General features: G+C 67.5%; 216 protein-coding genes, 3 pseudogenes and 1 riboswitch (2 of these 220 cut by a window edge). Of the genes and pseudogenes, 93 read left to right on the forward strand and 126 right to left on the reverse strand.

What is annotated here, in order from left to right; all coding sequences use genetic code 11:
• The 3 genes in view from cofD to K3G64_RS02545 are tightly spaced (each overlapping or abutting the next) and all read left to right on the forward strand, a layout consistent with a single transcriptional unit that may run on beyond the window.
• Window positions 1-668, forward strand: the 3' portion of a protein-coding gene (gene cofD, locus K3G64_RS02535; protein WP_238950360.1) for a 2-phospho-L-lactate transferase. Its footprint begins 277 nt before the window's first position; 668 of the gene's 945 nt are visible here — the last part of the coding sequence; its start codon lies off the left edge, out of view; the stop codon is at window positions 666-668.
• Window positions 665-2056 (forward strand): coenzyme F420-0:L-glutamate ligase, encoded by a 1392-nt coding sequence (locus K3G64_RS02540; RefSeq protein ID WP_238888766.1) that lies wholly within the window; start codon window positions 665-667, stop codon window positions 2054-2056. Before cofD ends, K3G64_RS02540 begins: the two co-directional genes overlap by 4 nt.
• The gene (locus K3G64_RS02545; RefSeq protein ID WP_238888768.1) at window positions 2053-2595 is read left to right on the forward strand and encodes an NUDIX hydrolase; all 543 of its coding nucleotides are present in this window, start codon (window positions 2053-2055) and stop codon (window positions 2593-2595) included. The genes K3G64_RS02540 and K3G64_RS02545 overlap by 4 nt, the downstream gene beginning before the upstream one ends.
• Window positions 2596-2655: 60 nt before the next feature.
• On the opposite strand, the gene K3G64_RS02550 is transcribed toward K3G64_RS02545, so the two are convergent.
• From K3G64_RS02550 to rfbD, 3 genes are read right to left on the reverse strand one after another with little or no spacing between them, the layout of a single operon-like run.
• Window positions 2656-3738 (reverse strand): sugar phosphate nucleotidyltransferase, encoded by a 1083-nt coding sequence (locus K3G64_RS02550; protein ID WP_370647068.1) that lies wholly within the window; start codon window positions 3736-3738, stop codon window positions 2656-2658.
• Window positions 3729-4637 (reverse strand): glycosyltransferase family 2 protein, encoded by a 909-nt coding sequence (locus tag K3G64_RS02555; protein WP_238888771.1) that lies wholly within the window; start codon window positions 4635-4637, stop codon window positions 3729-3731. Before K3G64_RS02555 ends, K3G64_RS02550 begins: the two co-directional genes overlap by 10 nt.
• 49 nt (window positions 4638-4686) lie before the next feature.
• Window positions 4687-5577, reverse strand: a complete 891-nt coding sequence (gene rfbD / locus K3G64_RS02560) for a dTDP-4-dehydrorhamnose reductase (protein WP_238888773.1) — start codon at window positions 5575-5577, stop codon at window positions 4687-4689.
• A 67-nt stretch (window positions 5578-5644) separates the two neighbouring features.
• On the opposite strand from rfbD, the gene K3G64_RS02565 reads away from it, so the two are divergent.
• Both K3G64_RS02565 and K3G64_RS02570 read left to right on the forward strand, forming a co-directional pair.
• Window positions 5645-7114 (forward strand): LCP family protein, encoded by a 1470-nt coding sequence (locus tag K3G64_RS02565; protein WP_305071271.1) that lies wholly within the window; start codon window positions 5645-5647, stop codon window positions 7112-7114.
• 2 nt (window positions 7115-7116) lie between these two features.
• Entirely contained in the window at window positions 7117-7836 is a 720-nt protein-coding gene (locus tag K3G64_RS02570; RefSeq protein WP_238888775.1) for a TIGR03089 family protein, read from the forward strand.
• A 17-nt stretch (window positions 7837-7853) separates the two neighbouring features.
• On the opposite strand, the gene K3G64_RS02575 is transcribed toward K3G64_RS02570, so the two are convergent.
• From K3G64_RS02575 to K3G64_RS02590, 4 genes are all read right to left on the reverse strand, one after another.
• Window positions 7854-8468, reverse strand: coding sequence for a hypothetical protein (locus K3G64_RS02575; protein WP_238888777.1), 615 nt, complete (start codon window positions 8466-8468; stop codon window positions 7854-7856).
• Window positions 8469-8669: 201 nt separating this feature from the next.
• Window positions 8670-9836 carry an acyl-CoA dehydrogenase gene (locus K3G64_RS02580; RefSeq protein ID WP_238888778.1) on the reverse strand — a complete coding sequence of 389 codons (1167 nt, stop codon included), beginning with the start codon at window positions 9834-9836 and terminating at the stop codon, window positions 8670-8672.
• 50 nt (window positions 9837-9886) lie between these two features.
• Window positions 9887-10408 (reverse strand): 5-(carboxyamino)imidazole ribonucleotide mutase, encoded by a 522-nt coding sequence (purE, locus tag K3G64_RS02585; RefSeq protein WP_238888779.1) that lies wholly within the window; start codon window positions 10406-10408, stop codon window positions 9887-9889.
• Window positions 10395-11558, reverse strand: coding sequence for a 5-(carboxyamino)imidazole ribonucleotide synthase (locus K3G64_RS02590; protein ID WP_238950365.1), 1164 nt, complete (start codon window positions 11556-11558; stop codon window positions 10395-10397). The genes purE and K3G64_RS02590 overlap by 14 nt, the downstream gene beginning before the upstream one ends.
• A 128-nt stretch (window positions 11559-11686) precedes the next feature.
• On the opposite strand from K3G64_RS02590, the gene K3G64_RS02595 reads away from it, so the two are divergent.
• Complete coding sequence (locus K3G64_RS02595) at window positions 11687-12355, forward strand: GtrA family protein (protein ID WP_238888780.1); 669 nt, start codon at window positions 11687-11689, stop codon at window positions 12353-12355.
• Here K3G64_RS02595 and K3G64_RS02600 read toward each other — a convergent pair.
• Genes K3G64_RS02600 through K3G64_RS02610 form a run of 3 tightly spaced genes read right to left on the reverse strand, consistent with a single transcriptional unit; the run spans window position 12310 to window position 14981 of the window.
• The gene (locus K3G64_RS02600; RefSeq protein ID WP_238888781.1) at window positions 12310-12828 is read right to left on the reverse strand and encodes a PH domain-containing protein; all 519 of its coding nucleotides are present in this window, start codon (window positions 12826-12828) and stop codon (window positions 12310-12312) included. The genes K3G64_RS02595 and K3G64_RS02600 overlap by 46 nt on opposite strands.
• A 24-nt stretch (window positions 12829-12852) precedes the next feature.
• Window positions 12853-13740 carry a class I SAM-dependent methyltransferase gene (locus K3G64_RS02605; RefSeq protein WP_238888782.1) on the reverse strand — a complete coding sequence of 296 codons (888 nt, stop codon included), beginning with the start codon at window positions 13738-13740 and terminating at the stop codon, window positions 12853-12855.
• Window positions 13656-14981: a cytochrome P450 gene (locus K3G64_RS02610; protein ID WP_238888783.1), complete on the reverse strand. Its 1326-nt coding sequence runs from the start codon at window positions 14979-14981 to the stop codon at window positions 13656-13658. The genes K3G64_RS02605 and K3G64_RS02610 overlap by 85 nt, the downstream gene beginning before the upstream one ends.
• Before the next feature lie 179 nt (window positions 14982-15160).
• Here K3G64_RS02610 and K3G64_RS02615 point away from each other — a divergent pair, with 179 nt between their 5' ends.
• Window positions 15161-16129, forward strand: a complete 969-nt coding sequence (locus K3G64_RS02615; protein WP_238888784.1) for a class I SAM-dependent methyltransferase — start codon at window positions 15161-15163, stop codon at window positions 16127-16129.
• Window positions 16130-16146: 17 nt separating this feature from the next.
• On the opposite strand, the gene K3G64_RS02620 is transcribed toward K3G64_RS02615, so the two are convergent.
• Window positions 16147-16896 (reverse strand): class I SAM-dependent methyltransferase, encoded by a 750-nt coding sequence (locus tag K3G64_RS02620; protein ID WP_238888785.1) that lies wholly within the window; start codon window positions 16894-16896, stop codon window positions 16147-16149.
• A 685-nt stretch (window positions 16897-17581) separates the two neighbouring features.
• Between K3G64_RS02620 and K3G64_RS02625 the strand changes: the two genes are divergently transcribed.
• Window positions 17582-17743, forward strand: a complete 162-nt coding sequence (locus tag K3G64_RS02625; protein ID WP_238888786.1) for a hypothetical protein — start codon at window positions 17582-17584, stop codon at window positions 17741-17743.
• 58 nt (window positions 17744-17801) lie between these two features.
• Here the strand turns inward: K3G64_RS02625 and K3G64_RS02630 are convergent, their stop codons facing one another.
• The 3 genes from K3G64_RS02630 to K3G64_RS02640 form a co-directional block, all read right to left on the reverse strand.
• On the reverse strand, window positions 17802-17942 hold the full coding sequence (locus K3G64_RS02630) for a hypothetical protein (protein WP_238888787.1): 141 nt from the start codon (window positions 17940-17942) through the stop codon (window positions 17802-17804).
• A 4-nt stretch (window positions 17943-17946) separates the two neighbouring features.
• A complete protein-coding gene (locus K3G64_RS02635; protein WP_238888788.1) occupies window positions 17947-18600 on the reverse strand; it encodes a hypothetical protein in 654 nt (217 codons plus the stop codon).
• Between the two features lie 135 nt (window positions 18601-18735).
• Window positions 18736-19983 (reverse strand): lipase family protein, encoded by a 1248-nt coding sequence (locus K3G64_RS02640; protein WP_238888790.1) that lies wholly within the window; start codon window positions 19981-19983, stop codon window positions 18736-18738.
• A gap of 195 nt (window positions 19984-20178) precedes the next feature.
• On the opposite strand from K3G64_RS02640, the gene K3G64_RS02645 reads away from it, so the two are divergent.
• Entirely contained in the window at window positions 20179-21000 is an 822-nt protein-coding gene (locus K3G64_RS02645; RefSeq protein WP_238888792.1) for a class I SAM-dependent methyltransferase, read from the forward strand.
• 7 nt (window positions 21001-21007) lie between these two features.
• Here the strand turns inward: K3G64_RS02645 and K3G64_RS02650 are convergent, their stop codons facing one another.
• Complete coding sequence (locus tag K3G64_RS02650) at window positions 21008-21796, reverse strand: biotin--[acetyl-CoA-carboxylase] ligase (RefSeq protein ID WP_238888794.1); 789 nt, start codon at window positions 21794-21796, stop codon at window positions 21008-21010.
• Window positions 21797-21874: 78 nt separating this feature from the next.
• On the opposite strand from K3G64_RS02650, the gene K3G64_RS02655 reads away from it, so the two are divergent.
• Complete coding sequence (locus K3G64_RS02655; RefSeq protein WP_238888796.1) at window positions 21875-22303, forward strand: hypothetical protein; 429 nt, start codon at window positions 21875-21877, stop codon at window positions 22301-22303.
• Window positions 22304-22311: 8 nt separating this feature from the next.
• Complete coding sequence (locus K3G64_RS02660; protein WP_238888798.1) at window positions 22312-22689, forward strand: hypothetical protein; 378 nt, start codon at window positions 22312-22314, stop codon at window positions 22687-22689.
• A 156-nt stretch (window positions 22690-22845) separates the two neighbouring features.
• On the opposite strand, the gene K3G64_RS02665 is transcribed toward K3G64_RS02660, so the two are convergent.
• From K3G64_RS02665 to K3G64_RS02720, 12 genes are all read right to left on the reverse strand, one after another.
• Window positions 22846-23403, reverse strand: coding sequence for a YdcF family protein (locus tag K3G64_RS02665; protein ID WP_238888800.1), 558 nt, complete (start codon window positions 23401-23403; stop codon window positions 22846-22848).
• 2 nt (window positions 23404-23405) lie between these two features.
• Window positions 23406-24611, reverse strand: a complete 1206-nt coding sequence (locus K3G64_RS02670; protein ID WP_238888801.1) for a hypothetical protein — start codon at window positions 24609-24611, stop codon at window positions 23406-23408.
• Window positions 24612-24685: 74 nt separating this feature from the next.
• Window positions 24686-25906, reverse strand: a complete 1221-nt coding sequence (locus tag K3G64_RS02675; protein WP_238888803.1) for a lipase family protein — start codon at window positions 25904-25906, stop codon at window positions 24686-24688.
• 74 nt (window positions 25907-25980) lie between these two features.
• Entirely contained in the window at window positions 25981-27351 is a 1371-nt protein-coding gene (locus K3G64_RS02680; RefSeq protein ID WP_238888805.1) for a hypothetical protein, read from the reverse strand.
• Window positions 27341-28480, reverse strand: coding sequence for a hypothetical protein (locus tag K3G64_RS02685; protein ID WP_238888806.1), 1140 nt, complete (start codon window positions 28478-28480; stop codon window positions 27341-27343). The genes K3G64_RS02680 and K3G64_RS02685 overlap by 11 nt, the downstream gene beginning before the upstream one ends.
• A 32-nt stretch (window positions 28481-28512) precedes the next feature.
• Window positions 28513-29262 (reverse strand): SGNH/GDSL hydrolase family protein, encoded by a 750-nt coding sequence (locus K3G64_RS02690; protein WP_238888808.1) that lies wholly within the window; start codon window positions 29260-29262, stop codon window positions 28513-28515.
• Window positions 29259-30338 carry a hypothetical protein gene (locus tag K3G64_RS02695; RefSeq protein WP_238888810.1) on the reverse strand — a complete coding sequence of 360 codons (1080 nt, stop codon included), beginning with the start codon at window positions 30336-30338 and terminating at the stop codon, window positions 29259-29261. The genes K3G64_RS02690 and K3G64_RS02695 overlap by 4 nt, the downstream gene beginning before the upstream one ends.
• 319 nt (window positions 30339-30657) lie before the next feature.
• Complete coding sequence (locus K3G64_RS02700; RefSeq protein WP_370647070.1) at window positions 30658-32157, reverse strand: sugar transferase; 1500 nt, start codon at window positions 32155-32157, stop codon at window positions 30658-30660.
• Between the two features lie 278 nt (window positions 32158-32435).
• On the reverse strand, window positions 32436-33449 hold the full coding sequence (locus K3G64_RS02705) for a glycosyltransferase family 4 protein (protein ID WP_238888811.1): 1014 nt from the start codon (window positions 33447-33449) through the stop codon (window positions 32436-32438).
• An 11-nt stretch (window positions 33450-33460) separates the two neighbouring features.
• A complete protein-coding gene (locus K3G64_RS02710; RefSeq protein WP_238888813.1) occupies window positions 33461-34231 on the reverse strand; it encodes an FkbM family methyltransferase in 771 nt (256 codons plus the stop codon).
• Between the two features lie 9 nt (window positions 34232-34240).
• Window positions 34241-35548: a Wzz/FepE/Etk N-terminal domain-containing protein gene (locus K3G64_RS02715; protein ID WP_238888815.1), complete on the reverse strand. Its 1308-nt coding sequence runs from the start codon at window positions 35546-35548 to the stop codon at window positions 34241-34243.
• Between the two features lie 179 nt (window positions 35549-35727).
• Entirely contained in the window at window positions 35728-36645 is a 918-nt protein-coding gene (locus K3G64_RS02720) for a right-handed parallel beta-helix repeat-containing protein (RefSeq protein WP_370647071.1), read from the reverse strand.
• A gap of 82 nt (window positions 36646-36727) precedes the next feature.
• Here K3G64_RS02720 and K3G64_RS02725 point away from each other — a divergent pair, with 82 nt between their 5' ends.
• The 6 genes from K3G64_RS02725 (at window position 36728) to K3G64_RS02750 (ending at window position 40985) form a co-directional block, all read left to right on the forward strand.
• Window positions 36728-36865, forward strand: a complete 138-nt coding sequence (locus K3G64_RS02725) for a hypothetical protein (protein WP_238951051.1) — start codon at window positions 36728-36730, stop codon at window positions 36863-36865.
• A gap of 99 nt (window positions 36866-36964) precedes the next feature.
• Window positions 36965-37621, forward strand: coding sequence for a cutinase family protein (locus K3G64_RS02730; RefSeq protein WP_370647072.1), 657 nt, complete (start codon window positions 36965-36967; stop codon window positions 37619-37621).
• A gap of 18 nt (window positions 37622-37639) precedes the next feature.
• The gene (locus K3G64_RS02735; RefSeq protein ID WP_238888817.1) at window positions 37640-38359 is read left to right on the forward strand and encodes a hypothetical protein; all 720 of its coding nucleotides are present in this window, start codon (window positions 37640-37642) and stop codon (window positions 38357-38359) included.
• Between the two features lie 60 nt (window positions 38360-38419).
• Window positions 38420-40060 carry an acyl-CoA carboxylase subunit beta gene (locus tag K3G64_RS02740; RefSeq protein ID WP_238888819.1) on the forward strand — a complete coding sequence of 547 codons (1641 nt, stop codon included), beginning with the start codon at window positions 38420-38422 and terminating at the stop codon, window positions 40058-40060.
• The gene (locus K3G64_RS02745) at window positions 40057-40344 is read left to right on the forward strand and encodes an acyl-CoA carboxylase epsilon subunit (protein WP_370647073.1); all 288 of its coding nucleotides are present in this window, start codon (window positions 40057-40059) and stop codon (window positions 40342-40344) included. Before K3G64_RS02740 ends, K3G64_RS02745 begins: the two co-directional genes overlap by 4 nt.
• Window positions 40341-40985 (forward strand): Maf family protein, encoded by a 645-nt coding sequence (locus tag K3G64_RS02750; protein WP_238888820.1) that lies wholly within the window; start codon window positions 40341-40343, stop codon window positions 40983-40985. The genes K3G64_RS02745 and K3G64_RS02750 overlap by 4 nt, the downstream gene beginning before the upstream one ends.
• A gap of 45 nt (window positions 40986-41030) precedes the next feature.
• Here K3G64_RS02750 and K3G64_RS02755 read toward each other — a convergent pair whose 3' ends face one another.
• The 5 genes from K3G64_RS02755 to K3G64_RS02775 are packed head-to-tail and all read right to left on the reverse strand — an operon-like array spanning window position 41031 to window position 44952.
• Window positions 41031-41774: an SDR family NAD(P)-dependent oxidoreductase gene (locus K3G64_RS02755; protein WP_238888822.1), complete on the reverse strand. Its 744-nt coding sequence runs from the start codon at window positions 41772-41774 to the stop codon at window positions 41031-41033.
• Window positions 41771-43132, reverse strand: coding sequence for a class I adenylate-forming enzyme family protein (locus K3G64_RS02760; protein ID WP_238888824.1), 1362 nt, complete (start codon window positions 43130-43132; stop codon window positions 41771-41773). Before K3G64_RS02760 ends, K3G64_RS02755 begins: the two co-directional genes overlap by 4 nt.
• Entirely contained in the window at window positions 43129-43368 is a 240-nt protein-coding gene (locus tag K3G64_RS02765; protein ID WP_238888826.1) for a phosphopantetheine-binding protein, read from the reverse strand. The genes K3G64_RS02760 and K3G64_RS02765 overlap by 4 nt, the downstream gene beginning before the upstream one ends.
• A 43-nt stretch (window positions 43369-43411) precedes the next feature.
• Window positions 43412-44275: an SAM-dependent methyltransferase gene (locus tag K3G64_RS02770; protein WP_238888828.1), complete on the reverse strand. Its 864-nt coding sequence runs from the start codon at window positions 44273-44275 to the stop codon at window positions 43412-43414.
• Between the two features lie 17 nt (window positions 44276-44292).
• Window positions 44293-44952, reverse strand: a complete 660-nt coding sequence (locus tag K3G64_RS02775; protein WP_238888829.1) for an acyltransferase — start codon at window positions 44950-44952, stop codon at window positions 44293-44295.
• 475 nt (window positions 44953-45427) lie between these two features.
• Between K3G64_RS02775 and K3G64_RS02780 the strand changes: the two genes are divergently transcribed.
• The 4 genes from K3G64_RS02780 (at window position 45428) to K3G64_RS02795 (ending at window position 48994) form a co-directional block, all read left to right on the forward strand.
• Window positions 45428-46315 (forward strand): sulfurtransferase, encoded by an 888-nt coding sequence (locus K3G64_RS02780; protein WP_238888831.1) that lies wholly within the window; start codon window positions 45428-45430, stop codon window positions 46313-46315.
• Complete coding sequence (locus K3G64_RS02785) at window positions 46255-46719, forward strand: SufE family protein (protein WP_238888834.1); 465 nt, start codon at window positions 46255-46257, stop codon at window positions 46717-46719. The genes K3G64_RS02780 and K3G64_RS02785 overlap by 61 nt, the downstream gene beginning before the upstream one ends.
• 124 nt (window positions 46720-46843) lie before the next feature.
• Complete coding sequence (locus K3G64_RS02790; protein WP_238888836.1) at window positions 46844-48649, forward strand: acetyl-CoA carboxylase biotin carboxylase subunit; 1806 nt, start codon at window positions 46844-46846, stop codon at window positions 48647-48649.
• Between the two features lie 27 nt (window positions 48650-48676).
• A complete protein-coding gene (locus tag K3G64_RS02795) occupies window positions 48677-48994 on the forward strand; it encodes a hypothetical protein (RefSeq protein WP_238888838.1) in 318 nt (105 codons plus the stop codon).
• Here the strand turns inward: K3G64_RS02795 and K3G64_RS02800 are convergent.
• Window positions 48987-49523, reverse strand: coding sequence for a nucleotidyltransferase family protein (locus tag K3G64_RS02800; protein WP_238888839.1), 537 nt, complete (start codon window positions 49521-49523; stop codon window positions 48987-48989). The genes K3G64_RS02795 and K3G64_RS02800 overlap by 8 nt on opposite strands.
• 307 nt (window positions 49524-49830) lie before the next feature.
• Between K3G64_RS02800 and K3G64_RS02805 the strand changes: the two genes are divergently transcribed.
• The gene (locus K3G64_RS02805; protein WP_238888840.1) at window positions 49831-50274 is read left to right on the forward strand and encodes an STAS domain-containing protein; all 444 of its coding nucleotides are present in this window, start codon (window positions 49831-49833) and stop codon (window positions 50272-50274) included.
• Here K3G64_RS02805 and K3G64_RS02810 read toward each other — a convergent pair.
• Window positions 50245-51033, reverse strand: a complete 789-nt coding sequence (locus tag K3G64_RS02810) for an RNA polymerase sigma factor SigF (protein WP_238888841.1) — start codon at window positions 51031-51033, stop codon at window positions 50245-50247. The genes K3G64_RS02805 and K3G64_RS02810 overlap by 30 nt on opposite strands.
• Window positions 51030-51464, reverse strand: coding sequence for an ATP-binding protein (locus K3G64_RS02815; RefSeq protein ID WP_238888842.1), 435 nt, complete (start codon window positions 51462-51464; stop codon window positions 51030-51032). Before K3G64_RS02815 ends, K3G64_RS02810 begins: the two co-directional genes overlap by 4 nt.
• A 253-nt stretch (window positions 51465-51717) precedes the next feature.
• On the opposite strand from K3G64_RS02815, the gene K3G64_RS02820 reads away from it, so the two are divergent.
• On the forward strand, window positions 51718-52737 hold the full coding sequence (locus K3G64_RS02820; RefSeq protein WP_238888843.1) for a DNA topoisomerase IB: 1020 nt from the start codon (window positions 51718-51720) through the stop codon (window positions 52735-52737).
• Here K3G64_RS02820 and K3G64_RS02825 read toward each other — a convergent pair.
• From K3G64_RS02825 to K3G64_RS02840, 4 genes and pseudogenes are all read right to left on the reverse strand, one after another.
• Entirely contained in the window at window positions 52731-54029 is a 1299-nt protein-coding gene (locus tag K3G64_RS02825) for a UDP-glucose dehydrogenase family protein (RefSeq protein ID WP_238888844.1), read from the reverse strand. The two genes, K3G64_RS02820 and K3G64_RS02825, sit on opposite strands and share 7 nt — an antisense overlap.
• Window positions 54026-54973, reverse strand: a complete 948-nt coding sequence (locus K3G64_RS02830; RefSeq protein WP_238888845.1) for a glycosyltransferase family 9 protein — start codon at window positions 54971-54973, stop codon at window positions 54026-54028. Before K3G64_RS02830 ends, K3G64_RS02825 begins: the two co-directional genes overlap by 4 nt.
• Window positions 54964-55650 carry an SDR family oxidoreductase gene (locus K3G64_RS02835; protein ID WP_238888846.1) on the reverse strand — a complete coding sequence of 229 codons (687 nt, stop codon included), beginning with the start codon at window positions 55648-55650 and terminating at the stop codon, window positions 54964-54966. Before K3G64_RS02835 ends, K3G64_RS02830 begins: the two co-directional genes overlap by 10 nt.
• 53 nt (window positions 55651-55703) lie before the next feature.
• Window positions 55704-56380: pseudogene (locus tag K3G64_RS02840) on the reverse strand (glycosyltransferase family 1 protein); the annotation flags it as partial.
• Window positions 56381-56462: 82 nt separating this feature from the next.
• Here K3G64_RS02840 and K3G64_RS02845 point away from each other — a divergent pair.
• Together K3G64_RS02845 and mbp1 are read left to right on the forward strand one after the other, a co-directional pair.
• A complete protein-coding gene (locus K3G64_RS02845) occupies window positions 56463-56726 on the forward strand; it encodes a hypothetical protein (protein WP_370647074.1) in 264 nt (87 codons plus the stop codon).
• Between the two features lie 186 nt (window positions 56727-56912).
• Window positions 56913-57149, forward strand: a complete 237-nt coding sequence (gene mbp1, locus K3G64_RS02850) for a microaggregate-binding protein 1 (protein ID WP_238888848.1) — start codon at window positions 56913-56915, stop codon at window positions 57147-57149.
• Between the two features lie 88 nt (window positions 57150-57237).
• On the opposite strand, the gene usfY is transcribed toward mbp1, so the two are convergent.
• The 4 genes from usfY to K3G64_RS02870 all read right to left on the reverse strand — a co-directional run bounded on the left by usfY (window position 57238) and on the right by K3G64_RS02870 (window position 59420).
• Entirely contained in the window at window positions 57238-57546 is a 309-nt protein-coding gene (gene usfY / locus K3G64_RS02855; RefSeq protein ID WP_238888850.1) for a protein UsfY, read from the reverse strand.
• 110 nt (window positions 57547-57656) lie between these two features.
• The gene (locus K3G64_RS02860) at window positions 57657-58289 is read right to left on the reverse strand and encodes a flavodoxin family protein (RefSeq protein ID WP_238888852.1); all 633 of its coding nucleotides are present in this window, start codon (window positions 58287-58289) and stop codon (window positions 57657-57659) included.
• Window positions 58286-58657 (reverse strand): hypothetical protein, encoded by a 372-nt coding sequence (locus K3G64_RS02865; protein ID WP_238888854.1) that lies wholly within the window; start codon window positions 58655-58657, stop codon window positions 58286-58288. The genes K3G64_RS02860 and K3G64_RS02865 overlap by 4 nt, the downstream gene beginning before the upstream one ends.
• An 82-nt stretch (window positions 58658-58739) precedes the next feature.
• Window positions 58740-59420 carry a PAS and ANTAR domain-containing protein gene (locus K3G64_RS02870; RefSeq protein ID WP_238888855.1) on the reverse strand — a complete coding sequence of 227 codons (681 nt, stop codon included), beginning with the start codon at window positions 59418-59420 and terminating at the stop codon, window positions 58740-58742.
• Window positions 59421-59482: 62 nt separating this feature from the next.
• On the opposite strand from K3G64_RS02870, the gene K3G64_RS02875 reads away from it, so the two are divergent.
• A complete protein-coding gene (locus K3G64_RS02875) occupies window positions 59483-60040 on the forward strand; it encodes a restriction endonuclease (protein ID WP_238888857.1) in 558 nt (185 codons plus the stop codon).
• Here K3G64_RS02875 and lat read toward each other — a convergent pair.
• Together lat and K3G64_RS02885 are read right to left on the reverse strand one after the other, a co-directional pair.
• Window positions 60033-61370: an L-lysine 6-transaminase gene (gene lat / locus K3G64_RS02880; RefSeq protein WP_238888859.1), complete on the reverse strand. Its 1338-nt coding sequence runs from the start codon at window positions 61368-61370 to the stop codon at window positions 60033-60035. The genes K3G64_RS02875 and lat overlap by 8 nt on opposite strands.
• A 49-nt stretch (window positions 61371-61419) precedes the next feature.
• Window positions 61420-61899, reverse strand: coding sequence for an Lrp/AsnC family transcriptional regulator (locus K3G64_RS02885; protein WP_238888860.1), 480 nt, complete (start codon window positions 61897-61899; stop codon window positions 61420-61422).
• Between the two features lie 31 nt (window positions 61900-61930).
• On the opposite strand from K3G64_RS02885, the gene hglS reads away from it, so the two are divergent.
• Both hglS and amaB read left to right on the forward strand, forming a co-directional pair.
• Window positions 61931-63169, forward strand: a complete 1239-nt coding sequence (hglS, locus tag K3G64_RS02890) for a 2-oxoadipate dioxygenase/decarboxylase (RefSeq protein ID WP_238888862.1) — start codon at window positions 61931-61933, stop codon at window positions 63167-63169.
• Entirely contained in the window at window positions 63166-64719 is a 1554-nt protein-coding gene (gene amaB / locus K3G64_RS02895) for an L-piperidine-6-carboxylate dehydrogenase (RefSeq protein ID WP_238888864.1), read from the forward strand. The genes hglS and amaB overlap by 4 nt, the downstream gene beginning before the upstream one ends.
• Before the next feature lie 9 nt (window positions 64720-64728).
• On the opposite strand, the gene K3G64_RS02900 is transcribed toward amaB, so the two are convergent.
• A complete protein-coding gene (locus K3G64_RS02900; RefSeq protein WP_238888866.1) occupies window positions 64729-65568 on the reverse strand; it encodes a glucose 1-dehydrogenase in 840 nt (279 codons plus the stop codon).
• A gap of 119 nt (window positions 65569-65687) precedes the next feature.
• Here K3G64_RS02900 and K3G64_RS02905 point away from each other — a divergent pair, with 119 nt between their 5' ends.
• From K3G64_RS02905 to nei2, 3 genes are all read left to right on the forward strand, one after another.
• A complete protein-coding gene (locus K3G64_RS02905) occupies window positions 65688-66338 on the forward strand; it encodes a TetR/AcrR family transcriptional regulator (RefSeq protein WP_238888868.1) in 651 nt (216 codons plus the stop codon).
• A 63-nt stretch (window positions 66339-66401) separates the two neighbouring features.
• On the forward strand, window positions 66402-70970 hold the full coding sequence (locus tag K3G64_RS02910; protein WP_238888870.1) for an ATP-dependent helicase: 4569 nt from the start codon (window positions 66402-66404) through the stop codon (window positions 70968-70970).
• Between the two features lie 21 nt (window positions 70971-70991).
• Window positions 70992-71762 carry an endonuclease VIII Nei2 gene (nei2, locus tag K3G64_RS02915; protein WP_238888871.1) on the forward strand — a complete coding sequence of 257 codons (771 nt, stop codon included), beginning with the start codon at window positions 70992-70994 and terminating at the stop codon, window positions 71760-71762.
• A gap of 4 nt (window positions 71763-71766) precedes the next feature.
• Here nei2 and K3G64_RS02920 read toward each other — a convergent pair whose 3' ends face one another.
• Window positions 71767-72927, reverse strand: a complete 1161-nt coding sequence (locus K3G64_RS02920; protein ID WP_370647076.1) for a fatty acid desaturase family protein — start codon at window positions 72925-72927, stop codon at window positions 71767-71769.
• Between the two features lie 18 nt (window positions 72928-72945).
• Window positions 72946-74001, reverse strand: a complete 1056-nt coding sequence (locus K3G64_RS02925) for a ferredoxin reductase (protein ID WP_238888872.1) — start codon at window positions 73999-74001, stop codon at window positions 72946-72948.
• A 261-nt stretch (window positions 74002-74262) separates the two neighbouring features.
• Here K3G64_RS02925 and K3G64_RS02930 point away from each other — a divergent pair, with 261 nt between their 5' ends.
• The gene (locus tag K3G64_RS02930; RefSeq protein ID WP_238888873.1) at window positions 74263-74952 is read left to right on the forward strand and encodes a TetR family transcriptional regulator; all 690 of its coding nucleotides are present in this window, start codon (window positions 74263-74265) and stop codon (window positions 74950-74952) included.
• 26 nt (window positions 74953-74978) lie between these two features.
• Window positions 74979-75764: an enoyl-CoA hydratase/isomerase family protein gene (locus tag K3G64_RS02935; RefSeq protein ID WP_238888874.1), complete on the forward strand. Its 786-nt coding sequence runs from the start codon at window positions 74979-74981 to the stop codon at window positions 75762-75764.
• On the opposite strand, the gene K3G64_RS02940 is transcribed toward K3G64_RS02935, so the two are convergent.
• From K3G64_RS02940 to K3G64_RS02950, 3 genes are all read right to left on the reverse strand, one after another.
• On the reverse strand, window positions 75733-76503 hold the full coding sequence (locus tag K3G64_RS02940; RefSeq protein WP_238888875.1) for an SDR family NAD(P)-dependent oxidoreductase: 771 nt from the start codon (window positions 76501-76503) through the stop codon (window positions 75733-75735). The two genes, K3G64_RS02935 and K3G64_RS02940, sit on opposite strands and share 32 nt — an antisense overlap.
• A 112-nt stretch (window positions 76504-76615) precedes the next feature.
• Window positions 76616-77005, reverse strand: coding sequence for a DUF1330 domain-containing protein (locus K3G64_RS02945; protein ID WP_238888876.1), 390 nt, complete (start codon window positions 77003-77005; stop codon window positions 76616-76618).
• Entirely contained in the window at window positions 76996-77331 is a 336-nt protein-coding gene (locus K3G64_RS02950; RefSeq protein WP_238888877.1) for an RNA-binding protein, read from the reverse strand. Before K3G64_RS02950 ends, K3G64_RS02945 begins: the two co-directional genes overlap by 10 nt.
• A gap of 644 nt (window positions 77332-77975) precedes the next feature.
• Here K3G64_RS02950 and K3G64_RS02955 point away from each other — a divergent pair.
• The gene (locus K3G64_RS02955; RefSeq protein WP_238950372.1) at window positions 77976-79850 is read left to right on the forward strand and encodes a glycoside hydrolase family 2 protein; all 1875 of its coding nucleotides are present in this window, start codon (window positions 77976-77978) and stop codon (window positions 79848-79850) included.
• Between the two features lie 767 nt (window positions 79851-80617).
• Window positions 80618-87361 (forward strand): Ig-like domain-containing protein, encoded by a 6744-nt coding sequence (locus tag K3G64_RS02960; RefSeq protein WP_238888878.1) that lies wholly within the window; start codon window positions 80618-80620, stop codon window positions 87359-87361.
• Between the two features lie 26 nt (window positions 87362-87387).
• Here K3G64_RS02960 and K3G64_RS02965 read toward each other — a convergent pair whose 3' ends face one another.
• The 3 genes from K3G64_RS02965 to K3G64_RS02975 all read right to left on the reverse strand — a co-directional run bounded on the left by K3G64_RS02965 (window position 87388) and on the right by K3G64_RS02975 (window position 91505).
• Window positions 87388-88251, reverse strand: coding sequence for a pseudouridine synthase (locus K3G64_RS02965; RefSeq protein ID WP_238888880.1), 864 nt, complete (start codon window positions 88249-88251; stop codon window positions 87388-87390).
• The gene (locus tag K3G64_RS02970; protein ID WP_238888881.1) at window positions 88248-89999 is read right to left on the reverse strand and encodes a glycerol-3-phosphate dehydrogenase/oxidase; all 1752 of its coding nucleotides are present in this window, start codon (window positions 89997-89999) and stop codon (window positions 88248-88250) included. The genes K3G64_RS02965 and K3G64_RS02970 overlap by 4 nt, the downstream gene beginning before the upstream one ends.
• 72 nt (window positions 90000-90071) lie before the next feature.
• Window positions 90072-91505 (reverse strand): NAD(P)H-quinone dehydrogenase, encoded by a 1434-nt coding sequence (locus K3G64_RS02975; RefSeq protein WP_238950373.1) that lies wholly within the window; start codon window positions 91503-91505, stop codon window positions 90072-90074.
• A gap of 71 nt (window positions 91506-91576) precedes the next feature.
• On the opposite strand from K3G64_RS02975, the gene K3G64_RS02980 reads away from it, so the two are divergent.
• The 3 genes from K3G64_RS02980 to K3G64_RS02990 all read left to right on the forward strand — a co-directional run bounded on the left by K3G64_RS02980 (window position 91577) and on the right by K3G64_RS02990 (window position 94435).
• Window positions 91577-92056 (forward strand): gamma-glutamylcyclotransferase, encoded by a 480-nt coding sequence (locus tag K3G64_RS02980; protein WP_238888882.1) that lies wholly within the window; start codon window positions 91577-91579, stop codon window positions 92054-92056.
• 144 nt (window positions 92057-92200) lie between these two features.
• The gene (locus tag K3G64_RS02985) at window positions 92201-93370 is read left to right on the forward strand and encodes a glycosyltransferase family 4 protein (protein ID WP_238950374.1); all 1170 of its coding nucleotides are present in this window, start codon (window positions 92201-92203) and stop codon (window positions 93368-93370) included.
• Between the two features lie 66 nt (window positions 93371-93436).
• Window positions 93437-94435 carry an NAD-dependent epimerase/dehydratase family protein gene (locus K3G64_RS02990; RefSeq protein WP_238888883.1) on the forward strand — a complete coding sequence of 333 codons (999 nt, stop codon included), beginning with the start codon at window positions 93437-93439 and terminating at the stop codon, window positions 94433-94435.
• Between the two features lie 25 nt (window positions 94436-94460).
• On the opposite strand, the gene K3G64_RS02995 is transcribed toward K3G64_RS02990, so the two are convergent.
• Entirely contained in the window at window positions 94461-95630 is a 1170-nt protein-coding gene (locus tag K3G64_RS02995) for an amidohydrolase (RefSeq protein ID WP_238888884.1), read from the reverse strand.
• Complete coding sequence (locus K3G64_RS03000) at window positions 95627-96808, reverse strand: M20 family metallopeptidase (protein ID WP_238888885.1); 1182 nt, start codon at window positions 96806-96808, stop codon at window positions 95627-95629. The genes K3G64_RS02995 and K3G64_RS03000 overlap by 4 nt, the downstream gene beginning before the upstream one ends.
• Window positions 96809-96864: 56 nt before the next feature.
• On the opposite strand from K3G64_RS03000, the gene K3G64_RS03005 reads away from it, so the two are divergent.
• A complete protein-coding gene (locus K3G64_RS03005) occupies window positions 96865-97653 on the forward strand; it encodes a purine-nucleoside phosphorylase (protein ID WP_238888886.1) in 789 nt (262 codons plus the stop codon).
• On the opposite strand, the pseudogene K3G64_RS03010 reads toward K3G64_RS03005, so the two are convergent.
• A pseudogene (locus tag K3G64_RS03010) lies at window positions 97599-98524 on the reverse strand (AbrB family transcriptional regulator). The gene K3G64_RS03005 and the pseudogene K3G64_RS03010 sit on opposite strands and share 55 nt — an antisense overlap.
• Window positions 98525-98611: 87 nt before the next feature.
• Between K3G64_RS03010 and K3G64_RS03015 the strand changes: the two are divergent.
• The gene (locus K3G64_RS03015) at window positions 98612-100240 is read left to right on the forward strand and encodes a phospho-sugar mutase (RefSeq protein WP_238888887.1); all 1629 of its coding nucleotides are present in this window, start codon (window positions 98612-98614) and stop codon (window positions 100238-100240) included.
• Between the two features lie 42 nt (window positions 100241-100282).
• On the opposite strand, the gene upp is transcribed toward K3G64_RS03015, so the two are convergent.
• Window positions 100283-100906 (reverse strand): uracil phosphoribosyltransferase, encoded by a 624-nt coding sequence (upp, locus tag K3G64_RS03020; RefSeq protein WP_238888889.1) that lies wholly within the window; start codon window positions 100904-100906, stop codon window positions 100283-100285.
• A 23-nt stretch (window positions 100907-100929) separates the two neighbouring features.
• Between upp and K3G64_RS03025 the strand changes: the two genes are divergently transcribed.
• From K3G64_RS03025 to satS, 5 genes are all read left to right on the forward strand, one after another.
• Window positions 100930-101253 (forward strand): type VII secretion target, encoded by a 324-nt coding sequence (locus tag K3G64_RS03025; RefSeq protein ID WP_238888891.1) that lies wholly within the window; start codon window positions 100930-100932, stop codon window positions 101251-101253.
• 2 nt (window positions 101254-101255) lie between these two features.
• Window positions 101256-102359 carry a C40 family peptidase gene (locus tag K3G64_RS03030; RefSeq protein ID WP_238888893.1) on the forward strand — a complete coding sequence of 368 codons (1104 nt, stop codon included), beginning with the start codon at window positions 101256-101258 and terminating at the stop codon, window positions 102357-102359.
• 33 nt (window positions 102360-102392) lie between these two features.
• Window positions 102393-102626 carry a hypothetical protein gene (locus K3G64_RS03035; RefSeq protein WP_238888895.1) on the forward strand — a complete coding sequence of 78 codons (234 nt, stop codon included), beginning with the start codon at window positions 102393-102395 and terminating at the stop codon, window positions 102624-102626.
• A 145-nt stretch (window positions 102627-102771) separates the two neighbouring features.
• Complete coding sequence (locus K3G64_RS03040) at window positions 102772-103419, forward strand: GAP family protein (RefSeq protein WP_238888897.1); 648 nt, start codon at window positions 102772-102774, stop codon at window positions 103417-103419.
• Window positions 103420-103536: 117 nt separating this feature from the next.
• Window positions 103537-104811, forward strand: coding sequence for a protein export chaperone SatS (gene satS, locus K3G64_RS03045; protein WP_238888899.1), 1275 nt, complete (start codon window positions 103537-103539; stop codon window positions 104809-104811).
• Between the two features lie 324 nt (window positions 104812-105135).
• On the opposite strand, the gene K3G64_RS03050 is transcribed toward satS, so the two are convergent.
• Genes K3G64_RS03050 through K3G64_RS03060 form a run of 3 tightly spaced genes read right to left on the reverse strand, consistent with a single transcriptional unit; the run spans window position 105136 to window position 107944 of the window.
• The gene (locus tag K3G64_RS03050; RefSeq protein ID WP_238888901.1) at window positions 105136-106224 is read right to left on the reverse strand and encodes an adenosine deaminase; all 1089 of its coding nucleotides are present in this window, start codon (window positions 106222-106224) and stop codon (window positions 105136-105138) included.
• The gene (locus K3G64_RS03055) at window positions 106221-107531 is read right to left on the reverse strand and encodes a thymidine phosphorylase (protein ID WP_238888903.1); all 1311 of its coding nucleotides are present in this window, start codon (window positions 107529-107531) and stop codon (window positions 106221-106223) included. Before K3G64_RS03055 ends, K3G64_RS03050 begins: the two co-directional genes overlap by 4 nt.
• Window positions 107528-107944, reverse strand: a complete 417-nt coding sequence (locus tag K3G64_RS03060) for a cytidine deaminase (protein WP_238888905.1) — start codon at window positions 107942-107944, stop codon at window positions 107528-107530. Before K3G64_RS03060 ends, K3G64_RS03055 begins: the two co-directional genes overlap by 4 nt.
• 244 nt (window positions 107945-108188) lie before the next feature.
• On the opposite strand from K3G64_RS03060, the gene sdhC reads away from it, so the two are divergent.
• The 5 genes from sdhC (at window position 108189) to K3G64_RS03085 (ending at window position 112413) form a co-directional block, all read left to right on the forward strand.
• A complete protein-coding gene (gene sdhC, locus K3G64_RS03065) occupies window positions 108189-108629 on the forward strand; it encodes a succinate dehydrogenase, cytochrome b556 subunit (RefSeq protein WP_238888907.1) in 441 nt (146 codons plus the stop codon).
• Between the two features lie 56 nt (window positions 108630-108685).
• Entirely contained in the window at window positions 108686-109105 is a 420-nt protein-coding gene (locus K3G64_RS03070; RefSeq protein ID WP_238950376.1) for a succinate dehydrogenase hydrophobic membrane anchor subunit, read from the forward strand.
• A gap of 14 nt (window positions 109106-109119) precedes the next feature.
• Window positions 109120-110913 carry a succinate dehydrogenase flavoprotein subunit gene (sdhA, locus tag K3G64_RS03075; RefSeq protein WP_238888909.1) on the forward strand — a complete coding sequence of 598 codons (1794 nt, stop codon included), beginning with the start codon at window positions 109120-109122 and terminating at the stop codon, window positions 110911-110913.
• A 66-nt stretch (window positions 110914-110979) separates the two neighbouring features.
• On the forward strand, window positions 110980-111771 hold the full coding sequence (locus K3G64_RS03080; RefSeq protein ID WP_238888911.1) for a succinate dehydrogenase iron-sulfur subunit: 792 nt from the start codon (window positions 110980-110982) through the stop codon (window positions 111769-111771).
• A gap of 39 nt (window positions 111772-111810) precedes the next feature.
• Entirely contained in the window at window positions 111811-112413 is a 603-nt protein-coding gene (locus K3G64_RS03085) for a carboxymuconolactone decarboxylase family protein (RefSeq protein ID WP_238888913.1), read from the forward strand.
• Here the strand turns inward: K3G64_RS03085 and K3G64_RS03090 are convergent.
• Complete coding sequence (locus K3G64_RS03090; RefSeq protein WP_238888915.1) at window positions 112349-113290, reverse strand: sigma-70 family RNA polymerase sigma factor; 942 nt, start codon at window positions 113288-113290, stop codon at window positions 112349-112351. The genes K3G64_RS03085 and K3G64_RS03090 overlap by 65 nt on opposite strands.
• Before the next feature lie 187 nt (window positions 113291-113477).
• Between K3G64_RS03090 and K3G64_RS03095 the strand changes: the two genes are divergently transcribed.
• Genes K3G64_RS03095 through K3G64_RS03110 form a run of 4 tightly spaced genes read left to right on the forward strand, consistent with a single transcriptional unit; the run spans window position 113478 to window position 117919 of the window.
• Window positions 113478-114119 carry a TetR/AcrR family transcriptional regulator gene (locus K3G64_RS03095; RefSeq protein ID WP_238888916.1) on the forward strand — a complete coding sequence of 214 codons (642 nt, stop codon included), beginning with the start codon at window positions 113478-113480 and terminating at the stop codon, window positions 114117-114119.
• Window positions 114120-114177: 58 nt separating this feature from the next.
• A complete protein-coding gene (locus K3G64_RS03100; protein ID WP_238888917.1) occupies window positions 114178-114651 on the forward strand; it encodes a hypothetical protein in 474 nt (157 codons plus the stop codon).
• The gene (locus K3G64_RS03105; protein WP_238888918.1) at window positions 114648-116450 is read left to right on the forward strand and encodes a flavin-containing monooxygenase; all 1803 of its coding nucleotides are present in this window, start codon (window positions 114648-114650) and stop codon (window positions 116448-116450) included. The genes K3G64_RS03100 and K3G64_RS03105 overlap by 4 nt, the downstream gene beginning before the upstream one ends.
• 17 nt (window positions 116451-116467) lie before the next feature.
• Window positions 116468-117919: an aldehyde dehydrogenase gene (locus K3G64_RS03110; RefSeq protein ID WP_238950378.1), complete on the forward strand. Its 1452-nt coding sequence runs from the start codon at window positions 116468-116470 to the stop codon at window positions 117917-117919.
• Window positions 117920-117949: 30 nt separating this feature from the next.
• On the opposite strand, the gene K3G64_RS03115 is transcribed toward K3G64_RS03110, so the two are convergent.
• The 4 genes from K3G64_RS03115 to K3G64_RS03130 form a co-directional block, all read right to left on the reverse strand.
• Window positions 117950-119572: an AMP-binding protein gene (locus tag K3G64_RS03115; RefSeq protein ID WP_238888919.1), complete on the reverse strand. Its 1623-nt coding sequence runs from the start codon at window positions 119570-119572 to the stop codon at window positions 117950-117952.
• A gap of 24 nt (window positions 119573-119596) precedes the next feature.
• Window positions 119597-120856 carry a cytochrome P450 gene (locus K3G64_RS03120; RefSeq protein ID WP_238888920.1) on the reverse strand — a complete coding sequence of 420 codons (1260 nt, stop codon included), beginning with the start codon at window positions 120854-120856 and terminating at the stop codon, window positions 119597-119599.
• Window positions 120857-120904: 48 nt separating this feature from the next.
• Window positions 120905-121573: a TetR/AcrR family transcriptional regulator gene (locus tag K3G64_RS03125; protein WP_238888921.1), complete on the reverse strand. Its 669-nt coding sequence runs from the start codon at window positions 121571-121573 to the stop codon at window positions 120905-120907.
• Between the two features lie 138 nt (window positions 121574-121711).
• Entirely contained in the window at window positions 121712-123202 is a 1491-nt protein-coding gene (locus K3G64_RS03130; protein ID WP_238888922.1) for a gamma-aminobutyraldehyde dehydrogenase, read from the reverse strand.
• Between the two features lie 123 nt (window positions 123203-123325).
• On the opposite strand from K3G64_RS03130, the gene K3G64_RS03135 reads away from it, so the two are divergent.
• From K3G64_RS03135 to K3G64_RS03150, 4 genes are all read left to right on the forward strand, one after another.
• On the forward strand, window positions 123326-123847 hold the full coding sequence (locus K3G64_RS03135; protein ID WP_238888924.1) for an Lrp/AsnC family transcriptional regulator: 522 nt from the start codon (window positions 123326-123328) through the stop codon (window positions 123845-123847).
• A complete protein-coding gene (locus K3G64_RS03140; protein ID WP_238888926.1) occupies window positions 123844-125229 on the forward strand; it encodes an aspartate aminotransferase family protein in 1386 nt (461 codons plus the stop codon). Before K3G64_RS03135 ends, K3G64_RS03140 begins: the two co-directional genes overlap by 4 nt.
• 58 nt (window positions 125230-125287) lie before the next feature.
• Entirely contained in the window at window positions 125288-126280 is a 993-nt protein-coding gene (locus tag K3G64_RS03145) for an SMP-30/gluconolactonase/LRE family protein (RefSeq protein ID WP_238888927.1), read from the forward strand.
• An 85-nt stretch (window positions 126281-126365) separates the two neighbouring features.
• Window positions 126366-127586, forward strand: a complete 1221-nt coding sequence (locus tag K3G64_RS03150) for a D-alanyl-D-alanine carboxypeptidase family protein (RefSeq protein WP_238888929.1) — start codon at window positions 126366-126368, stop codon at window positions 127584-127586.
• A gap of 25 nt (window positions 127587-127611) precedes the next feature.
• Here the strand turns inward: K3G64_RS03150 and K3G64_RS03155 are convergent, their stop codons facing one another.
• Window positions 127612-128505, reverse strand: coding sequence for an IclR family transcriptional regulator (locus K3G64_RS03155; protein WP_238888931.1), 894 nt, complete (start codon window positions 128503-128505; stop codon window positions 127612-127614).
• A gap of 71 nt (window positions 128506-128576) precedes the next feature.
• Between K3G64_RS03155 and K3G64_RS03160 the strand changes: the two genes are divergently transcribed.
• The gene (locus K3G64_RS03160; protein ID WP_238888933.1) at window positions 128577-129860 is read left to right on the forward strand and encodes a cytochrome P450; all 1284 of its coding nucleotides are present in this window, start codon (window positions 128577-128579) and stop codon (window positions 129858-129860) included.
• A 45-nt stretch (window positions 129861-129905) separates the two neighbouring features.
• Here the strand turns inward: K3G64_RS03160 and yhjD are convergent, their stop codons facing one another.
• Both yhjD and trpS read right to left on the reverse strand, forming a co-directional pair.
• Window positions 129906-130946: an inner membrane protein YhjD gene (yhjD, locus tag K3G64_RS03165; RefSeq protein WP_238888935.1), complete on the reverse strand. Its 1041-nt coding sequence runs from the start codon at window positions 130944-130946 to the stop codon at window positions 129906-129908.
• Between the two features lie 41 nt (window positions 130947-130987).
• Entirely contained in the window at window positions 130988-132004 is a 1017-nt protein-coding gene (gene trpS / locus K3G64_RS03170) for a tryptophan--tRNA ligase (protein WP_238888936.1), read from the reverse strand.
• 48 nt (window positions 132005-132052) lie between these two features.
• Here trpS and K3G64_RS03175 point away from each other — a divergent pair, with 48 nt between their 5' ends.
• Both K3G64_RS03175 and K3G64_RS03180 read left to right on the forward strand, forming a co-directional pair.
• On the forward strand, window positions 132053-133102 hold the full coding sequence (locus K3G64_RS03175; RefSeq protein WP_370647080.1) for an alpha/beta hydrolase: 1050 nt from the start codon (window positions 132053-132055) through the stop codon (window positions 133100-133102).
• A 56-nt stretch (window positions 133103-133158) separates the two neighbouring features.
• Complete coding sequence (locus tag K3G64_RS03180) at window positions 133159-133995, forward strand: alpha/beta fold hydrolase (protein ID WP_238888938.1); 837 nt, start codon at window positions 133159-133161, stop codon at window positions 133993-133995.
• Here the strand turns inward: K3G64_RS03180 and K3G64_RS03185 are convergent.
• Window positions 133992-136247: an NADP-dependent isocitrate dehydrogenase gene (locus K3G64_RS03185; protein WP_238888940.1), complete on the reverse strand. Its 2256-nt coding sequence runs from the start codon at window positions 136245-136247 to the stop codon at window positions 133992-133994. The genes K3G64_RS03180 and K3G64_RS03185 overlap by 4 nt on opposite strands.
• Window positions 136248-136439: 192 nt before the next feature.
• Window positions 136440-136562: riboswitch (SAM riboswitch) on the forward strand.
• 42 nt (window positions 136563-136604) lie between these two features.
• On the opposite strand from K3G64_RS03185, the gene K3G64_RS03190 reads away from it, so the two are divergent.
• From K3G64_RS03190 to K3G64_RS03200, 3 genes are read left to right on the forward strand one after another with little or no spacing between them, the layout of a single operon-like run.
• Window positions 136605-137951, forward strand: a complete 1347-nt coding sequence (locus K3G64_RS03190) for a bifunctional o-acetylhomoserine/o-acetylserine sulfhydrylase (protein ID WP_238888942.1) — start codon at window positions 136605-136607, stop codon at window positions 137949-137951.
• On the forward strand, window positions 137951-139087 hold the full coding sequence (metX, locus tag K3G64_RS03195) for a homoserine O-acetyltransferase MetX (RefSeq protein WP_238888944.1): 1137 nt from the start codon (window positions 137951-137953) through the stop codon (window positions 139085-139087). The genes K3G64_RS03190 and metX overlap by 1 nt, the downstream gene beginning before the upstream one ends.
• Window positions 139084-139809, forward strand: coding sequence for a class I SAM-dependent methyltransferase (locus K3G64_RS03200; RefSeq protein WP_238888945.1), 726 nt, complete (start codon window positions 139084-139086; stop codon window positions 139807-139809). The genes metX and K3G64_RS03200 overlap by 4 nt, the downstream gene beginning before the upstream one ends.
• 40 nt (window positions 139810-139849) lie before the next feature.
• On the opposite strand, the gene K3G64_RS03205 is transcribed toward K3G64_RS03200, so the two are convergent.
• From K3G64_RS03205 to K3G64_RS03230, 6 genes are all read right to left on the reverse strand, one after another.
• On the reverse strand, window positions 139850-141583 hold the full coding sequence (locus K3G64_RS03205) for a hypothetical protein (protein WP_238888946.1): 1734 nt from the start codon (window positions 141581-141583) through the stop codon (window positions 139850-139852).
• Window positions 141584-141593: 10 nt separating this feature from the next.
• Window positions 141594-143507 (reverse strand): hypothetical protein, encoded by a 1914-nt coding sequence (locus tag K3G64_RS03210; protein WP_370647157.1) that lies wholly within the window; start codon window positions 143505-143507, stop codon window positions 141594-141596.
• Window positions 143508-143529: 22 nt separating this feature from the next.
• On the reverse strand, window positions 143530-144915 hold the full coding sequence (locus tag K3G64_RS03215; protein WP_370647158.1) for a glycosyltransferase: 1386 nt from the start codon (window positions 144913-144915) through the stop codon (window positions 143530-143532).
• A gap of 34 nt (window positions 144916-144949) precedes the next feature.
• Entirely contained in the window at window positions 144950-146308 is a 1359-nt protein-coding gene (locus tag K3G64_RS03220; protein WP_238888948.1) for a hypothetical protein, read from the reverse strand.
• A 405-nt stretch (window positions 146309-146713) separates the two neighbouring features.
• Window positions 146714-146944 (reverse strand): DUF3017 domain-containing protein, encoded by a 231-nt coding sequence (locus tag K3G64_RS03225; RefSeq protein ID WP_370647159.1) that lies wholly within the window; start codon window positions 146942-146944, stop codon window positions 146714-146716.
• Between the two features lie 74 nt (window positions 146945-147018).
• Window positions 147019-147921, reverse strand: coding sequence for a bifunctional methylenetetrahydrofolate dehydrogenase/methenyltetrahydrofolate cyclohydrolase (locus tag K3G64_RS03230; RefSeq protein ID WP_238888951.1), 903 nt, complete (start codon window positions 147919-147921; stop codon window positions 147019-147021).
• Between the two features lie 57 nt (window positions 147922-147978).
• Here K3G64_RS03230 and K3G64_RS03235 point away from each other — a divergent pair, with 57 nt between their 5' ends.
• Complete coding sequence (locus tag K3G64_RS03235) at window positions 147979-149202, forward strand: NADH:flavin oxidoreductase (RefSeq protein ID WP_238888952.1); 1224 nt, start codon at window positions 147979-147981, stop codon at window positions 149200-149202.
• Here the strand turns inward: K3G64_RS03235 and K3G64_RS03240 are convergent.
• Window positions 149172-149576 carry a hypothetical protein gene (locus K3G64_RS03240; protein ID WP_238888953.1) on the reverse strand — a complete coding sequence of 135 codons (405 nt, stop codon included), beginning with the start codon at window positions 149574-149576 and terminating at the stop codon, window positions 149172-149174. The two genes, K3G64_RS03235 and K3G64_RS03240, sit on opposite strands and share 31 nt — an antisense overlap.
• A 170-nt stretch (window positions 149577-149746) precedes the next feature.
• Between K3G64_RS03240 and K3G64_RS03245 the strand changes: the two genes are divergently transcribed.
• Complete coding sequence (locus K3G64_RS03245) at window positions 149747-152413, forward strand: FHA domain-containing protein (RefSeq protein WP_238888954.1); 2667 nt, start codon at window positions 149747-149749, stop codon at window positions 152411-152413.
• 22 nt (window positions 152414-152435) lie between these two features.
• On the opposite strand, the gene K3G64_RS03250 is transcribed toward K3G64_RS03245, so the two are convergent.
• From K3G64_RS03250 to K3G64_RS03275, 6 genes and pseudogenes are all read right to left on the reverse strand, one after another.
• Entirely contained in the window at window positions 152436-152999 is a 564-nt protein-coding gene (locus K3G64_RS03250) for a pentapeptide repeat-containing protein (protein ID WP_238888955.1), read from the reverse strand.
• Window positions 153000-153006: 7 nt separating this feature from the next.
• The gene (locus tag K3G64_RS03255) at window positions 153007-153543 is read right to left on the reverse strand and encodes a GTP-binding protein (protein ID WP_238950381.1); all 537 of its coding nucleotides are present in this window, start codon (window positions 153541-153543) and stop codon (window positions 153007-153009) included.
• Between the two features lie 127 nt (window positions 153544-153670).
• On the reverse strand, window positions 153671-154078 hold the full coding sequence (locus K3G64_RS03260; RefSeq protein WP_238888957.1) for a DUF742 domain-containing protein: 408 nt from the start codon (window positions 154076-154078) through the stop codon (window positions 153671-153673).
• A gap of 7 nt (window positions 154079-154085) precedes the next feature.
• Window positions 154086-154427, reverse strand: a complete 342-nt coding sequence (locus K3G64_RS03265; RefSeq protein ID WP_238950382.1) for a roadblock/LC7 domain-containing protein — start codon at window positions 154425-154427, stop codon at window positions 154086-154088.
• A gap of 194 nt (window positions 154428-154621) precedes the next feature.
• Window positions 154622-157451, reverse strand: a pseudogene (locus K3G64_RS03270) (ATP-binding protein).
• A 234-nt stretch (window positions 157452-157685) separates the two neighbouring features.
• Window positions 157686-158291, reverse strand: coding sequence for a class I SAM-dependent methyltransferase (locus K3G64_RS03275; RefSeq protein ID WP_238888959.1), 606 nt, complete (start codon window positions 158289-158291; stop codon window positions 157686-157688).
• Between the two features lie 54 nt (window positions 158292-158345).
• Here K3G64_RS03275 and K3G64_RS03280 point away from each other — a divergent pair, with 54 nt between their 5' ends.
• On the forward strand, window positions 158346-158810 hold the full coding sequence (locus K3G64_RS03280) for a tRNA (cytidine(34)-2'-O)-methyltransferase (RefSeq protein ID WP_238888960.1): 465 nt from the start codon (window positions 158346-158348) through the stop codon (window positions 158808-158810).
• Window positions 158811-158817: 7 nt separating this feature from the next.
• Here the strand turns inward: K3G64_RS03280 and K3G64_RS03285 are convergent, their stop codons facing one another.
• From K3G64_RS03285 to K3G64_RS03300, 4 genes are all read right to left on the reverse strand, one after another.
• Window positions 158818-159456: a nitroreductase family protein gene (locus K3G64_RS03285; protein ID WP_238888961.1), complete on the reverse strand. Its 639-nt coding sequence runs from the start codon at window positions 159454-159456 to the stop codon at window positions 158818-158820.
• Between the two features lie 586 nt (window positions 159457-160042).
• Window positions 160043-163345, reverse strand: a complete 3303-nt coding sequence (locus K3G64_RS03290) for an error-prone DNA polymerase (RefSeq protein ID WP_238888962.1) — start codon at window positions 163343-163345, stop codon at window positions 160043-160045.
• Between the two features lie 39 nt (window positions 163346-163384).
• Entirely contained in the window at window positions 163385-164767 is a 1383-nt protein-coding gene (locus K3G64_RS03295) for a 13E12 repeat family protein (RefSeq protein WP_238888964.1), read from the reverse strand.
• A gap of 124 nt (window positions 164768-164891) precedes the next feature.
• A complete protein-coding gene (locus K3G64_RS03300) occupies window positions 164892-165779 on the reverse strand; it encodes a universal stress protein (RefSeq protein ID WP_238888965.1) in 888 nt (295 codons plus the stop codon).
• A gap of 256 nt (window positions 165780-166035) precedes the next feature.
• Between K3G64_RS03300 and K3G64_RS03305 the strand changes: the two genes are divergently transcribed.
• A complete protein-coding gene (locus K3G64_RS03305; RefSeq protein WP_238888966.1) occupies window positions 166036-166212 on the forward strand; it encodes a CsbD family protein in 177 nt (58 codons plus the stop codon).
• A 33-nt stretch (window positions 166213-166245) separates the two neighbouring features.
• On the opposite strand, the gene K3G64_RS03310 is transcribed toward K3G64_RS03305, so the two are convergent.
• Window positions 166246-167115, reverse strand: coding sequence for a MaoC/PaaZ C-terminal domain-containing protein (locus tag K3G64_RS03310; protein WP_238888968.1), 870 nt, complete (start codon window positions 167113-167115; stop codon window positions 166246-166248).
• A gap of 79 nt (window positions 167116-167194) precedes the next feature.
• Between K3G64_RS03310 and K3G64_RS03315 the strand changes: the two genes are divergently transcribed.
• Complete coding sequence (locus K3G64_RS03315) at window positions 167195-169198, forward strand: SDR family oxidoreductase (RefSeq protein WP_238888970.1); 2004 nt, start codon at window positions 167195-167197, stop codon at window positions 169196-169198.
• Window positions 169199-169212: 14 nt separating this feature from the next.
• A complete protein-coding gene (locus tag K3G64_RS03320) occupies window positions 169213-170250 on the forward strand; it encodes a nucleoside hydrolase (protein ID WP_305071272.1) in 1038 nt (345 codons plus the stop codon).
• A 25-nt stretch (window positions 170251-170275) separates the two neighbouring features.
• Here the strand turns inward: K3G64_RS03320 and K3G64_RS03325 are convergent, their stop codons facing one another.
• From K3G64_RS03325 to K3G64_RS03335, 3 genes are read right to left on the reverse strand one after another with little or no spacing between them, the layout of a single operon-like run.
• Entirely contained in the window at window positions 170276-170506 is a 231-nt protein-coding gene (locus K3G64_RS03325) for a DUF6480 family protein (protein WP_238888971.1), read from the reverse strand.
• 39 nt (window positions 170507-170545) lie between these two features.
• The gene (locus K3G64_RS03330; RefSeq protein WP_238888973.1) at window positions 170546-172129 is read right to left on the reverse strand and encodes a DNA polymerase Y family protein; all 1584 of its coding nucleotides are present in this window, start codon (window positions 172127-172129) and stop codon (window positions 170546-170548) included.
• 60 nt (window positions 172130-172189) lie between these two features.
• Complete coding sequence (locus K3G64_RS03335) at window positions 172190-172873, reverse strand: hypothetical protein (protein WP_238888975.1); 684 nt, start codon at window positions 172871-172873, stop codon at window positions 172190-172192.
• Between the two features lie 177 nt (window positions 172874-173050).
• Between K3G64_RS03335 and K3G64_RS03340 the strand changes: the two genes are divergently transcribed.
• From K3G64_RS03340 to K3G64_RS03360, 5 genes are read left to right on the forward strand one after another with little or no spacing between them, the layout of a single operon-like run.
• On the forward strand, window positions 173051-173209 hold the full coding sequence (locus tag K3G64_RS03340) for a hypothetical protein (protein WP_238888977.1): 159 nt from the start codon (window positions 173051-173053) through the stop codon (window positions 173207-173209).
• 4 nt (window positions 173210-173213) lie between these two features.
• Window positions 173214-174035: an SDR family NAD(P)-dependent oxidoreductase gene (locus K3G64_RS03345; RefSeq protein ID WP_238888979.1), complete on the forward strand. Its 822-nt coding sequence runs from the start codon at window positions 173214-173216 to the stop codon at window positions 174033-174035.
• An 11-nt stretch (window positions 174036-174046) separates the two neighbouring features.
• Window positions 174047-174967 carry a ferritin-like domain-containing protein gene (locus tag K3G64_RS03350; RefSeq protein WP_238888980.1) on the forward strand — a complete coding sequence of 307 codons (921 nt, stop codon included), beginning with the start codon at window positions 174047-174049 and terminating at the stop codon, window positions 174965-174967.
• 2 nt (window positions 174968-174969) lie between these two features.
• A complete protein-coding gene (locus K3G64_RS03355; RefSeq protein ID WP_238888981.1) occupies window positions 174970-176493 on the forward strand; it encodes a flavin-containing monooxygenase in 1524 nt (507 codons plus the stop codon).
• Window positions 176471-177394, forward strand: a complete 924-nt coding sequence (locus K3G64_RS03360) for a MerR family transcriptional regulator (protein WP_238888982.1) — start codon at window positions 176471-176473, stop codon at window positions 177392-177394. The genes K3G64_RS03355 and K3G64_RS03360 overlap by 23 nt, the downstream gene beginning before the upstream one ends.
• Here K3G64_RS03360 and guaA read toward each other — a convergent pair whose 3' ends face one another.
• Genes guaA through K3G64_RS03375 form a run of 3 tightly spaced genes read right to left on the reverse strand, consistent with a single transcriptional unit; the run spans window position 177395 to window position 179713 of the window.
• Window positions 177395-178954, reverse strand: a complete 1560-nt coding sequence (guaA, locus tag K3G64_RS03365; protein ID WP_238888983.1) for a glutamine-hydrolyzing GMP synthase — start codon at window positions 178952-178954, stop codon at window positions 177395-177397.
• Between the two features lie 28 nt (window positions 178955-178982).
• Window positions 178983-179390: a DUF2752 domain-containing protein gene (locus tag K3G64_RS03370; RefSeq protein ID WP_238950384.1), complete on the reverse strand. Its 408-nt coding sequence runs from the start codon at window positions 179388-179390 to the stop codon at window positions 178983-178985.
• Window positions 179390-179713 (reverse strand): CD225/dispanin family protein, encoded by a 324-nt coding sequence (locus K3G64_RS03375; protein ID WP_238888984.1) that lies wholly within the window; start codon window positions 179711-179713, stop codon window positions 179390-179392. The genes K3G64_RS03370 and K3G64_RS03375 overlap by 1 nt, the downstream gene beginning before the upstream one ends.
• A gap of 274 nt (window positions 179714-179987) precedes the next feature.
• Between K3G64_RS03375 and K3G64_RS03380 the strand changes: the two genes are divergently transcribed.
• Together K3G64_RS03380 and K3G64_RS03385 are read left to right on the forward strand one after the other, a co-directional pair.
• Window positions 179988-180743 carry a beta-phosphoglucomutase family hydrolase gene (locus K3G64_RS03380; protein ID WP_238888985.1) on the forward strand — a complete coding sequence of 252 codons (756 nt, stop codon included), beginning with the start codon at window positions 179988-179990 and terminating at the stop codon, window positions 180741-180743.
• Window positions 180740-183094, forward strand: a complete 2355-nt coding sequence (locus tag K3G64_RS03385) for a glycoside hydrolase family 65 protein (RefSeq protein ID WP_238888986.1) — start codon at window positions 180740-180742, stop codon at window positions 183092-183094. Before K3G64_RS03380 ends, K3G64_RS03385 begins: the two co-directional genes overlap by 4 nt.
• Window positions 183095-183100: 6 nt before the next feature.
• Here K3G64_RS03385 and phoU read toward each other — a convergent pair whose 3' ends face one another.
• The 5 genes from phoU to guaB form a co-directional block, all read right to left on the reverse strand.
• Entirely contained in the window at window positions 183101-183760 is a 660-nt protein-coding gene (gene phoU, locus K3G64_RS03390) for a phosphate signaling complex protein PhoU (protein WP_238888988.1), read from the reverse strand.
• A gap of 83 nt (window positions 183761-183843) precedes the next feature.
• On the reverse strand, window positions 183844-185580 hold the full coding sequence (locus tag K3G64_RS03395; RefSeq protein WP_238888989.1) for a GMC oxidoreductase: 1737 nt from the start codon (window positions 185578-185580) through the stop codon (window positions 183844-183846).
• A gap of 69 nt (window positions 185581-185649) precedes the next feature.
• A complete protein-coding gene (locus K3G64_RS03400; protein WP_238888990.1) occupies window positions 185650-185847 on the reverse strand; it encodes a zinc-ribbon domain-containing protein in 198 nt (65 codons plus the stop codon).
• Window positions 185848-185871: 24 nt separating this feature from the next.
• Window positions 185872-187011 (reverse strand): GuaB3 family IMP dehydrogenase-related protein, encoded by a 1140-nt coding sequence (locus K3G64_RS03405; protein WP_238950385.1) that lies wholly within the window; start codon window positions 187009-187011, stop codon window positions 185872-185874.
• Between the two features lie 16 nt (window positions 187012-187027).
• On the reverse strand, window positions 187028-188581 hold the full coding sequence (gene guaB, locus K3G64_RS03410) for an IMP dehydrogenase (protein WP_238888991.1): 1554 nt from the start codon (window positions 188579-188581) through the stop codon (window positions 187028-187030).
• Between the two features lie 168 nt (window positions 188582-188749).
• Here guaB and K3G64_RS03415 point away from each other — a divergent pair, with 168 nt between their 5' ends.
• The gene (locus tag K3G64_RS03415) at window positions 188750-189154 is read left to right on the forward strand and encodes a DUF5319 domain-containing protein (RefSeq protein WP_067226169.1); all 405 of its coding nucleotides are present in this window, start codon (window positions 188750-188752) and stop codon (window positions 189152-189154) included.
• A 20-nt stretch (window positions 189155-189174) separates the two neighbouring features.
• Here K3G64_RS03415 and K3G64_RS03420 read toward each other — a convergent pair whose 3' ends face one another.
• The 3 genes from K3G64_RS03420 to K3G64_RS03430 all read right to left on the reverse strand — a co-directional run bounded on the left by K3G64_RS03420 (window position 189175) and on the right by K3G64_RS03430 (window position 191744).
• The gene (locus K3G64_RS03420; protein ID WP_238888993.1) at window positions 189175-190290 is read right to left on the reverse strand and encodes an anti-sigma-D factor RsdA; all 1116 of its coding nucleotides are present in this window, start codon (window positions 190288-190290) and stop codon (window positions 189175-189177) included.
• Window positions 190283-190861 (reverse strand): sigma-70 family RNA polymerase sigma factor, encoded by a 579-nt coding sequence (locus tag K3G64_RS03425; RefSeq protein WP_238888995.1) that lies wholly within the window; start codon window positions 190859-190861, stop codon window positions 190283-190285. Before K3G64_RS03425 ends, K3G64_RS03420 begins: the two co-directional genes overlap by 8 nt.
• 88 nt (window positions 190862-190949) lie before the next feature.
• The gene (locus tag K3G64_RS03430; protein WP_238888997.1) at window positions 190950-191744 is read right to left on the reverse strand and encodes a hypothetical protein; all 795 of its coding nucleotides are present in this window, start codon (window positions 191742-191744) and stop codon (window positions 190950-190952) included.
• A gap of 399 nt (window positions 191745-192143) precedes the next feature.
• Between K3G64_RS03430 and K3G64_RS03435 the strand changes: the two genes are divergently transcribed.
• Window positions 192144-192434: a WhiB family transcriptional regulator gene (locus tag K3G64_RS03435; protein WP_069417027.1), complete on the forward strand. Its 291-nt coding sequence runs from the start codon at window positions 192144-192146 to the stop codon at window positions 192432-192434.
• Window positions 192435-192449: 15 nt separating this feature from the next.
• Here the strand turns inward: K3G64_RS03435 and K3G64_RS03440 are convergent, their stop codons facing one another.
• Window positions 192450-193349, reverse strand: coding sequence for a DUF4349 domain-containing protein (locus tag K3G64_RS03440; protein WP_238888998.1), 900 nt, complete (start codon window positions 193347-193349; stop codon window positions 192450-192452).
• A 109-nt stretch (window positions 193350-193458) separates the two neighbouring features.
• Between K3G64_RS03440 and K3G64_RS03445 the strand changes: the two genes are divergently transcribed.
• The 4 genes from K3G64_RS03445 to K3G64_RS03460 are packed head-to-tail and all read left to right on the forward strand — an operon-like array spanning window position 193459 to window position 197057.
• Entirely contained in the window at window positions 193459-194094 is a 636-nt protein-coding gene (locus K3G64_RS03445; protein ID WP_238888999.1) for a class I SAM-dependent methyltransferase, read from the forward strand.
• A gap of 28 nt (window positions 194095-194122) precedes the next feature.
• Window positions 194123-194500 (forward strand): ArsR/SmtB family transcription factor, encoded by a 378-nt coding sequence (locus K3G64_RS03450; protein ID WP_238889000.1) that lies wholly within the window; start codon window positions 194123-194125, stop codon window positions 194498-194500.
• Window positions 194493-196721 carry a heavy metal translocating P-type ATPase gene (locus K3G64_RS03455; RefSeq protein WP_238889002.1) on the forward strand — a complete coding sequence of 743 codons (2229 nt, stop codon included), beginning with the start codon at window positions 194493-194495 and terminating at the stop codon, window positions 196719-196721. Before K3G64_RS03450 ends, K3G64_RS03455 begins: the two co-directional genes overlap by 8 nt.
• A gap of 3 nt (window positions 196722-196724) precedes the next feature.
• Complete coding sequence (locus K3G64_RS03460; RefSeq protein WP_238889003.1) at window positions 196725-197057, forward strand: YnfA family protein; 333 nt, start codon at window positions 196725-196727, stop codon at window positions 197055-197057.
• Window positions 197058-197089: 32 nt separating this feature from the next.
• Here K3G64_RS03460 and K3G64_RS03465 read toward each other — a convergent pair whose 3' ends face one another.
• The 11 genes from K3G64_RS03465 to K3G64_RS03515 all read right to left on the reverse strand — a co-directional run bounded on the left by K3G64_RS03465 (window position 197090) and on the right by K3G64_RS03515 (window position 207614).
• On the reverse strand, window positions 197090-197440 hold the full coding sequence (locus K3G64_RS03465; protein ID WP_238889005.1) for a hypothetical protein: 351 nt from the start codon (window positions 197438-197440) through the stop codon (window positions 197090-197092).
• 232 nt (window positions 197441-197672) lie between these two features.
• On the reverse strand, window positions 197673-199298 hold the full coding sequence (gene groL / locus K3G64_RS03470) for a chaperonin GroEL (protein ID WP_238889006.1): 1626 nt from the start codon (window positions 199296-199298) through the stop codon (window positions 197673-197675).
• A gap of 78 nt (window positions 199299-199376) precedes the next feature.
• Window positions 199377-199679: a co-chaperone GroES gene (groES, locus tag K3G64_RS03475; protein ID WP_041310041.1), complete on the reverse strand. Its 303-nt coding sequence runs from the start codon at window positions 199677-199679 to the stop codon at window positions 199377-199379.
• A gap of 180 nt (window positions 199680-199859) precedes the next feature.
• Window positions 199860-200891 carry a tRNA (adenosine(37)-N6)-threonylcarbamoyltransferase complex transferase subunit TsaD gene (tsaD, locus tag K3G64_RS03480; protein WP_238889008.1) on the reverse strand — a complete coding sequence of 344 codons (1032 nt, stop codon included), beginning with the start codon at window positions 200889-200891 and terminating at the stop codon, window positions 199860-199862.
• Window positions 200888-201364 carry a ribosomal protein S18-alanine N-acetyltransferase gene (gene rimI / locus K3G64_RS03485; RefSeq protein WP_238889010.1) on the reverse strand — a complete coding sequence of 159 codons (477 nt, stop codon included), beginning with the start codon at window positions 201362-201364 and terminating at the stop codon, window positions 200888-200890. Before rimI ends, tsaD begins: the two co-directional genes overlap by 4 nt.
• Entirely contained in the window at window positions 201361-201966 is a 606-nt protein-coding gene (tsaB, locus tag K3G64_RS03490) for a tRNA (adenosine(37)-N6)-threonylcarbamoyltransferase complex dimerization subunit type 1 TsaB (RefSeq protein WP_238889012.1), read from the reverse strand. Before tsaB ends, rimI begins: the two co-directional genes overlap by 4 nt.
• Window positions 201963-202442: a tRNA (adenosine(37)-N6)-threonylcarbamoyltransferase complex ATPase subunit type 1 TsaE gene (gene tsaE, locus K3G64_RS03495; protein WP_238889015.1), complete on the reverse strand. Its 480-nt coding sequence runs from the start codon at window positions 202440-202442 to the stop codon at window positions 201963-201965. The genes tsaB and tsaE overlap by 4 nt, the downstream gene beginning before the upstream one ends.
• Window positions 202435-203556: an alpha/beta fold hydrolase gene (locus K3G64_RS03500; RefSeq protein WP_238889017.1), complete on the reverse strand. Its 1122-nt coding sequence runs from the start codon at window positions 203554-203556 to the stop codon at window positions 202435-202437. Before K3G64_RS03500 ends, tsaE begins: the two co-directional genes overlap by 8 nt.
• A complete protein-coding gene (gene alr, locus K3G64_RS03505; RefSeq protein ID WP_370647160.1) occupies window positions 203553-204740 on the reverse strand; it encodes an alanine racemase in 1188 nt (395 codons plus the stop codon). The genes K3G64_RS03500 and alr overlap by 4 nt, the downstream gene beginning before the upstream one ends.
• A gap of 22 nt (window positions 204741-204762) precedes the next feature.
• On the reverse strand, window positions 204763-206166 hold the full coding sequence (locus K3G64_RS03510) for a glutamate decarboxylase (RefSeq protein WP_238889021.1): 1404 nt from the start codon (window positions 206164-206166) through the stop codon (window positions 204763-204765).
• 14 nt (window positions 206167-206180) lie between these two features.
• A complete protein-coding gene (locus tag K3G64_RS03515; protein ID WP_238889023.1) occupies window positions 206181-207614 on the reverse strand; it encodes an NAD(P)H-hydrate dehydratase in 1434 nt (477 codons plus the stop codon).
• Window positions 207615-208074: 460 nt separating this feature from the next.
• Here K3G64_RS03515 and ectA point away from each other — a divergent pair, with 460 nt between their 5' ends.
• The 4 genes from ectA to thpD are packed head-to-tail and all read left to right on the forward strand — an operon-like array spanning window position 208075 to window position 211156.
• Window positions 208075-208533 (forward strand): diaminobutyrate acetyltransferase, encoded by a 459-nt coding sequence (ectA, locus tag K3G64_RS03520; RefSeq protein WP_238889025.1) that lies wholly within the window; start codon window positions 208075-208077, stop codon window positions 208531-208533.
• Between the two features lie 22 nt (window positions 208534-208555).
• Window positions 208556-209845 (forward strand): diaminobutyrate--2-oxoglutarate transaminase, encoded by a 1290-nt coding sequence (gene ectB / locus K3G64_RS03525; protein ID WP_238889027.1) that lies wholly within the window; start codon window positions 208556-208558, stop codon window positions 209843-209845.
• Between the two features lie 22 nt (window positions 209846-209867).
• Entirely contained in the window at window positions 209868-210260 is a 393-nt protein-coding gene (locus K3G64_RS03530) for an ectoine synthase (protein ID WP_238889029.1), read from the forward strand.
• 5 nt (window positions 210261-210265) lie between these two features.
• Entirely contained in the window at window positions 210266-211156 is an 891-nt protein-coding gene (gene thpD, locus K3G64_RS03535) for an ectoine hydroxylase (RefSeq protein WP_238889031.1), read from the forward strand.
• 23 nt (window positions 211157-211179) lie between these two features.
• On the opposite strand, the gene K3G64_RS03540 is transcribed toward thpD, so the two are convergent.
• On the reverse strand, window positions 211180-212097 hold the full coding sequence (locus tag K3G64_RS03540) for an alpha/beta fold hydrolase (RefSeq protein WP_238889033.1): 918 nt from the start codon (window positions 212095-212097) through the stop codon (window positions 211180-211182).
• Window positions 212098-212314: 217 nt separating this feature from the next.
• Complete coding sequence (gene glmS / locus K3G64_RS03545; RefSeq protein ID WP_238889035.1) at window positions 212315-214183, reverse strand: glutamine--fructose-6-phosphate transaminase (isomerizing); 1869 nt, start codon at window positions 214181-214183, stop codon at window positions 212315-212317.
• 55 nt (window positions 214184-214238) lie between these two features.
• Here glmS and K3G64_RS03550 point away from each other — a divergent pair, with 55 nt between their 5' ends.
• From K3G64_RS03550 to K3G64_RS03560, 3 genes are read left to right on the forward strand one after another with little or no spacing between them, the layout of a single operon-like run.
• Window positions 214239-215084 carry a dienelactone hydrolase family protein gene (locus tag K3G64_RS03550; protein ID WP_238889037.1) on the forward strand — a complete coding sequence of 282 codons (846 nt, stop codon included), beginning with the start codon at window positions 214239-214241 and terminating at the stop codon, window positions 215082-215084.
• Window positions 215084-216130 (forward strand): LLM class F420-dependent oxidoreductase, encoded by a 1047-nt coding sequence (locus tag K3G64_RS03555; protein ID WP_238889039.1) that lies wholly within the window; start codon window positions 215084-215086, stop codon window positions 216128-216130. Before K3G64_RS03550 ends, K3G64_RS03555 begins: the two co-directional genes overlap by 1 nt.
• Before the next feature lie 35 nt (window positions 216131-216165).
• Complete coding sequence (locus K3G64_RS03560; protein WP_238889040.1) at window positions 216166-217452, forward strand: HNH endonuclease; 1287 nt, start codon at window positions 216166-216168, stop codon at window positions 217450-217452.
• Window positions 217453-217473: 21 nt separating this feature from the next.
• Here K3G64_RS03560 and K3G64_RS03565 read toward each other — a convergent pair whose 3' ends face one another.
• The 6 genes from K3G64_RS03565 to rplM all read right to left on the reverse strand — a co-directional run bounded on the left by K3G64_RS03565 (window position 217474) and on the right by rplM (window position 222698).
• Window positions 217474-218835: a hypothetical protein gene (locus K3G64_RS03565; protein ID WP_238889042.1), complete on the reverse strand. Its 1362-nt coding sequence runs from the start codon at window positions 218833-218835 to the stop codon at window positions 217474-217476.
• Window positions 218836-218947: 112 nt separating this feature from the next.
• A complete protein-coding gene (locus K3G64_RS03570) occupies window positions 218948-219253 on the reverse strand; it encodes a type VII secretion target (RefSeq protein WP_238889044.1) in 306 nt (101 codons plus the stop codon).
• Between the two features lie 40 nt (window positions 219254-219293).
• Complete coding sequence (gene glmM / locus K3G64_RS03575) at window positions 219294-220631, reverse strand: phosphoglucosamine mutase (protein ID WP_238889046.1); 1338 nt, start codon at window positions 220629-220631, stop codon at window positions 219294-219296.
• A 166-nt stretch (window positions 220632-220797) separates the two neighbouring features.
• A complete protein-coding gene (locus K3G64_RS03580) occupies window positions 220798-221427 on the reverse strand; it encodes a hypothetical protein (protein ID WP_238889048.1) in 630 nt (209 codons plus the stop codon).
• A gap of 366 nt (window positions 221428-221793) precedes the next feature.
• Window positions 221794-222258, reverse strand: coding sequence for a 30S ribosomal protein S9 (gene rpsI / locus K3G64_RS03585; RefSeq protein ID WP_370647086.1), 465 nt, complete (start codon window positions 222256-222258; stop codon window positions 221794-221796).
• Window positions 222255-222698 (reverse strand): 50S ribosomal protein L13, encoded by a 444-nt coding sequence (rplM, locus tag K3G64_RS03590; RefSeq protein WP_238889050.1) that lies wholly within the window; start codon window positions 222696-222698, stop codon window positions 222255-222257. The genes rpsI and rplM overlap by 4 nt, the downstream gene beginning before the upstream one ends.
• Before the next feature lie 223 nt (window positions 222699-222921).
• Here rplM and K3G64_RS03595 point away from each other — a divergent pair, with 223 nt between their 5' ends.
• A complete protein-coding gene (locus tag K3G64_RS03595; RefSeq protein ID WP_238889053.1) occupies window positions 222922-223242 on the forward strand; it encodes a putative immunity protein in 321 nt (106 codons plus the stop codon).
• 111 nt (window positions 223243-223353) lie between these two features.
• Here K3G64_RS03595 and K3G64_RS03600 read toward each other — a convergent pair whose 3' ends face one another.
• From K3G64_RS03600 to eccCa, 4 genes are read right to left on the reverse strand one after another with little or no spacing between them, the layout of a single operon-like run.
• On the reverse strand, window positions 223354-223650 hold the full coding sequence (locus K3G64_RS03600; RefSeq protein WP_238889054.1) for a WXG100 family type VII secretion target: 297 nt from the start codon (window positions 223648-223650) through the stop codon (window positions 223354-223356).
• An 11-nt stretch (window positions 223651-223661) separates the two neighbouring features.
• Window positions 223662-223979, reverse strand: coding sequence for a WXG100 family type VII secretion target (locus K3G64_RS03605; protein WP_238889056.1), 318 nt, complete (start codon window positions 223977-223979; stop codon window positions 223662-223664).
• Window positions 223976-225202, reverse strand: a complete 1227-nt coding sequence (locus K3G64_RS03610; protein ID WP_238889058.1) for a type VII secretion-associated protein — start codon at window positions 225200-225202, stop codon at window positions 223976-223978. Before K3G64_RS03610 ends, K3G64_RS03605 begins: the two co-directional genes overlap by 4 nt.
• Window positions 225199-229005 (reverse strand): type VII secretion protein EccCa, encoded by a 3807-nt coding sequence (eccCa, locus tag K3G64_RS03615; protein ID WP_305071289.1) that lies wholly within the window; start codon window positions 229003-229005, stop codon window positions 225199-225201. Before eccCa ends, K3G64_RS03610 begins: the two co-directional genes overlap by 4 nt.
• A 107-nt stretch (window positions 229006-229112) precedes the next feature.
• On the opposite strand from eccCa, the gene eccD reads away from it, so the two are divergent.
• Together eccD and mycP are read left to right on the forward strand one after the other, a co-directional pair.
• Complete coding sequence (eccD, locus tag K3G64_RS03620) at window positions 229113-230429, forward strand: type VII secretion integral membrane protein EccD (RefSeq protein WP_238889060.1); 1317 nt, start codon at window positions 229113-229115, stop codon at window positions 230427-230429.
• On the forward strand, window positions 230426-230686 hold the 5' end (the start) of the coding sequence (gene mycP, locus K3G64_RS03625) for a type VII secretion-associated serine protease mycosin (protein ID WP_370647088.1). It continues 1098 nt past the right edge of the window; 261 of the gene's 1359 nt are visible here — the first part of the coding sequence; it begins with the start codon at window positions 230426-230428; the stop codon falls past the right edge of the window. Before eccD ends, mycP begins: the two co-directional genes overlap by 4 nt.

The following is a 230686-nucleotide window of genomic DNA, read 5'->3' on the forward strand; positions in this document are numbered from 1 at the left end:
TGCGCACCCAGATGCTGCGCGCGGGCTATCCCCTCTCGCAGGTGACCGAGGCGCTCTGCAAGCGGTGGTCGCCGGGTGCGCGACTGCTGCCGGCCAGTGACGACCGCAGCGAAACCCACGTCGTCATCACCGATCCCGGACCCGGTGAGCATGCCGGACACCAGCGCGCCATCCACTTCCAGGAATGGTGGGTGCGCTACCGCGCCCAGGTCCCGACGCACAGCTTCGCGTTCGTGGGGGCGGAGAAGGCAACGGCCGGGCCCGGCGTCGCCGAGGCCATCGACACCGCCGACGTAGTGCTGCTGGCTCCGTCCAACCCCGTTGTCAGCATCGGCGCCATACTCGCCGTGCCCGGCATGCGGGCCGCGTTGCGCTCCACACCAGCCCCGGTGATCGGCTACTCCCCGATCATCGGCGGAAAGCCGTTGCGCGGCATGGCCGACGAGTGCCTGTCGGTGATCGGCGTCGAGAGCACCTCGGAGGCGGTCGGCAGGCACTACGGTGCGCGCTCGGGCACCGGCATCCTCGACGGCTGGCTGGTGCACGAGAACGACCACGCCGAGATCGACGGGGTGGAGGTCCGATCGGTGCCGTTGTTGATGACCGAGCCCGCGCTCACCGCGCACATGGTGCGCACGGGACTCGAACTCGGCGGGGTCAAGCCATGACCGGCGCCACCCCGACGGCGCCGTCGAGCGGCGACCATGGGTCTGCCGCGGCCGTCGAGTTGCTGCCCGTGCCTGGCCTTCCCGAGTTCCGGCCCGGTGACGACCTGGCCGCGGCCATCGCCTCGGCGGCACCGTGGCTGTGCGACGACGACATCGTGGTCATCACCAGCAAGGTGATCTCGAAGTGCGAGGGCCGCATCGTCGATGCGCCGGCCGACCCAGAGGAACGAGATACACTGCGGCGCAAGCTGATCGACACCGAAGCTGTCCGGGTGCTGGCTCGGAAGGGCCGCACGCTGATCACAGAGAACGCCTACGGACTGGTGCAGGCCGCCGCCGGGGTGGACGGCTCCAACGTGGACTCCGCCGAGTTGGCGCTGCTGCCAGCCGATCCCGACGCCAGCGCCGCTGCCGTGCGGTCGGCCCTGCGGGAGCGCCTCGGGGTGGCGGTCGGGGTCATCGTCACCGACACCATGGGCCGCGCGTGGCGCAACGGCCAGACCGACGTCGCGATCGGGGCGGCCGGACTGACCGTGCTGCACGGCTACGGCGGCACGGTCGACCGGCACGGCAACGAGTTGATCGTCACCGAGATCGCGGTCGCCGACGAGATCGCCGCGGCCGCGGACCTGGTGAAGGGCAAGCTGACCGACATACCCGTCGCGGTGGTGCGCGGGCTGCGGCTGGTCGACGACCGATCGACCGCGCGGACGCTCGTGCGGGCCGGGGCGGAAGACCTGTTCTGGCTCGGCACCGAAGAAGCCATCGCGCTCGGGCTCGAGCGCGGACAGCGCCAAGCTCAGCTGCTGCGACGGTCGGTCCGTCGGTTCTCGGACCAGCCGGTCGCCGCCGAAGTCGTCGAGGCGGCGGTCGCCGAAGCGCTCACCGCACCCGCGCCGCATCACACGCGACCAGTGCGGTTCGTGTGGCTGGCCGACCGGCTGCGACGGCAGGCGCTGCTGGACCGGATGAAGGACAAGTGGCGGGCCGATCTGACTGCCGACGGCCGCCCCGCCGACGCCGTCGAACGCCGCGTCAACCGGGGACAGATCCTCTACGACGCACCGGAAATCGTCATCCCGTTCCTCGTACCCGACGGTGCTCACACCTATCCCGACGAGCAGCGCACGGCCGCCGAGCACACCATGTTCACCGTCGCGGTGGGCGCGGCCGTGCAGGCGCTGCTGGTGGCGCTGGCCGTACGCGGAGTCGGCAGTTGCTGGATCGGGTCGACGATCTTCGCCGCCGACGTAGTGCGCGCGCAGCTGGACCTGCCCGCCGACTGGGAACCGTTGGGCGCGGTCGCGATCGGTTACCCCGAGGAGGGCGCCGCGCCGTCGGGACCGCGCGATCCCGTGCCGGTCGACGGCCTGCTGGTCCGCAAGTGAGCCTGCACGCCTCGGCGGTCGAGACGCTCACGGCGTGGCGGGCGCCGGATCCGGCGCAGGACTCGCTGCGGCACGCCGTGCTGGCCTTCCTGGGCGCCCGCCCCGACGGCTGCCTGCGCGAGTGTGTGCCCGGGCACATCACCGGATCGGCGCTCGTCGTCGACCACACCGGCACGCATGCTCTGCTCACCTTGCATCCGAGGATCGGACGCTGGCTGCAACTCGGCGGGCACTGCGAGGCCGACGACCCCGATGTGGTCTCGGCGGCGCTACGCGAGGCGACCGAGGAGTCCGGCATCGGCGGGTTGGTGATCGACCCGACGCCGGCCGCGCTGCACGTGCACCCGGTGACCTGCTCGCTCGGTGTGCCGACGCGCCACCTCGACGTGCAGTTCCTGGTCCGCGCCCCTGCCGACGCCGAGATCGCCGTCAGCGACGAGTCGTTGGACCTGCGCTGGTGGCCACTCGACGGGCTACCCGACGACCGCGACTTCGGGCTCACCCAACTCGCCGCCGCAGCGAAGTCACGCGCGAAATAGCATTCCCGGTCGTCAGCCGCGGTCGAGCACGACCGTGGCTTCTCACTCGGCGGACTGAGATCAGATGTCGGTGGAGAAGCGGACACCGCCGTCGGGAAGCGTCACACCCGGCCACACCCGCGCCCCGCGCAGCAGTTCGCAGCGCGCCCCGATGTCGGCGCCGTCGCCGATCACGCCGTCGCGGATCAGCGCCCGCGGGCCGATGCGCGCGCCGAAGCCGATGATCGAGCGTTCGATCACCGCGCCCGCGCCGACGCGGGCGCCGTCGAAGATGACCGCACCGTCCAACCGGGCGCCACCTGCGATCTCCGCGCCCCGGCCGACGACGGTGCCGCCGATCAGCAGCGCACCCGGCGCCACACTCGCGCCGTCGTGCACCAGTTCCTCACCGCGGTGCCCGCCGAGGGCCGGCGAGGGCGCGATCCCGCGCACCAGGTCCGCCGACCCGCGCACGAAGTCCTCCGGAGTGCCCATGTCGCGCCAGTACGTCGAGTCGACGTAACCGCAGATGCGCAGACCGTCGGACAACAGGCCCGGGAACACCTCCCGCTCCACCGAGACCGCGCGGTCCTTGGGGATGCGGTCGATGACCTCGCGCTTGAACACGTAACAGCCGGCGTTGATCTGGTCGGTCGGCGGATCCTGCGTCTTCTCCAGGAACGCGGTCACCTGGCCGTCGCCGTCGGTGGGCACGCAGCCGAACGCGCGCGGGTCCCCGACGCGCACCAGGTGCAGCGTGACATCGGCGTCGCTGGCCTGATGGCTGTCCAGGAGCGCGCGCAGGTCGGCGCCGGACAACACGTCGCCGTTGAACACCAGCGCCGTATCGTGGCGCAGCTTGGGCGCGACGTTGGCGATGCCGCCGCCGGTGCCCATGGGCTCGGTCTCGACGACGTAGTCGATCTGCAGGCCCAGCTTGGAGCCGTCGCCGAACTCGGACTCGAAGACACCGGCCTTGTACGAGGTGCCGAGCACGACGTGTTCGATGCCCGCCTCGGCGATGCGCGAGAGGAGGTGCGTCAGGAACGGCAAACCGGCCGTCGGCAACATCGGTTTGGGCGCCGACAGTGTCAGCGGCCGCAGCCGGGTCCCGAGCCCACCGACCAATATGACGGCGTCCACCTGTGCGGGGTTCAGTGCCATCGCTGCCCTCGCCGTCCTTTCGCCCGTTCGCGCCGTGAGTTGCGGACCACCAGACCCGCGCGCGCGGCGAGTGCGGCCTTGATCGTCCAGCGCAGCGGCCCCTGCCACCGCATCGGATACCGATCCGCCAGAAAAGTGTAGGTGCTCTCGTGATGGGCGGCCAAGTTGCGCGCCGGGTCGCGGCCTGTCGCGTGACCCTTGTCGTGCAAAATCTCGGCCGCCGGCACATAGACGTTCTGCCAACCAGCGCGCGAGAGGCGATCACCCAGGTCGACGTCCTCCATGTACATGAAATAGCGCTCGTCGAAGCCGTTGATCTCTTCGAAGGCCGCGCGCCGTAGCAACAGACACGATCCGGAGAGCCAGCCGACGGGGCGTTCGCTGGGCTCCTGCCGCTCCTGGCGGTACTCGGCCGTCCACGGGTTCTTCTTCCAGAACGGACCCACCACGGCGTGCATGCCACCGCGCACCAGGCTCGGCTGGTGGCGCGCCGACGGGTAGACCGAACCGTCCGGATCGCGGATCAACGGGCCGAACGAGCCGGCCCGGGGCCAGCGCGCGGCGGCTTCCAGCAACAGGTCGATGCTGCGCGGGCCCCACTGCACGTCGGGGTTGGCCACCACCAGGAACTCCGCGCAATCTGGGCCGTCCGGATCCGACAGATACTCGTCGACCGCGCGGTTGACCGCCCTGCCGTAGCCGAGGTTGGCGCCGGTGCGCAAGAGCCGGACATTGGGATAGCGCTGCACCGCTTCCTCTGGCGCGCCGTCGGTCGATCCGTTGTCGGCCACGATCACCGTGACCGCGCGGTCGGTGGCGTGTGCCAACGAGGCGAGGAACCGGTCCAGATGCGGTCCCGGCGAATAGGTCACCGTCACCACGATCAGTTCGTCGCTCACGCGAGGGCTGCCTTCCCGCAACTCACGTGAGCCGCAGCCCGTCCGTCATTCACGGCGTAGAGGGTATCGGGCCGCCGTCGGCGGGCGCGGCGAGCGCGGCCGCCACCGCCTCTCGCCAGGAGCGCAGCGGCGTCAGCCCGGCGGCGACCGATCGCTCGATCGACAGCGCCGAATACTGCGGCCGCGGCGCCGGCCGCGGATGGCGGTCGGTGCCAACGGGGCGCACCCGTTGCGGATCGGCGCCGACGGCCTCGAACACGGCCCGCGCCTGCTCGAAGCGACTGGCCTCCCCGGTGTTGGCCGCGTGCACCACCGGCGCGCGGACGGTTCCGTCGGCCACCTCGAGCAGCGCGGCGACCAAGTCCTCGACATACGTCGGCGAGCCGATCTGGTCGGCGACCACTTCCACCGGCTGGTCCCCCGCGGCCAGCCGTCGCATGGTGGCGGCGAAGTCAGCGCCGTCGGCGCCCTCGAAGATCCAGGCGGTGCGGACGACGTGCGCCGACGGCAGCGCGGCGAGCACCGCCGACTCCCCGGCCAGCTTGGTGCGCCCGTATACATTCACCGGCCCGGTGTCGTCGTCGATCTCGTACGGGCGGCGCGGGTCTCCGCAGAACTCGCCCGAGAAGACGTAGTCGGTCGAGATGTGGATAAGCTGCGCCCCGACCTCCGCACAGGCCCGGGCGATGTGCCCGGGCCCATCGCCGTTGACCGCGTAGGCGCGGGCCTCCTCGGCCTCTGCGGCGTCGACCTGGGTGTAGGCGGCACAGTTGACCACCACGTCACCGGCTTCGATGAAGCGGCCCGCCGCGTCGGCGTCGGCGATGTCCCAGTCCGACGACGTCAGCGCCAGCACCTCGCGGCCCTGACCGCGGACGCGGGCCGCCAGGCGCCGGCCGACCATCCCGCCCGCGCCGGGAATAACGATTCGGGCAGACATGATCACGAGTCTGGCACGCCGATCCGCGCTACCGGGTCTGCGCCCCTTCCGCAAGTAGCCTGGGCTGATGCCCGCTCGCATGCTCCGTGTCATCGCCGTGTCGACGGCATTGGCCATCGTGGTGGGAACGGGTGTCGCGTGGGGGAAGATCCGCTCGTTCGAGTCGGGCATCAACCACATCTCGCCGATTGCCCTCGGTGAGGGCGGCGAGGACGGCGCGATCGACGTGCTGCTGGTCGGCATGGACAGCCGCACCGACGCCCATGGCAACCCCCTGTCGCAGCAGGAGCTGGCGACCCTGCGCGCCGGCGACGACGAGGCCACCAACACCGACACCATCATCCTGATCCGCATCCCCAACAACGGGAAGTCCGCGACGGCGATCTCGATCCCCCGCGACTCCTACGTGGAGGCGCCGGGTGTGGGCAAGATGAAGATCAACGGCGTCTACGGCTCCGAACACGCCGAGAAGATGATCGAACTCGTCGAACAGGACGGCATGGACCCGGCCCAGGCTGAGCCCGAGGCGAACGAGGCGGGTCGCGAGGCGTTGATCAAGACCGTCGCAAACCTCACCGGTGTCACCGTCGACCACTACGCCGAGATCGGTCTGCTCGGCTTCGCGTTGATCACCGATGCCCTCGGCGGCGTCAATGTGTGCTTGAAAGATGCTGTCTACGAACCGCTTTCGGGCGCCGACTTCCCCGCGGGGTGGCAGAAGCTCAACGGTCCGCAAGCGCTGAGCTTCGTTCGGCAGCGGCATGACCTGCCACGCGGCGATCTCGACCGGGTGACCCGGCAGCAGGCCGTGATGGCTTCGCTGGCTCACGACGTGATCTCCAGCAAGACCTTGTCGAGTCCCACCACCCTGAACCGCCTACAGGAAGCGGTCCAGCGCTCGGTGGTGCTCTCCGACGGCTGGGACGTCATGGAATTCGCCGAGCAGCTGCAGAAGCTCGCCGCGGGCAATGTCGCGTTCGCGACGGTCCCGGTGCTCGAGGAGGCCGGCTGGAGCGACGACGGTATGCAGAGCGTCGTTCGCGTCGACGCCGGTGAGGTGAAGACCTGGGTCGAGGGTCTGTTGCACGACCAGGACGAGGGCAAGACCGAGGAATTGGCCTACACCCCGGACAAGACCACCGTCGACGTGGTCAACGCCACCGACATCAACGGCCTGGCCGGCGCGGTGTCACAGGTGTTGACCACCAAGGGGTTCACGCCGGGCGGCACCGGCAACCACGAAGGCGCCCCGGTGACCGGCAGCCAGGTGCTGGCGGCCAGGACCGACGACCTCGGCGCTGCCGCCGTTGCCAAGGATCTCGGCGGGCTGCCGGTCGTCGAGGACGCCACGGTAGCGCCGGGGACGGTGCGCGTGGTGCTCGCCGACGACTACACCGGACCGGGATCGGGCCTCGACGGCACCGACCCGCTGCTGGCGACCGACGCCGTCGCCATGGGCGGCGACTCTGCCGAGGGCACGCCGCCGCCGTCACCGATCCTGACCGCCGGCTCGGCCGACCCGGAGTGCGTCAACTAGCCGTGACGACAGTCAGTTCGGCGATTCTCGATCCGCTCATGGCCGCCGACCCCGCCGGTCCGCGGATCACCTACTACGACGACGGCACCGGCGAGCGCATCGAACTGTCGACGGCCACGCTGGCGAACTGGGCGGCCAAGACGGCCAACCTGCTGCGCGACGAGCTCGGCGCCGGCCCGGCCAGTCGTGTGGCGGTCTTGCTGCCCCCGCACTGGCAGACCGCGGCGGTGTTGTTCGGGATCTGGTGGATCGGGGCGGAAGCCGTGCTGGACACCGACCAGGGGCAGGCCGATGTCGCGCTGTGCACCATCGACCGGTTGGCCGACGCCGACAGCGCCGTCGGGATGGGCGAGATCGCGGTGCTGTCGCTGGATCCGTTCGGCAAGCCGGTACCCGACCTGCCCGTCGGGCTGACCGACTACGCGACGGCCGTGCGGGTGCACGGCGATCAGATCGTCCCGGAGCGCCACCCGGGTGCCGCGCTGGCGGGGCGGTCGCCCGACGAGGTCCTCGCGCAGGCGCGGACTTCCGCTGACAGTCGCGGTTTCACAGCGCTTGATCGGGTGTTGTCCACCAAGCAGTGGGCGACACCTACCGAATTGGTCGACAACCTTCTGGCTGTCTTCATCTCAGGGGCGTCGTTGGTGCAGGTTTGCAATCCGGAGCCGACTGCGTTGGACAGGCGCAGACAAGTCGAAAAGGTCAGCCGCGTCATCGAGTGAGCCGCGACGCACGCCGTCTAGGGCGACTTACTCTCCATGATCTGCTGCGCGTTGGCGAAATGCGCGTTGGCCTGCTCGACGTGGGACATGAGTGCCTGTGCATTCGAGGTGGCGTCCGGCCCGAGGCACATGTTCGCCGCGGTGATCAGCTCGCTGACCGCACCTTCCACTTCGGCGGTGAGCGCCTCGTCCGGGCTGGGCAGGGTATTGCGCAGCCGTTGGCTGTTGCTAAGGATCTGTTTGCAGGCGCTGCGCACTCCGTCCATGTTCTGCGCCTGCATCTCGCTAGCCGCAGTCTGCAGCGAACTCTGAATCGCCGTGTAGGGACCCTGAGCTTCGTTCATCCAGCCTGCGGCCGCCGAATCAGCGCGATCGCGCACAGGCGGGCAAGCGGTCCGCGACAGGTTGGGAATGCACTCCACCTGGCCGGGTGTCGCGGGGGCTTGAGCCGTGAACTGCGGTCGCCGCAGATCGAAGCCGCTGTCCCGGTTCGAACCGAACCCTGGAGTCGCAGTCACCGTAGCTGCCGCCTCGGGCGAGAATGGCAGTTGGGCACCTGCCGACATGGTCACCGCGGCCACTATGCCGCCTGCGGCGAGCAGGGCGCTCCCGGCACCGGCCACGACGGCCATCAGCCGCCGCTGTGACGTTCCGCGCCGGCGACCGTCCAGCGCATCTGCCGTCACAGCGCCGCTCTCGTTGTCGCGTTCCATCACGTCCTCTTCCCCACCGACTGAATTAGCTAGCAAATGCAGGGTATAACACCGCCGAGTAATCCGAAACCGACTGCCCGCCCCACCTCGCTCTATCCATCGGATCGGCGTGACGGGTCGTTACTTGAGCAGCGCGCGCGACATGACCACCCGCTGAATCTGGTTCGTACCCTCGTAGATCTGAGTGATCTTGGCGTCGCGCATCATTCGTTCCACCGGGAAGTCCTGCGTGTAGCCGGCACCGCCCAACAACTGCACGGCATCGGTGGTGACCTCCATCGCCACGTCCGAGGCGAGGCATTTGCTCGCCGCCGAGATGAACCCGAGGTCACCCTCCCCGCGTTCTGCGCGCGCTGCAGCGGTGTAGACCATCAGCCGGGCCGCCTCGACCTTCATCGCCATGTCGGCGAGCATGAACTGGACGGCCTGGAATTCGCTGATGGACTGGCCAAACTGCTTGCGGTCTTTGGTGTATTCGATCGCCACGTCGAGAGCGCCTTGCGCGATGCCGACCGCCTGCGCGCCGATGGTCGGCCGGGTGTGATCCAGAGTGGCCAGCGCTGTCTTGAAGCCCGTTCCGGGCTCGCCGATGATCCGGTCACCCGGAACTCGGCAGTTCTCGAAGTACAGTTCGGCGGTCGGCGAGCCCTTGATGCCGAGCTTCTTCTCCTTGGCGCCGACCGTGAAACCCTCGTCATCGGCGTGCACCATGAATGCCGAAATACCGTTGGCTCCTTTGTCGGGGTCGGTCACCGCCATCACGGTGTACCAGGAGGACTTCCCGCCGTTGGTGATCCACGCCTTTCCGCCGTTGAGAATCCAGTCGTCGCCATCGGCCTTCGCGCGGGTGCGCATTGACGCCGCGTCGCTGCCCGCCTCCCGCTCAGAGAGGGCGTACGAGGCAAGTTGCCCCTCGACAAGGTCGGGCAACACCTTCTTCTTCAGGTCATCCGAGCCGCGCAGAATCAAGCCCATGGTGCCAAGCTTGTTCACGGCGGGGATGAGCGACGCCGACGCGTCCACCCGGGCCACCTCTTCGATGACGATGCACGTCGCCACCGAGTCGGCCCCCTGCCCGCCGTAATCCTCGGGCACGTGAACCGCGTTGAACCCCGAGGCGTTGAGCGCCTCCAGCGCCTCCTGGGGGAATCGGGAGTTCTCGTCGACGTCAGCGGCGTGGGGCGCGATCTCCTTCTCCGCCAGCGCCCGGATGGCGGCACGCAGCTCATGGTGCTCCTCGGGCAACTGAAAAAGATCAAACGACGGGTTTCCACTCCATTGAGCCATCGTTGCCTCCTAGCTACTCACCGGTAACTTTACCGTGTTTGCGGCTGCGTTCAGTAATCGAGCAAGCGCTCGCGCAACGCCGCGTCCTTCTGCAGCACCGCCGTCTCGAGGTCGGCCTGAAATGCTTCGATGCGCCCACGCAACTGCGGGTCGCCCGATCCCAGGATGCGCACCGCGAGCAACCCCGCGTTGCGGGCCCCACCGATCGACACCGTTGCGACGGGCACCCCCGCCGGCATCTGCACGATCGACAGCAAGGAGTCGAGCCCGTCGAGCCTGTCCAAAGGTACCGGTACCCCGACGACCGGAAGTGGAGTGGCGGCAGCCACCATGCCGGGCAGATGCGCAGCGCCTCCGGCGCCCGCGATGATCACCTCGATGCCTCGGGGGGCCGCGCCGCGGGCGTAGTCCAGCATCCGACCGGGAGTCCGATGCGCTGACACCACGCCCACCTCGAACGGAATGTCGAATTCGCTGAGCGCAACGGCGGCGTCCTGCATCACCGGCCAGTCGCTGTCACTGCCCATGATCACACCGACCCGAGGCGTGGACCGTTCATCAGCCATGCGCATCCCATCCATCGTCCCATTCCGCATGTGACAGCCAACGTGCCGCGCGCCGCGCCCGCTCGCGCAACTCCGTCACGGCGCCGTCTCCTCCAGTCACGTTCACGTGACCGAGTTTGCGACCCGGTCGCTCGGCCTTGCCGTAAAGGTGGACCTTGACCTCCGGCATCCGGGCGAAAAGATGATGGAGGCGTTCATCGAGACTAATGGTGGGTGGCTGCGCCGCGCCGAGGACGTTGGCCATCACCGTCACCGGCCAGATCGGCGTGGTGTCACCCAACGGATAGTCGAGCACCGCCCGGAGGTGTTGCTCGAACTGGCTCGTACGTGCGCCGTCCATCGTCCAGTGGCCGGAGTTGTGCGGTCGCATCGCCAACTCGTTGACCAAGAGCCTGCCGTCGACGGTCTCGAACAGCTCGACGGCGAGCAGCCCCACCACCTTGAGTTCGTCGGCAAGCCGCAGTGCCAGTTGCGCTGCGCCGATACCGAGCTCACTGTCGAGATCGGGGGCGGGGGCGACCACCTCCACACAGATCCCGTCATGCTGCACGGTCTCCACGACGGGCCACGCCGCGCCCTGCCCGAACTGCGAGCGCGCCACCAGCGCCGCGAGTTCCCGGCGCATCAGAACCTTCTCCTCCACCAGCACGGCAACGCCGTCGGCCAGGTATCGCTCCACTGTTCGACGGGCCTCGGCGAGGTCGCCGGCCAACGTCACACCACGTCCGTCGTAGCCGCCGCGCGCCGCCTTTACCACCATCGACTCCCCCACGGTTGCCGCGAACCCGTCGAGGTCGGCGACATCGGTGATCTCCGCGAATCGCGGCACCGGCGCGCCGAGCGCGGCCAACCGGCGCCGCATCACCAGCTTGTCTTGGGCGTGGATCAGCGCCGACGGCGGCGGTGCGACGGTGACGCCCTCGGCGACGAGTTCTTCAAGTAACTCGCCGGGCACATGCTCGTGGTCGAAGGTCACCGCGGTCACTCCCGCGGCGACGCGGCGCAGCGCGTCAAGATCGTCGTGGGCGCCGATGACCGTGTCGGGGGTGACCTGGGCCGCCGCATCGTCGGGGGTAGCGGCCAGTACGCGCAGCGTTTGACCGAGCGCAATGGCAGCCTGATGGGTCATTCGGGACAGTTGCCCACCGCCGATCATGGCGACCACCGGGGGTGCACTCGGATTCCCTGGCACCCGCATATGGTGTCATGCGTCGGGTAGCTGATTTACCGCGGTCACCTGCGCGAGTTCCCGTCAAAGGCCGGTTTTCCGTAGACTGCGCAGTTGTGTCCTTCACCGATGCCACGATCGCGCGGCTGCCGCGTCCGATCCGGCCCTACTTCGAACGACACCACGAGCTCATCAAATTTGCGATCGTCGGCGCGACCACCTTCGTCATCGACTCAACGGTGTTCTACACGCTGAAGCTGACGGTATTGGAGCCCAAGCCGGTAACAGCCAAGATCATCGCTGGCATCGTGGCGGTCATCGCGTCCTACATACTCAACCGCGAATGGAGTTTTCGGGACCGCGGTGGGCGCGAGCGCCATCACGAGGCCCTGATGTTCTTCGGGTTCAGCGGTGTCGGGGTGTTGCTGTCGATGGCCCCGCTGTGGTTCTCCAGCTATGTGCTGCAGCTACGCGTACCCGATGTGTCGCTGACCGTCGAGAACGTCGCCGACTTCATTTCCGCCTACATCATCGGCAACCTGTTGCAGATGGCCTTCCGGTTCTGGGCGTTCCGCCGCTGGGTGTTCCCAGACGAGTTCGGCCGCAATCCGGACAAGGCCATCGAGTCGCTCACGGCGGGCGGCATCGCCGAGGTGCTGGAGGACCAGCGCGATCCGAGCCTGCGCGAAGGCAACGTAACCCCGCTGCGTCGCCCCGGTCGGCGCGCACGGCGACATCCTCAGCTTGGCGATGCCCCGGAACCCAGAGTGTCGAAAACCTCGTGATACAACAAGGAATGGACACGCTCGACGCGCGGGATGTCCTGGAAGTGGAGAGGATCCTGCGCCGCTGACTCGATGATCAGCGTGCCGGTCCGCAACATTCGGTCGATAAGACCATGGCGGAACTCGACACTGTTGATCCGCGACAACGGGATGTCGATGCCTGCACGAGTGATCAGGCCGTGGCGGAACATGACCCGTCGGTCGGTGACGACGAAATGGGTTGTCAGCCAATTGAGGAAAGGCCAGACCACCAGCCAACCCACGATCAACAGCCAGACAGCCAAGATGACGAGTAGGACGACCTGCCTGGCGGTGGTGTCCCAATTCGTGCTGCTGACGTAACCGGCCCCGAGGGCCGACACGGCGGTGATGACCATCAAGACGAGCACCGGTACGGTCAAGCGCTTCCAGTGCGGATGCCGGTGGAGGACCACATGTTCGTCGTGGGCCAGCACGTTCTCCGGATAAGCCACTGCTGGACTGTACAGCTTTGCGGCCTACTTCTTGTTGACGACTCCGACCACCGAGCCCTTTTCAGCTTCGATCAACGCCAACGGCTCCAGCGCGGCGCGTCGGCAGAAATCGACGAACGCGACGTTGGCATCGGCGTCATCGGCGACCAGTACTCCGCTGTCCGCCAGGTATGGCCACACGTGATGGAACTCGAACGTCATCGTCTCCGCAGTGTGTAGCCCGTCGTGCACGAACATGTCGATGGCGCCGAGTTCAGCCAGCAGCGGCGGCAGCCCCCGGCGGCTCGAAGACCTGATGTAGGTCCATCGCCCTTTCAGGCGTTCCGGAACGGCATCACCGGTCTCCACCTGCCAGTCGCCGCGCACCGGCGGCAAATCGATGCTCCAGAGTTGACCTTCACCGTTGGCTGCCAGCGCACCGAGTTGAAAGGCTGACGAGATTCCGCGGGCCACCCCCGTCTCGACGATCCTGGCGGGTTTGCGGTGCCTGATGAGGATCCAGAGCGTCTGCGCCAAAGTGTTGCCGCCATCATGAAGATGCTCTTCGGACAGACGAGAATTCACCTCGGCGGTCATCGCTGCGATCTCCTCCGCGCAGCTACTGCACGCCGAAACCCCGCAGCTCACGTGCACCGCGTCGTAGACGTCAGTCCGCGCATCGGCGATCTCAGCGTGCGGACCCATCCGCCGCACCTCGCGCATGCCTTCGAACCTGTCGACGAGCTCGAGGGGCCGCGTCACCGCCAGACGTGCAGCGGCAACCGCCACCGAAAGCGAATTCAACGCCATAACAGAACCATAACGTGCACGCCGAGCATCACCGAAAGCTACTTCGCCGCGTTCTTGTTCCGGCGGCGGATCACCGCACGACCGCCGCGGTTCGGCGCGGCCGCTACGCCGCGGTTGCGCCATTTCTCCGCCGGCGCGGCAGTGGGTTCCAGCCGAACCTCTCGCAGCATCGTCGTCAACACGCCGTTCATCTCCATGTTCGCAAACGCCGCGCCGATACAACGCCGGTTTCCGCCGCCGAACGGCACCCATGCATATAAGTCGGGCTTGTCGTGAAGGAATCGATCGGGGTTGAACCGGTGGGCCTCCGGATATACGGCTTCGTTCTGGTGGATGAGGCCGATGTCGACGCGAATGATGTTGTCCTTCGGGATTACCCACTCGCCGATCGTCACCGGCTCCTCAATCACCTGGCGCGCGCAGGCGTCGATGACCGGACGGCAGCGCTGAACTTCGTTGATCGTGGCTTGAAGCAAATCAGAACCACCAGCGTCGATCTCGTCGGTCAACCGGGACAGGATGTCCGGATGGCGGCGCAGCCGCTCCACCGCCCACGCCAACGACGTGGCCGTGGTCTCGTGACCAGCGGCGAGTAAGGTGAACATCTCATCCGCCATTTCGGTCAGCGACATCGGTGTGCCGTCTTCGTAGGTGGATTGCACCAACAGCGAGAGCACGTCGACTCGCTCTTCGAAATTCGGATCCTTTTTGATGTCTTCGACGAGCGAACGGATGACGCCATCGAACTCGCGCCGTGAAGTCATATAGCGGCCCCACGGGCTCCGTGGGCCCCAGTCATGACGCAACTGCGGCAGGATTGCCATCACCGACGCCCGCTTCATGAGCCGCGGCATGAGTTCGCGCAAGGTGTCGAGTTCGGTGCCCTCCGCTCCGAACACCGCCCGCAAGATGGAGTTGAGGGTGATGCGCATCATCGACTCCAGCACCGGGAACTCCTCGCCCTCCGGCCATGAGGCGATCTCCTTGAGCGCCTCCTCCTCGACGACACCCTCATTGGCCCGCATCCGGTTGCCATGAAACGACGGGACGAGCAACTTGCGGCGACGGCGGTGGTCCTCCCCGTGCAGTCCGAACGTAGAACCAGGCCCAAATACGACATCGAGGTTGGGCTCGACGCCCTGCACCAACGTTGTCGACGTCTGGAACAGCTCTTTCACCAACGCTGGATCGCTGAGCACCACCATGGGACGAAACGGCAGCGTCATGGTGAACTCGGTGCCGTAGCGTTTGGCAAGCGACTCCATCACGCGGCGCCTGGCGACCAGGAACGCGATGCCTTGCGCGTAGACCGGCCACTTCGGTCCAGGTGGCAGCCGCACGGACTGCGCGATCGCACTACTCATAATGCCGCCACCATGGACACCGCCGAAGCTGCTGTTCTCAACATCCGGCCAAGCATATCGTGGGTTTGCTCGAGGGTCGGGTCGGACTTCCAGTCGGCAGCCTCGACCCGATCACTTCAGGGCGCAGGCAATCGTGTGCTGCGAATCCCCTCCTGTCGGAGCCATGTCACACTGGGCACATGGCGGCTGCGCGCGATCAACGTGTTCGAACCATCAAGGAATGGGGAAAGGCTCGGCTCCGCAACCTGTTTGAAGTCGGCCAGCATGTGGGCGTGGACGTGCTGCCGCGACACTTCTACAGCGAGATCCCCGACATCCGCGCACTCAAGAGCGATCGTCGCTGGCAGCGACCCTACTCGATGGTAGGAGTGGCGGGCACTGACATCGATGGACAGCTCGAATGGTTGCGCGAGACCTGCCCTCGTGAGCTGGCCGCCACGCTTCCGGCCTTGGGTTTGTACGAGTACGCAGCAATGGAGAACGGCGCCGTCGGCTTCGGTCCGATCGAAACCGACCTGCTGTACTGCTTCGTGCGAACTCGCACGCCCCGGCGAGTGGTGCAAATCGGCGCGGGCGCGTCTACGTCGGTCGTGTTGCGCGCCGCCAAGGAGGCCGGCGTTCAGCTGGACCTCACCTGCGTCGACCCCTATCCCACGGACTACCTGAGGCGGCTGGGGTCCAACGGTGCCATAACGCTGCGTGACGTTCCGGTCCAGGACTTGGCGGCGTCGGAATTCGCGGCGCTGGGTCCCGGCGACCTGTTGTTCATCGACTCGACGCACACCGTGTCACCGGGAAGCGACGTCAACTATCTGATTCTCGAAGTACTGCCGCGGCTGGCCAATGGTGTGTTCGTGCACTTCCACGACGTGACCATGCCCTACGACTACGCGCCGCTGGTGTTGTCGCACGACCTGTTCTTCTGGTCGGAATCCGTGCTGCTTCATGCCTACCTGGCAGACAATCCCCGGTTCGAGATTCGGTTCGCCTGCGCACTCATCCACGACAGGGCACTCGAGCGAGCTCAGGAGATCATCCCGACGTACAACAACCCGATGAAGACCGATCGTGGTGTCGCGGATGCGAACGCGGACGGCGACTTCCCCGCGTCGATATGGCTTGAAGTCGTCGCCGATCCGAGTGGTTAGCTCGAGTGAACGCGGTTTCAGGCCGACTTCCGCTTGCGGATGTAGACGAGAAGTACCGGCTGCAGCACAGCCGGTAGATGCTTGTTCATCCACTTGATGAACCGGTAGACGGTCGGGCGCCCGAAGTGATACGCCGGCTCGGCCGACCAGTAGGCGACGTGGACCTCGGCATCGGGTCCGAATGCCCGTCGCAGCGCGGCTGCGGTGTTCAGTTTGTACCGAGTAGGGAAGACGTCTTCGGCCTTGCGCTGCGGTTGGATGCGTTTGAGCGCTTTGACGTGCATTCGGTTAGGCACAGCCCTTGCACCGAGTGCGATGTATCCATACTTGTTGGGAGTGACGGCGGCGATCACCCCACCCGGCTTCACGACTCGCATCAGTTCTCGCGCAATGTGTTCGGCGTTGTCCACGTGCTCGAGAACGGAGCGGGCCACGACGATGTCGAACCGGTTGTCGGGATACGGAAGCGGAGATTCGGGACTGATCACTTCGGCATGGTCCAAGAATGGGTTCTGCAGTACGACATCGTCGACGTCACATCCCTCTAGATGCGCGCATCGCCCCATCAGGTTGGACAGATCTCGCCGATAGTCGACGGTGTCGTCGTGAATCGGTTCACCACGTCCGGCACCGAAGTCCAGGACGATGTCTGCCGGGCTCATGATGGACGCGAGCTGCGAATAGAACGCAACGGTACCGTCCACATGGCTGAACCCACCGACACGAGCCTCCGGGTAGAACCGCCGCACCAACTCTTCGTTGTCCACCACGTCAGTCTATGTACGTCGAACTTCGTGTGTGAAGGGTACCGCTCAACGACGCAAAGTCGTTGCTTGGCAACCAGTCTCGAGCTTGTCGGCCAGCCGATCCATAGCATGTGAAACGTGATCTCCAGTATCTCGCAATCCGCCGCGAGGAGGTCCTGTTAGGTGCCGGCGATGGCCGGCCCACTCCCTTGCTCATGGACACCATCTGCGCCTCGCGAGAGGTCGGCAGCCATCGTGGTACCGCCGAGGTGTGCGCACCCAGCAAACGATTTCGGTGACAACCCCGGTCGCTCGATCGCAATACCACGTGTTTCGTGACATTGAGCAGAGTTGGCTGACAACCTCGGCGTGACGATGATCTGCGACGATATCTTTCACCAACCGTTGGTCGCCTACAAACCTCAGTTCGACCCTCCGCGTTCCGGCAACGCCGGCCGGTCGCCACCGTCGTCAAGATTGGGCCGCTTCGCAGCCGCGCGCTATAGTGCCGGGCATGAGACCTGGGATTACTGTCGCCATCGCCGCCGGCCTTGCGGCGATTGGGTGGGCTGTTCTCCGAGGTACCGACGATCCCGTCAAACGGGCGGAGTACCGCGAATACGCAACGGCATGGAAGCAGCGCGAGGCTGCGCGAGACGAGCGGCGCGCCGCGCAGAAACGGGCCATGAGTTCCGCCAACCAGTAGATGAAGACTGTGGCCGCGGTTGCGTGGGTTAGTGCCCTACTCATCTGCTTTCTTTGGGTCACCGCACTGCTGGTGATGAACAGGGTGTGGCTGGGCGTCGCCATCATGGGGCTGATGTCACTGTCGCTGGGAGGCGGGGTTGCAGTGTGGTGGCTTGCCTGAGAGAGCCCTGTGTCGACCCAGGTGGTCGGCGACATACTAGGAACGCCTGTCGAAGAATTCACCACCGCGGTCTCTTGGGAGTGGGATCGCCGAGGCCTTTGGGTGTGATCCGCGCGAAACAATTGTGCCGGTCGACGTGGCTGAAGCCGCCGACGCCGGCCTCGGTGTAGAACCCGCGCACCAGCTCCTGATCGGCCATGGCGTCAGTGGTGGGACGATGGTGGTTTCGCCTGCGAATGTCGGTGCTCTGCCGAGAGTTGACGCTTCGCCGCGTCGAGATCCTCCTCCAACACACCCATCGGACCGTCGACGGCGAACTCCGTCATAGAGCGTTCCAGGCGGTCGAAGTAGCGCCCGATCGTCTCGCGCTTCCATACGGCGGGCGACCCGGCGTACAGACCTCGCTTGCGGTCGCGCGCCGACGCCGACGTCATGGTCGAATTCGCCGCCAGCAGCGACTGATCCGGTAAGTAGGCATCTTTCAGCATCACCGCGCAGCTACCCACCAGCGAGTGATGTCCGACGGTGATGCGGCCCACCCGCTGCAAGTAGAGCTTGAAATCCGGTTCGTGGGTCTGGATGAAGACACGGTGGCCGCCCACCGCGGCGTAGTCACGCAGCACGACGGTGCCGGAGGCGTCGACGTAGTTTCGGCTCCCGAGCTTCGCACTGTACCCGAGGAAAAATGTGCCGGCCTGCGGGTTGACCTGCCGGAACGCGGGGTTCGCCGAGACCCAGTTCCACGACTCGATCACGGCATAGCGATCAAGGTGCACCATCCGCAGCCCGCTGAAGACGTTGAAAAGGCCGAGCCGTGCATCATCGCCGATCTCCAAGCACGCGACTCGGCGCACCACGGTCGGCCCGATTCGGGCGGTCGGCGAGATGCTATGGCCGAATCTCGCGAGTATGCGATTCTTGAGAGCACACGGCGGAAGCAGCCAGCATAATGCTTGGAGCAATTCGGCGTCCTTTCCTCGCAGTGACCGGCGTTAGCCGCGCAAAGTGGTTGTCTGACAACCCGTCTGAATCTTGCCCGCCAGGCGATCGTCGGTCCACGAGACGAGCATCTCCGGTATCTGGCCGTCTGCCGCCAACACCGTATTATGGTCGCGGTCGACAACCCGCCAGTAGGCAAGGTCCTGTCCGGCTGCGCACTGCCGATCGACGAACGCGTCGGTGACCGACGGCGGGATCACAGGATCGGTGAGCCCCTGCACGACCAGCACCGGTACGTCGATGGTCTGATTCGGGGTGTTCTCGCGCAGCCGGTCCGCGAACGGTCCGGTCGCAGACATCGGCGCCACCGTCGCCGCACCCAATTCAGATCCCAGTTGCTGCAACCGAAGCAACTCCTGGGGTTCAGGGCACAGATCGGCGATCTCGCGCGAGATCTCCCGCGCCCCCTCCGGCACGACATCGTCGAACTGGACGTCCGGGTAGTACTGGCTGTAGGCGGTGGCGAGGTAGGGAGCCGAGGTGGCGGCCGCGACACCTTGTGCGTAGATTCGGGCGAGCTCTTCGAGATCTGTCGCCGGGGCGGACGCGGCTATGCCCGACAACTTGATGTCGGGTGCGTAGTCCCCGCGCGCGATCCCGGTCCACAACGCCGCGTGGCCGCCCTGCGAGTGACCCCAGACCACCGCACGGTTGGCCAGCTGCAGCTCCGGCATCTGCCGAGCTGCCCGCAACGAGTCCAGCGTGCTACGCGCCTCACCTTCGCCCACGAGGAACGGTATGACGCCGTCGCCATCGACTTGGTAGTCGGTCGCGATCACCACCCAGCCCCTTCTGACCACCTCTTCCAGCCCGGGCACCCCTTCGAAGGGAGTGGTCATGGTCGACGGCATGCACTTCTGTTTGATCCCGACGGTCCCGTGTTGGAACAGGATCACCGGACTGGGCTGGGGCGAGGGCCGCTCCGGCGCGAGCACCGTGGCCACCGCGGTGGCCGGTGTGTTATCCGGGAGCCGCGTCGAATACATCATGCGCCAGGCACGTGACCTCGGGGGAAGCAGTCGGTCCGTCAAGCGGTCATTTTTCAGCAGGACGCCGGGCTTGGGCGGAATCCTGGCCGGACGCTCGTAGAACTCGTCGAGCGGTAGCCATACGTGCGGGGGCGGCAGATCCGGCTCTGCGCTGATGGGTGGACCCGTCAGGTCCTCGGTCACGACGGGGTCCGCCCGGCAGGCGGCCACACCGGACACCACCAGACCGCATGCGATCATGACGATCGACATCGTTTTCATGTCATTGAACACAAAGGACCCTTTGCTAGCGTGCCCACCACTGTAATGATGCGGCGGGTGGATGTGTCCAGCGGCCTGCCCCCGAAACTCCGACCAGTAAAGATCACTCACTCGCAATCGGCAGGCCGTCGTCCGCACTCGGCACGTGTGCGGTTCGCGGTGCATGCATTTTGTTAGGTTGCTGCGGTGGACAGGATCGATGGAAACAGGTTGACGGGCGTCTCGGCGACCTCGCTGTGGGCTTTGCACAACCGGGCGGTCGAAGCCAAACGCCCCGACGCCGCCATCGACGACCCGCTGGCGGTGGAGCTCGCCGACAAGATCGACTACGACTACTCCAAGTTCGGCAAGCCCAATCAGGCGTTCGCACTGCGCGCCTCGATGTATGACCGCGTCACGAGGGCCTACCTTGGCGCTCACCCGAAGGCGTCGGTTGTCGCGTTGGCCGAGGGCCTGCAAACCAGCTTCTGGCGTCTCGACGTCGCAGGCGGGTGCGACGACGTGACGTGGTACTCCCTCGACTTGCCGCCGGTGATAGCGGTTCGACGGCAACTGCTTCCACGCGACGAGCGGGTAGTCGCCTTGCCACAGTCGGCGCTGGACCGCAGTTGGATGGACCGCGTCGAGAGCTCCAACGGCGTGATCATCACCGCCGAGGGGTTGTTCATGTACTTCGAGCCCGATGACGTGCTGAGTCTGATCTCCGATTGCGCCCAGCGCTTTCCGGGCGGTCAGATGATCTTCGACTCAATCCCCCACTGGTTGAGCCGTCGCACGCTGCGGGGCGTGGACCTGTCCAGCCGCTACGAGTCGCCGCGGATGCCGTTCGGGTTCAGCGCCGACGAGGGCATGGCGCTCGCCCAGCGCATCCCCGGGATCAGCGCCGCTCACGACGTCCGCACGCCGACCGGTCGCGGCCGCTACCGGCTGGAGTTCCTGCCGGTCCTCGACCGCATCCCGGGGTATCGGCGCATCAGGCCGAGCACGACCCTGTTGGAGTTCGGATAGGCCGACCTCAATCCCTCGGCCGTAGGTGCACCACGTCGCCGGCCGACACCGCGACTTCGCCGGCCGCCTCCTCGGTGTCGATGCACAGCCTGCCCTGCTCGTCGATTGTCCTTGCCACGCCCACTATCTGGCGCCCTCCAGGCAAGATGGCGCGAACGGTCGTCCCGATCGTGCAACTGCGGTCGCGGTAATCGGCGATCAGCGTCTCGTCGGGACCGCCCGCGGCACGCCATGCGCTGATGCGGGCACCGAGCTCGTGCAACAGCCGGCCGGCCAGCTCGGTGCGGTCGATATCGACCTGCAGTTGCCGCAGCCACGAAGCACCAGGCACCTCGTCGGCGCGCAACGCCACGTTCAGCCCGATCCCGACGACGACCGCGCCGCCCGGCGACACCTCGGTGAGGATGCCGGCCAGCTTGCGGTCTTCGACCAGGACGTCGTTCGGCCATTTGAGACGGGCCGCGGCCACCCCCAGCGAGGTCACCGTATCGACGACGGCGACGCCGGCCGCCAGCGGCAGCCATCCCCACCCGGCAACCGGCACCTTCGCAGCGTCCACACCCACCGACATCGAGATCTGCGAATACGGCACGGTCGACCACGCACGTCCACTGCGCCCCCGTCCCGCGGTCTGATGCTCTGCGAACCGCACCGTGCCGTCGATGTCCTCGCCGCCGGCCGCACGGCTGAGCAGGTCGGCGTTGGTGGACCCGGTCTCGGCGACGATCTCGACCCGTCGCCACGGCGGCGTGAGCGCGTCGTTCAGGGCTCGTTGGTCGAGCGGTTCACGGCGCACAGCGGCAGCATACGGAACACGGGGACCAGCGGGTCGATCGCCTTGCTGACGGTTTGGCCGGTGACGTAGCCTCTGCGGGTGCCAAGGTCGTCCCGCACCGTGACGTCGTCACAGCGATACGCGGTCGCGGGAGTCGTCATCGGCGCGCTCGTGCGGTTCCTGCTCGGTCGGCTGTGGCCGATGCCTCCGGCGTTTCCCGCGATTCAAGGCTTCCCGGCAGGCGGCGTCGCGAGCCTGGCAATAACGGTAGGCGGAGCGATGTTCGTCGCTGGATTCACCTTCACCGCCTTGCGAGAGGGCAACCTTCGGGCTTTCATACTGGGAAGCTGCGCGGGCGCAGCGAGCTTGAGCCAATACGCGGCCATAGGGATCAGCACACAGGCGGCCGCAGGCCTGGTGGTGCTCGTCCTGGTCCCGGTGTGCGGTTTGGTGGGCGCGTGCGCAGGCATGTTCGCGGCGCTGGCGTTTCGGTCGCGCAAACGGGAATTCTGGAGTGCGGCGAATTGATCGAGTTGATGCTCGTTGCCATCGGTGCGGGTGCGGCATCAATGGTGTTGCTCGTCGCCTGGCGACGCAGATGGGGGTGGCGGACCGTACTGCTGTTCAATGTCGTCGTCAGCGCGCTCGCCGGAGCCGTGGCCGGCGCGCTGGGTTTCGTCAATCCGGAAAGCCCGTTGGCGGCCTTGCTGAGCTACGGCCTGCTGGGAACGGCTGCGCCGTTCCTGTCCACGCTGCTGCCGCCGACCGCGCCGCGAGACGTCGCAGAGGTGTGGTCACTGCTGCGTCGATCCGCGGGTATTTTGGCCCTCACCACGCTCTGCGGCGCGACTGCGGCGTCGGCGACGTACATGGTGATCGCCGGGGCGTTCTTCTACCTCAGAGCGACCCATTGAGGCCCGTCGACGATCAGGGAAGCAACAGGAAATGCCCGCGCCTGCCGCGACCCCGGACCGAGCGCCGAGCCAGGTCAGCGGCGCCGAAGTGGCCGGCAGCGGCCGCGTGTGAGAGACCTCATCAGGTAGGGCGAAGCGGTCCATCGACCACGAGTTCTAGCCACACGAGGACGCCACCACCGCCTTCGCCAGGGCCGCGTACTGATACAGGTACTGAAGCTCCCACACCGCCAGCGAGTATTGGTACTGACGCGGAACGGCGACGTAGGCGACTTCGGTCGCGGGCGGCAGACACTGACCGAAGATCATCCGTGCGCGGGGTATGTGGAATCGCCAGGTGACGACTATCAGCCTGCGCCACTGCTGCTGGTCCACCAGGTCGCGAATCATCTCAGCTTCGCCCCGCGTGGTTGTCGCGCTCGGTCGCAGGCACTTCACCTCGATGTCGTGATAACGGGCCGGACAGAGGCGTCGCATGACGCTGTCGTCGCGGGGGTAGGGATCGGACAGGATCACTGTCCTGGCAAAACCCCGTTGCGCCAACGAAATTCCGTACTCGTCGCGACCGTCGTGCTCACCTGCGAGAACCACTATCGCATCCGCCTGACCATGAGGGTCGGTTGCGGCACGATTGAACACGAAATAGCCTGCGCCGCACAGCACGACGTTGGCGCTGGCGGTCACCGCGGCGATCGTCAGCACAATCGCACGCATCACTATTGCGGCCGAGGTGATCCGGGGATCTCGAGCGCACTCTTCAGCGCGGCACGAACCACTTCGGGATCCAGCCGTGAGTCATAGAACGTCGCGGTCAGGTGCATTGCGCGATCTTCCGGAGCTGTGATCATGCAGATGTTGACGTAGGACGGGTCGGGCGATTCCAGAGCGATCGCGAGGTTGATGTCCTCGGGCTGCAATCCGGGCGGCCACGACATCTTGCCGGAGGCCGGGATCTTCGTCACATCGGAGATCGACAGAGTAAGGGGCCGCTTGGGGCCTACGCCATGAGACTCGACCACATCCTCGGCGGCCGGTAACCCCTTCAGGCGTGCCGCCAACGATCTGCCCATCATCCGCAACAACGGTTTGCGCGAGGTCACCAGCGGAAGCGCCGCGAGCGTGACCTCCTCCGCCGACATGTCCGGAGTCACCGAAAGCACGACCGGCGCGCTGAGGTTGGCCAGGGAGAACTGCTCCGGCGGAAGGAACCGTCGCAAGTCCATCATCACGAGGACGTCGTCGGACAAGTCGACACCGGCATCGCGGAATGCATGATAGAGCGACCGGATGACGTAGGTCGTCACCGTGGCCGTCTGCCCGGTGGCGGCGCGGTACGCGCGCAACTCGTCGAGATAGCCCATCCGGCTCTTGACGAAAACAGCGGTGGCCGTGCCACGTTGGCCGGCCGGCTGCTTGGCAGGCGCATCCAAGGGAGCGCTCCCGCCCGACCGCCTTCGATTCGTCACCGACTTCACCAATTCCACGGCATCCGACCACATGCCCTTCGGTTCCGACTTGGTCGCGTTCCAGAAGCACGAAAGTAGCGGCGCCGTCATCGAGCCGGGAAGCGGCGGCACGAAGTCGCCGTACCTGGCCGCCTGGGACAACGCGACGAACATCTCGATGATGAGATGAGCGTCTCCGACGCCGTGGTCGACATACATGCATACGTAGTCACCGGCCCCCGGAGCGACCACCTGAATGGGTACGTCGGGCGACGTCTGCATGAACTGCGTGAGCATCTCGTTGACGTCGTGGTCGTCAAAGCTCAGATCGGCGTTGACGGCGGTGTCACCGGGCCGTCGGTCGAATTTCCATTTGCGGGTTCCCCCGGTGGGAATGAGCCCGACCCTCGTCGCGGGACCATGGGCGGCCATGTTGTTGAGCATCCGCGACACCAACTCGGGCGTCAGCGGGGACACTGGGCCGCATACGACCCAGATCCTGCCCTTCGCGAATGGAACATCCTGCCATGCGACTCGTGCGGTCGATTTCGTCACTTTTGCGTGTCCTGAGGGCAATTGGATGGAGCCGGTTGGCCGGCGAATCGGGCGGCGGCCCATTCCTCGACGAACTTCTGGTCCGCTCGCAGATTGCCATGCCCGCCGTCGGGGACCGGATAGTGGGCGATCTTTCCGCCGAGTTCGCAGGCGCGCGCAATGGCCGTCGAAACCCAGACCGGCAAGACCAACAGATCGTTCAACCCGTTGATCACGAGCATCGGTGCGGCCAAGGGCCGCTCCGGAAGCGCAAGTGCGCGAAGCATCTCCCGCAGCATGTCGGCGTCTTCACGAGTCTCTGGCCGAACGTCATCGGGAGTGATCTGGATCCGCATCCGCTGCGCGTCGAGGGTGCAACCGACCGCGGAGTATCTCAACTCCAGCGCCTTGCCGTGCAAGAACCTCGAGATCGGGAAATCGGGGTACATCTGCTCAAAGGAGGTGAGAAGCAACGGGGTCAGACCGAGCTGCCCGGTGTTCAACGTCCCGTCATAGGCCATCTCGGCCATCGGGCTCATGTCGACGGGCGGCGCCACCGCGACAGAACCGACGAGCTCGAGTCCGCCTCCGTAGAAGTCGTCGAGTTCGTTGGCCGCCCACGCAGCTTGCCCGCCCTGCGAACCGCCCAGGGCCAGCCACCGAGACGACACCTGGGGATAGATCTGCTGCATCGCGCGTACCGAGTCGATGACGTTGAACGCCGCCGTCCGAGGCTCGAGGTATGGGTGGAAGCCGGGCATTCCAAGCCCCTGATAGTCCGGGAGCGCAACGGCGTATCCCTTCTTGACCATCTCGACGACACCGGGGGAATAGCCCAACAGATCCGACCGCACAGACGGGGCACAGTCGGTTGTCGTCCCCACCGTCGCATGTGCCATCGCGACCACGGGCCACCCGCCGGCCGGCGGTTCGCCCTTGGGAATGAAGAAGGCACCGGAGACCTCAGTGGGCGACCCGTCCACGCCGTAGACCGAGGCGTACACGGCGCGGGTGCCAGCACCGATAGCGTCCACGAGAGCGGGATCGAGATCGTCGGGCAGCGGTTCTTCCAGGCTCACCGAACCGCGCTCCGCCCAGACCTCGGGTGCGACTTGAGGGTAGGGAACCGTGATCGGCGCGGGCCCGGCGTTCTCATTCCACGGTGGCGCGGTGACAGGTTCACGGACTTGGCAACCGCTGAGCACCAAACCGGCGACGGTCAGAATGCCGACGAACATTCTGCGGCCGCCTCGACTGCGTCTCAGGAACACGAACTCACCTCAACTCCGGTTTCTGCGGTTCACATCGGTTGTCAGACTGCGCCGGTCGGTGTCGGCTGCAGCGGCGAAGACGACAGCGTCTCCGCATCATCGTCAGATGTGCTTCCGACGCGTTTTCGTCGTATCAGGTAGGACACGACGAGCAGCACCACGGCAATCGACAACACCCGCCAGACGTTGCGCGAGGTGTACTGAATCGACAGCGCGCCAAGGGCCAACGCGACCGGCACCGTGAGAAGCCATAAGTACGACAGCCGACTACGGAGGAAGTTGGCCATGGCGTATCCGGTCGTCCATCCCATGAAGCAGTAGAGCAGCAGTTGACCCAGCCAACCGGTCGAACCGTACCAGGTCCCGACAAACGCCAGCGGTACCCAGGAATAGGGCCAGTACACTTCGAATCCCCTTCCCACGGCGGTGCCGGGAAGCGGGTTGGCGTTTGCGATGAGAATCTCGAGCAAGTCGTACTGCGCAGATCGCTCGACGAGCGGGTAGGCGACGGCGATGGACGAGACGAGCTGTTTGACCGGTGTCAACACCAGATTCGAGAGGCTATTGCTTCGATCGACGACCGCCATCACGATTCCAGGCAAATTCAGCAGGCCGTGCGGGACTCCTCGGGCGGTGAACACCACGCTGAATGTGAACGCGGCCAATCCGAGTAAGCCCACTGCGGCCACCAATGACACCACATACAGCCTTCGATTTCGCACCATGTTCCCAACCAGCACAAACGCGGCGACGGCCGGAAAGGTGATGGCCATCCGCGTCCCGACGGCCGTCATCACGATGTACACCGCGGCAACGGCCGCCCACATGAACAGCTTCAGAAGGGGATCGCGTTCGAAGATGCTCAGTACCAACGTGATGATCGCGGCGAGAAAGCACAGCGGCCAGCCGACCAGCAAGAAGAACTCGATGCCGTCGCTCTGCAGGTAGTAGTCGCGCACCAGAATGCTTGGCCCGCTGCCGATCAGCCACACCGCAAGCGAACCCAGTGTCGCCCAGATGCAGACGACGGAGGTGGTGCGGGAATGGAAGTCGGTGGGCGCTGCCGGCCCGCGATCGGCTGCGCGTTCCGCGCCACGGCCGACCGCCGGCAGCAGAAGCGCCGACAATCCGGCGCCTATGCAGGCCCACAGAAGGGCTGTGACGCCGATGGAGTGGGTGAATGGCACCCCGCGGATCTCGGGGCCGAGGCCGGCGCCCTTGGAATGCTTCGACCACTCCCACAAGGGGACGCCGAACAGCGCGATCAGCAGCAGTGGAACCGCCAGCAGTACCGGCGCCAGCGCGGCGGAGGACCGCCTCCACCAGATCCAGATCGCCAGCGCCGTCGTCAGAACCGCGATGGTGCCCAGCGCGGTGTTGGTCAGAAGCGAGGGGCCGAAATCAGTCGGCACGAACCCGCCTTCCATGCTTTTCGGCTTCGAGCACATCGATGGTGGGCCAAGGCGATTCGGCCTCGTCGTCGCGCGGCGCGGGCTCGGCGGGTGGCGTTGATTCGCGGTGCCACGGAAGCCTGCTGCTGCGCTGGATGACCGCTCCACGTAGCTCGATGTTGTTCATGGCGAGTAGGTCGCGCAACGCCTTGGCATCGCGCAGCGACGTCACGTTGTATCGCGTCACCATCAACGCCTGTTGGCAATCGGTCCGGTGTAGCGCCGCCGCCGAGGCGCTGCTTTCCAGCAGAGCCGGGATGTCGATGATTTCGATCCCCGTCCGGCCGCTCTCCTCGACCAACTGCGTGAACGCGTCGCTGAACTGCTTTGCCTTGTCCCGCGATGTGGCGCCGACGAGCATCAGACAGCGATCGTTGTCGGAATCGGTGAGCAGCTCGGCCTGAAGACGCCGGAGCTGACGCGGCGAGTTCTTGATATCGACGTTCTCGGCGAGCGCGATCTGCAGCTCACGACGCAGCTGACCGGTGGTCCGCACATTGGGGTAATGGCGTTGGTAGGCGAAGGAATACAACGCACCCAACAGCCCCGCGCCCACCATCAGAGCGATCAACAGGCCGTACCGCTTGATGAATCCCGGCTCCTCTGCGATGGGAAGCGCGACGGTGACCACGCTGGGGGCCCCACGCAGTCCGCCCGATCCTTCGATCGACCTCGCGAAGGAGGGCAGCGCCTCGGCGTAGGAGATCGCCAGGTTTCGGGCATCGCTTGGCGAGTCGCCGCTGGCGGTGATCGACAGCAGCGATGTCAGCGGAGTCGCCTCGCCCTCCACCCTTCCGGCGAGTTCCTCCGGCGACGGGTTGCCCGGCAGCTGTTCGGTCACCGCCCGCGCCAGCTCCGGGCTTTCGATGAACGAAAGGTAGAGCTGGGTACGGTTCGCCGCATATTGGTCCGCGGTCAGAGCGTCCGATGCACTACTGCTGATCGGCGGGGTGACATAGACGGTGGCGGTCGCCTCGTAGGCGTAGTCCTTCAGATACATCCGCAGCAGCCCGGCGCCGGCACCGATCAATGCGAACACCAGCACGACGGCCCACATGCGCCGCGAGAACTTATCAAGTATGCGTTTCACGATTCGGCCCTTCGTATCAGGACGGCTGGCGATCAGCTCTGCCGTTCAAGCGCTTCCATGGTGGATTGGTAGATGCCGAGCGCGATCCGTTCATGCCCTGCGTCTGTCGGATGGATATTGTCCGGAGCCATCAGCTTTCCGGGGTCGTCGGCGAACCAGCCCTGCTCAATCGGATCGACGAAGACAGCGCCGGCCTCGTTGGCCGCGTCGCGCACCATATCTCGGGTGTTGAGAAGTGCCGGGGGTGGTTGGTCGCCCGGCCATGTCGGTCCGACGACAAGCAGGACAGCGTCCGGCGCCTCTTCCCGGACAGCTGCGTAGGTCGCCAGGGCCGCATTCTTCACGGCGTCCGGCGCCGCGTACATGTCGAAGCGACTGCCGAAGATCACGACGACACTGACGTCCGGCTTGACCAAGACCTTTGCCGCATCCAGATAGGTCTGGTTGTATGCGCCCGCCGCCACGTATCCCGAGCCCTCGGCGTTGTCTCGCACCACCTGCGTGGGTTGATTGGTCTGCAGCGCCAGGCCGACCAGCGCTGTCCAATTCCGCGGGCCGCTGCCTCCGGCGTTGGTCTCCGCGGTGTAGTCGCCGATGAGGACGACCTTCTTCGGCACCGGCACCGGCAGCACCGTCGGCTCGGCCGACGCCGGAGTGCTCGGCGGCGCGGAAACGCTGTTGGCGACCTTGTTGTTCACGCCCACGGCCAGACCGGCGCCCAGACCGATCAGCGCGACGACAGCCGCGATGCCGATGACGGTGGTCCGACGGATCCTCTTCACGTCAACACCTGCCTCGATGAAGCATCGTCTTCCCTATCTCGTGATGGCGCTGCCCGATCGTCGGACAACCGCCTCACCACCTTGGTGACGTACGTCAGCAGAATCGCCGCCGCGGCCCAACTCGCCACCGCTTCGCCCGCGGCGATTCCCGCCGCCGTGTGGAAGATGAAACCGCCCGCGGCGCTCAACAGCACGATCAACACCACTTGCAGGACGTGCAACCGTAGCAGCGAGACGCTCATACCCTGCGCCGCAAGCATGCTGTTCGTGCTCACCATCCAGGCTACTGCGACGCTGCTGATGCCCACATAGGGCACCACGGTCATCGCTGGTTGCCACACCTCGCCGAGGATCAGTTCTCCGACGGCATCAGGAATGGCGAGCAACACGACGGCGGTGCCCACGCCCAACAGCGACAGGACCGCCGACGCCGTGAGCATGCGGCGCCATTGGTCGGCCACGGAACCCGTCGCTCGTCTCACCTGGGGGACGAAGATCAGCATGAAGGCGGTGATGAGCATGGCCAGCGGTCCGAACAACGTGAACGCGCCCCGCAGCGCCGCCGCGGCGGCGGTGCCCACCAGCACGGTGGCGATGGCGGTCAAGAAGACCGCGCCGACCTGGTCGAGCGAGTAGTTCGCCCCGAAGCGAAGCCGGGCTTGCCAGTAGGTGCTCCACCACTCGAAAAGCCGTCGGAAAGTCGGGGTGACTCGGGTGGCGGATGCGAGGACAAGCCATCCCACCGCGCCGCCCAGCCCCCATACCAGCACCGAGCTTTCAGTGGAACCCCAGAGGTCCAGCGCGTTCACGACGAACAGCACGATCACCAATAGGGTCCACAATCCGTCGGAAATGACCGCCGCCAGGGCATTGCCCATCGCGAGCGCGGTGATGCGCAGCGTGTCCTGCAGCGCGATGACCGGGGCGACCAGCGCGAAGGCGGCGCCGAGCCAGATCTCGCCGAGACCGGCTCCGATCGCCAAGAGTGCGCAGGACGCTATCGCCAGGGTCCCGAAGGACCATGTCAGCGCATATCCGGCCTCCGCCCGAATCTGCTTGAGGTTGTAGTTGCTCAATAGGAGCAGGACGGTACCGATTGCCCCCCGGTTGAAGCCCAAGCACATCGAGATAACGGCCATCAGAAGCGCGGCAATACCGAATTCCCCAACCGTTGAGACTTGGGCTAGAGCCAGAATCACCAGCGCGTTGCTCGCGCTGGAGAGAACCTGGTCGACGGCAGTGAGGGTGGCGTTCGCGCGTCCGGGGCTTGCCGCCACATTCTCCTCACTGGCCTTCTTAACCGACAGGACTCCCCTCCCCAATTGACATCAAGCACGTCCTCAACTGGGGTCGATCCTATCGAGCGGGCCGTGCTGCCGTTGCAAGGCGCTGATATCAGTACGCTCCGTCTCTGGTCAGCACCGCTCTGAGCGTCTTTCCGATGATGATCAGATCGCCCACCATCGACCAGTTCTCCACGTAGGACAGGTCGAGCCGCACCGAATCCTCCCACGACAGATCCGATCGTCCGCTCACCTGCCACAACCCGGTGACGCCGGGCTTGACGAGGAACTTTCGCTTGACGTCACCGTCGTAGGTCTCGACTTCACGGCGAAGCGGCGGACGCGGACCGACGACGCTCATGTCTCTCTTGAGCACGTTGAAGAACTGTGGCAGTTCGTCGATGCTCGTGCGTCGGATGAACCGGCCGACCCGCGTCAAACGCGGATCGTCGCGCATCTTGAACAGAACGCCGCCGTCGTTGTCGTTCTGCAGCAGCAGCGGCTGCAACATGCGGTCGGCCCCGTCGACCATGCTGCGGAATTTCAGCATCTTGAACGGCTTGCCGTCGTATCCGATCCGCTCGGCAGCATAGAAGACCGGTCCCCTGCTCGTCAGCTTCACCGCGAGCGCAGTCAGGATCAGTAGCGGCGACATGCCGATCACCGCCGCCAGGGCGAAGCAGAAGTCGAATGCCCGCTTCTGGAACCGCTGAGCGCCCTGATACTGCGGCTTCTCGACGTGGATCAGCGGGAACCCGGCGACCGGCCGCATGGACAGCCGCGGTCCGGCGACGTCCAGCACGCCCGGGGAGACCAGCAGTTCGATGTTCATCGACTCGAGGTCCCAGGTGAGTTTGCGAATCCCATGCACGCCCAATTGTTCGGTGGCGGTCACCGCAACGGAGTCCGCACCGGTCAGGTGGACGGCCGCAAGCGCCTGGGTTTCGTCTCCGAGGATGGGAATCTCGCGTCCCTGGACCGTAATGCTGTCGCCGGCGATTTCGCCGTACCTGGGCACGCACATCCCCACCACTCGGTACCCGTTCGCGGGATCGCGCATGAGTTCCTCAGCGAGCACAGCCACCGCATCGCGGTCACCGATGGCCAGCACGGCAGTCTGATACATGCCGTGCGACCGCCGCCGCGCTACGTGTACCCGGCGAAGATTGCGGGTGGCCAGCAGACCGAGCAATCCGAGCGGTAGTGCGACCGCGAGATATCCCCTGGCGACGTCCACTCTGGCGAGCAATGTGACGATGGCAACCGCACCGAACGTCCACACCGTCGCGCTGACGACGAGGCGGTACTCCTCCAGACCGGCGCCGATGACGCCCGGCGAACGAGTCCGGAAAATCGCCAGCGCGCACAGCCACACCGCGATCAGCCCCGCTGAGAACAGTCCTGCGAGAAACAGCGCTCGGGGCGCGACACCGAAGCGGACAACCTGTGCCAGCACGACGGCTGCACACACGATGGCGGTGTCGGAAACCAAGAGCCAGCGGGCGTACTGCTTCTGCCAACTGACCCGCGACGACCGTTGCGCCGGCGCCGATTCATCGCCGTTGCCGCGCTTGCTGTCGGGCCGCCACGACACGACTGCTTCCGTCGTCACTGCGTGAATCCCCTCAGTCGGCGGTCCAATGCAAGTTGGTGGTCCACACCCAGTGGGTAAGACCGGATGCCGAACTCTAACACCTCTGCGCCATATCTTCAGCAAAAAGATGCTAGCGACCGCAGCAAACGAATCACTTCGCGAGAACTTCGACTTCTCCGCCCTGCCGGAACGCGGCGCTTGGCATGGGGCGATTGTCGGTCGCGGACGCGGTGGCAGCGCGGCTTGACCCTTAATACGGTGGAACGCAGTATCAACAGGGTCGCAGACAGGCCTGTCTACTCCGCCAACGTCCTGAACTGGTGCTGGGTCCTTGCGTGCTGCGCCTCGAAAGCCGCGCGCACTTGTGCCGATCGTGCCGCAAACGCGGCGTCGTCAAGCTCGGAAATCTCTTTGACGGCTGCCGCCATGCCTTCCACATCGCCCAGATCGAACACATAATCGTCGAGACCCAGACGCCCGAGCTGCTCGCCGATCCACCCGTTCCGCCAGGCGATCGGTACGCATCCCGCCGCGGCGGCCTCGTACAACACGAGGGGCTGGGCCTCGTGCCGGTAGTACGACGGAAAAACCAGGCAACGGGCCTTCATCAACTCACACGTCTTGGCATCGCCGTAGCGGGGACCGACCGCTGTGAACGGGACACCCCGCCGGACCGCCTCGTCGAGCAGCGCCGTCGCCTCCTCAGAAGGCGCTCCCACGAGGCGAACTTCGACCCCGGTGCGCTCGGCGATCTCGAGCACCGCTCCCAAGCCCTTGTCTGCGGAGAGGTTCGACAAGTGCACGGCGCACCGCCGCGCCGTAACGCTGTCGGGCGGGCGGTGCAGCGGCATCAGCCCGGCGTTGTCGAGCACTATGATGCGATCAGCGTCGATGCCATACAACGAGGAAAGCTCCGCACCCATCGCTTCATCCAGGACCGCGTTGCGAAGCCGTGCCCCCGCCATGGCGAGCGTGACGCGCAACATCGGCGACGATTGGCGAACATATCGCGAAGAGTGGTGGGTCAGCGTGGTCGTGACTCGGCGAAGGCGTGCCCCGAACAGCGGAATGGCCTCGAATGCCAGCCCAGCCCCGCCGGAGGCCACCACGACGGCGCGATCCACCCGCGGACCGATCAGCAGGGCGAAGAAAGCGCGCAGGCAATGCAGCAATTTGATGATGCCGCCCGCCTGCGTGTTGAGCACCGTGACTGCGTGACCATCGCCCCGTAGCGCGTCGACCAGCCAGCCGGTTGCCACTGCGCGTCCGTCGACGGGCGGCGGCACAGGACCGAGGAGGAGAATCTTCAACGAATCGACCGTCAGCGCCGCTCAAAGAGGAGGTCTGCCTGGTCGAGTACCCAGGGCGATGCCGATCTTGGCTCGCGGCCGATACCCGTGAGCACGAAGCCCGCCTCGAGGAGACACGCGACCACAGTGGACGGGTTGGACTGCCCCTCGTAAAGCGGCAGGAAAGATACCTCCACAAGCACCGCGTCGGCCTTTGCGAGCGTCTTGGGCATCCCGGCAAGGACATCCAGTTCGGTGCCCTGGACATCGAGCTTGATGAGCAACGGACCGTCGAGTCGATCCGGCAGAACCTCATCTCCTATGAGGACGTCGACGGTCTCGGTGCCGGTCTCCCGCAAAGCGGTGCGGCTCTGCGCAGCGGTTGCCACCGGCAGCAGCGACGAGCTATCGATCGCCGCCGTGACATGCAGCGTCCGCGTTTCGGAGGTCGCGCCCAGGGCGCCGGCGATCACCTCGACGCGACAGGGCGCCAGCCGATCAGCGACTTCCCGTAGTTGAGCGATCGCGGCCGGCAGCGGCTCAACGCAGACCACCTGTTCGGCCCCGAGGACGTCGGCGGCCCAGATGGCGAACTGGCCGACATTGGCTCCCACGTCGACGACCGAACGGAAGCTACGACCGGCGAAAAGATCAGTGTGCTCCAAGGAAGGGGCGATGCGCTGTCGCAGCAGACCTCGTCTCTTGCGGCGCCGCGCCATCCAGAGCAGTTTGCGCATGCGCAGCGCAATGAAGTCGAAGTCCAGTCGAAAAGCCATATTTGGGTTCGCCGAGCCGGCCGTCACCAGTGCCCTCTAAGACGCCGCACCGACCTCATCCCTCTGCGACTCGTCGTCGTCCACCGTCTCGGCCGGCTTCTTCCTATCCGAACGCAGGAGCACCACACCCAGCGCAGGCATCCGCATCGCCTCGAGCGCGTACTTGGCCTCCTCGATGTCAGCAAGGCGGGTGGACTTGGCCGTGGCGACGAGCAACCCGGCGTCGGCAACCGACGTCAGTGCCACCGCGAGAGGGGTGTGGACTACCGATGGTCCGGCAATCACCGCATACTCGCCACGGCGCAGCGGCAGTGGCGCCTGAGGAAGGCGTCCGGCGAGGAAGTACGCGTCGAGATGCTCGCCGTCGCTTCCCGCGTGTATTTCGGTGACATTGGGGACGTCGGTGGCCGTCACGCACTGGTCCCACTCCACGATGCCGGCCAGGTAATCGGACCATCCGGGGTGGCCGCTGTAGCCGCCGTTGTCAGCCGCGACATCCACCAGAGTCACCCTTTTCCCATAGGAGGCCAACGCCTCGGCCATCCCGCGGGCGATCGTCGACGAATTCGACGCCTCGTCGGCACCGACCACGAGCAGTCGGGTCCCGAGGTGTGGCTCGGCGGTGATGAGGCACTCCAGCGCGATACGGCGGAACTCCTCCGAAGACCCGCTGGACGAGTCGGTCGGACCCGTCACCGTACCGAGATAGGGCAGGCCCGTCGCGGACAGCTGTCCGGCCTTCCGCATCACCGGATCGGTTCGGTCGCGGACAACGGCGAGCAGCATGCCGAGGATGAGCCCGATCAGGCCGGCGATCACCGTGTCGCGCTTCCAATGGCCTTCGGGTCGCACTGTCGGCTCGTCGGTCGTGATCTCGACGGACGTGAGCGCGCCGGTGGCTCCCGGCCGCTCGATCTCTGCCACGTATTCCTGGAACGCCCCCTGAACCGCTTCGACGATCCGCAGGGCGGTGCCGGGATTCGAGGCCTCCGCCGTGACGGTGATCAAGGGCTGGTCCGGTGCCACACGCGTGCCGATCGCATCCTGGATATCGGCCGCACTGATCTCGCCGTCGAGTTTGCGGGAGGCCCGCATCGCGACCTCAGGCCCCTTGAGAAGTTCCGAGTAGCTCGGCGCCCGCAATTGCGCGACCCGCTCGCCGGCGTACGCGTCAACCGCGGTACCTGTGCCCCCGCTGGTGGACACGACCACCCGCGTCTGCGCCTGATACTCGAGCGGGCGAAGGAAGTACCAGCCAAGTGACCCGACCAAGAACAGCAGCGTCACGATCGCGACAATGAGCCAGCGCTCGCGAAGAATTCGCCACAGTTCCTGAATCTCCATGTGTCGCCTTTCAGCTGGTGGCCTGCAAACCGCAGATTCGATACCGGCGCCGTCTTTGCTCCGCTTCGATGGGGGACATCGTAGAGCATCGACGGCGGGTGTCAGTTACGCGTTCGGACGTCTTCTAGCAAGCCACAAGTGGGAGGCGCGCGCCGAGCGCCCACCGGACGCCGATCGAGTCAGGGGACGGCGTACGGAGCCCCGTTGAGCGTGATGCCTGTTGCCGTGTAGGTGTCGCGCGGCGCGTCCAGTGTGATCAAGACCGGAAGACCACCGCTCTGCTGGATCGCGATGTCCCTGAAGTTGATGTTGCTGAGCGTTCCGCCGGCCGTCCCAACACCGATGTTGTGATGGGCCTCCGCGGGGGTGTTCACGATGCTCAGTCCGCTGATGTTCACGTCCGCCACGGTCTGGCCGGGCGTGGCGCTGTACACGGTGACCGCACCCAGAGGAATCGGCGAGTAATTGGCACCGGTGATCGTCCCGCCGTTCACTGTGACACCTCGGACTGAGCCGGTGGCGAATTGGGCCTGGGAGCCGATGAACAGACCGGACCCACTGGTGTTCGACACATTGATGTCGTTGAACGAGATCCTTTCGCCTCCCGCGACGACGAGCCCGCGGGCCTGCCTGTTGCTCAGGACCCTGGGCGAATTGACGACGATGTCGTGACACATACCGACCGCGGGCCCGACCGTGTGGGACACCACGGCAATGCCGTCATCTCCGGTCCCCTCGGTTGTGACGTTGTTGAGCTGGCCGTTGTTCGAGCCCGCTGTGAGCTGAATTCCGTCGGCCGCGGTGTCCCGAATGTTCACGTTCTCGATCAGGAAATTGGTGGCGCGCGGCACATACATGCCCGCCGAGGAGCCCCCGACGATGTCGACGCCGCTGACCGTCACGCCGCTGCCCCCGAAGACCAGCATGGTTTGGTTCGTGCCGTCCTGGCGCGGCAAGCCGACTGGCGCGATCAAATCCAGATTGCTCAGCGCGACGTTGTCGCCCTGGATCACCAGGGCGGCCGTGGCCGGATTGGTGGCAACCAGCGCCGCGCCATTCCCGTTGATCTGAACGCCGGACGCCCGGATGTAGAGCATCCCGCCGTGCTGATACGTACCGGGTTCCAGCGTGAGCGTGTCACCGGGCTGCAGCTGATCGAACCTCGCCTGCAGCGCCGCCGTGCTGTCGGCGACCGGGTTGGCCATCGCAGCCGTTCCGCCGCCCACCGAGCCGACGGCCATCGCGCATGCCACCGCGGCCATGACTGACATCAATTTCCTCATCGCGCCCCCAGACCTGAACATCATGCGCATTTGATCGCAATTCGAACCCAATTGTTACATCTTCAGACCGCGGGCGGTGACCGAGTGTGTTCGCCGGCAACGCGGTAGGCCGCCGGCAACTACAGTCGGCGGTGTGAAGCGGTGGGTCAGTACGGGTGTGGTGGTGGCCCTCCTGCTGGCCGCGGCATTGGCCGGTTGCAGTTATCAGGCCTCTAATACCTATGCGTCGGCTGAGGCGTGCCCCGACATCGAGGTGGTGTTCGCCCGCGGCACCAACGAGCCGCCGGGTCCCGGCGCGATCGGGGGGCCGTTCATCGACTCTCTGCGCAAGAAGGTCGGCGGTCGATCCGTCGGTGCGTACGCGGTCGATTACCCGGCCAGCAGCGATTTCACCAAGGCCGCGGACGGAGCCAACGACGCCAGTGCGCATGTTCAGCAGACCGTGGCGAATTGTCCCAACACCCGCATTGTGCTCGGCGGCTTCTCCCAAGGCGCCGCCGTGATCGATCTGATCACCGCCGTATCCGTGCCCATGTACGGGTTCACCGCACCAATGCCACCAGAGGTCGCTGATCATGTCGCCGCGGTGGCCGTGTTCGGCAACCCGGCGATCAAGTGGGCCGGCGGGCCGCTGACCGAACTCAGCCCGCTGTACGGGTCGAAAACCATTGACGTCTGCATTCCCTACGACCCGATCTGCTCCGACGGCGGACTGATCATCGTGCACGGAATGTATCTGATGCTTGGGCTGGTCGAGGGGGCCACCGATTTCGTCGCAGAGCGGCTCTGAGGAGGTGGCGGTCCACCCGTGAGGACATCGGGTCTGCTGGGCGGTGGCCTCGTCGTGGCGCTGATCGTCGCGCTCGCGGGGATCGGGCTCGTCGACGTGCTGACCATCAACGAGCTGCCGAACCACGAACGGGATCGGGTTTTCGCCGACTTCAGCTCGCCGCGACTCGACGTCACCAACGACGGAACTCCACTGACCGTTCTCGACACCGGACGAAACGCGTCGGAATTGGCGGTCGTCGGCAGCGAGTTGACGCACGGACGGCCGGAGCAGAGCAATGCGGCAGGCTATCTCGAAGCCCGGATGACCGCGCCGGTCAGCCGGATCGGGGCTGTCGCCGAGTTCCACTCTGCGAAATCGGGTGCGATCGGGTTGGTGTCCTCATCGGACTCCATCGCCGACGACAGCGGCACCGGGGTGCGAGCACAGCTTCCCAGCAGCGGCATCCTGTTCGCGGCCACCAATCGACGGTGGCACTTCAGCGTGTGGGACTCCGCCGCTCAACGACAACAGGTGCTTCTGCATGGCACGCTGGCGCTGCCCGACGACGGGACGGGACATGCGTTCGAGGTCGTCCGATATGGGGACGTCGTCACGATCCGGCTGCCGGACGGCACGATGCATGCCACGACCGACTCACGCATCGCCCAGTGGACCGGGCCGTGGGCGTATTGGCAGTTGTACGAACTCGACGCCGAAGAGGTGCCCGCCACTCTCACGGCCGTCTGGGGCAGCTGAACGACCGAAAAGCGGGCACGTTGGCAACGGTTCCCGAGCGGGTCGATAGCATCGAGCACCATGACAAGCGTTCACGAGTCGTCGGTCGAACCGTCCGGCGAACACGAGATCGATATTCACACCACCGGGGGCAAGCTCGCCGATCTGCGCAGGCGCGCCGAGGAGACGCTGCACCCGGTCGGTGCGGAGGCGGTGGAGAAGACCCACGCAAAGGGCAAGCTGACCGCCCGGGAACGCATTCTGGCGCTGCTCGACGAGGGCTCCTTCGTCGAACTCGACGCGCTGGCCCGCCACCGCAGCACCAACTTCGGCCTCGAGGCCAACCGGCCGCTCGGTGACGGCGTGGTGACCGGCTACGGCACCATCGATGGCCGTGAGGTGTGCATCTTCAGCCAGGACGCGACGGTCTTCGGCGGCAGCCTCGGCGAGGTGTACGGCGAGAAGATCGTCAAGGTCCAGGAACTCGCGATCAAGACCGGTCGGCCGCTGATCGGCATCAACGACGGCGCCGGTGCCCGCATCCAAGAGGGCGTGGTGTCGCTGGGCCTGTACAGCAACATCTTTCACAACAACATCCTGGCTTCGGGCGTCATCCCGCAGATCTCGTTGATCATGGGTGCCGCGGCGGGCGGACACGTCTACTCCCCCGCGCTCACCGACTTCGTGGTGATGGTCGACCAGACCAGCCAGATGTTCATCACCGGGCCCGATGTCATCAAGACCGTCACCGGCGAAGAGGTGACGATGGAGGAACTCGGCGGCGCGCACACCCACATGGCCAAGTCGGGGTTGGCGCACTATGTGGCCTCCGGTGAGCAGGACGCGTTCGATTACGTTCGCGAGCTGCTGTCGTATCTGCCCTCCAATAATTACGCCGACCCGCCGCGCTACCCCGAGGAAGTGCCGGAGGGCGCGATCGAGGACAACCTCACCGACGAGGACCTCGAACTGGACACCTTGATCCCTGATTCGCCGAACCAGCCCTACGACATGCACGAGGTCATCACCCGGATCCTCGACGAGGACGAGTTCCTCGAGGTGCAGGCCGGCTACGCCCAGAACATCATCGTCGGTTTCGGCCGCATCGAGGGCCGTCCGGTCGGCATCGTCGCCAACCAGCCGACGCAGTTCGCCGGCTGCCTGGACATCAACGCCTCCGAGAAGGCGGCCCGATTCATCCGGACCTGCGACTGCTTCAACGTTCCGATCGTGATGCTGGTGGACGTCCCCGGCTTCCTGCCCGGCACCGACCAGGAGTACAACGGCATCATCCGGCGCGGCGCCAAGCTGCTGTACGCCTACGGCGAGGCGACGGTTGCCAAGATCACCGTCATCACCCGCAAGGCCTACGGCGGCGCGTACTGCGTGATGGGCTCCAAGGAGATGGGCGCCGACGTCAACGTCGCCTGGCCCACCGCGCAGATCGCGGTGATGGGAGCCTCCGGCGCGGTCGGCTTCGTGTACCGCACGAAGCTCAAGGAGGCGGCCAAGAACGGAGAAGACGTCGACGCGCTGCGCCTGCAGTTGCAGCAGGAGTACGAAGACACTCTGGTCAATCCCTACATCGCGGCCGAGCGCGGCTACGTCGACGCGGTCATTCCGCCGTCGCACACCCGCGGCTATGTCGGGACTGCCCTGCGGCTGCTGGAACGCAAGATCACGCAGGTGCCGCCGAAGAAGCACGGGAACATTCCACTGTGAGCGGGGCGAATGATCCGGCCACTGTGAGCGGGGCGAACGATCCAGCCACTGTGAGCGAGCAGCCGACGGACCACGAGGCCCACATCCAGGTGGTCCGTGGTCAGCCGACCACCGAAGAGATGGCCGCACTGATGGCGGTGCTGGCCGCCGCGTCGAGCGTGCCCGCCGAGCCCCGCGAGCAGGAGGAGAACCTCTGGGGTCATCCGGTGGATCGGCTGCGCTATGCGAGCTTCAGCTGGCAGCGGGTGACGCTGGTCGAGCGCACACATATGCGCCGGCGGTGACGCGGGTCGTCCTCGCGTCAGCGTCACCCGGTCGCCGGAAGGTGTTGCGGCAGGCCGGCATCGACCCGCTGGTCATCGTCTCCGGGCTCGATGAGGAGGCGGTTGTCGCCGGTCTCGACCCGTCGGCCACCCCGGCCGAGGTCACGGTGGCGCTCGCCATCGCCAAGGCCGACGTCGTCGTAGCAGACCTCGACCCGCAGGTCGCCGCGGATTGCGTGGTCATCGGCTGCGATTCCATGCTCTACCGAGACGGTGCACTCGTCGGTAAACCGCCGACCCCGGCAGCGGCACTGGCCGGCTGGCAACAGATGGCCGGCGGGTCGGGGCAGCTGCACACCGGCCACTGCGTTATCCGGTTGCAGGACAACACAATCACATCTCGTGCAAGCGAATCGATCTACACCACAGTCCGTTTCGGAAAGCCGTCACCGACAGATCTGAACGCATACGTCGACAGCGGCGAGCCGACGGCGGTGGCGGGGGGCTTCACGCTTGACGGACTGGGCGGCTGGTTCGTCGACGGCGTTGACGGAGACCCTTCGTCGGTGATCGGCATCGGTCTTCCGTTGCTGCGCCGCCTGTTCGAGCGGGCGGGCTTGTTGATTGCGGACCTCTGGGCGGCCAATCCCGTCAACGGTTGAGCGCGAGTCACGTTGGCCGACATGCGCGACAAGACTTGACGTCCGTCAGGCTGTGAGGCCGCCGTCTGCGACGAATGTCTGGCCGGTGATGTATGAGTTGTCCTCGCTTGCCAGGAACATCACCAGGCGCGCGATGTCCTCCGGTTCACCCAACCGTCCGGCCGGGGTGCGACGGACGATCTGCTCCAGCTGCTCCTCATCGAGTCCATGCGACATTTCGGTACGCAGGTACCCGGGAGCGACCGAGTTGACGAAAATGCCCCGAGATCCGAGCTCGCGCGCCAGCGCACGAGTCAACCCGTCGATCGCGGCCTTCGTCGCGCTGTAAACCGCGAGACCTCGATAGCCGGACAAGCCCACAATTGAGGAGATCGAGACGATGTGACCGCTGCCCTGGGCGAGCATGCGTCGACTCACCAGGCGAGTCATCTCGAGGGTGCCCTTCACGTTGAGGTCGACGACAGCGTCGACATCGGCGGCACGAGCGGTGGCGATGACTCCGTCACGAGCGACTCCGGCGTTGTTGACCAGGACATCGATGCGCCCCCACCGCTCGACAACGGCTCGGACGAATGCGGCGTCGTCGCCGCGGTCGCTGACGTCGGCTTCACAGAAGAGCAGCCGATCCCCGATCTCGACGTCGGAAAGCCATCGGTCGACCTGGTCGGTGCGGGTGCGGGCGCAGGTCGCGACTCGATCACCCGCGTCCAGGTAGGCCTGGACGATCCCAGCGCCGAGACCGCGGCTTCCACCGGTGACGATGACGACGCGACCGTCCGTGGTGGTCATGATGCACCTCTCGCGATCTTGTTTCCGGTGGTGACCAAACCGTCGACCGCCTTTATGCTGCGTGGTCGCCAACTGGGAGGTAGGTCGTCGCAAGCGGCTCGGATCGCCGCTATCACCGTCTCGGGGTCGTACCCGTCCGCGACAACCACTTCTGCGGCGACCACCGCACCGACCACCGGGTTGGGGCGCCCGCTGACCCGCACCACGACGACACCGTCGACTGAGGCGATGCGTTCCTCGATCGGCACCGGGTGCACTTTGACGCCGCCCACGTTGATGACCTCAGATGTACGTCCACGAAACTGAAGTCGGCCGTCGATGATCTCCACGATGTCGCCCGTCGGGCGCCAGTCTGCCCAATCCAGATCTTCCTCGGCGGCACCCGAACCGGCATCACGATAGCCCAGCATCGACGACATCGACCTGACCCACAGCTCGCCGTTCCGCACTTCGAACTGGATGTGATCGCGAGCGGTCAGGAGCTGCTCGGGGATGCCGGGAAGGCCGTCCTTGACCGTGATTGCCGCGCCGAACTCGGTCGCGGCGTAGACCTGAGAGATGTGGGCGGCCGGAAAGCGGTCTCGGAGATCTGCCAGCACCGCTGCCGGGACGGGCTCGCCGCTCAGGGTGATCTGGGTGAGCGGCGGCAGCGCGGCGCCGACTAGCTCGAGGAGTGCGAACCTCCAAAAGGTGGGCGTACCGCTGGCATGCGTGATGGACCACCGCGTAAGCAGGGGGCCGGCGTGCCGCGGCTGGAACGAGTCGGGAATGTGGAGCGTCGCCCCGGCGGCGAAAACGTGGAGAATGACCTGAAGACCGCCGAATTGGTTCAGCCCATAGCTGAGGAACCATCGCTGCTCGGGTGTCGGACGAGTCGCTTCCACCGGTGCGACCAGGCGGCTCCACAGATGACGGGCCGCCCGGGGAGCACCGCTGCTGGTACCCGACGTGAGGACCAGGACGGACCCGTCCGCTGCGGGTTCGCCGGGTTCATCGCCGGCCGTGGCCTTCGCAACCACTGCCGACGTCGCCAGGACGCGCGAGGTCTCGAGCGCACGCGACGTCACGATCGTCGTGCTTCCCAGCCGCTCGGCGGTCGACAACACGGTCTCGTCCGTCGCCGCCCGGGGCAGCACGCAGACCTCGATTCCCGCATACGCACAACCGACCAGCACGATGAGGCTCCTGACCGGATCGTCCTCCGCCAGAGCAACACGTTCGGCATCCGAAGAGCGGAGTTGTGTCGCCACATCGCGCGCCTCCGCCAGGAGCTGTCCATAGGTCAGCGAGCGCGATTCACCGACTACTGCGAGGTGATCGGGGGTTCGCTGGGCCGACCGCTGAACGAGACCGATCATGCAGAGGTGGCATAGAAGTCGAGCACCTCACCGACCACGGTGATCTCGCGACCTTCGCTGAAGGGATCACTGCCAAGAGCATCCTCAAGTAGGACCGACAGCTCGGCGACCTCGAGCGAGTCCAGTCCGAGCCCCTCTCCGTAGAGCGATGTCGAGGCGTCGAACTCCGCCTCCTTCTTGATTCGCACGAGGAAACGGCGGATGGTCTCGTCGGCCAGACTGCGGGTATCGGACATTCAGGCTCCAGTTACGTGGTGGGTGGGACCGAGTAGAAAGTTATTACAGCGAGGTGGCACGGGATAGCGGCGACGCTGCCGAGAGCAAGGCGTACCCGAGGGTCTGCTCCTGCCACAGCGCCTCGAGCACATCCAGCGACCGGGCGAACTCATCGACGCCCTGCTCGCCGAGCGCCGTCGTGACTGCATCGACGTGGACTTGGAGGTTCTCGCGCCACCGGGCGAACGTCGGGAAGGTGGCTTCGGAGAGGTCGAGGACGTGGTCGACCTCGAGACCGTGGGCACGAGCCGCCGACGTGTAGGACTCGATCGAGTCCATCCGCGCCGAGCCGAAAACCGCGCGGAGCAAGGCGAACTCGTGACGTCGACGGCGCAGCTCGGAGAATTCGATCTCACGAAGCCGCACGATGTCGCACATGACGAACCGGCCACCGGGGCGCAGCACCCGCGCCGCCTCGGACACGAACGCATCGCGGTCGGGCATCAGGTGGGAGGATTCGAGCGCCCAGACACGATCGAATGTGTTGTCGGGGAGGCCGTTGGCCGTCGCGTCGCGGAGCTCGAACGTCGCGGTGCCGATTCCCCTGGACCGCGCGCGGGCCCTGGACTCGTCGATGCCGACCTGGCTCGTCGTGATGCCGAGCACGTCGACGCCGTAGTCCTCGGCCAGGCGGCACGCCTGCGTGCCGGAGCCACAACCGACGTCGAGCAACCGCAGGCCCGGCTCGAGGTCGGCCTGCTCGATCATCAAATCGGTCAGCCGTGCGGTCGCAGGCTCCAGCGGAGTGTCGGCGCTGTCGAAGACGCCGTAGTGCAGCTCGGCACCGAGGAGGAGCCCCCACGCCCGGGTGACGCGGTCGTAGTGGGTCGCCGGGTCGTAAGCGACGTCGGTGTCGTCAGTGGACACGTGCTGCGCTCCTGGGTTCATTCGAGGACGCGGGGAGAAGTCCGAACAAAGTAGCCGAGGTCCTCTGGCAGTTGGCGGACCGCCTCCGCGGGATTGCCGCGGTAGAAAGTGAATTCCTTGGTCAATGGCGTATTCACCACCGAACCGGCCGAGACAATGGACCGCGGAGCGACCGAAGTGCCGGTCAAGATGAGAACGTTGCTCAAGACTGCGGACCGTTCACCGATCGTCACCGGGGCGCAACGCATGCGATTCCGGATCAGATCGGCGCTGTGAGTCAAGATCACTGACCGGTAACCGCCCATCGTGGCGAACTCGCCGAACGTCACGGTGTCCGAGCAGTCGATGATGTTTCGCCCACCAATCGCCACACCCCGGCCCATCACGAGCGCCGGGTGGCGCTTCGGTGAGTATCTGAAGGCTCCACTGCTGACCGGCGGGCCAGAGATCCAATTGAGATAGCTGATGATCGATCCATCGCCCATGGTCAGTTCATCGATGCCCTTGATCACGTTGCCCGAGCCGATAGTGGCGCCTGCACCGATCGTGACCCGACGGGCCGCGATGATGCTGTGCCCGAGATGAGCCGTCGGATGGACCTTCCAGCCGAGTAGTAGAGTGCCCCCGAGCCGATGCAGCCGACTGGGGAGCAGGGCAAGCACCGCTGCGACGAGCAAACGGACCTTCATAGGACGGCATCGTACAGTGGCGGTTCCTGCCGCACCAAGCCAGCCGAGACCGAGCTCGACGCACCAATGACATCCAAGTAGCAGACGGATTGGGGCGCTGAAATCACGATGTTTCTGAGTACCACGGCCGCTTGGTATTCGACGATCGAGCATCCACGTCCCCGCCCGCCGCAGCAGAAAGTCGAACATCAGCCGGTGGGTGTGGCCCGCACGGCCGGGGCCGAACGGGCCACGAGAGCAGGCCGATCACCCGACGGTGCCGCGGCATAAACAGAACGGCGAGCAAAGTCATGAACCCGCGGAGTGGGCACTTTGATCGTGTTGTTTCCGGCGGGCGCTAAGTCACTTCCACCACATTGCGGACATCAGTAGGTCGCCCGCGATGCCGCAGCGGCTGCGTAGCCTGTTCGTCACAACCGAACGCCGCGAGATAGAAACGCTCCCGCTGGGTAGGCTTTGCGGTGTGCCGCTGCCTGCCGATCCCGATCCCGCCCTGCAGTCGTATGCCCACCCCGAACGGCTGGTGACCGCCGACTGGTTGTCGGCCAACCTGGGACGCCCCGGGCTGGCCATCGTCGAGTCCGACGAGGACGTGCTGCTCTACGACACCGGCCACATTCCCGGCGCGGTCAAGATCGACTGGCACACCGACCTCAACGACGCGTGCGTCCGCGACTACATCACCGGCGAGCAGTTCGCCGAACTGATGAACCGCAAGGGCATCGCACGCGACGACACCGTCGTGATCTACGGCGACAAGAGCAACTGGTGGGCGGCCTACGCACTGTGGGTGTTCACCCTGTTCGGCCACCCCGACGTGCGCCTGCTCAACGGCGGGCGTGACCTGTGGATCTCCGACGGCCGCGAGACCACCCTCGACGTGCCGACCCGCCAGAGCACCGGCTACCCCGTCGTCGAGCGCGACGACGCGCCGATCCGGGCCTTCAAGGACGACGTGCTCGGCGTGCTGGGCTCGCAGCCCCTCATCGACGTGCGCTCGCCTCAGGAGTACACCGGTGAGCGCACCCACATGCCGGACTACCCGGAAGAGGGCGCACTGCGCGGTGGGCACGTGCCCACCGCCCGGTCCATTCCCTGGGCCAAGGCCGCCGATGACAGCGGCCGGTTCCGCAGCCGCGCCGAACTCGACGAGCTGTACGGCTTCCTGACCCCCGACGACAACACGATCGTGTACTGCCGCATCGGTGAGCGCTCCAGCCACACGTGGTTCGTGCTGACCCACCTGCTGGGCCTGCCGGGGGTGCGCAACTATGACGGCTCCTGGACCGAATGGGGCAACGCAGTGCGCGTCCCCGTCGCCGTCGGGGAAGAGCCGGGCGAAGCGCCGTGATGCCGGCCGCCCTGGCCGAGGTGGTCTCCGACTTCAAGGAGGTCCACGGGCAGGACAAGCTCCAGTTGCTGCTGGAGTTCGCCAACGACCTGCCGCCGTTGCCCGCCGACCTCGAAGAGGCCGCGATGGAGCCGGTGCCCGAGTGCCAGTCGCCGCTGTTCCTGCACGTCGACGCCGACGACCGCGAGCACGTCCGGCTCCACTTCAGCGCGCCCGCCGAGGCGCCGACGACGCGCGGATTCGCCGCAATCCTGGCCGCCGGGCTCGATGACCATCCGGCCGACGAGATCCTGGCGGTGCCCGACGACTTCTATGCCGAGTTGGGCCTGGCCGCGCTCATCAGCCCGCTGCGGCTGCGCGGTATGTCGGCGATGCTCGCCCGCATCAAGAAACGGCTGCGCTGAGCCCATGCGGGGGTTACCCGCGGGTAAGGGACCGGCTCGCCGAGACCTCACCTGCGCCGCATAAACTGCCCTCCGATACATTTCCTAAAGACGATTCTTAGAGAACATGCCGTCAGGAGGCGCAGTGGCAAGTCACGCCAGCTCAAAGATCTCCAAGGTGTTGGTCGCCAACCGCGGGGAGATCGCCGTCCGGGTGATCAGGGCCGCCAAGGACGCCGGGCTGGCCAGCGTGGCCGTCTACGCCGAACCGGACGCCGACGCGCCGCACGTACGGCTCGCCGACGAGGCGTTCGCCCTCGGCGGCCAGACCTCGGCGGAGTCCTATCTGGTCTTCGAGAAGCTGCTCGACGCGGCGGAGAAGTCCGGCGCCAACGCGGTGCACCCGGGTTACGGGTTCCTGAGCGAGAACGCCGATTTCGCCCAGGCGGTCCTCGACGCCGGCCTGATCTGGATCGGCCCCAGCCCGCAGTCGATCCGCGACCTCGGTGACAAGGTGACCGCCCGCCACATCGCCGCGCGAGCCCAGGCGCCGCTGGTGCCCGGCACCCCGGACCCGGTCAAGGACGCCGACGAGGTCGTCGCGTTCGCCAAGGAATACGGCGTCCCGGTGGCCATCAAGGCGGCGTTCGGCGGCGGCGGCCGCGGCATGAAGGTGGCCCGCACCATCGAGGAGATTCCCGACCTGTACGACTCGGCGGTCCGCGAGGCGGTCGCGGCGTTCGGCCGCGGTGAGTGCTTCGTCGAGCGCTACCTCGACAAGCCGCGCCACGTCGAGGCGCAGGTGATCGCCGACAAGCACGGCAACGTCGTCGTCGCCGGCACCCGCGACTGCTCGCTGCAGCGCCGCTTCCAGAAGCTGGTCGAGGAGGCGCCCGCGCCGTTCCTCACCGACGCACAGCGCAAGGAGATCCACGAGTCGGCCAAGCGGATCTGCAAGGAGTCCGGCTACTACGGCGCGGGCACCGTCGAGTACCTCGTCGGCCAGGACGGACTGATCTCGTTCCTCGAGGTCAACACCCGCCTGCAGGTCGAGCACCCGGTGACCGAGGAGACCTCCGGTCTGGACCTGGTGCGTCAGCAGTTCCGCATCGCCAACGGCGATCCGCTCGACATCACCGAGGACCCGACGCCGCGCGGCCATTCGATCGAGTTCCGCATCAACGGCGAGGACGCCGGCCGCGGGTTCCTGCCCGCCCCCGGCCCGGTCACCAGGTTCGAGGCGCCGCAAGGCCCCGGCATCCGGTTGGACTCCGGGGTGGAGTCCGGTTCGGTGATCGGCGGCCAGTTCGACTCGATGCTGGCCAAGCTGATCGTCACGGGCGCCACCCGTCAGGAGGCCCTGGAGCGGTCACGCCGCGCGCTCGACGAGTTCCACGTCGAGGGCCTGGCCACCGTCATCCCGTTCCACCGCGCCGTCGTGTCCGACCCGGCGTTCATCGGCGACGACAACGGCTTCACCGTGCACACCCGCTGGATCGAGACGGAGTGGGACAACACTGTCGAGCCGTTCACCGGCGGTGACCCGATCGAGGAGGAGGACACCGTCCCGCGGCAGACCGTTGTGGTCGAGGTCGGCGGTCGCCGTCTGGAGGTGTCGCTGCCCGGCGATCTCGCGCTCGGCGGCGGGGGTGTTGGTGGCGGCGGCTCCGGTTCCAATGTCGTGCGAAAGAAGCCCAAGCCGCGTAAGCGCGGGTCGCACGGCGGGGCGGCAGCCTCGGGCGACGCCGTCACCGCGCCCATGCAGGGCACCGTCGTCAAGGTGGCCGTCGAGGAGGGCCAGCAGGTCTCGGCCGGCGACCTGGTCGTCGTGCTCGAGGCGATGAAGATGGAGAACCCGGTCACCGCGCACAAGGACGGCACCATCACCGGCCTGGCCGTCGAACCCGGCGCCGCCATCACACAGGGCACGGTCCTGGCCGAGATCAAGTAGCCCGATCCTCGGCGAGGACTGGCGGTCGTGGAACCCGTCGAGATCAACGCCGGCGCCTGGTATCTGCGTGCCCCGCGGGCCGACGAGAAGATGGACGACCGCCCGGCGCTGACGGCGATGGGCGAGACCGACCCGGAATACGTTTCCGGCTGCACCGCCGGCTGGGCATCCGACACGGTCTACAGCTGGGCGGTGTGCGAACCGACCACCGGCGAGATGGTCGCCGAGGTGACGCTGAACCGACGAAACGGGATGCTGCACAGCCGCGCCCGCGAGGGCCACGCCGACGCCGCGGCGAGTGCCGAAGCCGCCGCTCGCCGGTTCGCCGACGCGATGCTCACCTGAGGTCGATGTCGCGGCCGCTGGCGAGGTCGGCGCAGTCGACGGCGACGACATCGCCGCGCGCCGCGAGGAACGACCGGGCGCCCTCGTCGCCGTGCAGGCTCCGCAACAAAGCAGGCCAGTGTCGGCGGGCGATGACCACCGGGTGCCCGGGCGCGTCACCGTAGCGGGCGCGCGCCAGGCCCGACGGCGCCTCGCAGGCCGCCGCGATCACCCGCCGCACCACCGACCCGCCGACGTCCGGGGTGTCCACGGTGTGCACCACCGCGTAGTCGGCGTCCACCGCCGACAGACCGGCTCGCAGCGAGGCGGACAACCCGTTCGACCAGTCACGGGCGACGACGGCGCGCGCGGGCGGCGGCACTTCGACCAGCGCCGCGCCCAGCACCACCACCACGTCGCCGCATCCGCCGGAGTGCATCGCGGCGATCGCCGCGTGCAGCCAGTCACCCTGAGCGGCAAGCACTTTCGGCTTCCCGAATCGAGAGCCCGCCCCGGCGGCGAGAATCACACCGGCGACGGTCGCGGACATGCCACCCAGTGTGCGCCGTAGACCGGGTTTCGACAAATTTGTCATATCCACAGGTTCACCACGCCGAGTCGTCGATGACCGGTGCCAGCGCTCTGACCTGCGGTTATTACGGGATAGGCTTAACGATTGTCAGCCTGGCCTGATGGGGCGTAGGGTCGATTCAGGTTGAGTTCAACAGCCGCTTGGAAGCGTCATCGACGCGCAGAGGAACTCCCACCCCCCTGTAGCGAAGGCTTTGAAACCGCAGGGCCCGAAAATCTTGACGTGAGCCACAGTACGAATCCCGCATTCAACTGATGGAGTCACAATGTCCACCATTTCGCATTCGCCGCCCACGTTGACCACGGCTCTGTTGGAGCCGACCAACTGCCACACCGCCCATTTCGCCACCCGTTGGGTGCATCCGGACACTTCGGTGGTCACGGCGCACGGCGAGATCGACACCGCCAACGCCCAGGAGTTCGTCAACTATGCGCTGCGGCACGCCGACCTCGTCGAGCACCTGGTGGTGGATCTGTCCGGCGTCGACTTCTTCGGCACCGCAGGGTTTTCGGCCCTGCACACACTCAACACCCGTGCCGTCGCCGAGGGCATCGAGTGGACGCTGGTGCCCAGCGCATCGGTGAGCCGCCTGCTTCGGCTGTGCGACCCGGATTCGATTTTGCCGGTCAGCGCCGGTGTCGATGCCGCGCTGTCCACGGTGCAGGGCCGTCCGCAACCGTTATTGCAGCTGGTCCCGCAGTCGCATTAGCGATTTCGCGAGCAATCGCGAAACGTGCATCTGCGAGATTCCGACGCGTTCGGCGATCTGCGTCTGGGTGAGCGATTCGAAGAAGCGCAGCAGCAGCACGGTGCGTTCGCGCTCCGGTAGCGCGGCGAGTAACGGCCGCAACGCTTCCCGGTTCTCGATCTGGTCCAGGCCGAGGTCCACATCGCCGAGCGTGTCGGCGATCGCGGGGGCGTCCTCGGTTCCGCTGCCGCCGCTGTCGATCGACAGCGTGTTGTAGGAGCTGCCTGCCACCAGGCCCTCGACGACCTCGTCGCGATCCATGCCCAGTTCGGCGGCCAGCTCGCTGGCGGTGGGCGCCCGGCCCAGCCGCTGTGACAGTTCGGCGGTCGCCGAACCCAGCCGCAGGTGCAGTTCCTTGAGCCGCCGGGGCACCTTCACCGACCAGCTGTTGTCGCGGAAGTGCCTGCGCACCTCGCCCATGATGGTCGGCACCGCGAAGGACACGAAGTCCGAGCCCGCCTCGACATCGAACCGGATGACCGCGTTGACCAACCCGACCCGGGCCACCTGGACCAGGTCCTCGCGGGGCTCGCCACGGCCGTCGAAACGACGGGCGATGTGGTCGGCCAGCGGCAGGCAGCGCTCGACGATGCGGTCCCGCTGGCGCTGGAACTTCGGCGAGTCCTCGTCGAGGTTCTTCAGCTCGCGGAACATGTCGGCGACATCCGCATACTCAGAGTTCGGCCGTGACGACGAACCCTGTGACGTCCTAGGCGTCACTGCAGCGAGCTCGCTCTTCTCGTCGTCATGGAGATCCCGAATACCTGCGCGTCCTCGGGGCCCTGACCGTTCTGGAAGGTGCTCACCTCATCGGTCAACGACGACAGCACATGCCAACTGAAGCTGCCCGGGGCGAGGATGTCCGGACTCTTGCAGGTGGTCGACGCGTCGATGACCACCGCGTCGTCGCGTGCGTCGATGACGAGCAGCAGCATCGAATCGGGGACCGCGCTGCGAATGAGCCTCGTGCAGGCTTCGTCCACAGCCAGCCGCAGGTCCGCCACGGCGTCGAAGTCGAGATCCTCGAACGTCGCGACGGCCGCGACGAGTGTGCGCAGCACGGCGAGGTTCTCGAGCTCGGCCGCGACTCTCAGTTCCACCGACCGACCGCCGTGACCCTGCCCGTTGTTGGTGTTGGCGACGTCGGCCATCTGACCTCCCGGCAATGTCGAAGCGAGACTACCCCAGGTTGATTCCCAGCTAACCACGAGGACTCCGATGAACTGAGCGTGCGGACGTGTGGCACACGCAAGGCCCGGGTATCACGGGGCCATGCCGTCGCCGCTCATGCTCGCACCGATGATGCAGTGAGCGCGCGGATGACGGAAAACGCCCAATGGGCGCGCTCCACTCAGACCAATCCATGGTGCTCGTGCCATACCCCACCCATACAGGGAACCAAACATGCGACTTCGGCGTAGTAACCTGCACGGCCCGGGCCTGCGCCGGATCCGCCGGGGCAAGGGCTTCTCCTACCAGAATCCGGACGGCACCGCGGTCGCCGACGAGGCCACCCTGCAGCGCATCAAGGACCTGGTGATCCCGCCGGCGTGGAAAAACGTCTGGATCTGCCCGTACCCCAACGGCCACATCCAGGCGGTCGGCACCGACGCGGCTGGCCGCCGCCAGTACCTGTACCACCAGCGGTGGCAGGAGGAGCGCAACGAGGAGAAGTTCGACCGGGTGCTGCAGATGTCGGCGGCGCTGCCGGAGATGCGCAGGCAGATCGCTGCGGACCTGCGCGGTCGGGGACTCAAACGCGACCGGGTGCTCGCGGTGGCGCTGCATCTGCTGGACCTCGGCTACTTCCGCGCCGGTTCCGAGCAGTACGCGGAGGAGAACAACTCGTTCGGCATCTCCACCCTGCTCTGTGAACACGTGACGGTGCATCGCGCCGCGATCGAGTTCGACTTTCCCGCCAAGAGCGGCGTGCGCCGCACGCTGACGATCGACGATCCGACGGCTGTGCGTTCCGTGCGCGCACTGCTGCGGCGGCCGGAGCGCACGGAACGGCTGCTGGTGTGCCGCAACGGTTCCGGTTGGACCGACATTCACGCCGACGACCTCAACGCCCGATTCAAGGAACTCGTCGGCGCGGAGTACACGGTCAAGGACCTGCGGACGTGGCACGGCACGGTGCTGGCGGCGGTGGCTTTCGTCGACGCCGATCCCCCGGTCAACAAGACCGTCATCAAGCGTGTCGAATCGGCGGTGATGAAGGAGGTGGCCGAGGAACTCGGCAACACCCCGGCGGTGGCCCGCGCCTCCTACGTCGACCCCCGCGTCGTCGAGGGTTACGAGTCGAACCGGACGCTCGCAGCGGCCGTGCGTCGGGCCGCGAAGGTGAGGACGGTGGCCGAGCGGCAGGAGGTGCTCGACCGCGGCACCGCCCGCCTCATCCGGCAGGTCGCCAAGGATCAGTAACCCGTCCGGGCTCCGTTGCCCAGGTAGGTCAGCCCGCTGTCGGCCACCAGCGCCGGGTCGAGCAGGTTGCGGCTGTCCAGCACCACGGCGTCGGGTGCCTGCTCGGCGATCAGCGCCCAGTCCAGCTCGCGGAAGTGCGGCCACTCGGTGAGCACCACGATGGCGTCGGCGTCCTTGGTGGCCAGATACGGGTCGTCAACGGCGACGACCGAGGCCTCGCGTAACCGGGTCTGATCCAGCGCTGCCAGTCGGGGGTCGTATCCGGTGACCTGAGCGCCGAGGTCGCCGAGGCGTGCGCAGAGCGCCAGTGCGGGCGAATCCCGCATGTCGCTGGTCCCCGCCTTGAAAGTCAATCCCAGCGCCGTGATGCGCGCCCGCGCCAAGGGGATGCCGACGGCGCGGCGCAGCGCGGACAGGATGCGTTCGGGCTGTGCGTCGTTGGTGGCGCGGGCGGACTCCACCTCCGGCAATGCCACGCCGGCCAGCCTGCTCGTATGCAGGATTGCCGCGGTGTCCTTGGGCAGGCAGGAGCCGCCCCATCCCGGGCCCGGCGCCAGGAAGTGGGGCCCGATGCGCACGTCGGCGCCCATGCAACGGGTGACGTCCACGACGTCGGCGCCCACCCGCGAGCACAGCTGGGCCAGCGAGTTGGCATACGAGATCTTGACCGCCAGAAAGGCGTTACTGGCGTACTTCGCCAACTCCGCACTCTCCGGGGTCATCCGCAGGGTCTGCGCGAGACCGCCGTAGAGGCGGTCGACGAGGTCGGCCGCGTCGCCGTCGTCGGAGCCGATCACGACGCGGTCCGGGTTGCGGAAGTCGTAGACCGCGTGGCTCTCCCGTAGGAACTCCGGGTTCGACACCGCACGCAGCCGGGCCGGTTGCAGCCGCTGCGCCACCCGCCTGGTGGTGCCGACCGGCACCGTCGACTTGAGCACCACCACCGAGCCGGGGCGCAGCACCGTGGCGAGTTCGTCCACGACGGCGTCGACGGCCGACACGTCGGCCGAGCCGTCGGCCCGGCTCGGTGTGGGGACGCAGACGAACACCGCATCGCGGTCAGCCAGATCGCCGAGAGCACCGGTGAATTCGAGTGTGTGGTCCTTTCGCGCCTGCCGGAGCAGTTCGGGCAAGCCCGGCTCGTCGATCAGTGCGACTCCGCGGCGAAGTTGCTCGACGCGGCCGGCATCGACATCGACGCACACCGTGTGGTGGCCGAGTTCGGCCATGCACACGGCGGTCGTCAGGCCGACGTAGCCTGCTCCGATGACGCCGACGCGGATCTCGCTCATGCGCAGTCCTTCAGGAGGGTTTCGGTGGCGGCCAGCACCCGCGACACCGTGATGAGCAGCAACCCGCGATGCGGTTGGTCGCCGTGCGGATCACCCCTGTCGCCGGCCCACACCGCGATGTGCGGTCCGGTGCCACGCGGACCCCACCGGTTGGGCGGGGTCGGGCCGAACAGCAGAACCGACGGCGTTCCGGTCGCGGTGGCGATATGGCCCACACCGGTGTCGCCACAGATCAGCAGGCGGCAATCGATGACCAGCGCAACCAGATCGAGCAGGCCGAGTGTTCCGGCGAGCACGCACGATTGCGGGAGTCCGGCGCCGTCGGCCACCGACCGCGCGAGTTCGACCTCGCTGCCGTCGCCGGTGATGACGACGTCATAGCCGCGGTCGTGCAGTGCGGCGCCCACGGCGGCGAACCGCTCGGGTGGCCAGCGCCTGGCGGCGAACGCCGCGCCGGGATGGATGACGACAACGGAGGACCGGTCCGGGTGGCTCGGCGGCCGCGGGATGGCGAGATCAGCCGGCTCGCAGGGGATTCCGGCGGATTCCAGCAAGGTGCACCACCGGTCGACCTCATGCTGCTCGGCGCGCCAGGGCGGGCCGTCGACATCGGGGAACGCCTGATGGCGGTGGCTGATCAGCGCATCGGGCCGCAACGCGAGCAGGTCGGCGATGCTCTCGGGCCCGCTGCCGTGCAGGTTCACCGCCAGCGCGGGAGGTTTCCGGCGCGGCCGCAGCACACCGAGTCCCGGTGTGGTATGGACCTCGTCGACGGCGCCCGACAGCATCGCCAGCTCGGCATACCGCTCGGGGGCCGCCAGGACGATGCGCGCGTCCGGGTATGCCCGTCGGATCCCGCGCAGCGCCGGAATCCCGGTGAGCAGGTCGCCGAGACCCAGCGCGCGCAGGACCAGCACCTCGTCGCCGGCCAGGTCTACGGCCACGAGGACTCCGTCGAGGCGCAGACCACCAGTTCACGCACCTCACATCCGGCCGGTTGGGCCAACGCGAAGACCACCGACTCGGCCACGTGCTCGGGCTGGTTGAGCTTGGCGTCGGGCGGCGGTTTGTACTGCTCGTCGCGGCTGTCGAAGAACGCGGTGTGCATGCCGCCGGGAATCAGGGTGGTCACACCGACCTCGCCGGCCAGCTCGGCGGCAAGCGCGCGGGAGAACCCCACCACACCGAATTTCGACGCGCAGTAGGCCGTCGCGTCGCTGACCGCCTTGATGCCCAGTGTCGACGCGCAGGTCACGATCCGGCCGTGCGTCTGCTTCAGATACGGCAGCGCAGAGCGGATCACCGCCGCCGTGCCGAGCAGGTTGACGTGGATGACACGCTCCCAGTCCTTGACGGCCACGTCGTCGAGCTTTCCGCAGACGTCGGTTCCGCCCGCGGTGAACACGCCGTGGAGCTGCCCGCCCATCTGTTCGGCCAGGCTGCGCACCGCCACGTCGACGGCGTCGGTGTCGGCGAGGTCGGCACGTGCGAAGGCGACGTCGGACGGCGGATCGTTGCGGTCGATGACCAACGGTGTACCGCCGTGCCGCGCAACGGCTTGCACCGTGGCGGCGCCGAGTCCTGAGGCCCCGCCGGTGATCAGAATATTGCCCAGGTTCATGTCTTGCCTCCCGTTCGTTCCGGTCCTCGCTTCGCTGCGATCCTCACTCTCGATCGCCGCCGCGCCACCTCGGGCAGCAGCCGGGCGGTGGGCACGTCGCCCCTGCCGTACACCCGCGGGTTCTGTACGCAGCGGTCGATGGCCTCGGTCCCGATGCCCCAGACGTCGATCGGCACGTGCGCCGCCAAAGCGTCCAGCAAATCGGTGCCCACCGTGCGCCAGCGTCGGCACGGCTCATTGATCATCGTCGCCGCTGCGGCGAACTCACCGCTGTAGTGCAAACCGGGATCGGGGATTCCGTGATTGACCACATGCGTTGTCGCCTTGCCGTTGTCCCACATCATCCGGTTGAAGTCGGTTACATGGACCACCGGGATGTCGTCGCGCTCCGCTAGCGGGTGCACGCTGTCGACGGCGAACGGTCGTGGCGCGTTGTGCTCGACATACACTGCGGGAACGTCGATTCCCGGGCGGCGATCCAGCCAACGCGTCGCCAGCTCCACCTCCTCTGGACGCTGGAGGATGACGATGTCGACATCCGTGTCCCGCAGTCGTTCCCAGGAAATCTCCTGCGCTGCAGACCAATTCCTACCTCACAGTCCCGGCCGTCGGCGTCACGTTCCGCGTTCACCGGAATCACACAGCGGTGCCGACCGGCGACGAACGACTCCGTCCAGGAGCCGTGCACGTGCCAGAGCAGCACCCGGCGCTCAGGTGTCCAGACCGACATGGTGCGCCGCTTACCCGGCACTTCTCCGGCAAAACGGTTCTCGCGGTGACTCTTCCATTCTGTCCAGATCACAATTCGTCGCGTGGACAGGGCCGCGAGGAGCGCGGGTTTCGGCGCCTACGAGGCGGGCTACTCCGTCCGGATGTCAGGAAGTGCCGAACTCCCCGATGACGTCCCGGTGGCTGACGCCGTCGAACAGCAGCGCCCGGCCAGCGAGTCGACTCCCGACGAGGAAGTCGCCGTCGAGCCGGAGGCAGGCCCGCCGTTGGAGGCGACGGCCGCGGACTGGCAGGAGCAACTCGAGACGGTTGAGCTGGATCCCGACGAGGACCCCACCGAGGAGTAGCCCAAGCGAACACGGTTGCAGCCGAATGATTTTGGCATGACGGTCGCCGAACCGTCGGGATCGGCTGGTTGCGGCGCGGCCCATCCGTCGAGGCGGTGTTTAACCCGCTCCTGGTCCGGGAACCCGACGGTTGCGCGGGGAGATTCCCCGGGCTAGACCAGTCCACGCACAAGCGGGAAGGTAAGCATGACCGAGAAGAACAGTGGCCCGGAAGAAGGCATCAAGGGTGCCGTCGAGGACGTCAAGGGCAAGGCGAAAGAAGCGGTCGGCACCGTCACCGGACGCGACGACGTGGTCCGCGAGGGCAAGGCCCAGCAGGACAAGGCCGACGCGCAGCAGGACGCCGCACGCAAGGAGGCCGAGGCCGAGTCGGCTCGCGCCGGTGCGAAGACGGCCGAGAAGCGCCAGGAGAACGAACAGTAGAACCCTTTCAAAGAAGAGGCCCAGCCGATCGGCTGGGCCTCTTCTGGTCTTTCTGGTCCATCCGGCGCCGTCAATGTGCTCTACGCGGTCAACTGGTGGGTCGTTGCCGTTCGGCGTCGGGGTGGTCCTCATGCCAACGGTCCTCGATCTTGCGCACCCGCAGGTGTGCGATCAGGAACCAAGCCAGCGAGATCACCAGCAACACCGTCGAGATCACCATCAGGATGGCGCCGACATCGTAGTTATCGGTGCCGTAAGCGGCCAGGCCGCCGACGAACGAGACGCCGGAGACGCCGAGCAGGATGACCGCCGGCATGTTCCTACTGTCCTTCATGGTCTCGCCGGCGTGCGGCCGGGTGGTCCTGGCGTGGTCGACGGGGTCTTTCGGGCTCTTCATCGGTACTCCAATCTCGGCATACCTCAGCCGATGGTGACGGGCGAATCAAACAGCGCCCACCCTGTGCATAACCCGGGGCTACCAGGGCAAAACTGACGAAGGCGTGACCATCACTCGTAGCGCGGATACTGCTTCTCGCGCAGGACTCTCGCCAGGTGAACGGCGTTGCGGGCCAGTGCCGCATTCGTCGAGGCGACCGCCTCCGGCACCTCATCGAGGTCCTTGAAGTCGGTGCTCTGCATCGCCTCGCCCGTCCAGTACGTGCCGCCCTGGGCCGGGATGGTGTAGCCGATGTCGTTGAGCCCCTGGAAGCAGTCGGAGATCACCTTGTGCGCACCGTCCTCGTTACCGACGACACCGACCACGGCCACCTTGCCCACCATGATCGGCCTGCCGGCGTCGTCGGTGTTGGACAGTTCGGCGTCGAGGCGCTCGAGCACTCGCTGGGTAACGCTGCTCGGATGGCCGAGCCAGATGGGGGTGGAGAGCACCAGGACGTCGGCGGCCAGGAGCTTGTCCCTGATCTGAGGCCACTGGTCGCCGTCGCCCATGTCCGCCTCGACACCCGGGGAGATTGCGTAATCGACGCAGCGCACCGACTCGGTCTTCACTCCCGCGCCACGTAGGCGCTCGCAGATGTGCTCGGCCATCAGCGCACTGCTCGACTCGGCCGGACTGGGTTTGAGGCTGCACACCAGGGCCACCGCAGTCAATGGACGGCCGGTGTCCGTCGGGGCGCTCATGCGCCGATCACCGCGATGCCGGTCAACGCGGGCATGCTGGTGCCGAGAACCAGCAGCATGAGGGCCAGCAGGAACCAGAATGCGCCCTGCCACGCCGCTGACGGGCGTCCCTTGCGAGCACTCTGATGGGTCCGGATGAAGGCGCGCAGACTGCCTGCGAGCAGCACAGCCGGTGCGGCCAGGGCCAACAGCGTGCGCTGCGGCGGGCCGCACGCGATCGTGTCGGCGGTCGCCCCCTGACAGGTGCTCACCCACACGACGGCGGCCAGCAGAACGCCGGCACCCGCCACAGCGACACCGAGGGCGAACCGGACGGCGTCACCGAGTCCCGCATCGAGATGTCGCAGGTCGTTAGGAGTGTCGTACACGAAGAGCTCTCTCCCGAATCCGGCCATGAACACCGCTGACGTGACGAGCCACAGAATTCCCCGGCGAATTGGCCGATAAACCTCAGCGGTCGATGCGCAGGTGCGCAGTGAGCAGCATCCTGTCGAAGGTCGAGCGGGCGGGAAGGTCTTCCTCGTAGTCGAGTTCGAGGAAGTCCTTGGCGACCTGCTCGGCGAGCGCCCGCAGCTTGGTGTTGGTCTCCTGGGAGCGCCATCGCAACAGTTCGAACGCCGACTCGGCCGATATGCGGTAGATCAACATGAGCATGCCCTTGGTCTGTTCGATGACACCTCGGGCCTCTGCGATCTCGGCGACGGCGGCGTTGAGCGTCTTGTTCTGCTGCTCGAGCGTCGAGGGCGTGACGTCGACGTAGAAGCCGTGCGTGCCGACGACCTCATCGCTGTCGTCGTAGAGTTGGTCGCCCACCACGACGACGTGGTGCACGTTGCCCCGGGTGTCGATGATCCGGTGCGTGGTGGAGAATGCGCCCGAGGTGCGCCTGATCTCGTCCAGTGTCGCGGCCACGTGTCCGTAGTCGTCGGGGTGCTTGTGCGACAGCACCAGGTCGGTCGTCGGCTCGACCGTCCCGGGCTCGTATCCGTGGATTCGCTCGACCTGAGGCGACCACTCCCACCGTTCGTCGGCGAAGTAGAACCGGAACCAGCCGACTCGGTGCGGATCGCCGCCCGCGAGCGCCTGCTCGACGGGCGTTTGCCCCTCGAAGTCGGCGAGCTCGTCGGTCACGGAGAAAAGATTAGCGCGACGACCAGCGGGAGAAGTCGGTGTACGGCTCTACCATTCGTCCCGTGGCTTTGAGGTGGTATGTGGTGCTCGCCGCCACGGTGGCGGTTGCGTCCTGGCTACTCGGGGCCGCCGCGCCGTGGAGCGTGACGATCGGGCTGGCGGTGCCGGCGGCCCTGTTGGGAGTGCCGCGGTTCGTCGCGGGAGCCGCTGCCGGTTTGGCGACCCCGGGCGCCCGCGAGGACGCCACCGCCGCGATGTCCGGCGAGGAATTCGAAGATCACGTTGCACGGATCGCGCGGTCGTGCGGGGTGCCCGTCATCATGACCCCGACCACCGGCGACTGGGGCGTCGACATCATCGTCGGAAGGCGGCCGAACCGGCTGGCCATCCAATGCAAGCGCCAGGCGCGCCCGGTCGGGGCGGGCGCGGTGCAGGAGGTGGTGGCGGGCGCGCCCATGCAGGGGTGCACCAAGACGATGGTCGTCACCGACCACGACTTCACCACTGCCGCGCGCAAACTGGCCGGGTTGCACGGATGCGAATTGGTCGGCGGTGCCGAGCTAACCCGCCTTCGGTCGACGATCCGGCGGTTGCTCGAACCGTCGGCGGAGGTCAGCTGAGCGCATCTCGCACGGCGTCGACCGCCGCATCGATCTCCTCGCGAGACACCGTGAGCGCAGGCCGGAACCGCACGCTGTCCGCACCGCTGGGGAGCATGATGACCCGCCGCCGCCAGAGGCCGCGGAGCAGTTCGTCGCGCTGCGCCGCGGATGGAAGGCTGAACGCACACATCAGGCCGCGGCCCCGCACGTCGAGAACCACCTCCGGCATTTCCTTGGCGAGATTGTGGAGCCGGTCCAGCAGGTGACGGCCGGCGGTCGCGGCGCGCTTCATCAATCCGTCGGCTTCGATCACCTCCAGAACGCGTCGGGCCCGGACCATGTCGGCGAGGTTGCCGCCCCAAGTGGAGTTCACCCGCGAGCTGACAGCGAAGACGTTGCCCGCCACGTCGTCGATTCGGCGCCCGGCCATGATGCCGCACACCTGCGTCTTCTTGCCGAACGCGACCACGTCGGGTGTGACGCCCAATTGCTGGTAAGCCCAGGGTGTTCCGGTCATACCGCAACCGGTCTGAACCTCGTCGAGAATCATCAGCGCGTCGAACTCGTCGCACATCTGCCGCATGGCCGCCAGGAACTGCGGCCTGAAGTGGCGGTCACCGCCCTCCCCCTGGATCGGCTCGGCGATGAAGCATGCGATGTCGTGCGGGGCCGCCTCGAAGGCGGCGCGGGCCTGCCGCAAGGACTCGGCTTCGCGCGCGTATACGTCGGCGCCCGGACGCAGATACGGCGCCTCGATGCGGGGCCAGTCGAACTTGGGGAAGCGAGCCACCTTGGCGGGGTCGGTGTTGGTAAGCGACATCGTGTACCCGCTGCGTCCGTGGAACGCGCCGCGCAGATGCAGCACGCTGGTGCCGAGGCGCGGGTCGATCCCGTGCGCCTCGTTCCATCTGCTCTTCCAGTCGAACGCGACCTTCAATGCGTTCTCCACGGCCAGGGCGCCGCCGTCGATGAAGAACAGGTGGGGCAGATCGGGATCGCCGAGCACGCGGACGAAGGTGTCGACGAACCGCGCCATCGCGACGGTGTAGACGTCGGAATTGCTGGGCTTGTTGACCGCGGCCTTGGCAAGCTCGGACAGGAAGGCCTCGTCGCCGGTCAGCGCGGGGTGGTTCATGCCAAGCGCCGAGGACGCGAAGAAGGTGAACATGTCGAGGTAGCGCGCACCGTTGCGGGCATCCACGAGCCATGAGCCCGACGACCGCTCGGTGTCGAGCACCAGATCCATGCCGTCGGCAAGGATGCTGCGCGCCAGCACGGCGTGTACATCGTCGGGACGGATCCGGGTCCCCACTCGACCCGGCTCGGGGCGCGACAAGACATCGGTCATGCCGCCATATTACCCATATTTTTCCTGTCTACTGTCTCAATGACAGGAACTATTGCGCTATAGACTGCCTTCCTTCGTAAAAGGTCTGTAAGATGACCGTGCTGCGCGTGCGCACGTTCGCCGCGGTCCGGATCTGCTGGAGCAGGTCCTCGAGCGCCCGTGCCGACTCGACGCGCACCAGCAGCACGTAGCTCTCCTCGCCCGCGACGGAGTGACATGACTCGATGGCCGCTATGTGCGCGAGGCGCGCAGGCGCATCATCGGGTTGAGACGGATCGAGAGGGGTGATGGCGACGAACGCCGACAGGTGGTGGCCCACCGCCTCGGGAGCCAGCCGCGCCTGGTACCCGGTGATGACCCCCCGGGACTCCAGGCGCCGGACCCGCGACTGCACCGCGGATACCGACAGTCCGGCCGTCGCCGCCAGGTGGGCCAGCGTGGCACGACCGTCGGTGACGAGTTCGCGGGCCAGGATGCGGTCGATCTCGTCGAGCTTCGCGGCGGCGGGGTGGTCCTCGGCATCACCCATGGCCGCACTGTATCCGAGTGGGTGACTCGTGATGACTCGATGCCCGGACCACTGGCCGACCTGGCAGCTGCGCGCACATTTCGCCGCGGCGCTGTCGCGGATGTATGCGCTCGAGGTACCGGCTTACGGCGCACTCGTCGACGTCAGCACCGAGGTCAATCGCGACCATGTCGCCGCCACTGCCTGCGCCGAGCGGTTGGGCTCACTGCAGCGGGTCACCGCCGAGCGGCACGGCGCGATCCGGGTCGGCAGCACACGTGAACTCGCCGACGTCGCCGACCTGTTCGCCGCGTTCGGTATGTACCCCGTCGGCTTCTACGATCTGCGCGACGCCACGCCGCCGGTGCCTGTCGTCTCCACCGCGTTCCGCCCGATCGATCCGCAAGAGTTGGCGCGCAACCCGTTTCGGGTCTTCACGTCGGTGCTGGCCAGTGCCGACGAGCGGTTCTTTCCCGCGGGCCTGCGGGCCAGGGTCGAGCATTTCGTGTCGCGACGGGCGCTGTTCGACCCGGCCCTGATCACCGAGGCTCGCCGCATCGCTGCCGACGGCGGCGCCGATCGGGAACGCGCGCAACGCTTCGTCATCGCCGCAGTGTCGGCGTTCGCGCTCTCCGGCGAGCCGATCGACCGGGCCTGGTACGACGAGCTGAACCGGGTTTCGCCCGTCGCGGCCGACATCGCCGGGGTGAGCACCACCCATCTCAACCACCTCACCCCGCGGGTGCTCGACATCGACGAGTTGTACCGGCGGATGACCGCGCGCGGCATCGCGATGATCGACGCGATCCAAGGTCCGCCACGCTGCGACGGGCCCGCAGTGCTGCTGCGACAGACGTCGTTTCGTGCGCTGGCCGAACCGCGCCGATTCCGCGGCGGTGACGGCACCGTGGTGGAGGGCACACTGCGGGTGCGCTTCGGTGAGGTCGAAGCACGCGGCGTCGCGCTGACTCCGCAGGGTCGCGCGCGGTACGACCAGGCGATGGCCGCAACCGATCCCGCCGGGGTGTGGTCGAACTACTTCCCCACCACCGATACCGCCCTGGCGGCGTCGGGCCTGGCGTATTACCGCGGCGGTGATCCCGCCGAACCCGTTGTCTACGAGGATTTCCTACCGGCCTCGGCCGCGGGCATCTTCCGGTCCAACATCGACGTCGACGCCGACGCGCGTTCCGGCGCCGACCTCACGCACTACAGCCAAGACTGGCTGGCCGACCGGATCGGCCGCCACATCCACGACCCCTACGCACTCTATGAGAAAGCGGCATCATGACCACCGTGACGACTTCACAACTGCCCACCGCCGACACGCTCCGGACCCGGGCGCAGGAGGCACTGCGCGCCGCCGGTTGGCGTGGCGACCTCGGCGATCCGAGCGCTGACGGCCTGCCCGCCGGTACGCCGATCACCGGCGACGTGCTGTTCACCGTCGCCGAGACGACGGCACGACAGGCCGACGCGGCGATAGCCGAAGCGGCGGATGCCTTCTCGACATGGCGCACCACACCGGCGCCGGTGCGCGGCGCGCTGGTGGCCCGGCTCGGCGAACTGCTCGTCGGGCACAAGGCCGACATCGCGACGCTGGTGACCATCGAGGCGGGCAAGATCACCTCCGAGGCGCTCGGCGAGGTGCAGGAGATGATCGACATCTGCGAGTTCGCCGTCGGCCTGTCACGCCAGCTGTACGGCAGGACGATCGCCTCCGAGCGGCCCGGGCACCGGCTGATGGAGACCTGGCACCCGCTGGGTGTGGTCGGGGTGATCACCGCGTTCAACTTTCCCGTCGCGGTGTGGGCCTGGAACGCCGCCATCGCTCTGGTGTGTGGGGACACCGTCGTGTGGAAGCCCTCTGAGTTGACGCCGTTGACCGCGCTGGCATGTCAGGCCCTCGTCGAACGGGCCGCCCGCGACGTCGGCGCCCCCGAGCAGGTGAGCCGGCTGATCCAGGGCGCTCGCGAGGTCGGCGAGCAACTGGTCGACGATCCGCGGGTCAGCCTGCTGTCGGCGACGGGTTCGGTGCGGATGGGCAGGCAGGTCGGACCGCGGGTGGCGCAACGATTCGGAAAGGTGCTGCTCGAACTGGGCGGCAACAACGCCGCGATCGTCGCCCCGTCGGCCGACCTGGATCTCGCGGTGCGGGCGATCGTGTTCTCCGCAGCGGGCACGGCCGGCCAGCGCTGCACGTCGCTGCGCCGGCTGATCGTGCACACTTCGGTGGCCGACGAACTCGTCGACCGGATCGCCGCCGCCTATCGGCAACTGCCGCTCGGGGATCCGGCCGCCGACGGCACCCTGGTCGGGCCTCTGATTCATGAGACCGCCTATCGCGACATGGTGCGGGCGCTCGAACGTGCCGCCGCCGACGGCGGTGAGGTGATCGGCGGCGAGCGCCACGACGTCCGCGGAGACGACGGGGACAGCGCCTATTACGTCGCGCCGGCGGTGGTGCGGATGCCCGCACAGACCGAGGTGGTGCACGAGGAGACCTTCGCCCCGATCCTCTACGTCATGACCTATACCGGTCTCGACGAGGCGATTGCACTCAACAACGCCGTACCGCAGGGGCTTTCATCATCGATCTTCACCCTCGACGTGCGCGAGGCGGAACGGTTCCTGGCCGCCGACGGTTCGGACTGCGGTATCGCCAATGTCAACATCGGAACGTCGGGCGCCGAGATCGGCGGAGCGTTCGGCGGCGAGAAGCAGACCGGCGGCGGCCGCGAGTCGGGGTCGGACGCCTGGAAGGCCTATATGCGCAGGGCCACCAACACGATCAACTACTCCTCGGAACTCCCGTTGGCCCAAGGCGTGCACTTCGGGTGACCGCTGACGTCAGAGGATCGGCCTGCCGCCCGTCACCGCCACCCGCGCCCCGGTCACATAGCTGGCCTCGTCGGAGGCGAGCATCACGTACACCGGCGCCAACTCCACTGGCTGACCGGCCCGCCCCAGCGGGGTGTTCTCACCGAACTGCTTGACCTTCTCGGCGGGCATCGTCGACGGGATCAGCGGGGTCCAGATCGGGCCGGGTGCAACGCTGTTGACGCGGATGCCCTTGTCCCCGAGCATCTCGGCGAGGCTGGCGGAGAAGTTCGCGATGGCCGCCTTCGTCGCCGCGTACGGCGCCAGTTTCGGATTCGGCATGTCGGAGTTGACCGAGGAACTCCCGATGATCGCACCACCGGATTCCATGTGCGGCAACGCGGCCTTGACGAGGTAGAAGTAGGCGCCGATGTTCAGCCGGAACGTGTAGTCGAACTCCTCGTCGGAGATCTCGTCGAGGGTGTCGTGCGACATCTGGTATGCGGCGTTGCTGACCAGGATGTCGATGCCGCCGAACTCCTCGACCGCCCTGTCGACCACCGCCTTGCAGTGCTTGGGGTCGGAGAGGTCACCCGGCATCAGCACGCACTTGCGGCCGGCTTCCGTGACGTAGCGCTCGACGTCGCGAGCGTCCTCGTCCTCGTTGAGATACGCGATCAGCACGTCGGCGCCCTCGCGGGCGAACGCGATCGCGACGGCGCGACCGATGCCGCTGTCCCCGCCGGTGACGATCGCGCGCTTGCCCTCCAGCCGCCCGTGTCCCTGGTAGCTGGTTTCGCCGCAGTCGGGCCTCGGCTGCATCTCGGCCTGCACGCCGGGCGGTGACTGCTGCTGTTCTGGGAAGCTCATCGATTCAGGTCCTTCCTGTGGGGCGGTCGGCACGTTGACTACCCCCTCTGTGGTCACTGAACCAACGTCGTGGCGGTGCGCCGCGGCGCTATTGGACATGTGCTACTTACGATGGCGGTATGGCTGAGGCTCGACGTCGCCTGTCCCCCGGCGACCGGCGCAACGAACTGCTGGCGTTGGGCGCCGAAGTGTTCGGCGAGCGGCCCTACGACGAGGTGCGCATCGACGAGATCGCCGAACGCGCAGGCGTCTCCCGCGCGCTGATGTATCACTATTTCCCCGACAAGCGCGCATTCTTCGCCGCCGTCGTGCGCGCCGAGGGCGAACGCCTGTTCGAGGCCACCAACACGCCGCCCGAACCCGGCCAGAGCCTGTTCGACCAGGTGCGCGTCGGCGTGCTGGCCTATCTGCGTTACGACGAGCAACACCCGCACGGAGCATGGGCTGCCTATGTCGGGATGGGGCGCTCGGATCCCGTCCTGCGTGGCATCGAAGACATCGACAACGACCGGCAGGCCGACCGCATCCTGGCCCGCATGCGCAGTGCCCTCGGTGCCGACCTGGACTCCAAGGTCGAGCGTGACGTGCGGATCATCGTCTACGGCTGGCTCGCGTTCACCTTCGAGGTGTGCCGACGCCGGCTGATCGACCCGTCCCTGGACGCCGGCCAGATGGCCGATGCATGCGCGCACGCGCTGCTGGACGCGATCGGCCGCGTGCCGGGCATTCCGCCCGCTCTGCGCGAAGCGGTGGCGCCCGAACGTCGCTGACACCAACTCGAGGACTGGCTCGCGGGCCCGGCTTGTCGGTGCCGTGGAGCAGTATGGGTGGCGATGAGCAGCACCGCCCTCACCCGCTTCAGCGAACTGACCCAGGAGTGGTTCACCGGGACGTTCGCCGAGCCGACGCCCGCCCAGGCACAGGCCTGGGCGGCGATCGCCGACGGTGACAACACCCTGGTCATCGCGCCGACCGGGTCCGGTAAGACGCTGGCGGCGTTCTTGTGGGCGATCGACCGGCTGGCCGCGAGCGAACCGCGGCCCCCGCGGTCGGGCACCCGGGTGCTGTACGTCTCGCCGTTGAAGGCACTGGCCGTCGATGTCGAACGCAACCTGCGCACCCCGCTGACCGGCATCGCCCGGGTGGCCGATCGCACTGGCGTGCCCGCTCCGTCGATCAGTGTCGGGGTGCGATCCGGCGACACCTCGCCCGCGCAGCGCCGAGAGCTGATCACCAACCCGCCGGACATCCTGATCACCACACCGGAGTCGCTGTTCCTGATGCTGACGTCGGCGGCCCGCGACACGCTCGCGGAGGTGCAGACCGTCATCGTGGACGAAGTGCACGCCGTCGCCGCCACCAAGCGTGGAGCGCATCTGGCGTTGTCGCTCGAACGGCTCGACCAGCTGCTCGACAAGCCCGCACAGCGGATCGGGTTGTCGGCGACGGTGCGGCCGCCCGAGGAGGTCGCCCGGTTTCTGTCGGGACAGGCCCGCACCACCGTCGTCGCGCCACCGGCGGCCAAGACGTTCGACCTGTCGGTGCAGGTACCGGTGCCCGACATGGCGAACCTGGAGAACAACACCATCTGGCCTGACGTCGAGGAACGCATCGTCGATCTGATCGAGGCGCACAACTCGTCGATCGTGTTCGCCAATTCGCGACGCCTCGCCGAGCGGCTCACGTCCCGGCTCAACGAGATCCACGCCGAGCGGTCCGACGTCGAACTGGAGACCGGGCCCAACGCCGGGGTCGCCGGCGGGGCACCGGCCTACATCATGGGCAGCGGGCAGGCGTCCGGGGCACCGACGCTCCTTGCTCGCGCCCACCACGGATCGGTCAGCAAGGAACAGCGTGCGCTGGTCGAGGACGACCTCAAGAGCGGCAGGCTCAAGGCCGTCGTCGCGACCTCGAGCCTCGAACTCGGGATCGACATGGGCGCTGTCGATCTCGTGGTCCAGGTCGAGGCGCCGCCGTCGGTGGCCAGCGGTCTGCAGCGCATCGGCCGGGCCGGTCATCAGGTCGGCGAGATCTCCCAGGGCGTGTTGTTCCCCAAGCACCGCACCGATCTGATCGGGTGTGCGGTGACGGTCACCCGGATGCTCGCCGGCGAGATCGAGAGCATGCGGGTGCCGACCAACCCGCTCGACGTGCTGGCCCAGCACACGGTGGCGGCATGTGCGTTGGAGCCGTTGGACGCCGACCGCTGGTTCGACGCGGTGCGACGCAGTGCACCGTTCGCCACGCTGCCCCGAAGCGCGTTCGAGGCGACACTGGACCTGTTGTCCGGCAAGTATCCGTCGACGGAGTTCGCCGAACTGCGACCGCGGCTGGTGTACGACCGCGACGCGGGGACGCTGACCGCCCGCCCCGGCGCGCAGCGGCTCGCGGTGACCAGCGGAGGGGCCATACCCGACCGCGGTCTGTTCACCGTGTACCTGGCCACCGAATCCGAGAAGCCCTCGCGGGTCGGCGAACTCGACGAGGAGATGGTCTACGAGTCGCGCCCGGGTGACGTCATCTCGCTCGGCGCGACCAGCTGGCGGATCACCGAGATCACCCATGACCGGGTGCTGGTGGTTCCCGCGCCCGGCCAGCCCGCACGGCTGCCGTTCTGGCGAGGTGACGGCGTCGGGCGTCCCGCCGAGTTGGGTGCTGCTGTCGGCGCCTTCACCGGCGAGTTGGCCCGGCTCGGCAAAGACGACTTCGTCGCGCGCTGCGGCGCAATGGGTTTCGACGAGTTCGCGACGGACAACCTGTGGCGGCTGATCGACGACCAACGCCAGGCCACCGGCGTGCTGCCCTCAGATGCCACGTTCGTCGTCGAGCGGTTCCGCGACGAGCTCGGCGACTGGCGCGTCATCCTGCACTCCCCGTACGGGTTGCGTGTGCACGGCCCGCTGGCGCTGGCGATATCGCGCCGACTGCGCGAGCGCTACGGCATCGAGGAGAAGCCGACCGCCTCCGACGACGGCATCATCGTGCGGCTGCCCGACACCCTGCCTGATTCAGGAACGCCGCCCCCCGGCGCGGATCTGTTCGTGTTCGACGCCGATGAGATCGAGCCGATCGTCACCGCCGAGGTCGGCGGTTCGGCGCTGTTCGCGTCGCGGTTTCGGGAGTGCGCCGCCCGTGCGCTGTTGCTGCCGCGACGTCATCCCGGCAAGCGCTCACCGCTGTGGCACCAGCGCCAGCGCGCCGCACAGCTGCTCGACGTCGCGCGCAAGTATCCCGACTTCCCGATCGTGCTCGAGGCCGTGCGGGAATGCCTGCAGGACGTCTACGACGTGCCCGCCCTGACCGAACTGATGCACCGCGTGGCGCAACGACGGCTGCGCATCGTCGAGGTCGAGACCACCATGCCGTCGCCGTTCGCCGCCTCGCTGCTGTTCGGCTATGTCGGGGCGTTCATGTACGAGGGCGACAGCCCGCTCGCCGAGCGGCGGGCGGCGGCATTGTCGTTGGACACCGGGCTGCTCGCGGAGTTGTTGGGACGCGTGGAGTTGCGCGAGCTGCTCGACCCGGAAGTGATCGCGAGCACCACCCGGCAGCTGCAACATCTCAGCGACGACCGGCAGGCCCGCGACGCCGAGGGCATCGCCGATCTGTTGCGACTGCTGGGCCCGCTCACCGAGGACGAGATCGGCCGGCGCTGCACCACGTCCGACGTGGGCGGCTGGCTCCACGGGTTGCGCGCCGCGAAACGAGCGTTGACGGTGTCCTTCGCCGACCGCACGTGGTGGGTCGCGGTCGAGGACGTCGGGCTGCTGCGGGACGGTGTCGGGGTCGCAGTGCCCGTCGGCGTGCCGACGGCGTTCACCGAGTCGGTCGACGATCCACTGGGCGAGCTGCTCGGCCGCTACGCCCGCACCCGTGGCCCGTTCTCCACCGGTGACGCGGCGGCCCGGTTCGGGCTCGGTCTGCGGGTCACCGCCGACGTGCTGGGCCGGATGGCGATCGACGGCAACCTCATTCGGGGTGAGTTCACCGACATCGACGTCACCGACCATGGCGCCGGCGCACAGTGGTGCGACGCCGATGTGCTGAAGATCTTGCGGCGCCGGTCGCTGGCCGCGTTGCGCGCGCAGATCGAGCCGGTCAGCACGGCGGCCTACGGACGGTTCCTGCCCGCCTGGCAGCAGGTCGGCTCCACCCACAACGCCGGTACAGACGGGCTGGCGTCGGTGATCGACCAGCTTTCCGGGGTGCCGATCCCCGCGTCGGCGGTGGAACCGCTGGTGCTCGGCCAGCGCGTGCGCGACTATCAGCCTGCGATGCTCGACGAGCTGCTGGCCTCGGGCGAGGTCACGTGGTCGGGTGCCGGGCAGATCGGCGGCGGCACCACCAATTCGGACGGCTGGATCGCGTTCCACATGGCGGATTCGGCGCCGATGACGCTCAGCGCACCGGCCGAGATCGAGCTCACCGACACCCACCGCGCGATCCTCGACACGCTCGGTGGTGGGGGCGCGTACTTCTTCCGGCAGCTGGGCGACAAACCAGGAGAGGAAGTCAAACGCGCGCTGTGGGAACTGATCTGGGCGGGTTGGGTCACCGGCGACACGTTCGCGCCGGTGCGGGCGTTGCTGACCGGCGCCCGCGGCCAGACAGGTCGGCGGGGCGCCCCCGCGCACCGGCAGAAACAGCGCGCCCCGCGGCTGAGCCGCTACAGTGTCGCCAACCCTCAGGCGCGGAGTTCGGATCCGACGGTCGCGGGCCGCTGGTCGGCGCTGCCGGCACCGGAACCGGAATCGACGGTGCGCGCGCACTTCCAAGCCGAACTGCTGCTGGGCCGGCACGGCGTGCTGACCAAGGGAGCCGTCGGCGCCGAAGGGATACCCGGCGGCTTCGCCATGCTTTACAAGGTTCTGACCGCGTTCGAGGACACCGGGCGCTGTCAGCGTGGCTATTTCGTCGAATCGTTGGGCGGCGCGCAGTTCGCCGCGACCTCGACCGTGGACCGGTTGCGCACCTACCTCGACAGCGTCGACCCCGATCAGCGTGAGTATCACGCGGTGGTGATGGCGGCCGCGGACCCGGCCAATCCTTATGGTGCGGCGTTGCCGTGGCCCGCGAAGAAGGCCGGCGACGAGGACAAGACGCATCGTCCGGGCCGCAAGGCCGGCGCACTGGTGGCACTGGTCGACGGCGAACTCACGTGGTTTCTCGAACGTGGGGGGCGCTCGCTGCTGAGCTTCACCGGCGACGCCGACGCGCACGCCGCCGCGGCGGGTGCGCTGGCCGAGTTGGTGGGCAGCGGACGCGTCGGGGCGTTCCTGGTGGAAAAGGTCAACGGCGTGCCGGTGCTCGAACCGGGCGCCGAGGGTGAACGTGCCAGAGTGCACGACGCGCTGCTCGGGGCGGGGTTCAGCCGCACGCCGCGCGGACTGCGCCTGCGCTGACGCAGGCGGATAGGCTGAACCATGCCCGAAGGAGACACCGTGTTTCGCGCCGGCACGAAACTGCGCGAGGCTCTGGTCGGCAAGGTGCTGACCCGCTGTGATGTCCGGGTGCCGAAATTCGCGACCGTCGACCTCACCGGTTGCGCGGTCGACGAAGTACTCAGTCGGGGCAAACACCTGTTCATCCGCGTCGGTGATGCCAGCATCCACTCGCACCTCAAGATGGAAGGCGCCTGGCTGATCGGCGGGCAGATCAGCCGCGTGCCCGAGTACAAGATCCGGATACTGCTGGCCACCAGCGATTCCCGGGCGGCGGGCGTCGACCTGGGAGTGCTCGAAATCCTCGAGCGCGACCACGACATGGAGGCCGTCGCGCACCTCGGACCGGATCTGCTCGGCGACGATTGGGAGCCGCGCACCGCCAGGGCCAACCTGACCGCCGACCCCGATCGGCCGGTGGCCGAGGCCCTGCTGGACCAGCGGGTGATGGCGGGCGTCGGCAACGTCTACGCCAATGAACTCTGCTTCGTCACCGGGTATCTGCCCACGACTCCGGTGAGCAACGTCAAAGACCCGCTGCGGATGGTGCAGCGGGCCCGTGACATGCTGTGGCTCAATCGTTCTCGTGTCAATCGCACCACGACGGGTGACACCCGTAGCGGCCGCGACCTGTGGGTGTACGGCCGTCGTGGCCGACCGTGCCGCCGGTGCGGGACACCGATTCAATCGGACGGCCCGGGTGCCAATCCAAGTGACCGCGTCTCCTACTGGTGCCCCGTCTGCCAGACCTAGGCCCTCAGCCGGGAAGTGCCAGCCGGACGATCTTGCGCACCACCGTCGCGAACTGGCGCGGCAGCGAGCCCTTGTTGTAGGGGATGCCGTAACGCTCGCAGATCTCCTTGACCTCCTCGGAGATCTCGGCATGGCGGTGCGCCGGGATATCCGGGAACAGGTGGTGCTCGATCTGGAACGACAGGTTGCCGCTGAGGATGTGAAACAGCTTCGCCGACTGGGGGCCCGCGAAGCGACGGGGAAATATCCCGGTCAGATTCGCCGAGCCGAGAACCTGACGGAAGTACCACTGGCCGCGGGTCTCGGCCTTGGTCTCCTCGACGGTGAATTCCTGCACGTCGTCGGGGAAGTGGCCGCAGAAGATGATCATGTACGACCACACGTTGCGCATCAGGTTGGCCGTGAGGTTGCCCGCGAGAACCCAGGGTGCGAACGGGCCGGCCAGCAACGGGAAGGCGACGTAGTCCTTGAGCGTCTGACGCTTGGTCTTGCGCCAGATACCCTCGAGGATCTCGCGCTTGTCGGCGATCGAGATCTCACCGGCGCGGATGCGTTCGGTCTCCAGTTCGTGCAGGGCGACGCCGTACTGGAACAGCACCATCAGCAGGAACGCATAGACGGGGTTGCCGAGGAAGTACGGGGTCCACTTCTGGTCCTTGCTCATCCGCAGGATGCCGTAGCCCACATCGCGGTCCATTCCCACGATGTTGGTGTAGGTGTGGTGCATGTAGTTGTGAGAATGGCGCCACTGGTCGGCCGGGCAGGCGGTGTCCCACTCGAACTTCTTGCCCGACAAGGCCGGATCACCGGTCCAGTCGTACTGCCCGTGCATGACGTTGTGGCCGATCTCCATGTTGTCGAGGATCTTCGAGAGTCCGAGCATCGAGGTGCCGGCGAGCCAGAACGGCGGGAAGATGCCACCGAAGAGCAGGGCCCGTCCGCCGATCTCCAGTCCGCGCTGCGCCTTGATGACGCGGCGGATGTAGGTGGTGTCGCGCTCACCGAGGTCGGCGACGATGCGATCCTTGAGCGCGTCGAGTTCGCGACCGAAGGCCTCGGCCTGCTCGGGGGTGAGGCTCACTTTCCGTCCGGCGACGGTCTTCTCGATGGTGCGCGGTTGCGCGGTCGCGGTTGTGGTTGTCATTGTGGTTGTGGTGACGGTCATTTCGTGACTCCTTTTTCGTCAGAGGGCGATGTCGACGTCGCCGAGAGGCACGGACACGCAGATCTGCACGTCCTCCTCCTCGATGCTCGACACCGTGCCGCTGATCAGGTTCTTGACAGCGCCGCGGGTCTTGCGGCGAGTGCAGCTGTGGCAGATGCCCATTCGGCATCCGCTCTCGGGGGTGAGACCGGCCGCCTCGGCCTGGTCCAGCAGCGGGCGGCCGTCGTCGGCAACGGCGACGCTGCTGTCGGTGAAGGCCACCAGGCCGCCGGAGGTCTGCGCGGACGGCGCGAACGTCGGCGGGACGAAGCTCTCGTGGAGCGCGTCGGGGCAGTGCATGCGGACAGCTTCGATCAGTTCCACCGGGCCGCAGGCGAACACCGCGTCGGGCTCCGGCATGGCCTCGGCCAGGTGCGCGGCTCCGAAACGGCCTTCGAGATCGGTGCCTGCAGTGTCGCGCGTGTACCCGTGCAGGACACGCACACCGGTCATCCGGTCGAGTTCGGCCCGGTAGGTCGCCTCGTCCGCGGAGCGTGCGTAGTGGACGAAGGCGATCTCGCCGTCGAAGGCCTCGGCGCGCAGCGTGCGCAGCATCGACATGACCGGCGTGATACCGCTGCCGCCGGAGACGAACAGGATCCGGCGCGGCCGCACGGTCGGCATCACGAACTCGCCGCCCACGGAGTCCAGCCCGACGATCATGCCCGGGCGTGCGTGGTCGTTGAGGTACGGCGAGACGAGGCCGCCGTCGTGCCTGCCGATGGTCAGCTCGATGAGTCGAGCACCCTCGGCGTTGGCCGGAGAGTAGGGCCGGGTGCGCCGACGACCGTCGATCTCGACCGTGAGGTTGATGTGCTGGCCGGCCCGGTGACCGGTGAACGCCTGATTCGGTTCGAGGGTGAGGGTGACGCTGCGGGGCGTCTCGCGGCGCACCGCGACCACCTTCGCGCGAGGGTCCGCCTGGGTCCAGGTCGGGGTGACGAGCTCGGTGTACCGATCCACACCATGCGGCCCGGTGAGCAGGTCGACCAGCGGTGACTTGAGCACCCGCTGTGTCAAAGTTTGAGTGAACATGTGTATACGATGCGCGCCGAACGTTGGCATCGTCAAGGGTAAACGTCCTGTTTGTGGCGGCATTCACACTTGTGAACGTTCGTACGCTCAACTCACGTCATAGCGTTTCGAAAGCGGCCGCATGGGGTAGGCGCCGTCTCCTGGAGGCGGCTTTGGCCATCGGGACATCGGTCCGATCGTCGTCGGCAGTGGTGGAGCCGGTTTCCGCCTTCGACACGCGCGGCGGGGCGGCGGCTGAGTAAACATCTGTACGCTGACACTGTGGCCAGTGAACACATCCATCCGCGGGCCGCGCGATCGAGGAGTTCCGGAAGACCGCGGTCACGCTCTCGCGACGCCCTGACCCGCGAGGAACGCAAGGAAGCCACCCGTCGGGCAATCGTCGCGGCCGCGCTCAAACTCCTCGAGGATCGCAGTTTCTCGGCGCTCAGCCTGCGAGAGGTCACCCGCGAGGCCGGCATTGTGCCCGCTGCCTTCTATCGGCACTTCGATTCGATGGAGGCTCTCGGGCTGGTGCTCATCGACGAGTCGTTCCGCAGTCTGCGCGAGATGCTGCGCGGCGCACGCGCGGGCAAACTGGACCCCAAGCGCGTCATCGAATCGAGCGTCGACATCCTCATCGACGGCGTCAACGAACGTCGCGAGCATTGGCGTTTCATCGGCCGCGAGCGCTCCAGCGGGGTCACCGTCCTGCGTTATGCCATCCGCACCGAGATCCGGCTCATCACGTCCGAACTGGCGATCGACCTCGCTCGCTTCCCCGGGCTGAACACTTGGAGCGGTGAGGATCTCAACATTCTCGCAAGCCTGTTCGTCAACTCCATGATCGTCATCGCCGAGGCGATCGAGGACGCCCACGATCAGGCCGCGCTCGACGAGATCAAGCGGGTGGCCATCAAGCAGCTGCGGATGATCGTCGTCGGTGTCGCCGGCTGGCGCAGCACCGTCTGAGAAACCCGAGGGATTAGCGTGTGCGCATGTCGCACCTGCAGCTGCACTACCCACGCCCGGACATCGCCGTGCTCACCCTCAACCGGCCGGAGAAGCTCAACGCGCTGTCCTATGAGCTCGTCGAGGACCTGCACGCCGGGTTCGAAGGGATCGGCAGAAGCAACGACTGCCGCGCCGTGGTGCTCACCGGGGCCGGTCGTGGTTTCTGTTCCGGGCTGGATCTGACCGACCCGGACCCGCACAAGGCCGGTGAGGGTACGGAGTTCCCTCGCTCGGGCATGCGCTGGCAGGAACGCATCGCCGATCTGACCGCGCGCATCCACCGCCTGCGCCAGCCGGTGATCGCTGCGGTCAACGGCGTCGCCTATGGCGGCGGCATGGGCATCGCGCTGGCATGTGACATCCGCATCGGCACGCCTGCCACGCGGTTCTGCACCCAGTTCATCAAGTTGGGTCTGGGCGGATGCGATATCGGCGTCAGCTATACGCTGCCGAGGATCATCGGTGCAGGGCCGGCGTTCGACTTGATCCTCACCGCACGGGCCGTTGACGGCGACGAGGCGCTGCGCCTTGGCCTGGTATCCCGGCTGTCGGCGAACGAGGCGGTTGTCGATGACGCGCTGGCCATTGCCGAAACACTCTGTGGATACGGCAGGTTCGGCGTCGAATCCACCAAGCAGGTGCTCTGGGCGAACCTCGAAGCATCGAGCCTGGAGGCGGCCCTGCACCTGGAGAACCGCAGTCAGATCCTGGCCTCCACCAGCGGCGAGATGCGAGAGGCTAGCGAGGCGTTCCGCCGCCGTCCACGATGATCACCGTGCCCGTCATGTAGCTGCCCGCGTCGGATGCCAACAACAAAGCGGCGCCGACCATTTCGTCAACCGATGCCAGCCGCTTCATCAGCGTTCCCCCGACCATCGCGTCGATGGCCTCCTGCGGGTTCTTGCGCATCATGTCGGTATCGACCGGCCCGGGTGCGATGGCGTTGACACGAATGCCGCTCGGCGCGAACTCGGCGGCCATCGAGCGTGTGAACGACATCAGCGCCGCCTTACCCGAGGCATAGATCGACAGCGACGGCGCGAAGTTGAAGGCGCCGACCGAAACCATGTTGATCACCGCCGCGTTCGGGCTGTCCTTCAGATACGGCAGGGCGGCCTGCACGAGGAACACCGGTCCGCGCAGATTGACGTCATAGGACTTGGTGAACGCGTCAGTGGTCATCTCTCCCATCGGTTGCGCCAACGCGTTCGCCGCGTTGTTCACCACGACGTCGACGCCACCGAATTCGTCTGCGGTTCTGTGCACCAGCGCCTCGAGCGCCTCGACGTCGCCGAGATGAGTCGGCATACCGATGGCCTGGCCGCCGAGCCCGCATAGATGCTGTGCGGCTTGCTCGCACCCGTCGGACTTACGACTGGCCACCACGACGCGCGCCCCGGCGAGAACGAAACCCTCGGCCAACGCCAGGCCGATGCCCCTGGTGCCGCCCGTGACGATGACGGTGCGGTCGGTCATGTCGAAAAGGCGATCGAATGAAGTGCGGTCCACGAGCGTCAGTCAAACAGATCGCGATGCTCGGCAACGAACCGCTCGGCGGTGTACGAAGCAGCGCGGCCATCGTGGCGATATGCACCACCCGCACGGTGACGGGTACACGGCGCTAGTCGGCCAGCGCCCAGGTCGAGGTGGCGATGAGATCTCCACGTTCCAGCGCGTCGACGCGGTGCTGATGGATCTTGAGGTACTCCTCGTCGGTCACCATCGCCGTGAACGCGGCCGGTGACGGATACTCGACGATGAGAATGGCGTCCCACCATGGCCGTTCGCCGTCACCGACGACCTGGTCCGGAGCTGCGCCCGCGTACCGCACGGTGCCGCCCACACGCTGCAGGTGCGGGCCCGCGGCCTGCATGTAACGCCGGTAGTCCCGTTCACCGCCGTCACGAAACTTCAGCAGGTTGACCATCACCACCGGTTCGTCCGGCGGCCGCGCCGCGAGTGCCTCGAACTGCTCGGGCGTCGGTTCCAGAGCGCTCAACCTCAAATGCACCCGCTGACGCTGACGCGCCGGCCGACGCTGGCACACACGTCGACGTTAGGCGCAGGCGGCACGTACACCGGCGGGGGCGGTGGCGGTGGTGGAGGCGGGGGTGGGGGTGGCGGCGCTCCCGGTGGTGGTGGCGGCGGAGGAGGAGGCGGCGGGGGTGGCGGCGGAGGGAGCTGATTCAAGTACGAGAGCGGGTCGGCGCATCCGGTGACGTCGACGTGTCTTCCACCGACCGATCCACACAGCGTCGCGTCCGCATCCGGTGCGCTGACGGTCACCAGACCGCCGGCGAAGAGCAGCGCGGCCGCGCACAGGCCAATCTTGCGCACATGTCCTCCTTCGAAAACGACCCGCATCGAGGTCGCCGGTCCGATTGTCGCAGCCCGTCGCCGCGCGGGAGGCTGAACCGTTCAGGCATTCGTAACGAAGCCGGTCCAAGCGTCGATGTGTCGAGCGATGCCTCTGCCGGTCCAGCTCTGTCTCGACTCCGTCCAATGTTTGCCAGCGACGAACGTTTCGGGCCCTTATCGGGCGCTGGTGACGGGTGGGCCATAGCTATGCGAACCACTCGGCCCGTGCGTGGCATGCGACGCATTCAGATGCTAGGCTCGGTTCCGCTTGACTCACTTAAACCTAGAATTGCCAACGCAAATGCTCATTCACCAGATAGAGACAGCTGGCTCGGTACCCGCACCGGGGAAGGACACCAAACGCCGTCTCGACATCGAGTCAAGAGTGCTGGGGAGATGCAGGACGCCCCCGAGTAGATGTCAGTAATCCGAATTTGCTAGGCGGTCTCGGCGTATGTCGGGTATCCGCGACCGTCGCTGTTTTCTTATTCCATGGGGGAGCCTCGATGTCCGCTTGCGCCGAAGGACCACGACGCGCACGCACCAGCCGCCGACCGAACGGCCGTCGCGGCCGACTCCGCCGCTCAGTGACCGTGACCGCCGCCCTGCTGGCCGCTCTGACCATGGTCAACAGCCCCGCTCATGCCGCCGAGGCTTGGCAGCGGCAGCGCCCACCCTTGTCGACGCCATGGACACACCTGGTCGGACCGAACAACGCACTGCCCGAATACCCACGTCCTCAGATGGCGCGTCAACGGTGGCTGAACCTCAACGGCGTGTGGGCCTACACCGGCCGTTCACACGGGAACGTGCGGCCCGAACCTCCCCCGTTGAGCGCGTACGACGAGAAGATCCTGGTCCCCTACCCCACCGAGTCGGCGCTGTCAGGCATTCAGCGTCACGACGAGCAGATGTGGTACCGCAAGACCTTCGAGGTCCCGGGAACTTGGCGCGGGCAACGGGTCCTGTTGCACTTCGGCGCCGTCGACCAGATCGCCACCGTGTGGGTGAACAACCGGCAGGTCGCTCACCACGAAGGCGGATACACCGCTTTCAGCGCCGACATCACCGAGGCGCTGCGCTGGTCCGGCCGGCAGGACATCGCGGTGCGGGTGGAAGACCGCAACGAGAACCACCCCTTCGCCCTCGGCAAGCAACGCAGCGATCCCAGTGGCCTCTTCTACACCGGCGCCTCGGGGATCTGGCAGACGGTGTGGATGGAACCGGTGCGCGCCACCCACATCCACAAGCTCGACATCACCCCAGACCTGACCGGTTTCACCGTCAAGCCACGCGTGACCGGCGAGGCCGAGGTCGCCGACGTCGTGGTTTCGGCGCCCGGCGGCGCGATCGTGTCCCGCGTATCCGGGAAACCGGGTGAGCCGTTACGGGTGCCCGTACCGAAGCCCCGGCTGTGGACACCGGAGGATCCTCATCTCTACGACCTGACGGTGCGACTGGTCGGTGCGTCGGGCAAGGTCGTCGACGAGGTGGAAAGCTATGGCGGCCTTCGTACCATCAGCACGGTCAGGGATCCGCAAGGTAGGCCGCGAATCGCTCTGAACAACAACATCACTTTCCTGCACGGCCCCCTGGACCAGGGCTACTGGCCGGACGGTATCTACACCGCACCCACCGACGACGCACTGCGCTTCGACCTCGAGCGCATCAAGGCTCTCGGCATGAACTTCGTGCGCAAGCATGCGAAGGTCGAGCCCGCCCGTTGGTACTACTGGGCCGACCGGCTGGGACTGCTGGTGTGGCAGGACATGCCGTCGCTGAATGTGTCGCTCGACAACCCGATCGGCCCCGCCCCCGATCCGGTGCCGCAAGCGAAAGCCAACTTCGAGCGCGAGCTCGTCGCGATGATCGACCAATTACGCAGCGTCACTTCGGTCGTCGGCTGGGTGCCGTTCAACGAGGGTTGGGGCGAATTCGACACGGCCAGGATCGCTCAGCTGGCCAAGCGGATCGATCCGACGCGGATGGTGAACGCCAACAGCGGCGTGAACTGCTGCAAGTCGCGACCGGACAGCAGAGCCGGTGACGTCTACGACGACCACACCTACGTCGGTCCCGGAAGCCCTGTGCTACTCAACAATCCAGCCACCCCGCAGGACGATCGACTGATGCTCGGCGACCGGCCCATCCCGCTGGAGCAGCGCGTCGTGGTCGACGGTGAGTACGGTGGCCTCGGGCTTGTGCTCGACGGCAATGCATGGCCGGGACGGCCGCAGGCTTATGAGATGACCGACAGCCGCGCCCGGCTGACCGAACGCTACATCGAGGTCAGCCGGGCCCTCGAAGAGGCGGTCCGCCGCGGTGGCCTGTCCGGTGCCGTCTACACCCAGACCACCGACGTCGAGAACGAGGTCAACGGATTTCTCAGCTATGACCGTTGGCTGGTCAAGGTGATGCTGCGACCCGTCGCCGACCGAAACCGCGCGGTGATCGCCGCGGGGGCGCGACTGGATCACGGGCCGGACCGGCGCGACTAGGCGGCTTCTCGCGCCTACCCCCTATGAATACAAAGCTAGGGTTTTCCCTGATTCCTCCGGGACTGCTGGGCCATACGTTTGCGGTGCGGCGCATCCTGCGTCGTTGAGGTCTTCTCCTTGCGAAGGGTGCCGTCATGGCCGCACAGTCTTCTCGTTCCATCGCAGTCGGCAATCGCGCTGCGCGTCGGGCGCGGCGGACCCGGGCACTTGAGGCGGGTTCTGAGCAGAGGGTCGGTGATCTCCTCACGGCTGGCCGCCACCGTCTGACGCCGGCGTCCGATGGCGGCTACGGCCGCTATGTGGGCCGGGTGGGCGCGTTGGCAGTCGCCCTGGGCGTCGGGATTGCTGTGGCGACCGGTTCTGGCGGCGGCATGGGGGTGGCGCGCGCCCAGGACGGTGGCGAAACAAGCGAAACCACCTCGCAAACCGGAGAGACGCCCACTACTGATACCAGCACGGATGATGCGAAGCAGGCCGGTACCGACACCGACACCGGCGCTGCGGGTGTGGTCCCCGAGCCGGGTATTGCCAGCGGCCTCAACGAGACGGGTGCGGCTGGTGGTCCGGGCGGCGCCGCGGTACCGGAGATGAACGTCAGCGTCAGTGGCGGTGCGCAGGTGTCGCGCCAAGGTGAAACCGCGCAGCCTCAGCGAGATTCACACCAAGGCGAAGAGAAGGAAGACGTCGGCGGGCAGACCTCCACACCCCCAACGCCCCCCGCAGTCCCGGCATTTCTCCCGACGCCTCCTCCTGCTGCGAGCGATAGCGTGCCTACCGAGAAAGACGCGCAAACCGTTGTCGGGCTGACCAATCCGAAGGCCAGTAGCAAGCCGGCGGGTCGTGCCGAGCCGCAGCCCGGGAGTTCAGCGGAGCGACCCTCGGCCAATGAACCGGTTGGATCCCTCGGCACGATCGCACGCAGTGAGCAGTTCGCCGAGGTGCGGTTGTTCTCCGCACCCGCCGTCCCCGGTGCTGAGTCGACGATGTCAGTGCACGCCGCCGGTACGCCGGCACCGGCGCCGTTGCGGTCCCAGCCGTCCAATCTGGTCGAGGCGGTGCTCGGCGCGCCGATGGTCTTGGCCAACATCGCCCTTACCGCAGTGTCGGCATTGTTGACCTCGGTGGTGGCGCCCGGCCCGACCACCCCGGACCCTCCGGTAATGCTGTTAGTCGTGCTCGGCTGGGTGCAGCGGGAATTGCAGCGCACGTTCTTCAACCGGAACGCCACCGCCGTCGCAGATGCGATCAGCACCTCTGAAGACGCGGGAGTCTCCATCCCCGTCCTGGCCAACGACACCGACCCCGACCTCAGCGCCGGTGATGTGCTCACCGTCACCGACTACACCCAACCGGCCAACGGCTCGGTGGTTCTCAACTCCGACGGCACCTTCACGTATACGCCGGACGCCGACTTCAACGGCACCGACGCCTTCAGCTACACGATCTCCGACGACGCCAGCCGCTGGCACTTCGATGGTCTCGCCGGGCTTTTCGGTGGGGGTGTGCGCTCCTCCACCGCCTCAGTGACGGTCACCGTCACTGCGTCACCGAACCCAGAGAACCAGGCACCCATCCTCACGCTGCCGGCGCCAGGCACCCTTGTCCCGGACGGCAACGGCGATGTCACGTTCTCGGTCAGCGGCACCGACCCGGATGGATCCTCAGTCACGTTCAGCGCGAACACAACTCAAGGTGCCATCACCCAGATCACGCCCACCACCTTCCGCTACACGCCCGGTGACTATTCGCACGCCCTGGCCGCCGATGGCTATCCGGGCCCGGACACCGCGACGATCACCGTGACGGCCACCGACGGCAACGGGGGCACCACCACGTCGACGTTCACGGTGCCGGTGACACCCACCAACGCACCGCCGGCGCCGGCAGGTCCCGCAGCTACCGGAGCACCCAACCCGGGCAATGGCGCTGTGCCGATCTCCTTCCCGGTGACCGACGCCGACCAGGACGCGCTGACCTTCACCGACGACACCGACCGGGGTGACCTCGCGGTCGTCAACGGCCAGTTGGTGTTCGTCCCGACCGCCCAAGCTCGCCACGCTGCCACCGCCGACGCTGCAACCACCGCGGACAAGAAAGTCACGTTTACCATCACCGCCAGCGACGGTCACGGCGGAACGACGTCAACGTCGGTGACCGTCGACATGGAGTCATCCGGCGTCGTGAGCACCCTGATCGCGCCGGGCACTTCCGTCGGTGGATTGCAGTACTCGCCAGACGGCAGCCGCGCGATTCTCACCACACAGACAACTGAATACGACGCCGAGACCCAGACCTACACCACAACCACCCGGCTGGTGACCATCGACACGGCCACCGGTCAGCAGGTCGGCGCCGCCACAACCCTCGAGGGGCAAGCAAACTACGGCTACTACGAGAGTTATGAACGGGCGAAGTTCAGTGCGGACGGAACGCGTGCATCGCAAGTCACCAGAACCGTGACCTACGACAGCGCCACGGGCTACACCTACATCACCCGGGTGGCCGTTGTCGACACAGTCACCGGTACGCAGGTCGGTGACACGATCACCCGGACCGGCTCGTACATCGCCACTCAATACAGTGCCGACGGCACCCGGCTGGTCCTGACGACGGCCGAATCGGCGATCGACAGTGCCGCCGGCACGTCCACCCCGACCGTCCGGGTGACCGTCGTCAACCCCGCCACCGGACAGCAGGTCGGCCCCGACCTGACCTTGGCCGGTCAATACCGCACGACCGAGTTTGGGGCCGACGGGACCGCCGCGATCACGGCTCAGGAATCGATTCGCGACGAGGAGACCGGTAGCTACACCTACACGACCCGGGTGGCCGTCATCGACCTGACGACCGGCGACCGGGTGGGAGACGTCACCACGGTCGCCTACTACGGCTCGTCGGAAGGCTGGTCGTCGATGTCGACCCCTGACGGCACCCGCATCGTCCGGACCATCAGTGAGCAGACGTACGACGAAGCGACCTCGTCTCACGTCGAAACGACGCGCGTCGTCGTCATCGACACCACCGACGGCCAGCAGGTGGGTACCACTGTCACGCTCGCGGGCCGCGACGCCTCATTCCAGCTCACTGCCGACGGCAGTCGAGCCGTGGTCACCACGAGGGAACAACGGTACGACCAGTCGACGTATTCGTACGTCGACACGATCCGGGTCGCCATGGTGGACACCGCCACCGGTGAGCAAATCGGCAACACATTGGCACAGAACGGCTCCCAGAGAGAAACTCAACTCAGTGCCGACGGTTCGCGCGCCGTGTTGACCGTCAGCGAACGACTGCAGTACGACCAATACAGCGGGACATACGCGTACACAACGCGAGTGACGGTCCTCGACACGGCGAGCGCCGGGCAGATCGGCGCGACGACCACGCTGACGGGCTCCTCTTCCGGGCTGCAGTTCACTGCCGATGGCACTCGGGCGGTGGTGACCTCGGTTGACCAGACGTACAACTGGATCACCGGAGTGAACACCTACAGCACTCAGGTCGCAGTCATCGACACCGACACCGGCAGCCAGGTCGGGAGCACCACGACCGTGGCCGGCTACGCCTACTCTGGAAGCTACGGCGACGTTCAGCTGACTGCCGATGGCACCAGGGCGGTCGTGATCGGCGAGATCTACGACACCACCCCCGGCGCACGCTCCCGCACCTCGAGCGTGGCCGTCATCGATGTCGTCACCGGGGAACAGGTCGGTACCGCCGTCACGCTGTCCGGCGTTGCGGCACCACCGAAGTTCTTCGCCGACGACACCCGCGCGATCATCACCGCCGAGCGAGAGATCTATGTCGACGGGCTGCGGACATACACCTACACCACCACCATCGCCCTGATCGACGTCACGACCGGTAATCAGATCGGCTCCACCGCCACAGTGAGCGGTGCTACGAGCAAGACGCTGCTCAACGCCGATGAGACCCGTCTCGTCCAGGTCACGAACGACCGCGACCCGATGTCGAACGGCTACAGCGCTCGGATCACCGTGGTCGACACCGCGACCGGTGACCAAGTGGGCCAAACAGTCACCGTGCGCGGTCAAGTCGAGCCATACAGCTACCGCGGCAGCGTCAATCCGACACCCTTCACCCCCGACGGCGCCCGCCTGGTCGTGACCACCCAAGGTTACGACTACGACGAGGATTATCGGACCCGCTACACCACCCGGGTCGTCTTCGTCGACCTCGAAACGGGCGCCCAGGTCGGCACCACGACCGTCCTGGCCGGTAACACTGACGGCGATATTCAGTTCAGCGCCGACGGCACCCGCGCCGTCCAGACCACGTACGCCTACACGCAGACCGATGACAACACCACGACCTACTCCACACAGGTGGCCGTCATCGACGCCGCCACGGGCACGCAGGTCGGCCCCACCACCGTGATGAGCGGCAACCCTTACGGCACGGTGCTGAGCGCCGACAGCGCCCGCGCGATCCAGACCGCCTATGACGGCGACGGTTCCGATGCCGCCACCCGGGTCGCCGTCATCGATCTGGCCACCGGCCACCAGATCGGCGTCTCAGCGGCGTTGCCGGGCTCGCCGGCGGGAACGGCCCGGCTCAGCGCCGACGGCACCCGCATCACCATGACCACATGGGCGTCACCCAACACCTCTGTCACCGTCATCGACATCGATCAGACGGGTGTCAACCAGCGCCCGACCGTCGCCGTCCCGATCGAGGTCAACGACCCCGACGCCGAAGGCGCGGTCACCGGGTCGGCACAGTTCACCGACCCCGACGGTGACACGCTGAGCTACGTCGGTACGGGCGCGACCGCCAGGGGCAGCGTCATCGTCGCCGCCGACGGCAGCTTCGTCTACACACCCGCCAAGATCGCGCGACTCGCGGCGGCGAAAGTCTCCGCCTCCCCCGACGCCAAGCAGGACCACTTCACCATCACCGCCTACGACGGTCACGGCGGAGCGACATCGATCGTGGTCACCGTGCCGATCGAGGCGAAAAACACGGCGCCCGTGACTTCCCCGACAATCGGTGACTTCGCCAACGGTGTGCTGACCGGCAGCGTCAACGGCACCGATGTCGACGGCGACTCACTGACGTACTCGGTGACATCCCAGGGCGGCAAGGGAAGCGTCGCGGTGAACGCGACCACGGGCGCATTCACCTACACGCCCACCGCCGACGCCCGTACCGCCGCCTCGGCCACCTCCAATGACGTCGACACCGACACGTTCGTCATCACCGTCAGCGACGGCCGCGGGGGCAGCGTCGATCAAACCATCACCGTCGACGTAGCGCAGAACGGGGTCATTGCCGACGCGCACGTCGACCTACCCGCCTCAGGTGCCCTCCAGTACAGTCCCGACGGCAGCCGCGCGATCCGCGTCACCACCGTGCGGGTCAGAGTCAACGATGACTACTACAGCTACGACTACGTGGACAGAACCTCGATCGCGGTCATCAACACGGCCACCGGCGCGCAGATCGGCGAGACCGTCGTCATCGACGGCGACCAATCGCAGTACGCCCTGCGCTACAGCGCCGATGGTGCTTACGCCAGCCTGGTCACTGCGGTGAGGTACTCCAACAACTACTCCGGGGCGTACACCACCCGAGTGGCGATCATCGACACCGCGACCGGTGCAGTCACCGTCACGACCCTCGCCGGTGCGCCGTCGTCGAAGACGACATTCACGACTGACGGCAAGTATGCGGTCCAGACGACGACCGCCTCGCGCTACGCGTACGCGGACGGCACCTACACCTACGCATCCGAGATCGCCGTCATAGAGACCGGCACCGGTGCGGTCACCAAAGTTGAAGTGCCCGTAGGCTTGTCGGGATTAGCTGAGAATGGCGGTGGGGCACTCGACGCGACGGGAACCCGCACCATCTATCTGGTCACTCGCGACGGCTCGAACGGCGCACTGTTCGTCGACACCGCAACCGGCACCGTCACCGAGTACTCGGTCTCGGGCAGCTCGAACGTCCGGCTCTCCGAGGACCGCTCCCGCCTGATCGTCCAGACCTACGAGTACGCCCCGAACACCTACCAGTTGGTGGCTACCCGGTTCTCCGTCGTCGACACCGCCACCGGACGGCAGGTCGGCTCCACCGTCGCGTCCGTCGGTAATCAGTACGGGGGTTACTACGCGAACGGCAACCAGATCATCGTCGTTGTACAGGATTCCTCGAGCGGAACGACCGTCGCACGGCTCACGGCGATCGACCTCACCACCGGCACCCAGGTTGGCAGCACGGCCACCATCGGGGGTCCGGTGTATCAGCTCCAGTACACCGCCGACGGCAGCCGTGCGTTCGTTTCTCAGTATGGCAACGGAGCCGTCACGGTCCTCGATACTGCGACGTTCACGACGCTCGGCACCATCTCAAACCTCGGCCTGTACGTCAGTGACGTGGAGTTCGGCGAAGACCGTGCGGTTCTCTTGGGCCGCTCCGGAAGCTCCACCAGTAATCAGGTCACGAAAGTCGCGATCGTAGACATCGCCACCGGCGCCCAACTCGGCTCCACTCTCGAGGTGGGGGGGTACGGCTCGGCGCAGTTCACCGCTGACGGAAGCCGGGTGGTGATCAGCACTCCCTACTCCGGCACCACCAGCGTCGCAGTCCTGAACGCCTCGACCGGCGCACAGGTGGGAACCACGGTCACACTCGTCGGCTCCGGCCAGACGAACATCGATCCCACCGGCTCCCGCGCGGTAATGGTGGCGAGAACGTACGACTCGAGTACCAACAGCTGGACCAGTTCTCGGCTTGCCGTCGTCGATCTCGCCACCGGCACTCAGATCGGAACCTCGTTCGAAACGTCCGGCTACTTCGAGGCGACGTTGAGTCCCACCGGCGATGTGGTGGCAGTGAATACCCGCGAAGGCGTCGACGCGAGCAGCTATGCCACTCGGGTGACGCTGCTGGACACGGCGACCGGCGCACAGCTGGGAAGCACGATCACCCAGGCGGGCCACGGATCCCTCAGCTTCACCGCCGACGCCACCCGTGTCGCGGTGTACAGCCAAACCTTCGGCGGTGGCGTCGAACAACAAGCGGTCACGATCACCGTGCTCGACGCGACCTCCGGCGCGCAGCTGGGCAACACCATCACCTTCAACGGCCAGAATCGAGGCTTCGCCTCGACTCTCGACGGAACGCGTCTACTGGTTGCGACATTCGCCGACGATCCCGCAGCGACCCACGTCGTCGTTGTCGACGTCACCACCGGCACACAGGCAGGCGACGCCGTGACCCTGCCGGGGGAGGCGCACTATTACGACATCAGGCTCAGTGCCGACGGCACCCGAGCAATTCTCGACACATACGGCTACGGCGAGCCCGACAACCTCCATCGCGTGGTGGTGGTCGACACGGTCACCGGGACAACGCAGACGTACGCCGTGCGCGGAGAAAAGCTCGGGGCAGTTCGCTTCGCGTCGGACGACATGCGGATCATCGTCGACACTCATGACGACACGGCCCCGGGCGGGGTCAGCAACCGGACAACCATCATCGAGCTCTGAGCGTCAGGGGTTGGGAACCGAGGCCGTCACAGTGAGCGCCGGCTGGCGAGGACGTGTTCCCGTCCGCTCAGCGGGTCCTCGAACTCCAGCCGCTGGGCCAACAACTGCAGCGGATGCGAGAAGTCATCGGGCGCCACGTCGAGGAGGTCGGGGTACAGCGGGTCGTTCAGAATCGGCAACCCCAGCGACGCCATGTGCACCCGTAGCTGGTGGGTGCGCCCGGTGCGCGGCGTCAACCGGTACACCCCCTCGCCGGCTGCCATCACCAGTGTTTCGGCGTTCGGCTCACCCGGCACTTCGGCCGCTTGTAACACCCCGCGCCGCTTGATGATCCGGCTACGGACCGTCGTCGGCAAGGCCACCGTCGGATGCCCCGCCGATCGTGCCAGGTAGGTCTTGCGCACCTCGCCGCGCGCGAACATGGTCTGATATGCGCCGCGAACCTCGCGCCGCACCGTGAAGACCAGCACCCCCGCGGTCAGGCGATCGAGCCGGTGGGCCGGCGACAGCTCGGGCAACCCCAGTTCCCGTCTCAGCCGCACCAGCGCCGTCTGCATGACGTGGCGGCCGCGCGGCATCGTCGCCAGGAAGTGCGGCTTGTCGACCACCGCGATGTCGTCGTCGCGGTACAACACGGGGATTTCGAACGGCACCGACACCTCGTCGGCGACGTCGCGGTACAGGTAGACGACGGCGTTGGGTGGCAGTACCGTTCCCGCGGTCACCACGGTGCCGTCGGCGCAGACCACCTCCCCGGCAAGCACGTTCGTCGCTGCCTCCTCACCGAACCGGTCGGCCAACTCGACCAGCACCGCACCGCCGCGCAACCGCACGCGAGCCGGCCCGAGCCCGTCGCGCGCCGGCAGCGGCGCGGGCCTGGACCGCCTCAACTGAGCGGGACCGGTTCGAGGATCTCCGCGCGCGCCTCGGGCGCGGCGGCGCGCAAGGCGTCGGCCGACTCGTCGTCGGGTTCCTGCTGCGACCGGATTTCGGCGTCGACGCGGGCCAGGTAGGTGTCCACTTCGCGGTCGATGTCATCAGCACTCCAACCCAGCAGCGGCGCAACCACTTCGGCGACCTCGCGAGCGCAGTCGACGCCGCGGTGCGGGTACTCGATGGAGATCCGCATCCGGCGCGCCATGATGTCCTCCAGATGCAACGCACCCTCGGCGGCGGCCGCATACCAAGCCTCCACCTTCAGATACACGGGCGCTTCGGTGATCGGATCAAGAAGGTCCGGCCGCACTTCGGCTTGCTCGCTGGCCATCTGCAACACCTCGCCGATCAGCGACCCGTACCGGTCCAGCAGGTGCCGCACCCGATACGGGTGCAACCCGTAATGCGCACCGACGCTCTCGGTCTGGTTGATCAGGGCGAAGTAACCGTCGGCCCCCATCAACGGCACCTTCTCGGTGATCGAGCGCGCGACCCGCGCGGGGATGTATTCGGCCGCCGCGTCGATCGCGTCCTCGCCCATCACCCGATACGTCGTGTACTTGCCGCCTGCGATGGCCACCAACCCCGGCGCGGGCACCGCTACCGCGTGCTCGCGAGACAGCTTCGACGTCTCCTCGCTCTCGCCTGCCAGCAGTGGTCGCAGTCCGGCGTAAACGCCGTCGATGTCGTCGTGGGTCAGCGGTGTCGCCAGCACCGTGTTGACGGTTTCGAGGAGGTAGTCGATGTCGGCCTTGGTGGCCGCCGGATGCGCCAGGTCGAGGTTCCAGTCGGTGTCGGTGGTGCCGATGATCCAGTGCGTGCCCCACGGTATGACGAACAGCACCGACTTCTCGGTGCGCAAAATGATCGCCACCTCGCTGACGATGCGGTCGCGAGGCACCACAATGTGCACACCCTTGGAGGCCCGCACCCGGAATCGGCCACGCTGCTTCGACAATGCCTGGATCTCGTCGGTCCACACACCGGTGGCGTTCACGACGACGTGTCCGCGCACCTCGGTGATGCCCCCGTCTTCGGAGTCGCGCACCTGCACGCCGATGACCCGGTCACCCTCCCGCAACAGCGCCACCGCCTGCGTCGATGTCCGCACCACCGCGCCGTAGTGCGCCGCTGTGCGCGCGACCGTCATGGTGTGGCGCGCATCGTCGACAACCGTGTCGTAGTAGCGGATCCCGCCGATGAGTGACGACCGCTTCAACCCCGGCGCCAGGCGCAGCGCTCCCGATTTCGTCAGATGCTTCTGCGGCGGAACCGATTTCGCGCCACCCAACTGGTCGTAGAGGAAAATGCCCGCCGCCACGTACGGCCGCTCCCACCATCTGTTGGTCAGCGGGAACAGGAACGGCAGCGGTTTCACCAGATGCGGCGCCAAGGTGGTCAGCGACAGTTCGCGCTCGTGCAACGCCTCGCGCACCAGGCCGAACTCCAACTGCTCGAGATAACGCAGTCCGCCATGGAACATCTTCGACGACCGGCTCGACGTGCCGGACGCGAAATCGCGCGCCTCGACCAGGGCCACCTTGAGCCCCCGGGTCGCCGCATCCAACGCCGCACCGGCGCCCACGACTCCGCCGCCGATCACCACCACGTCGAACTGCTCACTGCCCAACCGCTGCCAGGCCTCCGCCCGCTGAGCGGGACCCAGAAGCGTCTGGCCGCTGGCCGGGATCGGGTCACTCACCGGAGGGACTCCTAGTTACTCGTCGGTACGGTTGCCCGCTCCAAGGTTACGTGGCGTCGACGCTTTGTGGACTCAGTCCAGATCGTCGTGCGCCATCAGCTGGCGTCCGGCCTCGGTGATCGACCCGGTGAGCGACGGATACACCGAGAACGTCTGCGCCAGGTCCTCGACGTCGTTGCCGTTCTGCACCGCCAGCGCGATCGGCATAATCAGTTCGGAGGCGATCGGCGCGACCACTACCCCGCCGATCACCACACCGGTCGCCGGCCTGCAGAAGATCTTGATGAAGCCGCGTCGCAGGCTCGACATCTTGGCTCTGGCGTTGGTGTTCAGCGGCAGCATCACCGTGCGAGCGGCCACCGACCCGTCGTCGATCTTGGACTGCGGCACCCCGACGGCGGCGATCTCCGGCCGGGTGAACACCGCGGCGGCCACGGTGCGCAGCCGGATCGGTTCCAGACCTTCCCCCAGCGCGTGGTACATCGCGATGCGGCCCTGCATGGCCGCTACCGAGGCGAGCAGCATCAGCCCGGTGCAGTCGCCTGCGGCGTAGATGCCCGGGACGTTGGTCCGCGAGACCCGGTCGACGGTGAGGTAGTTGCCCTGGCCGAGTTCGATGCCGACCCGCTCGAGGCCCAGACCGCTGGTGTTGGGCACGGAGCCCACGGTCATCAGCGCGTGGCTGCCCTCCACGCAGCGGCCGTCGGTCATCCGGACCACGACCCCAGCCCCAGAGCCTGAGCCATCGCGTTCGACCGATTCGGCGCGCGCGTTCTTGACCAGCGTGACACCCCGGGACGCGAGCACCTCCTCGAGGACCGCGGCGGCATCGGAGTCCTCGTGCGGCAGGATCTGATCGCGGCTCGCCACCACGGTGACCTTCACCCCGAGCTCGGTATAGGCGTTGACGAACTCCGCGCCGGTCACCCCGGAACCCACGACGACCAGGTGTTCTGGCAGCTCCTGGAGATCGTAGAGCTGGCGCCAGTTGAGGATGCGTTCGCCGTCGGGTTCGGCACCGGCCAGCACCCGCGGGCTGGCGCCGGTCGCGATCAGTACGACGTCGGCCCTCAGCGTGCTGGTCGAGCCGTCGTGGCCGGACACCCGCACCGTGTGCTCGGCCATCCCCGGCACATCGTCGACCAGTTCACCGCGACCCGCGATCAACGTGACGCCCTGACTGCGCAGCCGCTCGGCGATATCGGCCGACTGCGCGGCGGCGAGCTTCTTGACGCGTTCGTTGAGCGTCGGCAGCGCGATCTTGGCGTTGTCGAAGTCGAGCGCGTAGCCGAGATCGGGGGCGCGACGAAGTTCGGTGCGCACCCCGGTGGAGGCGATGAACGTCTTGGACGGCACACAGTCCCACAGCACACAGGCACCGCCGATCCCGTCCGAGTCGACGACGGTGACCTCGGCGACATCGGGTCCCGCCGCCGCTGCGACCAAGGCCGCCTCATAGCCGGCGGGCCCGCCGCCGATGATCACGATGCGGGTTGCCTTCTGAATTGGCACGGACCCAACCTAACGAAGCGGGTGGTCGATCGCCCAGCCAGGAGACGAAGCCTTAACCTTTACCGGTGCCGCTCTACGCCGCTTACGGGTCCAACATGCATCCGGAGCAGATGTTGCAACGGGCGCCGCATTCCCCGATGGCCGGCACCGGGTGGTTACACGGCTGGCGTCTGACGTTCGGCGGCGAGGACATCGGGTGGGAGGGCGCGCTCGCCACCATCGTCGAGGATCCGAGCTCCAAGGTGTTCGTCGTGCTCTACGACATGACCAAGGAGGACGAGGAGAACCTCGACCGCTGGGAGGGCTCCGAGTTGGGGGTCCACAAGAAGATCCGCTGCCGGGTGGAGCGCACCTCGTCGGACACCGACACCGACCCCGTCCTGGCGTGGCTGTACGTCGTAGACGCGTGGGAAGGTGGCCTGCCGTCGGCCCGCTATCTCGGGGTCATGGCCGACGCCGCCGAAATCGCAGGCGCACCAGCCGAATACGTGCGCCAGATCCGCACCCGACCAGCCCGCAACATCGGCCCCGGCACATCAGGATGAAAACCGACCCGCACGCCGCTTCGGCACCTGCCACCCACGCTGGCATGCTGAGGCGGTGAGATCCTTGCGTTTCGAACATCACCGCTCAAGTGAGGTCCAAACGTGAGACTGGTCGTTCATGACTACTCCGGACACCCGGGGCAGGTGCATCTCAGCCGGGAGCTGGCTCGTCGTGGACACACCGTCGAGCACCAGTTCTGTACGTCCTACACGACCGGTCGGGGCGCCACTGAGCGCAGAGAGGGTGACCCGCGCACCTTTTCCGTGCGTGCACTCGACCTCGGCGGCGAATTCGCACGCTACTCCCCATTGGTCAGGCTCAAACAAGAACTGCGGTACGCACCGATCGCTGCGCGAGCCGTTTGCGACGCCCGCCCGGACGTCGCGGTGCTGTCGAACATTCCTCTGCTGTCGCTGTTCTTGCTGGCATTCCTCCTGCGTCGACGTGGTGTTCCCTATGTGTTCTGGCAACAGGACGTCTACAGCGACGCAATCGGTGTGGTCGCCCGCCAGAAACTGCGCGGCCCAGGAGCGGTAGTCGCGTGGCTTGCCGCGCGCGCCGAACGCAGCGTTGCCCGCGGCGCCGCGGGCATCGTGCCGATCAGCGACACCTTTCTCGAGCAACTCGACCGATGGGGTGTGGCGCGGTCCAAAGTTCGCGTCGTTCCCAACTGGGGTGCCATCGATGAGATGCCCGTTCGCCCGCGACGGAATCCCTGGGCAACGGCGCACGGGCTCACCGATGTGCCGGTAGTCATGTATGCCGGCACCCTCGGGCTCAAGCACGATCCTTCGGTGCTCGCTCGCCTGGCGCAGAGCGTGCCGGATGGCTCGCGCGTCGTCGTCGTCTCGCAAGGCCAGGGCCGCGAGTGGCTGGAGACGAACGCGGCCGACGTGGAGTCGCTGGCGCTGCTTGACTACCAGCCCTACGAGCAATTGCCGGACATGCTCGCCAGCGCCGACGTGCTGATCGTGGTGTTGGAGCAAGATGCCAGCCGCTACTCGGTTCCCTCGAAGGTGCTCAACTACTTCTGTGCGGGCCGGCCCGTACTGGGGTTGCTGCCGGGCGACAATGCAGTGGCGCACATGATCGAATCAGCCGGCGCGGGCATCGTGTGCAGCCCTGCGGACATGGCGGCGGCCTCGACGGCGTTGAACGACCTGCTCGCCGACCCCGAAGCCCGTGAGAGAATGGGTAACGCGGCGCGTGACTACGCCGAAAAGACGTTCGACGTCGCTGTTGTCGGTGATCTCTTTGAATCGGTGGTCAGTGCCGTCTATGATCTGCCCAGTCATTTGCTGAGCAACGGCTGAAGCAAATAGCGAACGATCCCTGCGCCTACGCTGACGTGGGTATAACGACGATCGAGGAGGAACGACGTGGGTAGTGCGCGCGAAACAGCGCTCGTTGCAGGCGCGGGCGGGTTCATCGGCGGCCACCTCGCCAGGACACTTACCGAGCAGGGCCTCGAGGTGCGCGGCGCCGACGTCAAACCCTTCGACGAGTGGTATCAGATTCCCGACGGTGTGGAGGCCCGTCAACTGGACCTGTCGAAGATCGACGACGCTCGAGCGGCCGTCGAGGGTGTCGACACCGTCTACATGCTCGCCGCGGACATGGGTGGCATGGGCTTCATCGAAACCCACAAAGCCGACTGCATGCTGTCGGTGCTCACCAGCACTCACATGCTGGTCGCGGCCCGCGACGCCGGGGTCGGTCGCTACTTCTACTCCAGTTCCGCCTGCGTCTACGCCGCCGACAAGCAGGTCGACGCTGATGTCACGGCGCTGAAGGAGGCTGACGCCTATCCGGCCATGCCCGAGGACGGCTATGGCTGGGAGAAGCTGTTCAGCGAGCGGATGGCCCGCCACTTCCTCGAAGACTTCGGATTACAGACCAGGGTCGCGCGGTACCACAATGTGTACGGTCCGATCGGCAGCTTCGAGGGTGGCCGTGAGAAGGCGCCCGCCGCGCTGTGCCGCAAGATCGCCGAAGCCGTGCTGACCGGCCGCCATGAGATCGAGATCTGGGGCGACGGCGAGCAGACCCGCAGCTTCATGTACGTCGATGATTGCGTCGAGGGAACCATCAAGGTCACCGCCGGCGACAGCCCGGAACCCGTCAACGTCGGCAGTTCGGAATTGGTGAGCATCAACCAGATGGTGGGCATCATCGAGCAGATCGCCGGAATCACCGTGAAGCGCGACTACAACCTCGACGCACCGAAGGGCGTGCGAGGCCGAAACAGCGACAACACGATGATTCTGAAAACCTACGGCTGGGAGCCCTCGATTCGGCTCGCCGACGGGTTGGAGCGCACGTATCGCTGGATTTACGACCAGTTGGCGTCGCGCGATCGGGCCACCGCGGCGGTCTGACGACGGCCGCCGAGCCGGGATGTAATCAGAACGCGGCGGCCTGCTCGACGAGGTTGGCCAGCACGCGCACGCCGACCGCCAGCGCGCGCTCGTCGAGGTCGAAGCTCGGCTGGTGCAGATCCAGTTGCGGACCCCACCCCGTCCACACGCCCAGTCGCGCCATCGCGCCGGGCACCTCCTCGAGGTACCACGAGAAGTCCTCGCCACCGCCGGACTGCCGGGTGTCGGCGAGCACGTCGGGCCCGATGGCCTCGATCGCGTGGGTGACGATCCTCGTCGAGATCTCCTCGTTCACCACAGGCGGCACCCCGCGGCGGTACTGCAGGCTGTAGTCGATGCCCAGCGGGGCGAGTAACGACGAAACTGTCTCGCGCACAATGGCTTCCAGCGTGACCCAGGTGTCACGACTGGCGGTGCGGATGGTGCCGGCCAGGGTCCCGGTCTGCGGGATCGCGTTGGCGGCCACGCCGGCGTTGACCGCGCCCCACACCATCACCGTGCTGTTGCGGGGATCGATGCGCCGCGACAGCACACCGGGCACCCCGGTGATCAGCGCGCCGAGGCCATAGACCAGGTCGCCGGTCAGATGCGGACGCGAGGTGTGCCCGCCAGGTGAGTGCAACGTGACCTCGAGCTGGTCAGCGGCCGAGGTGATCGGCCCGGCCCGCACCGCGACCCTGCCGACCGCGAGCCGCGGGTCGCAGTGCAGCGCGAAGATGCGCGACACCCCGGCCAGCGCGCCGGCTTCGATCGCGTCGATCGCGCCGCCGGGCATAAGTTCTTCGGCGGCCTGAAAGATCAGCCGGACTCCGACCGGCAGCTCGGGCACCGACGACAGCGCCAGCGCGGTGGCCAACAGGATCGCGGTGTGCGCATCGTGACCGCAGGCATGCGACACGTTGGGCACCACCGAGGCGTACGGGGCGCCGGTGCGGTCGGCCATCGGCAACGCGTCCATATCGGCCCGCAGTGCGATCCGCGGTCCATGCTCGGGCCCGAAATCGCACGTCAACCCCGTTCCGCCGGGTAGCACCTTCGGGTTGAGCCCGGCGTCGGCCAGCAGCGACGCGACGAACTGCGTGGTGGAGAACTCCTGACGGCCCAGTTCCGGATGCGCATGGATGTGCCGGCGCCACGCGACCAGGTCGCCGTAGTGCGCGTCGAGCCACAGCTCGGTGGCGTCCCGCAGGCTCACGATGCCCGCCGTTCCCGCAGCTCGAGCACCCGGTCGCGCTCTGCCGGAGTCTGGGCCAGGCCCACGACCGTGCGGGCCAGCATGGCCGCGCCCTCGATCACCGCCTGGTCCCCGCTGGGCCCAACCGCGGCTGTGGCGAATCCGGGCTGGTGCACCGACGCGCCGCCGGCGTCGATACCGACGATCGGATGGATGCCGGGCATCACCTGGGTGACATTGCCCATGTCGGTGCTGCCCAGTGGCAACGCCGCCTCCAGCTCCGCGGGCACCGGCGAGCGGCCCACCCGCAGCATCTCGGCGCGGAACGCCTCGGCCAGCCACCGGTCCGGGGTGAGCTCCGAGTACGTCGGCTCGGTCTCGGCGACGTCGTGACCGCAGCCGGTCGCGACGGCGCCGGCGAGGAAGCAGTCAGACATCCGCCGCTCCAGCTCGCGCAGCGAGGCGACGTCGTTGGCCCGCATCGTGTACTGCATCTCGGCCCGCGCCGGAATCACGTTGGTGGCCTGACCGCCATCGGTGATGATGCCGTGCACCATATGGCCGGGCGCCAGCTGCTGGCGCAGCAGCCCGATCGCCACCTGCGCGACGGTGATCGCGTCGACGGCGTTCAGGCCGAGATGGGGAGCGACGGCGGCGTGCGCTTCGCGGCCGTCGTAGCGGACCGCCACCTGCGACAGCGCCAGCGAACGCGCCGCGGCGATGTCGAGCGGTCCCGGGTGCAGCATCACCGCCGCGGCGACGTCGTCGAACGCTCCGGCGTTGAGCAGCAGTACTTTCCCGCCGCCCGCCTCCTCGGCAGGGGTGCCCAGGAGCACGACCGTCAAGCCGAGTTCGTCGGCCACCTCGGCCAGCGCCAGCGCGGCGCCGACCGCCGACGCGGCGATGATGTTGTGCCCGCACGCGTGTCCGATGCCGGGCAGCGCGTCGTATTCGGCACACACCCCGATGACCAGCGGCCCGCTGCCGTAGACGGCGCGGAATGCGGTGTCCAGGCCGCCGGGGGCGGTGGTGATCTCGAAGCCGTGTTCGGCCGGCAGGGCCTTGGTCTTGGCACAGCTGCGGTGTTCGGCGAAGGCGAGTTCGGGTTCGGCGTGAATGGAGTGCGACAGCTCGACCAGGTCACCGCGGCGCCGCTGGACGGCGTCCTCGACGGTTGTCGAGGCGGTGACGGCAGGCATCCAAGCAGTATCTCACTGCCGCCGCCCGCAGTCCCCGACAGCTAAGCTCGCCCACCATGACCGATCGGCACGAGTCGGCCGCCGCGAGCGCCATCGCGGAGCGCACCGGCGTGCCCCGCCACGATGTCGCCGTCGTCCTGGGCTCGGGCTGGGCGCCTGCGGTCGAGCAGCTGGGCGACCCGGTGGCGGTTGTTCCCGTCGCCGAGCTGCCCGGCTTCACCCCGCCCACCGCCGCAGGACACGGCGCACGGCTGCTGTCGATGCGCATCGGCGATCACCGGGTACTGGTGTTCGTCGGTCGCATCCATGCCTATGAGGGCCACGAGTTGCGTCATATCGTGCATCCCGTGTTGGCCGCGTGCGCCAGCGGCGTCCACACGTTAGTGCTGACCAACGCGGCCGGTGGGCTGCGCGAGGGCCTGGCGGTAGGCCAGCCGGTGCTGATCAGTGACCATCTCAACCTGACGGGCCGCTCGCCGCTGGTCGGTCCACGGTTCGTCGACATGGTCGACGCGTATTCGCCGCGCCTACGGGCAATCGCCCGCGAGATCGACCCGTCGCTGGCCGACGGCGTCTACGCGTGCCTGCCCGGCCCGCAGTACGAGACGCCCGCCGAGATCCGGATGCTGCGCGTGCTCGGTGCGGACCTGGTGGGGATGTCGACCGTGCACGAAACCATCGCGGCCCGCGCGGCGGGCGCCGAGGTACTGGGGGTTTCGCTGGTGACCAACCTCGCCGCCGGGATGACCGGTGAGCCGTTGAATCACGACGAGGTGCTGGAGGCGGGCCGTCAATCGGCGACGCGGATGGGGTCGCTGCTGGCGGGCGTCGTCGCTCGTCTCTGAGTGCCGAACCGCCTCATGCCTCGGGCCAGCAGCGGCGCGGCGAACAGCATCAGCAGGATGCGCACCACCTGTGCGGCGATGATGAACGTGACGCTGGAGCCCGTCTCGACTGCGGTCGCCCGCATCGCGTAGACCCCGCCCGGGCTCGTCGCGAGGTAGCCCACCAGCAGCGTCAGCCCGGTGACATGCGCCAGTGCAACGCCAAGCAGAGCGGTCACCACGCCCAGCACCGCGATCAACGCGATGGCGGTCGGCAAAAGCCGGCCGACGGTGCGCACCGAATCGCGGGTGAACGCCAGGCCCGCCTGCCAGCCGATCAGCGCATACCCGAGTTGCACCAGCACCACCGGCACCGAGAGGCCGAACGACATGCCGGTGAGTTCGACGGCCACCGTCAAGGCCAACGGCCCGAGCAGCCCGGCGCCCGGCAACCGGACCAGCCGACCGAGCGCACCGCCGACCGCCACCAACACAATCAGCATGCCGACGCTCAGATACCAGGGCGCGGCGGCAGTTTGGGCGTGACGCCACGATGCAGGGCCAGCAGTGCTCCGCACGCGATGCTCAACAACAGGGTGGCGACGGCGATCGCTATGACGATCGGCCAGTGCGGACCCAGCGCGTCGATCGCGTCCCGCTGCACCATGGTGCCGATGTAGACACCGAGCACGCCCTGCGCACCGAGCCCGGCGAGCCGGGGCACCCGGGCCGGCGCCAGCGACGCCAGCGCGAGCACGATGCCGACCACCAGCGCGGCGAACAGCGCCGCCGACGGCACGCCGAGGACATCCAACGGATAAGTGACGGCGACGGTCACCGCGGCCAGTAGCACCCACCTGCCGAGTCGTCGAATCATGGTGATTACAAGCATCCTCTTGGCAATTCGCCTCGTGATGGTCGTCGCTGCTCTGCTGCGCAAGCCCGCATACGGCGAGGTGAAAGTGGGCACACTGACGGGATGAGTCCGTCGGGGAAGTCGGCCATGGCGCAAGAGTGGATCTCCCACGATCCCGATCCGAAGACCGCGGCGGAGTTGCTGCAGTGCTCCGACGACGAGCTCGAACAGCGTTTCGCCCACCCGTTGAAGTTCGGCACGGCGGGGCTGCGCGGACCCATGCGCGGCGGTCCGAGCGGCATGAACCTCGCCGTCGTCGTGCGCGCCGCCTGGGCGGTGGGCAAGGTGCTCCACGACCGCGGTCTGCAGGGGCAGGACGTGGTGGTCGGCCGCGACGCCCGCCACAACTCGGATGACTTCGCCCTGGCCGCCGCCGAAGTGCTGGCCGCGCAGGGGTTTCCAGTCACCCTCTTCTTCACCGCGGTGCCGACCCCGGTACTCGCCTTCGCGGTGAGGCACCGGCCCGCGGTGGCAGGCATCCAGATCACGGCCTCGCACAATCCTTCCTCCGACAACGGATTCAAGGTGTACTTCGGTGGCGGCTTCCCCATCGTGGCACCCATCGACCGGGAGATCGAAGAGGCGATGGCCCAGGCGCCGCCCGCCGACGAGATCGCCCGCCACCAGATCACGCCGACTGGTGTCGCCGAGGTCCAGAGCTACGTCCAACGCGCCGCCCGCATACGGCACACTCACGGGTCGGTCCGAGTGGCGTTCACGCCGCTGCACGGTGTCGGTGGCGAGTTCGCCCTCGACGCACTGGTACGGGCCGGATTCTCCGACGTCCACGTCGTGGAGAGCCAGTTCGCTCCGGACCCGGAGTTTCCGACGGTCGCGTCGGCGAACCCGGAGGAGCCCGGCGCGGTCGAGCAGCTGCTCGAGCTGGCTGCCGACGTCGGTGCCGAGGTCGCGATCGCGCTGGATCCGGATGCCGATCGCTGCGCGGTCGGCATCCCCTCCCCGGACGGTTGGCGGATGCTCACCGGTGACGAAACCGGTTGGTTGCTCGGCGATTACATCCTCTCCCAGATCGAGCCGGGACCGGTGACCGAGGCGACGGTCGTGGCCAACTCGCTGGTGTCCTCGCGGATGCTCGCCTCGATCGCCAAGGAGCACGGCGCACGTCACGTCGAAACGGCCACCGGGTTCAAGTGGCTGTCACGGGCCGACCTGGACCTGCCCGGCTGCACGCTCGTGTACGCCTACGAGGAGGCGATCGGTCATTGCGTCGACCCGTCGGCGGTCCGCGACAAGGACGGCATCAGCGCAGCGGTGTTGGTCTGTGATCTCGTGTGCGCTCTGCGCGACCGGGGGCACACCGTCCTGGATACGCTCGACGATCTCGCCCGGCGCCACGGTGTGCACACCACCGCCGCGGTGTCGCGGCGCGTCGAGGACGCCCACGAAGCCGCCGCGGTGATGACCCGGCTCCGGCACACGCCACCCGAGGAGCTCGCCGGCTACCCGGTGACGGCGACAGATCTGCGGCCCGAGGACGGCACGGACGCCTTGATCCTCTCCGGTGGCGACGACCAGGTCTCCGTTCGGCTGGTGGCGCGTCCGTCCGGTACGGAGCCGAAAGTGAAGTCCTACATCGAAGTTCGGTGTCATGACACCACCGACCTGCCGCGCGCCCGCGCGCGGACGCAACAGGTGTGCGGCGAGGTCGCCACCGTCGCCCAGCGCTTCTGACCGGTCCGGCGGGTCGGCCGACTTCGCGTCCGCTGCCGCTGATCAGCGCGGGCCGAACTGGCGGTCACCGGCATCGCCGAGACCCGGCACGATGTAGGCGATGTCGTTGAGTCGCTCGTCGATGGTCGCGGTGTACAGGCGCAGATCCGGCGCGACGTCTTCCAGCGCCGCAACGCCTTCCGGGGCCACCACCACGCAGACCGCCGTGACGTCGGTGGCATTGCGCTCCTGCAGCAGTCCGAGGGTGTGGGCCATCGATCCGCCGGTCGCGAGCATCGGGTCCAGCACCATCACCGGCTGCGTGCTCAGGTCGTCGGGCAGCGACTCCAGATACGGTGTGGGCCTGTGTGTTTCCTCGTCGCGGGCAACCCCGACGAAGCCGACGCGCGCCTCGGGGATCAAGGCGTGCGCCTGGTCGACCATGCCGAGCCCGGCCCGTAGCACCGGGACCAGCAGCGGCGGGTTGGCCAGCCGGTAGCCCGTGGTCTCGGCCAACGGCGTGCGTACCGGAACCGGTTCCACGGCGGCGTCGCGGGTCGCCTCGTAGACCAGCATCAGGGTGAGGTCGCGCAGTGCAGACCTGAACGCCGCGTTGTTCGTGCGCTCGTCACGCAGCGTGGTGAGCCGCGCGGCGGCGAGCGGGTGATCGACGATGCGGACATCCATGGGCGGAACCTTAATCGGAACCGATGCCCGCCCGGTGGCGTCTTACCCACATGCACGCCGACACCGAAGCGATCCGAACCCTCGCGTCCGATAGCACGTCACAGGCCGACGAACTCGCCGCCATCGCCTCGGCGTTGACGGCGCTACCGACCGCCACCGCGGCCTCGTCCTTCGGTCCTGTCGGCGCGCCGTTTCTCGCGGCGCTCGCGGAGGCCGTCGCGCATGAATCGCGCACGGTGGCGACGCTGGGTGTGCGCACGGGGGCAGCCGGTGACGCCGCTGCGGCATCGGCGGCGGCCTACGACGACGCCGACGCGCGGGCGGGTGCTCGGGTCGGCGGCCTCTGAGGATGCCCGACGCGGTGGTCGCCGCGCTGTCCGCGCGGATCCGTGAGGTGCAGGCGCTGGTCGGCTCCGGAACGGTGACCGGTGAGCTGACCGACGTGCTGCACCGTGCACGCTCGGCACTTGAGGAGGTGTCACGCTCCGCCGGCCGGTCGTGGGACCGCACGGCCGAGCGGTGGAGCGGGCCGGGCGCCGAAGCGGCGAGCCGCAATGTCGCCGCGACGGTCGCGGCCGTCGAGGAGGCCGCGGACCGGCTGGGGCGCATCGGGTCGTCGACGGAGGCGGCGGGCGCCGCGATCGAGCGGGCGCACCGGCGTCTCAACGACATCGCGGACGCCTTCGAGGCGCGTGCCGCCGCGCTGGAGCCGCACCTGGACTCGCCGGATGCGACCGCAGAGCTACTGGCCGAAGCGCGGCGATCGCTCGCCGAGGCCGTCGCGGTGGTCGACGAGCTACGGGCGGATCTCGACGGCCAGGCCGCGGCGCTGCCGTCGTCGACATCGGCGGCGGCCGGATCCGTTCCGCCTGCGGCCACCACACCCGCGGCGTTCACCCCGTCGATGCCGCCGACGGGCTCGGGCGCGGGCCTGGGATCCGGCGCCGGCCTGGGATCCGGCGGAACGGTGGGCGCGGCCGGGTTCGGCTCGCTGCTGCGCGACCTCGGCGACCTGGCGCAGTCGCCGATGGGCACCCCCGATGCCACGAGCTTCGGAGACGGGGTGGCGGTGCGCCTGCCCGACGGCAGCACGGCCATGGCCCCGAACGCCGTGGCGGCCGGCGCGGTTCGGCACGCGCTGACCCAATTGGGCGTGCCCTACGACTGGGGCGGCACGACTCCGGGCGTCGGCCTGGACTGCAGCGGCTTGACGCAGTGGGCCTACGCCGAGGCCGGGCTGTCGCTGCCGCGGCTGGCCCAGGAGCAGGACATCGGCGCCGCCGTCGACGCAGGCAGTTTGCAGCCCGGCGACCTCGCAGTGTGGGACGGCCACGTCGCAATGATCGTCGGCAACGGCCAGATGATCGAGGCCGGTGACCCGGTGCAGATCTCGCCCATCCGTACCACCAACCTCAACCAGGGTTTCCAGGGATTCTGGCGTCCGACGGCGTGAGCGGCCATGCTGTATCGCGGGAAGGGAACCGCAATGACAGCGACGACGGCGATGCGTCCGGTCTCCGTTCTGGTTGCCGCGACCCACCTGTCGATGGTCATCGTCAACATCCTCGCGAACACGCTGCCCATCAACGGGGTCAGGACCGGCGACGTGTCGGACGCCTATCCGAACCTGCTCGCACCCGCCGGATACGCCTTCTCCATCTGGAGCCTGATCTACCTGCTCCTCGGGTTGCATGTGCTCTTCCAGTTCGGCCAGCGGTGATCGTGCTCATCGCCGCGGCGGCGATCGGCTGCCTGGCGCTTTTCGTGGCAGCGAGCGCGGTGGTGTTGTTTCGCCGACGGACCGAGCCTGCGGCCGCCTGACGCAGAAAGGGCTGACCATCGCCGTGGGCGAACTGTGGACGACAATGCTCCCAGCTGCGGTCGCCATCGCGTTGAGCCCTACCGGCATCATCGAGTTGATCCTGGTGCTGCTCTCCGTACGGGCCCGCCGAAACGCGCTCGTGTTCCTCGCCTCGGTTACGGCGGGCGTGTTTCTGCTGCCGCTGCTGGGCGCCTCGATCCTCGGGGCGATGGTGGAGAGCGACGTACTCGCCGCGCAGGCGAACACCGCTACCGCATGGGTTCTCGTCGGGGTGGGTGTGCTGTTGCTTCCTCTTGCGGTCATCAGCTTCCGCAGGCGCGGCGATCCGACGCACCCGGCGGTCTTCGACGAGATCGCGGGAATGGGCCCGTTGGCCGTTTTCTTGCTGTCGCTGAGCGTGGTCTGGCTCAATCCGATCAACGCGCTGGTGTTGCTCTCCGTCGGGTCGCACGCCGCAGCCATCCATCTGTCGATGGCGGCCTTGCTGCCGTCGCTGGCCGCGTTCACGGTGTTGGCCACTGCGCCGTTCGTCGCGGTGGTGGTGTTCCTGGTATCCGGTGGTGATCGGACCGGCGCGGCACTCGGCCGGCTCAGGCAGCGGATCGTCGACCACATCCGGCTCATCGCGGCGGTAGTGCTGGGTGTGCTCGGCCTCGTGCTCATCGTCCAGGGTGCCGCTTCGATGCCCTAAGCCCTGCCCAATTTCGCGGTGGCGGTATGCACTGACAGCTGAATACTGCGGTCCGGGGAGTTCGTTTGGCCCTGCTCGACGGAAGAGGCTCCAGGTTGGGTGGCTATCCTGTGCCGCATGGCTGCTGAGATCGTGCCGGTCCGACTCGGGCTGACCAAGGGTGACCTGTACACGCTGTGGGCGCCCCGATGGCGCGACGCCGGCGACGAGTGGGAGGCGTTTCTCGGCAAGGACGAGGATCTTTACGCCTTCGATTCGGTCGCCGATCTCGTGTCGTTCGTCAGGACGAACAAGGACAACGATCTCACCGACCATCCCGCCTGGCCCCGGCTGACGGAGGCCAACGCGCACCGCCTGGACCCCGTTGAGGAGCGGCAGTACGACCTCGTCGGTGTGCCGGACCTGGTCGCCGAGAAGCCGAGCGAGGAAACGGTGGCCCAACTGCGGCGCACGCTCGAACTCGTGGCGTCGCTGGGATCGGTGTGCGAGCTGGCCCCGGTCACCAGGTTCTTCAACGGCAACCCGGTGCTGGGCACGCTCGGCGGGGGCATCGACGCGTTCTCCGGCCGCGGCGGACGCAAGCGCTGGGGCGAGATCGAAGCGGTGATCGGCCGCGCCTGGGACAACGTCATCGACGCCATCGACGAGGTGGTCACGACGCCCGACGTCGACGCGGCGGCGTCGAAGAAGGCCGAGGCCGAACTCGCGGAGCCGGCGCCCGAACCGGAGCCCGAAGACGAGGTCGTCGACGAGGTGCTCGAGCACGATGAGGGCATCGGCGAGAGCGCGGCCGACGAGGATGAGGTCATCGAGGCGCAGTCGCAGAATCTGGTGCTCGGCGGCGACGAGGACTTCTGGCTGAAGGTCGGCATCGACCCGGTGCGGATGATGACCAGCGGCGGCACGTATTTCACCCTGCGCTGTTACCTCGACGACGAGCCGGTGTTCCTCGGCCGCAACGGCCGCATCAGCGTCTTCGGCTCCGAGCGCGCCTTGGCCCGCTACCTGGCCGACGAGCACGATCACGACCTGTCCGACCTGGCGACCTACGACGACATCCGGACGGCGGCCGTGGACGGTTCGCTGGAGATCGACATCACCGACGACAACGTCTACGTGCTCACCGGCATCGTCGACGACCTCGCCGAGGGCCCCGACGCGATCGACCGCGACCAACTCGAGCTCGCCGTCGAGCTGCTCAGGGACGTCGGTCACTACTCCGAGGACTCGATGGTCGAGAAGACGCTCGACCAGGACGAGCCGCTGGGCCACGTCGTCGCACATGTGCTGGAGCCCGACAAGGTTCGCGCTCCGAAGCCGCCGTATGCCAAGGCCGTCGAGCAGTGGGAGGCCCTGGAGGCGTTCGTCGAGTCGCGCCTGCGCCCCGAATGAGTTAGAGCTCGGTCGCTTTCGGGTGCCGCGGCTCGTACAGGCCGAGAGTCCCGCCGCCGGGAAGACGGATGTTGGTAAGCAGTCCCAGCCCTCGTCGCTCACGGCTCCGCACGCAACACCTCTGGCGTTTAGCTGGGCCACGGTGTCGGTGACGTCGTCGCACATGAGGTACAGCTCGTGCGATTCGCCCTCGCCGGGGTGAACGGCCACCTCGGCGGGCGGCAGCTTGAAAACCAACCAACCCCCACGGGGCGTCGAGCGTGCGCAGACTGTTGGAAATCCGCGGTGTGTCGTGTTCAGACGCGCACGCTCGGCGGAGGGGGTTCAGCCGATGAGGACCGCGTAGCGTGGCTTGATGATGTCGTCGATGATCGCCAGCCGTTCGTCGAACGAGATGAACGCCGACTTCATCGCGTTGATGGTGAACCGCTGCAGATCGCTCCAGCCGTAGCCGAAGGCCTCGACGAGTCGCAGCATCTCCTGGCTCATCGTGGTGTCGCTCATCAGGCGGTTGTCGGTGTTGACGGTGACCCGGAACCGTAGCCGCGCCAGCAGGTCGAACGGGTGCTCGGTGATGGTGCCGACGGCGCCGGTCTGCACATTCGACGACGGGCACATCTCGAACGGAATTCGCTTGTCGCGCAGCAGATCAGCCAGCCGGCCCAACTGGGCCGTCCCGTCGGGCGCGACGGTGATGTCGTCGACGATCCGCACCCCGTGGCCCAACCGGTCCGCACCGCAGAACGCGATGGCTTCGTGGATGGACGGCAGGCCGAACGCCTCACCGGCGTGAATGGTGAAGCGCGCGTTGTTGCTTCGCATGTACTCGAACGCGTCGAGGTGCCGGGTCGGCGGATATCCCGCCTCGGCGCCGGCGATGTCGAAGCCGACCACCCCCTGGTCGCGGTACCGGATGGCCAGCTCGGCGATCTCACGTGAGCGCGCCGCGTGCCGCATCGCAGTCACCAGACACCGCACGGTGATCGTGCGGCCCTCCGCGCCGGCGGCTTTCTCGCCGTCGGCCAAGCCGGACAGCACGGCCTCGACGACCGCGTCCAGCGACAGGCCCGCGTCGATGTGCAGTTCCGGCGCGAACCGGATCTCGGCGTACACGACGTTGTCGGCGGCGAGGTCCTCGACGCACTCGTAGGCGACGCGGTGCAGCGCTTCCGGTGTCTGCATCACTCCGACCGTGTGCGCGAACGGCTCGAGGTAGCGCACCAGGGATCCGCTGTGCGCCGCGGTGCAAAAGAACGTCGCCAGGTCCTCGACATCGGTGGCCGGCAGGTCGTCGTATCCGGTCGCCTCGGCCAGTTCCAGGACGGTGGCCGGGCGCAGCCCGCCGTCGAGATGGTCGTGCAGCAGGGCCTTGGGTGCCTGCTGGATGGACTCCAACGTCAGCGGGGTCGTCATGTCGCTATCCGATCGATGATCAGCGGGCGCCGCGGCGGAGCGGAGTCGCCGACCGACCATCCGCCGTCCAACTCGGCCATCGCCGCCTCGAACCGCTCGGGCGTCTCGGTGTAGAGGGTGAATACGGTCTCGCCTGCGGCGACGGGTTCACCCGGACGGCGATGGATGCGTAGCCCCGCCCCGGCCTGCACTCGCTCGCCAGGAAGCGAGCGACCTGCACCGAGTCGCCACACCGCAAGACCCACCGCCATCGCGTCGATGCCTTCCATCGTGCCACCGCGCGCCGCGGTGATGGTCTCGGTATGGGGACCGACCGGCAACGGCTCGGTCAGGTCGCCGCCCTGTGCACCGACCAGGCTGCGGAACCGGTCCATCGCCGACCCGTCCTGCAGCGTCTGGGCCGGGTCGACGCCGTCCAGGCCGGCCGCGTCGAGCATCTCGGCCGCCAGCGTCAGCGTCAGCTCCACGACGTCGGCCGGCCCGCCGCCGGCGAGCACGTCGAGTGACTCCTCGACCTCGACCGCGTTACCGACCGCACGGCCCAACGGCGTCGCCATGTCGGTCAGCAGCGCCCGGGTGGACAATCCCGCCGCGGTGCCCAGGTCGACCATCGTGCGGGCCAGTTCGCGCGACTCCTCCTCGGTCTTGAGGAAGGCCCCCGAGCCGACCTTCGTGTCGAGCACGAGCGCGCGGGTGCCCTCGGCGATCTTCTTGCTCATCACCGAGCTCGCGATGAGTGGCAGCGATTCCGTGGTCGCGGTGATGTCGCGCAACGCGTAGATCTTTCGGTCGGCCGGCGCCAACTCGCCGGCCGCGAAGATCGCCGCGCCGATATCGCAGAGCTGTTGGCGAATCTGGCTTTTGGAGATCTCGGCGGTGAAGCCGGCAATGGCTTCCAGCTTGTCGAGCGTGCCGCCGGTGTGGCCGAGACCCCGCCCCGCCGCCTGGGGGACGGCACCGCCGCAGGCCATCACCACCGGCAGTAGCGGAATGGTGATCTTGTCACCGACGCCGCCGGTGGAGTGCTTGTCCACCAACGCCAGCGGCTTGCGCGGATCGTCGGAACGACGAAGATCACGGAAGTCCAGGCGCTCACCCGAGGCGACCATCGCGGCCGTCCAGCGCGCGACTTCGGCACCGGTCATCCCCCGCAGGAAGATCGCCATCAACAACGCCGACATCTGCTCTTCGGCCACCGCGCCACCGGTGTAGGCGTCGATCACCCAGTCGATCGCGGCGTCCGGCAGCACTCCCCCGTCGCGCTTGGTCCGGATGACGGTCGGCGCATCGAATGTGAACCGAGTCACGGCTTTTGCCCGTCGGGTCGCCGTGTCAGATCGGCGGGGCCGAAGGCGTCGGGCAGCAGTTCGCCCAGTGGCCGCGGACCGGCGGGGTGGTCGACCAGCATGTCGGGCCCACCGTGCTCGAGCAACACCTGACGGCAGCGGCCGCAGGGCATCAGAAGCCCACCTGCGGCGTCCACGCACGACAGCGCGACCAGCCGCCCGCCACCGCCGGAGTACAGGTCGCAGACCACCGCACACTCGGCACAGAGACCTAGGCCATATGAGACATTCTCCACATTGCACCCGGCCACGATCCGACCGTCGTCGACCAGCGCCGCCGCCCCGACCGCGAAACCCGAATAGGGTGCATAGGCGCGGCTCGACACCTCTATTGCCCTGCGCCGCAACGTCTCCCAATCGACAGCGAACGTCATACCCACCTCACCCGGCTCGTTTCTGAATGCATTCCGAAACCCCGCGCCAGCACGCGAATCGCGGCATAGGCCACCCTAATTTCGGCGTTTTCACCCACGTCGACGGCTAAACGGTAGTTCGTTTAGCGGTACAACTGGGATTAGAGTCCCACCGAGGTTTGGGTACAGCGTGCAAACCGGATCACCGATATCGCCGCCGGTGCGGCGCCGAGCCCAAACGTCCATCGAAGGCGTTGGAGGCCAGATGAGCACTCAGATTTCCGAGGGACCGCCCGGAGCCTCGGACATATCCGCGCCGCGATCGCGACCGACGCGCCGACGCTCCCTCTACCGCGGTGATCCTGCGATGTGGTCGTGGGTGCTGCACCGCATCACCGGCGCGACGATCTTCTTCTTCCTGTTCGTCCACGTGCTCGACACTGCGCTGGTCCGGGTGAGCCCGGAGGCCTACAACGCGGTCATCGAGACGTACAAGACGCCGCTGATCGGCCTGATGGAGATCGGCCTGGTCGTGGCGGTGCTGTACCACGCCCTCAACGGCATCCGGGTCATCCTCATCGACTTCTGGCACAAGGGCGCCCGCTACCAGCGACAGATGCTCTGGGCCGTGGCCGGGATCTTCCTGGCGATCATCATCCCGTCGGTGGGCATCATCGGCATGCACATGGCGGAGCGGTTCCTGTGAGCGCGCCGGGAACCGGCTGGACCCCCCATCACCGCGAGGGCCGCATCGCCCCGGTGATGGAGAGAGAGCACGACCGCCCGGCCGGCCTGGACCACCCACGGGCACCCCGTCGCCCGCGCGGCATCCCTTACTTCGAGAAGTACGCCTGGCTGTTCATGCGGTTCTCGGGCGTGGCACTCGTCTTTCTCGCCCTCGGCCACCTGTTCGTGATGCTGATGTGGCAGGACGGCGTCTACCGCATCGACTTCAACTACGTCGCCGAACGCTGGGCGTCGCCGTTCTGGCAGATCTGGGACATGTCGCTGCTGTGGCTGGCTCAACTGCACGGAGCCAACGGCCTGCGCACCATCATCGGCGACTACGCGCGCAAGAACACCACGAAGTTCTGGCTGAACTCGCTGCTGCTGCTGGCCACCGGCTTCACCCTGGTGCTGGGCAGCTACGTGCTGGTCACCTTCGACCCGAACATCTCATGAGCTGGAGCCGCTAGATGATTCAGGAACATCGCTACGACGTGGTCATCGTCGGCGCCGGCGGTGCGGGCATGCGCGCCGCGGTGGAGGCCGGCCCGCGGGCCCGCACCGCCGTGCTGACCAAGGTGTACCCGACACGCAGCCACACCGGTGCCGCGCAGGGCGGAATGTGTGCCGCGTTGGCCAACGTCGAAGAGGACAACTGGGAGTGGCACACGTTCGACACCGTCAAGGGCGGCGACTACCTCGCCGACCAGGACGCCGTCGAGATCATGTGCCGGGAGGCCATCGACGCGGTGCTCGACCTCGAGAAGATGGGGATGCCGTTCAACCGCACCCCCGAGGGCCGCATCGACCAGCGCCGGTTCGGCGGGCACACCCGCGATCACGGTAAGGCCCCGGTGCGGCGGGCCTGTTACGCCGCCGACCGCACCGGCCACATGATCCTGCAGACGCTGTATCAGAACTGCGTCAAGCACGACGTCGAGTTCTTCAACGAGTTCTACGCCCTCGACATCTCGATCACCCAGACGCAGTCCGGCCCCGTGGCCACGGGTGTCATCGCGTACGAGCTGGCGACAGGCGATATCCATGTCTTCCACGCCAAGGCCGTCGTGTTCGCCACCGGCGGGTCGGGGCGGATGTACAAGACCACCTCCAACGCCCACACCCTGACCGGCGACGGCCTGGGCATCGTGTTTCGCAAGGGACTTCCGTTGGAGGACATGGAGTTTCATCAGTTCCATCCGACGGGGCTGGCGGGGCTGGGGATCCTGATCTCCGAGGCGGTGCGCGGCGAGGGCGGCCGGTTGCTCAACGGTGACGGCGAACGGTTCATGGAGCGCTATGCCCCGACGATCGTCGACCTGGCGCCCCGCGACATCGTCGCCCGGTCGATGGTGCTCGAGGTGCTCGAGGGTCGCGGCGCGGGTCCGAACAAGGACTACGTCTACATCGACGTACGCCACCTCGGCGAGGACGTGCTCGAGGCCAAGCTGCCCGACATCACCGAGTTCGCCCGCACCTACCTCGGCGTCGACCCCGTCAAGGAACTGGTGCCGGTCTACCCCACCTGCCACTACGTGATGGGCGGCATTCCGACGACGGTCAACGGTCAGGTTCTGCGCGACAACTCGACGGTCATCCCGGGCCTGTACGCCGCGGGTGAGTGCGCGTGCGTCTCGGTGCACGGCGCGAATCGGCTGGGCACCAACTCGTTGCTCGACATCAACGTGTTCGGCCGTCGGGCGGGCATCGCCGCGGCCAACTTTGCGCTGGGTCACGACCACGTCGACCTGCCGCCGGACCCGGCTGGCATGGTTGTCGACTGGGTTTCCGATATCCTCTCCGAGCAAGGCAACGAACGCGTCGCCGACATCCGTGGCGCGCTGCAGCAGTCGATGGACAACAACGCCGCGGTGTTCCGCACCGAGGAGACGCTCAAACAGGCGCTCACCGACATCCACGCGCTCAAAGAGCGGTACGCCCGAATCTCGGTTCACGACAAGGGCAAACGCTATAACAGCGACCTGCTCGAGGCGATCGAGCTGGGCTTCTTGCTGGAGCTGGCCGAAGTGACCGTGGTCGGTGCGCTCAACCGTAAGGAGTCCCGCGGCGGTCACGCGCGCGAGGACTACCCAAACCGCGACGACACCAACTACATGCGGCACACGATGGCTTACAAGGTTCCAGGGGGTAGGAGCGGAGCGACTGGGGGGATCAACACAGGTTCCGACCTCCTCAGTGATATCCGGCTTGACTACAAGCCTGTCGCGCAGACCCGGTATGAGCCGATGGAACGGAAGTACTGACGACGATGAGCGCTTGCGCCGCGACGAGCCCTCGGGCGAGGAGCCATAGATGAAGAGCGAGGACAGATGACGATCGCACCCGAGGTGCAGACCAAGGATCCCCAGCTGCCGCCCGTGCCCGAGGGCTCGGTGATGGTGACGTTGAAGATCGCCCGCTTCAACCCCGAGGACCCGGACGCCTTCGCCGATTCGGGCGGTTGGCAGAGCTTTCGGGTGCCGTGCCTGCCGACCGACCGTCTGCTCAACCTGCTGCACTACGTCAAGTGGTACCTCGACGGCACGCTGACCTTCCGGCGGTCGTGCGCGCACGGGATCTGCGGGTCGGACGCAATGCGCATCAACGGTGTGAACCGGCTGGCCTGCAAGGTGCTGATGCGCGACATGCTGCCGAAGAACCCGCGCAAGCAGCTCACCATCACCATCGAACCGATCCGCGGCCTGCCCGTGGAGAAGGACCTGGTGGTCGACATGGAGCCGTTCTTCGACGCCTACCGTGCGATCAAGCCGTATCTGGTCACCAGCGGCAATCCGCCGACGCGCGAACGCATCCAGAGCCAGACCGACCGTGCCCGCTACGACGACACCACCAAGTGCATCCTGTGCGCCTGCTGCACGACCAGCTGCCCGATCTACTGGTCCGAGGGCAGCTACTTCGGCCCCGCCGCGATCGTCAACGCGCACCGGTTCATCTTCGACAGCCGCGACGAGGCAGCCGCCGAGCGGCTTGACATCCTCAACGAGGTCGACGGTGTGTGGCGTTGCCGCACGACGTTCAACTGCACGGAGTCATGTCCGCGCGGCATCCAGGTGACGCAGGCGATCCAGGAGGTCAAGCGCGCGCTGATGTTCGCGCGCTGAGGCTCGTCACACATCGGCGGGCTGTCTCGTCACATAGGTATGACACACACATCCCGCATCGAACCCGTCCCGCCGCAGCGCGCCTCGCTGCTCGCCAAGGTCTTCTACCGGGTCGCCAGGCACCGCTTCGGTGAAGTGCCCGAACCGTTCGCCGTGGCGGCGCACCACCCGCGGCTGATGCTCGCCAACGTCGTGCACGAGGGCATGCTGCAGTCCGGATCGAAGAAGCTGCCCACGAGCGTGCGCGAGCTCGCGGTCTTCTGGACCGCCCGCACGGTCGGCTGCTCGTGGTGCGTCGACTTCGGCTCGATGCTGCAGCGCCTCGACGGCCTCGACGTCGACCGGCTCAAGCACATCGACGAGTACGCGACGTCGCCGTTGTTCTCCGCAGACGAGCGGGCCGCGATCGCCTACGCCGACGCCATGACCACCGACCCACACACCATCACCGACGAGCAGGTCGACGATCTTCGGCGCCGGTTCGGCGACGACGGTGTCATCGAGCTCACCTATCAGATCGGTGTGGAGAACATGCGGGCACGGATGTACTCGGCGCTGGGCATCACCGAGCAGGGGTTCAACTCCGGGGACGCGTGCCGGGTCCCGTGGGCTTCCCGGGAGGACGCAGCGGAGAGCCGGTGAACTTGTCCGGGTTGGCGATGTCCCAGATGGCGCAGACCTTCCCGTCGCGGACGGTCAGCGCCGTAACCCGCGGCATCATCTCCGGATAGCCATCGCGGGCCGGGTGTCCTGATGTCCAGATGCCGAACTGGCCGTTGATCAGGGCCGGCCGACCGGCCTCCAGCCAGCCCGGGCCGTAGCGCCGGGCCAGCCCGAACATGAAGCGGGCCACCTTGTCGGGGCCATGGATGACCCGGGCCGCGGTCGGCGCCCTCCGGTTCGAGTCGCCGGTGAAGGTGACGGTCGGATGCAGCAGCCGCACAACGGCATCCATGTCACCGGCAGCCAGTGCGGCCATCAGTGCGCCTGCGACCGCGTTGTGCTCGTCGTCGGCGACGGGCGGTGGCGCGTCGGCGACGGCCCGGCGCGCCCGCGACGCGAGTTGCCGGGCGGCGGCCGCGTTCACCCCGAGTACATCGGCGATCTCACCGAACGGCACGGCGAACCCGTCGTGCAGGACGAAGGCCACGCGCTGGTCCGGGGTGAGTCGCTCGAGCACCACCATCGCGGCGAACCGGGCGTCTTCGCCGGCGACCACCGCCGCCAGCGGATCGTTTCCCTCCAGTGACGTGACCACCGGTTCCGGAAGCCATTCCCCCACATAGGTTTCGCGCCGACGCGCCGCCGACCGAAGCCGATCCAGGCTGAGCCGGCTCACCACCGTGGTCAGCCAGGCTCGAAGATCGTCGATCGATCCGACGTTGGCAGTGTTCCAGCGCAACCACGCGTCCTGGACCATGTCCTCGGCGTCGGCGACCGTGCCGGTGAGCCGGTAGGCCACCGACAGCAGATGTGGTCGCAGGCGTTCGAACTCGTCGGCCCGCGCGCTGGCGGTCATGGAGACAACCATATTCGTAGCAGCGTCACGGCCAAGCGGTTGCTGAGCGTTGAAGGACCACGAGATGACGGCCCGTTTCCGGGCAACTCGGCGGCCGCCGGCCCGTTCTGGCAGTGGCTGGGCGGTCTCGAATGTCGGTGAAGCCAGAAGCCTTGCGCAAATTTGAAAATTGGTCCAACATTCTGGCATGGCTACGGAGAGCACCGCTACCCCGACGGGTGCGCGGAGCGGCGGCTATGCCAAGCGACATCGGACGCGGACACTGATCCTCGACGCGGCCCTCGCCGAAGCCAGCGAACGCGGATTGCACCGGGCGTCGGTCTCAGGGATCGCAGCGCGGGCCAACACAGCGGTGGGCAGTCTGCACTATCACTTCGGTTCCCGCGCCGAACTGCTGCGCGCCATGATCGAGCGGCTGATGACAGACTTTTCGGATCGGTTGGCCGCGGTGGAGTCCGAGCACATCACGGACTTCTTCGACCGGCATCGTGCCGAGCTGTTGGCCTATGTGGCATACGTGCGGGAGAATCCCGCGCATATCCGGCTCGTCGACGAGATCAAGTTCGTGGAACCGGATTTGTACCGCCGGGGCATCGACTCGTGGGTCCACCTGCTGACACGGCGGTTGCGCGATGGCATCGCCGACGGATCGGTGCGCCCGATGGACGAGGCCGAGATCGGTGCACAGGCACACTTCCTCGTAGGTGCCCGGCGCTTTCTCGAAGACCTGGTCGTCGGCGAACTCGGTAGCGAAGAAGACGTTGTGGATGCCTACCTGAAGCTGATCCGATCGGGACTCGGCGCCGAATTGAACGGTACTGCCTCGTGACCGGACCGATCGCCTCGCCTGCGGTAGTCACTGAGCCGACCCGCGTGAGGAGCCCAAGATGACCGGTGCCGCGTTCAATCCCGAGAAGTATCAGTGGAAAGAGGTGCTCGGTCGGCCGGGGTCTCGGCACAAGGTGCGCCATGACTACACCATTCTCGGCTTTGACCGTGACGCCGCGACACTGGACATGATCGTCCGTTGGCAGGGCGACGGCGGACACTGCCCAATCCATCGGCATGCCGCGGTGACAAGCGTGATCGTGCTCGAGGGCGAACAGCATCTCTGGGATGTCGAACCCGACGGAGCCCTGTCCAACCACCTGTTCCGGCGAGCCGGGGACTACGCCCTGACCGGCAACGATCAGAAGCCGCATCTGGAACGCGGTGGCGAGCAGGGCGGCGCGGTGTACTTCGGGGCGCGCCCGGACTCCCCCAGGGGACTGCTTTACGAGATCTACGACGGGGACATGAACGTGGTTGCCCAGATCACCATCGACTCGCTCGTCGCCGACTTCGATTCTGGGGCGGCATGACCGACCTCGACAAGGGCTTCGATGCCGATGCCCTGCGCGCGAAGTATGCGCAGGAACGCCGGCGGCGGCTGCGCGAGGACGGCATCGGACAGTACGTCGAGATGGCGGGTGCCTTCGCTGGATTCGCCGAAGACCCCTGGGCGGATCCCGCTTTCGCGCGAGCACCGCTGACTGATGAGGTCGACGTCGCGATCGTGGGGGCCGGTTTCGGCGGCCTACTCACCGCGGCGCGGCTGCGAGAACACGGCGTGGATCGGGTGCGGTTGATCGACAAAGCCGCTGACGTGGGTGGTACCTGGTATTGGAATCGGTATCCGGGGATCGCCTGCGACGTGGAGTCCTACGTCTACATGCCGTTGCTCGAGGAAGTCGGCTACGTACCGACCGAAAAGTATGCCAAGGGCCCGGAGATACTGGCTCACTGCCGGCGGATCGCCGAGCACTACGACTTGTACCGCGATGCGTGCCTGCAGACGGAGGTGACCGAGATTCGGTGGAACGCCGGGGACTCCCGCTGGCTCATCTCCACCGACCGTGGCGACGCGATCAGCGCCCGATTCGTCGCCATGGCCAACGGATACCTGCACAAGCCCAAACTGCCCGGCATCGCCGGCATCAAGACGTTCCGCGGGCACGCCTTTCATACCAGCCGCTGGGATTACAGCTACACCGGAGGTGCACTCGAAGGCTTGGCCGACAAGCGGGTCGGGATCATCGGTACCGGCGCCACCGCTATCCAGTGCGTGCCCAAGCTCGCCGGATCAGCCCGCCACCTGTTCGTCTTTCAACGCACACCGTCGACTGTCGACGTACGGGCCAACCGGCCGACCGACCCGCGATGGTCCGCCGGTCTGGAGCCCGGCTGGCAGCGGCGACGTATCGAGAACTTCCAGTTGCTCACCAACGGAGGCGAAGCCGACGAAGACCTGGTCGATGACGCTTGGACCAGCATCACCAAGCGGCTCCCGGTGATGCGTCAGGACGGGGCGAAACACCTGACCCCCGCGCAGCGCGCCGAGGCGGCCGAACACGCCGACTTCGCGAAGATGGCGGAGATCAGAGCGCGAATCGATGCCATCGTGGAAGACCGCGCCACGGCCGAGGCGCTCAAGCCGTGGTACGGCTACTACTGCAAGCGACCCTGCTTCCATGATGAGTACCTCCAGGCGTTCAACAACGATCATGTGACCCTTGTCGATACCGGCGGCCGCGGAGTCGAGCGCATCACTGAGAGGGGTGTCGTCGTCGACGGGGTTGAATACGAGATCGACTGTCTCATCTTCGCGACCGGCTTCGAAGTGGGCACTGATTACAAGCAGCGCACAGGTTTCGAGGTCATCGGCCGCGACGGCCTGACGCTGACCGACAAATGGTCGGACGGCGTCCGCACGTTCCATGGTTTGCACGTCCATGGGTTCCCGAATTGCTTCGTGGAAAGCATTGCTCAGTCCGGATTCACGGTGAACTTTCCCTATCTGCTCGACATCCAGGCGCACCATGTCGCCTGGATCATCGCGACGGCCCTCTCCCGCGGAATTGTCGAGGTCGAGTCCTCCGCATCGGCCGAGGCCGAGTGGGTCACCACCGTCATGCAGCGATCGGGAATGGTCGCTGAGCGCCGAAAAGCCTGCACACCGGGGTATTACAACCGTGAAGGCCGTGTCGACACTCGGACGCAGCAGGGATCGTTCTTCATCGGCGGCCCGACCGAGTACGCCGACATCCTGGAGTCGTGGCGTGCCCGTGGCGAGTTCGACGGTGTCGACGTCCGGACCCACGAAGGAGCGGCGAGCGAGTGAAGGCGCGAGCCACGGATATGGCCACCGACCTGTTGATCGACGGTGCTCTCGTGCCCGGCGGAGGGGGCACCTTCAGCACGGTCAATCCCGCCACCGAAGACGTTCTCGGTGAGGCGGCCGACGGTGACACGCGCGACATGGACCGCGCCATCACCGCCGCCCGAGCCGCTTTCGACGAGACGGATTGGAGCCGAGACAGCGATTTCCGGGTGTCATGCCTGCGTCAACTCCATGAAGCGTTGAACGCCGAGATCCAGACGCTGCGCGACATCACCGTCGCGGAGGCGGGCGCGCCGATAACGATGACCCACGCAGGACATCTCGAGACCCCGGTCAACGACCTGACCTTCGTTGCCGACACAGCGGAGAACTATTCGTGGAGGACGGATCTCGGGGAAGCCACGCCACTGGGGATCAAGACACGGCGCACAATCGCGCGTGAGCCGGTAGGCGTGGTGGGCGCCATCACGCCCTGGAACTTCCCGCATCAGATCAATCTGGCTAAGCTAGGGCCGGCGCTCGCGGCCGGCAACACGGTGGTGCTCAAGCCCGCGCCCGACACACCATGGTGTGCCGCCGAAATCGGCCGGATCATCGCCGAGAAGACCGACTTCCCGCCGGGTGTGGTCAACATCGTCACGTCCAGCGATCACCGTCTCGGCGCTCAACTCGCCGAGGACGCACGCGTCGACATGGTGTCCTTCACCGGCTCCACCGCCACCGGCCGGACGGTGATGGCGGCCGCATCGCAGACCATCAAGAAGGTGTTCCTGGAGTTGGGCGGCAAGTCCGCGTTCCTGGTGCTCGACGACGCGGACTTGGCGGCAGCCTGCGCGGTGGCCGTGTTCACCGTCACCACTCACGCCGGCCAGGGGTGCGCGTTGACGACTCGGCTGGTGGTGCCCCGCGGACGCTACGACGAAGCGGTCGATGCGTGCGCCGCGACGATGACCCACGTTCATGTAGGCGATCCCCGTGATCCAGCGACAGTCTGCGGCCCGTTGATCTCAGCCCGGCAACGTGCTCGGGTGCAGGGCTACCTCGAGCTCGCGACGCAGGAGGGCGGCCGGTTCGCCTGCGGCGGTGGTCGACCGGCTGATCTCAGCAGAGGCTTCTTCATCGCGCCGACCGTGATCGCGGGGCTGGACAACAGTTCCCGGGTAGCGCGCGAGGAGATCTTCGGGCCGGTGCTGACGGTGATCGCGCACGATGGCGACGACGATGCTGTGCGCATCGCCAACGACTCCCCGTACGGGTTGTCCGGCACAGTGTTCAGTTCCGATGATGAGCACGCGCACGCGGTCGCCGCTCGGCTGCGGGTCGGCACGGTGAATGTCAACGGCGGCGTGTGGTACGCGGCGGACGCACCCTTCGGGGGCTACAAACAATCCGGGATCGGTCGCGAGATGGGCCTCGCCGGGTTCGAGGAGTACACGGAGATCAAACTCATTGCGACCGGCGCTTCCTGAGGTTCTGGAGCCGCACAAGGGTTTTCATTTTCATCCCATGCCGGTGTCCAGGGCTCGTTTGAGCACCTTCCCGGTCGCGTTGCGGGGCAGGGCGTCGACGAACACCACGTCTCGGGGCACCTTGAACCGCGCCAGGCGGTGCCGCACATGCTCGCGGACCTCGGTGTCGGTGAGGGTGGCGCCGGGCCGCAGCACGACGAAGCTGCGCAGCCGTTGGCCGTACTCGTCGTCGGGCACGCCGATCACCGCGACTTCCCGGATCGCCGGGTGTGATGCCAGCGTCTCCTCGACTTCGGCGGGGAACACATTCTCTGCGCCCGAGACGATCATGTCGTCGTCGCGGCCGTCGATGAAAAGTCGGCCGGCGGCGTCGAAATGCCCGACGTCGCCGCTGCAGAGCAGACCGTCGATGATCTCCTTGCCGCCGCCACCGGTGTAGCCGTCGAACGGGATGGCGTTGCCGACGAAGATGCGGCCAGTGGTGCCGGGTGGTGATTCGCCGCCGCTGTCGTCGAAGAGTTTGACCACCGTGCCCGGCACGGGGCGGCCCACGCATCCGGGTTCAGCCGCGAGATCGGCGGGTGTGGCGATCGTGGCGTAGGCAACCTCGGTGGAACCGTACATGTTGTAGATCACCGGGCCGAAGACGTCGAGCGCCTGTCGGCACAGCGCAGCGCCCAGCGGCGATCCCGCGACGAAGACGATCCGCAACGCGGACAGGTCGCGAGTGACCAGTGTTTGCGATCGCGCGTCGATCAAGCGACGCACCATGACCGGAACCGCGATCAGGGCCGTGACTTTGTGTTCGGCCAGGCTGCGCAGAGTCAGTTGCGGGTCGAATCGCCGACGGACGATCATGGTCGATCCCAGCAGCAGCGCGAGCATCACATGCCCGAAGCCCAACGCGTGGAACAGCGGAACGCAACACTCGGTGCTCTCTCGCGCCCGGAACGGCACCTTGCTCAGCAGTCCACCCGCCGGGAGAAGCGAGCGGGGCTGGGACCGGGACGCGCCTTTCGGTGTCCCGGTGGTTCCGCTGGTGAGGATCACCAACTTCGCATGCTGTCTCGGCGCGACCGGTGGGCCCGGATCGCTGCGCTCGATCAGCGATTCCACCGAGTCGGCCACCGCGGAGTCGGCCCAGGCGACGACGCAGCCCAGCCGAAGATCAGCCGGAGCCGACGCACCGTACTCCGCATCGTGGACCAGCATGTCGGCGCCTTCCCGCCGCAGCACGTCCCGGATCTGGTCCGGGCCGAAGTCGGTGTTGAGCAGAATGATTCGCGCCCCGCACTTGGCGGCCGCGAACAAGGCGTCGAGGAAGCCACGGTGGTTGCGAGCGAGGATCGCCACGCCGTCTCCGCCACGCAATCCGCGGTGAAGCCAAGCGTTGGCAAGCGCGTTGGACCGCGCATCGAGGTCGGCGAAGCTCAGCACTCCGCGTTCATCGACGAGCGCGGCACTGGACCGGTGCCGTATCGCCGCCGTGCTGACCGCGGCTCCGATGGGCCCGTAGTCGCGCATCCGCTGCGCCATGGTGCCGAGGTGACGAACCGGCATCGGCGTCAGGGCGCCGGTGCGGGCCACTTGGCGAAGCGCCCACAGTTCCTGTGCGACATGGGTCAGGCGGTTGGTCGACGGAGTCGGTGTCATGGGTCGCGGTGCCCTGACGCAGCGCTAGCCCGTGACCGCGGCATCGCTGGACGTGCCGCGGTAGTCGACGTGCCAGTGTTTGATGCCGTTGAGCCACCCAGAACGCAACCGCTCCGGCGCGGAGATGGGCGTCAAATCGGGCAGATGATCGGCGATGGCGTTGAACATCAGGTCGATGGTCATGCGCGCCAGGTTGGCCCCGATACAGTAGTGCGCACCCGTCCCCCCAAATCCCAACTGCGGATTGGGGCTTCGCACGATGTCGAACGTGTGGGGGTCGTGGAAGACATCCTCGTCGAAGTTCGCCGAGCGGTAGAACAACACCACGCGTTGGCCCTTCTTGATCGGTGTGCCCGATACCTCCGTGTCCTGCAAAGCGGTGCGTTGAAACGCCGTGATCGGGGTGGCCCATCGCACGATCTCGTCGGCGGCGGTTCTTGGACGCAGCTGCTTGTACAGCTCCCACTGGTCGGGGTTCTCAGTGAATGCCATCATGCCGTGGGTAATGGAGTGACGCGTGGTTTCGTTACCAGCCACGGCAAGGGTGAGGACGAAGAACCCGAATTCGGCCTCCGAGAGCTTCTCACCGTCGATGTCAGCCTTGAGCAGCTTTGTGACGATGTCGTCGCCGGGTTCAGCCGATTTCAACTGAGCCATCTGCATCGCGTAGGTCAGTACCTGTACCGACGACGCTTGACCATCGGTCTCGGCGTACTCGGGGTCTTCAGCGCCGGTCATCTCGTCGGCCCAACGAAAAAGCTGCGCTCGGTCCTCCACCGGCACCCCGAGCAGCCCGGCGATGGCCTGCAGCGGCAATTCGTGTGCGACCTGCTCGACGAAGTCTCCGTTTCCGTGAGCGGCCGCCGACCGTGCGATGGCCTGTGCGCAGTCACCGAGTTCGTCGCGCAGCCGCCCGACAGCGCGCGGAGTGAAGCCTCGCGAGACGATCTTGCGCAGGCGGGTGTGGTGCGGAGCGTCTACGTTGAGCATCGACGCGCGAGCGGCATCGATGTTCGCCCGATCGACATCGTCGGGGTAGCGCGGCAGTGCCGTGTTCTCCCACGTGGAGAAGACGTCATTGCGAAGCGAAACCTCCCGCACGTCCTTGTGTTTGGTCACTACCCAGAACCCGCCGTCATTGAATCCGCCCTTGCCGACGGGCTGCTCGTTCCACCAGATAGGAGTCGTTCGCCGAAGCTCGGCCAACTCCTCTACCGGGAGCCGCTCGGCGTAGATGTCGGGGTTGGTGAAGTCGAACCCGGCAGGTAATTGTGGTTGCTCCATAGACATGTCCTCGCTGGGAGACGGGTTGATCGAGATAGCGGTTCAACGTCAGCGTCGCGACCGAAGCTGTTGACTTGAGGCGACGAACAGGGTGCCGCCGATCATCGCTTTCGCGGCCTGCAGCGCTGATCGGTAGGCGCGCGGCGGAAGGGTCGCCGCCTGATCGGTCAGCCCACGCGCCAGAGCGTACACGGCGTCGGTCACCCCCACGGGGTCGCTGCCCCGCGGTAATCCACCCTGAACATGGGCATTTTCGATGACGCCGGCGATGATCTCGCGCAGCGGTTCGAGCTCGGCGCCCGACGACCGCAGGGGTCGTGCGAAGGCGACCGCCTCGGCGAGGGTGGCCCGTTCGAACGCGGCGAGGTAGGGATACTCCTGCATGAGCAATCCTGATTCGTCGAGGACCGCCGAGAGCCGGTCGATGACGTCGCCGTCGCGGCGACCGGCCGCCCGCAGGCGTGGCAACGCCACCTCTTCGATCTCGTGGACCGCCGCGGTGAGCAGCTCGGACTTGGTGGCGAAGTAGTTGTACAGCGCCGCGCTACTCACCTCCGCCGAGCGGGCGATCTCTCGGATGGACGCTTTGGAGTAGCCGACCTCGGCGACGCAGCGCATCGTCGCGGTGAGGATGCGCCGACGGGTCTCCTCGCCGTTCGCGCCGACCGGACGGCCCAACTGCGGAGCCGCTCGTGCGGCGTCACTTCGAGTCGGCATCGAACCCTCTCAGCAGTTGTCAATCTTCTCCGTGTCAACCCGCGACACCGGCAAAGATATCTAATCAATCGATCGTTTATATGGCAAGACACGAGTTCGGCCGCATCCCGACGCAACGATGTCCGACCGTGAGCGACCTCAGCGTTTACGGAAAACCGTGCGGTGCCAGTCCTTCTCGGCGGCACCGGTGATGTCGCTCATCACATGCTTGACGGTGAGGTACTCCTCGAGTGAGTAGTCGCTCATGTCCTTGCCGAACCCTGAAGCGCCGAAGCCGCCGTGCGGCATCTCCGAGATGATCGGGATGTGGTCGTTGATCCACACGCAGCCGGCGTGGATCTCGCGTGACGCCCGCTGAGCCCGGTACACGTCGCGGGTCCACGCCGAGGCCGCCAGCCCGTAGGAGGTGTCATTGGCCTGCCGCAGCGCGTCGTCGTCGTCGGTGAACGCCCGCACCGTCAGCACCGGGCCGAAGATCTCGTCGCGGTAGACCTCCGAGCGCTCGTCGACGTCGGCGATCACCGTCGGTGAGTAGAACGACCCCGGCCGCTGCGGCGCCGACCCACCGACGACGATGCGGCCGCCCTGCCCCGGCGCACGCTCGACCATGCCCGCCACCTTCGCCCGGTGCGCCGTCGAGATCAGCGGCCCGAGGTCGGTGTCCGGGTCCTCCGGATCGCCCACCACGATCTTGGCGAACAGTTCGGCCACTCCGGCGACGAAGTCGTCATACAGAGCCTGCGCGACGATCGCACGCGTCGCCGCCGTGCAGTCCTGCCCGGTGTTGATCAACGCGCCCGCGACCGCGCCCTGGATCGCCGCGTCCAGGTCGGCGTCATCGAACACCACGAACGGCGCCTTGCCACCCAATTCCAGCTGCACCCGGTGCCCGTACACCGCCGCGGCGGCCATCACCTTGCGGCCGACCGGCGTCGACCCGGTGAACGTCACCATGTCGACGTCGCGGTGCCCGGCCAACGCCGTACCGACATCGGCGCCGGCACCGGTGACGACGTTGAGCACGCCGTCGGGCAGACCGGCCTCGGTGGCCAACCGCGCCAGCGTCAGCGTGGTCAGCGGGGTGATCTCGGCCGGTTTGATCACGACGCTGCAGCCGGCGGCCAGCGCGGGGATGACCTTCCACACCGCCATCTGCAGGGGATAGTTCCACGGGGTGATGGTCGCGACGACGCCAACGGCTTCGCGCCGGATGCTCGACGTGTGGTCGCCGGAGTACTCGGCGGTGGCCTTGCCCTCCAGGTGGCGCGCGGCGCCGGCGAAGAAGTCGATGTTGTCGACGCTGCCCGGCACGTCGAACTCCGCCGCCAGCCGCACCGGCTTGCCTGTCTGGCTCACCTCTTCGGCGACCAGTTCGTCTGCGGCTTCGCCTGCCAGCGCAGCCAGCCGGAACAGCACCGCCGCCCGCTCGGCCGGCGTCGCGCCCGACCACTGGCCCAGCGCCGAGCGCGCCGCCGCCACCGCGGTGTCCACGTCGGCGGGCGTCGCCAACGCATACGCAGCGACCGACTCGCCGGTCGCGGGGTCGATCACCGGGTGAAGCGAACCGCCGGTGCTGACCGGCGCGCCGCAGATCCAGCTTCCCGCCACGCTGGTGGATACCCCGGTCATGGCCTCAACGCTAACCGACCGAGGCGCGACCGGCTACGTATTCCCGCTGTCACAGCGCCCACAAACGAGCGATTTCATGGCGATAGTTGATTGCCACGACGAATTCCGTGCACAATCATATGCATGCCTAACCCTGGTTTCCCGCACGGCATCGGGCCCGTCTCGTTTCGCGTCAACCAGTCTCGGCCAGGCGCGGTGTTTCAGCTCGACGATCTGTCCAAACAGATCATCGAGAAGTTGCAGCAGGACGGGCGCCGGTCCTACGCCGGTATCGGCAAGGCGGTGGGCCTGTCGGAGGCTGCCGTGCGTCAGCGGGTACAGCGCATGGTCGACGCCGGGGTCATGCAGATCGTTGCCGTCACCGATCCGATGCAGTTGGGCTTCGCCCGGCAGGCGATGATCGGCATCAAATGCACCGGTGACACCACCCTGGTCGCCGAGAAATTGGCCGCCATCGAAGCCGTCGACTACGTGGTGCTCACTGCGGGCTCGTTCGACGCCATCGTCGAGGTCGTCTGCGCGGACGACGACGACCTCCTCGATCTCCTCAACACCCAGATCCGTGCACTGCCGGGAGTGATATCCACCGAAACTCTTGTCTACCTGAAACTTGTTAAGCAGCAATACAACTGGGGTACAAGATGACGACCACTGATATCACTCGAGAAGTTTCCACCGAACTGGAGGCCAAGGCCAGCCGGCACCTGTGGGGCCATTTCGCCCGGCATGGCCGCGGCATCACACCGCCCATCATCACCCGTGGTCAAGGCGTGACCATCTGGGATGACAAGGGCAAGAGCTACATCGACGGCTTATCCGGTCTGTTCGTCGTGCAGGTGGGCCACGGCCGCGCCGAACTCGCCGAGGCCGCTGCCAAGCAGGCCGAACAATTGGCGTTCTTCCCGCTGTGGTCCTATGCCACTCCGACCGCGATCGACCTGGCCGAGCGACTCGCCGGCTACGCGCCGGGCGACCTGAACCGGGTGTTCTTCACCACCGGCGGCGGCGAGGCCGTCGAGTCGGCGTGGAAGCTGGCCAAGAACTACTTCAAGCTGACCGGCAAACCCGGTAAGCACAAGGTGGTTTCGCGGTCGATCGCCTACCACGGCACGCCGCAGGGCGCCCTGGCGATCACCGGCCTGCCGGTGTTCAAGGCGCCGTTCGAACCGCTGACCCCCGGCGGTTTCCGCGTGCCGAACACCAACTTCTACCGCGCCCCAGAGCCGTACGCGCACGACGCCAAGGCGTTCGGCCAGTACTGCGCCGACCGCATCGCCGAGGCCATCGAGTTCGAGGGTCCGGAGACGGTGTGCGCTGTCTTCCTGGAGCCGGTGCAGAACGCCGGAGGCTGCTTCCCGCCCCCGCCAGGCTATTTCGAGCGGGTCCGCGAGATCTGCGACGAGTACGACGTACTGTTGGTTTCCGACGAGGTGATCTGCGCCTACGGCCGGATCGGTTCCATGTTCGCCTGCGACGACTTCGGCTATGTACCCGACATCATCACCTGCGCCAAGGGTTTGACGTCGGGCTACTCGCCTATCGGCGCGATGATCGCCTCCGACCGGCTGTTCGAACCGTTCAACGACGGCAAGACGACGTTCGCGCACGGTTATACGTTCGGCGGACATCCGGTGTCCTCGGCGGTGGCGCTGGCCAATCTCGACATCTTCGAACGCGAGGGCCTCAACGACCACGTCATCCAGAACGCACCGGTCTTCCGCGCCACCCTCGAACGACTGCTGGAGTTGCCCATCGTCGGCGACGTCCGCGGCGAGGGGTACTTCTACGGCATCGAACTGGTCAAGGACAAAGCCACCAAGGAGACCTTCGATGACGAGGAGTCCGAGCGGCTACTCCGGGGTTTTCTCACCCCCGCACTGTTCGAGGCCGGCCTGTACTGCCGCGCCGACGACCGCGGCGACCCCGTCGTGCAACTGGCACCGCCGCTGATCAGCGGGAAAAAGGAATTCGACGCGATCTACGACATCATGCACCGGGTGCTCGGCGAAGCCAGCCGCATGCTGTAGGCCGACGGCGTAGCGTCGAGCAGGTGCCGACGAAGTCACCGCGCACACGAGGAGCGAAATGGCCCCTAGGAAGCCGTCGATCGATCCCGTCCGCTGGCAGCCGCCGCCTGTCGATCCGCTGCCCGATCTGCCGCCGGCCGAACTGACCGTCATCGGGCTGCCCGGCCATGCCCCAGAGGACGTGGTGGTCGACGGCGACGGCGCCATCTGGACCGGCGTCGACGACGGCCGGATCCTGCGGATCACACCCGACGGGACCGCGTCCGTCATCGCCACAACCGAAGGCCGGCCGCTGGGCATGCATGTGGCGCACGACGGGCGCATCCTGGTGTGCACCAGCCCCGGCGGCCTGCTGGCGCTCGACCCGGGCAGCGGCGCGTTGGAGACGCTGGTCGGCGAGGTCGACGACCGGCGGCTGATGTTCTGTTCGAACGTCACCCAATCACCGGAAGGCACAATCTATTTCACCGAGTCGACGAGTGCGTTCAGCTACGCCCACTTCAAGGCCGCCGTGCTCGAGGCGCGGCCGCGCGGCAGCCTGTTCCGGCGCGACGCCGACGGCACCGTGCTCACCGTCGCGGCGGGTCTCTACTTCGCCAACGGCGTGACGCCGACCGCGGACGGGTCGGCGCTGGTGTTCGCCGAGACGATGGGACGGCGGCTGTCGAAGTTCTGGTTGACCGGCGAACGCGCGGGCACGGTGACGCCGCTGCGCGTCAACCTGCCCGGGCATCCCGACAACCTCTCCACCGGCGCCGACGGCCGCATCTGGTGTGCGATGGTCTCCCCCGTCAACGCCGCCGCCGAGCGACTCGCGACCAGTGCCCCCCTGCTGCGCAAGCTGGTGTGGAAGCTGCCCGACCGCCTGCAGCCCCAGATCAAGCCGGAGGTGTGGGCCGTCGCGTTCGACCCCGACAGCGGTGAGGTGGTCAACGGACTGCACACCGAGCATCCGGCGTTCGGCATGGTGACGGGACTGGTCGAGGCCGACGGCCGGCTGTGGATGGGCTGCATCGGCTCGCCTGCCGTCGCGCACTGCCCGGTACCCTGACGCCGGAACCTTTGTCACTCCAGTCACATCAGTCACAGCGCGCCTCCGCGTAAACGGCCGCCGGACGGCTTAGTCTGCGCTCACCATGGCGAACCTCCGGATATCGTCCCGGCGCGCTGCCGCACTGGCAGCGGCGCTGCTCTTGCTCACCGTTCCGGCCGTGGCAAGCGCCCAGCCGCCCGCAGCACCGGAGGGCAGCACCTGCCCGTACCGTGAGGTGACGCCACCCGCGGTCGACGCCTCGGAGGTGCCCAAACCAGGCCAGGCGCCGCCTGCGCCGCTGCCGGTCCCGGCGACGCCGCTGGGCGGTGACGCGCTGAGCGGGTGCGGTGTCATCACGGCTCCGGGCACGCCGCCGCTGCCCACCGACGTCTCGGCCGAGGCCTGGATCGTGGCCGACCTCGAAACCGGCGACGTCATCGCGGCCAAGGACCCACACGGCAGGCACCGCCCCGCCAGCATCGTCAAGGTGCTCACCGCGATGCAGGCCATCAAGGAATTGCCGATCCACAAGGTGGTGCCCGGCACCGCCGAGGACGCCGCCCAGGAAGGCACGAGCGTCGGCGTCGGCGAGAACGGCCACTACTCCATCAATGACCTGTTGCACGGATTGCTGATGTACTCCGGCAACGACGCCGCGCACGCCCTGGCGATGCAGATGGGCGGCGTGGACACCGCGCTGGCCAAGATCAACGACCTCGCCAAGAAGCTGGGCGGGCACGACACCCGGGTCGCGACACCGTCGGGTCTCGACGGCCCCGGCATGAGCACGTCGGCCTACGACATGGCGCTGTTCTACCGCTACGCCTGGCAGAACCCGATCTTCACCGACATCGTCGGCACCAAACACTTCGACTTCCCCGGTCGCGGCGACGTCGGCTACCCGATAGAGAACGACAACAAGCTGCTGCTGAACTACCCCGGCGCGTTGGGCGGCAAGACCGGCTACACCGACGACGCCGGCCAGACCTTCGTCGGCGCGGCCGAACGCAACGGCCGCCGACTGGTCGCCGTGCTGCTCAAGGGCACCCGCCAGCCGATCGCCCCGTGGGAACAGGCCGCCCATCTGCTCGACTACGGTTTCGCGACTGCGCCCGGCACCAAGATCGGCACGCTGATCGAGCCCGATCCGTCGTTGACCGGTAGGCCGGCGACCGACTCCGCCGACACGGCCGCGACCGCCGCACCCTTGCTGGGCGATGTCGACGCGATGCCGGTGCGGGTCGGGGTCGCGGTCGTCGGCACCGTGATCGTGTTCATGCTCATCATGGGCGCGCGGTCACTGAACCGGCGACCGGCGCCCTAAAGCGGGCTCCGTTCGGGTCTGTCCACTACCCCCGGTGCTCCGTTAGTCGCCTTGCAGTCGAGGTCAATTCATGGACATAACGCTCGCGTTCCTTGCGCGGCACCGCTGCACGGAATGGACCGATCTGTAATTCCCACTGGGCGCGACGCCCTGAATCGAAGACCGGCGTGGTCAGCACGCTGACAGGCAGATCGTCGTTGACCGCGAGCTCTTCCGGCGTGTACGGCATGCCGTTGAGGTTGCTGAGCAGCTGCGCCACTCGGTCGCGGAGACCGGTGCCGGCCGGGCTGTCGGACAGAAAGCTGACCACGTCGGCGATGACGTCGACGGTATCGATGCTCGCCGCGCCGACACCCCATATCCCCACGCCGGTGTCGCGAATCGTGTTCAGCAGATGCGCCAGCCGTGCGTGGTCCTCCCGGGCCCCTCGGGCGAGCCAGGCTTTCTGCATCGCCGTGTCGGCATATGCGACCGTCGCCGCTCCGGCGGGCGGAGCCAGTGGTACCCGTGTCCCGGAAGCGATGCCCGCGGGAATCCGGCCGGAGCCGATCGCAACGGCGACGACGATCATCTGGTCGCGGTGAACGGTGCTCAGCCCGACCGCGCAGCCGACCCTCTCGGCGAGGCGGTCCAGCTCGGCGTCCACTTCGGCGGGGTGCGGCAGCGCCGGGCGCACCCGCTCGCTGATCGCGATCAACGCGGGCCCCAGCCGGTACGTCAGGTCAGGCTGCCGAATCACCCAGCCCTTGTGGTCGAGTTCGGAGAGGATCGCTCCCGCTGTCGACCGGCTCAGGTCAAGCCCGTCGGCGATCTCGGCGGCCGAATGCGGCCGATCGCGGACGGTGAGGAACTCGATTACGGCGACCACACGCTGTGTCGGAGGTGAAGTCGAGGCCGCGACAACCTTGACACCGGTCACGATGGCTCCTAACGTCATCGGACAACAGATATTCGTACAGTATGGTACGAATAGTCGGAAAGCGAATCGATGTGAGTGCCGTTGCCGCCACCCTGCCGCCGGCCGACATGGACGGCGTCGATTTCGCACTGGACGATCAACCCGACTTACACGCGGTCATGGCTGCGCTGCGCCGCAACCGCGACTACGCGATCGTCCGGTTCGCAGGAACGCGGGCCGTCCTGTTGCTCACCCAGGAACTTGTCGCGGCCGGTTTCAGGGACGAGGAGAGGTTTCCTTCGTCGGCTGCCTATTCGCTCACCACCGCACCAGTCTGGGGTCGGACAATCCAATGCATGACCGGTCGTGAGCACCGCGTCAATCGGGCCATCGTGTCAACGCCGTTGCGACGCAGCCATGTTGGGCGATACATAGCACCGATTATCGAACCGGTCGTCAATGACTTGATCGACCGGTTCGCGAATCGTGGCGTTGCCGACCTGGTTCCGGAGTTCACACAGCGCTTCTCCCTGCTGATCAACAACCGAATGCTCGGCATTCCGATCGAAGACGAAAAGACCGTATACCGGTGGGCACAGGGACTGCTGCACTACGCCATCGAACCCGACGAGGCCAAGCGGTGCGCGAACGAGCTCACCGAGTATGTACTCCCGATCGTCGCGGCGCGACGCCGAAATCCAGGTGACGACATGATCTCGCGCTTGGCCACCGAGACGACCGACGACGGTGACCGGCTCGACGATGAACAGATCTTGTCCTTCATCCGCTTGTTGTACCCGGTGGGTGCGGACACCACCATGCTTGCAATGGGCAATGTTCTCGCCGCCCTACTGACCCATCCAGCAGAGTTGGAACTGGTGCGTTCTGATCCCGACGAGCACATCCACCATGCGATCTGGGAAGCGCTGCGGTGGGAGGCGCCAGTGGGCACGCTGCCGCGAGTATGCCCCAAAGCCACCAGGTGGCAAGGCATTGATATCCCCGCGATGACGCCGATCGTGTTCGCCATCAACGCCGCGAACCGCGACCCGTCGGTGTACCCGGACCCGGACACCTTCGACGTCACTCGGCGCGCGACGCCGTTGGTCGCCTTCGGTCAGGGTCCTCACAGCTGCATCGGCAACTGGCTGGCCTTCGCCGAACTCACGACCGCGATGCGGCTGCTGCTGGAGCGGCTGCCCAATCTGCGCCTTGCCGAAGGCGCCGAAGTCAGGGTGACCAGCCAGGTTGTCCCGACACTGCGTGGCCCGAACACACTGCCCGTCACCTTCGATCGGTGCTCACCAACCAGCGCGCAAACCATCCACTGCGCCACCATCGCCGCCGCGACGTCGCGCCGGCCGGACACCACCTGAACAGCCCAACCAACAACCACAAGGCCCCAATCGGCGACCGGCGCCCTAACGCCGCCGGAGACGCGAAAGCCCCAACGCGCCGATCGCTCCCGCAGCGGCTGCGGCCAGCGCTCCGGCCACCCCGACCCCCTCGCGGACCTGCACCCGCGGCGTGATCTGTGCACCGGCGGGCGGGGGCACCGGAGCGGCGGCCATGGTCTCCGCCGACGTCGCCGCCCACGCGGTGGCGAACAGTATGAGCCGCGCGGTGATGTAGGCGAACACCATCAGGCCCAGCACCGGACCGAACGTCGCCCCGGCGGGTCCGGTGACCACCGAGCGCAGGTAGATGGACGCCACCTGCTTGAACACCTCGAAGGCAACCGCCGCGAGGACACCGGCCCGGATGGCGGAGCGGAAAGTGATCGATTCCCGCGGTAGTCGGGCGATGATCCAGGTGAACAGCAGCCAGGTGACGAGCAGCGACATCACGATCGAAACCACTCGCAGGATCACACTGATGCCCGGAACATCCTGCAGCCCAACCCACTCCACGACCTTGCGGGCCAGCCCGGAACTGCTCAGCGCGGTGAGCGCGACCGTGACCACGATCGCGAGGAAGAAGCCGACGATCGCCAACAGATCAGAGAGCTTGGTGCGAACGAATCCCTTCGGCTCCTGCCGCGCCTGACCCCACATCTGGCTCAGCGCCTCGCGCAGATTCGCCATCCACCCGAGGCCGGCCCACGCGGCGGCGGCCAGGCCGATGATGCCGACCGAGGTGCGCGACTCGATCGCCGAGTCCATCAGCTCGACCAATTGGGTGCCGACGTCGCCGGAGACCGCGGCTTCAATGCGCTCCTTGATCTCGGCCAGCAACTCGGGCTGACTGGCCAGGATGAACCCTGCGACCGCGAAACCCATCATCAGCAGGGGGAACAGCGCGAAGATCGTGAAGTAGGTGATGCCCGCGGCGTAGAAGTCGCCCTTGCTTTCTTTGTAGCGCCCCTGGGCGCGCATGACGTGGTCGAACCACGCGTACCGCGCGCGAAGGCGCTCGAGCAAGCCCGGCTTGTCGTCGTCCGGTTCGGCCGGCCCCGGCCTCATTTCCGGCTCCGCCGGAGTGTCATCCCAGCCTCCCGGGTGGGTCAGTCGCGCGACGGAAGAAAACCCAGCCGGTCATATACCCGCTTCACCGTGCCGGCAGACACTTCGCGGGCGCGCGCGGCGCCTGCCGCCAGCACCGATTCCAGTTCGCCCGCTTCGGCGAGCAATTCGTCGACCCTGGCCTTGATCGGGCCGACGAACTCGACCACCGCCTCGGCGGTGTCCGCCTTGAGATCGCCGTATCCACGGCCGGCGTACCCCTCCACCAGCTTGTCGATGTCCGTGCCCGTGACGGCCGATTGGATGGTCAGCAGGTTGGAAACGCCGGGCTTCGCCGCGGGGTCGTAACGGATGTCACGCTCGCTGTCGGTGACGGCCGAGCGAATCTTTTTGGCCGACAACTTCGGATCGTCGAGCAGGCTGATCAGTCCCGCCTCGGTGGCCGCGGACTTGCTCATCTTCGATGTGGGGTCCTGCAGGTCGTAGATCTTGGCGGTCTCCTTGCCGATCAGCACGTCGGGGACCACGAAGGTGTCCGGGAACCGGGAGTTGAAGCGTTGCGCGACATCGCGGGCCAGTTCGAGGTGCTGGCGCTGGTCCTCGCCGACCGGCACCACGTCCGTGTCGTAGAGCAACACGTCGGCGGCCATCAGCACGGGGTAGGTGAACAACCCGACCGTTGTGGCCTCGGCGCCCTCCTTCTGGGACTTGTCCTTGAATTGGGTCATCCGCGAGGCCTGCCCGAAACCGGTGAAACAGCCCAGCGCCCAGGCCAGTTCGGTGTGCGCGGGCACATGGCTCTGCACGAAGATCGTCGCCCGGGCGGGGTCGACGCCCAGCGCCAGATACTGCGCCGCCGTCACGAGCGTGCGGCGCCGCAGCTGGTCGGGATCCTGCGGGATCGTGATCGCGTGCAGGTCGACGACGCAGAAGAACGCCTCGTAGTCGTCCTGCAGACCCACCCACTGCTGGACCGCACCCAACGCGTTGCCGAGGTGCAATGAGTCGGAGGTGGGTTGCACGCCGGAGAAGACGACGCGACGAGAGGGCGTGTTCATGATGGATCAATCCTGTCACGCGGCCGACCGGGTCTAGCATCCTGCTTCGTGCGACGTTTCCTGGCGCTCGGGGCCGTGACGGCCGCGTTGGCGACGCTGCCCGGTTGTGGCGCCGACTCCCCCGAGGAGCAGCGTCCCGCGTCGACGGCTGTCGTGATCGTGTCCGGCGGAGATGCGACCAGTCCGTTCACCGGCCCCGACCAGGCCTGCGCCACCGGTCTGGCGGCCGGCAACACCGACACCGCGCTGCGCGAGTACCTGCTGGGTAAGGGCTATGCGGTCTACACCTCGCCGGCGATGGCGGGCCGCGGCCAGGTCGTCGACCAGACGGGGTTCGGCGCGTTCGGAGTGTGTCCGGTAACGCTGCCGGAGAACATGACGGTCAACTCCACCGGCAGCATCGACACCGCCGGTGAACACCTGGGCCGATTTCTGAACTGGCTGCATACCGACAAGGGCATCGCCGAGGTCGATTTCGTCGCCCACTCGATGGGCGGGCTGTACTCCCGGGCCGCGATCAGGGTGCTGGCGACCACCGACGCGCCGGTGAAGGTCCGTTCGCTGACCACGATCGGCACGCCTTGGCAGGGCTCCTACCTGTCGGACTACGCCAACGGGCTGGTGCCGCTGACCGTCTGTCAGGGCGACCGGTTCTGCGAGGACGCCATGAAGACCTTCAAGGACCGGGTGATCGAACTGATGGCCGGCTCCGGCCGGGAGGTCAACCGCGCGTTCCTGATGGGCGAGGACGGCTGGAACGAGTTCCAATCCGGGGTGCTCGACGACATCCCCGTGGTGCTGATCGGCGGCAAGCGATTCACCGGGGCGGGTCAGGCGAATCCGACCGTCTGGCCCAACGACGGCCTGGTCGCCCTGCAGAGCGCGTTGGCCGAGGGCGTCGGCGACCCGGTGCTGCCGCACCGACGGTGTCACACCTTCGACGACACGCACAGCATCTACGTGTCCGATCTGGCCGGTCTGGACTGGCAGACCGCGCTGACGTGGGATCCGCGGGTGTTCGACGTGGTGCACCAGGCGATCGAGAACGCCCCGCAGGCGCTCGACGGCCCCAACCGCGAGGGCTGCCCGACGAACTGACCGGCTGGCGCCGGCCTACTTGCGGTACCGGCGGTATCGCCTTAATGTCGGGCTACATGACCGAACGCGCACCGATCCACGCCGGATCCGGCGAACCGATGCTGTTGCTACACCCGTTCATGATGTCTCAGAACGTGTGGAAAGACGTCGCACCGATGGTTGCCGAGACGGGCCGCTACGAGGTACTCGCGCCGACCATGCCCGGCCACAACGGCGGCGTCAAGGGCCGGTTCTTCCTGGACACCAACGAACTGGCCGACGACATGGAACGCCGCATGGACGCGCTGGGCTGGGACACCGCCCACATCGTCGGCAACTCGCTGGGCGGCTGGGTCGCCTTCGAGTTGGAGCGGCGCGGCCGGGCCCGCACGCTGACCGGCATCGCCCCGGCCGGCGGCTGGCACCACTACAGCCCCGTCAAGTTCGAGATCGTCGGCAAGTTCGTGGCCGGCTTTCCGGTGTGGCTGGGCGCCAAGGTGCTGGGTCCGCGCGCGTTGCGGCTGCCGTTCATCCGCCAGCTGGCGTACGTGCCGATCAGCGCCGGCTCGGACCGGTTGAGCGACGAGGATCTGCTCGTCATCATCGACGACGTCACGCACTGCCCGGCGTACTACCAGCTGCTGCTCAAGGCGCTGCTGCTGCCCGGCCTGCTCGAACTCGCCGAAGGCAAGTGCCCGACGCATCTGGTGATCTGCGAGAAGGACCGCGTGCTTCCGCATCCGCGGTTCACCCGCCATTTCACCGACCACCTACCGCAGACCACCGAGATCACGCACCTCGACGACGTCGGGCACATCCCGATGTTCGAGGCGCCGCGCCGGATCGCCGATGTGATCGTGGAGTTCGTCGACCGGTACGCGACCTCACCGCCGCAGACCGCGCTGGGCGGCTAGAGCTCGGTCACCGGCGCAGCCGTCGCGCCTTCCAGCACCGAGTTGAGCGTCTTGCTGGGCCGCATCACGGCGGTGGTCTTCTCGGCGTCGGGATAGTAATAGCCCCCGATATCGACCGAACTTCCCTGCACCTCAGCGAGTTCGGATACGATCGCGTCCTCGTTCTCGGCCAGGTTCTTGGCCAGATCGGCGAAGTGGTCGGCGAGTTCCTTGTCATCGGTCTGCTCGGCGAGCTCCTGGGCCCAGTACATGGCCAGGTAGTACTGGCTTCCCCGGTTGTCCAGCTCACCGGCCTTGCGGGACGGGCTCTTGTTGTTGTCCAACAGTTTTCCGATCGCGGAATCGAGCGTCTTGCCCAGCAGGGTCGCGCGCTTGTTGCCGGTCTTGCGGCCGAGATCCTCGAAACACTCGCCGAGCGCGAGGTATTCGCCGAGCGAATCCCACCTCAGGTGGTTCTCCTCGACCAGCTGGTGCACGTGCTTGGGAGCCGAACCGCCCGCGCCGGTCTCGTACATGCCGCCGCCGGCCATCAACGGCACGATCGACAGCATCTTGGCGCTGGTGCCCAGCTCCAGGATCGGGAACAGGTCGGTCAGGTAGTCGCGCAGGATGTTTCCGGTCACGGCGATGGTGTCCTGGCCACGGACGAGCCGCTCGAGCGTGTACCGCATCGCCCAGACCTGCGGCATGATCTGGATGTGCAGGCCCTCGGTGTCGTGGTCCTTGAGGTACTCCTTGACCTTCTTGCGTAGCTCGACCTCGTGCGGGCGTTCGGTGTCGAGCCAGAACAGCGCCGTCATGCCCGAGGCCCGCGCCCGGGTGACGGCCAGCTTGACCCAGTCGCGGATCGGCGCGTCCTTGACCACCGGCATGCGCCAGATGTCGCCGGTCTCGACGTTCTGCGACATCAACACCTCGCCGCTGTCGATGTCGACGATGTCGGCGACGCCGTCCTCGGGAATCTCGAAGGTCTTGTCGTGGCTGCCGTATTCCTCGGCCTTTTGCGCCATCAGGCCGACGTTCGGGACGGTGCCCATCGTCGTCGGGTCGAACTGGCCGTGCGTCTTACAGAAGTTGATCATCTCCTGGTAGATCCGGGAGAACGTCGACTCCGGATTGACGGCCTTGGTGTCCTTGGTGCGCCCGTCGGCGCCGTACATCTTGCCGCCCAACCGGATCATCGCCGGCATCGAGGCGTCGACGATCACGTCGCTGGGCGAATGGAAGTTAGTGATGCCGCGCGCCGAATCCACCATCGCGAGTTCGGGCCGGTGCTCGTGGCAGGCGTGGATGTCGTTGATGATCTCCTCGCGCTGCGAGGCGGGCAGCGACTCGATCTTGTCGTACAGATCGGACATGCCGTTGTTGACGTTGACGCCGAGTTCGTCGAAGAGCTTCTCGTGCTTGGCGAACGCCTCCTTGTAGAACACCTTGACCGCGTGGCCGAACACGATCGGGTGGCTGACCTTCATCATCGTCGCCTTCACGTGCAGCGAGAACATCACGCCCGTCTCGTAGGCGTCCTGCATCTCGCGTTCGTAGAACTCGCACAGCGCCTTTTTGCTCATGAACATGCTGTCGATGATGTCGCCCTCGTCGAGCGCCACCTCCGGCTTGAGCACCATCTCCTCGCCGCCCTTGGTGGTCAGCACCATCTTGACCTTGCGATCGCGATCGAGCGTCATCGACTTCTCGCCGGCGTAGAAGTCGCCGCCGCGCATGGTCGCCACGTGTGTGCGCGACGCCTGCGACCACTGACCCATGCTGTGCGGATGCTTGCGGGCGTACTCCTTGACCGCTTTCGGTGCGCGGCGGTCGGAGTTGCCCTGCCGCAGCACCGGGTTGACCGCACTGCCGAGGGCTTTGGCGTAGCGCTCCTTGATCTCGCGCTCCTCGTCGGACTTCGGGTCGCCCGGGTAATCGGGCAGGTCGTAGCCCTTGGCCTGGAGCTCCTTGATGGCGGCCAGCAGCTGCGGCACCGAAGCGCTGATGTTTGGCAACTTGATGATGTTGGTGTCCGGAGCGTGCGTGAGCTCGCCCAGCCTGCCCAGGTTGTCCGGCACCCGCCGGTTGTCGTCGAGGCGGTCGGAGAACTCGGCCAGAATGCGCGCCGCCACCGAGATGTCGCTGGTCTCGACGTCGATGCCGGCCGGTTCGGTGAAGGTGCGGATGATCGGAAGGAAGGCGTAGGTCGCAAGCAGCGGCGCCTCGTCGGTGAGCGTATAGATGATGGTCGGCTGCTCGTCACTCATATGGCGTTCTCCCGGCTCGGTCTGGGTCAGGTTCGCAAAGCTCCGCGTGTGGCGCAGCTATCAGTATCGCTACGAACACGACGCTACGCCCGCCCCGGGGGTGGCGGTTGACCACGGTGTCGCTCTCGCGACGGCAACGAGTGAACGCCCCGTGCTGGCACGTTCCCGCCGACGTGGGTTACTCTTCTTTCCGGTCATGAGCGCCAGCGACAAGCCCCGGCTTGCTGGCCGGCAACCCTCCAACCGCGGTGGGGTGCCCCGGGTGATGACCAGGTTGAGTACCCGCTGACAGGCGGTTACCGGCAAGCGCGGGTCCGTTGAGACGGGCCCCCAGACACAGATGGAGGTTCGTTTCGCATGAGCACGCCGGAAGATTCGACCACTCGCTGGGCGTTCGAGACCAAGCAGGTCCACGCCGGCCAGACGCCCGACGCCGCCACCAACGCGCGGGCGCTGCCGATCTACCAGACCACGTCATACACCTTCAACAGCACCGACCACGCCGCGGCGCTGTTCGGGCTCGCCGAGACCGGCAACATCTACACCCGGATCATGAACCCGACGACCGACGTCGTCGAGCAGCGCATCGCGGCGCTGGAGGGGGGCGTGGCCGCGCTGTTCCTGGCCTCCGGGCAGGCCGCCGAGCACTTCGCGATCCTCAACCTCGCCAACGCCGGCGATCACATCGTCTCCAGCCCGCGGCTCTACGGCGGCACCTACAACCTGTTCCACTACACGCTGCCCAAGATCGGCATCGAGGTCAGCTTCGTCGAGAATCCCGACGACATGGACTCCTGGCGTGCCGCGGTGCGGCCCAACACCAAGGCGTTCTTCGCCGAGACCATCTCCAACCCCCAGATCGATGTGCTCGACATTCCTTCGGTCGCCGCGGTGGCCCACGACAACGGCGTGCCGCTGATCGTCGACAACACGATCGCCACCCCGTACCTGATCCAGCCGCTGAGCCACGGCGCTGACATCGTCGTGCACTCGGCCACCAAGTATCTGGGCGGCCACGGCGCGGCGATCGCCGGTGTCATCGTCGACGGCGGCAACTTCGACTGGACGAACGGCAAGTTCCCCGGATTCACCACCCCCGACCCGAGCTACCACGGGGTGGTGTTCGCAGAACTCGGCCCGCCCGCGTATGCGCTCAAGGCGCGTGTTCAGCTGCTGCGCGACCTGGGTTCGGCGGCGTCGCCGTTCAACGCCTTCCTGATCGCGCAGGGTTTGGAGACGCTGAGCCTGCGCGTCGAACGTCACGTGGAGAATGCGCAGCGCGTCGCCGAGTACCTGGACAGCCACGACGACGTCATCTCGGTGAATTACGCGGGGCTGCCCAGCTCACCGTGGCATGAGCTCGGCAAGAAGCTGGCGCCCAGGGGCACCGGTGCGGTGCTGGCTTTCGAGCTGGCCGGCGGCGTCGACGCGGGCAAGGCGTTCGTCAACGCGCTGACGTTGCACAGCCACGTCGCCAACATCGGTGACGTGCGCTCGCTGGTGATCCATCCGGCGTCGACCACGCATGCGCAGCTCTCGCCCGAGGAGCAGCTGGCCACCGGTGTCACGCCCGGCCTGGTGCGGCTGGCGGTCGGCATCGAGGGCATCGACGACATCCTCGCCGACCTCGAGCAGGGTTTCGCCGCGGCGAAACCGTTCAGCGCGGCGGACGCCGCGGATCCGAACACCACAGCGGCGTTCTGATGACAATCTTCGACGTGGAAGCCGACGTGCCATTGGTGAGCCTGCCCGACGAGGGCGAGATCGGTGTCGTCGACATCGGCCCCCTGACACTGGAGAACGGCACGGTGCTCGACGACGTGTCGATCGCGGTGCAGCGCTGGGGTGAACTGTCGCCGACCCGCGACAACGTGGTGGTGGTGCTGCACGCGCTGACCGGTGATTCCTACATCACCGGGCCTGCGGTGCCCGACCACCCGACCGGCGGCTGGTGGGACGGTGTTGCCGGGCCCGGCGCCGCGATCGACACCGACCGCTGGTGCGCGGTGGCGACCAACGTGCTCGGCGGCTGCCGCGGCTCGACCGGTCCCGGTTCGCTACACCCGGACGGCAAGGCGTGGGGGTCGAGGTTTCCGGCGGTGTCAATCCGCGACCAGGTCCAGGCCGATATCGCCGCGCTCGCCGCGCTGGGTATCACCGAGGTCGCAGCGGTGGTGGGCGGCTCGATGGGCGGCGCCCGCGCGCTGGAGTGGATCGTCGGCCACCCCGACAAGGTGCGTTCCGCGCTGGTGCTGGCCGTCGGGGCCCGTGCCACCGCCGACCAGATCGGCACCCAGTGCTCGCAGGTCGCCGCGATCAAGTCGGATCCGAACTGGCAGAACGGCGACTACTACGGCACCGGGCTGTCTCCCGACACCGGCATGGAGATCGCCCGGCGGTTCGCGCACCTGACGTATCGCGGCGAGATGGAGCTCGACACCCGGTTCGCAAACGATCCGCAGGGCGCCGAGGATCCGGGGACCGGCGGTCGCTACGCCGTGCAGAGTTACCTCGAGCACCAGGGCCGCAAGCTGGTCGCCCGGTTCGACGCGGGCACCTACGTCACGCTGACCGACTCGTTGTCGAGCCACGACGTGGGGCGCGGCCGCGGAGGTGTCGAGGCCGCCCTGCGCGGCTGCCCGGTGCCGGTGGTCGTCGGCGGCATCACCTCGGATCGGCTGTACCCGCTGCGGCTGCAGCAGGAGTTGGCCGAGCTGCTGCCCAACTGCCGCGGGCTCGACGTCGTCGAGTCGATCTACGGACATGACGGGTTCCTGGTCGAGACGGAGGCGGTGTACAAGCTGATCCGCCAGACCCTGGAGCTGGCGTCTCGCCGATGACGACCCAGCAACGCTCGCTGTCGTTCGGTGCCGAAGCCGCGGCCTACGAGCGCGGCAGGCCGTCGTACCCGCCGGAGGCGATCGACTGGTTGCTGCCGTCCTACGCGCAGAAGGTGCTCGATCTCGGTGCCGGCACCGGCAAGTTGACCACCCGGCTGGTGGAACGCGGGCTCGATGTCTACGCCGTCGACCCGATACCGGAGATGCTCGAGTTGCTGACCACGTCGCTGCCCGACACCCCGGCGCTGCTGGGCACCGCCGAGGAGATCCCGCTGCCCGACGACAGCGTCGACACCGTGCTGGTGGCCCAGGCGTGGCACTGGTTCGACACCGAGCGCGCGGTCAAGGAGGTGGCGCGGGTGCTGCGGCCCGGCGGCCGACTCGGCCTGGTGTGGAATTCCCGCGACGAACGGCTGGGCTGGGTCAAAGAGCTCGGCCGCATCATCGGCCACGAGAATGCCCAAGTCAACGAGTCGACCATGCTGCCCGAGCCGTTCACCGGAGTCGAACGCCACCAGGTCGAGTGGACGAGCTACCTGACACCGCAGGCGCTCATCGACCTTGTCGCCTCCCGCAGCTACTGCATCACCTCCCCCGAGCGGGTGCGCACCAGGACGCTGGACCGGGTGCGCGAGCTGTTGGCCACCCATCCGGCACTGGCCAACTCGACCGGGCTGGCGTTGCCGTACGTCACCGTGTGCATCCGCGCGACGCTGTCCTAGCCGTTGCACCCGACTCCGCGCTGAGGGGCGACCGCAAGGGTCAGCGGGGCACTTGGCCGATCGGCGTCGCCGGTGGAACCCTGAGCCGAGGCGCCAGAGCCGTCGGGGTCGGCTCGACCACCCGGTACACCCGCCACCTGTGCTCGTTGTTGGTGCCGTCGACTTGGAACGCGAGCTCGCCGATCCCGGCGCCGTCGGCCCACATCGTCGGATACCGGAGTTGGATGGCGCTCGCCGCTGACGACCGCGGGTTACTGATGACGAAGTACTTCACGCCCATGTCCCACGGACGGTTCAGTGCGGTGGTGAAGTCGAAGTCGCTCGTGATCACGAACTGTTTAGGGTCCTCGGAGGCCAACCAGACCAGCCAACTGGTGGAGGTGTCCATGAGGACCGACCCCGGCGGAAGGTTCTTCCTGTCGAGATGGCGCGCCACCAAGCGGTCGTCGTAGCCGATCCGGCGAGTCGGTTGCGCATATGCATCCTGTCCACCGCCGAACAGCGATGTGACAGCGGCCAACTGCTGTCGCACCCCGAGGTTCGCATTGAACATCGACCGGCTCGTGACGGGGACGCCTATGACGGCGGACGCACACACGAGCACGACGCCGAGCCGTTTCAGCCGGCTTTCCAGGCGCCGCCACCGCGGTGGGCCGCTGGTGGTGGTCCACAGCGCCAGCGCGATTACGAGAACCAGCGGGATCGCCGGCAGGTAATAGCGGAACAGGTTGAACGTGTTGCCCGTGAACTGCCCCCACACCACGAATGCCAGCATGGCGCCGAATGTGGCGACCGGGACGAGCGTGTCGGCGGTTCTGGTCAACGCGGCGGCGACGACGGCGACGGCGACCGCTATTCCGGCGAAGGGTTGCATAGCCCACAGCAGCGCTGCGATGAGCCGCCAGTTACCCGTGGTGAACGCCGCTTCTCCGCCGCGCATGCGTGCGACCTCGACCTGACTCGCATTGCCGTACACCGATGTAACGGTCGCGAACAGCTCACCGCTGATGACCCAGCTGGTGACCGCCCAGATGGTGACCGCCATGACCGTGGGAAACACGGCGATGATGCTGCAGACAAGCATCGATTGTGTGCGCGTTTCCCGCGCGGACCGCCGATAGGCGACCGCTGCCACCAAGACGGCCACCCCGGCAGCGGTCGCCAGAACGTCGTAGCGGGCGAGGTAGCCGACACCCAGAGCGAGTCCCGCACCGGCCAAGTCGGTGGTGCGCATGGAGCCGACCCACCGGAGCAGGTGGCGGGCACACCACAGAACGCAGAACATGGTTGCGGCCTCACTCAACCCGAAGGCAGCCACCAGAACGATCATCGGGTTCAGTGCGAAGCAGCCGACCACTATCAGCCGGTAGGCGTTGGGAACTGACCGGTCGATCGCGATCTGACGCACCATCATCGCCGACCCGGCCATGAACAGCGAGCTCTGAACCGCGCCCGCGAGGCCGAAGGTCCGCAGTTCCGGCCACCACCGAGACAGAGGCACGAGGGGAATCTCGATCAAGCTCGGCAAGGGATTCCATACAAACCCGATGGCCGAGAGGTGAGGATCCCTGCTCAGCACGACGTAACCGGCGTTGGCCACCCGGCTCAAACCGTCGCCGTCGAAGATGTTGTAGCGCATGGCGAGAACAGCCCCAACGACGAAGTACAGCACCGCCAGCGCCGTGAACTGGGCGACCGGGCCCCAGCGCGACCCCCGGGGTGGCGGTTGCCCCGCCCCGACGCTCGAGTCGTGCTCGGCGATGCCGATCGCCACTACCAAGGCATCAGCCCGTGACGTTGGATCTTCGTCGCCGGACGATCAGTACCGTCGCGGTTGCGCCGACCGCCAGCGCGCCGACCGCGACGGTGGTCCAGGTCCACCATCTCCAGCCGGCGCTGGGGCGCCGCGGTGGCGGCGAAGTACGGATCGTCAGGTTCACCGTGTCCGCATTGGCGCCGGTGGCCACGACGTCACCGGCGATCGAGGCCCATCTGCCCTCGAGCGCAGAAACGTAGTCGAAGCTGCGGTCCAGTAGCTCGGTGCCGCCGTTGCTGCTGATCGCCAGCACCGTTCGCCCGTTGTCGGAGAAGATCTGAATGACGCCCAACGCCCCGCCGAGGACGAGGTCGGTGAACGGGTTGCCGTCGATGGTGGCGGCTGCGCCGCCCACTGGCAGCACTGGGGGATCCAATCCGGCCTGTCGCAGCGCCTCGCCGCCGGCGACCAGCAGCAGCCCCTCCTCCGACGCGGTGGCCTCGCCGATCGGGATGACGTTCGGCCTCAGCGTGTACCCCGTTTGTTGACCGATCAGGTTGATGGCACGTGCGGCATAGCGGATCTGATCCGGCTGTTCGACGGCGACATCGAAATCAGGGGTGAACGCCATCGGCAACGCCGCAAATCCGCTCCGTCCGTCCGCGCTGCCGGGTTTCACCGAGATGGTCGATCGAGGATCCAGCGCAAAGGTGATTCTGTCCGTCGTAGGCGGACAATCCCTGTCGGGAAAGTATCGAATCTCCAGCGCCAGGCCGACATTCGACGCGATCGCACCGGTGGGCAGCTCGAGAACCAGATCCAGGGCACCGGACCGATCCAGGGCGCGCGAGGCCAGCACCGCGTCGCCGGAGCTGATCATGACCGACCCCGTCCCGGACTCGACGGCGGTGTACTGGGCAATGAGGTGGACCTTGGCTTCCTGGACCGATCCGACTGCGAATCTGCTCGCATCGAAGCCGGCATAGAGAATCGTGGTGCCCAGCACCGATGCCTTTGCTCCAATGCCGAGTTGCGCGAATGTCAGAATTTCGGTCGAGCCCGCGAGCAGGTCCGACACGGCGGTGACCGAAGCAGTCTGGGACTGGGCCAACAGGATTCGTCGGTCGGCGAAGATGTCGATCTGCCGGGTCAGAGCTGTCCCTTGGCCGGAGATAACCAGCCTCGCGGCGGGCGTGCCACCGTTCGCCACTTCCAGTCCAGCAGGTCCGCCCTCACGGATCTCCATCACGCGACTGGTGCTGGTGTCAGTGGGACGAGGCGGTTCAGCGGCAGTGCTCACGTCAATCCGGACAGGAATGGGCCGGTACAGGTTCGTCAGCTTTGCAACCAGGTTCAGGGCGGCCTGTTGCTGGCTCGGCGATGGGTTGCGCCCCACCCAGATCGATATGGAGTCCACATAGCCCGGCAGGAAATCCGCGACTACACGGGGATTCGGCGCATCGCCGGAGAACGTCACGGCCAACTGAGTCAGCGTCACCGACGGCGACTGGCCGCAGCTCCTTTCAGACCCGTCCCCGTCGTCACCGCGCAGCACGAAGCTGAAGGCCACCCTCCCGTCGGTGACCTGTGCTTGGGACGTGTCCACTAGGAACGGCTCGGTCGCGCCGTCCGCCGGCACCGGAATCGTCGCCAGCGCGACTCCGCGGCCGTCGAGCACGTCCACCTTGCCCGTCGTGACGTTGACCACCGAGCCGATCTGCCCGGCGACGAGCGCAGGGGTGACCCCCTGCGGGACCGGCACCTCGACATCGCCGGCCTGGTTGTAGCCCAGAAGCACGAGGCGGTCGGACAAACCGAGTTGGGACCATCCCATCTGCGTGGTCCCCGGCGCCGGATCAGCGATACCGAAATCGGGCTGGGCCAGCGCTGCGGCCGCGCCGCCGGACGCGAGCAGGACGATGGCGAAAACCGACGCTCTCATCACGCGGGAGAGAATCCTCAACTCACGGCCCTCCCACCTCGACCGCCGGTCGACTCTGTCCGGAGAGGCCGTGCACGGTCTTCTCCCAGAAGGAAGGTCGGAAGATGAACTGGTACACGGCTTTCACCGCGGCCACCGATTGCAGCAGCCAGTACATCGGCGCCAGCAGCGCGGCCCACCACAGGCAGGGCTTACCCAGGTTGTTGATGACGAGAAGACCGACGTAGATGGAGATCGGCGCACCCAGAAATAACAAGGCGAGGCTGACGTAATACGGAAACGCGGGAAAGAGAACACTGACGAACTCCGGACGACCCGCCACCCACATCGCCATGACCAGCCAGAACAACAGGTTGAGAAAGTTGGTGATCGTTACCGCTCCGGTCAGGTTGATCAGCCGGAGAGTGGCTTTGAACCCGATCTCCTGCCGGAGAGTCGCGGGATGGCGCAAGTGCACGAACATCGTCTGCAGATAACCCTTGTACCACCGCGAACGCTGCCGAACCCAGTTCAGCACATCGGAATTGGCCTCCTCGAGGGTTTCGGAGTCCAGAATCAACGTGCGGTACCCGTGCCGTGCCAGCCGAACTCCGAGGTCCGCGTCTTCGGTGACGTTGAACTCGTCCCAGCCGCCCACATCGCGCCACACGTCGGTGGGCAGGTGACTTGAGGTGCCCCCGAGCAGCACGACGCAGTTCGATGCCTGGACCGCGGGCAGTATCAGCCTGAACCACTGGTCGTATTCCATCGAGAACCAACGGGTCAGCAGGTTCTGACGCTCGTTGAAGTAGCCGAGCCGACACTGCAGGCAACCGACGTCGGCGGGCAGTCTGCGAAAAGCCGCCACGGCCTTACGAAGTTGCAGTGGCTCCGGAACGTCCTCGGCGTCGTAGATCGTCATCATCTCGCCCCTGACGCCCGCCGTACGCATCGCGTAGTTGCACGCCTTGGGCTTGGTCTTCGGCAGGCTGTGCGGAACGGTGACCACCCGAACGGAGTTGTCGGTGATGTCGCGCACCGCCTCCTGCGTCGCGACGTCATCGTCTTCGACCAGGAGCAGAATCTCCAGCTTGGCCTTGGGGTACTCCAATCTGCCCACGCCGTCGATCAGGTTCTCCAATATCTCCGGTTCGTCGTAGACCGGTAGCAGCACCGTATAGAGCGGCAGCCCGGCGTCCGGCATCGCACGGGCTTCAGCGTCATCGACAACCACCATCGGTGACGATCGAATGCCCTTGATCAGCAACCAATTGCGATCGAGTATCGAAGCGAGGTAAGCGATCACGATACTCGGCGTCAGGAGCGCGAAAAAAAGCGATGGCGCCACCGCGAAACAGACCGCAGGCACAAGACAGAGCGCCGCCAGCCAGGCAATGGACCGAGGGTTGAGGAGCGCGCGCGCCGACAGGTGACTCGACAGCCAGGTGCCGGGAACGTAGTCGTCAGCCTCTGGGGTAATCACTTGCGGCCATCAAGATGTCGACTACGGCGTAGGCCCGCCGACGGACGGAGGCGGGCACCTCGCCGACCGAATCGGATTGCTGTCCCATCGCTTTCAGTGCCGGATCCAGCATCGTGGCGCCGAATGATAGCGGCTGTGGGCTCGGCGGCGGGTTCGACGTCATGCTGGTCTGGTTGACGATGACCGTGATCTGTTCGTACTCGGCTGCCGTACGCCAGACCCAGGTGAGGGCGTACCAGTCGGTGTCGTCGCTGGTGGTGGCGGAGTCGGTGTTGGTGTGGGCCTCGCGAATCCCCTGCGGCAGTTGCGGGTTCGCGCCTGAATCGACAGCTCGGTAGCTCACCGGCCGCCGAACCGGGTACCACACCACGTCGATGTAGTCGCGCAGCGCAGCGGAATTCTTCGAAGCCAACACGTCGACTGCTGCCGAGGGGGCGTCGACATAGGCGGGGAGCAGGTAGCGCCGGAAACTCGAATCGGGGCCCAGGAAACGGGTGACGAAGGGAAACTCCCCCGCGTCAACGGTGCCCGCACGCTGAAGCCAGTCGCTCCGCACGGCCTGCGGCGTCGGGGCAGCGGCGATCGACGGATTGAACACCAGGACCAGGCATGCCAGTGCAGTCAGTGCGACCAGCATTCGCGCGGTCACCCGGGGAAAGTGCCCGGATGCACCGACCGCGCCGCGGCGACCCGCTCGTCCGGTGAGAACGACGGTCACCGTGACGATCAGCACCGGCACGGCCGCGCCGGTCACGAGCACGATCCCGCCAAGGGTCACCGCCCCGCTCAGCAGGACCGCCGAGCCGAATCCGGCGACCAGGCACAGCACCGTCGTCAGGATCCGGAGTGACACTTGCCACCGGTTGGTCGCGAAGAAGACGGCGACCGCGCCGACGACCGTGGCGACCACGGCACAGAGGTCATCGGATCCGCCCAGCGTGGCCGTGGCGACGAGATAGGGCAGGGGCGTTGCGCAGATCGATGCGATCGCCCATACCGGCCACATCCTCACCGTGTGCCGAATCCCGAACAAGATCAGCGCAACACAGATCACCCAGAGCACCGCGCCGAGAAGATCGACCCGCCACAGGCCCGTAGAAGTGGGATAGCGACGTTCCGTCACCACGATGAGGCCCACGCCGAGCGCCGCGACCATGGCGGCGACGATCCAATCGGACTCGCCGTCGGCGACGCCGGAGGGTGGCTCACGGTATCCGGCCGCACACAGCAGGATGACGAACGGCAGGATGACGAGAATTGCGTTGCGGGACCCTGCAAACGACGCGGCCAGCAGCTCGCCGTACGTCGGTGCGTACGCGACAATGAACAGCAAAGCCACTGCACAGATGCGTGGCCAGAAGCCGACCATGCCATGCCTAAGACTCGGCTCGGTGACAACCTTGATCGACCGGCTTACCGCGTCGCGAACGGGGATCGCATCAACCACGAGCAGACCCGAATCGCGGCGACGACGGAGTTCGACGTGCCTGCACGGCTACCGGCGGTCCTCCGCGCTCGTCCGCCCGGCACAGCGAGCGTGGCGCGCGCAGCGAACTGGTGGGGTGGCGCCGCACGTGGGGACCCCCGTCATTCGGTTCGCTAAGAATGAAGGCCCACCGCGGCTCGGATGGTCAAGCGTTTACATAGGGAAGAATTCGCTTCGCTAGACTGTTCATTCAACCACAAAAACTGACATAGCGGATGATTAGTCGTCACGGTTGCCGACAAGCGGCATCCGTCGGGGCTAGCCGGTGCCCAGCGGGTCGATGGTCCACGCGATGTAGAGCATCGTGGCGCTCACGGTCGCGGTGGTCACGAAGTCGACCCCGCGACTGCGCACCGCGAGCAGTCCCGCGCGCTCGTCGCTGAGCGCCAGCCGCAACGCCGCGGCAACCCCGACGCCGATCGCCATCACGAGCGCGCCGCGGCGCCAGTAGCCGGTTACGACCAGACCGAACGCCGCGAGGAAGATCAGGCCGACCGTCCAGAACGGCCACTGCCCCGCAAAAACCTTGCGCGCGAACTCCTTAGGGGTCACGTCGTGAGTGGTCAGCTCGTCGCGTGCGCGCTCATCGCGGCCAGCGACTCCGCGCGTTCCACGACGTTGGTGAGCAGGAACGCGCGGGTCAGCGGGCCGACGCCGCCGGGGTTCGGCGACACGTGACCGGCCACCTCCCACACGCCGGGATGCACGTCGCCGACGAGCTTGCCGTTCTCGTCGCGGCTCACCCCGACGTCGACGACTGCCGCGCCGGGCTTGACCATCTCGGCGGTCACCATGTGCGGCATGCCCGCCGCGGCGACGACGATGTCGGCCTCGCGGGCCAGCTCCGGCAGGTGACGAGTCGCCGTGTGGCACAACGTCACCGTGGCGTTCTCCGAGCGCCGGGTCAGCAGCAGGCCCAGCGGTCTGCCGACGGTGACCCCGCGGCCGATGACGACGACGCGCGCGCCGGCGATCTCCACCTCGTAGCGGCGCAACAGGTGCACGATGCCCCGCGGAGTGCACGGCAGCGGGGCGGGCTCGTTGAGCACCAGCCGGCCGAGGTTCGTCGGATGGAGGCCGTCGGCGTCCTTGCCCGGGTCGACGCGCTCCAGGGCGGCGTTCTCGTTGAGGTGCTTGGGCAGCGGCAACTGGACGATGTAGCCGGTGCATTCCGGGTCGGCGTTCAGTTCGTCGATGGTCGCGTCGAGCTCGGACTGGCTGATGTCGGCGGGCAGATCGCGCCGGATCGAGTTGATGCCGACCTTCGCGCAGTCGGCGTGCTTGCCGCGCACATAGGCGTGCGAGCCGGGGTCGTCGCCGACCAACACCGTGCCCAGCCCGGGCGTGCGGCCCGCCGCCGCAGCCGAGCCGCCAAGATTGCCCTGGGTCAGCGCCGCGACGCGTTCGGTGAGGTCGACGAAGATCTCGTCGCGCGTGGCCTTGCCGTCCAATGTGATCGCACCCACGCAAAAACCTCCCGTCGCTTCGCTCGCCAGTGAAGACAGTCTGGCATGCTGCCTCCTATGAACACTCAGCCCAATGTGTTCACCCCGGCCAAGCTCGGCCCGGTGACGCTGCGCAACCGGGTCATCAAGGCCGCGACGTTCGAAGCCGCGACGCCGGACGCCCTGGTCACCGACGACCTCATCACCTATCACCGGCTACCGGCCGCGGGCGGGGTCGGGATGACGACCGTCGCCTACCTGGCGGTGTCCCCGGGCGGGCGCACCGAGGGCAAGCAGATCTGGTGGCGGCCCGAGGCGATGCCAGGACTGCGCAGGCTCACCGACACGATCCACGCCGAGGGTGCGGCCATCAGCGCCCAGATCGGTCACGCCGGGCCCGTGGCCAACGCCCGCTCGAACAAGGCCAGGGCGTACGCGCCGGTGCGCTTCTTCAACCCGCTGTCGATGCGCTTCGCGAGGAAGGCCACGCGCGAGGACATCGACGACATCATGGCCGCCCATGCGAATGCGGCGCGCTGCGCGATCGAGGCCGGCTTCGACGCCGTCGAGGTTCATCTTGGCCACAACTACTTCGCCAGCTCGTTTCTGTCCCCGCTGATCAACCGCCGCGACGACGAGTTCGGCGGCTCACTGGAGAACCGCGCGAAGGTCGCCCGCGGCACGATGATGGCGGTGCGGCGTGCGGTCGAGCGGGCGGGCGCCCCGATCGCGGTGACCGCCAAGCTCAACATGACCGACGGCGTGCGCGGCGGTATCTCGCTCGACGAGTCGCTGCAGACCGCCAGGTGGCTGGAGGAGGACGGCGGGCTCGACGCGATCGAGCTGACCGCGGGCAGCTCGCTGGTCAACCCGATGTACCTGTTCCGCGGCGACGCGCCGATCAAGCAGTTCGCCGGTGCGTTCAAACCGCCGCTGCGGTGGGGCATACGGATGACCGGCAAGAAATTCCTGCGCGAGTACCCCTACCGCGAGGCCTACCTGTTGCGCGACGCCAAGAAGTTCCGCGAGGAGCTGACGCTGCCGCTGATCCTGCTCGGCGGCGTCACCAACCGCGAGACGATGGACCTCGCGATGGCCGAGGGCTTCGACTTCGTCGCGATGGGCCGCGCGCTGCTCGCCGAACCCGACCTGATCAACCGGATCCAGGCCGACGGCGACGCGCGTTCCATCCGGTCGGTGTGCAACCACTGCAACCAGTGCATGGCCACCATCTACAGCCACACCCATTGTGTGGTGACCGGATCGCCGGGCTACCCTCCCGAGCGCCTCGGCTCGATGTAGGCCACCATCGGGTCGGCGCGAACCAGTTCGCCGTTCTCGGCGACCGCGAGTTCCTTCGCCGAGAACGTATAGGTGACGTCGTCGTTCTCGACGGTGAACACACCGTCGGCGGTCTCGACGGCGGTCGCGGACAACAGTGCGTCGTCGCTCAGCCGCACCCCGCGGTACTCGTAGCCGCCGGCCTCCCGACAGATCGCGATCAGCGCGTACTCCGTGCGGCCGAACGCAACGCTCGCCGCGGACCCGTCACAGCGCGCCGCGGTGTCGACGAACCCGCGGTCGTCGATCGAACCCGGCTGCGCGCCTGCGGTCGGCGCCAGCAACGTCGATACGGCAAGAGCTGCGGTCAACACCACCGGCGATCGAGAGACCATGAACCATGGTGACCACGAATCGACGTGTCCGGCCACGCGACTCGCCGTGCAGCGGCCCGGGTTGTCGAATCGCGGCAGCGCACCGACACGCACGCTGGAGCTTGCCGCGCGACTGACCGCGGCGCGCACCTGACCCGCAGCCGGGGCCGATACCGATAGAGTTGTCCGCCGTGAGCCGACCCGCCCCTCCCGCGTTGACCGTTCGGCATGAAGGATCGACCCGGACCTTCGCGGCGGGCAACGACGTCGTCGTCGGCCGCGACCTGCGCGCCGACATCCGGATCGCCCATCCCTTGATCTCGCGCGCGCATCTGGTGCTGCGCTTCGACCAGGGCCGCTGGGTCGCCATCGACAACGGCAGCCTCAACGGCATGTTCATAAACAACCGCCGGGTGCCCGCCGTGGACATCGCCGATGGTCAGAGCGTGAACATCGGCAATCCCGATGGCCCGCGGCTGATCTTCGAAGTCGGCCGCCACACCGGAACGGCCGGCCGCACGCCCACCATGGCGGTGCCGATTGCAGGCCAGCGTCCGGCCGCCGCGTCACGACCCGGTCCGCCGCCACACATGCCCGGCGCCCCCGGCTCGGCGCCGTACGGACCGCCGTCGGGCACCTCACGCGCTCAGCCGATGTATCCGTCCGGGCCGCCGTCGCAGCCGCGATACCAGGCCGGCAGCCCACAACCCGCGCACACCGGCGGACCGGTGGCCTACCAACCGGCACCGCCGAGCACCCCGCAGCCGGTGCGCTCACCGCAGTATGCGCAGCCCATCTCCGCGCCGGAGTTGGAGTCGGTGACCGCGATGGGACCGACCGCAGCCCCGCGTTCGAGCGACGGCAGCCTCGCGACCAGCATGCTCAAGATCCTGCGTCCGAGCAGGCCAGTCGCCAACGTGCCGGGCGCCGTCAAGATCGGCCGCGCGACCGACAACGACATCGTGGTCCCTGACGTGCTGGCCTCCCGCCACCACGCGACGCTGGTGCCGACCGCCGCCGGCACCGAGATCCGCGACAACCGCAGCATCAACGGCACCTTCGTCAACGGCACGCGCGTCGAGTCGGCGCTGCTACACGACGGCGACAACGTCACGATCGGCAACATCGACCTGGTCTTCTCGGGCGGCACGCTCATGCGCGGGACCGGGACCGAGGCCGCGACCCGCACCGGCGGACTCGAGGTGCACGGCGTCACCTGGACCATCGAGAACGACAAGACGCTGCTGGAGAACATCTCGATCGCCGCGCGGCCCGGCACGCTCACCGCCGTCATCGGTCCGTCGGGGGCGGGCAAGTCCACCTTCGCGCGGCTGGTCGCGGGCTACACCCACCCGACGACCGGCACCGTGACCTTCGAGGGTCACAACGTCCACGCCGAGTACGCCTCGCTGCGCTCCCGGATCGGCATGGTCCCGCAGGACGACGTGGTGCACGGCCAGCTCACGGTGCGGCAGGCGCTGATGTACGCCGCCGAGTTGCGGCTGCCGCCCGACACCACGAAGGCCGACCGCGAACAGGTCGTGATGCAGGTCCTCGAGGAACTCGAGATGACCAACCACCTGGAGACCCGGGTCGACAAGCTCTCCGGCGGCCAGCGCAAGCGCGCCTCGGTGGCGCTGGAGTTGCTGACCGGCCCGTCGCTGCTGATCCTCGACGAGCCGACGTCCGGCCTGGACCCGGCGCTGGATCGCCAGGTGATGACGATGTTGCGGCAGTTGGCCGATGCCGGCCGCGTCGTGCTGGTGGTCACCCACTCGCTGACCTATCTCGACGTGTGCGACGAGGTGTTACTGCTGGCGCCCGGCGGCAAGACCGCTTTCTACGGGCCGCCCAACCAGATCGGGCCGTCGATGGGCACCACCAACTGGGCTGACATCTTCAGCACGGTCGCGGGCGATCCGGATGGGGCCAACAGACGATTCCTCGACCAGAGCGGGCCGCCGCCGCCACCGCCGCCGACCGAACAGCCGTCGGAGCTCGGCAGCCCGACGAGCACGAGTGTGCGACGGCAGTTCTCCACGATCGCGCGGCGCCAGGTGCGGCTGATCGTGTCCGACCGCGGATATTTCCTCTTCCTGGCAGTGTTGCCGTTCATCATGGGCGTGCTGTCACTGTCGGTGCCCGGCGATGTCGGCTTCGGCGTGCCCGTTCCGGCCATTCAGGGCGGTGCGGCGCCCAATGAACCCGGACAAATTCTGGTGCTGCTCAACGTCGGCGCCATCTTCATGGGCACAGCGCTCACCATCCGTGCCCTCATCGGGGAACGGGCCATCTTCCGGCGCGAGCAGGCCGTCGGGTTGTCCACCACCGCATATCTACTGGCCAAAGTGTTCGTTTTCGCGATTTTCGCGTTGCTGCAGTCGGCGATCGTCGTCAGCATCAACGTGTGGGGGAAGAGCTGGGGCCCAGGGGCGGTCACCAGTGGCGCGGTGATCGGCAACCGGACGCTGGAACTGTATGTCGATGTCGCCGCCTGCTGTGTGGCAGCGGCGATGACCGGCCTGGCGCTGTCGGCGCTGGCCAAGTCGAACGAGCAGATCATGCCGTTGCTGGTGATCGCGATCATGTCGCAGTTGGTGTTCCAGGGCGGCATGATCCCGGTGACCGGGCGGGTGGTGCTCGACCAGTTGTCGTGGATCACGCCGGCCCGGTGGGGATTCGCCGCCACTGCGTCGACCATCGACCTGATCAGGCTCGTCCCGGGCCCCCTCACTCCCCAGGACTCGCATTGGAGGCACACGCCGAGTGCCTGGCTGTTCAACATGGGCATGCTCTTCGCGATCTGTGTCGGTTACCTGAGCTTCGTTCGGTGGAAGATCCGACTGAAGGGCGGCTGACATCGTTTGAGCCGTCGCCCCCTCACTGCCCGAGGATCACCAGACCGTGGGCGGCGGCGTAAGCCATCGCCTGGTCGACGTCGACCTTGGCGCCGCGCACCTTGGCGGTGGTCCACAACGTCGGATCGACGCGCGCACCCCGCAGGTCGGCCTCTTCCAGTCGGGCGTTCTGCACGCGGGCGCCGCCCAGGTCCGCGCCGCGCAGCACCGCCTTGCGCAGATCGGCGTCGACCAGACCGGCTTCACGCAGCCGACAGCCCGCGAGGTCGACGCCGCGCAGGTCGCACCCGCCGAGAACCGCGAGCGTCAGATCGACCTCGACCAACGTCAGCGGCCGAAGCCGAGTGTCGGTCAGCACCGAGCCGAGCAGGCTGCATTGCCGGAAAGTGCTGTGCTGCAGTGTCGCTCGTTGGAAGCTGCAATTGCGGAACGCCGAGCCGACATGGTCGGACTCGCTGAGGTCCACACCGCGGAAGTCGCACTCGTCGAACACCGCCCGTTCGGTGCGCAGCCTGCTGAGATCCTCGTCTCGGAAATCATGTCCGACGAACTCTCGGTTGGTCCAGCAGTCCTCCCGCGCCGCCATCGCAGGGTCAGCCGGGCAGCGAGGCGAGGACGTCGAGCGCGTACTCGGTGACCGCGATCAGCGCGGCCTTCGCCGACTGGCGGTCGCGGGCGTCGACGCTGATCACCGGGATGCGCTCGGACAGTGCCAGTGCCGTGCGCACCGCGGCGACGGGATGGGTTGGCGCTCCGTCGAACTGATTTATCGCGACCAGGAACGGCAGGTTGCGCGCCTCGAAGAAGTCCACCGCGGCGAAGCTGTCCTGCAGCCGGCGGACGTCGACGAGAATGATCGCGCCGATCGCTCCGCGGATGAGGTCGTCCCACATGAACCAGAACCGCCGCTGGCCGGGCGTGCCGAACAGGTAGAGCACCAGGTCGTCGTCGAGGGTGATGCGGCCGAAGTCCATGGCCACCGTGGTGGTGTTCTTCTTCGGTGTGGCCTCGAGCATGTCGACGCCTGCGGAGGCGTTGGTCACGAGGGCCTCCGTGCGCAACGGCATGATCTCGGAGACGGCGCCGACGAACGTCGTCTTGCCTGCGCCGAATCCGCCGGAGACGACGATCTTCGCCGCGGATGAGCGCTCGCGCGAAGACCCTGTGACAGATGAGCGCTCGTGCGAAGACCCTGTGACAGATGAGCGCTCGCGCGAAGACCCTGTGACAGATGAGCGCTCGCGCGCTCGGTGCTCCTCATAGTGCCCTGAGGCCACGCAGCGTCCTTCCTATCAGTTCGCGTCGTTCGTCGGTGGTGGCCGAATCACCCAGTGTGCTGCGCACCGCAAGGTGACCCTGCGCCACCAGATCCCCGATCAGCACCCGCGCCACGCCGAGCGGCAGCGACAACCCGGCGGCGACCTCAGCGACCGACGGGTGGTCGACGCACATCGCCAGGATCTGACTGCGCACATCGCCGCCCGGCCACCGTGGCGGCTTCTCGGCGTTCACCGTCTCGATCGGTGCCTCCAGCGGCAGGTAGACCCGCGAATCGGTGCGTCCCGCCGTCAGGATGTAGGGCCGGACCAGGCTTGGCTCGTCGGCGTTATCGCGTTCCCGCAGCGGTGCTCCGCTCGCCCCCTCCCTACCCTCGGCATCCTCCATAGGCCACTCACGAGTGCTGGGGCGCGCGCCGTCGCGCCGACTGGACGACAGTGCCCACACGCTCCACCAGGATCGCCATCTCGTAGCCGATCTGGCCGATGTCGCAGTTGCGTGTCGCCAGGGTCGCCAGGTTCGAGCCGTCGCCCACGCGCATCAGCAGTAGGTATCCGTTCTCCATCTCGACGACCGACTGCAGCACGTGGCCGCCGTCGAACAGCTGCGCCGCCCCCGTCGACAGGCTGGCCAGCCCGGAGGCGACGGCGGCGAGCTGGTCGGCACGCTCGGTGGGGATGTGCTCGCTGGCCGCCATCAGCAGGCCGTCGGCGGACACCAGCACGGCATGCGACACCCCCGAGACCTCGCGGGCGAACCGGGAAACGAGCCAGTCGAGCGAATCACGCTGTGTAGAACGCGGAGCCGCCCCGGCGGCGACATCGGGTCGCGGAGCCGCCCCGGCGGCGACATCGGGTCGCGGAGCCGCCCCGGCGGCGACATCCGGTCGCGGAGCCGCCCCGGCGGCGACATCCGGTCGCGGCGGGTAGGTCATTCGTGTTCCAGTCCTCTGGTCTCTCGGGCATGCGAGCGGCCGGCATGCACTCCGCCGAAATGGCTGGTCATGCTGGCGCGCACGGCTTCGGGGTCACGCTGCAGAGGTGCTCCCTCGCCGGCGGCGAAGGCCCCCGGCCCAGCGTCGAACTCAGCCGCCGATGCTACCGCGTCGTCGTCCTGCGCGCCGCGGTGCGCGCCGCCGTTGCGGTGCTGCTCGTCGTGGGCGCCGGCGTCCACCGTTCCCGGAACCAGCCGGGCACCGGGCTCACGCACCGGCAGGCCCTCGTCGGTGTGCCGGGTCACCGGTGCCTCGTCGGCCGCCGCCGCGGCCGACCATCCGCGGTCCCACACCGACTCCCAGTTCAGGTCTTCGCTGTCGGCCAGTTCCGTGGGATCGACCAGCCACTCGGACAGCATCTTCTGGTAGATCGCGTCGTCCGAGCCGGCCGTGTCACTGGCGGTGTGAGAGGCGCTGGACGGCGCCGGCGATGGGGGCGGACCGCCGTCGGCCGCCGCCTGCGCCCGCGCCGCAAAGAAGCCGGAGGTGTCGGTGGGCCGTGCAGTGACCGGCGGTTCGGGCGCCGGCTCGTCGACCGTCTGCACTGGGATGGAGTCGGCGGGCCACTCCTCCTCGTGGACTTCCGGCTCCGGTGCCGGCTGGGCCCCCGCGTTCGGGACCTCGGATATACCGCTGGCACCGGGATCGCGCTGCGGCAGCAGCGACACGGACAGGTCGGCGTGACCGTTGAGGTATTCGGGATCGTCGTAGTAGACGTCCTCGTCTTGGAGGTCGTCTTCGAAGCGGTCTTCATCGAGCGCCAGCGCCGTCGCGATCCCGGCGTGCGCGTCGGCGGGCACGGCGTACTCCGGATCGCCGAACTGGTCCGGCTCGCCGTCGCGGCTGAGCAATTCGGTGGGTACGTACACCCCGGCGGTGGTGCCCGAGTTCGGTTCACCCGCAACGGTACTGCGCAGCCGAACCACCAGTCCGTGCTGGGCGGCGAGCCGACCGACCACGAACAGTCCCATGTGCCGCGCGGTATACGGATTCACCTCACCGCCGGACTGCAGGCGGGTGTTGGCCACCCGCAGATCCGAGTCGGTCATGCCGAGTCCGATGTCGCTGACCTCGATGACCAGCCCGCCGTTGCCGGTGTGCACCGCCGACACCCGCACTTGCGAGATCGGCGGCGAGTAGCGCAGCGCGTTGTCGAGCAACTCTGCCAGCAGGTGCACCAGGTCACCGGCGACGGAACCGGACACCTCGCTGTCGGGCACCGTAGCGGTGACCACCCGGGTGTAGTCCTCGACCTCGGAGGCCGCCGCGTTGATGACCGCCGACACCGGCACCGGTTGATTTCGCTCCTCACGCGCGCGGGGCTCGGTCTGTTCCCGAGGCATCTTCGCGCCCGCCAGGACCAGCAGGTTGGCGCCGTTGCGCCGCATGCGGGCAGCCAGGTGATCGAGCCGGAACAGGCTTTCGAGCCGCTCGGGGTCCTGCTCGTTGCGTTCCAGCCGGTCGATGAGCGACAGCTGCTGGTCGACCAGCGACCGGCTGCGACGGGACAGCGTCTCGAACATGTCGCCGATCTGCATCTGCAACCGGGACTGCTCGGCGGCCAGTAGCACGGCTTGTTCGTGCAACTCGTCGACGGCGTGCGCGACCTGTCCCACCTCCTCGGAGGTGTACACCGGGATGGGGTCGATCGGCTCGGCATCACCGCCGGCCCTGACGTGCTCGATCTCGCGCGTTAAGTCATCATGGGCCACCTTCAGGGCGCTGTCACGCAGCCGGCGCAGCGGTCGCACGAGCGAGCGCGCCACCAGGATGACGATCAGCAGCGCGAGCAGGATCGTCGCCGCGACGACGACCGCGTCGCGGATCACGTCCGCGCGCGCCGCGGCAGCGCGGTCGTCGACGGCGGAGATGACCGACGAGGAGGTGCGGTCGATGACCTGCCGCGCGATCTGGTCGGTCGCGTTGACCGACGCCAACAACTCCGGATTGTTGACCAGCGGGACGGCGGGGTCGGTCATGAGAGCCATCCGCTTGACGAACTCCGCCTGCAACCGCTGTGCATCGGGTGAGCCGACACCGAGCGCCTGGCTCAGCCCGAACAGCGTCGAGGGCTCGGTGCCGGCCAGGGCGATCATCGACGTGCGCAGTTCGGGCTCCGGGAGTTCGCCGCCGCGCAGAATGGCGAGCCGCTGCATGGTCATCTGGCCGCGTACACCGATCGCCCGGGACAGCCCGAGGGCCTCGGAACGGATGCGCTCGTCGTCGACCCGGACCGAACCGGTGACGGCATCCTCGGCGGGCAGCAGCAACAGCGCATATGACTGGACGGCATCGCGCAGACCGATGCTGTTGGCGGTGAGCTGGTCCATCAGACCCCTGGCCGCCGTCGATCATGGTGGTGACCACCCGGCGGACGTCCGGTGCGACGTCGGTGTCCCCGAGTCGGCGCTGCAGTGCCTGCTTGTTGTTGTCGAAGTTCGTCAACGCCGTCTGCGCGTCGCCACCGGTCGAGGTCGCCAGCATCGCCCCTTCCAGGGACGCCATGTAACTCTCGATCGCGGGGACCATTTCGGCGCGGTCGGCGGCCAGGCGCAATTCGGATTCCTCGGTCACGCTGCCGTAGATGCGCAGCCCGCCGAATGTTCCGGCCAGAATCAGTGGCACCAATACGATGGCGAAGACTTTCCAGCGGACCGCCCAATTGGACAGTGCCCACCGCGACGGCCGCTTCGCCGGCTTGGCCGCATTCTGATCGAAATCGACGACCGTGCCGTCGGCCTGCCTGGGCCGGGCGAACGCGCTCATGGACGCACACCCGCGCGATCGGCCGGTTGTCCGCAATTCAGTACTGGCGCGTTCTTCATAAGGCTTCCTGCTCATTTCGCCGCTGCGGGGCGGGCGCGTTCTGCGCCTGGCAATTGATCGAGTATGCCAGCGATGTTCAGCCGATTCCATAATTCTTACTGAACAGACAGAGTTCGCGATTCGTCGCCGCCACCGCGGAATTGGTGACAGAGCAAATGCCGGTAGTTCGGCAGACTACGCGGGCCGCAGGAGCGCGACGAGGAACTCGGCGCCATCGCCGAACGGTCGCAGATCCCAGGAAGACAACAGCAGGTCGGGCGTGAAACCGGCATCGGCGGCGTCGTCGAGGAAATCACCGAACTCGTAGTCACGACCGGCACCGAACCCGATCACCGCCCGCCCGTCGGCTTCGAGATGGGCGCGTAGCCGGCGCAGCACCTCGACCCGGGTGCTCGGTGCGAGGAAGGTCATGACGTTGCCCGCCGACACGATCACGTCGAACGGTTCGGCGATGCCGCGGGCCGGCAGGTCGAGCTCGGCGAGGTCACCGATGAGCCAGCGGGGGCCGGGATGGTCCTGCTCGGCCGCGGCGATGAGGACCGGGTCGACGTCGACGCCGACCACGCGGTGACCGGCCGCGGCCAGGAACCCGCCCACCCGACCGGGACCGCAGCCCGCGTCGAGGATGTGCGCGCTGCGGGGCGCCATCGCGTCGACGAGGCGAGCCTCGCCGACCAGGTCGTCACCGGCGCGCGCCATGGCGCGGAACCGCTCGACATACCATTGCGAATGTCCAGGATCGGCCGTGACCTTCTGCATCCAAATGCTCTGCTCGACCATGCGAGCAGTATCGCAAGCGCGTTGCCAAGCACTCCCACGCCGAGGGATCGAACTGTGTTCAAGCTGATGTTCTACTCACCGCGCATCGCACCCAATACCGGTAACGCGATTCGCATGGTCGCGGCCACCGGGTGTGAGTTGCATCTGGTCGAGCCGCTGGGGTTCGACCTATCGGAGCCCAAGCTGCGCCGCGCCGGCCTGGACTACCACGATCTGGCCTCGGTGACCGTGCACCCCGACCTGCCCGCGGCATGGCAGGCACTGACGCCCAGCCGGGTCTACGCGTTCACCGCCCACGCGACGACATCGTTCGCCGACGTCGGGTACCAACCGGGCGACGTGATGCTGTTCGGCCCCGAACCCACTGGGTTGTCGGCCGAGATTCTGACCGATCCGCGCATCACCGACCAGCTGCGCATCCCGATGCTGGCCGGCCGCCGGTCGTTGAACTTGTCGAACGCCGCCGCGGTCGTGGTGTACGAGGCGTGGCGCCAGCACGGCTTCGCGGGATCCGGGTGATCGTCACCTAGAACGAGTTGAAGTGAGCGATCTGTTCGACGGGCAGCCGCTTGGCGGGACGGAAGTCGGTGCCTTTGGTGTAGGCGATGGGAAACAGCCCGCCCTGCCGGTACTCGTCGAACGGGATGCCCACCACGTCGGCGGCGAGCTTTTCGCCTTTGCCGATCAGATGCAGCGTGGTCCACGCCGAACCGAGGCCGCGGGACCGCAACGCCAGCATGAAACTCCACACCGCCGGTAGCAGCGAACCCCAGAAGCCGGCGCTTCCGGCCACGGCGACCTCGGGGCTGCCCTCGAGGCAGGGAATCAACATCACCGGCACTTCGTGCAGGTGATCGTTGAGGTACTTGGCGGAGTCGGTGACGCGGGGCCGTTGCTCGTCGCGTACGTCGCCGTAGGTGGGCTTGGGTGCATCGAGGTACGGCGTCGCGTTGTGCCGGTAGATGTCGGCCAGCGCCTTCTTCTTGTCCGGATCGTCGACGAAGACCCACCGCCAGCCCTGTGCATTGGACCCCGTCGGGGCCTGTATCGCGAGCTCGAGGCACTCCATCAGCACCTCACGCGGCACGGGCTTGTCGAGGTCCAGTCGCTTGCGTACCGAACGCGTGGTGGTGAGGACTTCGTCGGCGGACAAGTTCAAGGTCATGCCGCGAGACTACGTCGCCCACTGCGGCCGACCGTCATCGGCAACAGTAGGGCCGCCGGACGAATGCCGGAATTCGAATTTCGCCAAGAAGAACTGGTGGGGACCGTTGCTGAGATCGAACTCAGCAAGCTTAGTCAAACGACCGCGACATTGGAGCGAGAGTCATACACGAGGCGTTCAAGCTTCATTTCGGTCGCCAAGAATGAAAAATGCTAAATGTCTGTGCAGTTTGCTGTACATGCATATTTCGGGGTATGCCGAAGAACCAGCAAGGGTGCCTGTCCCACAAACGAAACCTCGGCTGCAGTGAGGGAAAAGTCCATGTTCGAAAAGTCCGAAACTAACTACCGTCTGCGTTAATTTAGTTCCACATCATTGCCTGAAGTGCCCTGCATCAATGAGGGGAGCGACTTACCGGGGCTCACTTCGCTGGGCTGTTCAGGTTGCGACAGGATGACGAATCGCCGGTCGGAAGCGAGGGGTCGACCGACGCCGCGGAGGACTCCGACTCGACCGAACCGAGGTTGAGGTCGAGTCGGAGTCCGACGAGGTTGGGAATGACGACACCGGCGATTGATTGTGAGGCTCAGCGGAAGTCGCGCGACTTCGACCCCACCGCCATGGTGAGCTTGGCCATCCGCTCGGCGACGACGGTGACGGCCCCGGTGGCGTTCTGCACCTGACCGCGGATCACCAGGGCCGTGGCCGTCTGCGCCAGCCTGCGGTGCCGCGACCACACCCCTGGGGTGCACAGGATGTTGACCATCCCGGTCTCGTCCTCGAGGTTGAGGAAGGTGACGCCTTGAGCCGTCGCGGGCCGCTGGCGGTGTGTGACGGCACCGGCCACCAACACCCTTGACCCGTCGGGAACCTCCAGCAGCATGCCGGCCGGGACCACCCCCATGGCGTCGAGGTTCTCCCGCAGGAACTGCGTCGGGTAGCTGTCGGGTGACACTCCGGTCGCCCACACATCTGCAGCGGCCAACTCGAGTTCGCTCATCCCCGGCAGCGCGGGAACCTGCGATGCCACCCCCACACCGGGTAGCCGGTCGGGGCGTTCCCTGGCTGCCGCGCCCGCAGCCCACAATCCCTCGCGACGGCTGATACCGAAGCAGCCCAGCGCGCCGGCGGTGGCCAGCGCCTCGGTCTGGGGTACGGACAACTGCACACGCTGCGTCAGATCCAACAGGGATGCGAACGCTCCGTTGGCCTTTCGGTCCTCGACGATCCGTTCGGCCAGTTCGTCGCCGATATGCCGTACCGCGCCGAGGCCCAGCCGCACCTCGGTGCCCTCGTTCTCCAGCGTGGGGTACGCCAGGCTCGCGTTGACATCGGGGCCGTGCACCAGCACACCGTGCCTGCGGGCGTCGGCCACCAGTGTCTGCGGTGAGTAGAAGCCCATCGGTTGCGCTCGTAGCAGGGCGGCGCAGAACGCCGCGGGGTGGTGCAGCTTGAACCACGACGAGTAGAACACCAGCGATGCGAAGCTCAACGAATGGCTCTCGGGGAAACCGAAATTGGCGAACGCCTCCAGCTTCTCGTAGATGCGGTCGGCCGTCTCGCCGATGATGCCGTGCCGCTGGCGCATGCCGTCGTAGAACCGGCCGCGCAACCGACGCATCCGCTCTGTCGAGCGCTTGGATCCCATCGCCCGGCGCAACTGATCGGCCTCGGCGCCCGAGAAGCCCGCGCAGTCCACCGCGAGCTGCATGAGCTGCTCCTGGAACAGCGGCACGCCCAGCGTCTTGTGCAGCGCCGGCTCCATCGAGGGATGGTCATAGGTGACGGCTTCCTCCCCGTTGCGCCGCTTGATGTAGGGGTGCACCGATCCCCCCTGGATCGGGCCAGGCCGGATCAGCGCCACCTCGACCACCAGGTCGTAGAACACCCGGGGCTTCAACCGCGGCAGGGTGGCCATCTGCGCCCGCGACTCCACCTGGAACACCCCGACCGAGTCCGCCTTCTGCAGCATCTCGTACACCGCGGGCTCGGACAGGTCCAGCCGCGCCAGGTCGACGTCGATGCCCTTGTGCTCGGCGACCAGGTCGATGCAGTAGTGCAGCGCCGAGAGCATGCCAAGGCCGAGCATGTCGAACTTCACCAGACCGATTGCCGCACAATCATCTTTGTCCCATTGCAGAACGCTGCGGTTCTCCATCCGCGCCCACTCCACCGGACACACGTCGGCGATGGGCCGGTCGCAGATCACCATGCCACCGGAATGGATGCCCATGTGCCGTGGCAGGTTGGAGATCTCCCTGGCCAGCTCGATCACCGGCTCGGGAATGTCATGGATGTCCGAGCCCTGCGGTTCCACCAGGCTTCCCCACTGACCCAGTTGCTTGCTCCACGCGTCCTGCTGACCTTGCGAGAAACCGAGCGCGCGGGCCATGTCGCGCACCGCACTGCGGCCCCGGTAGGTGATGACGTTGGCGACCTGGGCGGCGTAGTCGCGGCCGTAGCGGTCGTAGACGTACTGGATCGCCTTTTCGCGCAGGTCGGATTCGATGTCGATGTCGATGTCCGGTGGGCCGTCGCGGGCCGGTGACAGGAACCGCTCGAACAGCAGCTCGTTGGCGATCGGATCGACGTTGGTGACCCCGAGGGCGTAGCAGACCGCCGAGTTGGCCGCCGATCCTCTGCCCTGGGACAGGATGTTGTTCTCCTTGCAGAACCGGGTGATGTCGTGCACGACGAGGAAGTAGCCCGGGAAGGTCAGCTGCTCAATGACTTTGAGCTCGTGTTCGATCTGGGCGTAGGCACGCGGCGCTCGCTCCGGCGGGCCGTACCGCTGGCGGGCACCCGCCATGACGAGGTGCCGAAGCCAGCTGTCTTCGGTGTGTCCGTCCGGAACGTCGAACGGCGGCAGTTGCGGTGCGATCAGCGCGAGCCCGAAGGCGCACTGCTCGCCGAGTTCGGCCGCTGCGGTCACCGCCTCGGGGCAGTGTGCGAACAGCCGCGCCATCTCGGCTCCCGATCGCAGGTGTGATCCGCCGAGGGGGGCAAGGTAACCGGCGGCTTCGTCCATCGAGTGCCGGGCGCGGATCGCGCCCATCGCCATGGCCAGCCTGCCCCGTGACGGCTCGGCGAAGTGAGCAGCGGTGGTGGCGACCACGCCGAGCCCGAACCGGGGGGCCAGTTCGGCCAGCACAGCGTTGCGTTCGTCGTCGCACGGATGCCCGTGGTGGGTGAGCTCGACGCTTACCCGGTCACGGCCGAACCGATTCACCAGGTCGGCCAGCGCCTCGGCGGCCGCGTCCGGCCCACCGGTGGAGAGCGCCTGGCGGACATGGCCTTTGCGGCAGCCGGTGAGGATGTGCCAGTGCCCGCCCGCCGCCTCGGTCAGCTCGTCGTAGTCGTAGCGCAGCCTGCCCTTCTCGCCGCCGGCCAGATGCGCCTTGGCGAGCTCGCGCGACAGCCGTCGGTAGCCTTCGGGCCCGCGCGCCAGCACCAGCAGGTGGGGCCCCGGCGGGTCGGGGTCCTCGGTCCGGTCCCCTCCGCCGAGAGACAGTTCGGTGCCGAACACCGTTGCCATCTCGAGTTCCCTTGCGGCTTCGGCGAATCGCACCACACCGTAGAGACCGTCGTGGTCGGTCAGTGCGATGGCCCGCAGGTCGAGACGGACGGCCTCCTCGACGAGTTCCTCCGGTGTGCTGGCGCCGTCGAGGAAGCTGTACGCCGAGTGGGCGTGCAGTTCGGCGTACGGGAATCCGGACTGGGAACCCCTGGTGACCTCGGCCGCCTCGTAGGCCCCGCGCTTGCGCGACCAGGCCGGGCTGTCGCCGCCGTCGCCGATCTGTTCGTCGATCGGCCAGCCGGCCCGGCGCGGCTTGCCGTTCAGCACGCGCTCCATCTCCGTCCAGGTCGGCGGCCCGAGATGCCAGCTCATTCGTCCAGTGTATCGAACAAGCGTTCGATCATGTGAACTCTAGCCACGTCCGTCGGGCGGATCCGGGTCGGTTCGGAGGAGTTCTTCGGGATGGTGAGCATGGTTGATGTCCGGCGGTCGGTTCCCGTCGGTCCACGCCAGCCGCCCGGACTCGGTCACTTTGGTGGACCACCGCCCCTTGGTGACCAAGGCGTGGTCGCAGTCGCAGGCGAAGAACAGACAATCGGCGTCGGTGAGCCCGTCGGGTGCCCAGTCGGGGCTGTGGTGGACCGCGCAGTGATAGCCCGGCGCGGTGCAGTTCGGCCGCGTACAGCCGCCGTCACGGGAGTAACAGATGATCCGCTGGTCGGCGGTAGCGACCCGTTTCTGCCGACCCAGGTAGATCGGACGCTCGCTGTGGTCGTCGAACACGGACAGATAGTGGATGCTCGCGGCAGCCATCCGGATGACGTCACGCATCGGCACCGCGGTGTTCCCACCGGTGCGTGCCGGACCCGGCATCGACACGCCGGGGTCAACCACGGCGTGGGCCGCTTGATTCAACTCGGCCAACGTGGTCCGCACGATCACCGTCACGGGATGGCCGCGGTGAGACCCCAACTGCCCTGAGCCGATTCCGGCCCTCAAGCCCAGCTTGATCCCGTCGTGACAACGCTGCGCCGGGCTGCGCTCGTCACGGACCTCGGCCACACCACCGTCAGGGAGGTTACGCCCCGGCCGCGTTGCGGCGGTGACGGCCTCGACATAGCAACGGGTCTCCGGATCGATCCACCCCGACAGCCTCGACATCCCGTCGCGACCTTGCGGACCCAGTTGCAGACCACGCCGACGCGCGCGATCCTCCTCGTCGTAGTCGCCATCGGGGTTGAAGATCTCGCCGATGCGCCGGCCCACCGTGCGCACCATCTCGGCGTCGCTCTTGGTCGCCTCCCGCACCAGGCTGGTCTGCACATCGGCGCGGTCCTGCTCGGAGACGACGCGGGGCAGCTTCTTCAGACGATGCACGATGATCCGCAAATGGTCCTCACCGATCGCGCCGCGCTCGACCGCCTCGGCCACCGCGGGCAGCTCCGGCGGCAATGGCGGTCCGGTCAGCGACCTGCGCGGTCGGATCAGCTCGGCCATCTTCACCCTTCGGCGGATCTCGTTGGGCGCGATGCGCACCCGCGCCCACACCTTGTCCATCCATCCCGGGTGGGCGCCGGCCTCGTCGGGCGGCCCCGAGAGCTCGCCGAACACCCGATACATCAGGCCCCGGTTCGTGCGTTCCTGATCTTCCAACCGCTCGGCCATCGTCACTCGAAAGGCCGTGCCCACCTCATCCGAGGACAATTCGCGCAATTCCGCATACGCCTCGTCCACGCGGTCAAGCAGCGCACCGATCCGCTCGCGTGCCACCTCTCCGCAGACGAAACTACCCATGCCGCAAGGATATCGAGCATCACACCCACCGAAAGCCGCCCAGACTCACTCTGGGGATCAACGGCCGGATGGGGATTACTTGCGCGCCAGCCGCCGGAGATGTCGGTGCATCATGGTATTCGCCCTACGGCAGGTCCTCAGTGCTGAGCTGATCGCGCGGCACCACGACCATCGGGATATCGAGTACCCGCAGCATCTTCGCCGCCGTCGAGCCGAGGAACAGTCGTCGCGGTGCACTCAACCGGCTCGACCCCACCATGATGAGGTCACCGTCGCTCCAGTCCAGCTTGGCGACCGCCTCCTCGACGCTGGCGCCCTCGGCGATCATCGATTCCACCGGGAAGCCCTCGGCCAGATTCGCTTTCGCGGTGTCCAAAGTATGCCGGGCATGGTCGAGCGCGTGCCGGCGAACTGCGTCGTCGTCCCCGCGCAGCGTCCCGAAAGTAGGGTCCAGCGCGACCAACGACACCAACCGCAGCGGCGTCCCGGTCGCCGCGCTGAACTGCACGGCCTTGTCCAACAGCAGATCCGCCCCCTCACGCTCTCCGATCGCGCACGTGACCCCGCAGACCCGATCGATCGCCGAGTCGCGAATACCTCTGGGCGCCACCGCGACCGGAACTGGAGCCGAGTGCAACAGCTCGTTGACCACCGAGCCGAGCGAGTAACTGCCCGCCAGGCCCCCGCCCGACCCGCCGACCACTATCAGGTCGCCCTCCACTCGCGCCGTTTCCTTGATCAGCCCGTCGGCCGACGAGTCGTCGAACCGGACATCACTGCGCACCACGACGTCTTCGGGCACGGACAGCCGCGCCGTCGCAAGCCAATCCTCGGCCTGGCCTACCAGATGCTGCTCGTAGTTCCCGACCGGTTTGAGCGACGGGATCACCCGATCGGGCGGCAGGACGATGCACAGGTCGAGTTCCGCACCGAGCGTTCGCGCCAACCGAACGCCCAGAGCGAGCGCATCGGCGCCACCGGGGGTGGCCAGGTAACCAACGACGATTCTCATGGTCGAAGTCCGCCCCTTTCGTCTCCGCGCTCATCCTGTCACCGGAGACCTCGCATAACGGCGGTTCACGTCAAATGCTGCGCCGAAGGCCAGAGCCACTTCTTCGGCGCCGCACCTGTCGGGCGGCGGGGCGACGGCGCCGGGGCAGCACGTTTTGAGGATCGGCAGATGAGGTACTCGGCCGAAGTCCCGAGCAACGGCCGATATCCCGACCGGCGGCTGAACGTCATCGGTGCGGACGACAAGGAGAAGTGCCATGAGCGGTGCAGACAAGGCGAGAAATCAGGCGCAAGGCCTGCTCGGCAGGATGAAGACGGCGTTCGGCCGGCTCACCGGTGACCGGGCCATTGAGGACCGGGGCCGGGGCGATCAGACGAAGGCCGACCTCAAGGGGGCCGGCGAGAAAGCCAAGGACGCCTTCAAGCGGCGGTAGCCGTCCTCCGTCTGCCCCGGCGGATCGACGCGATCAGTCGCGGTACTCGGCGGCACCGTCCTCGAGCACCAGACGCGAATTGGAGCCGTCGTGTTCGGAGGCCTCGGTGCGGAATACCGCTGTCCCGGATCCGGTGCGCCAGATCGACGTGGTCAGCGTCTCGCCCGGAAACACCGGCGAGGTGAAGCGGGCGTCGATCGCGCTGACTCTGGTTGCGTCGCCGCCACCGAGTTCGGCGACCAGTGCGCGGCCGGCGACACCGTAGGTGCACAGCCCGTGCAGGATCGGCTTGGGGAAGCCGGCCATCTCCCTGGCGAACCACGGATCGCTGTGCAACGGGTTGCGGTCGCCCGAGAGCCGGTAGATCAGCGCCTGGTCCTCGCGCGTCGGCAACGCGATCCGCGCATCGGGTTCGCGCTCGGGGATCTCCGGCGCGGCAGGCCGCTGCCCGGGTTGCCCTCCGAAGCCGCCCTCACCACGGATCACCGCAGTGGTGAAGGTCTCGGCGACGACCTTCGACGAATCGGGATCCGTTCCCGTCGCCTTCAGCATGACGATTGCGTTCTTCCCCTCGCCCTTGTCCTGGATGTCGGCGACCTCGGCGACGACGCTCAGCTTTCCGGCGGGCGGCAGCGGTTCGTAGAGGCGGATCCTCTGCGACCCGTGCAACAGCATGGCGAAGTTGAACGTGCCGATCTTGCCCGCGGCGGCGAACGGCAGGCACGCGATCACCGCGTAGGTGGGCAGCACCTGCTGCGGGATGTCGTGGCTGTTCTCAGTGGTGAACGCCAGATCGTCGACACCGGCTCCGACGCCGAGCGCGTAGAGCAGGCTGTCCCGGTCGGTCCACGTGAACAGTTGCGGTTCGGTCTTGGCGCCGACGGCGTTGGGGTCGAGGGGCATACCCCGCACGATATCCGCCGGACGACCGCTCCCTTGCACACCATTGACGTTTACCGCGACGAGGTCCACGATGGCTCGCATGCGCTATGTCGTTACCGGCGGTACCGGGTTTATCGGCCGGCGGGTGGTGTCGCAGCTCCTGGCGCGCAACGCCGACAACGAGGTGCTGGTTCTGGTGCGCCGGGAATCGTTGTCCCGCTTCGAGCGGCTGGCGGCGGACTGGGGGCTTCGGGCGAAGCCGCTGGTCGGTGACCTCGCCGCACCGAACCTCGGGTTGCCCGCCGACGTGCCTGCCGATCTCGGCGAGGTCGACCACCTCGTGCACTGCGGCGCCGTCTACGACATCACCGCATCGGATGCCGAGCAGCGCGCCGCCAACGTCGAGGGCACCCGCGCGGTGATCGACCTAGCCCGCCGAATCGACGCGACGCTGCACCACGTGTCGTCGATCGCGGTCGCAGGCGACCATCGCGGCGAGTTCACCGAGGACGACTTCGACGTCGGCCAGGGTCTCCCGACGCCCTATCATCGGACCAAGTTCGAAGCCGAGTCACTGGTCCGCGCCGCGACGGGCCTGCGGTACCGGATCTACCGGCCCGCGGTCGTGGTAGGTGACTCGCGCACGGGCGAGATGGACAAGGTCGACGGCCTCTACTACTTCTTCCCGATCCTGGCCAGGCTGGCCAAGTTGCCGTCGATCACACCGATGGCGCTGCCCGACAGCGGGCGCACCAACATCGTGCCGGTCGACTACGTCGTCGACGCGACGGTCGCGCTGATGCATGCGCCGGGCCGCGACGGCCAGACGTTTCACCTGACCGCACCGAAAACCATTGGGCTCCCCGGCATCTACCGTGGCGTGGCGAAGGCGGCCGGACTACCACCGCTGGTCGGTTCGCTTCCGCGCGCGGCGGCACAGCCCCTGCTGAATGCCAGCGGACGCGCCAAGGTGGTGCGCAACATGGTGGCCACCCAACTGGGAGTTCCCGGCGAGATACTCGACGTCGTGGACCTGGCGCCGACATTCAGCTCCGAGCGCACTCGGGAAGCGTTGCGCGACAGCGGGATCTCGGTACCGAGGTTCACCTCCTACGCCCCGCGGCTGTGGCGGTACTGGGCCGAAAACCTCGACCCCGACCGCGCGCGCCGCGAGGATCCCGCCGGGCCGCTGGTCGGCCGGCACGTCGTCATCACCGGCGCCTCCAGCGGCATCGGACGGGCGACGGCGATAGCGGTCGCCGAGCGCGGTGGATGCGTATTCGCGTTGGCGCGCAACGCCGGTGCGCTCGACGAACTGGTCGGCGAGATCCGTGCGGCGGGCGGTCAGGCGCATGCCTTCACCTGTGACGTCACCGACACGGCATCCGTCGAGCACACCGTCAAGGACATCCTCGGCCGATTCGGCCACGTGGACTATCTGGTCAACAACGCCGGTCGGTCGATCCGGCGCTCGGTGGCCGCCTCGACCGATCGGTTGCACGACTACGAACGGGTGATGGCGGTCAACTACTTCGGAGCGGTTCGCATGGTGCTGGCGCTGCTGCCCCACTGGCGCGAGCGCAGGTTCGGTCACGTCGTGAACGTCTCGAGTGCCGGCGTGCAGGCAAGCAGCCCCAAGTACAGCGCCTACGTGCCCACCAAGGCTGCGTTGGACGCCTTCGCCGAAGTGGTCGGCACCGAGACCCTCTCCGACCACATCACCTTCACGAACATCCATATGCCGCTGGTGAAGACGCCGATGATCGACCCGTCCCGCCGGCTCAATCCCATGCCGCCGATCAGCGCCGAGCATGCGGCTGCCATGGTGGTTCGGGGGTTGATCGACAAACCCGCGCGCATCGACACCCCGGTGGGGACGCTCGCCGACGTCGGGATGTACTTCACTCCCCGACTGTCCCGTCGGGTGCTGCATCAGCTGTACCTGGGATACCCCGACTCGGCTGCGGCGCGCGGCACCGCAACCGAGCCCGCTCCGCGAACACCCCGGCGGCCGAGGCGTCGCTCCCGGCCAGCAGCGGTGCCGCTGCGGGTGCCCCGGCCCGTCAAGGCCGCCGTGCGGTTGGTACCCGGCGTGCACTGGTAACTATCGTTGGCCGGGTGACGCTGCCTGTGTTGGCCGACGTCGACACCGGCGTCGACGATGCGATGGCGCTGGCGTACCTGTTCGCCAGCGCGGAGGCCGAAGTCGTCGGAATCGCATCCACAGCGGGTAATGTTCCGGTGCAACAGGTTTGCCACAACAACCTCGGCCTGCTCGAGCTGTGCCGGATGACGGACGTGCCGGTGTCGAAAGGCGCTGAGCAGCCGGTCAGTTCGCCGTTGCGCACCGCGGAGGACACGCACGGGCCCGAGGGTGTCGGGTACGCACGGCTGCCGGCGAGTGACCGACGACTCACCCCCTACGACGCCGCCGAGGCGTGGGTGCGCACGGCACGCCGGCATTCCGGCGAGCTGATCGGGGTGGCCGTCGGTCCCCTCACCAACCTGGCGTTGGCGATGCGACGCGAGCCGGAATTACCGGCGATGCTGCGGCGGTTGGTGATCATGGGCGGCGCGTTCGACTACCGCGGCAACACCACCCCGGTGGCCGAGTGGAACGTCAGCGTCGATCCCGAGGCCGCCTCCGAGGTCTTCGCCGGGTGGTCGGCCGCGTGGCGTGGGGAGCGCCCTGGGCATCTGCCGATCGTGTTGGGGCTCAACCTTACCGAGCACATCGCGATGACGCCGGGCCTGTTGCACCGGCTCGCCGTCGGGGCCGGCTCGACGTCGACGTCCATGAGCGTCGCCGACGACCGTGGCACCCCGTCGACGGCGTCCAATCCGCTGATCGCGGCCCTCGAGGACGCGTTGCGGTTCTACTTCGAATTTCACTTCGATCAGGGCGAGGGTTACCTCGCCCACCTGCACGACCCGCTGGCCGCGGCGGTGGCGCTGGATCCCGGGCTCGTCGAGTGCCGGCCCACCACGGTCGACGTGGAACTGACCGGCACGCTGACCCGCGGCATGACGATCGCCGACTGGAGCCACCGATGGGGTCGCGAACCGAACGCGCTCGTCGGCGTCCAGGTCGATCCCGAAACGTTCTTCGACCGCTTCATCGATCGGGTGGGCACGTTCGCGCAGCGGCTGGGCTGAGTTCGGCTGCGGCACCGACCGGGTGTCAGCTGACGAACACCCATACGACGGCCGACAGGAAGAGCAGCACGATGATCGCGATGGCGACGAGGCTCACGACCGCCGTCGGCGTGATCCGGCTTCGGGGCCGGGGTTCGACGGCACCCACGCCCGCCGTCGATGAGGAGTCGGGCGGTGTCGACCCGGGCGGCACTCCACCACCGGGCTCCAGGCCGGTGGTCTCGGCGGGGTCGGGGTCGGGAGGTATGGCGGTCATCGGAGACCCCATACCCAGAGACCGGACGACTATGCAGGGTTACTCGTAGATCCCCTCGACATACCACCTCCTCTGCCGATAGCACAGCAACAGGGCTTTGCCCCGCTCACCGTCGAGCAGCACCTGCGCCCGTGCGGTCCGCCCGGCCATACGACGAGGGGAAGCCTGCTCGGGATCCCACCACCGCTCGTCGACCGGCCACGGCCCTGCCCACCATCTCAATGTGCCCGCCGATTCACCCTCCGACCTGCCCTCGCCGGTGACCGTGGCCGGCCCGGCCAGGCGGGCCGGGTCGGCGGAGAACATGCCGCGCGCGGTCACCCGCACCGGTCGGCCGTCGGCGTCGAACAACTCGACCGGATCGTCGAGCAGCACGGTCGGCGACGGGTCGGGCAACTGGCCGGGCCATGGCTGACGCGGGTCGGCCCGCGGCACCGGCTCATCGCCCAGCGGCGTCAGCGTGATGCGTTCGGCGGGGCCGCGCCCCCCGCTGAGCACCGGCACCTGCACCGCTTCCGGTCCGAGCAGACCCTGCACCCGCACCAGCGCACGACGCGCCCGCAACCGGTCTTCTTCACCGACGCCGCCCCACAGCGGCAGCTGCAGCGCCTCGGCCGAGACCAGCTCCACCGGACGCAACCGGATCACCGTCACGGGCGCGGTGGGCCGGTCACCGGGGTTACGCCTGTTGAGCCAGCCGTCGAGTTGCCAGCGCACCCGGTCTGCGGTGGCGTCCTCGGTCAGCGGTTCGGCACAGCGCCAAACCCGTTCCAGTTCCTCACCGTTGGCGGTGATGGCGTGAATGGCCAGGCGGGTACATCCCACACCGGTCGCGGCCAGGCTTTGGTGCAGGTCGGAGGCCAGTGACCGCCCGGCGAACGCCGCGGCGTCCACCCGGTCGATCGGCGGGTCACAGTCCATGACGGCGTCGAGTTCCGGATCGGGGTCGCGGCCCGACGGGCCCCGGGTCGCCTCGCCGCGGGCGAACTGGTGCGCGGCCACCGCATCGGCCCCGAACCGGGAGGCGACATCGCTGCGCGACAACGCGGCGAACTGTCCTATGTTTCGAATCCCCATGCGCCACAACAGGTCAGCCAGATCCTCCCGACCGGGAGCGGCCAGGCTGGGCTCGGTGGCCAGCTGTCGGATCGACAGTGCCGCCAGAAAGCGGGCGTCCTGCCCGGGTTCGACGATCCGCCCCGCCCGCGCGGCGAAGACCGCGGTGGGCAACTGGTCGGCGATGCCGACCTGACATTCGGCCCCGGCCGCGGCCACCGCGTCGACCAGACGTTCAGCGGCGGCCTGCTCGGACCCGAAGTAGCGGGCCGCTCCGCGCACCGGCAACACCAGCAGGCCCGGCCTCAGCACCTCTGCCCGCGGCACCAGTTCGTCCACCGCGAGGGTCACGTCTTCGAAGTGGCGGGCATCGCGCGCCGGGTCGGCGGACACCACATGCAGTTCCGGACACCTGGCCTGCGCCTCGCGACGGCGCACCCCCCGGCGCACACCCGCCGACCTGGCCGCCGCCGAACAGGCGATGACCCGGTTGGCCAGTGTCACCGCGATCGGGGCCGTCGACGGCAGCCCCGCCGCGGCCGCCGCGGCCACCGCGGGCCAGTCCATGCACCAGATGGCGAGAACACGCGTGGGGGTACCACCCGCCCGAAGGGTAGGGGGAGACACTCATCCGCCCACCGCACGCGCGGAGCCGACGGCCCGCCCCCGTGCCCGCATGGCCAGCCGCACCCGGCTGATCCGCCCGAACCCGGGACGTCCGTGTCCGGCGATGTCATAACCGCACACCCGGGCCTCCAACCGGGCGGCCGCCCCCTGCCAGTCGCCATCGGTGACCAGCAGGGCGCATCCCTTCTGCCTGGCCCTGGCCACCACCGCCCGCGCGCGGGTGGCCGGCACCGTGCGTCCGCCCAGACCGAGCACGACCAGGTCCATACCGTCCATGAGCACCGCCGCCACCTCGACCGGATCGGCACCGGGTTCGGGGATGACCGCGATGCGGCTCAGATCGGCGCCCATCTCCACGGCCGCCAGCAGGCCGATATGAGGCTGTCCGACGACCGCGGCGTGCCCGCCGTCGGCCGTTACCGCCGCCACCATGCTCAGTAGCAGCGACCGGGCGCCCGACACCACCGCCACGGTTCCGCGTGGCAACGGCCCCGGAAGGATTCCGGTCAGCGCTTCGGGCATCGGCAGCAAATTCTCCGAGACGGGAAGCGGATCGTTCGACGGTGCCGCACCGCGCCGTCCTCCGCCCACCTTTCCGGATACCGCCGCCATTTTCCGACGCAGGTGTTCCACCTGCTCAGCGCGGGTAAGCTGGCGCTGATCGAGGTTCATCGCCGCTGTCACAGCAGCACCTCCTGCATCATCTGACTCAGTGGTTGTTCGAATGTATGTTCGATATACCGAGTAAACACCCACGCACCGACACCGTCAAGCACGCGGCGGTTCGAAGAACTCGATCCGCCGCGCCATCGACAATTGATGACATTGACAAATGTCACCATTGAATGCTGTACTGCGACAGTGCTCAACGAAGAGCCCGCTCTGCCGTCGCGTGGCTCGTTGCGCGCCCGCGGCGCGGCAGCGATCAGCAACCTGACCCTGCGCCAGATCAGCGCCGCCCTTCCCCACTTCATCTCGCAGTCGCTCCGCGACAGCGACCTCGACCAGATCGCCGGGTGATGCCATGATCTTCGGACGCAAGCGCAGCCGCAACGCAGACGCCGTCATCACCGGTGCCGGCAGTGGGATCGGCGCCGCGTTCGCCGAAGAACTCGCGCGCCGCAGCGGCCGGGTGGTGTGCAGCGACGTCGACGAGGTGTCGGCACGCGCCACCGCAGAGGCGATCAAAGCCGCAGGCGGAGAAGCGCTGTCGCTGCGGTGTGACGTCGCGAAACTCGAGGACGTGCAGCGACTGGCCGACGAGGCACGCAACTGGTTCGACGGTCCTCCCACTCTCGTGATCAACAACGCCGGAGTCGGCGCAGGCGGCTCGCCGGTCGGCGAGACCGGCATCGACGACTGGCGCTGGGTGCTCGACGTCAATCTGTGGGGTTCGATCCACGGCTGCCACGTCTTCGCGCCGATCCTGCGGGACGGGAACTACGGCGGCATCATCAACGTCGCCTCCGCCGCGGCGTTCGGTGCGGCGCCCGGCATGGCGGCCTACAACGTCAGCAAGGCCGGTGTGCTGTCGCTGTCGGAGACGCTGGCCGCCGAGCTGAGCGGCACCGGGGTCAACGTCACCGTCCTGTGCCCGACATTCGTCAAGACCAATATCGTCGCGGCGGGCCGCATCTCGGACCAATCCGGCCAACTGGCCGACCGGCTGATGCGCTGGACCGGCTTCTCCCCCGAGCGAGTCGTCCGTACGTGCCTGGACACCCACGACCGCGGCGGCCTGTACTGCATGCCGCAGCCCGACGCGCGGATCGGCTGGGGCATCAAGCGTTTCACCCCGACGGTGTACACCCGCGCCATCGGCCTGACCACCCGCGTCACCACGTAAGGAGAATTGAGATGGCGATCGACATGGATGCGATGCTGGCCAAGATCAAGGACCGGCAGTGGGCACTGGCCGACATCGACTGGGACGCACCGGGCGCCGAACAGATCACCGACGAACAGCGTCCGCAGCTCAAGGCGTTCATGGCGGACCTGTGTTGGATCGAGAACATCGGCGCCCGCGGGTTCGCCGCACTGGCCAAGAAGGCGCCGACGCCGACGATCGCGGAGATCTACCGCTACTTCCACGCCGAGGAGCAGCGACACGCCAATGCCGAACTCGCCCTGATGAAGCGCTGGGGCATGCTCGAAGACGGCGAGGTGCCCGAACCGAACGTCAACATCCGCCTGGCCATCGACTGGCTGGACCGCTGGGCCGACGACATGCCACTGTCCCTGCTCGGCACGGTGATTCCGATGCTGGAGGTGGCGCTCGACGGCGCGCTGCTGAAGTTCCTGCTCGACGAGGTGCACGACCCGGTGTGCCATCAGGTCTTCGAGAAGATCAACAACGACGAATCACGACACCTCGTGGTCGACTTCGAGGTGCTCGACATGATCGGTCACGCCAGGATCAGGCGGTTGCTCATCGACTTCGTCGGGCACAACGCCACACCGGGGCTCATCATCGGCGCGATCATGGGTGCACCGCTGATCAACCGCATCCGCAACGAGATCGTCGCGATGGGCATGGAACCGGAGCGGCTGTACCGGGCGGTGAAGCGGTTCAAGGAACTCGGCGACCGCGGTGAACACACCCGGCGGGTGCCGACCTACCTACTGCTGAGGCGCTACGCCGCGGTGGTCACCAACCCACGCCATCCATATCACCTGCTGGCCAACTCGATGGTGTGGCTCTCGGACCGCTATCCACGTCCGCTGCTGCCGTCGGTGCCCAGTTGGGTCAAAGAGGTCACCCACGAGCCGGCGGCCTGACCGTGGCGGACTCCACTGCCCGCGTACGCGGGAACCACATCCACGACACGCTCATCGTCGGCGCCGGCTTCACCGGCATCGGCGCCGCGATCAAACTCATCGAGGCCGGAGTCGACGACCTCGTCATCCTCGAGCGCAGCGACCGGGTCGGCGGCACCTGGCGCGACAACACCTATCCCGGTGCGGCGTGCGACATCCCGTCGCTGTTGTACTCGTTCTCGTTCGTCAGGAACCCGAACTGGTCCCGCTCCTACGCCCCCGGTGAGGAAATCCGCCACCACATCGAGGACATGGTCGACGACTTCGGCCTACGACGCTTCATCCGGTTCCGCACCGACGTCATCGGCCTGCACTTCGACGAGCCGCACGGTTTCTGGACGGTGGAAGTCAAGGGCAGACGTTCCCGTACGCTTCGAGCCCGTACGGTCGTGCTGGCATCGGGGCCCTTGGCCGATCACACCTGGCCGGCAATCCGCGGGCTCGACACCTATCGCGGTCACAAGATCCACAGCGCGGACTGGGATCACGACTACGACTTCGCCGGCAAACGGGTGGCGGTCATCGGAACCGGCGCCAGCGCAGTGCAAATCGTGCCGGAGCTCGTCAATCGGGCAGCGTTCGTCAAGGTGTTCCAGCGGACACCGGGCTGGGTGCTGCCTCGCCTGGATATTCCGACTCCACCGGCTGCGCAAGCGGTGTTCGCGAAAGTTCCTGCAGTGCAACAGATCGCGCGACAGGCGTTGTTCTGGGGCCATGAGATCACCGCCACGGCGCTGGTGTGGGACACTCCGCTGTCCGGTGTGGTGGCGCGACTGGCCAAGGCGCATCTGCGTGCCCAGGTCAAGGACCCGTGGCTGCGACGCCAGCTGACGCCGGACTTCACGCCGGGCTGTAAGCGGATGCTGATGTCCAACGACTACTACCCTGCGCTGCAGCGCGACAACTGCAAGCTCATCGACTGGCCCATCGCCACGGTGAGCCCGGTCGGCATCCGCACCAGCGACGGCATCGAGCATCACCTCGACTGCATCGTCTTCGCAACGGGATACGACGTGCACCTGACCGGGCCGCCGTATCCGGTCACCGGGATCGGCGGCCGCTCGCTGAGCGAGGAATGGGCCTCGGGCGCGCAGGCCTACAAGAGCGTCAACGCCCACGGCTACCCCAACCTGTTCTTCATGACGGGACCGAACTCCGGTCCGGGGCACAACTCACTTCTGGTCTACGTCGAGGGCCAGCTCGACTACACGGTGCGGGCGATCACGACCATCCTGGGCGGTCGGCTGCGCTACCTCGACGTCCGCAGCGAAGTCCAGCAACGCTACAACGAACGCATCCAGAAGCGCCTCGCCAGGACGACGTGGATGTCGGGATGCAGCAGCTGGTATCTCACCGCCGACGGTTTCAACGCATCGATGTTCCCGGGCTTCGCGACGCAGTATCTTCGACAGATGCGGGACTTCCGGAAATCCGACTACGTCGCTGTCGCAGTCGACGCATTCGATGCGGTCACGACGTCGGCCTGATGTGACAGCCCGGCAGCCGCGCCCGCAGGCGGGACCGATCTCGGCGGTCCTCAATGGACTCCGCCGTGCCCCCAACCGGGTGCGGCGGGGGTCGCGCGACATCGTCGAGACAGCCGTATCGCAATTGTTCGACGCCGCGGTACAACCACACGGTATCGAGGAATCGGGCGAGTACCGCATCGACGAACTGGCCCGCCTGGCCGGCACCACCACCCGCAACATCCGGGTGTACCGCGACCGCGGCTTACTGCACCCGCCGCTGCGGGTGGGCCGGATCGCGCTGTTCAACGACACCCATCTGACCCGGCTGCGGATGATCACCTCGCTGCTCGACCGGGGCTACAACATCGCTCACGTCCACGAGATGCTGTCGGCCTGGGAGCAGGGCAAGGGAGTCGGCGACATGCTCGGCCTCGAATCCGCCATCGCCGGCACGTGGGCCACCGAGAAACCCGAACGGATGCGGGTCGCCGACGCCAGGCGACTGGTCGACGACGACGCCGGCTTCGATCGCATGGTCGGCCTCGGCCTGATCAAGCTCGAAGACGGCGAGGCGGTCGTCATCCGACCGAAGCTCATCGAGGCGTTCAACGACATCCGCCAGTACGACGTGGCCATCGACAGGCTGATCGACCTGCACGTTCAGATCGCGCCGCTGGTCGACCAGATCGGCGGCCTGCTGGTGCAGGCCGGCATCGAGGAGGTGCTGCACCGCATCAACCCCGGCGCCGCCCTCCCGCCGGACACCGAGATCGCCGAACTGATCACGATGCTGGTGCGCTTCCGGACCACAGCGGTGGCGGCGGTGTCGGCGACGCTGGCGTTCTCGATCGAGTCGACCATCGAGTCGGCGGTCGGTCAGATCCTCGGCGACCTCATCGACAAGGAACCGCAGGAGTAGTCACTCCCATTCGATGGTGCCGGGCGGCTTGCTGGTGACATCGAGCACCACCCGGTTCACCTCGGGCACCTCGTTGGTGATCCGCGTCGAGATGCGCTCCAGCACGTCGTAGGGCACGCGCGTCCAGTCGGCGGTCATCGCGTCCTCACTGGACACCGGCCGCAGCACGATCGGATGGCCGTAGGTCCGGCCGTCGCCCTGCACACCGACCGAGCGGATGTCGGCGAGCAGCACCACCGGGCACTGCCAGATCTGGTTGTCCAGCCCCGCCGCGGTGAGTTCCTCGCGCGCGATCGCATCGGCGCGCCGCAACGTGTCCAGTCGGCCCGCGGTGACCTCGCCGACAATTCGTATGCCCAAGCCCGGACCCGGGAATGGTTGGCGCGCAACGATTTCCTCGGGCAGACCGAGTTCGCGACCCACCGCACGCACCTCGTCCTTGAACAGCAACCGCAGTGGCTCGACGAGCTTGAACTTCAGGTCGCCGGGCAGCCCGCCGACGTTGTGGTGGCTCTTGATGTTTGCCGTACCGGAGCCACCGCCGGACTCCACCACGTCGGGGTACAGCGTTCCCTGCACCAGGAAGTCCACCTCGCCGGCGCCGTCGGTGACGATGTCGCGCACCGCGCCCTCGAACGCCCTGATGAATTCCCTGCCGATGATCTTGCGCTTGCCCTCGGGGTTGGTGACCCCCGACAGCGCCTCGAGGAACCGGTCGGCGACATCCACGGTGACCAGGTTCGCCTTGGTGGCCGCCACGAAGTCGCGCTGGACCTGCGCGCGCTCCCCGGCCCGCAGCAGGCCGTGGTCGACGAACACACACGTCAGCCGGTCCCCGATAGCCCGCTGCACCAGCGCCGCGGCGACGGCGGAATCGACGCCGCCCGACAGTCCGCAGATCGCCCGGCCGTCGCCGATCTGCTCGCGTACCCGCTCGACGAGCGCGTCAGCGATGTTGGCCGGCGTCCACGTCGCGTCGATGCCGGCGAATTCGTGCAAGAACCGGCTCAGCACCTGCTGGCCGTGCGGGCTGTGCATCACCTCCGGGTGGTACTGCACACCGGCCAGTCGCCTGCTGCGGTTCTCGAACGCCGCGACCGGCGCACCCGAACTCGTGGCCACCACCTCGAAACCGGCGGGCGCCTCGGTGACCGCGTCGCCGTGGCTCATCCACACCGGCTGTGTGCCGGGAAGATCCGAATGCAGTTCGCCGCCAGCGACTTTGAGTTCCGTGCGACCGTACTCGCTGGTGCCGGTGTGAGCCACCGTCCCGCCCAGTGCCTGTGCCATCGCCTGGAACCCGTAGCAGATGCCGAACACCGGTACATCGAGGTCGAACAGTTCGGGGTTGAGCTGCGGGGCGCCGTCGGCGTACACGCTGGCCGGGCCGCCCGACAGCACGATCGCCTGCGGATCGCGGGCCTTGATCTCCTCGACGCTGGCCGTGTGCGGGATGACCTCGGAGAACACCCGCGCCTCGCGGACCCGCCGGGCGATCAGCTGGGCGTACTGCGCACCGAAGTCGACCACCAACACCGGCCGCGGAGATGCTGTCGTCACCCGGACAGTCTAGTTGGCTGCGCCACGCTCACACCTGCAGCGCGGTGAAGGGCTCAAACGGCAAGTTGCGCACCGCAAACCACGCCAGGGTGAGCACCAGCGCCGTCGGCGCGGACCATCGCAGATGCTGCCAGCCGCGCATCGTCCTGCCGACCGCCCGGCCGTATACCCACGTCGCGTACGCCCACGACAGCAGCACCACCGCGAGCACACCGAGCAGGTTGAACCGCGCCGCCGCCGGCACGTCCAGGTGCAGCAGCGAGTAGATCATCCGCAGGCTGCCGCAACCGGGGCAGTCGATGCCCAGCAGCGCCTTGGTCGGGCAGACGGGCAGCAGCCCGCCGGGAACCGTGGGATCGGCCAGCCAGATGAGGGCACACCCGCCGACCGCGGCGGCGGCGACCGCCAGCGGTGCGGCGAACGGGCGTAGGCGCATCACATGCTGTAGGACATGCCGCCCGCGAACACGATGACGGCGTAGATGATCCCGACGACCACACCGGCGATCGCACCGTAAATCGCCCACTTCTTGGCGTCGTCGGACGCCTTCTGGGCCTGCGCGTACTGGCCCTGCGCCCACAGCCCCGACACCTTGGCGGCGTTGATGATCGACACGATGCCGAACGGCAGACAGCACAGGACGGTGACCAGGATGCCCCACACCAGGTTGGTGTCCGGCTGTTGTCCGGGCGCGCCACCCTGCCAGGCGCCGTAACCGCCGTACCCGGGAGGCGGCGGCTGCTGGGGCGGATAGCTCATGGCGTTTCCTTTTCTCGAGTGGCATCGTGCGGTATCGGCGACCCGAACGACAAGCTCGCTCAATATAGGCCACCGGTTTGCTGTGCGCGCGGCTTTCCTGCGCGGAAGCCCCGTCGCATAACGGAATACGACGAACAATCCTCACCGGAAGCCCTCGGGGCAGCTTCGCGCCGGGTCCGGCATCTCGGCCACACCGTGACGACCGCAGCGTCTGCATGGGAAAGTTCATCGACGGCCGAGTATGTCCACGCGCGATTAAGGGAATGGAGACGTTGTGCCAGACAATCGCAGGCTAGGGCTGCCCGATCAGATCCGCGCCGTGCTGTTCGATCTCGACGGCGTGCTGACCGACACCGCGAGCGTGCACAAGAAGGCGTGGCAGGCGATGTTCGACGACTTCTTGCGTGACCGTGCGGAACGCACCGGTACGGCGTTCGTCCCGTTCGACGTCGATGCCGACTATCTCACCTACGTGGACGGCAAGAAGCGCGGAGACGGCGTGCGGTCCTTTCTGACCAGCCGCGGAATCGAGTTGCCCGACGGCGAACCCGACGACGACCCGCAGGCCGAGACGGTCAACGGGCTGGGCAACCGCAAGAACGTGTTGTTCAACGAGGTGCTGCATCGCGACGGTGTCGACGTATTCGAGGGCTCGCGCCGTTATCTGGAGGCGGTGGCACAGTCGGGTCTGGGCACCGCCGTGGTGTCATCGAGTGCGAACACCCGCCAAGTACTCGAACTGACCGGTCTGGACCGATTCGTGCAACATCGTGTCGACGGCGTGGTGCTGCGCGAGCAGAACATCGCGGGGAAGCCGGCGCCCGATTCCTTCCTGCGAGCCGCGCAACTGCTCGGCGTCGCACCGGGCGAGGGTGCGGTCTTCGAGGACGCGATCTCCGGAGTGGCGGCCGGCCGCGCAGGCGATTTCGGGTTGGTGGTGGGCGTGGACCGGGTCGGGCAGGCAGACGCGCTGCGCGCCAACGGGGCCGACGTGGTGGTCACCGACCTCGCCGAGTTGATGACGTCATGATCAGCGGAGACGTCTTCCCCATCGAGCCGTGGCAGGTCCGCGAGACAGAACTCGATCTCGGCATACTCGCGCAGACCGAATCGTTGTTCGCGCTGTCCAACGGACACATCGGGATGCGCGCCAATCTCGACGAGGGTGAGCCGCATGCGCTGCCCGGCACCTATCTCAACTCCTTCTACGAGGTCCGGCCGCTGCCGTATGCCGAAGCAGGCTTCGGCTACCCCGAGGCCGGTCAGACAGTCGTCGACGTCACGAACGGCAAGTTGATGCGGCTGCTCGTCGACGACGAACCCTTCGACGTCCGGTACGGCTCGCTGCTCGAGCACGAACGCGTCCTCGACCTGCGCGCGGGTACGCTCAAGCGGGTCGCACACTGGTGCTCACCGGCCGGTAAGCGGGTGAAAGTCCTTTCGACACGGCTGGTTTCGCTGACCCAGCGCAGCGTGGCCGCGATCGAGTACGTCGTCGAGGCGCTCGACGAATTCGTCCGGGTCACCGTTCAGTCCGAGCTGGTGGCCAACGAGGAGCAACCCTCGTCGTCGCACGATCCGCGAGTCGCGGCTGTGCTGGACAAGCCGCTGGAGCCGGTGCAGCACGAACACTCCGAGCGTGGCGCGATCCTGCTGCACCGCACCAGGGGCAGCAAGCTGTTGATGGCCGCCGCGATGGACCACGACGTCGAGGTCCCCGGACGTGTGGAGGTCACCACCGGAGCGGGCATGGACTGGGCCAACACCACGGTCATCTGCGGTCTACGGCCCGGTCAACGGTTGCGGATCGTCAAGTATCTGGCATACGGCTGGTCCAGCCTGCGGTCCAGGCCGGCATTGCGCGATCAAGCGGCGGCGGCGCTGAGCAGCGCCCGCTACACCGGATGGCAGGGCCTGCTCGACGCGCAGCGCGCCTACCTCGCCGATTTCTGGGACGGGGCCGACGTCGAGGTCGAGGGCGACCCCGACTCCCAGCAGGCGGTGCGGTTCGGTCTGTTTCACGTCCTGCAGTCCAGCGCACGGGCCGAACGCCGGGCGATCCCCGGCAAGGGCCTGACCGGCACCGGCTACGACGGCCACGCGTTCTGGGACACCGAGGGATACGTGCTTCCGGTGCTCACCTACACCCAGCCCTCGGCGGCTGCGGATGCGCTGCGCTGGCGCGCCTCGATCCTGCCGATGGCCAAGGAGCGCGCGGCTCTGCTGGACCTCGAGGGCGCCGCCTACCCGTGGCGCACGATCCGCGGGCAGGAGTGCTCGGCGTACTGGCCGGCGGGCACCGCGGGTTTCCACGTCAACGCCGACATCGCGATGGCCTTCGAGCGGTATCGCATCGTCACCGGCGACGACACCCTGGAGGCCGAATGCGGCCTACAGGTTCTGGTGGAGACCGCTCGGTTGTGGGCGTCGCTCGGTCAGCACGATCGGCACGGGGTGTGGCACATCGACGGTGTGACGGGCCCCGACGAGTACACGGCCGTGGTGCGTGACAACGTGTTCACCAACCTGATGGCCGCGCACAACCTGCGCAGCGCGGCCGGGGCCTGCCTGCGTCATCCCGAGGCCGCGCAGGCGATGGGCGTCACGACCGAGGAGATGGCCGCCTGGCGGGACGCGGCCGATTCGGCGCACATCCCGTTCGACGAGGAACTCGGTGTACACCCGCAGTGTGACGGCTTCACCACCTTGCGCGAGTGGAACTTCACCGAGAACACCACCTATCCCCTGCTGCTGAACGAGCCCTACGTCCGCCTCTATCCGGCGCAGGTGCTCAAGCAGGCCGACCTGGTGCTCGCGATGCACATGCAGGGGCACGCCTTCACCGCCGAACAGAAGGCCCGCAACGTCGACTACTACGAACGGCGCACCACCCGCGACTCGTCGCTGTCGGCCTGCACGCAGGCGGTGATGTGCGCCGAGGTCGGTCACCTGGAACTCGCCCACGACTATGCGCACGAAGCGGCGCTGATCGACCTGCGCGACCTGCACCACAACACCCGCGACGGCCTGCACATGGCGTCACTGGCCGGGGCGTGGACCGCGCTGGTGGCCGGGTTCGGCGGGCTGCGCGACGACGAAGGCCTGCTCTCGCTCGACCCACAGCTTCCCGACAGCATCGCGCGGCTGCGATTCCGGTTGCGGTGGCGCAACTTCCGCATCACCGTCGACGTCAGCCACGAGGAGGTCACCTATGCCCTGCGCGACGGGCCGGACTCCAGGCTGGAGATCCAGCACGCCGGTAAGGACCTGGAATTGACCACCGAGCAGCCGACGACGGTGGCCATCGAGCGCCGGGAACCGCTGCTACCGCAGCCCAAACAGCCGCCCGGTCGTGAACCGCTGCGCCGACGCAAACACTGAGCGCGGCTACGCCATCTGCTTGCCCAGCGGTAGCCCGCCGGTGGCCTCGAAGACCACGCGCTTGCCGATCTCGACCGCGTGGTCGGCGAACCGTTCGTAATAGCGGCCGAGCAGCGCCACGTCGACCGCCGAGCACACCCCGTCCTGCCACTTGTGGTCTATCAACAGCGTGAACAGCTGCTTGTGCTCCTTGTCGACGGCGTCGTCCTCGTCGCGCAGTCGCGCGGCCTTCTCGGGGTCCCGCGACAACAGCACTTCCTGCGCGGTGCGGGCGAGCTTCACGGCCATCGAACCCATGTCGGCGAAGCTTGCTCGGACGTCGGCGGGCAACGCACAGTCCGGATGTCGCAGCCGCGAGATGCTCGCCACGTGCACCGCCAGCGCCCCCATCCGGTCGATGTCGGCGGCGATGTGGATGGAACCCACGATGGTGCGCAGGTCGCCCGCGACGGGTTGCTGCAGGGCCAGCAGCCGCAGCGCCGTCTCCTCGGTGTGCCGGTTCAGCGCGGTGATGTGCTCATGGTCGGCGATGACCTGCTCGGCCAGCGACAGGTCGGCTTCGAGCAGCGCCTCGGTCGCACGTTCCATCGCGCTGACCGCCAGGCCACACATCTCGCCGAGCCGGGCGCACAGGCCTGCCAGTTCCTCGTGGAAAGCGGTACGCATCGCCGGACTCCTCTCGCCGCGGAGCCACCGAGCTTGACGCCCGGCCCTCTCAAAACGGCTCTTCTACCCGCTTTTCGTCATTTCTAACCAGCCGATGTGACCGGTTCGATCGGCAACCACCGCAGGCCTGCCGGCGCGTCGGCGGGAACGACCGGATGCTGCGGCGGCACCGGCTGCAGCCGCCGGTACGGCTCCCCCTGGGACGGCCGCGGATCCTCCTGGCCCTTGTTGGGCCAGAGCGCCGCGGCCCGCTCGGCCTGCGCGGTGATCGACAGCGACGGGTTGACACCCAGGTTCGCCGAGATCGCCGCGCCGTCGTGCACCGAAAGGGTCGGGTAGCCGTACACCCGGTGATACGGGTCGATGACCCCGCACTCCGGGCTTTCGCCGATGGCCGCGCCGCCCAGGAAGTGGGCGGTGAGCGGGATGTTGAACAGTTCGCCCCAGGTGCCGCCCGCAACGCCGTCGATCTTCTCGGCGATCCGCCGGGTCACCTCGTTACCTACCGGGATCCAGGTCGGATTCGGTGCACCGTGCCCCTGCTTGCTCAGATACCGCCGGAGGCCGAACCGGTTGCGCTTGGTGAAGGTGGTGATTGAATTGTCCAGGTGCTGCATGACCAGCGCGATCATCGTGCGCTCGCTCCACCGACGCGGGTTGAGCAACCGCGCGGTGCCCCGGGGATCCGCCTTGGCGTTGACCAGCAATTGCTTCCAGCGCGCGACATCGGTGCCCTCCGGGCCCGCGCCGTCGGTCATCAGGGTCTGCAGTAGCCCCATCGCGTTCGAGCCCTTGCCGTAGCGCACCGGTTCGACGTGCGTGTCGGGAGTCGGATGGATCGACGAGGTGATCGCCACCCCGTGGGTCAGATCCAGATCCGGCGCCACCGCCAGCCGCCCGGCCCCGACGATCGATTCGGAATTGGTGCGGGTCAGCACGCCGAGCTTGGCCGACAGCCGCGGCAACCTGCCCTTGTCCCGCATGTTGAACAGCAGTCGCTGCGTGCCCCAGGTGCCTGCGGCCAGCACCACGTGTTGCGCGGTGTAGGTCTTGCGCCTGCGCCGCAGCCACGCACCCGTTCTGGCGGTGCGCACCTCCCACAATCCGTCGGGCCGCTGCTCGAAGCCGGTGACGGTGGTCATCGGAATGACTTGCGCGCCAGCACTTTCGGCGAGGCCGAGGTAGTTCTTGAGCAGAGTGTTCTTGGCGCCGTAGCGACAACCGGTCATGCACGAGCCGCACTCGATGCAGCCGGTGCGTTCGGGGCCTGCACCGCCGAAGTAGGGGTCGGGCACCTTCTGACCCGGCGCCTTGGTGCCGTCGGGACCGAAGAAGACCCCGACCGGCGTGGGCACGAACGTGTCTCCGACGCCCATGTCGTCTGCGACCGCCTTCATCACCCGGTCGGCATCAGTGAAGGTCGGATTGGTCACCACGCCGAGCATCCGCTGCGCCTGGTCGTAGTGCGGCATCAACTCGGCGCGCCAGTCGGTGATGTCCTTCCACTGGGGATCGTTGAAGAACGGATCGGGGGGCACGTAGAGGGTGTTGGCGTAGTTCAGCGATCCGCCGCCGACTCCCGCACCGGCCAGGATCATGACATTGCGCAGCAGGTGGATGCGCTGGATGCCGTACATCCCGAGACGCGGTGCCCACAGGAATTTCCGCAGGTTCCACGACGTCTTGGCGAAGTCCTCGTCGGCGAAGCGCCTGCCGGCTTCCAGGACGCCGACGCGGTAGCCCTTCTCGGTCAGCCGCAGCGCGGTGACGCTGCCGCCGAAACCGGAGCCGATCACCAGAACGTCATAGTCAGGCTGCATCGGCCCATTATGGCGTTACCGAGAGGTAGCTTCATGACAGGGATGCCTAACTTGTAAAGAAGTTCCCCCTCAGATGGCTGCTCCGCAGATGCCGCACAGCTCGAACTGCCGGCGGTTCCAGCGGGCAATCGGGACGAAGAACAGCGTGAACTGCTTGAACTGCCGCATCCTCGACCATTGCGTGGTGTTGTGGCAGCGTGGGCAGGTCCGCACCTCCCCCGCCCCGAGGAGCTTCTGTTTGGTGCCGAGACCGAAGATGAAGAGCACCGCACCAGCCTAGAGAGCGGCGCCTCAGCTCCCGACCGTCAGCCCGACCTTCTGGAACTCCTTGAGGTCGCAGTACCCGGCCTTGGCCATGGAGCGGCGCAGGCCGCCGACGAGGTTGAGCGAACCGAACGGATCGTCGGACGGTCCGGTGAGCACTTGCTCGAGCGACGGCCGCTCGCCGACCGCCACCTGCAGGAACGCACCGCGCGGCAGCGAGGGGTGCGCCGCGGCGGCCGGCCAGAACCAACCGTCGCCCAATGCCTCGGCCGCGCTGGCCAGTGGCGTGCCGAGGACCACGGCGTCGGCCCCGCACGCGATTGCCTTGGCCAGGTCACCGGAGCTGTGCATGTCGCCGTCGGCGAGCACGTGGACGTAGCGCCCGCCCGTCTCGTCGAGGTACTCACGGCGCGCGGCGGCGGCGTCGGCGATCGCGGTGGCCATCGGCACGCTGATGCCGAGCACCTCGTCGCTTGTGGTGACTCCGCTCGTCGAGCCGTAACCGACGATCACACCCGCCGCGCCCGTACGCATCAGGTGCAACGCGGTGCGGTGGTCGAGCACCCCACCGGCGACCACCGGCACGTCCAGTTCGGAGATGAAGGTCTTGAGATTGAGCGGCTCACCGCCTGCGTGATCCTGGTTGACGCGTTCGGCGGAGATGATCGTGCCCTGGATCACCAGGAGGTCTATGCCGGCGGCCACCAGACCCGGGGTCAGCGCACGGGCGTTCTGCGGGCTGACGCGCACCGCCGTCGTCACGCCGGCGTCGCGGATCCGCCCGACGGCCGCGGCCAGCAGGTCCGGGTCGAGCGGTGCGGCATGCAGTTGCTGGAGCATCCGGATCGCCGCGGACGGTTCGGCGGAGGCAGCCGCTGCCTTCTCGACCACCTGCGCGATCTTTGCCTCGACGTCGGCGTGCCTGCCGATCAGGCCCTCGCCGTTGAGCACTCCCAGGCCGCCTAGCCGGCCCAACTCGATGGCGAACTCCGGCGACACCAGCGCATCGGTCGGGTGTGACAACACCGGGATCTCGAAGCGGTAGGCGTCGAGCTGCCAGGCCGTCGAGACATCCTTCGACGAACGGGTCCGCCGGGACGGAACGATGTTGATGTCGTCGAGTTCGTATGTGCGGCGGGCGGTTCTGCCCATGCCGATCTCAACCAGGTCGCGCATGACCGTCCTAGCGGGTGTAGTAGTTGGGCGCCTCGACGGTCATGGTGATGTCGTGCGGATGGCTCTCCTTGAGCCCCGCGGCGGTGATCCGGACGAACTGCGCCTGCTGAAGCTGTTCGATGCTCGCCGCGCCGGTGTACCCCATGGCCGCACGCAGGCCGCCGGTGAGCTGGTGGATCACCGTCGCCAGCGGACCACGAAACGGTACCCGGCCCTCGATGCCCTCGGGCACCAGCTTGTCCTCGGAGAGCACATCGTCCTGGAAATAGCGGTCCTTGGAATACGAGCCGCGCAGGTTGCCCGCCGCACCGCGGCCCTGCATGGCGCCCAGCGAGCCCATGCCGCGGTAGCTCTTGAACTGCTTGCCGTTGACGAAGATCAGCTCACCCGGCGACTCCGCAGTGCCGGCCAGCAGGGACCCGAGCATCGCCGTCGACGCGCCCGCGGCGAGGGCCTTGGCGATGTCACCCGAGTACTGCAACCCGCCGTCGGCGATCACCGGCACACCGTAAGGACGACAGGCTGCCACTGCCTCCAAGATCGCGGTGATCTGCGGCGCGCCGACTCCGGCGACCACGCGGGTGGTGCAGATCGAGCCGGGACCGACGCCCACCTTCACCGCATCGGCGCCCGATTCGACCAGTGCGGCCGCCGCGGCGCGCGTCGCAACGTTGCCGCCGATCACGTCGACGCGGTCGCCGACCGTGCTCTTCACGCGACGCACCATGTCCAGCACGCCGCGGTTGTGGGCGTGGGCGGTGTCGACGACCAGTACGTCGACGCCGGCATCGGCCAACGTCATCGCGCGCGTCCAGGCGTCCTCACCCACCCCGACGGCGGCGCCGACCAGCAGCCGGCCATCGCTGTCCTTGGTGGCCAACGGGAACTGCTCGGTCTTGACGAAGTCCTTGACGGTGATGAGTCCGGTCAGCTTGCCCCCGCCGTCGACGATCGGGAGTTTCTCGATCTTGTTGCGGCGCAACAGCCCCAGCGCAGCTTCGGCCGAGACGCCTTCGTGCGCGGTGATCAGTGGCGCCTTGGTCATCACCTCGGAAACGGGCTTGGACTGGTCGACTTCGAAACGCATGTCGCGGTTGGTGATGATCCCGACAAGCGCACCGGTATCGTCGACGACAGGCAGACCGGAGATGCGGAACCGCGCGCACATCGCGTCGACCTCGGCCAACGTGTTGTCCGGCGAGCACGTGACGGGATCGGTGACCATGCCGGCCTCCGAGCGCTTGACCGTCTCCACTTGACCGGCCTGCTCGGCCACCGGCAGGTTGCGGTGCAGCACGCCCATGCCGCCCGACCGGGCCATCGCGATGGCCATCCGCGCCTCGGTCACGGTGTCCATCGCCGAACTGACCAGCGGCACCTTCAACCGGATCCGGCGGGTCAGCTGGCTGGAGGTGTCGGCGGTCGCGGGCACCACATCGGAGGCCGCGGGCAGCAGCAGCACATCGTCGAAGGTCAGGCCGAGCATCGCGATTTTCGTCGGGTCATCGCCGCCGGTCGGGACCGGCACCGCGATGGGGATGGCGCTTTCGGCGATCGACATGGATGGGGCCTTCCGTAACAAAACACAGCCGAGCACAGTCGTCGAGCTAGACGCCCATCTTATCGACAATGACGTCTGCGGTTCGGTGCCACACTGGGGGTCGAACACGGGTGCGCCATGCCGCTCAACGGCTGGCGCGATCTGACGGTGGCTGCGTAGTGTGGACTCGTGCGTGATCACCTGCCACCGGGTTTGCCGCCCGACCCGTTCGCCGACGACCCGTGCGACCCCTCGGCGGCCCTGGACGCCCTGGAGCCCGGTCAGCCGCTGGATCCGCAGGAGCGCACCGCGGTCGAGGCCGACCTGGCCGACCTGGCGGTCTACGAGGCGCTTCTGGCGCACAAGGGGATCCGCGGCCTGGTGGTCTGCTGCGACGAATGCCAGCAGGATCACTACCACGACTGGGACATGTTGCGCGCGAACCTGCTGCAACTGCTGGTCGACGGCACCGTACGTCCGCACGAGCCGGCCTACGATCCGGAGCCGGACGCTTACGTGACCTGGGACTACTGCCGTGGCTACGCCGACGCGTCGCTCAACGAGGCGACCTCGGAGACCGACGGCTACCGCTGAGCGTCGGTCACAGGTCGTCCCTATCCGCTCGGGTCGCTGTCCGGATCGGGTAGCACGATCGTGGTGGTGACCACCGTCTGCGGTACCTGAACCACCGGAGCCTCCTCCGACGGTTCCTCCTGCGCCACCTCTGAGGGCCGCACGCTCGATGTCGGCGACGGCGCTTCCGTCGGTGCGGCCACTGTGGATGTCAAGGTCGGCTGCGGTGTCGACAACGGAGTCGTCGCCGACGGCGTGGTTGGCGTGGGCTGCTGCCTAGGCGACGGCGAGGGGGTCGGCAATGGCGCGGACGGCGTCGGCAGCTGACCGGACGGCGTCGGCAGCTGACCGGAGGGCGTCGGCAGCGGCGTGGACGGCCCTGACGTCGGTGAAGTCGGGGACGTCGGGGACGTCGACGGCACCGAGGTGGGCGGCGCGGACGGTGAGGTGACCTCGTCGCCCGGCGTGGTGGTGACCGTGACCGGCGACGTCACCTCGGCGCCCGATCCGGGCAGGACGATCACGGGTAACTGCGGCAGCGGAGCACCCGGCGGGATGGTGGCCTCGGGGTCCTTCGCCTCCACCTTGACCGTCAGCTCCTGCCACTGGCTGACCAGTTCTTCCTTGCGCTGGTTGTCGTCGACCGTCGCGACGGTCGTGGTCACCGTCTGCAGCTTGTCCTGCGCGGCCTCCCACCGACCCTGCTCGATCAGCTGCTCGACCTCGGCCAGTTGGGTCTGCGCGGCCAGCACCACCGCGTCGTCGCGGGCCTGCTGCTCGCCGAACAGCATCGTGCGCAAGCCGTAGAGCGCGTCGCCCGGTCCGGCACCGGCGATCACCGCACCGAAGCCGCCGAGGCACAGCACGGCAGCGGCCAGCGATCCGACGACCGCCAGTGACGTACGCGTGCGTCGGCGCGACATCGTCGCCCGGTCCAGCGCCAGCACCGCATCGCGCGGTGTCAGCGCCGCGGTCAGCGGCGCGTCCCGAACCTCGTCACGCCAACCGGCGAGCAGATTCGCCAACTCGGCCTCACCCGGATCGGTTGAGTACACCGACTGCTGTGCGGCAAGCGAATCGAGGAACCGATCGGTGCGGTTGATCTCGTTGAGCGAGGGATCGCCCCCGTTTGAAGTCCATCGTCCGAAGTCAGGCATGCTCGGGCCCCGTCGAGATGATCTGGGCCTTCAACCGCGCCAACGCACGATGCTGGGCGACGCGCACCGCACCCGGCGTGCTACCGACGGCGTCGGCGGTCTCCTCGGCGCTCATGCCGACCACCACGCGAAGAATGAGGATCTCGCGCTGCTTGTCGGGCAGCACGGCCAGCAGCTTGTTCATCCGGGCGGACGCTTCAGCGTCGAGGGCCATCTGCTCTGGGCCGGCGTCCAGCGAGGATCGCTCCGGCACGACATCGGTCGGGTCTGAGCGGTTCCTGGCCGCTGCGCGATGCGCGTCAGCAACCTTGTGGGCGGCAATGCCGTAGACGAAGGCCAGGAACGGGCGTCCCTGATCCTTGTAACGCGGCAGCGCCGTGATGGCGGCCAAGCAAACCTCCTGCGCAACGTCGTCTGCTGAGAGGCCACTACGTTCGGTCGACCCGACCCTTGCCCGGCAGTACCGAACAACGATCGGACGGATGGTCTCCAGCACCTCCCGGAGTGCGTCACGGTTCCCTGCCACAGCCTCAGCAACGACAGCATCGAGACGTTCTCCCGAATTTGTCATCGCAGGCGATCTCTCCAACGTTACGAACGGGCCTCAACCCGAGGGGTGGCTCAGCTAAACAATAACTTTCGGTTGTGCGGCGACCCGGTCACCGCACCGACCACAGACCGCCCCGTTGCCGCACTGTAATGGCGCAGTCGTCGCGCAGCCGAACCATCTCCTCGGGCGAGTGCCGCGCGCTGCCGATGTCGACCAGCAGGCTGGCCAACGCCCAGCGCAGCGGGATCATTCCGAGTCGGTCGGTTTCCTCCAACGCGGTGTCGGCCACCGAGCGGGCGGTGTCGAGATCACCGCAGCTGCACCGGGCGGCCGCCAGCACCAGCGACGACTTGACCGCATGGCGGGCCGATCCGAAGTCCCGGGCATGCGCCACGGCGCGCTCGGCATGGTCGACGGCCGGGGGACCCTCACCACGCACCATCGCCAGTTCGGCCGATACCCACGCCTGACGCACCCGCAGCCTTGGCGTTCCCCTGGCCACATCGCCGGCGCGCTGCAAAGCCGTCGAAGAAGCAGCGAGCCGGCCGACGCCGAGCGCGTCGGCGGCCAGGCCGATCAACGCGTCCGCGGTCGCCTCCGGGTCCAGTCGCCCGAGCACCACCGCCCGGCCGTCCCACGAGCGGGCCTCGGTGTGCCCGCCGAGTTGTCTCAAGAAGGAGGCCCATGTGCTGTGGGCGAGCGACACCAACGATGCCTGCGGTTCGGCGCCGCCGCGGGTGCGGCACAGCCGTGCGAGATCGGCGCGGGCGCTGGCATAGCGGCCCTGTCCGCCCGCGGCGACGGCCCGCAACCACAGTTCGCGCGCCGACGAGGCCGCGGGCAGCGGCCACCGACCCGGGTCGTCGCCGAACGCGACGTTGGCCAGCACCTCGTCCACGGACATCGAGTCGCGACGCTATCAATCGGGCGATCGGGCAGCGGTAAAGGCGGCGGGCATCGGCGAGAAGTTAACAGTTGGTGCTGACGATGTTAACTCCATGTAAGCCAGGCGAAATAACTGGAAATAGACGAATTAACGCGAACAGCAGAAATGCGGAACCGCGTCGAGTCGGCTACGTTTGCGTAGCACCGTTCGAGTTGCTGAAGCGTCGCAAAGATGAACGGCGTGTAAATTCTTGGCCTGCCGTTATGTCGATGAGCACATGTTCGGGCTATTGACGGAATTTCCTAAGCGCCTCTACGTTGTGTGCACGAGCCGTCATCGGCGACTTGTGCTCGGATCGGGTTTGAAACTCACGCATTCGTTCGATCACGAAATCGATGCGTAGAGAGGGGTTTTCCAATGCCACAGCCACAACAACTTCCCGGGCCCAACGCCGATATCTGGGATTGGCAGATGGCCGGACTTTGCCGGGGCGTCGACTCGTCGATGTTCTTCCATCCCGACGGCGAGCGGGGCCGCGCACGCGCGCAGCGGGAAATGCGTGCCAAGGAGATGTGCCGGCGTTGCCCGGTGATCGCCCAGTGTCGCTCCCACGCGCTGGCCGTGGGCGAGCCCTACGGCATCTGGGGCGGGCTGTCGGAATCCGAGCGTGAGCTTTTGCTCAAACGCGGCATCCGGCGCGCGTCCTGAGCGGGTGACGAGGTCTCAGTCCTCACCCGCCGACTGACGGGCGGGCGCGGTCTCGGCGCCGCCGGATGAGGATCGGCGGGTGAACAGTCGCACGACGCCGAAGGCGATGCCTGCGGCGACAGCGGCCACCCCCAGCCAGGGCAGCAGCAGACCGAACAGCAGAACCAGGTTGCCGACCACGGACACCAGGGCGTCCCATCCCCGCTCGATCTGGCCCAGAAAACCGCGGTACTCCTCGGGCGCCGGCCCGCCGATCGTGGCGGCGACGAAGCTGACATCGACGGTGCTGTAGTCGATGCGGTCGCCGAGGGCCTCCCGTTGTGCACGCAGGCTGTCGAGTTCGGCCTGGCGCTCCGACAACGCGTCCTCTGCCTTGATCAGCGCGTCGGGATCGTCGGCGTCGCGAATCATCGCGAGCAACCGGTCGACCGAGGTCTGCAGCGCCCTGATCCGGGCGTCGAGGTCGACGCGCTGCGTGGTGACGTCCTCGGTGGTGATCTCGGCGCGTTCGACGGTGCCCAGCGCCTTGAGTCGGGCCATTGCCTCGTCGAGGGCGGCGGCGGGCACCCGGAGGACCACCGAGGTGTGGGCCCTGCCGGTGCCCGAGCCGGCGTCGTCGGAGCGGCTGTCGACCCGCCCCTGCATGTCGTCGACGATTGCGGCGGCGTTGTCCGCGGCCTCGGTGGGATCGGCCACCGTGATGGTCATCGACGCGGTCCTCACCACGTCGCGCTCGGCCGTCGGCGGCTGGGGCATGTCCTGCGGCGGAGGCGCCCCGGCGACTTCGGCCGTTCCGCCCGGAGCCTGAGCGGGCCGATCCGGCGTGCCGGTACACGCGGTGAACAGGCTGAGCGTGATCACACCGGCGAGCAGGACGGCGATGCGCACAGCCGACCATCGCGACAGTTGTGTCATAGCCGAAATCTAGCCCGCGGGGCTCGCACGGCGATCGTGCCCGATCGTCCCGGTGATCGTCGCTGACAGGTATTCGTATCCTCGAGACAACGAGAGGAGTTGAATCACCGTGACTTCGACCGACAACCGGACCGCCCGTTGGCAACGCTATTGGGACAAGCACTCGCGCTCCTATGACCGGCAGATGGGCTTCTTCGACCGGCACCTGTTCGGCGACTCAAGAGCGTGGGCGTGCGGGCAAGCCACCGGCGAGGTGCTGGAGGTCGCTGTCGGCACCGGGCTCAACCTCGAGGCCTACCCCACAGACGTCACGCTGACCGGTATCGACTGGAGCGATGCCATGCTCGACGTAGCGCGCGAACGCGCGGCCGAGCTGGGACGCGCCGCCACCCTGCAGCAGGCCGACGCTCATTCGCTTCCGTTCCCCGACGCCTCCTTCGACACCGTCGTCTGCACATTCGGGCTGTGCGCGATCCCGAACCACGTCAAGGCCATCAACGAGATGACCCGGGTGTTGCGACCGGGCGGAAAGCTGATCCTCGTCGACCACATCGCGAGCACATCGCGGATCGTGCGCGGTGTGCAGCGTTTCCTGGAGACGTTCACCGTGCCGCTCGGTGGCGAACACTTCCTGCGCCGGCCCTCAATTCGGGTGCGGGCCGCGGGCATGGACGTCGAACAGGTCGAGCGCTTCAAGGTGGGACTGGTCGAACGCCTCGTCGCCCGCAAGCCCCTTGACCCGTAGTCATATCAACATTCATTAGTATGTGAACATGAGCGACCCGCCCGACGACAACTGCGACCTGCTGTGCCTTGATCTGCCGCACGCCGAGGAGATCCGTGCGTCGTTGCCTGCCGCGGACACGGTGGAATACGCGGCGGCGGCGGCCCGGTCCTTGGGCGATCCGACCCGACTGACGATCGCTGCTGCGCTGCTGCGCGGTCAGGAGACGTGCGTCTGCGATATGGCCTGGGTCGTGGGCCAGCCACAGAACCTGGTCTCACACCATCTGCGCCAGCTCAAGGTCGCGGGCATGGTGACCTCGCGACGGCAGGGCCGGTTGGTCATCTATCGACTCACCGAACGCGGCCGGGCGCTGGCCGAAACCGTGATGGCTCTAGCCGCGACGCCGGAGAGCGGCCATGTGTGACGATTGCTGCGGCACTCAACAGGGCGACGAAGCGGGTCCCGAGAAACTCTGGCACGTACGGGAGTTGCAGCTGGCCGCGCTGGCAGCGGTATTGCTACTCGCAGGATGGCTCGTCGGTCGGCTCGGATCACCGGGCGTGGCGATGGCGATCGAATTGGCCGCCGTCGCCGCCGGCGCAGCGACGTTCGTCCCCGCGGCGGTGCGCAATCTCAGACATGGCCGCGTCGGCGTCGGCACCTTGATGACTATCGCGGCCATCGGGGCGGTCGCGCTTGGTCAGATCGCCGAGGCGGCACTGCTCGCCATCCTGTTCTCGATCGCCGAGGGTCTCGAGCACTACGCGGTGACCCGCACCCGCCGAGGGCTGCGCGCGCTCTTGTCGCTCGTGCCGCCGACGGTGTCGGTGCTCCGCGACGGACACGAAATGACTGTCGCTCCGGGCGAGCTCGTGGTCGGCGACGTGATGGTGTTGCGGCCGGGCGAGCGCGCGGCCACTGACTGTGTCATCTCCGCGGGCAGCACCAGCCTGAATCTGTCGGCCATCACGGGCGAGTCGGTGCCGGTCGAGGCGGGGCCGGGCAGCGAGGTGCACGCCGGTGCGATAACCGGCGGTGGCGCAATCGAAGTCACCGTCAGCTCGCTCGCCTCGGACAGTTCACTGGCGCGCATCGTGCACATCGTCGAAGACGCCCAGGAGCGCAAGGGTTCCGGACAACGGCTGGCCGACCGGATAGCCCGTCCACTCGTCCCGGCGATCATGGCGCTTTCGGCGGCCGTTGCCGGTGTCGGTTCGCTTTTCGGCGAACCAGCGGTCTGGGTGGAGCGGGCGCTCGTGGTCCTGGTGGCGGCGTCGCCCTGCGCCCTGGCCATCGCCGTGCCGCTGACCGTCGTGGCCGCCATCGGCGCTGCCAGCCGGCAGGGTGCGCTCGTCAAAGGTGGGGCGGCCGTCGAGGAGTTGGGCCGCATCGCCGTCATCGCCCTCGACAAGACCGGCACACTGACCCAGAACAGCCCGCAGGTCATCGAGACGGTGACCACCTCCGGGATCAGCGAGACGGACGCGTTGCGGATGGCCGCCGGTGTGGAGTCGCGCAGCGAGCATCCGCTTGCCCAGGCGATCATGGCGGCTGCGGGCGACGACGTGGCGCCGGCCGCCGGTGTGTCCGCGCGTGCCGGACACGGGATCACCGGCCAGGTGGGCGAATCCGCTCTTCGGCTCGGCAAGCCGGGTTGGATCGATCCGGGCCCGCTCGCCGACGACGTCGTACGACTGCAGGCTGCAGGCGCTACGGTCGTGCTCCTCGAACGCGACGCCGAGGTGTTGGCAGCCATCGCCGTCCGCGACGAGCTGCGACCGGAGGCCGCCGAGGTGGTAGCGCAGTTGCGGCGGATGGGGGCTGAGGTGGCGATGCTCACGGGTGACAACCGGCGCACCGCCGAGGCGCTCGCCGCCGAAGCGGGTATCGACACCGTCCACGCCGAACTCTTGCCCGAGGACAAGGCCCGATTGCTCGCCGAACTCTCGCGGGGACGTCCCGTCGCGATGGTCGGTGACGGTGTCAACGACGCACCCGCGCTGGCAACGGCGGACATCGGAATCGCCATGGGCGCCATGGGAACCGACGTGGCCATCGAGACCGCCGACGTCGCGCTCATGGGTGAGGACCTGCGACATCTGCCGCAGGTGCTGACCCACAGCCGCCGGGCCCGTCGCATCATGGTGCAGAACATCGGCCTGTCGCTGGCCCTCATCGCGACGTTGATTCCGTTGGCCGCCTTCGGCGTGCTCGGCTTGGCGACCGTGGTCTTCATCCATGAACTGGCCGAGGTGCTGGTGATTCTCAACGCAATTCGGGCCGCCCGGATCGAATCGCTACCAAAACTCTCGACATGGGTGCCCGACTCATGTTCGTTGCCGACCGCCGAGCAACCCCTGCGGGTGGCCGAGTTCGCGGCGCTGTTCCGCGACTCGGTGCTGGGCTACACGCGCACCGGCGCGACGAAGCTGGTGCTGGTGGTGGCGGCCGATGCCGAGAAGACCGCGCGCGAGTTGGCGGCGCGGGAGACGGAATGCTGTACGTTCTTCGACTTCCGGTTCACAGCGTCGGGTTCCGATGTCGTGATGTCGGTCAGCGTGCCCGAATCACGTACCGGTGTGCTCGACGCGCTCACCGAGGCCGTCAGCGCCGCGCGGCCAACGCACCGTCCCATAGAGTCCTAGCCCATGGTGGTGCGTTCGATCGTGCTCTTCGCGCTGGCAGCGCTTGCGGAGATCGGTGGTGCGTGGCTGGTGTGGCAAGGGGTGCGCGAGCATCGCGGATGGCTGTGGGCGGGCCTGGGAGTCATTGCCCTCGGCCTCTACGGCTTCGTCGCCACCCTGCAACCCGACGCGCACTTCGGCCGGATTCTCGCGGCATACGGTGGCGTCTTCGTCGCCGGGTCGCTGCTGTGGGGTGTGGTGCTCGACGGTTTCCGCCCCGACCGCTGGGACATCATCGGCGCGTCGATCTGCCTGGCCGGAGTCGCGGTGATCATGTACGCGCCCCGAGGGGCCTGACGGCCGGGTGCGCCCCTCTATGCCAGGGGACGTTATTCCTCGGTGTAGCGGTACGTACTGATCGAGCACACGTCGATGCGATTACGCACGAGCTCGTCGCCGTCATCGAAGATCGCTCTGAAGTCGTACAGGCAGGCCCCGCTGCCGTCGTCGATGTTGATGTTGACCGACTGGCCGACCGGCAGCACGTCCTGGCCGAGGATGTCTTCCTCCCAGGTGTCGCGGCCGATGTTCGAGGCGTAGAACTCGACCATCGTGTGCCGCGTTTCGTTGACGATGACGACGTTGCGGTTCTGCGCGAGCGCCGGCGCGGTCGCCAGACCGATCATGGCGACGGCCGTCACCAAGGTGCTGACTACAAGTCTCCTCAACAGTGTGATCATCAGTGGTCCCCCTTCTCGAACAAACCTGTGCTCCAGGGCACCGTTCCGTTCGTCCGGCAGCCCACCGAGCTGGTCTACGAGCGTCTAAAGTAACCCGTTAGCCAGGGCCGATGGTGTGGAATTTGCGATTTAGCTAATTTCGCGCACATCCGTCCGGCCACTGCACCACGAACGCGCCCCCGGCCCAACAGGACCGGGGGCGCCGTTCGTCACTACTCAGTGGTGGTGATGGTCAGTGGTGGTGATGGCCATGGCCGTGGCCGTGGCCGTCGTCCTCCTCCTCGGCAGGCTTCTCGACAATCGCCGTCTCGGTGGTGAGCACCATCCGGGCGACCGACGCGGCGTTGAGCACCGCCGAGCGGGTCACCTTGACCGGATCGACCACACCGTCGGCCGACAGATCGCCGTACTCCAGGGTTGCGGCGTTGAAGCCTTGTCCCGCAGGAAGTTCGGTGACCTTGTTCACGACAACGGAGCCATCCAGGCCGGCGTTGGTGGCGATCCAGTACAGCGGCGAGGACAGCGCTGAGGCGAACACCTCGAGCCCTAGCCGCTCGTCACCGGTCAGCTCGCCGCGCAACGTGTCCAGGGAGCTACGCGCCTTGACCAGGGCGGCGCCGCCGCCGGCGATGATGCCCTCCTCGACCGCGGCCTTGGCCGCCGCGACCGCGTCCTCGACGGCTTCCTTGCGCTTCTTCAGGTCGGTCTCGGTGGCCGCGCCGACCTTGATGACGGCAACGCCGCCGGCCAGTTTGGCCAACCGCTCCTCGAGCTTCTCGCGGTCCCAGTCCGAGTCGCTGCCCTCGATCTCGGCCCGCAGCTGAGCCTTGCGCGCCTCGATCGCGTCCTTGGTACCACCGCCGTCGACGATCACCGTGCTGTCCTTGTCCACCACGACGCGCCGGGCGGTGCCGAGCACCTCGAGGCCGACCTCACGCAGCACGAGCCCGACGTCGGGGTTGACGACCTGCCCGCCGGTCACCACGGCGAGGTCGTCGAGGAACGCCTTGCGACGGTCACCGAAGAACGGCGCCTTGACCGCGACGGCCTTCAGGGTCTTGCGGATGGCGTTGACGACCAGCGTCGACAACGCCTCGCCCTCAACGTCTTCGGCGACGATCAACAGCGGCTTGCCCGCCTCGGCGACCTTCTCCAGCAGCGGAAGCAGGTCGGGCAGCGAGCTGATCTTCTCGCGGTGCATCAGCACCAGCGCATCCTCGAGCACCGCCTCCTGGGCGTCGAAGTCGGTCATGAAGTAGGCCGACAGGTAACCCTTGTCGAAGCCGACACCCTCGGTGATCTCCAGTTCGGTGCTCAGCGTCGAGGACTCCTCGACGGACACCACACCGTCGGCGCCGACCGTGGTCATCGCCTCGCCGACCAACTCGCCGACCTGCTGGTCCCGCGACGAGACCGTCGCGACCTGGGCGATGCCGTTCTTGTCCGACACCGGGGTGGCCGAGGCCAGCAGGGCCTCCGACACTGCGTCGGCGGCCTTGGCGATTCCCGAGCCGAGTGCGATGGGGTTGGCGCCCGCGGCGACGTTGCGAAGCCCCGCCTTGATGATCGCCTGTGCCAGCACGGTGGCCGTCGTGGTGCCGTCGCCCGCGACGTCGTTGGTCTTGGTGGCCACCGACTTCACCAGCTGCGCGCCGAGGTTCTCGAACGGGTCCTCCAAGTCGATCTCGCGCGCGATGGTCACGCCGTCGTTGGTGACGGTGGGCCCGCCCCAGGACTTGGCCAGCACCACGTTGCGACCGCGCGGGCCCAGGGTCACCCGCACCGCGTCGGCGAGCTTGTCGACACCGGCCTCCATTGCGCGACGCGCAGTTTCGTTGAACTCAATCTGCTTGCTCATCGTTGTCTTCCGTTAGTACGCATGCCGCCCCGGAAATCACCCGTGATGACGGGGACTTCCGGGGCGGTACACGGGTGCTTACTTGTTGACGACTGCCAGCACGTCGCGCGCCGACAGGATCAGGTACTCCTCGCCGTTGTACTTGATCTCGGTGCCGCCGTACTTGCTGTAGATGACGGTGTCGCCCTCCGAGACGTCCAGCGGGATGCGCTTTTCGCCCTCGTCGTCCCAGCGGCCGGGGCCGACGGCGACCACGGTGCCTTCCTGCGGCTTCTCCTTGGCGGTGTCCGGGATGACCAGACCGGAAGCGGTCGTGGTCTCGGCCTCGTTGGCCTGTACGAGGATCTTGTCCTCGAGTGGCTTGATGTTCACGCTCGCCACGATGGAGCCCTCCACTAGTTCGGGTGTCGATCCGGGGGATCCCGGACCTCAGTTACCAGGTGTTCGGCATAACGCCCGAGCCATACGCCGTCGTCGCGGGTGCCGGCGCAGGGGTTGGCCGCCTGCCACCTAGCACTCTATACACGAGAGTGCTAGCACTCAAGGCTGGGGTTGTGCGGGTCAGGCGACCTGTCCGCGAACCACCGGCAATCCCGGATCGCTGGCGGCGTCCAGCGGCGACGGTCCGGCGCCCGCGGCGATCAGGTGCGCGGCGAACGACGCGATCATCGCACCGTTGTCGGTGCACAGCCGCGGACGCGGAATCCGCAGCGTCAACCCCTGGTCCGCACACCGTTGCGCGGCCAGTTCCCGCAGCCGCGAGTTGGCCGCGACCCCTCCGGCGATCAGCAGCGTGTCGACGTCCAGTTGCTCGCACGCCCGCACCGCTTTGCGCGTCAGCACGCCGGCAACCGCCTCCTGGAAGCCGGCCGCCACGTCGGCCCGGTTGTAGTCGGGATGACTCGCCCGTTTCTCCACGTAGCGCGCGACCGCCGTCTTCAGACCGGAGAAGCTGAAGGCATAGGGCTCGTCGCGCGGGCCGGTCATGCCTCGTGGAAACACGATCGCCTCGCGGTCACCCTCACGAGCCAGGTCGTCGAGCACCTTGCCGCCTGGATAGCCGAGCCCCAGCAGCCGGGCCACCTTGTCGTACGCCTCCCCCGCCGCGTCGTCGACGGTGCTGCCCAGTTCGATGATCGGCTCGCCCAGCGATCGCACGTGCAGCAGGTTGGTGTGCCCGCCCGACACCAGCAGGCCGATGCTCTCCGGCAACGGGCCGTGGTCGTAGACGTCGGCGGCCAGATGCCCGCCGAGGTGGTTGACGGCGTAGAACGGCACCTGCCAGGCCGCCGCGTAGGCCTTGGCCGCGGCGACGCCGACCAGCAGCGCACCCGCCAGACCGGGCCCGATCGTCGCCGCGACGACGTCGGGCCTCGCGATGCCCGCGGTCGTCAGCGCGCGCCGCATGGTCGGGCCCAGCGCCTCCAAGTGTGCGCGCGAGGCGATCTCGGGGACGACGCCGCCGAACCGGGCGTGCTCGTCGACGCTGGAGGCCACCTCGTCGGCGAGCAGACGGACCGACCCGTCGGCGCCCAGTTCCGCGATGCCGACACCGGTTTCGTCACACGAGCTCTCGATGGCCAGGATGATCACGGTGTCTGTTGTCTCGCAGGGCTCGGTGGGTCTCGCCTCATCGTATACGCGTCGGCGCCGCTGGCCCGGTAGTAGCGCTTGCGCAGGCCGACGTTGACGAAGCCGAGGCTTTCGTACAGCGAGATGGCGGGCACGTTGTCGGTGCGCACCTCGAGGAAGACGGTGCCACCCTCGGCGTGCTCGAGCAGATCGGTCAGCATCCGCTTGCCGATGCCCTGCCGGTGATAGGCGGGATCGACCCCGATGGTGTGAATCTCGTACTCATAGGGCGTCTTTCGGCCCAACCGGGCGATTCCGGCGTAGCCGACGAGCTTGTCACCGTCGCGGGCCGCGACGTATCGGATGTGTTCGGCCTTGAGCTCGGCGAGGAACGCCCGCTCGGGCCAAGGGTCGTCGCCGTCGAACAACTGTGCCTCCAGCTCCGCACACCGCGCGGCATCGAAGGGCCCCAGGGGTCCGTACGCGATGCTCACCGCTTCACCACCGCGGGTCTGGCGTCGGGGCGCCGCAGGTAGAGCGGAATCAACGGCGCCGGTTCGGCCGTCCAGTCCGGCACGGCTCGCACCAGGCCAACCACCCTCGGGTACACCGGCGGCCGGGCCAGCGCATCCTCGGCGCCCGGCACCTCGGCGGGTGAGTCGACGGCAGGCCCGGCGGTGCGCACACCGTCGCGGTAGCGCGCCCAGTACACCTCCCGGCGGCGGGCGTCGGTCACCACCAGTGCCTCTCCGACGGTCTCGACGCCGATCGCGTCGAGGCTGCACACGCCGTGGACCGGCAGACCGAGCGCATGCCCGTAGGCGGCGGCGCTCGCCATGCCGACCCGCAGGCCGGTGAACGGGCCGGGCCCGCATCCGACCACCACCGCACCGAGCTCGCTCACGCTGATCCCGGCGTCGGCGAGCGCGCCGACCGCATTGGGTGTGAGTTGTTCGGCATGCGCCCTGGCATCGACCGTGACGCGTTCGGCCAGTACCTGGAGCCCGTCGAGCACGACCACGCCCGCGGTGACCGCGGGCGTTGCGGTGTCGATCGCGAGCACGATCGTGTCTCCTGCACCGTGCGTGCGGGTCACGGCTCGCTCCACTCCCAGACCGCCGTGCGGATCTCGGTGTCGCGGGCCCGTTCGAGCCGGACATCGAGGTGGCGGTCGGAAAGTCTCTCGGCCAGGCCCTCGCCCCACTCGACGACCACGACGGCGTCATCGAGATCGGTGTCGAGATCCAGCGAGTCCAGTTCGGCCAGCAGGTCGACCGAACCCTCGGCCGAACCCCAGTCGAGCAGCCGGTACAGGTCCACGTGGATCATCGCCGGAGTGCCGGGTCGGCGCGCGCGGTGCACCCGCGTTAGTACGAAGGTCGGCGAGATCACCGGGCCGTCCACGTCCATCGCCTTCGCGATCCCCTTGGCCAGCACGGTTTTTCCGGCGCCGAGCGGTCCGGACAACACGACGACGTCACCCGGCAGGAGCTGCTCACCGAGCCGGACACCCAACGCGATCGTGTCTTCGGCGGTGACGAGTTCGGCCGTGCCCGAGGCGCGGTCACCCATAGTTGCGGACCCGTTCGCGCACGCGGCGGGTGAGCCTTACGAGCTTGGACGGTGTCGCACGCTCAACCAGCCGCACCAGGGCGTCGTTGATGACTTCGGGCTGCTCGAGCTGAACCAGGTGGCCTGCGCCGCCGACGATCAGCAGCTCGGCCTTCGGGAGCGCGGCCGCGATGGCCTGGGAGTAGTCCATCGAGGTGAGCAGGTCGCGGTCGCCGCACGCCACGAGGGTCGGCACCTTCGCCAGCGTCACCAGTCCGTCGGACTCGTCGTGCACCTCGAGCGCATGCAGGAATTCGACCAGCGTGGCGATCGGTGTCTCGTGCATCATCTGCTCGGAGAAGGCCACCACGCTGGGGCTGATCTTGTCGTCGCCGTACGATGCCGCCCGCAGGATCGGCGCGATCACCGCTTTGGCGGCTCCGCGGGTGCGGTGCACGGCCTTCGGGGCGTACCGCACCGCGAACTGCACCGCTTCCAGCGCCGGGTTCTTCAGGATCTCGCCGAGCGGGGAGCGTGACACCCCTTCGGCCGCCGAGGCGATGATCGCGGCCCCCACGACGCGCGTCGGGTAGCGGTGCGGGAACTGGCGCGCGTGCGAGAGCACGGTCATCCCGCCCATCGAATGACCGACGAGCACCACCGGGCCCCGTGGCGCCGTCACCGCCAGCACGGACTCGAGGTCCTGTCCGAGCTGGGTGACGGTGTAGCTCTCCGGCGGCGCCTCCGCCGACTGGCCGTGCCCACGCTGGTCGTAGAACACCATCCGGACCTGGTCGCCCCACTGTTCGGTGAGCCGGGCACGCTGGAAGTGGAAGGCGCCCATGCGCAGGCAGAACCCGTGTGCGAACACGACGGTCAGCGGCGCGTCCTGCGGGCCGACCTCGCGAACCGCCAACGACACCCCGTCCAACGTGGTGACCACCGAGCTGCGGTCGACGTCGAGCAACTCGAAGTCTTCGCCCTCATAGGGGTCGTCGCTGCTGACGCGGCGACGCAGAGAGCGCGCGGCGGACAGCCCCGCAGCGGACCCGACAGCGCTCAGTCCCGCCGCCCCGGCCAGCCAGCGTGCGCCCGCCCCACGGTCACGCGGTAGCTGGATCTCGCTGTCGCTCAACGGGTTCCACCTGTCGATCGGGCATAGGTCCGGACGATGCGGCCGCGCGGGCTGGTGACGATCTCGTAGTTGATGGTGCCCAGCAGGTCGGCCCAGGTCTGCGCAGTGGGTTCGCCATGGGCGCCGGGCCCGAACAAGATCGCGTCGTCACCCTCGGCAACGTCGCTGTCGGGGCCGACGTCGACCACCAACTGGTCCATGCAGATCCGCCCCACATTGCGGTGCAGGCGGCCGTTGATGAGCACCTCGATGCGGTTGCTCAACCCGCGGAAGATGCCGTCGGCGTATCCGACGGGTAGCAGCGCCAGTGTGGTGTCGCGGTCGGCGATCCAGGTGTGCCCGTAGGAGACGCCGTCGCCGGCGCGCACCTTACGCACCAGTGCGACAGGGGATTTCACGGTCATCGCGGGACGCAACCCCATGTCACCGCGCTGCGGGATCGGGGTCTGCCCGTAGACGGCGATCCCCGGGCGGACGAGGTCGAATGCCAGGTCGGGTCGGGTCATCGCGGCGGGCGAGTTGCTCAGGTGCACGATCTCGAACCGCACGCCCTGCCCGGCGGCCTGGTCGCGCATCTCTGTGAGCCGTTGCGCCTGAACGCTGTTGAGCGGGTGGTCGGGATCGTCCCCGTGGACGAGGTGCGACATGAGGCCGCGCAGGCGGATGGCCTCGGCCGCCTGGGCACGCTGGGTCTCGGCGAGCAACACCGCGAAGTCGGCCGGGCTGACGCCGTTGCGGTTCAGCCCGGTGTCGACCTTGATGGACAGCGTCGCCGGGTGACCGGTCCGCTCGACAGCGTCGAGCACGTCGGAAAGCTGGCGCACCGAGGACACCGCGAGTTGCACGCCGGCGGTCACCGCGGGGCCGAAGTCGACGCCCGGCGGGTGCAACCAGGCCAGCACCGGAGCCGTGAGGCCGGCTCGGCGCAGTGCCAGCGCCTCGTCGATCGTCGCGACGCCCAGCTCGGCCGCCCCCGCGGCCAGCGCGACTCGCCCCACCTCGACGGCGCCGTGACCGTAGCCGTCGGCCTTGACCACGACCATCACCTGCGCGCTGCCTGCGCGCTCGCGCAGCAACCGCACGTTGTGGGCGATGGCGTCGAGGTCGACGACCGCCTGCGGGGCTGCGGTCGTCACCGGGGTGGTCAGTTCGGTCGTGTGCATGGTCTCCTCACCACGGCCGATTGTCCCAGACGCGGGTCCGAGGCTAGTGCGCGAAGGGCTGCTCGTGGTCGAAGTGGCCCTGCGGCTTGAGTTCGTCGAGGTGCGCCAACACGGTCGCCAGGTCGTCGTAGAGCGACCTGGCCAGGTCGGCGGAGAAGCCCTCCCGGACGACGACGCGCAGCATCGTGACGTCGGTCGCACCCTCGGGCATGGTGTAGGCCGGCACCTGCCAGCCGTAGGACCGCAGCGCCTGCGACACGTCGAACTCGGTGTAACCGAAATCACCCGCCAGCTTGAAGCTGACCACGGGGATGGCCGAGCCATCGGCCACCACCACGAAATGTCTGCTCTCGCTGAGCTGATCGCCGAGCCATCGCGCGGTCTGCGAAAGCGACTGCATCACCTGCGCATACCCGCCCCGGCCGAGGCGAAGGAAGTTGTAGTACTGACCCACCACCTGGTTGCCGGGCCGCGAGAAGTTCAGCGTGAACGTCGGCATGTCGCCGCCCAGGTAATTGACCCGGAACACGAGGTCCTCGGGCAGGTACTCGGGACTGCGCCACACCACGAAGCCGATGCCCGGGTAGGTAAGCCCGTACTTGTGTCCGCTGACGTTGATCGACACCACGCGTGGCAGCCGGAAGTCCCACTCCAGGTCGGGGTGCAGGAAGGGCACCACGAAGCCGCCGCTGGCCGCGTCGACGTGCACGGGGATGTCGACGCCCCCGGTCTTGGTGCCGTCGCCCCCACCGGCGGCCACCTTGTCCAGCGCCGCGCAGATCTCGGCGATCGGCTCCAGTTCACCGGTGTAGGTGGTGCCCAGGATGGCCACCACGCCGATGGTGTCCTCGTCGACGGCATCCAGAACCTGCTCGGGGGTGATGACGTAGCGGTCGTCGGCCATCGGCAGGTAGCGCGGTTCGACGTCGAAGTACCGGCAGAACTTCTCCCACACCACCTGCACGTTCGATCCCATCACCAGGTTGGGTGTTCGGCCCTTCCAGTCCTCGCCCACCTTCTCCCGCCAGCGCCACTTCATCGCCAGACCCGCCAGCATGACGGCCTCGCTGGAACCGATGGTCGACACCCCCACCGCACTGTTGGGGTCGTCGTCACGCAGGTCTTCGGCGTGGAACAGGTCGGCCACCATACACACGCAGCGCTGCTCGATCGCAGCGGTCGCCGGGTACTCGTCCTTGTCGATCATGTTCTTGTCGAACGTCTCGGCCATCAGCTTCTCGGCCTGCGGGTCCATCCACGTCGTGACGAAGGTGGCCAGGTTCAGCCGCGAACTCCCATCGAGCATGAGTTCGTCGTGAATGAACCGGTACGCGGCCTCCGGGTCCATCGCGTCGTCGGGCAGGCGCAACGACGGGACCGGCGCCATCGCGAACCGTCCGGTGTAGGCGGGGGCGACCTGCGGCGCGTGCGGGCGCGTATGCGACATGACAATCCTCTCGGCTACGAACTGAATTCCAAACTGGCGATCGCGCCGCGAAGGTGCGCGAGGATGCCTGACGCCGACGTCGGCGCGCGGTGAGGCCCCGGATCGGCGGCCGACAGGTTGGCCGCACGAGCATGCACGAATGCCGCTGCGGCCGCCGCGTCGCCGGGAGCCAGGCCCGCGGCCAGCAGCGATCCGATGATCCCCGACAGCACGTCTCCGGAACCCGCTGTGGCGGCCCATGATTGGCCCGCCGGGCTCAGGTACACCCTGCCGAAAGGCTCGGCGATGACCGTGACATTGCCCTTGAGCAGCACGGTGACGCCCAGGCGGTCGGCCAGCGCGCGGGTGGCGGCCACCCGATCCTCGCCAGGCGGCGCACCGGCGAGGCGCGCGAATTCGCCGGCATGGGGTGTCAGCACGGTGGGCGCGGCGCGGTTGACAACGATGTCCGGGTGGGCGGCCAGGATCGTCAGCCCGTCGGCGTCGACGATCACCGGAAGTCCACTTTCCAGGGCGAACCACAACGCCACGGCCCCCGCTTCGTCGGTGCCTGTGCCCGGGCCGACCGCCCACGCCTGTACGCGGCCCGAAGCGCTCGGGGTGGGTGCGGCGATCACCTCCGGCCAGCGCGAAAGCACCTGCTGCGCGGCGCTTCCCGCGTACCGAACCATGCCCGACGTCGCCGCCACCGCCGCGCCTGTGCACAGCACGGCTGCGCCGGGGTAGGTATCGGATCCGGCGATGATGCCGGTGACGCCCTGGGTGTATTTGTCGTCCTTCGGCCCCGGTGTGGGCCACAGTGCGGCGGCGTCGCGTGCGTCGAGACCGACGACGTCCGAGGGCGGCAGGGTCAGTCCGATGTCGACCAACCTCACTCGCCCGCATTCGCCGAGCGCGTGAACGGGTTTGAGGCCGCCGAACGTGACGGTCATCGCGGCCCGCACGTGCGGGTCGGCCGCCGCGCCGGTCTGCACATCGAGGCCGCTCGGGATGTCGACCGCCACCACGGGGACCCCCGCGTCGGCGACGGTGGCGAACACCGCGGCGGCGTTGGGCCGCAGCGGCCCGGACCCGGAGATGCCGACGACGCCGTCGATCACCAGATCCGTTGTCGGCGGGACGGATTCGACGACCCTGCCGCCAGCCCGTCGAAACGCGGCCAGCGCCGCGCCGTGCGCCTTCTCGGGATTGAGGAGTACGGCGGCGGCCGCGGCCCCTCGACGGCGCAGCAAGGTCGCCGCCCACAGCGCGTCACCACCGTTGTCCCCCGAGCCGACCACGGCGCACACGCGGCTTCCGGCGACGCCACCGGCGCGCATCACGAGTTCGTGAGCGATCGCAACGGCCAGTCCGTTGGCGGCTCGGCGCATCAGAACGCCGTCCGGCAGGCTCGCCAACAACGGCGCTTCGGCCTCGCGGATCTGGTCGGCGGTGTAGTAGTGCCGCATCGAGATCAGGATTCCATGCCGACCGCCCTTTTCGGTCGCCGACGCGGGAATGCACCGTGCAGCGGGTCGGTGCTCGTCGCGGCGAGCAAAATCGGTTGACAGTGACCTCGACCACCCGCTGGCGGCGATAGGTCACGATCCGATAACAGTGCCTCCCGCGTCGCCGTGATCATGAGGATCGCCGTTTGCCCTGGTCAGCGCCTCTATTGCGGGGGTTGCGGCCGGATCTGCGCCGCACCGACCTTGTTGAGCGGCGCCACGGCACTGTGTTTAGGTCGGGCGACCGATGACGTGACGTAGTGGATTTGGTGAATGAATCGGCTGAGATCAGCTAATTGGTATGTGCGTATTTCATAAGGGCTTCGGGCAGGTCGCTTCCCCGGCCCCGGCCCGCGAACCATCCCCGCGCCGGGACTGGCGGTCGCGGCTCAGGCCGCCCACGGCCTCCGACGCCATCGCGATGCGACAGCTGGCCGAGGCCACGGAAGTCCTCGACGTCAACTCGACGTATGCCTACCTGTTATGGGCGACCGACTTCGCAGGCACCTCGATCGTCGCTGACGACGACGGTGAGCTGTGCGGCTTCATCACCGGCTACCATCCGCCGACCCGACCAGAGGTCCTGTTCGTCTGGCAGGTGGCCGTAGGGCCCGCCGCTCAGGGACGCGGAGTGGCCGCGGCCATGCTGGACGGCCTCGTCGCCAGGGTCCGCAGCGACCGACGGGGACATCCGGTGACCGTCGAGGCCACCGTCACGCCGAGCAACCGGCAATCGCGACGGTTCTTCACGAGCTTCGCCGAGCGGCACGGAGTGCCACTGACCGAGCACCCGCGCTTCGGCGCCGAGCTTCTGGACCCGGACAGCAACCACGAAGACGAGCCGGTCCTGCGGATCGGCCCCGTTGTGAACCCTCTTTAACCGACACAGATACGGAGACGCAATGTCACTGCTGGAAACCGACATCCTCGCCAAGCATTCCGAGCTTCCCGCCGTTTTCGACGAGGTGGAGTCGGAGGTGCGCAGCTACTGCCGCGGCTGGCCCACGATGATGCAGACCGCGCAAGGCTCATGGCTCACCGACACCGCGGGACGGCGCTACCTGGACTTCTTCGCCGGCGCGGGCGCGATCAACTACGGACACAACAACCCTGCCCTCAAGCAGGCTCTCCTGGACTACCTCGCCTCGGACGGAATCGTGCATTCGCTGGACATGGCTACCACCGCCAAGCGGGACTTCCTCGAGACGTTCCGCCGACTGGTGCTCGAGCCCCGTGACCTGGACTACAAGGTGCAGTTCCCCGGCCCCACCGGCACCAATGCCGTCGAATCGGCGTTGAAGTTGGCCCGTAAGGTGACCGGTCGCGAGTCGATCATCAGCTTCACCAACGCTTTCCACGGCATGACGCTGGGATCGCTTTCGGTGACCGGGAACTCGATGAAGCGGGCGGGCGCGGGCATCCCCCTCGTACACGCCACACCGATGCCCTACGACAACTACTTCGGCGGTGTGACCGAGGACTTCCACTGGTTCGAGCGGGTCCTCGACGACTCGGGTAGCGGGTTGAACCGTCCCGCGGCCGTGATCGTGGAGACCGTGCAGGGCGAGGGCGGACTGAACGTCGCGCGCATCGAGTGGCTGCAAGCGCTCGCCGAGTTGTGCCGCCATCGCGAGATCCTTCTCATCGTCGACGACGTGCAGATGGGGTGCGGTCGCACCGGACCCTTCTTCAGCTTCGAGGCGGCGGACATCGTGCCCGACATCGTGACGCTGTCCAAATCCATCAGCGGCTACGGACTGCCCATGGCGCTGACCCTTTTCCGCTCGGAGCTCGACGTCTGGGCGCCGGGGGAACACAACGGCACGTTCCGTGGACACAACCCCGCCTTCGTGACCGCCACCAAGGCGCTCGAGGTCTACTGGAGCAGTGCCGTACTCGCCCGGAGCACCCGCGACAAGGGTGAGCTCATCCGCGACCGGCTCGAGCGCATCGCCGCCGGCCACGACGGCGTCTCGGCGCGGGGCCGCGGAATGGCGCAGGGCTTGAAGTTCGAGGACGCCGACCGCGCCGGCGCGGTTTGCAAGGCGGCGTTCGACCGTGGTGTGCTGATGGAGACCAGCGGGCCGCAGGACGAAGTGGTCAAACTCCTGCCACCGCTGACGACCTCGCACACCGATCTCAATGCCGGCCTTGACATTCTGTCCGAGTCGGTTGCTGCGGCAACCGATTAGGCGCGACGGGAAGGAGTTTCTCTTGATTGTGCGCACCACGGAGGAGATCACCGGGACCGAGCGCGACGTATCCGACGGCTCATGGCGCTCCAAGCGCATCGTGCTGGCCGGCGACGGTGTCGGTTTCTCGTTCCACGAGACAACCATCAACGCGGACTCGATCTGCGAGTTCCACTACCAGTACCACGTGGAGGCGGTCTGGGTGGTCGAAGGCACCGGCGCGCTCACCAACCTGGAAACCGGTGAGCAGCATCGCTTGTCGGCGGGCACCATGTACCTGCTCGACGGGCACGAGCCGCACCGCATCGTCTGTCATGAACAGCTGCGGATGTTCTGTGTGTTCAACCCGCCGGTGACCGGGCAGGAAGTCCACGACGAGACCGGCGCGTACCCGCCGCCGCAGCCGGCGGCGTGATCGTCATGCACCGCACCGACGACAACTACCCCACCCGGCTGCAGCACCCGATCGCGCCGATTCCGCGGCTCGAGCCCACCGTCTGGGGAGGTGAGGCACACGGCCCGCTGGACCCGGCCTCGCTGATCGGCTTCGGCGAGCAGGGCTACCTGAAGCGCTACAACACCGTCGGCGACGACTGGCTGCCCGCCCTGCGCCGTGAACTGGATCAGTTGGGCAACGACGCCGACGAGTCCGATCCACGCGTCATCCGCGAGCCCAACGGCAGCGTCCGATCGGTGTTCGAGCCGCACGTCCTGTCCGACCTCGTCGCGCAGGTCATCGAACTCGACACCGTGCTGCCGATCGCGCGCCAACTGCTGGGCAGCGACGTCTACATCCACCAGGCCCGGATCAACTTCATGCCGGGATTCACCGGCAGCGGGTTCTACTGGCACTCCGATTTCGAGACCTGGCACGCCGAGGACGGCATGCCCGCCATCCGAGCGGTGTCGTGTTCCGTCGCGCTGACCGACAACTTCTCCTACAACGGGTCGCTGATGGTGATGCCCGGTTCGCACCGCACCTTCTACCCGTGCGTCGGCGCGACTCCCGACAACCACCACAACACCTCGCTGGTGCGCCAGGACATCGGTGTTCCGGATCGAGCAGTGCTGACCCAGGCCGCGGAGCGGTGTGGCATCGACCAGTTCACCGGGCCGGCAGGCACCGCGCTGTGGTTCGACGCCAACCTCATGCACGGCTCGGGTTCGAACATCACGCCGTTCCCACGATCGAACATCTTCCTCGTGTTCAACTCCGTGGAGAATGCGCTCACCGAGCCGTTCGCCGCCGCCCGGCCCCGCCCTGAGTACCTCGCGGCGCGAAAGGTCGCCGCGCCGCGTTACGTCAGCTGACGAAACGCCGGGTGCTCGCGGCCTCATGTGCGCCGGTCGACGTCTGCCCAAAAGGCGCCCGCCGTCTCGGCGATCTGCGCGGGGTACTCGCCGTTGATTGCGTGCGAGGCCTCGGGCCAGAGCTCGATCTGACTGTGACGCAGGAAGTTTCGCGCCGTCACGGCGGCACGGGTGGCGTCGTGGATCACGCTGCGACCGGCCAGCAGCGCGAGCACCGGCACATCGAGCGCGCGCAGCTGGTTGGCGGTGAAGCGCTCGGGCAGTGGCTGACGTGACTCGAAGTCGGCGGTGCCTGCGGCGATGAGCGCGACGATCGGGTCGGCATAGTCGATTTCCGCACCGCCCGACAGCCAGCGCAGCACCCGGCGGCGGTAGGCCTCCGGGACACCGGGGATCGTCATCGGCGCGACGGCGAGCATTGTGCGGATCGGGATGGGCGCGAACGTCATCACGGGATCCACCAGCACCAGCGACGCGGTCCGGTCAGGCCGACGCACGGCGTAGTTGGCGGCGGCCCACCCGCCGAACGACACCCCCATCAGGTGCGGAGACGACAGGCCCAGGCCGCCGAGCAGGTCGTCTAACCAGCGCGCCTGGTCGTCGGCGTCGCACACGGGCCGCCGCTGCACCGACAGGCCGGGCTCACCCAGCAGGTCGACGGCGTAGAAGGTGCGGTGACTCATCAGGCTGGGCAGGTTGGGCGCCCATATCGGTGTTGATGCGTTTCGGCCCGGCAGCAGGACGACCGGTCGACCGGCGGGACCGTCGAAGCGGTAGGTGCGCACCGTGCCGAAACGTGTAGTCACGTCGCGGGAGTCGCTGTGCACCGGCAGCGCGGCGACAGCGGATCGATAGCGGTCCAGGAATCTGCTGCGAGCCGCTTCGCTGCGGAAGTGTCCGACGCCCAGACCGATGTCGTCCTCCTGAGGTCTTGGCGTCATCGTCGGCGGTGCCGGGTGGCCACGAGGGACTTTGGGCCCCTTTTCCTGCCGACTTCTGCCTCGGCTCAACCGCACGGTATCGGAACTACACTCGCGGTGGCGGTGGACAGGAGTGGTTACCTCTGGTTCCTCGCTAAGGCGACTACCTGGACGTAACCAACTGCGTTGAGCAGCTAGCGTCGTACCTGTATTCGCCGCCCCTTTCGGGCGCCCCGACCTACTCGACGGTGACGGACTTGGCCAGGTTGCGCGGCTTGTCGACGTCGTAGCCGCGGGCCTGTGCGACGCCGGCGGCGAAGACCTGCAGCGGAATCGTCGACAACAACGGCTGGTAGAGCGTGGACACCGCCGGGAGCTCGATCAGATGATCGGCGTACGGCCGCACGGTGTCGTCTCCTTCCTCGGCGATGACGATGGTGATGGCGCCACGCGCCTGGATCTCGCGGATGTTCGACAGCAGCTTGGCGTGCAGCGTCGCGGCATTCTTCGGCGACGGCATCACCACGATCACGGGCAGATCGTCCTCGATCAACGCGATGGGACCGTGCTTGAGCTCACCGGCGGCGAAGCCCTCGGCGTGCATGTACGCCAGTTCCTTCAGTTTGAGGGCGCCCTCGAGCGCTACGGGATAGCCGACGTGGCGGCCCAGGAACAGTACGGTCTGCGAGGGCGCGAAACGCCGGGCCAGTGCGATGACCGGTTCCACGGTGTCGAGAACCCGCGCCACGAGATCGGGCATCGACTCGAGCTCGCGGTACTCGCGTTCCACCTCTTCGGGGTACTTGGTGCCGCGCGCCTGAGCGAGCGCCAGTCCCACCAGATAATTGGCGGTGATCTGGGCGAGGAACGTCTTGGTCGACGCGACGCCGATCTCGGGACCCGCCCTGGTGTAGAGCACCGCATCGCACTCGCGGGGGATCTGACTGCCGTTGGTGTTGCAGATCGCCAGCACCCGGGCTTTCTGCTCTTTGGCGTGACGCACCGCTTCGAGCGTGTCGGCCGTCTCGCCGGACTGCGAGATCGCCACCACCAACGTGTGGCGGTCGAGAACCGAGTCCCGATAACGGAATTCGCTGGCCAGCTCCACCTCTACCGGCAGCCGTGTCCAGTGCTCGATCGCGTACTTGGCCAGCAGCCCGGAGTGGTAGGCGGTGCCGCAGGCGACGATGAAGACCTTGTCGATCTCACGCAGTTCCTGGTCGGAGAGCCGTTGCTCGTCGAGCACGACGCGGTTGTCGACGAAGTGGCCCAACAGGGTGTCGGACACCGCTGCGGGCTGCTCGGCGATCTCCTTCAGCATGAAGTACTCGTATCCTCCCTTCTCGGCGGCCGACATGTCCCAGTCGATATGGAAAGACCGCGCACTCGCGGAGTCATCCGCACCGTTGAAGTCGGTGATCCGGTAACCGTCGGCGGTGACGACGACGGCCTGGTCCTGACCCAGCTCCACGGCGTCGCGGGTGTGCTCGATGAACGCGGCGACATCTGAGCCGACGAACATCTCGCCGTCGCCGACGCCGAGGACCAGCGGGGTGGAGCGCCGGGCGGCCACGATGGTGCCCGGGTCGTCGGCGTTGGCGAACACCAGGGTGAAGTGCCCCTCCAGGCGGCGCAGCACGGCGAGCACCGACTGCGCGAAGTCACCGGCGGTGTCGCCATCGCGGTACTGCCGGGCGACCAAATGAACCGCAACTTCGGTGTCGGTGTCGCTGGCGAACTCCACGCCTGCGGACTCCAGTTCACGCCGCAGGGCGGCATAGTTCTCGATGATGCCGTTGTGCACCACGGCGATCTTGCCTGCGGCGTCGCGGTGAGGATGGGCGTTGCGGTCGGTGGGCCTGCCGTGGGTGGCCCAGCGCGTGTGGCCGAGGCCGGTGCTGCCGGCGAGTTCACCCATGTCGGAGTCGGTCAGGGCGGCTTCCAGGTTGGCCAGCCGGCCCGCCCGGCGGCGCACGGTCAGCCCGCCGTCGCCGTCGAGCAGCGCGACGCCGGCCGAGTCGTACCCGCGATACTCCATCCGCCGCAGCGCGTCGACCACGATTGCGCAGGCAGGACGCTGCCCGACGTAGCCGACGATTCCACACATAGCCCTCCAGGGTAGTGCAAGATCCGCCTGCGGCCGGGTGGGCTACGGTCGTCTGGTGGCTCGCACGAAGAAGCTCTTCAAAGCGTTGACCCGCCGCGGCCCGCACCGCGTTCTGCGCGGTGACCTGGCCTTTGCCGGGCTTTCCGGCGTCGTATACACCCCCGAAGCGGGCATGAACCTGCCCGGTGTGGCGTTGGGCCACGACTGGCTCGCCGGCGCCGACCGATACGAGGGCACCCTGGAGCACCTGGCGTCGTGGGGCATCGTCGCCGCGGCGCCCGCCACGGAGACCAGCCTGGCGCCGTCGGTGCTCAATCTGGCCTACGACCTGGGCACCACCCTCGACATCATCGCCGGTGTCAGGTTGGGCCCGGGCAAGATCAGCGTGCATCCGACGAAGCTGGGCGTCGTCGGCCATGGATTCGGCGGGTCGGCGGCGGTGTTCGCCGCGGCCGGGATGCCGGCCAAGCCGAAAGCAGTCATTGCGATGTTCCCCACAGTCAGCGCTCCCCCTGCCATCGAGCCGGCATCGAGCCTGCAGCTGCCCGGGCTGATCCTGGCCGATCCCGGCGATCCGATGTCGCTGCGGTCCAATGCCGTCGAGCTGGCGCGCGTCTGGCCCTCGTCGACGCTGCGCGCGTTGAAGAGCGTCAAGGCCGGCGGGCTGATCGAAGGACGACGGATGGCCCGAGTCGTCGGTCTGCCCGGCGCCGACCGCGGGACGCAGAAGATTGTGCGGGCACTGATGACGGGCTATCTGCTGCACGCGCTGGCCGGCGACAAGACCTATCGCGACTTCTCCGACCCCGATGTCGAGTTGCCCAAGGCTCCGGTGCTCGACCCGTTCTCGGACGACCCGGTGGACCTGGAGAACAAGGTCATCGCCCTGTTGAAGCCATGATGCGGACCGGAATCTTCTTGCCCTACGCGGGGGCCTACTCGGCTTTTCAAGAGGCCGTGGACGACGTCGTCGAACTCGAGAAGGTGGGCATCGACATCGCTCTGGTGGCCGAGGCCTATTCCTACGACGCGATCAGCCAGCTGGGCTTCCTGGCGGCCCGCACGTCGCGGGTCGAGCTCGGTACCGGTGTCGTGCCGATCTACATCCGGACCCCGACGTTGTTGGCGATGACGGCCGCGGGGCTGGACTACGTCTCCGGCGGCCGGTTCCGGCTCGGCATCGGCACGTCCGGCCCCCAGGTGATGGAGGGCTTTCACGGTGTGCCCTTCGACGCGCCGCTGGGCCGCACCCGCGAGGTCGTCGAGATCTGCCGAAAGGTGTGGCGCCGCGAGCGGGTGCAGCACGACGGCAAGCATTACCGGATCCCGCTGCCTGCCGAGCAGGGAACAGGTCTGGGCAAGCCCCTGCAGCTGATCAACCACCCCGTCCGGGAACGCATTCCGATCACGATCGCCGCGCTAGGCCCGAGAAACGTCGAGCTCACCGCCGAGATCGCCGAGGGTTGGCAGCCGGTCTTCTTCCACCCGGAGAAGGCCGACGACGTCTGGGGCGACGCGCTGCGGGCGGGTTTCGCCAAACGGGATCCCGTCCTGGGGCCATTGGACGTCATGGTGAGCGCTCCCCTGGCGATCGGTGTGGACGTCGACGACCGGTTGGCGTGGGCCAAACCGCAATTGGCGCTCTACATCGGCGGCATGGGCGCACGCGGACGGAACTTCTACCACAACCTGGCCACTCGGTACGGCTACGGCGAGGTGGCCGACCGGATTCAGGATCTCTATCTCGACGGAAAGAAGGCCGAGGCGATCGCCGCGGTGCCCGATGAACTGGTGCGCAACGTGTCACTCGTCGGTCCGCGCGGGTTCGTGAAGGAGCGGGTGGCCGCCTACGCGGCAGCCGGTGCGACGACGCTGTTGCTGCAGCCGCTGTCGGGCGACAGGCAAGAGTCGGTGCGGTTCGTCGAGGAGTTGCGCGGCCTGCTCTGACGCCCGTGTCAGTGCCCGGTGGCATAATCGCACATATGTTCGATGCGGCGGGGTTGGCGGTGGTCGAGCAGACCGCTGACGAGGCGGCGTTGGTGGAGCGCATCGCCTGGTTGGAGCGGGTGAAGTCGGCCGCTGCGGCCGGTCAGGCCCGCGCGGCGGCGTTGTTGGATGCTCAGCGCCGCGCCGCCGAAGCCGCCGCCGGGATCCCGCCCGCCCGGCGCGGGCGCGGGCTGGCCGGCGAGATCGCCCTGGCCCGCCGCGACGCCCCGGTGCGCGGGGGCCGCCACCTCGGGCTGGCCAAAGCCCTGGTCCACGAGATGCCCCACACGCTGGCCGCCCTGGAAGCCGGGGCGCTCTCCGAATGGCGGGCCACCCTGATCGTGCGCGAATCGGCGTGTCTAAGTGTCAAGCACCGCCGCGCCCTGGACGCCGAGATGTGCGCCGATGCCGCCGCACTGGAGGGCAAAGGCGACAAGCGCATCGAGGCGCACGCCAAAACGATCGCCTACCGCCTGGACCCGCACGCGGTGGTCGAACGCGCGGCCAAGGCTGCAGCCGACCGCACGGTCACGATCCGGCCCGCACCCGACTGCATGACCAACGTGACCGTGCTGCTGCCGGTCGCCCACGGCGTCGGGGTGTACGCGGCGCTCAAACGCCACGCCGACACCACCGTCGACGAGCGCACCCGCGGGCAGGTGATGGCCGACACGCTCTACGAACGGATCACCGGCAGGCCCGCCGAGGTCGCTGAACCGGTCGCGGTGAACCTGGTCATGGCCGATCAGACACTGCTCGGCGGCGACGACAGCCCCGCGGTCCTCGACGGCTACGGGCCCATCCCGGCCGAGATCGCCCGCCAACTCATCACCGCAGCGGGCCTGGACCGGCGCTCGCAGGCCACGCTGCGGCGGCTCTACCGCCGCCCCGCCAGCGCGGCGCTGGTGGCCATGGAATCCAGAGCCAGACGCTTCCCGAAAGGGTTGGCCCGCTTCATCGCCCTGCGCGATCAGCGATGTCGCACCCCCTACTGCAACGCCCCGATCCGCCACACCGACCACGCCGTCCCGCGACACCGCCGCGGACCCACCCACGTCCTCAACGGCCTCGGTTCCTGCGAACAGTGCAACTACACCAAAGAAGCACCCGGCTGGCAGGTCCACACCAGCGAAGTCGACGGCGTGCACCACGCCGAGTTCATCACCCCCACCGGCGCACACCACCACTCGGCGGCACCCCAACCACCAGGCCCACCGGCCATCGACGTCAGCGAAGTCGAAGCCCGCATCGCGATCGCGCTCACGGGCTTACACGCCGCCTGAGCGCCTCCGCGCGGCGCGTGCTCATTCACCGACCTGCGGCAGTTCGTCGGCGGCTATCTCACATGGCGTCCCGGCCTCAGGTTCGGCGAGCGGCTCAGGCGGGACGGCCAGTGGCTCGGGCGTGACGGCCGGTGGCTCCGCCGGCGCCGGCTGCTGCTCCGCCGGCTCAGACGGCAGGACGGCCGCCGGTTCCTCCGGTGGCACGTCTACCGGCGACGCAGGTGGCGGTTCCGGTGTGCAGGTCTCGGTAGCGGCGGCATCGACCGGTTCCTCCTGCGCCTCGTCGCCTTCGTCGTTCTCCGGCTCGTCGTCCACCTCGGACTCGGGATCCTCGTCGAGCTCGGACTCGGGATCGTCGTCGAGCATGTCGACGGGCTCCTCGAGTCGGTCATCGATCTCCTCGATCTCGTCGACGTCCGTAGGGTCTCCCAACCCGGGCCGCCCCAGCTCCGCGTCGCCGATCAAACCTCCGAACAGGTCACCGAGCTGCTGCCCGAAACTCGACAACCCGCTTCCGATGTCGGGCAGACCTCCTCCACCGAGCGAAGGCATCGGCGGCGCCGTCCCCGCGCCGCCGGCCGTGTCGGTCGGTAGCGGCGGCGTCGGCATCCACTGTGGGGCGGCGGAGGAAACGGCCGGTGCCGCAGGGGAACTCGCACCCGCCGGATAGACCGGCGCGGTGGTTACGGTCGGTGCCGCATCACTCGGCGGCGCAGCACTGCCGACGACCGCCGGGATACCGGGCATCGCCGCCACACCGGAGGAGCCGGCGCCTGCAGCAGCGGCGGGCGCCCACGTCGGCCCGAGCTCACCCGGCACCTCGAAGGCAGGAGCGGATTGCGATGCGAGCTCGGCGGTCGCGGCGTCGTAGGCCGCTTCGATGGCCTCGACAGCGTCCCGCATCGCCGAGAGCCACTGTCCGCCGATCGTGTTGTCCACGAAGGGTTTGACTTCCTGATCCACCAGTTCACTGGCCGTGGCACGGTCCCCCGCCCCGGTGGTCACCGTTTCTGCCGCCATCAGCCAGTCGTCGCGCCGGGCCTGCGCAGCGGCGTCGATCGCGAGCACCGTCGCGACCTTCCCGTCGACGGCCTGCCACAAACGGTCCCTCAAGTCACCCAAGGTATGCGCAGCGGAACGCACTGCGGCCGCCGTTACCCCCGAAGAGGCGCCGTGCTCGGCGAGAAACGCCCCTGTCGCCCGCGCTCCGGTCCCCTGCCATGCCGCAGCGAGCGTCACACGCTGAGCGTCCTGCCGGGCGAGCACTCCTTCGATTGCCGCGGAAGCGGCCTGCAGCGCCGCGCAGTCCGTCTCCAGCGCAACCAGATTCATGCCGTCTTCGTTGGTGTACCACTCCCGCACCTGTGCAGCATGGGCCGTCAAGTCGGGATGCTGATATCCAAGGGCGCGACACGCCGAGACATAGCGCTCGATGTCGCCGACACCGGGTAACCCTTGGCTCAATCGTGCTGCCGCGTCGTGACTCCCGGCCACGTCAGCCCACCCGCCGGGCCGCGCGGGCATCGGCGTCGGCATACCGCTCGGCCGAGGCTCGTAGCGTCGCCGCGATCTCCGCCGACGCCCGTGACCACTGCCGCAACCCGGTGACGACGTCGTCGACAGCGGATCGGAGGGCATCCCCACGGCCGGTGTACCCGCGGCCAGCAGCAGCGCCGTCGAAAGCCAGGGCGGTCAGCTGGGTCCGCACCGCGTCGTCGATGGCATCGGCGACACCCTGGTAGTGCCGGGCGACATCGTTCAGCGCGGCCACATCGACGTGGGCAGCGTCAGTTTCTCCCATGTATGGCTTGGACGCCGCAGCGCGCCCGCCGGTTCCACTCTCAGCGCTGAGCGCTGACCTGCTCGGCGACCCGAACCGCCAATTGCCGTGCGGTGTCCTCGTCGGCGGCCTCCACCATCACGCGCACCACCTGCTCGGTACCGGAGGGCCGCAATAGGATTCGCCCCGTATCACCCAGCTGCGCCTTCACTTCGGCGACCGCCGTGCGAACCGACGGTGCATCGGCGACCGTCGCCTTGTCCGCGACCTCCACGTTGATCAGCACCTGCGGCAGCGTCTGCATCGGCGCAGCCAGCGCGGCCAGCGCCGACCGCGTCTGCGCCATGCGCGACATCAGGCGCAGACCCGTGACGATGCCGTCACCCGTCGTGCCCAACGCCGGCATCACGATGTGTCCGGATTGCTCTCCGCCCAGGGAGTACTCCCCTGCGCGAAGCTCCTCCAGGACGTACCGGTCACCGACGCTGGTCGTCCGGACGTCGATGCCGGCCGCACGCATCGCAAGGTGCAGGCCGAGGTTGCTCATCACCGTCGTCACCAAGGTGTTGGACGACAGTTCGCCGGTGTCCTGCATCGCCAGCGCCAGGATCACCATGATCGCGTCGCCGTCGACGACCCGGCCGTCGGCGTCGACGGCCAGGCAGCGGTCGGCGTCACCGTCGTGTGCGAGCCCGAGGTCGGCTCCGTAGGAGACCACCGCCGAGCGCAGCGCCTCCATGTGCGTCGACCCGCAGCCGTCGTTGATGTTCAGGCCGTCGGGTCGCGCGCTGATCGCGATGACATTGGCGCCGGCGGCGCGGTAGGCGTTCGGTGCGGCGGTCGACGCGGCCCCGTTGGCGCAGTCGACGACCACGGTTATGCCGTCCAGCCGCGTGGTCACCGCCTTGCCGGCGTGGCGGAGGTAACGGTCGAGCGCGTCCTCGGCGTCGACGACGCGGCCGATTCCTGCGCCGGTGGGCCGCTCAACCGGTCCCTGGTTGACCAGTTCCTCGATGCGGTCCTCGGTGGCGTCGTCGAGCTTGTGACCGCCCGGGCCGAAGATCTTGATGCCGTTGTCGGGCATGGGGTTGTGCGACGCGCTGATCATCACGCCGAAGTCAACATCGTAGGCGCTGGTCAGATAGGCCACCGCCGGAGTGGGCAGGATGCCGACCCGCAGCGCGTCGACGCCCTCGCTGGTCAGGCCGGCGATGACCGCAGCCTCCAGCATCTCGCCGCTGGCCCGCGGATCGCGGCCCACGACAGCCACCCGTCGGGCGTGTCCACCTGTGCTGCCGAGCCGACGAGCCGCCGCGGAACCCAAGGCCAGGGCCAGCTCAGCGGTCAGATCGCGGTTGGCTGTGCCGCGCACCCCGTCGGTGCCGAACAGTCGAGCCATGCGGACAAATTTCTCACAGCCCGCGCCCAATCACCTAAGCGACGAGGTCATCGGCCGTCACGGAGCCGAACTGATACTCGATCGAGACCATGGACGGACGAACGACACCGCCCGTACGCGGTCGCGTACGGGCGGTGCCGTCGGTGCTAGCTAGCGATTTCGGATATCAGAGTCCTCCGAGTATCCCGAGGATCTGGTTCAACAGGTCCACGATCTGTGCCAGCGGCGGAGTTCCGGACGGGCCACCGGCCAGTGCACACAACAGGTCGCCGAGCAGGCCGCCACCAGGAATCGCCGTGATGAGCAGTTCCACCTGGTTGAGCTGAACCCTCAGGCCCAGCAGCTGCAGATCCAGCGGGCCCAGGATCAGTGAGAGCACCTCACAAGTTCCCTGGAAGCTCTCGCCTGCCGCGGGTGCTGCAGCAGCTTGCGGGTTGATCTTCGCGGGCATCTCAACTGTCTGCTCCACCGGCCTCACGGGTCCCCGGCCTTGTCCCTGTGATTGCCCACCGGAGGGGTCCAGCTCGCCCTTGAGAAGGCCGGTGACAAGCAGTGGTCGCGCGTCAGGGCCTTCCCCGGGGTTGGGGTTCTCCCGGACGGGACCGGTCGCCGTGAACGTACCGGTGAAGACCTGCTTTCCGCCCGGTCCGGTACCGGTGATGTCAACGGTGTTTTGCGCGTTGCCGCCGGCAGGTGGCTGAGCCGACGCAGTTGGCGCGATGCCGAGGGCGCCGACCATTGCCATCATCGCGGCGCTCACGACAACCGCGAAGAGCCGCATTATGTGAATTCTCATGAATCACTCCTTGTCAATTGTCAAGGAAGCAGCGATCCGGTCCCCCGACCCGCAGCGGCTGACGTCGCACCGGAGGCGGTAGTGGACCGCCCCGCACCTAGCACTCGTGCTCCCACCGCAGTGATTTCCGATTGAAGGATCGCTAAAACGGAAACCGGGAAAATATTTTCGCCAGCGTTAGAAAACAGATGCACACTAATTAACTGGTGTCGCAATTAATCGGCGCCTCGGTCCACACTTCCAGCTGCGAAACAATCATGGTCCCCATCCAGACATTTACTGGCACCCGAAACCATTTGGTCGTCCGCTACCGCACAAACGACAACGCCGGGTGTGCAGGCACACCCGGCGTTGTCGATCGGTCGATCAGCGCTTGCTGTACTGAGGCGCCTTGCGCGCCTTCTTCAGGCCGTACTTCTTGCGCTCGATGGCCCGCGGGTCGCGGGTCAGGAAGCCGGCCTTCTTCAGGGCCGGCCGGTCCTCGGGCTGCACCAGAATCAGCGCCCGCGCGATGGCCAGCCGCAGCGCGCCGGCCTGGCCGGACGGACCGCCGCCGTCGAGGTGGGCGTAGATGTCGAAGCTGTCCACCCGATCCACGGTCACCAGCGGAGCCTTGATCAGCTGCTGGTGCACCTTGTTCGGGAAGTAGGCCTCGAGGCTGCGGCCGTCGAGGTCGAACTGACCGGTGCCGGGCACCAGGCGCACCCTGACCACAGCCTCCTTGCGGCGGCCGACGGTCTGGATCGGGCGGTCGATGTACACGGGCTCGCGGGGCGCCGCCTCGGTGGCGGGGTCCGTCCCGGTCTCAGTGTTGTCAACGGTCTCGGTCACTGGGCCACCTGCTTGATCTCGTACGGAACCGGCTGCTGGGCGGTATGCGGATGATCCGGGCCGGTGTATACCCGCAGCTTCTTCTGAATCTGACGGCCGAGCTTGGTGTGCGGAATCATGCCGAGGATCGCCCTCTCGACAACCCGGTCGGCGTGCTTCTCCATCTCGTCACCGAGCGAGCGCTTGCGCAGACCGCCGGGATAACCCGAATGGCGGTAGGCGAATTTCTTCTGCAGCTTGTCGCCACCGATGGCGACCTTGTCCGCATTGATGACGATGACGAAGTCGCCACCGTCGACGTTGGGTGTGAATGTCGGCTTGTGCTTGCCACGCAGCAGATTCGCTGCTGCGACGGCGAGCCGGCCGAGCACCACGTCGGTGGCGTCGATGACGTACCACGTCCGCGTGGTGTCACCGGCCTTCGGCGTGTATGTAGGCACAGCGCTACCTTTCCTTTCGGGGTCCTGCCCCGGTTCTGGATCCCGGTGACCCGGGTGCCGGTCAGGCGTTTGCGGGCGGGTGATTCTCGGCGACCGACGGTGACCCGAGGACCCGTGCTTACCGCACGCCAACGAGGCAGCTTACCCGTGGGCGTCGTCGCAGGTCAAAATGCCTTCACTGAACTCGTGCGCAGGTCGGGGGCTGTTGACCGACAATGGCGCCGTGGCGGATGCGAGCATCGATCTCGGCATGACCGAGCTACGCGAGGTCGCCAGCTATGCCGCGGCGTGCGCGCGGACCGCACTACCGATCTTTTCAGCCGGTCGTCCCGATGACGCACGGGCTCGCGCGGCCGCCCACGCCGCGCGGGCGTTCGAACTCTCCGCCGGTGGTGACCCATCGGTGGCCGACGACCACCTCGGCCGGGCGCGCGATGCCGCAACCGCCGCGGTGGCAGCGGTCCTTGCGCGCTATCCACCCGCTCCACCCGGCGGCGGACGTGTCGGAGAACTGATGTGGGCACTGGACGCCTTGCTTCGCTGACGCAGTCCTGCGCCACCGCAGCCGCCTCTCCTACGAGCCACGGTGGCGCAGAACCATCCGGCACGGGTCGTCCGGCTCTCCTCCGAACGGACCGCGCAGGTCTTCGACGAGCTAGGCGCCCCAGGCGCTCGCCGCGCTGCGGTCGGTCGCGGCGACGTCGGCGGCGCCGTCGCGGACCGCGTTGCCCAAGCTGAACAGGATCTCGTTGAGCGCGGTCACCGCCTGCTCCCAGCGCATCTGCTCGACGCGGTACGCCTCGGCCGCTTCGCGTGTCCACACTTCCCGCAGCGGCGCGATCTGGGTCCGCAACTCGTCGAGCGCACCGTTCAGTCGGGCCGAGGTGGAATGGATCTCCTGGCGGACGCTGTATTCGATCTCACCGAAGTTGTACGACAGCACATGGTCCATGACGGGCTCCTCTACATCTGGTTGGCGACCGCACCGATCTGGTGCGAATGGCTCTCGGTGGCTTCCCGAAGCGTCTGCTGGTTGAGCCGGATGTTCTCGGCGATGCGCCCAAGCGCCGCATGGAGTTTCAGAGATTCGGCATTCCACCGGTCGACGACGTCGCGGAACCGCGCGGCGGCGACACCGCCCCAGACGGACGGCGGCACGGTGCTCATCCGGCCGATGAACGCCTGCAGCATGGCCCGGATCTCCTCGTTGCGGGCGTCGGTGGTGCTGGCGACGGAGGTCATCAGGTCGAAGTCGGTGTTGAGCGATCCGCCTGTGGTCATGGGTGTCCTTTCTGCTGGCTATGTCTGTTTCGACGCGGCCGGCGCCGGTTCGGTTCCGCTGAATCCGACCGCGTTGCGCGAGCGGAGTCGACGGCCCGGTCGCACACCTGATGAACCAGGTCCACCCGTGCTGCGGGACTCTGGCAACCGATCGCGATCCGGACACGTCCGTCGGCGAGCACCGTCCACGCCACCTGCCGGTCGCCGCGCACCTCGCGATAGGTCACCGCGGGCCGGCCGACCCGCACGTCTGACGGATTGAAGTCGATGAACACGTCGCTGGATTCGGCGGCAAGCGCCGCTCGCAGTGACTCCCCGGTCGCCACCAGGTCCACCCCTGACGCGGCGATCGATTGGGTGAGATGCAGTGCCACTTGCTCGTTCGACGGCGAGACGAGTTGCAGCCGGGCCGATCCCGGGCCCGAGGTGATCCGGCGCACCGGCCAGTCCGTCGGCACCTCCACGCTGATGCGACCTTCGACCAACAAGCGGGTACCCGCGGGCTGCCCGTCACCCATCGCCGCCAGCCCGGCGACGACTGCCACCGCGGTCACCACACCGGCCGCGACCGCTGCCGCCGGCAAGCCGTGTGACGGCAGTGGGCGCTCGGCGCAGACGGCCTCTCGAGACTGCACGCTCGTCGCCGCACGCAGGGCCGCGTCGGTGTCGGCCCAGGAGACCGCGATACCCATGCCCCGCAACTGCCCGGCGATCGCCTCGCCGAGCCGGGCGGCACCGCCCTCCCTCGCCGGAGCGTCGATCAGCACCGCGGTCGGCCTTCCCACCGCGCAACACACGTTGTCCACAACGGCCGCGACGCCGCCGAGGATCGGGACGACGGTGACCGGTCCAGGACCCACCACGACGATCAGCTCGGCGGCGATCTCCACCACCACCGTCCCGTCCCGCGTCGCATGGTCGGCGAGAAGCGGTCCGCGCGCGTGAACCGACACATCGGGCACCACGGTGTGCGCCGCCGTGCGCACCAGGTCAATTCGTGCGGTCGACCACCACGTCGGGCAGACGAGGACGACGGCATCCTCATCACCGCCGATGACCGTGCGCATCAGTTCGTTCCACACGTCGCGCACCGACACCACCTGGTCGTCGAGCAAGCCCAGCTCGTCGTCGACGTGTTCGATTGCGGCACAGATTAACTCGGGTGACGCTTCGAACTGCCCACACACCCATGCCGGGCCGACCTCGACGACGCCACCGGTCACGCCGGATCCAACCAGCCGATCTGCACCACGCGTTCGCCGCGACTACGAGTGATGAAGGTGGCCCGCCCGGGCGGCTGCGGCGACGGTCGGACCGAACCGAGCAGCACGCCTTCCTCCGGCGATGCGCTCATCATCAAGCCCATGCATCCGGACTCCCGCATGCGGGCCAACACCGGGTCGAACATCGCCCGGGCCGCGCCGCCGGAGCGGCGGGCGACCAACACGTGCAACCCCAGATCGGCTGCGTGGGGCAGGAAGTCGGCGAGCGGCGCCATCGGGTTACCCGTCGTTCCCGCGACCAGATCGTAGTCGTCGACGACGAGGAAGATCTCCGGCCCCGTCCACCAGGACCTGTCGCGCAACTGCCGCTGCGTGACATCCTCGCCGGGCATGCGGGCCGTCAGGCGGTCGAGCAGCTTGTGCAGCCGAGCCGTCAACGCCGCCGGCGACGCAGCGTATCCCGACAGGTGTTCTGATTCCACCACCCCCAGAAGCGCCCGCCTGAAGTCGACGATCTCGAGTTGCGCCTCATCCGGGCGCGAGCTGCGGACGATCTCCGTGCAGAGCAGCCGCATCAGTGAGGTCTTTCCGCAACCGGACTCCCCGAGCGCCAACAGGTGCGACTGCTCGCCGAAATCGGCGACGACGGTCCGCAAGTCGTCCTCCCCCAGACCGAGAAGGAGCTGGGTCGGCGGACGGCCGCCTTCAGCTCCGTGCAGGAGTGTGTGGTGCGGTACGACGCTGGGCAGCAGCTCGACACGCGGAGCCCGGGCATCGGGCCACCGGTTGCCGAGCCGATCGACCGTCGCACCGATCGACTCGGCGAGACCGGTTGCCGAAGCCCTGCCGTCCCAGCGAGGCAACGCCGTCACCGTCTCCCGGCCGTCTGCCGTGATGCCCCGGCCCGGTGCGCGGTTCACGATCAGTCGGGCACGACGGCGGTCCATCTCGGATTCGGCGGGGTCCCCGAGGCGCAGCTCGAGGCGGGTGCCGATCTGGTCCTTCACCGCCGGACGCAACTCCGCCCACCGCGAAGCCGTTAGGACGACGTGTACGCCGAAGGCGAGGCCTTGCGCGGCGATGTTGGTGATCGGCCCCTCGAGCGTCTCGAACTGTTGACGCATCGCCGCCCAGCCGTCCACGACGAGGAAGACCTCTCCACCGCGGTCGGGTGTTCCGGCGTCACCCGTGGTGCAGCGCGCGCGGTAGTCGGCCATGGAGTCGAAACCGGCTTGGCGGATCGACTCTTCGCGCGATCGCGCGATCGACTCGATGACCGAGACCGTGCGCCGGCACAGATCGGCGTCATTCCTCGCCGCCACCGCTCCGACATGAGGCAGGGTGCGCAGGCCCGACAACGTACCCCCGCCGAAATCCAGGCAGTAGAAGCTCACCTCGGTCGGGCCGTGGATCTCGGCGAGCGCCAGCATGAGGGCACGCAGGGCCGTCGACTTGCCCGACCGCGGTGCGCCCACGATCGCGACGTTGCCGCCGGCACCGTCCAAGTGCACCGACAGCACGTCGTGACGTTGTTGGAAGGGGCTGTCCACCAGACCGATCGGGATGTGCAGGCCACGGCCGAGCGGCAGCATGTCCAGTGTCGGCGACACCGTCAGCGGCGGCAGCCAGATCCGGTGCGCCGCTTCTCCCCGATCCGCCAACCGGTTCAGCACCACCTCCGACACGGTGGGCACCGCGGCAGTGTCTTCCCGCGGACGGACACTGGGTTCGCGTCGTACAGGGGCGGCGGTGAAGGCCAGGGGACCCTGTGGCGCTGGCGCGGGCATTTCCCGCCGGCGTCGGCATGCGCCCGACACAAAGGCCGTCTGGAAGCGGGTCAGCTCACCGGAAGGGGTCTTGAGGAACGCCGCTCCGGGGGTGCTGGGCAACTGGTGGGCATCGGGCACGCCCAGAACCGCGCGGGAGTCCGCGGCCGAGAACGTCTTCAAGCAGATGCGGTACGACAGATGGGTGTCCAGTCCGCGTAATCGGCCTTCGTCCAACCGTTGACTCGCCAGCAGCAGATGGATGCCCAGCGAGCGTCCCAACCGGCCGATCGTGACGAACAACTCGGCGAAGTCGGGGTGTTGACTGAGCAGTTCGGAGAATTCGTCGACGATGATCACCAATGCGGGCAGCGCAGACAAGGACCGATGTCGCGTTCGCGCGCGGTTGTAGTCGGCGAGGCTCGCCAAGCCGCCCGCCGCCCGCAGCAGTTCCTGACGCCGATGCAGTTCCCCGGCGAGCGCGTCACTCATCCTGGCGACCAGATGCGCCGCGTCAGCGAGGTTCGTGATCACCGCGGCGACATGTCGGGCTCGCTCAAGGTCGAGAAACGTTGCGCCACCCTTGAAGTCGACCAGCACGAGGTTGAGCATGTCCGGCGAATGGGAGGTGATCAAACCCAGCACGAGCGTCCGCAGGAACTCCGACTTGCCGGACCCCGTCGCGCCCACGCACAGGCCGTGCGGCCCGATTCCTCCCTGGGCTGCCTCGTTGACGTCAAGCATCACCGGCGAGCCGTCGGGGGCGATGCCGATCGGCACCGCCGCGATGCGCGACCGTCCCTGACCCCAGCTGTTCTCTGCCTCGATCGCATGGGGATCGGCGATACCCATCAGATCGAGCCAGCCTCGGGCGCCCTGGCGGTGATACCGGTCGGCGGCCCGGGGTACATACCGTGCGAGTCGGCGGGCGCACACCGTCGCCTGAGCCTGCGTCAGCGCGTCGGGTCGACCGGCCACCTGCCCCGTGTCGTCCCGAACCGTCGATCCGTCGCAGGAGAAGAAGAACCGCATCCGCGTCGCGTCCGTCGACACGGATGCGACGTCGATCACCGTGACTGCTCCCGACAGCCGGGCGTCCGTGTCATCTCGCGCCACGACACCGTCGACGACGATCACGGCGTGCGCGGACGGCGTCTCCAGCGCCGGCGCCGCGGCCTCGAGGGTGTCGAAGACCAGCCGTGCCGGTCCCAGCGCATCGACCCGGCCGGTGTGCTGATGATGTGGCAACCATTTCAGCCAGTCCCACTCGCTGCGTTGCCCGTCGCCCACCACGGCGGCGATGTGGACCCTGTCGGGACCGTGCCAAACGGCCAGCTGACAGATCATCGCGCGCACCATCGCCAGGGCATGCTCGCGGTCGCCGTCCATCGCGAGAACACGAGTCCCCGCGAGCGCCACCGATAACGGCATCTCGTCGACCAGTGATCGGTGACTGACCAGAGCGCGCATCGCAGACGTCGTGACGGGGTCGGTGTTCTCGTCGGACTCCCCATCCGATGCGGTCAGCGGCGTGCACAGGTCCTGCGCCCCGATCCCGATCCGTACGCGGAGGAAGTCGGCGTCACCCTGGTCGCGCTCCCACATCCGCCGCCCGCCCACCAGTGTCCACAGGGTCGCGGGATCCGGGTGGCTCCAGTACTGCGACCGCCGCTGGGCAGCCACCGCGTCGGCGAGTGATTCGTCGAGTGAATCCAGGTATCGCAGGTAGGCCCGCCGGTTCGTGTCGATCTCGGCGGATCTGGCGGCACCACCCCGTGCGCCGTAGACGACCGAGCCCAGCACCGACATGGCCATCATCACCGGGAAGAACATGAACATCGGGCTGCGGTGTGACGCGGCACCGGAGGTGAAGTAGAGCGCCGTCATCCCGATGCACGCGACGAGCATCACCGCCGGTAGTAGCCGCGCCACCGGATTGCCGGGTGCCGGCTTCGGCATGGCCGGCGGCGCCTTCACCGCGATCTGCCCGGCGCTCACCGACGGCACCGGAAGTCGCTGTCCGCGAGCGAACTCCATCACCGATACGACGTCCCCAGGCGGGATCCGGTTCCATCCACAGGTGAATCACTTGCCGCGCATCGCCGTCGGTACCGCGGCTTACGGTGGGCGCGAAAGGGGTTGATATGCCGGAAACACTCTGCCGGGTGGCCGTTCACCACGACGGGAACACCGTGGATCTCGCGCTGCCGTGCGACGTCGGTGTCGTTCAGCTCCTGCCATCGATCGTCGAGATCGTCTGCGAAGGAACCGATCCCGGTGCCAACGAGGGTAGGTGGCGGCTGCACCGCAGCTGCGGCACCCTCCTCGACGAGGAACTGACGCTGGGCCAGAACGGGATCGAGGACGGCGACCTCCTCTGGCTGAACACCGAACATCTGCCGGCGTTGCGGTGGACCGAGCGCGACGCCTGCCACGTCGTGGCGAAGGCCGCGGTGACCGGACCTTCGGCCGCGTCCGTATGGGCGGCGGTCAGCGTGACCGCCGCCACCGTCGGCGCAGGCGTCCTCGTCTGGGCGGCGCACGCGTCCAGCGGGGCGGCTTGCGCGCTCGCAGCAGTGGTGAGCGCGGCCGCGATCGGTGGGGCGTTGGTGCTGCGTCGAGGGCCGCATTCACCGCTGACGTCCTCGGTCTGTGGCCTGATCGCAGTGTTGTTCGCCGCCGTCTCGGGGGCCATCGCGGTGCCGGCGGGCGCCGTCGCCGCGTCTGTGCTGCTGGCCTCGGCGGCGGCATGCTCGGTGTCGACCCTGTGGCTGCGCGTGACGGGTTACGGCACAGCATCGTTCATCGCGCTCGCCACGGCAGCGGGACTCGTGGCGATCGTCTGCATGGTTGGTGTGCTGTCCAAGATGGCGCCGGTAGCAGTCGGCACCTCGCTCACCGTGCTGTCGCTGGCCGGCTTGGGCGCCGCGCCGAGAATCATCATGGTGATCCACCACATCACGCCCACTCTCGACGCTGCGCCTCCGGAGGTGGACGAAGGGCGAGCCACCGGCGCACACACCGCAATGACCGGGCTGGTGGCGGGCACATCGGTCGCCGTGACCGTCGGCGCCGTGCTCATCGCGTACGGGCAGGCCAGCCGGCTCCAATCCGCCGCAGTGGCAGCGGCTTTCACGGGCACCGTCGGAGTCGCTCTGATGCTGCGGGCGCGCAGTCACGCCGTTCCGGCCCGGAAATGCGTGCTGATCGCCTGCGGCACGCTGTGCGCCGCCATCGCTGTCGCCATCACGGCGTGGGCGTATCCCGTCACCGCACTCTGGCTGAGCATGTTCGGCGTCGTCGCGGCCGCCGCGGCACTGACCCCGTTGTTCGGCCCGAGCGGGCCCCTGCTGCGCCGGGTCGCCGAGATCTCGGAGTACGCGGCGTTGGCGGCCGTCGTCCCGCTCGGCTGTTGGTTGGCAGGCGTCTACCGCCTCGTCCGGGACGCGGCACTGCTATGAGGGCCATCACCTTCCGGATCACACGGGTCTCCACGGTGGCCTGCGTGGTCCTCGCGCCGATGCTCATCACGCCACCCGCCGCCGCCGTTACACCGCCTCCGATCGACGACGCGCTGCTGCCTGCGCCGGGTCCACCCGCTCCCCCGCGACCGACCGAGCAGGCGAGCCCCTGTGTCACCGGAAGCACCGCGTCACCCGACGGCGCGGGCCAACTCGCCGACGTCGATCTGCGGTCAGTGTGGGCGCTGTCGCGCGGG

The organism is Mycobacterium sp. IDR2000157661 (genome assembly GCF_022317005.1).
In the GTDB taxonomy this organism is placed as follows: Bacteria; Actinomycetota; Actinomycetes; order Mycobacteriales; family Mycobacteriaceae; genus Mycobacterium.

What these genes read in the sequence shown, in the direction of transcription:
- K3G64_RS03030 (WP_238888893.1), top strand. Translation starts at nt 101,256, where the DNA reads ATGCCCGACGCGGTGGTCGCCGCGCTGTCCGCGCGGATCCGTGAGGTG.
- K3G64_RS03135 (WP_238888924.1), top strand. Translation starts at nt 123,326, where the DNA reads ATGCCTAACCCTGGTTTCCCGCACGGCATCGGGCCCGTCTCGTTTCGC.
- K3G64_RS02740 (WP_238888819.1), top strand. Translation starts at nt 38,420, where the DNA reads ATGACAAGCGTTCACGAGTCGTCGGTCGAACCGTCCGGCGAACACGAG.
- K3G64_RS03190 (WP_238888942.1), top strand. Translation starts at nt 136,605, where the DNA reads ATGAGCACGCCGGAAGATTCGACCACTCGCTGGGCGTTCGAGACCAAG.
- K3G64_RS03025 (WP_238888891.1), top strand. Translation starts at nt 100,930, where the DNA reads ATGCCCGCCCGGTGGCGTCTTACCCACATGCACGCCGACACCGAAGCG.
- K3G64_RS03000 (WP_238888885.1), bottom strand. Translation starts at nt 96,808, where the DNA reads ATGCCTGCCGTCACCGCCTCGACAACCGTCGAGGACGCCGTCCAGCGG.
- K3G64_RS03540 (WP_238889033.1), bottom strand. Translation starts at nt 212,097, where the DNA reads ATGACGCCAAGACCTCAGGAGGACGACATCGGTCTGGGCGTCGGACAC.
- K3G64_RS02605 (WP_238888782.1), bottom strand. Translation starts at nt 13,740, where the DNA reads ATGGCGCAACCGCGGCGTAGCGGCCGCGCCGAACCGCGGCGGTCGTGC.
- K3G64_RS03185 (WP_238888940.1), bottom strand. Translation starts at nt 136,247, where the DNA reads ATGAGTGACGAGCAGCCGACCATCATCTATACGCTCACCGACGAGGCG.
- K3G64_RS02610 (WP_238888783.1), bottom strand. Translation starts at nt 14,981, where the DNA reads ATGAGTAGTGCGATCGCGCAGTCCGTGCGGCTGCCACCTGGACCGAAG.
- K3G64_RS03600 (WP_238889054.1), bottom strand. Translation starts at nt 223,650, where the DNA reads ATGGACCATGTGCTGTCGTACAACTTCGGTGAGATCGAATACAGCGTC.
- K3G64_RS03210 (WP_370647157.1), bottom strand. Translation starts at nt 143,507, where the DNA reads ATGAGAGCGTCGGTTTTCGCCATCGTCCTGCTCGCGTCCGGCGGCGCG.
- K3G64_RS02580 (WP_238888778.1), bottom strand. Translation starts at nt 9,836, where the DNA reads ATGGCTCAATGGAGTGGAAACCCGTCGTTTGATCTTTTTCAGTTGCCC.
- K3G64_RS02800 (WP_238888839.1), bottom strand. Translation starts at nt 49,523, where the DNA reads ATGTCCGCGACCGTCGCCGGTGTGATTCTCGCCGCCGGGGCGGGCTCT.
- K3G64_RS03350 (WP_238888980.1), top strand. Translation starts at nt 174,047, where the DNA reads ATGGCGATCGACATGGATGCGATGCTGGCCAAGATCAAGGACCGGCAG.
- K3G64_RS03560 (WP_238889040.1), top strand. Translation starts at nt 216,166, where the DNA reads ATGTTCGATGCGGCGGGGTTGGCGGTGGTCGAGCAGACCGCTGACGAG.
- tsaE (WP_238889015.1), bottom strand. Translation starts at nt 202,442, where the DNA reads ATGGGTGACCGCGCCTCGGGCACGGCCGAACTCGTCACCGCCGAAGAC.
- K3G64_RS02760 (WP_238888824.1), bottom strand. Translation starts at nt 43,132, where the DNA reads ATGATCGGTCTCGTTCAGCGGTCGGCCCAGCGAACCCCCGATCACCTC.
- K3G64_RS02860 (WP_238888852.1), bottom strand. Translation starts at nt 58,289, where the DNA reads ATGAGCGCCCCGACGGACACCGGCCGTCCATTGACTGCGGTGGCCCTG.
- nei2 (WP_238888871.1), top strand. Translation starts at nt 70,992, where the DNA reads ATGCCCGAAGGAGACACCGTGTTTCGCGCCGGCACGAAACTGCGCGAG.
- hglS (WP_238888862.1), top strand. Translation starts at nt 61,931, where the DNA reads ATGACTCGATGCCCGGACCACTGGCCGACCTGGCAGCTGCGCGCACAT.
- K3G64_RS02765 (WP_238888826.1), bottom strand. Translation starts at nt 43,368, where the DNA reads ATGTCCGATACCCGCAGTCTGGCCGACGAGACCATCCGCCGTTTCCTC.
- K3G64_RS03050 (WP_238888901.1), bottom strand. Translation starts at nt 106,224, where the DNA reads ATGACGACCCCGCTGACGTTGGAGTCCATCCAGCAGGCACCCAAGGCC.
- K3G64_RS03425 (WP_238888995.1), bottom strand. Translation starts at nt 190,861, where the DNA reads ATGACAAATTCGGGAGAACGTCTCGATGCTGTCGTTGCTGAGGCTGTG.
- K3G64_RS03015 (WP_238888887.1), top strand. Translation starts at nt 98,612, where the DNA reads ATGAGTCCGTCGGGGAAGTCGGCCATGGCGCAAGAGTGGATCTCCCAC.
- K3G64_RS02820 (WP_238888843.1), top strand. Translation starts at nt 51,718, where the DNA reads ATGCGACTTCGGCGTAGTAACCTGCACGGCCCGGGCCTGCGCCGGATC.
- K3G64_RS03430 (WP_238888997.1), bottom strand. Translation starts at nt 191,744, where the DNA reads ATGTCCGTGGACGAGGTGCTGGCCAACGTCGCGTTCGGCGACGACCCG.
- upp (WP_238888889.1), bottom strand. Translation starts at nt 100,906, where the DNA reads ATGGATGTCCGCATCGTCGATCACCCGCTCGCCGCCGCGCGGCTCACC.
- K3G64_RS02900 (WP_238888866.1), bottom strand. Translation starts at nt 65,568, where the DNA reads ATGAGCTTCCCAGAACAGCAGCAGTCACCGCCCGGCGTGCAGGCCGAG.
- K3G64_RS02665 (WP_238888800.1), bottom strand. Translation starts at nt 23,403, where the DNA reads ATGCGTGCGATTGTGCTGACGATCGCCGCGGTGACCGCCAGCGCCAAC.
- K3G64_RS03360 (WP_238888982.1), top strand. Translation starts at nt 176,471, where the DNA reads ATGCGGTCACGACGTCGGCCTGATGTGACAGCCCGGCAGCCGCGCCCG.
- K3G64_RS03115 (WP_238888919.1), bottom strand. Translation starts at nt 119,572, where the DNA reads ATGACACCGACTCCGTCGACCAACCGCCTGACCCATGTCGCACAGGAA.
- K3G64_RS02885 (WP_238888860.1), bottom strand. Translation starts at nt 61,899, where the DNA reads ATGGGTGATGCCGAGGACCACCCCGCCGCCGCGAAGCTCGACGAGATC.
- K3G64_RS02925 (WP_238888872.1), bottom strand. Translation starts at nt 74,001, where the DNA reads ATGTTCACTCAAACTTTGACACAGCGGGTGCTCAAGTCACCGCTGGTC.
- metX (WP_238888944.1), top strand. Translation starts at nt 137,951, where the DNA reads ATGACAATCTTCGACGTGGAAGCCGACGTGCCATTGGTGAGCCTGCCC.
- K3G64_RS02905 (WP_238888868.1), top strand. Translation starts at nt 65,688, where the DNA reads ATGGCTGAGGCTCGACGTCGCCTGTCCCCCGGCGACCGGCGCAACGAA.
- eccD (WP_238889060.1), top strand. Translation starts at nt 229,113, where the DNA reads ATGCCGGAAACACTCTGCCGGGTGGCCGTTCACCACGACGGGAACACC.
- K3G64_RS03465 (WP_238889005.1), bottom strand. Translation starts at nt 197,440, where the DNA reads ATGATCACACTGTTGAGGAGACTTGTAGTCAGCACCTTGGTGACGGCC.
- K3G64_RS02910 (WP_238888870.1), top strand. Translation starts at nt 66,402, where the DNA reads ATGAGCAGCACCGCCCTCACCCGCTTCAGCGAACTGACCCAGGAGTGG.
- mbp1 (WP_238888848.1), top strand. Translation starts at nt 56,913, where the DNA reads ATGACCGAGAAGAACAGTGGCCCGGAAGAAGGCATCAAGGGTGCCGTC.
- K3G64_RS03385 (WP_238888986.1), top strand. Translation starts at nt 180,740, where the DNA reads ATGATCAGCGGAGACGTCTTCCCCATCGAGCCGTGGCAGGTCCGCGAG.
- K3G64_RS03080 (WP_238888911.1), top strand. Translation starts at nt 110,980, where the DNA reads ATGACGATCGCACCCGAGGTGCAGACCAAGGATCCCCAGCTGCCGCCC.
- K3G64_RS03420 (WP_238888993.1), bottom strand. Translation starts at nt 190,290, where the DNA reads ATGCCTGACTTCGGACGATGGACTTCAAACGGGGGCGATCCCTCGCTC.
- phoU (WP_238888988.1), bottom strand. Translation starts at nt 183,760, where the DNA reads ATGCGTACCGCTTTCCACGAGGAACTGGCAGGCCTGTGCGCCCGGCTC.
- thpD (WP_238889031.1), top strand. Translation starts at nt 210,266, where the DNA reads ATGCACCGCACCGACGACAACTACCCCACCCGGCTGCAGCACCCGATC.
- K3G64_RS03290 (WP_238888962.1), bottom strand. Translation starts at nt 163,345, where the DNA reads ATGAGCTGGCATCTCGGGCCGCCGACCTGGACGGAGATGGAGCGCGTG.
- K3G64_RS03150 (WP_238888929.1), top strand. Translation starts at nt 126,366, where the DNA reads ATGGCGAACCTCCGGATATCGTCCCGGCGCGCTGCCGCACTGGCAGCG.
- K3G64_RS03275 (WP_238888959.1), bottom strand. Translation starts at nt 158,291, where the DNA reads ATGGTCGAGCAGAGCATTTGGATGCAGAAGGTCACGGCCGATCCTGGA.
- K3G64_RS03510 (WP_238889021.1), bottom strand. Translation starts at nt 206,166, where the DNA reads ATGTCGCATACGCGCCCGCACGCGCCGCAGGTCGCCCCCGCCTACACC.
- K3G64_RS03145 (WP_238888927.1), top strand. Translation starts at nt 125,288, where the DNA reads ATGGCCCCTAGGAAGCCGTCGATCGATCCCGTCCGCTGGCAGCCGCCG.
- K3G64_RS02755 (WP_238888822.1), bottom strand. Translation starts at nt 41,774, where the DNA reads ATGACCACCACGGACGGTCGCGTCGTCATCGTCACCGGTGGAAGCCGC.
- K3G64_RS03325 (WP_238888971.1), bottom strand. Translation starts at nt 170,506, where the DNA reads ATGACCGCCATACCTCCCGACCCCGACCCCGCCGAGACCACCGGCCTG.
- K3G64_RS02955 (WP_238950372.1), top strand. Translation starts at nt 77,976, where the DNA reads ATGGTCAACAGCCCCGCTCATGCCGCCGAGGCTTGGCAGCGGCAGCGC.
- ectB (WP_238889027.1), top strand. Translation starts at nt 208,556, where the DNA reads ATGTCACTGCTGGAAACCGACATCCTCGCCAAGCATTCCGAGCTTCCC.
- trpS (WP_238888936.1), bottom strand. Translation starts at nt 132,004, where the DNA reads ATGAACACGCCCTCTCGTCGCGTCGTCTTCTCCGGCGTGCAACCCACC.
- K3G64_RS03060 (WP_238888905.1), bottom strand. Translation starts at nt 107,944, where the DNA reads ATGACGTTCGCTGTCGATTGGGAGACGTTGCGGCGCAGGGCAATAGAG.
- K3G64_RS03140 (WP_238888926.1), top strand. Translation starts at nt 123,844, where the DNA reads ATGACGACCACTGATATCACTCGAGAAGTTTCCACCGAACTGGAGGCC.
- K3G64_RS03070 (WP_238950376.1), top strand. Translation starts at nt 108,686, where the DNA reads ATGGAGAGAGAGCACGACCGCCCGGCCGGCCTGGACCACCCACGGGCA.
- K3G64_RS03570 (WP_238889044.1), bottom strand. Translation starts at nt 219,253, where the DNA reads ATGGGAGAAACTGACGCTGCCCACGTCGATGTGGCCGCGCTGAACGAT.
- K3G64_RS03240 (WP_238888953.1), bottom strand. Translation starts at nt 149,576, where the DNA reads ATGGTCTCTCGATCGCCGGTGGTGTTGACCGCAGCTCTTGCCGTATCG.
- K3G64_RS02805 (WP_238888840.1), top strand. Translation starts at nt 49,831, where the DNA reads ATGTCCACCATTTCGCATTCGCCGCCCACGTTGACCACGGCTCTGTTG.
- K3G64_RS03460 (WP_238889003.1), top strand. Translation starts at nt 196,725, where the DNA reads ATGGTGGTGCGTTCGATCGTGCTCTTCGCGCTGGCAGCGCTTGCGGAG.
- K3G64_RS03105 (WP_238888918.1), top strand. Translation starts at nt 114,648, where the DNA reads ATGACCGACCTCGACAAGGGCTTCGATGCCGATGCCCTGCGCGCGAAG.
- K3G64_RS03100 (WP_238888917.1), top strand. Translation starts at nt 114,178, where the DNA reads ATGACCGGTGCCGCGTTCAATCCCGAGAAGTATCAGTGGAAAGAGGTG.
- ectA (WP_238889025.1), top strand. Translation starts at nt 208,075, where the DNA reads ATGCGACAGCTGGCCGAGGCCACGGAAGTCCTCGACGTCAACTCGACG.
- K3G64_RS02715 (WP_238888815.1), bottom strand. Translation starts at nt 35,548, where the DNA reads ATGGAGATTCAGGAACTGTGGCGAATTCTTCGCGAGCGCTGGCTCATT.
- K3G64_RS02660 (WP_238888798.1), top strand. Translation starts at nt 22,312, where the DNA reads ATGCTCGTTGCCATCGGTGCGGGTGCGGCATCAATGGTGTTGCTCGTC.
- K3G64_RS03125 (WP_238888921.1), bottom strand. Translation starts at nt 121,573, where the DNA reads ATGCCGACTCGAAGTGACGCCGCACGAGCGGCTCCGCAGTTGGGCCGT.
- K3G64_RS02640 (WP_238888790.1), bottom strand. Translation starts at nt 19,983, where the DNA reads ATGTCGATCGTCATGATCGCATGCGGTCTGGTGGTGTCCGGTGTGGCC.
- K3G64_RS03450 (WP_238889000.1), top strand. Translation starts at nt 194,123, where the DNA reads ATGAGCGACCCGCCCGACGACAACTGCGACCTGCTGTGCCTTGATCTG.
- K3G64_RS03395 (WP_238888989.1), bottom strand. Translation starts at nt 185,580, where the DNA reads ATGCAGCCTGACTATGACGTTCTGGTGATCGGCTCCGGTTTCGGCGGC.
- glmM (WP_238889046.1), bottom strand. Translation starts at nt 220,631, where the DNA reads ATGGCTCGACTGTTCGGCACCGACGGGGTGCGCGGCACAGCCAACCGC.
- lat (WP_238888859.1), bottom strand. Translation starts at nt 61,370, where the DNA reads ATGACCGATGTCTTGTCGCGCCCCGAGCCGGGTCGAGTGGGGACCCGG.
- K3G64_RS03580 (WP_238889048.1), bottom strand. Translation starts at nt 221,427, where the DNA reads ATGAGAATTCACATAATGCGGCTCTTCGCGGTTGTCGTGAGCGCCGCG.
- guaB (WP_238888991.1), bottom strand. Translation starts at nt 188,581, where the DNA reads ATGTCGATCGCCGAAAGCGCCATCCCCATCGCGGTGCCGGTCCCGACC.
- K3G64_RS02565 (WP_305071271.1), top strand. Translation starts at nt 5,645, where the DNA reads ATGCCCGCTCGCATGCTCCGTGTCATCGCCGTGTCGACGGCATTGGCC.
- groL (WP_238889006.1), bottom strand. Translation starts at nt 199,298, where the DNA reads ATGAGCAAGCAGATTGAGTTCAACGAAACTGCGCGTCGCGCAATGGAG.
- K3G64_RS02720 (WP_370647071.1), bottom strand. Translation starts at nt 36,645, where the DNA reads ATGCTCTACATCCGGGCGTCCGGCGTTCAGATCAACGGGAATGGCGCG.
- K3G64_RS02935 (WP_238888874.1), top strand. Translation starts at nt 74,979, where the DNA reads ATGTCGCACCTGCAGCTGCACTACCCACGCCCGGACATCGCCGTGCTC.
- K3G64_RS03095 (WP_238888916.1), top strand. Translation starts at nt 113,478, where the DNA reads ATGGCTACGGAGAGCACCGCTACCCCGACGGGTGCGCGGAGCGGCGGC.
- K3G64_RS03040 (WP_238888897.1), top strand. Translation starts at nt 102,772, where the DNA reads ATGCTCCCAGCTGCGGTCGCCATCGCGTTGAGCCCTACCGGCATCATC.
- sdhA (WP_238888909.1), top strand. Translation starts at nt 109,120, where the DNA reads ATGATTCAGGAACATCGCTACGACGTGGTCATCGTCGGCGCCGGCGGT.
- sdhC (WP_238888907.1), top strand. Translation starts at nt 108,189, where the DNA reads ATGAGCACTCAGATTTCCGAGGGACCGCCCGGAGCCTCGGACATATCC.
- K3G64_RS02835 (WP_238888846.1), bottom strand. Translation starts at nt 55,650, where the DNA reads ATGAACCTGGGCAATATTCTGATCACCGGCGGGGCCTCAGGACTCGGC.
- K3G64_RS02590 (WP_238950365.1), bottom strand. Translation starts at nt 11,558, where the DNA reads ATGATCGGCGGTGGGCAACTGTCCCGAATGACCCATCAGGCTGCCATT.
- K3G64_RS02675 (WP_238888803.1), bottom strand. Translation starts at nt 25,906, where the DNA reads ATGTTCGTCGGCATTCTGACCGTCGCCGGTTTGGTGCTCAGCGGTTGC.
- K3G64_RS03260 (WP_238888957.1), bottom strand. Translation starts at nt 154,078, where the DNA reads ATGGAGGATGCCGAGGGTAGGGAGGGGGCGAGCGGAGCACCGCTGCGG.
- K3G64_RS03180 (WP_238888938.1), top strand. Translation starts at nt 133,159, where the DNA reads ATGACCGAACGCGCACCGATCCACGCCGGATCCGGCGAACCGATGCTG.
- K3G64_RS03295 (WP_238888964.1), bottom strand. Translation starts at nt 164,767, where the DNA reads ATGGGTAGTTTCGTCTGCGGAGAGGTGGCACGCGAGCGGATCGGTGCG.
- K3G64_RS03250 (WP_238888955.1), bottom strand. Translation starts at nt 152,999, where the DNA reads ATGGCGGCGCGGGAGGACTGCTGGACCAACCGAGAGTTCGTCGGACAT.
- K3G64_RS02815 (WP_238888842.1), bottom strand. Translation starts at nt 51,464, where the DNA reads ATGGCCGACGTCGCCAACACCAACAACGGGCAGGGTCACGGCGGTCGG.
- K3G64_RS03090 (WP_238888915.1), bottom strand. Translation starts at nt 113,290, where the DNA reads ATGACCGCCAGCGCGCGGGCCGACGAGTTCGAACGCCTGCGACCACAT.
- glmS (WP_238889035.1), bottom strand. Translation starts at nt 214,183, where the DNA reads ATGTGTGGAATCGTCGGCTACGTCGGGCAGCGTCCTGCCTGCGCAATC.
- K3G64_RS03315 (WP_238888970.1), top strand. Translation starts at nt 167,195, where the DNA reads ATGCGCTATGTCGTTACCGGCGGTACCGGGTTTATCGGCCGGCGGGTG.
- K3G64_RS03235 (WP_238888952.1), top strand. Translation starts at nt 147,979, where the DNA reads ATGAACACTCAGCCCAATGTGTTCACCCCGGCCAAGCTCGGCCCGGTG.
- K3G64_RS03435 (WP_069417027.1), top strand. Translation starts at nt 192,144, where the DNA reads ATGCCACAGCCACAACAACTTCCCGGGCCCAACGCCGATATCTGGGAT.
- yhjD (WP_238888935.1), bottom strand. Translation starts at nt 130,946, where the DNA reads ATGAGGCCGGGGCCGGCCGAACCGGACGACGACAAGCCGGGCTTGCTC.
- K3G64_RS03085 (WP_238888913.1), top strand. Translation starts at nt 111,811, where the DNA reads ATGACACACACATCCCGCATCGAACCCGTCCCGCCGCAGCGCGCCTCG.
- K3G64_RS03110 (WP_238950378.1), top strand. Translation starts at nt 116,468, where the DNA reads ATGGCCACCGACCTGTTGATCGACGGTGCTCTCGTGCCCGGCGGAGGG.
- rfbD (WP_238888773.1), bottom strand. Translation starts at nt 5,577, where the DNA reads ATGTCTGCCCGAATCGTTATTCCCGGCGCGGGCGGGATGGTCGGCCGG.
- satS (WP_238888899.1), top strand. Translation starts at nt 103,537, where the DNA reads ATGGCTGCTGAGATCGTGCCGGTCCGACTCGGGCTGACCAAGGGTGAC.
- K3G64_RS03120 (WP_238888920.1), bottom strand. Translation starts at nt 120,856, where the DNA reads ATGGAGCAACCACAATTACCTGCCGGGTTCGACTTCACCAACCCCGAC.
- K3G64_RS03455 (WP_238889002.1), top strand. Translation starts at nt 194,493, where the DNA reads ATGTGTGACGATTGCTGCGGCACTCAACAGGGCGACGAAGCGGGTCCC.
- amaB (WP_238888864.1), top strand. Translation starts at nt 63,166, where the DNA reads ATGACCACCGTGACGACTTCACAACTGCCCACCGCCGACACGCTCCGG.
- K3G64_RS02630 (WP_238888787.1), bottom strand. Translation starts at nt 17,942, where the DNA reads ATGGCCGATCAGGAGCTGGTGCGCGGGTTCTACACCGAGGCCGGCGTC.
- K3G64_RS03370 (WP_238950384.1), bottom strand. Translation starts at nt 179,390, where the DNA reads ATGCGCCTACGCCCGTTCGCCGCACCGCTGGCGGTCGCCGCCGCCGCG.
- K3G64_RS02575 (WP_238888777.1), bottom strand. Translation starts at nt 8,468, where the DNA reads ATGGCCGTCGTGGCCGGTGCCGGGAGCGCCCTGCTCGCCGCAGGCGGC.
- K3G64_RS02540 (WP_238888766.1), top strand. Translation starts at nt 665, where the DNA reads ATGACCGGCGCCACCCCGACGGCGCCGTCGAGCGGCGACCATGGGTCT.
- K3G64_RS03005 (WP_238888886.1), top strand. Translation starts at nt 96,865, where the DNA reads ATGACCGATCGGCACGAGTCGGCCGCCGCGAGCGCCATCGCGGAGCGC.
- K3G64_RS03310 (WP_238888968.1), bottom strand. Translation starts at nt 167,115, where the DNA reads ATGCCCCTCGACCCCAACGCCGTCGGCGCCAAGACCGAACCGCAACTG.
- K3G64_RS03345 (WP_238888979.1), top strand. Translation starts at nt 173,214, where the DNA reads ATGATCTTCGGACGCAAGCGCAGCCGCAACGCAGACGCCGTCATCACC.
- K3G64_RS03605 (WP_238889056.1), bottom strand. Translation starts at nt 223,979, where the DNA reads ATGACCACAGGCGGATCGCTCAACACCGACTTCGACCTGATGACCTCC.
- K3G64_RS03305 (WP_238888966.1), top strand. Translation starts at nt 166,036, where the DNA reads ATGAGCGGTGCAGACAAGGCGAGAAATCAGGCGCAAGGCCTGCTCGGC.
- eccCa (WP_305071289.1), bottom strand. Translation starts at nt 229,005, where the DNA reads ATGGAGTTCGCTCGCGGACAGCGACTTCCGGTGCCGTCGGTGAGCGCC.
- K3G64_RS03285 (WP_238888961.1), bottom strand. Translation starts at nt 159,456, where the DNA reads ATGACCTTGAACTTGTCCGCCGACGAAGTCCTCACCACCACGCGTTCG.
- K3G64_RS03515 (WP_238889023.1), bottom strand. Translation starts at nt 207,614, where the DNA reads ATGCGGCACTACTACACCGCCGACCAGATCCGCGAGGCCGAAGCGCCG.
- K3G64_RS03035 (WP_238888895.1), top strand. Translation starts at nt 102,393, where the DNA reads ATGACAGCGACGACGGCGATGCGTCCGGTCTCCGTTCTGGTTGCCGCG.
- K3G64_RS02920 (WP_370647076.1), bottom strand. Translation starts at nt 72,927, where the DNA reads ATGACCGTCACCACAACCACAATGACAACCACAACCGCGACCGCGCAA.
- K3G64_RS03200 (WP_238888945.1), top strand. Translation starts at nt 139,084, where the DNA reads ATGACGACCCAGCAACGCTCGCTGTCGTTCGGTGCCGAAGCCGCGGCC.
- K3G64_RS03440 (WP_238888998.1), bottom strand. Translation starts at nt 193,349, where the DNA reads ATGACACAACTGTCGCGATGGTCGGCTGTGCGCATCGCCGTCCTGCTC.
- K3G64_RS02825 (WP_238888844.1), bottom strand. Translation starts at nt 54,029, where the DNA reads ATGAGCGAGATCCGCGTCGGCGTCATCGGAGCAGGCTACGTCGGCCTG.
- K3G64_RS02625 (WP_238888786.1), top strand. Translation starts at nt 17,582, where the DNA reads ATGAAGACTGTGGCCGCGGTTGCGTGGGTTAGTGCCCTACTCATCTGC.
- usfY (WP_238888850.1), bottom strand. Translation starts at nt 57,546, where the DNA reads ATGAAGAGCCCGAAAGACCCCGTCGACCACGCCAGGACCACCCGGCCG.
- K3G64_RS03555 (WP_238889039.1), top strand. Translation starts at nt 215,084, where the DNA reads ATGCGGACCGGAATCTTCTTGCCCTACGCGGGGGCCTACTCGGCTTTT.
- K3G64_RS02615 (WP_238888784.1), top strand. Translation starts at nt 15,161, where the DNA reads ATGGCGGCTGCGCGCGATCAACGTGTTCGAACCATCAAGGAATGGGGA.
- purE (WP_238888779.1), bottom strand. Translation starts at nt 10,408, where the DNA reads ATGCGCATGGCTGATGAACGGTCCACGCCTCGGGTCGGTGTGATCATG.
- K3G64_RS02785 (WP_238888834.1), top strand. Translation starts at nt 46,255, where the DNA reads ATGGGGCAACGCAGTGCGCGTCCCCGTCGCCGTCGGGGAAGAGCCGGG.
- K3G64_RS03375 (WP_238888984.1), bottom strand. Translation starts at nt 179,713, where the DNA reads ATGAGCTATCCGCCCCAGCAGCCGCCGCCTCCCGGGTACGGCGGTTAC.
- K3G64_RS02550 (WP_370647068.1), bottom strand. Translation starts at nt 3,738, where the DNA reads ATGGCACTGAACCCCGCACAGGTGGACGCCGTCATATTGGTCGGTGGG.
- K3G64_RS03300 (WP_238888965.1), bottom strand. Translation starts at nt 165,779, where the DNA reads ATGAGAATCGTCGTTGGTTACCTGGCCACCCCCGGTGGCGCCGATGCG.
- K3G64_RS03130 (WP_238888922.1), bottom strand. Translation starts at nt 123,202, where the DNA reads ATGACCGGGGTATCCACCAGCGTGGCGGGAAGCTGGATCTGCGGCGCG.
- K3G64_RS03330 (WP_238888973.1), bottom strand. Translation starts at nt 172,129, where the DNA reads ATGGACTGGCCCGCGGTGGCCGCGGCGGCCGCGGCGGGGCTGCCGTCG.